This window comes from Microbacterium rhizophilum, assembly GCF_039605615.1.
Classification (GTDB): Bacteria; Actinomycetota; Actinomycetes; order Actinomycetales; family Microbacteriaceae; genus Microbacterium; species Microbacterium rhizophilus.
In genome coordinates, this window is record NZ_JBCNUN010000005.1 from 1 (window position 1) to 221340 (window position 221340).

The 221340-nt window shown below is 72.0% G+C and carries 211 protein-coding genes, 9 tRNA genes, 1 other RNA gene and 1 pseudogene; 92 read left to right on the forward strand and 130 right to left on the reverse strand.

Annotated features, from left to right (window positions below; all coding sequences use genetic code 11):
* Positions 1 to 451 precede the first annotated feature (451 nt).
* Together AAD528_RS09870 and AAD528_RS09875 are read left to right on the forward strand one after the other, a co-directional pair.
* The gene (locus AAD528_RS09870; protein WP_345751911.1) at positions 452 to 1189 is read left to right on the forward strand and encodes a YceI family protein; all 738 of its coding nucleotides are present in this window, start codon (positions 452 to 454) and stop codon (positions 1187 to 1189) included.
* A gap of 133 nt (positions 1190 to 1322) precedes the next feature.
* Positions 1323 to 2501 carry an IS481 family transposase gene (locus AAD528_RS09875; RefSeq protein WP_345751912.1) on the forward strand — a complete coding sequence of 393 codons (1179 nt, stop codon included), beginning with the start codon at positions 1323 to 1325 and terminating at the stop codon, positions 2499 to 2501.
* Between the two features lie 47 nt (positions 2502 to 2548).
* On the opposite strand, the gene AAD528_RS09880 is transcribed toward AAD528_RS09875, so the two are convergent.
* From AAD528_RS09880 to galU, 4 genes are all read right to left on the reverse strand, one after another.
* Positions 2549 to 2621: transfer RNA gene (locus AAD528_RS09880), tRNA-Ala, on the reverse strand.
* Positions 2622 to 2701: 80 nt separating this feature from the next.
* Entirely contained in the window at positions 2702 to 3613 is a 912-nt protein-coding gene (locus AAD528_RS09885; protein ID WP_345751913.1) for an AAA family ATPase, read from the reverse strand.
* Positions 3614 to 3728: 115 nt separating this feature from the next.
* A complete protein-coding gene (locus AAD528_RS09890) occupies positions 3729 to 4361 on the reverse strand; it encodes a GNAT family N-acetyltransferase (protein ID WP_345751914.1) in 633 nt (210 codons plus the stop codon).
* Between the two features lie 23 nt (positions 4362 to 4384).
* Positions 4385 to 5272, reverse strand: coding sequence for a UTP--glucose-1-phosphate uridylyltransferase GalU (galU, locus tag AAD528_RS09895; RefSeq protein ID WP_345751915.1), 888 nt, complete (start codon positions 5270 to 5272; stop codon positions 4385 to 4387).
* Positions 5273 to 5381: 109 nt separating this feature from the next.
* On the opposite strand from galU, the gene AAD528_RS09900 reads away from it, so the two are divergent.
* Genes AAD528_RS09900 through mscL form a run of 3 tightly spaced genes read left to right on the forward strand, consistent with a single transcriptional unit; the run spans position 5382 to position 6728 of the window.
* Positions 5382 to 5969: a 5-formyltetrahydrofolate cyclo-ligase gene (locus AAD528_RS09900; protein ID WP_345751916.1), complete on the forward strand. Its 588-nt coding sequence runs from the start codon at positions 5382 to 5384 to the stop codon at positions 5967 to 5969.
* 29 nt (positions 5970 to 5998) lie between these two features.
* Positions 5999 to 6268 carry an FmdB family zinc ribbon protein gene (locus AAD528_RS09905; protein WP_345751917.1) on the forward strand — a complete coding sequence of 90 codons (270 nt, stop codon included), beginning with the start codon at positions 5999 to 6001 and terminating at the stop codon, positions 6266 to 6268.
* Between the two features lie 46 nt (positions 6269 to 6314).
* Entirely contained in the window at positions 6315 to 6728 is a 414-nt protein-coding gene (gene mscL, locus AAD528_RS09910) for a large conductance mechanosensitive channel protein MscL (protein ID WP_345751918.1), read from the forward strand.
* Positions 6729 to 6985: 257 nt separating this feature from the next.
* On the opposite strand, the gene AAD528_RS09915 is transcribed toward mscL, so the two are convergent.
* Both AAD528_RS09915 and AAD528_RS09920 read right to left on the reverse strand, forming a co-directional pair.
* Entirely contained in the window at positions 6986 to 7186 is a 201-nt protein-coding gene (locus AAD528_RS09915; RefSeq protein WP_345751919.1) for a hypothetical protein, read from the reverse strand.
* Positions 7187 to 7188: 2 nt separating this feature from the next.
* Positions 7189 to 10884: an AAA family ATPase gene (locus tag AAD528_RS09920; protein ID WP_345751920.1), complete on the reverse strand. Its 3696-nt coding sequence runs from the start codon at positions 10882 to 10884 to the stop codon at positions 7189 to 7191.
* A gap of 209 nt (positions 10885 to 11093) precedes the next feature.
* On the opposite strand from AAD528_RS09920, the gene AAD528_RS09925 reads away from it, so the two are divergent.
* Together AAD528_RS09925 and AAD528_RS09930 are read left to right on the forward strand one after the other, a co-directional pair.
* Entirely contained in the window at positions 11094 to 11645 is a 552-nt protein-coding gene (locus tag AAD528_RS09925; RefSeq protein WP_345751921.1) for a methylated-DNA--[protein]-cysteine S-methyltransferase, read from the forward strand.
* A complete protein-coding gene (locus AAD528_RS09930) occupies positions 11642 to 12277 on the forward strand; it encodes a DNA-3-methyladenine glycosylase I (protein ID WP_375339603.1) in 636 nt (211 codons plus the stop codon). The genes AAD528_RS09925 and AAD528_RS09930 overlap by 4 nt, the downstream gene beginning before the upstream one ends.
* Positions 12278 to 12355: 78 nt before the next feature.
* Here AAD528_RS09930 and AAD528_RS09935 read toward each other — a convergent pair whose 3' ends face one another.
* Positions 12356 to 13993 carry a monocarboxylic acid transporter gene (locus tag AAD528_RS09935; protein WP_345751922.1) on the reverse strand — a complete coding sequence of 546 codons (1638 nt, stop codon included), beginning with the start codon at positions 13991 to 13993 and terminating at the stop codon, positions 12356 to 12358.
* Positions 13990 to 14340: a DUF485 domain-containing protein gene (locus AAD528_RS09940; protein ID WP_345751923.1), complete on the reverse strand. Its 351-nt coding sequence runs from the start codon at positions 14338 to 14340 to the stop codon at positions 13990 to 13992. The genes AAD528_RS09935 and AAD528_RS09940 overlap by 4 nt, the downstream gene beginning before the upstream one ends.
* A gap of 147 nt (positions 14341 to 14487) precedes the next feature.
* Between AAD528_RS09940 and AAD528_RS09945 the strand changes: the two genes are divergently transcribed.
* From AAD528_RS09945 to AAD528_RS09960, 4 genes are all read left to right on the forward strand, one after another.
* Positions 14488 to 15342, forward strand: coding sequence for a LuxR C-terminal-related transcriptional regulator (locus tag AAD528_RS09945; RefSeq protein WP_345752114.1), 855 nt, complete (start codon positions 14488 to 14490; stop codon positions 15340 to 15342).
* A gap of 94 nt (positions 15343 to 15436) precedes the next feature.
* Positions 15437 to 15781 (forward strand): histone-like nucleoid-structuring protein Lsr2, encoded by a 345-nt coding sequence (locus AAD528_RS09950; protein ID WP_345751924.1) that lies wholly within the window; start codon positions 15437 to 15439, stop codon positions 15779 to 15781.
* A 187-nt stretch (positions 15782 to 15968) separates the two neighbouring features.
* Positions 15969 to 16250 carry a Fe-S cluster assembly protein HesB gene (locus tag AAD528_RS09955; RefSeq protein WP_345751925.1) on the forward strand — a complete coding sequence of 94 codons (282 nt, stop codon included), beginning with the start codon at positions 15969 to 15971 and terminating at the stop codon, positions 16248 to 16250.
* Positions 16251 to 16336: 86 nt separating this feature from the next.
* Positions 16337 to 16408, forward strand: a tRNA-Arg gene (locus AAD528_RS09960).
* Between the two features lie 8 nt (positions 16409 to 16416).
* Here the strand turns inward: AAD528_RS09960 and AAD528_RS09965 are convergent.
* Positions 16417 to 17175 (reverse strand): alkaline phosphatase family protein, encoded by a 759-nt coding sequence (locus tag AAD528_RS09965; RefSeq protein ID WP_345751926.1) that lies wholly within the window; start codon positions 17173 to 17175, stop codon positions 16417 to 16419.
* A gap of 57 nt (positions 17176 to 17232) precedes the next feature.
* On the opposite strand from AAD528_RS09965, the gene AAD528_RS09970 reads away from it, so the two are divergent.
* Entirely contained in the window at positions 17233 to 17706 is a 474-nt protein-coding gene (locus AAD528_RS09970; RefSeq protein ID WP_345751927.1) for a CinA family protein, read from the forward strand.
* A gap of 33 nt (positions 17707 to 17739) precedes the next feature.
* Here the strand turns inward: AAD528_RS09970 and AAD528_RS09975 are convergent, their stop codons facing one another.
* Together AAD528_RS09975 and AAD528_RS09980 are read right to left on the reverse strand one after the other, a co-directional pair.
* Positions 17740 to 18672 carry an aldo/keto reductase gene (locus AAD528_RS09975; RefSeq protein WP_345751928.1) on the reverse strand — a complete coding sequence of 311 codons (933 nt, stop codon included), beginning with the start codon at positions 18670 to 18672 and terminating at the stop codon, positions 17740 to 17742.
* A 22-nt stretch (positions 18673 to 18694) separates the two neighbouring features.
* Positions 18695 to 19552 carry an aldo/keto reductase gene (locus AAD528_RS09980; RefSeq protein WP_345751929.1) on the reverse strand — a complete coding sequence of 286 codons (858 nt, stop codon included), beginning with the start codon at positions 19550 to 19552 and terminating at the stop codon, positions 18695 to 18697.
* Between the two features lie 122 nt (positions 19553 to 19674).
* Here AAD528_RS09980 and AAD528_RS09985 point away from each other — a divergent pair, with 122 nt between their 5' ends.
* Complete coding sequence (locus AAD528_RS09985) at positions 19675 to 20595, forward strand: LysR family transcriptional regulator (protein ID WP_345751930.1); 921 nt, start codon at positions 19675 to 19677, stop codon at positions 20593 to 20595.
* A gap of 37 nt (positions 20596 to 20632) precedes the next feature.
* Positions 20633 to 21235 (forward strand): 4'-phosphopantetheinyl transferase family protein, encoded by a 603-nt coding sequence (locus AAD528_RS09990; protein WP_345751931.1) that lies wholly within the window; start codon positions 20633 to 20635, stop codon positions 21233 to 21235.
* Here AAD528_RS09990 and AAD528_RS09995 read toward each other — a convergent pair.
* The 6 genes from AAD528_RS09995 to AAD528_RS10020 form a co-directional block, all read right to left on the reverse strand.
* Complete coding sequence (locus AAD528_RS09995; protein WP_345751932.1) at positions 21219 to 22544, reverse strand: M1 family metallopeptidase; 1326 nt, start codon at positions 22542 to 22544, stop codon at positions 21219 to 21221. The genes AAD528_RS09990 and AAD528_RS09995 overlap by 17 nt on opposite strands.
* Positions 22541 to 26518, reverse strand: a complete 3978-nt coding sequence (locus tag AAD528_RS10000) for a Pls/PosA family non-ribosomal peptide synthetase (protein ID WP_345751933.1) — start codon at positions 26516 to 26518, stop codon at positions 22541 to 22543. The genes AAD528_RS09995 and AAD528_RS10000 overlap by 4 nt, the downstream gene beginning before the upstream one ends.
* 7 nt (positions 26519 to 26525) lie before the next feature.
* Positions 26526 to 27233: a hypothetical protein gene (locus AAD528_RS10005; protein ID WP_345751934.1), complete on the reverse strand. Its 708-nt coding sequence runs from the start codon at positions 27231 to 27233 to the stop codon at positions 26526 to 26528.
* Positions 27234 to 27329: 96 nt separating this feature from the next.
* Positions 27330 to 27827, reverse strand: a complete 498-nt coding sequence (locus AAD528_RS10010) for an HNH endonuclease (RefSeq protein ID WP_345751935.1) — start codon at positions 27825 to 27827, stop codon at positions 27330 to 27332.
* Positions 27828 to 28208: 381 nt separating this feature from the next.
* Positions 28209 to 29102 carry a M23 family metallopeptidase gene (locus AAD528_RS10015; RefSeq protein WP_345751936.1) on the reverse strand — a complete coding sequence of 298 codons (894 nt, stop codon included), beginning with the start codon at positions 29100 to 29102 and terminating at the stop codon, positions 28209 to 28211.
* 254 nt (positions 29103 to 29356) lie between these two features.
* On the reverse strand, positions 29357 to 30064 hold the full coding sequence (locus tag AAD528_RS10020; RefSeq protein ID WP_345751937.1) for an iron-dependent transcriptional repressor DtxR: 708 nt from the start codon (positions 30062 to 30064) through the stop codon (positions 29357 to 29359).
* A 131-nt stretch (positions 30065 to 30195) separates the two neighbouring features.
* Between AAD528_RS10020 and serC the strand changes: the two genes are divergently transcribed.
* Both serC and AAD528_RS10030 read left to right on the forward strand, forming a co-directional pair.
* Positions 30196 to 31308 (forward strand): phosphoserine transaminase, encoded by a 1113-nt coding sequence (gene serC, locus AAD528_RS10025; RefSeq protein ID WP_345751938.1) that lies wholly within the window; start codon positions 30196 to 30198, stop codon positions 31306 to 31308.
* Between the two features lie 258 nt (positions 31309 to 31566).
* Entirely contained in the window at positions 31567 to 33138 is a 1572-nt protein-coding gene (locus AAD528_RS10030) for an MFS transporter (protein ID WP_345751939.1), read from the forward strand.
* A 63-nt stretch (positions 33139 to 33201) separates the two neighbouring features.
* Here AAD528_RS10030 and AAD528_RS10035 read toward each other — a convergent pair whose 3' ends face one another.
* A complete protein-coding gene (locus tag AAD528_RS10035; RefSeq protein WP_345751940.1) occupies positions 33202 to 33930 on the reverse strand; it encodes a DUF3027 domain-containing protein in 729 nt (242 codons plus the stop codon).
* A complete protein-coding gene (locus AAD528_RS10040) occupies positions 33923 to 34306 on the reverse strand; it encodes a cold-shock protein (RefSeq protein ID WP_345751941.1) in 384 nt (127 codons plus the stop codon). Before AAD528_RS10040 ends, AAD528_RS10035 begins: the two co-directional genes overlap by 8 nt.
* A gap of 111 nt (positions 34307 to 34417) precedes the next feature.
* On the opposite strand from AAD528_RS10040, the gene AAD528_RS10045 reads away from it, so the two are divergent.
* The 3 genes from AAD528_RS10045 (at position 34418) to AAD528_RS10055 (ending at position 38367) form a co-directional block, all read left to right on the forward strand.
* Positions 34418 to 34687 carry a multidrug ABC transporter ATPase gene (locus AAD528_RS10045; RefSeq protein WP_345751942.1) on the forward strand — a complete coding sequence of 90 codons (270 nt, stop codon included), beginning with the start codon at positions 34418 to 34420 and terminating at the stop codon, positions 34685 to 34687.
* Positions 34688 to 34717: 30 nt separating this feature from the next.
* Positions 34718 to 36445, forward strand: a complete 1728-nt coding sequence (locus AAD528_RS10050) for a helicase-associated domain-containing protein (protein WP_345751943.1) — start codon at positions 34718 to 34720, stop codon at positions 36443 to 36445.
* Between the two features lie 281 nt (positions 36446 to 36726).
* Positions 36727 to 38367, forward strand: coding sequence for a DNA repair helicase XPB (locus AAD528_RS10055; RefSeq protein ID WP_345751944.1), 1641 nt, complete (start codon positions 36727 to 36729; stop codon positions 38365 to 38367).
* Positions 38368 to 38380: 13 nt separating this feature from the next.
* Here AAD528_RS10055 and AAD528_RS10060 read toward each other — a convergent pair whose 3' ends face one another.
* Positions 38381 to 39253 (reverse strand): aminoglycoside phosphotransferase family protein, encoded by an 873-nt coding sequence (locus tag AAD528_RS10060; RefSeq protein ID WP_345751945.1) that lies wholly within the window; start codon positions 39251 to 39253, stop codon positions 38381 to 38383.
* 102 nt (positions 39254 to 39355) lie between these two features.
* Between AAD528_RS10060 and AAD528_RS10065 the strand changes: the two genes are divergently transcribed.
* From AAD528_RS10065 to AAD528_RS10075, 3 genes are all read left to right on the forward strand, one after another.
* Positions 39356 to 40051, forward strand: a complete 696-nt coding sequence (locus AAD528_RS10065; protein WP_135112453.1) for a response regulator transcription factor — start codon at positions 39356 to 39358, stop codon at positions 40049 to 40051.
* 160 nt (positions 40052 to 40211) lie between these two features.
* Positions 40212 to 41906, forward strand: a complete 1695-nt coding sequence (locus tag AAD528_RS10070) for a sensor histidine kinase (protein ID WP_375339607.1) — start codon at positions 40212 to 40214, stop codon at positions 41904 to 41906.
* A 125-nt stretch (positions 41907 to 42031) separates the two neighbouring features.
* Positions 42032 to 42319: a WXG100 family type VII secretion target gene (locus AAD528_RS10075; protein WP_345751946.1), complete on the forward strand. Its 288-nt coding sequence runs from the start codon at positions 42032 to 42034 to the stop codon at positions 42317 to 42319.
* A gap of 63 nt (positions 42320 to 42382) precedes the next feature.
* Here AAD528_RS10075 and sfnG read toward each other — a convergent pair whose 3' ends face one another.
* The 6 genes from sfnG to AAD528_RS10105 all read right to left on the reverse strand — a co-directional run bounded on the left by sfnG (position 42383) and on the right by AAD528_RS10105 (position 47744).
* A complete protein-coding gene (sfnG, locus tag AAD528_RS10080; RefSeq protein ID WP_345751947.1) occupies positions 42383 to 43567 on the reverse strand; it encodes a dimethylsulfone monooxygenase SfnG in 1185 nt (394 codons plus the stop codon).
* 174 nt (positions 43568 to 43741) lie between these two features.
* Positions 43742 to 45361 carry a chaperonin GroEL gene (gene groL, locus AAD528_RS10085; protein WP_345751948.1) on the reverse strand — a complete coding sequence of 540 codons (1620 nt, stop codon included), beginning with the start codon at positions 45359 to 45361 and terminating at the stop codon, positions 43742 to 43744.
* 176 nt (positions 45362 to 45537) lie between these two features.
* Positions 45538 to 45741 (reverse strand): cold-shock protein, encoded by a 204-nt coding sequence (locus tag AAD528_RS10090; RefSeq protein ID WP_345751949.1) that lies wholly within the window; start codon positions 45739 to 45741, stop codon positions 45538 to 45540.
* Between the two features lie 121 nt (positions 45742 to 45862).
* Entirely contained in the window at positions 45863 to 46402 is a 540-nt protein-coding gene (locus AAD528_RS10095) for a LytR C-terminal domain-containing protein (RefSeq protein WP_345751950.1), read from the reverse strand.
* A gap of 49 nt (positions 46403 to 46451) precedes the next feature.
* Positions 46452 to 46691: a DUF3263 domain-containing protein gene (locus AAD528_RS10100; RefSeq protein ID WP_345751951.1), complete on the reverse strand. Its 240-nt coding sequence runs from the start codon at positions 46689 to 46691 to the stop codon at positions 46452 to 46454.
* Between the two features lie 54 nt (positions 46692 to 46745).
* Positions 46746 to 47744: a DUF2332 family protein gene (locus tag AAD528_RS10105; RefSeq protein ID WP_345751952.1), complete on the reverse strand. Its 999-nt coding sequence runs from the start codon at positions 47742 to 47744 to the stop codon at positions 46746 to 46748.
* Positions 47745 to 47866: 122 nt separating this feature from the next.
* On the opposite strand from AAD528_RS10105, the gene msrB reads away from it, so the two are divergent.
* Both msrB and AAD528_RS10115 read left to right on the forward strand, forming a co-directional pair.
* Positions 47867 to 48298: a peptide-methionine (R)-S-oxide reductase MsrB gene (gene msrB / locus AAD528_RS10110; RefSeq protein ID WP_345751953.1), complete on the forward strand. Its 432-nt coding sequence runs from the start codon at positions 47867 to 47869 to the stop codon at positions 48296 to 48298.
* 14 nt (positions 48299 to 48312) lie between these two features.
* On the forward strand, positions 48313 to 48837 hold the full coding sequence (locus AAD528_RS10115) for a nitroreductase family protein (protein ID WP_345752116.1): 525 nt from the start codon (positions 48313 to 48315) through the stop codon (positions 48835 to 48837).
* A gap of 15 nt (positions 48838 to 48852) precedes the next feature.
* Here the strand turns inward: AAD528_RS10115 and AAD528_RS10120 are convergent, their stop codons facing one another.
* Positions 48853 to 49812, reverse strand: a complete 960-nt coding sequence (locus AAD528_RS10120) for a DMT family transporter (protein WP_345751954.1) — start codon at positions 49810 to 49812, stop codon at positions 48853 to 48855.
* A gap of 9 nt (positions 49813 to 49821) precedes the next feature.
* On the reverse strand, positions 49822 to 50421 hold the full coding sequence (locus AAD528_RS10125; protein ID WP_345751955.1) for a nucleotidyltransferase family protein: 600 nt from the start codon (positions 50419 to 50421) through the stop codon (positions 49822 to 49824).
* An 85-nt stretch (positions 50422 to 50506) separates the two neighbouring features.
* On the opposite strand from AAD528_RS10125, the gene AAD528_RS10130 reads away from it, so the two are divergent.
* The 6 genes from AAD528_RS10130 to AAD528_RS10155 all read left to right on the forward strand — a co-directional run bounded on the left by AAD528_RS10130 (position 50507) and on the right by AAD528_RS10155 (position 58041).
* Entirely contained in the window at positions 50507 to 51634 is a 1128-nt protein-coding gene (locus tag AAD528_RS10130; RefSeq protein ID WP_345751956.1) for an XdhC family protein, read from the forward strand.
* Positions 51634 to 52452, forward strand: coding sequence for an FAD binding domain-containing protein (locus tag AAD528_RS10135; RefSeq protein WP_345751957.1), 819 nt, complete (start codon positions 51634 to 51636; stop codon positions 52450 to 52452). Before AAD528_RS10130 ends, AAD528_RS10135 begins: the two co-directional genes overlap by 1 nt.
* On the forward strand, positions 52449 to 55142 hold the full coding sequence (locus AAD528_RS10140) for a molybdopterin-dependent oxidoreductase (RefSeq protein ID WP_345751958.1): 2694 nt from the start codon (positions 52449 to 52451) through the stop codon (positions 55140 to 55142). The genes AAD528_RS10135 and AAD528_RS10140 overlap by 4 nt, the downstream gene beginning before the upstream one ends.
* Positions 55143 to 55399: 257 nt before the next feature.
* Complete coding sequence (locus AAD528_RS10145; RefSeq protein WP_345751959.1) at positions 55400 to 56353, forward strand: ABC transporter substrate-binding protein; 954 nt, start codon at positions 55400 to 55402, stop codon at positions 56351 to 56353.
* Positions 56350 to 57216, forward strand: a complete 867-nt coding sequence (locus tag AAD528_RS10150; RefSeq protein WP_345751960.1) for an ABC transporter permease — start codon at positions 56350 to 56352, stop codon at positions 57214 to 57216. The genes AAD528_RS10145 and AAD528_RS10150 overlap by 4 nt, the downstream gene beginning before the upstream one ends.
* Before the next feature lie 39 nt (positions 57217 to 57255).
* A complete protein-coding gene (locus tag AAD528_RS10155; RefSeq protein WP_345751961.1) occupies positions 57256 to 58041 on the forward strand; it encodes an ABC transporter ATP-binding protein in 786 nt (261 codons plus the stop codon).
* Positions 58042 to 58164: 123 nt separating this feature from the next.
* Here AAD528_RS10155 and AAD528_RS10160 read toward each other — a convergent pair whose 3' ends face one another.
* The 7 genes from AAD528_RS10160 to AAD528_RS10190 form a co-directional block, all read right to left on the reverse strand.
* Entirely contained in the window at positions 58165 to 59454 is a 1290-nt protein-coding gene (locus tag AAD528_RS10160; protein WP_345751962.1) for an allantoate amidohydrolase, read from the reverse strand.
* On the reverse strand, positions 59451 to 60704 hold the full coding sequence (gene pucG / locus AAD528_RS10165; protein ID WP_345751963.1) for a (S)-ureidoglycine--glyoxylate transaminase: 1254 nt from the start codon (positions 60702 to 60704) through the stop codon (positions 59451 to 59453). Before pucG ends, AAD528_RS10160 begins: the two co-directional genes overlap by 4 nt.
* A complete protein-coding gene (locus tag AAD528_RS10170) occupies positions 60701 to 62284 on the reverse strand; it encodes an AtzH-like domain-containing protein (RefSeq protein WP_345751964.1) in 1584 nt (527 codons plus the stop codon). Before AAD528_RS10170 ends, pucG begins: the two co-directional genes overlap by 4 nt.
* Before the next feature lie 5 nt (positions 62285 to 62289).
* A complete protein-coding gene (locus AAD528_RS10175) occupies positions 62290 to 63441 on the reverse strand; it encodes an acetamidase/formamidase family protein (RefSeq protein ID WP_345752117.1) in 1152 nt (383 codons plus the stop codon).
* Positions 63442 to 63570: 129 nt separating this feature from the next.
* On the reverse strand, positions 63571 to 64899 hold the full coding sequence (allB, locus tag AAD528_RS10180) for an allantoinase AllB (RefSeq protein ID WP_345751965.1): 1329 nt from the start codon (positions 64897 to 64899) through the stop codon (positions 63571 to 63573).
* Between the two features lie 10 nt (positions 64900 to 64909).
* Positions 64910 to 65641 carry an aspartate/glutamate racemase family protein gene (locus AAD528_RS10185; protein ID WP_345751966.1) on the reverse strand — a complete coding sequence of 244 codons (732 nt, stop codon included), beginning with the start codon at positions 65639 to 65641 and terminating at the stop codon, positions 64910 to 64912.
* Positions 65642 to 65651: 10 nt separating this feature from the next.
* On the reverse strand, positions 65652 to 67370 hold the full coding sequence (locus AAD528_RS10190; RefSeq protein ID WP_345751967.1) for an NCS1 family nucleobase:cation symporter-1: 1719 nt from the start codon (positions 67368 to 67370) through the stop codon (positions 65652 to 65654).
* 187 nt (positions 67371 to 67557) lie between these two features.
* Here AAD528_RS10190 and AAD528_RS10195 point away from each other — a divergent pair, with 187 nt between their 5' ends.
* The 6 genes from AAD528_RS10195 (at position 67558) to AAD528_RS10220 (ending at position 70761) form a co-directional block, all read left to right on the forward strand.
* The gene (locus tag AAD528_RS10195) at positions 67558 to 68178 is read left to right on the forward strand and encodes a helix-turn-helix domain-containing protein (protein ID WP_345751968.1); all 621 of its coding nucleotides are present in this window, start codon (positions 67558 to 67560) and stop codon (positions 68176 to 68178) included.
* A 45-nt stretch (positions 68179 to 68223) separates the two neighbouring features.
* Positions 68224 to 68727, forward strand: a complete 504-nt coding sequence (gene uraD / locus AAD528_RS10200) for a 2-oxo-4-hydroxy-4-carboxy-5-ureidoimidazoline decarboxylase (RefSeq protein WP_345751969.1) — start codon at positions 68224 to 68226, stop codon at positions 68725 to 68727.
* Positions 68727 to 69047, forward strand: coding sequence for a hydroxyisourate hydrolase (gene uraH, locus AAD528_RS10205; protein ID WP_345751970.1), 321 nt, complete (start codon positions 68727 to 68729; stop codon positions 69045 to 69047). The genes uraD and uraH overlap by 1 nt, the downstream gene beginning before the upstream one ends.
* 3 nt (positions 69048 to 69050) lie before the next feature.
* Positions 69051 to 69968, forward strand: a complete 918-nt coding sequence (pucL, locus tag AAD528_RS10210) for a factor-independent urate hydroxylase (protein ID WP_345751971.1) — start codon at positions 69051 to 69053, stop codon at positions 69966 to 69968.
* Between the two features lie 83 nt (positions 69969 to 70051).
* Complete coding sequence (locus AAD528_RS10215; protein ID WP_345751972.1) at positions 70052 to 70537, forward strand: DUF2975 domain-containing protein; 486 nt, start codon at positions 70052 to 70054, stop codon at positions 70535 to 70537.
* Positions 70537 to 70761 (forward strand): helix-turn-helix domain-containing protein, encoded by a 225-nt coding sequence (locus tag AAD528_RS10220; protein WP_345751973.1) that lies wholly within the window; start codon positions 70537 to 70539, stop codon positions 70759 to 70761. The genes AAD528_RS10215 and AAD528_RS10220 overlap by 1 nt, the downstream gene beginning before the upstream one ends.
* On the opposite strand, the gene AAD528_RS10225 is transcribed toward AAD528_RS10220, so the two are convergent.
* Positions 70751 to 71866, reverse strand: a complete 1116-nt coding sequence (locus tag AAD528_RS10225; protein WP_345751974.1) for a CHAP domain-containing protein — start codon at positions 71864 to 71866, stop codon at positions 70751 to 70753. The two genes, AAD528_RS10220 and AAD528_RS10225, sit on opposite strands and share 11 nt — an antisense overlap.
* Positions 71867 to 72021: 155 nt before the next feature.
* Here AAD528_RS10225 and AAD528_RS10230 point away from each other — a divergent pair, with 155 nt between their 5' ends.
* Positions 72022 to 73506, forward strand: a complete 1485-nt coding sequence (locus tag AAD528_RS10230; RefSeq protein WP_345751975.1) for a serine/threonine-protein kinase — start codon at positions 72022 to 72024, stop codon at positions 73504 to 73506.
* Between the two features lie 82 nt (positions 73507 to 73588).
* Here the strand turns inward: AAD528_RS10230 and AAD528_RS10235 are convergent, their stop codons facing one another.
* A complete protein-coding gene (locus tag AAD528_RS10235) occupies positions 73589 to 74155 on the reverse strand; it encodes an NUDIX hydrolase (protein ID WP_345751976.1) in 567 nt (188 codons plus the stop codon).
* Between the two features lie 106 nt (positions 74156 to 74261).
* On the opposite strand from AAD528_RS10235, the gene AAD528_RS10240 reads away from it, so the two are divergent.
* The gene (locus AAD528_RS10240; protein WP_345751977.1) at positions 74262 to 74660 is read left to right on the forward strand and encodes a DUF2255 family protein; all 399 of its coding nucleotides are present in this window, start codon (positions 74262 to 74264) and stop codon (positions 74658 to 74660) included.
* Between the two features lie 22 nt (positions 74661 to 74682).
* Here the strand turns inward: AAD528_RS10240 and AAD528_RS10245 are convergent.
* Both AAD528_RS10245 and AAD528_RS10250 read right to left on the reverse strand, forming a co-directional pair.
* A tRNA-Thr gene (locus AAD528_RS10245) sits at positions 74683 to 74758 on the reverse strand.
* Positions 74759 to 74807: 49 nt separating this feature from the next.
* The gene (locus tag AAD528_RS10250; RefSeq protein ID WP_345751978.1) at positions 74808 to 75713 is read right to left on the reverse strand and encodes a DsbA family protein; all 906 of its coding nucleotides are present in this window, start codon (positions 75711 to 75713) and stop codon (positions 74808 to 74810) included.
* Positions 75714 to 75968: 255 nt separating this feature from the next.
* On the opposite strand from AAD528_RS10250, the gene AAD528_RS10255 reads away from it, so the two are divergent.
* Positions 75969 to 77069, forward strand: a complete 1101-nt coding sequence (locus tag AAD528_RS10255) for an ABC transporter ATP-binding protein (protein ID WP_345751979.1) — start codon at positions 75969 to 75971, stop codon at positions 77067 to 77069.
* A gap of 77 nt (positions 77070 to 77146) precedes the next feature.
* Positions 77147 to 78427, forward strand: coding sequence for a DUF4032 domain-containing protein (locus AAD528_RS10260; RefSeq protein WP_345751980.1), 1281 nt, complete (start codon positions 77147 to 77149; stop codon positions 78425 to 78427).
* A 98-nt stretch (positions 78428 to 78525) separates the two neighbouring features.
* Here AAD528_RS10260 and AAD528_RS10265 read toward each other — a convergent pair whose 3' ends face one another.
* The 3 genes from AAD528_RS10265 to cysS all read right to left on the reverse strand — a co-directional run bounded on the left by AAD528_RS10265 (position 78526) and on the right by cysS (position 81643).
* A complete protein-coding gene (locus AAD528_RS10265) occupies positions 78526 to 79167 on the reverse strand; it encodes an NAD(P)-dependent oxidoreductase (RefSeq protein ID WP_345751981.1) in 642 nt (213 codons plus the stop codon).
* 96 nt (positions 79168 to 79263) lie between these two features.
* The gene (rlmB, locus tag AAD528_RS10270) at positions 79264 to 80265 is read right to left on the reverse strand and encodes a 23S rRNA (guanosine(2251)-2'-O)-methyltransferase RlmB (RefSeq protein WP_345751982.1); all 1002 of its coding nucleotides are present in this window, start codon (positions 80263 to 80265) and stop codon (positions 79264 to 79266) included.
* Positions 80258 to 81643 carry a cysteine--tRNA ligase gene (gene cysS / locus AAD528_RS10275; protein WP_345751983.1) on the reverse strand — a complete coding sequence of 462 codons (1386 nt, stop codon included), beginning with the start codon at positions 81641 to 81643 and terminating at the stop codon, positions 80258 to 80260. The genes rlmB and cysS overlap by 8 nt, the downstream gene beginning before the upstream one ends.
* Before the next feature lie 198 nt (positions 81644 to 81841).
* On the opposite strand from cysS, the gene AAD528_RS10280 reads away from it, so the two are divergent.
* On the forward strand, positions 81842 to 82795 hold the full coding sequence (locus AAD528_RS10280; protein WP_345751984.1) for a DMT family transporter: 954 nt from the start codon (positions 81842 to 81844) through the stop codon (positions 82793 to 82795).
* A 74-nt stretch (positions 82796 to 82869) separates the two neighbouring features.
* A complete protein-coding gene (locus tag AAD528_RS10285) occupies positions 82870 to 83256 on the forward strand; it encodes a GNAT family N-acetyltransferase (protein ID WP_345751985.1) in 387 nt (128 codons plus the stop codon).
* Positions 83257 to 83313: 57 nt separating this feature from the next.
* Here the strand turns inward: AAD528_RS10285 and AAD528_RS10290 are convergent, their stop codons facing one another.
* The 3 genes from AAD528_RS10290 to AAD528_RS10300 all read right to left on the reverse strand — a co-directional run bounded on the left by AAD528_RS10290 (position 83314) and on the right by AAD528_RS10300 (position 89338).
* On the reverse strand, positions 83314 to 87447 hold the full coding sequence (locus AAD528_RS10290) for an endo-1,4-beta-xylanase (RefSeq protein ID WP_345751986.1): 4134 nt from the start codon (positions 87445 to 87447) through the stop codon (positions 83314 to 83316).
* A 132-nt stretch (positions 87448 to 87579) separates the two neighbouring features.
* Complete coding sequence (ispD, locus tag AAD528_RS10295; protein ID WP_345751987.1) at positions 87580 to 88776, reverse strand: 2-C-methyl-D-erythritol 4-phosphate cytidylyltransferase; 1197 nt, start codon at positions 88774 to 88776, stop codon at positions 87580 to 87582.
* Positions 88777 to 88855: 79 nt separating this feature from the next.
* Entirely contained in the window at positions 88856 to 89338 is a 483-nt protein-coding gene (locus AAD528_RS10300; protein WP_135112401.1) for a CarD family transcriptional regulator, read from the reverse strand.
* Between the two features lie 212 nt (positions 89339 to 89550).
* Here AAD528_RS10300 and AAD528_RS10305 point away from each other — a divergent pair, with 212 nt between their 5' ends.
* Entirely contained in the window at positions 89551 to 90087 is a 537-nt protein-coding gene (locus AAD528_RS10305) for a DNA modification methylase (protein WP_345751988.1), read from the forward strand.
* Positions 90088 to 90178: 91 nt separating this feature from the next.
* Here AAD528_RS10305 and AAD528_RS10310 read toward each other — a convergent pair whose 3' ends face one another.
* Together AAD528_RS10310 and AAD528_RS10315 are read right to left on the reverse strand one after the other, a co-directional pair.
* A complete protein-coding gene (locus AAD528_RS10310; RefSeq protein ID WP_345751989.1) occupies positions 90179 to 90862 on the reverse strand; it encodes a response regulator in 684 nt (227 codons plus the stop codon).
* Entirely contained in the window at positions 90859 to 92061 is a 1203-nt protein-coding gene (locus AAD528_RS10315) for a sensor histidine kinase (RefSeq protein ID WP_345751990.1), read from the reverse strand. Before AAD528_RS10315 ends, AAD528_RS10310 begins: the two co-directional genes overlap by 4 nt.
* Positions 92062 to 92244: 183 nt before the next feature.
* Between AAD528_RS10315 and phoU the strand changes: the two genes are divergently transcribed.
* Positions 92245 to 92943, forward strand: a complete 699-nt coding sequence (gene phoU, locus AAD528_RS10320) for a phosphate signaling complex protein PhoU (protein WP_345751991.1) — start codon at positions 92245 to 92247, stop codon at positions 92941 to 92943.
* A gap of 66 nt (positions 92944 to 93009) precedes the next feature.
* On the opposite strand, the gene AAD528_RS10325 is transcribed toward phoU, so the two are convergent.
* Positions 93010 to 93753 carry a phosphoglyceromutase gene (locus AAD528_RS10325; RefSeq protein WP_345751992.1) on the reverse strand — a complete coding sequence of 248 codons (744 nt, stop codon included), beginning with the start codon at positions 93751 to 93753 and terminating at the stop codon, positions 93010 to 93012.
* Between the two features lie 43 nt (positions 93754 to 93796).
* Between AAD528_RS10325 and AAD528_RS10330 the strand changes: the two genes are divergently transcribed.
* The gene (locus AAD528_RS10330) at positions 93797 to 94627 is read left to right on the forward strand and encodes a class I SAM-dependent methyltransferase (RefSeq protein WP_345751993.1); all 831 of its coding nucleotides are present in this window, start codon (positions 93797 to 93799) and stop codon (positions 94625 to 94627) included.
* A 64-nt stretch (positions 94628 to 94691) separates the two neighbouring features.
* Here the strand turns inward: AAD528_RS10330 and AAD528_RS10335 are convergent, their stop codons facing one another.
* From AAD528_RS10335 to AAD528_RS10350, 4 genes are all read right to left on the reverse strand, one after another.
* Positions 94692 to 95798, reverse strand: a complete 1107-nt coding sequence (locus AAD528_RS10335; protein ID WP_345751994.1) for an FUSC family protein — start codon at positions 95796 to 95798, stop codon at positions 94692 to 94694.
* Positions 95799 to 95812: 14 nt separating this feature from the next.
* A complete protein-coding gene (gene ygfZ / locus AAD528_RS10340) occupies positions 95813 to 96940 on the reverse strand; it encodes a CAF17-like 4Fe-4S cluster assembly/insertion protein YgfZ (RefSeq protein ID WP_345751995.1) in 1128 nt (375 codons plus the stop codon).
* Complete coding sequence (locus AAD528_RS10345; protein ID WP_345751996.1) at positions 96940 to 97545, reverse strand: nitrobindin family protein; 606 nt, start codon at positions 97543 to 97545, stop codon at positions 96940 to 96942. Before AAD528_RS10345 ends, ygfZ begins: the two co-directional genes overlap by 1 nt.
* 223 nt (positions 97546 to 97768) lie before the next feature.
* Entirely contained in the window at positions 97769 to 98059 is a 291-nt protein-coding gene (locus AAD528_RS10350; RefSeq protein ID WP_345751997.1) for a hypothetical protein, read from the reverse strand.
* Positions 98060 to 98229: 170 nt separating this feature from the next.
* Between AAD528_RS10350 and AAD528_RS10355 the strand changes: the two genes are divergently transcribed.
* The 9 genes from AAD528_RS10355 (at position 98230) to AAD528_RS10395 (ending at position 108833) form a co-directional block, all read left to right on the forward strand.
* Positions 98230 to 98919 carry a response regulator transcription factor gene (locus AAD528_RS10355; RefSeq protein ID WP_345751998.1) on the forward strand — a complete coding sequence of 230 codons (690 nt, stop codon included), beginning with the start codon at positions 98230 to 98232 and terminating at the stop codon, positions 98917 to 98919.
* A gap of 128 nt (positions 98920 to 99047) precedes the next feature.
* Positions 99048 to 101219, forward strand: a complete 2172-nt coding sequence (locus AAD528_RS10360; RefSeq protein WP_345751999.1) for an RNA degradosome polyphosphate kinase — start codon at positions 99048 to 99050, stop codon at positions 101217 to 101219.
* A complete protein-coding gene (locus tag AAD528_RS10365) occupies positions 101216 to 102157 on the forward strand; it encodes an NUDIX hydrolase (protein ID WP_345752000.1) in 942 nt (313 codons plus the stop codon). Before AAD528_RS10360 ends, AAD528_RS10365 begins: the two co-directional genes overlap by 4 nt.
* 246 nt (positions 102158 to 102403) lie before the next feature.
* Positions 102404 to 103525 (forward strand): phosphate ABC transporter substrate-binding protein PstS, encoded by a 1122-nt coding sequence (locus AAD528_RS10370; RefSeq protein ID WP_345752001.1) that lies wholly within the window; start codon positions 102404 to 102406, stop codon positions 103523 to 103525.
* Positions 103526 to 103689: 164 nt separating this feature from the next.
* Positions 103690 to 104676 carry a phosphate ABC transporter permease subunit PstC gene (gene pstC / locus AAD528_RS10375; RefSeq protein ID WP_345752002.1) on the forward strand — a complete coding sequence of 329 codons (987 nt, stop codon included), beginning with the start codon at positions 103690 to 103692 and terminating at the stop codon, positions 104674 to 104676.
* Complete coding sequence (gene pstA / locus AAD528_RS10380) at positions 104676 to 105764, forward strand: phosphate ABC transporter permease PstA (RefSeq protein WP_345752003.1); 1089 nt, start codon at positions 104676 to 104678, stop codon at positions 105762 to 105764. The genes pstC and pstA overlap by 1 nt, the downstream gene beginning before the upstream one ends.
* Before the next feature lie 58 nt (positions 105765 to 105822).
* Positions 105823 to 106602, forward strand: coding sequence for a phosphate ABC transporter ATP-binding protein PstB (gene pstB, locus AAD528_RS10385; RefSeq protein ID WP_345752004.1), 780 nt, complete (start codon positions 105823 to 105825; stop codon positions 106600 to 106602).
* Positions 106603 to 106672: 70 nt separating this feature from the next.
* Positions 106673 to 107734 (forward strand): N-acetylglucosamine-6-phosphate deacetylase, encoded by a 1062-nt coding sequence (locus tag AAD528_RS10390; protein ID WP_345752005.1) that lies wholly within the window; start codon positions 106673 to 106675, stop codon positions 107732 to 107734.
* Positions 107735 to 107837: 103 nt separating this feature from the next.
* Positions 107838 to 108833, forward strand: a complete 996-nt coding sequence (locus AAD528_RS10395) for an IS481 family transposase (RefSeq protein ID WP_345752006.1) — start codon at positions 107838 to 107840, stop codon at positions 108831 to 108833.
* Here the strand turns inward: AAD528_RS10395 and AAD528_RS10400 are convergent.
* Both AAD528_RS10400 and AAD528_RS10405 read right to left on the reverse strand, forming a co-directional pair.
* The gene (locus tag AAD528_RS10400; protein ID WP_345752007.1) at positions 108830 to 109726 is read right to left on the reverse strand and encodes an aminodeoxychorismate lyase; all 897 of its coding nucleotides are present in this window, start codon (positions 109724 to 109726) and stop codon (positions 108830 to 108832) included. The genes AAD528_RS10395 and AAD528_RS10400 overlap by 4 nt on opposite strands.
* Before the next feature lie 186 nt (positions 109727 to 109912).
* Positions 109913 to 110542: a DNA-directed RNA polymerase subunit beta gene (locus tag AAD528_RS10405; protein WP_345752008.1), complete on the reverse strand. Its 630-nt coding sequence runs from the start codon at positions 110540 to 110542 to the stop codon at positions 109913 to 109915.
* Between the two features lie 63 nt (positions 110543 to 110605).
* On the opposite strand from AAD528_RS10405, the gene AAD528_RS10410 reads away from it, so the two are divergent.
* Positions 110606 to 110681: transfer RNA gene (locus AAD528_RS10410), tRNA-Lys, on the forward strand.
* A gap of 11 nt (positions 110682 to 110692) precedes the next feature.
* Here the strand turns inward: AAD528_RS10410 and AAD528_RS10415 are convergent.
* The gene (locus tag AAD528_RS10415; protein ID WP_345752009.1) at positions 110693 to 110998 is read right to left on the reverse strand and encodes a DUF7882 family protein; all 306 of its coding nucleotides are present in this window, start codon (positions 110996 to 110998) and stop codon (positions 110693 to 110695) included.
* Between the two features lie 115 nt (positions 110999 to 111113).
* On the reverse strand, positions 111114 to 111830 hold the full coding sequence (locus AAD528_RS10420; RefSeq protein WP_345752010.1) for an SDR family oxidoreductase: 717 nt from the start codon (positions 111828 to 111830) through the stop codon (positions 111114 to 111116).
* 78 nt (positions 111831 to 111908) lie between these two features.
* Between AAD528_RS10420 and AAD528_RS10425 the strand changes: the two genes are divergently transcribed.
* The 4 genes from AAD528_RS10425 to AAD528_RS10440 all read left to right on the forward strand — a co-directional run bounded on the left by AAD528_RS10425 (position 111909) and on the right by AAD528_RS10440 (position 114910).
* Positions 111909 to 112274, forward strand: a complete 366-nt coding sequence (locus AAD528_RS10425) for a MerR family transcriptional regulator (protein ID WP_345752011.1) — start codon at positions 111909 to 111911, stop codon at positions 112272 to 112274.
* Between the two features lie 81 nt (positions 112275 to 112355).
* Positions 112356 to 113129: an isocitrate lyase/PEP mutase family protein gene (locus AAD528_RS10430; protein WP_345752012.1), complete on the forward strand. Its 774-nt coding sequence runs from the start codon at positions 112356 to 112358 to the stop codon at positions 113127 to 113129.
* 112 nt (positions 113130 to 113241) lie between these two features.
* Positions 113242 to 113670 carry a YciI family protein gene (locus AAD528_RS10435; RefSeq protein ID WP_345752013.1) on the forward strand — a complete coding sequence of 143 codons (429 nt, stop codon included), beginning with the start codon at positions 113242 to 113244 and terminating at the stop codon, positions 113668 to 113670.
* Between the two features lies 1 nt (position 113671).
* The gene (locus tag AAD528_RS10440) at positions 113672 to 114910 is read left to right on the forward strand and encodes an RNA polymerase sigma factor (protein ID WP_345752014.1); all 1239 of its coding nucleotides are present in this window, start codon (positions 113672 to 113674) and stop codon (positions 114908 to 114910) included.
* A gap of 13 nt (positions 114911 to 114923) precedes the next feature.
* Here the strand turns inward: AAD528_RS10440 and AAD528_RS10445 are convergent, their stop codons facing one another.
* On the reverse strand, positions 114924 to 115730 hold the full coding sequence (locus tag AAD528_RS10445) for a transglutaminase-like domain-containing protein (RefSeq protein WP_345752015.1): 807 nt from the start codon (positions 115728 to 115730) through the stop codon (positions 114924 to 114926).
* Positions 115727 to 116308, reverse strand: a complete 582-nt coding sequence (locus AAD528_RS10450) for an isochorismatase family protein (RefSeq protein WP_345752016.1) — start codon at positions 116306 to 116308, stop codon at positions 115727 to 115729. The genes AAD528_RS10445 and AAD528_RS10450 overlap by 4 nt, the downstream gene beginning before the upstream one ends.
* 68 nt (positions 116309 to 116376) lie before the next feature.
* Between AAD528_RS10450 and AAD528_RS10455 the strand changes: the two genes are divergently transcribed.
* The gene (locus AAD528_RS10455) at positions 116377 to 116964 is read left to right on the forward strand and encodes a GyrI-like domain-containing protein (RefSeq protein WP_345752017.1); all 588 of its coding nucleotides are present in this window, start codon (positions 116377 to 116379) and stop codon (positions 116962 to 116964) included.
* On the opposite strand, the gene AAD528_RS10460 is transcribed toward AAD528_RS10455, so the two are convergent.
* Positions 116961 to 117359 carry a hypothetical protein gene (locus AAD528_RS10460; RefSeq protein ID WP_345752018.1) on the reverse strand — a complete coding sequence of 133 codons (399 nt, stop codon included), beginning with the start codon at positions 117357 to 117359 and terminating at the stop codon, positions 116961 to 116963. The genes AAD528_RS10455 and AAD528_RS10460 overlap by 4 nt on opposite strands.
* Positions 117359 to 117949 (reverse strand): TetR/AcrR family transcriptional regulator, encoded by a 591-nt coding sequence (locus AAD528_RS10465; RefSeq protein ID WP_345752019.1) that lies wholly within the window; start codon positions 117947 to 117949, stop codon positions 117359 to 117361. Before AAD528_RS10465 ends, AAD528_RS10460 begins: the two co-directional genes overlap by 1 nt.
* Before the next feature lie 79 nt (positions 117950 to 118028).
* On the opposite strand from AAD528_RS10465, the gene AAD528_RS10470 reads away from it, so the two are divergent.
* Positions 118029 to 119069: an ABC transporter permease gene (locus tag AAD528_RS10470; RefSeq protein WP_345752020.1), complete on the forward strand. Its 1041-nt coding sequence runs from the start codon at positions 118029 to 118031 to the stop codon at positions 119067 to 119069.
* A gap of 16 nt (positions 119070 to 119085) precedes the next feature.
* Here the strand turns inward: AAD528_RS10470 and AAD528_RS10475 are convergent, their stop codons facing one another.
* The 11 genes from AAD528_RS10475 to AAD528_RS10525 all read right to left on the reverse strand — a co-directional run bounded on the left by AAD528_RS10475 (position 119086) and on the right by AAD528_RS10525 (position 129185).
* Positions 119086 to 119517 carry a rhodanese-like domain-containing protein gene (locus AAD528_RS10475; RefSeq protein ID WP_345752021.1) on the reverse strand — a complete coding sequence of 144 codons (432 nt, stop codon included), beginning with the start codon at positions 119515 to 119517 and terminating at the stop codon, positions 119086 to 119088.
* 156 nt (positions 119518 to 119673) lie between these two features.
* Positions 119674 to 119745: transfer RNA gene (locus AAD528_RS10480), tRNA-Thr, on the reverse strand.
* Between the two features lie 88 nt (positions 119746 to 119833).
* Positions 119834 to 121390 (reverse strand): alpha/beta hydrolase, encoded by a 1557-nt coding sequence (locus AAD528_RS10485; RefSeq protein ID WP_345752022.1) that lies wholly within the window; start codon positions 121388 to 121390, stop codon positions 119834 to 119836.
* The gene (locus tag AAD528_RS10490) at positions 121387 to 122562 is read right to left on the reverse strand and encodes a DNA polymerase III subunit delta' (protein ID WP_345752023.1); all 1176 of its coding nucleotides are present in this window, start codon (positions 122560 to 122562) and stop codon (positions 121387 to 121389) included. The genes AAD528_RS10485 and AAD528_RS10490 overlap by 4 nt, the downstream gene beginning before the upstream one ends.
* A 38-nt stretch (positions 122563 to 122600) precedes the next feature.
* A complete protein-coding gene (tmk, locus tag AAD528_RS10495) occupies positions 122601 to 123227 on the reverse strand; it encodes a dTMP kinase (protein WP_345752024.1) in 627 nt (208 codons plus the stop codon).
* On the reverse strand, positions 123224 to 126055 hold the full coding sequence (topA, locus tag AAD528_RS10500) for a type I DNA topoisomerase (protein ID WP_345752025.1): 2832 nt from the start codon (positions 126053 to 126055) through the stop codon (positions 123224 to 123226). Before topA ends, tmk begins: the two co-directional genes overlap by 4 nt.
* 72 nt (positions 126056 to 126127) lie before the next feature.
* Positions 126128 to 126454, reverse strand: a complete 327-nt coding sequence (locus AAD528_RS10505) for a helicase (RefSeq protein ID WP_345752026.1) — start codon at positions 126452 to 126454, stop codon at positions 126128 to 126130.
* Positions 126455 to 126460: 6 nt separating this feature from the next.
* Positions 126461 to 126808 carry a TadE family type IV pilus minor pilin gene (locus AAD528_RS10510; RefSeq protein ID WP_345752027.1) on the reverse strand — a complete coding sequence of 116 codons (348 nt, stop codon included), beginning with the start codon at positions 126806 to 126808 and terminating at the stop codon, positions 126461 to 126463.
* A gap of 62 nt (positions 126809 to 126870) precedes the next feature.
* On the reverse strand, positions 126871 to 127071 hold the full coding sequence (locus AAD528_RS10515) for a DUF4244 domain-containing protein (protein WP_345752028.1): 201 nt from the start codon (positions 127069 to 127071) through the stop codon (positions 126871 to 126873).
* Positions 127072 to 127137: 66 nt separating this feature from the next.
* A complete protein-coding gene (locus tag AAD528_RS10520) occupies positions 127138 to 128001 on the reverse strand; it encodes a type II secretion system F family protein (RefSeq protein ID WP_345752029.1) in 864 nt (287 codons plus the stop codon).
* Between the two features lie 164 nt (positions 128002 to 128165).
* Positions 128166 to 129185, reverse strand: a complete 1020-nt coding sequence (locus tag AAD528_RS10525; protein WP_345752030.1) for a TadA family conjugal transfer-associated ATPase — start codon at positions 129183 to 129185, stop codon at positions 128166 to 128168.
* Between the two features lie 244 nt (positions 129186 to 129429).
* Between AAD528_RS10525 and acs the strand changes: the two genes are divergently transcribed.
* The gene (acs, locus tag AAD528_RS10530) at positions 129430 to 131406 is read left to right on the forward strand and encodes an acetate--CoA ligase (RefSeq protein WP_345752031.1); all 1977 of its coding nucleotides are present in this window, start codon (positions 129430 to 129432) and stop codon (positions 131404 to 131406) included.
* Positions 131407 to 131479: 73 nt separating this feature from the next.
* Here the strand turns inward: acs and AAD528_RS10535 are convergent, their stop codons facing one another.
* Both AAD528_RS10535 and sp36 read right to left on the reverse strand, forming a co-directional pair.
* Positions 131480 to 131938 (reverse strand): RidA family protein, encoded by a 459-nt coding sequence (locus tag AAD528_RS10535; protein WP_345752032.1) that lies wholly within the window; start codon positions 131936 to 131938, stop codon positions 131480 to 131482.
* Entirely contained in the window at positions 131935 to 132153 is a 219-nt protein-coding gene (gene sp36 / locus AAD528_RS10540) for a Sp36 family protein (RefSeq protein WP_345752033.1), read from the reverse strand. The genes AAD528_RS10535 and sp36 overlap by 4 nt, the downstream gene beginning before the upstream one ends.
* A gap of 117 nt (positions 132154 to 132270) precedes the next feature.
* On the opposite strand from sp36, the gene AAD528_RS10545 reads away from it, so the two are divergent.
* The 3 genes from AAD528_RS10545 to AAD528_RS10555 all read left to right on the forward strand — a co-directional run bounded on the left by AAD528_RS10545 (position 132271) and on the right by AAD528_RS10555 (position 136376).
* Positions 132271 to 134820, forward strand: coding sequence for a transglycosylase domain-containing protein (locus AAD528_RS10545; protein ID WP_345752034.1), 2550 nt, complete (start codon positions 132271 to 132273; stop codon positions 134818 to 134820).
* A gap of 8 nt (positions 134821 to 134828) precedes the next feature.
* The gene (locus tag AAD528_RS10550; RefSeq protein ID WP_375339608.1) at positions 134829 to 135737 is read left to right on the forward strand and encodes a metallophosphoesterase; all 909 of its coding nucleotides are present in this window, start codon (positions 134829 to 134831) and stop codon (positions 135735 to 135737) included.
* A gap of 69 nt (positions 135738 to 135806) precedes the next feature.
* Entirely contained in the window at positions 135807 to 136376 is a 570-nt protein-coding gene (locus AAD528_RS10555) for a hypothetical protein (protein WP_345752036.1), read from the forward strand.
* 149 nt (positions 136377 to 136525) lie between these two features.
* Here AAD528_RS10555 and AAD528_RS10560 read toward each other — a convergent pair whose 3' ends face one another.
* From AAD528_RS10560 to AAD528_RS10570, 3 genes are all read right to left on the reverse strand, one after another.
* Positions 136526 to 136735: a hypothetical protein gene (locus AAD528_RS10560; RefSeq protein ID WP_345752037.1), complete on the reverse strand. Its 210-nt coding sequence runs from the start codon at positions 136733 to 136735 to the stop codon at positions 136526 to 136528.
* Between the two features lie 177 nt (positions 136736 to 136912).
* Positions 136913 to 137770 (reverse strand): DUF2690 domain-containing protein, encoded by an 858-nt coding sequence (locus tag AAD528_RS10565; protein ID WP_345752038.1) that lies wholly within the window; start codon positions 137768 to 137770, stop codon positions 136913 to 136915.
* Between the two features lie 151 nt (positions 137771 to 137921).
* A tRNA-Pro gene (locus tag AAD528_RS10570) sits at positions 137922 to 137995 on the reverse strand.
* A 131-nt stretch (positions 137996 to 138126) separates the two neighbouring features.
* Here AAD528_RS10570 and AAD528_RS10575 point away from each other — a divergent pair.
* The gene (locus AAD528_RS10575; RefSeq protein WP_345752039.1) at positions 138127 to 138900 is read left to right on the forward strand and encodes an HAD-IIB family hydrolase; all 774 of its coding nucleotides are present in this window, start codon (positions 138127 to 138129) and stop codon (positions 138898 to 138900) included.
* A gap of 20 nt (positions 138901 to 138920) precedes the next feature.
* Here AAD528_RS10575 and AAD528_RS10580 read toward each other — a convergent pair whose 3' ends face one another.
* The 11 genes from AAD528_RS10580 to AAD528_RS10630 form a co-directional block, all read right to left on the reverse strand.
* Positions 138921 to 140366, reverse strand: coding sequence for an alpha-hydroxy acid oxidase (locus tag AAD528_RS10580; RefSeq protein ID WP_345752040.1), 1446 nt, complete (start codon positions 140364 to 140366; stop codon positions 138921 to 138923).
* On the reverse strand, positions 140366 to 141100 hold the full coding sequence (locus tag AAD528_RS10585; RefSeq protein ID WP_345752041.1) for a FadR/GntR family transcriptional regulator: 735 nt from the start codon (positions 141098 to 141100) through the stop codon (positions 140366 to 140368). The genes AAD528_RS10580 and AAD528_RS10585 overlap by 1 nt, the downstream gene beginning before the upstream one ends.
* Before the next feature lie 121 nt (positions 141101 to 141221).
* The gene (galE, locus tag AAD528_RS10590; RefSeq protein ID WP_345752042.1) at positions 141222 to 142241 is read right to left on the reverse strand and encodes a UDP-glucose 4-epimerase GalE; all 1020 of its coding nucleotides are present in this window, start codon (positions 142239 to 142241) and stop codon (positions 141222 to 141224) included.
* 74 nt (positions 142242 to 142315) lie between these two features.
* Positions 142316 to 142969 (reverse strand): thymidine kinase, encoded by a 654-nt coding sequence (locus AAD528_RS10595; protein WP_345752043.1) that lies wholly within the window; start codon positions 142967 to 142969, stop codon positions 142316 to 142318.
* 50 nt (positions 142970 to 143019) lie between these two features.
* On the reverse strand, positions 143020 to 143679 hold the full coding sequence (locus AAD528_RS10600) for a hypothetical protein (RefSeq protein ID WP_345752044.1): 660 nt from the start codon (positions 143677 to 143679) through the stop codon (positions 143020 to 143022).
* An 80-nt stretch (positions 143680 to 143759) separates the two neighbouring features.
* Entirely contained in the window at positions 143760 to 144152 is a 393-nt protein-coding gene (locus tag AAD528_RS10605) for an NUDIX hydrolase (protein WP_345752045.1), read from the reverse strand.
* A gap of 17 nt (positions 144153 to 144169) precedes the next feature.
* The gene (mqo, locus tag AAD528_RS10610) at positions 144170 to 145618 is read right to left on the reverse strand and encodes a malate dehydrogenase (quinone) (RefSeq protein WP_345752046.1); all 1449 of its coding nucleotides are present in this window, start codon (positions 145616 to 145618) and stop codon (positions 144170 to 144172) included.
* 176 nt (positions 145619 to 145794) lie between these two features.
* A complete protein-coding gene (locus tag AAD528_RS10615; protein ID WP_345752047.1) occupies positions 145795 to 146871 on the reverse strand; it encodes an aspartate-semialdehyde dehydrogenase in 1077 nt (358 codons plus the stop codon).
* 119 nt (positions 146872 to 146990) lie between these two features.
* Complete coding sequence (locus AAD528_RS10620) at positions 146991 to 147446, reverse strand: GNAT family N-acetyltransferase (RefSeq protein ID WP_345752048.1); 456 nt, start codon at positions 147444 to 147446, stop codon at positions 146991 to 146993.
* Complete coding sequence (locus tag AAD528_RS10625; RefSeq protein WP_345752049.1) at positions 147439 to 147942, reverse strand: GNAT family N-acetyltransferase; 504 nt, start codon at positions 147940 to 147942, stop codon at positions 147439 to 147441. Before AAD528_RS10625 ends, AAD528_RS10620 begins: the two co-directional genes overlap by 8 nt.
* 3 nt (positions 147943 to 147945) lie before the next feature.
* Positions 147946 to 149253: an aspartate kinase gene (locus AAD528_RS10630; RefSeq protein ID WP_345752050.1), complete on the reverse strand. Its 1308-nt coding sequence runs from the start codon at positions 149251 to 149253 to the stop codon at positions 147946 to 147948.
* Positions 149254 to 149472: 219 nt separating this feature from the next.
* Between AAD528_RS10630 and AAD528_RS10635 the strand changes: the two genes are divergently transcribed.
* Positions 149473 to 149847, forward strand: coding sequence for a hypothetical protein (locus AAD528_RS10635; protein ID WP_345752051.1), 375 nt, complete (start codon positions 149473 to 149475; stop codon positions 149845 to 149847).
* A 23-nt stretch (positions 149848 to 149870) separates the two neighbouring features.
* Entirely contained in the window at positions 149871 to 150089 is a 219-nt protein-coding gene (locus AAD528_RS10640; protein WP_345752052.1) for a hypothetical protein, read from the forward strand.
* Between the two features lie 21 nt (positions 150090 to 150110).
* On the opposite strand, the gene AAD528_RS10645 is transcribed toward AAD528_RS10640, so the two are convergent.
* The 10 genes from AAD528_RS10645 to AAD528_RS10690 form a co-directional block, all read right to left on the reverse strand.
* Complete coding sequence (locus AAD528_RS10645; RefSeq protein WP_345752053.1) at positions 150111 to 151061, reverse strand: DMT family transporter; 951 nt, start codon at positions 151059 to 151061, stop codon at positions 150111 to 150113.
* Between the two features lie 74 nt (positions 151062 to 151135).
* Complete coding sequence (recR, locus tag AAD528_RS10650) at positions 151136 to 151729, reverse strand: recombination mediator RecR (protein WP_345752054.1); 594 nt, start codon at positions 151727 to 151729, stop codon at positions 151136 to 151138.
* Positions 151730 to 151744: 15 nt separating this feature from the next.
* Positions 151745 to 154090, reverse strand: a complete 2346-nt coding sequence (locus tag AAD528_RS10655; RefSeq protein WP_345752055.1) for a DNA polymerase III subunit gamma and tau — start codon at positions 154088 to 154090, stop codon at positions 151745 to 151747.
* Positions 154091 to 154134: 44 nt separating this feature from the next.
* Positions 154135 to 154962, reverse strand: coding sequence for a sulfurtransferase (locus tag AAD528_RS10660; RefSeq protein WP_345752056.1), 828 nt, complete (start codon positions 154960 to 154962; stop codon positions 154135 to 154137).
* On the reverse strand, positions 154955 to 157498 hold the full coding sequence (locus tag AAD528_RS10665; protein WP_345752057.1) for a glycoside hydrolase family 65 protein: 2544 nt from the start codon (positions 157496 to 157498) through the stop codon (positions 154955 to 154957). The genes AAD528_RS10660 and AAD528_RS10665 overlap by 8 nt, the downstream gene beginning before the upstream one ends.
* Positions 157499 to 157568: 70 nt before the next feature.
* The gene (locus AAD528_RS10670; protein ID WP_345752058.1) at positions 157569 to 158312 is read right to left on the reverse strand and encodes an HAD family hydrolase; all 744 of its coding nucleotides are present in this window, start codon (positions 158310 to 158312) and stop codon (positions 157569 to 157571) included.
* A 73-nt stretch (positions 158313 to 158385) separates the two neighbouring features.
* Entirely contained in the window at positions 158386 to 159612 is a 1227-nt protein-coding gene (locus tag AAD528_RS10675) for an acetate/propionate family kinase (RefSeq protein WP_345752059.1), read from the reverse strand.
* Positions 159613 to 159750: 138 nt separating this feature from the next.
* Positions 159751 to 161856 (reverse strand): phosphate acetyltransferase, encoded by a 2106-nt coding sequence (pta, locus tag AAD528_RS10680; RefSeq protein ID WP_345752060.1) that lies wholly within the window; start codon positions 161854 to 161856, stop codon positions 159751 to 159753.
* Positions 161857 to 161904: 48 nt separating this feature from the next.
* Positions 161905 to 163098, reverse strand: a complete 1194-nt coding sequence (locus AAD528_RS10685) for an amidohydrolase (protein WP_345752061.1) — start codon at positions 163096 to 163098, stop codon at positions 161905 to 161907.
* Between the two features lie 29 nt (positions 163099 to 163127).
* Positions 163128 to 164675: an AbgT family transporter gene (locus AAD528_RS10690; RefSeq protein WP_345752062.1), complete on the reverse strand. Its 1548-nt coding sequence runs from the start codon at positions 164673 to 164675 to the stop codon at positions 163128 to 163130.
* A gap of 115 nt (positions 164676 to 164790) precedes the next feature.
* Here AAD528_RS10690 and AAD528_RS10695 point away from each other — a divergent pair, with 115 nt between their 5' ends.
* From AAD528_RS10695 to AAD528_RS10705, 3 genes are all read left to right on the forward strand, one after another.
* Positions 164791 to 165807 (forward strand): AsnC family transcriptional regulator, encoded by a 1017-nt coding sequence (locus tag AAD528_RS10695; protein ID WP_345752063.1) that lies wholly within the window; start codon positions 164791 to 164793, stop codon positions 165805 to 165807.
* 70 nt (positions 165808 to 165877) lie between these two features.
* Positions 165878 to 166312, forward strand: a complete 435-nt coding sequence (locus AAD528_RS10700; protein ID WP_345752064.1) for a MarR family winged helix-turn-helix transcriptional regulator — start codon at positions 165878 to 165880, stop codon at positions 166310 to 166312.
* A 29-nt stretch (positions 166313 to 166341) separates the two neighbouring features.
* Positions 166342 to 167595, forward strand: coding sequence for an MFS transporter (locus tag AAD528_RS10705; protein WP_345752065.1), 1254 nt, complete (start codon positions 166342 to 166344; stop codon positions 167593 to 167595).
* A 325-nt stretch (positions 167596 to 167920) separates the two neighbouring features.
* Here the strand turns inward: AAD528_RS10705 and ffs are convergent.
* Positions 167921 to 168017: signal recognition particle sRNA small type (ffs, locus tag AAD528_RS10710), an RNA gene on the reverse strand.
* 132 nt (positions 168018 to 168149) lie between these two features.
* Here ffs and AAD528_RS10715 point away from each other — a divergent pair.
* The 3 genes from AAD528_RS10715 to AAD528_RS10725 are packed head-to-tail and all read left to right on the forward strand — an operon-like array spanning position 168150 to position 172699.
* Positions 168150 to 169121, forward strand: a complete 972-nt coding sequence (locus AAD528_RS10715) for an AAA family ATPase (RefSeq protein ID WP_345752066.1) — start codon at positions 168150 to 168152, stop codon at positions 169119 to 169121.
* A gap of 13 nt (positions 169122 to 169134) precedes the next feature.
* Complete coding sequence (locus AAD528_RS10720) at positions 169135 to 170409, forward strand: DUF58 domain-containing protein (RefSeq protein WP_345752067.1); 1275 nt, start codon at positions 169135 to 169137, stop codon at positions 170407 to 170409.
* Complete coding sequence (locus AAD528_RS10725) at positions 170396 to 172699, forward strand: transglutaminase TgpA family protein (protein ID WP_345752068.1); 2304 nt, start codon at positions 170396 to 170398, stop codon at positions 172697 to 172699. The genes AAD528_RS10720 and AAD528_RS10725 overlap by 14 nt, the downstream gene beginning before the upstream one ends.
* 57 nt (positions 172700 to 172756) lie before the next feature.
* Here the strand turns inward: AAD528_RS10725 and AAD528_RS10730 are convergent.
* The 4 genes from AAD528_RS10730 to AAD528_RS10745 form a co-directional block, all read right to left on the reverse strand.
* Positions 172757 to 172845 (reverse strand) — tRNA-Ser (locus AAD528_RS10730).
* Positions 172846 to 172920: 75 nt separating this feature from the next.
* Positions 172921 to 173604 (reverse strand): NUDIX hydrolase, encoded by a 684-nt coding sequence (locus AAD528_RS10735; RefSeq protein ID WP_375339606.1) that lies wholly within the window; start codon positions 173602 to 173604, stop codon positions 172921 to 172923.
* Between the two features lie 40 nt (positions 173605 to 173644).
* Positions 173645 to 174205, reverse strand: coding sequence for an NADPH-dependent FMN reductase (locus AAD528_RS10740; protein WP_345752069.1), 561 nt, complete (start codon positions 174203 to 174205; stop codon positions 173645 to 173647).
* A gap of 127 nt (positions 174206 to 174332) precedes the next feature.
* Positions 174333 to 174842 carry a hypothetical protein gene (locus tag AAD528_RS10745; protein ID WP_345752070.1) on the reverse strand — a complete coding sequence of 170 codons (510 nt, stop codon included), beginning with the start codon at positions 174840 to 174842 and terminating at the stop codon, positions 174333 to 174335.
* Between the two features lie 96 nt (positions 174843 to 174938).
* Here AAD528_RS10745 and AAD528_RS10750 point away from each other — a divergent pair, with 96 nt between their 5' ends.
* Positions 174939 to 176072, forward strand: a complete 1134-nt coding sequence (locus AAD528_RS10750; RefSeq protein ID WP_345752071.1) for a hypothetical protein — start codon at positions 174939 to 174941, stop codon at positions 176070 to 176072.
* A 24-nt stretch (positions 176073 to 176096) separates the two neighbouring features.
* Here the strand turns inward: AAD528_RS10750 and AAD528_RS10755 are convergent, their stop codons facing one another.
* On the reverse strand, positions 176097 to 177008 hold the full coding sequence (locus AAD528_RS10755) for a LysR family transcriptional regulator (protein ID WP_345752072.1): 912 nt from the start codon (positions 177006 to 177008) through the stop codon (positions 176097 to 176099).
* A 143-nt stretch (positions 177009 to 177151) separates the two neighbouring features.
* Here AAD528_RS10755 and AAD528_RS10760 point away from each other — a divergent pair, with 143 nt between their 5' ends.
* From AAD528_RS10760 to AAD528_RS10780, 5 genes are read left to right on the forward strand one after another with little or no spacing between them, the layout of a single operon-like run.
* Entirely contained in the window at positions 177152 to 178144 is a 993-nt protein-coding gene (locus AAD528_RS10760) for an ABC transporter substrate-binding protein (protein ID WP_345752073.1), read from the forward strand.
* 14 nt (positions 178145 to 178158) lie between these two features.
* Positions 178159 to 178992 (forward strand): ABC transporter permease, encoded by an 834-nt coding sequence (locus tag AAD528_RS10765; RefSeq protein WP_345752074.1) that lies wholly within the window; start codon positions 178159 to 178161, stop codon positions 178990 to 178992.
* A complete protein-coding gene (locus AAD528_RS10770; RefSeq protein WP_345752075.1) occupies positions 178989 to 179765 on the forward strand; it encodes an ABC transporter permease in 777 nt (258 codons plus the stop codon). The genes AAD528_RS10765 and AAD528_RS10770 overlap by 4 nt, the downstream gene beginning before the upstream one ends.
* Positions 179766 to 179779: 14 nt before the next feature.
* Positions 179780 to 180586, forward strand: a complete 807-nt coding sequence (locus AAD528_RS10775) for an ABC transporter ATP-binding protein (RefSeq protein ID WP_345752076.1) — start codon at positions 179780 to 179782, stop codon at positions 180584 to 180586.
* Positions 180587 to 180644: 58 nt separating this feature from the next.
* Entirely contained in the window at positions 180645 to 182291 is a 1647-nt protein-coding gene (locus AAD528_RS10780) for a thiamine pyrophosphate-binding protein (protein ID WP_345752077.1), read from the forward strand.
* A gap of 16 nt (positions 182292 to 182307) precedes the next feature.
* Here AAD528_RS10780 and AAD528_RS10785 read toward each other — a convergent pair whose 3' ends face one another.
* From AAD528_RS10785 to AAD528_RS10805, 5 genes are all read right to left on the reverse strand, one after another.
* Positions 182308 to 182481: a hypothetical protein gene (locus AAD528_RS10785; RefSeq protein ID WP_345752078.1), complete on the reverse strand. Its 174-nt coding sequence runs from the start codon at positions 182479 to 182481 to the stop codon at positions 182308 to 182310.
* Between the two features lie 226 nt (positions 182482 to 182707).
* A complete protein-coding gene (locus AAD528_RS10790) occupies positions 182708 to 185215 on the reverse strand; it encodes a DEAD/DEAH box helicase (protein WP_345752079.1) in 2508 nt (835 codons plus the stop codon).
* Between the two features lie 54 nt (positions 185216 to 185269).
* A complete protein-coding gene (locus tag AAD528_RS10795) occupies positions 185270 to 186364 on the reverse strand; it encodes a glycosyltransferase (RefSeq protein ID WP_345752080.1) in 1095 nt (364 codons plus the stop codon).
* A 29-nt stretch (positions 186365 to 186393) separates the two neighbouring features.
* Positions 186394 to 187236, reverse strand: coding sequence for a DNA-formamidopyrimidine glycosylase family protein (locus tag AAD528_RS10800; RefSeq protein WP_345752081.1), 843 nt, complete (start codon positions 187234 to 187236; stop codon positions 186394 to 186396).
* Positions 187237 to 187260: 24 nt separating this feature from the next.
* Entirely contained in the window at positions 187261 to 187731 is a 471-nt protein-coding gene (locus tag AAD528_RS10805; protein WP_345752082.1) for an SRPBCC domain-containing protein, read from the reverse strand.
* Between the two features lie 88 nt (positions 187732 to 187819).
* Here AAD528_RS10805 and AAD528_RS10810 point away from each other — a divergent pair, with 88 nt between their 5' ends.
* Both AAD528_RS10810 and AAD528_RS10815 read left to right on the forward strand, forming a co-directional pair.
* Entirely contained in the window at positions 187820 to 188476 is a 657-nt protein-coding gene (locus AAD528_RS10810; RefSeq protein ID WP_345752083.1) for an NAD(P)H-binding protein, read from the forward strand.
* A 62-nt stretch (positions 188477 to 188538) separates the two neighbouring features.
* Complete coding sequence (locus tag AAD528_RS10815) at positions 188539 to 188751, forward strand: hypothetical protein (RefSeq protein ID WP_345752084.1); 213 nt, start codon at positions 188539 to 188541, stop codon at positions 188749 to 188751.
* 15 nt (positions 188752 to 188766) lie between these two features.
* Here the strand turns inward: AAD528_RS10815 and AAD528_RS10820 are convergent, their stop codons facing one another.
* The 8 genes from AAD528_RS10820 to AAD528_RS10855 form a co-directional block, all read right to left on the reverse strand.
* Positions 188767 to 189954, reverse strand: coding sequence for a bifunctional 2-methylcitrate synthase/citrate synthase (locus tag AAD528_RS10820; RefSeq protein WP_345752085.1), 1188 nt, complete (start codon positions 189952 to 189954; stop codon positions 188767 to 188769).
* 10 nt (positions 189955 to 189964) lie between these two features.
* The gene (gene prpB / locus AAD528_RS10825; protein WP_345752086.1) at positions 189965 to 190864 is read right to left on the reverse strand and encodes a methylisocitrate lyase; all 900 of its coding nucleotides are present in this window, start codon (positions 190862 to 190864) and stop codon (positions 189965 to 189967) included.
* A complete protein-coding gene (locus AAD528_RS10830) occupies positions 190864 to 192378 on the reverse strand; it encodes an MmgE/PrpD family protein (RefSeq protein ID WP_345752087.1) in 1515 nt (504 codons plus the stop codon). Before AAD528_RS10830 ends, prpB begins: the two co-directional genes overlap by 1 nt.
* Positions 192375 to 193043 (reverse strand): GntR family transcriptional regulator, encoded by a 669-nt coding sequence (locus AAD528_RS10835; RefSeq protein WP_345752088.1) that lies wholly within the window; start codon positions 193041 to 193043, stop codon positions 192375 to 192377. The genes AAD528_RS10830 and AAD528_RS10835 overlap by 4 nt, the downstream gene beginning before the upstream one ends.
* A gap of 162 nt (positions 193044 to 193205) precedes the next feature.
* Positions 193206 to 193297 (reverse strand) — tRNA-Ser (locus AAD528_RS10840).
* Positions 193298 to 193379: 82 nt separating this feature from the next.
* Positions 193380 to 194642, reverse strand: a complete 1263-nt coding sequence (locus AAD528_RS10845) for an LCP family protein (protein WP_345752089.1) — start codon at positions 194640 to 194642, stop codon at positions 193380 to 193382.
* 59 nt (positions 194643 to 194701) lie between these two features.
* Positions 194702 to 194789: transfer RNA gene (locus tag AAD528_RS10850), tRNA-Ser, on the reverse strand.
* 117 nt (positions 194790 to 194906) lie between these two features.
* The gene (locus AAD528_RS10855; RefSeq protein WP_345752090.1) at positions 194907 to 196097 is read right to left on the reverse strand and encodes a M20 family metallopeptidase; all 1191 of its coding nucleotides are present in this window, start codon (positions 196095 to 196097) and stop codon (positions 194907 to 194909) included.
* A gap of 78 nt (positions 196098 to 196175) precedes the next feature.
* On the opposite strand from AAD528_RS10855, the gene AAD528_RS10860 reads away from it, so the two are divergent.
* On the forward strand, positions 196176 to 197006 hold the full coding sequence (locus AAD528_RS10860; protein ID WP_345752091.1) for a hypothetical protein: 831 nt from the start codon (positions 196176 to 196178) through the stop codon (positions 197004 to 197006).
* On the forward strand, positions 197003 to 198130 hold the full coding sequence (menC, locus tag AAD528_RS10865) for an o-succinylbenzoate synthase (RefSeq protein WP_345752092.1): 1128 nt from the start codon (positions 197003 to 197005) through the stop codon (positions 198128 to 198130). The genes AAD528_RS10860 and menC overlap by 4 nt, the downstream gene beginning before the upstream one ends.
* A 17-nt stretch (positions 198131 to 198147) precedes the next feature.
* Here menC and AAD528_RS10870 read toward each other — a convergent pair whose 3' ends face one another.
* The 4 genes from AAD528_RS10870 to AAD528_RS10885 form a co-directional block, all read right to left on the reverse strand.
* Positions 198148 to 199227, reverse strand: coding sequence for a Glu/Leu/Phe/Val dehydrogenase dimerization domain-containing protein (locus AAD528_RS10870; protein WP_345752093.1), 1080 nt, complete (start codon positions 199225 to 199227; stop codon positions 198148 to 198150).
* Between the two features lie 233 nt (positions 199228 to 199460).
* On the reverse strand, positions 199461 to 200297 hold the full coding sequence (locus AAD528_RS10875) for an HAD family hydrolase (protein WP_345752094.1): 837 nt from the start codon (positions 200295 to 200297) through the stop codon (positions 199461 to 199463).
* Positions 200294 to 201559, reverse strand: a complete 1266-nt coding sequence (serS, locus tag AAD528_RS10880; protein ID WP_345752095.1) for a serine--tRNA ligase — start codon at positions 201557 to 201559, stop codon at positions 200294 to 200296. Before serS ends, AAD528_RS10875 begins: the two co-directional genes overlap by 4 nt.
* Before the next feature lie 76 nt (positions 201560 to 201635).
* A complete protein-coding gene (locus AAD528_RS10885) occupies positions 201636 to 202361 on the reverse strand; it encodes a dienelactone hydrolase family protein (protein WP_345752096.1) in 726 nt (241 codons plus the stop codon).
* A gap of 93 nt (positions 202362 to 202454) precedes the next feature.
* On the opposite strand from AAD528_RS10885, the gene AAD528_RS10890 reads away from it, so the two are divergent.
* Together AAD528_RS10890 and AAD528_RS10895 are read left to right on the forward strand one after the other, a co-directional pair.
* Positions 202455 to 203738, forward strand: coding sequence for an HNH endonuclease signature motif containing protein (locus tag AAD528_RS10890; RefSeq protein ID WP_345752097.1), 1284 nt, complete (start codon positions 202455 to 202457; stop codon positions 203736 to 203738).
* 47 nt (positions 203739 to 203785) lie between these two features.
* Positions 203786 to 205006 (forward strand): GNAT family N-acetyltransferase, encoded by a 1221-nt coding sequence (locus AAD528_RS10895; protein WP_345752098.1) that lies wholly within the window; start codon positions 203786 to 203788, stop codon positions 205004 to 205006.
* A 13-nt stretch (positions 205007 to 205019) separates the two neighbouring features.
* Here the strand turns inward: AAD528_RS10895 and AAD528_RS10900 are convergent, their stop codons facing one another.
* The 7 genes from AAD528_RS10900 to AAD528_RS10930 form a co-directional block, all read right to left on the reverse strand.
* Complete coding sequence (locus tag AAD528_RS10900; protein ID WP_345752099.1) at positions 205020 to 206750, reverse strand: DNA/RNA helicase domain-containing protein; 1731 nt, start codon at positions 206748 to 206750, stop codon at positions 205020 to 205022.
* Positions 206737 to 207057 (reverse strand): nucleotide pyrophosphohydrolase, encoded by a 321-nt coding sequence (locus AAD528_RS10905; protein ID WP_345752100.1) that lies wholly within the window; start codon positions 207055 to 207057, stop codon positions 206737 to 206739. Before AAD528_RS10905 ends, AAD528_RS10900 begins: the two co-directional genes overlap by 14 nt.
* 93 nt (positions 207058 to 207150) lie before the next feature.
* Complete coding sequence (locus tag AAD528_RS10910) at positions 207151 to 207495, reverse strand: hypothetical protein (protein WP_345752101.1); 345 nt, start codon at positions 207493 to 207495, stop codon at positions 207151 to 207153.
* Positions 207492 to 208640 carry a TRAFAC clade GTPase domain-containing protein gene (locus tag AAD528_RS10915; protein WP_345752102.1) on the reverse strand — a complete coding sequence of 383 codons (1149 nt, stop codon included), beginning with the start codon at positions 208638 to 208640 and terminating at the stop codon, positions 207492 to 207494. The genes AAD528_RS10910 and AAD528_RS10915 overlap by 4 nt, the downstream gene beginning before the upstream one ends.
* Positions 208637 to 211174, reverse strand: a complete 2538-nt coding sequence (locus tag AAD528_RS10920; protein ID WP_345752103.1) for a GIY-YIG nuclease family protein — start codon at positions 211172 to 211174, stop codon at positions 208637 to 208639. Before AAD528_RS10920 ends, AAD528_RS10915 begins: the two co-directional genes overlap by 4 nt.
* Positions 211167 to 212834 carry an Eco57I restriction-modification methylase domain-containing protein gene (locus AAD528_RS10925; RefSeq protein WP_345752104.1) on the reverse strand — a complete coding sequence of 556 codons (1668 nt, stop codon included), beginning with the start codon at positions 212832 to 212834 and terminating at the stop codon, positions 211167 to 211169. The genes AAD528_RS10920 and AAD528_RS10925 overlap by 8 nt, the downstream gene beginning before the upstream one ends.
* A complete protein-coding gene (locus tag AAD528_RS10930) occupies positions 212831 to 213469 on the reverse strand; it encodes an N-6 DNA methylase (protein WP_345752105.1) in 639 nt (212 codons plus the stop codon). The genes AAD528_RS10925 and AAD528_RS10930 overlap by 4 nt, the downstream gene beginning before the upstream one ends.
* A 73-nt stretch (positions 213470 to 213542) precedes the next feature.
* Here AAD528_RS10930 and AAD528_RS10935 point away from each other — a divergent pair, with 73 nt between their 5' ends.
* The 6 genes from AAD528_RS10935 (at position 213543) to AAD528_RS10960 (ending at position 217611) form a co-directional block, all read left to right on the forward strand.
* A complete protein-coding gene (locus tag AAD528_RS10935) occupies positions 213543 to 213848 on the forward strand; it encodes a helix-turn-helix domain-containing protein (protein ID WP_345752106.1) in 306 nt (101 codons plus the stop codon).
* Between the two features lie 146 nt (positions 213849 to 213994).
* A complete protein-coding gene (locus tag AAD528_RS10940) occupies positions 213995 to 214231 on the forward strand; it encodes a CopG family transcriptional regulator (protein ID WP_345752107.1) in 237 nt (78 codons plus the stop codon).
* A gap of 17 nt (positions 214232 to 214248) precedes the next feature.
* The gene (locus AAD528_RS10945) at positions 214249 to 214671 is read left to right on the forward strand and encodes a TA system VapC family ribonuclease toxin (protein ID WP_345752119.1); all 423 of its coding nucleotides are present in this window, start codon (positions 214249 to 214251) and stop codon (positions 214669 to 214671) included.
* 9 nt (positions 214672 to 214680) lie between these two features.
* Entirely contained in the window at positions 214681 to 215247 is a 567-nt protein-coding gene (locus AAD528_RS10950; protein ID WP_345752108.1) for a GNAT family N-acetyltransferase, read from the forward strand.
* Positions 215244 to 216413, forward strand: a complete 1170-nt coding sequence (locus tag AAD528_RS10955; protein WP_345752109.1) for a CaiB/BaiF CoA transferase family protein — start codon at positions 215244 to 215246, stop codon at positions 216411 to 216413. The genes AAD528_RS10950 and AAD528_RS10955 overlap by 4 nt, the downstream gene beginning before the upstream one ends.
* Positions 216414 to 216450: 37 nt before the next feature.
* Entirely contained in the window at positions 216451 to 217611 is a 1161-nt protein-coding gene (locus tag AAD528_RS10960; protein ID WP_345752110.1) for an acyl-CoA dehydrogenase family protein, read from the forward strand.
* Positions 217612 to 217620: 9 nt separating this feature from the next.
* On the opposite strand, the gene AAD528_RS10965 is transcribed toward AAD528_RS10960, so the two are convergent.
* The 3 genes and pseudogenes from AAD528_RS10965 to AAD528_RS10975 all read right to left on the reverse strand — a co-directional run.
* Positions 217621 to 218409: a carbon-nitrogen hydrolase family protein gene (locus AAD528_RS10965; protein ID WP_345752111.1), complete on the reverse strand. Its 789-nt coding sequence runs from the start codon at positions 218407 to 218409 to the stop codon at positions 217621 to 217623.
* 4 nt (positions 218410 to 218413) lie between these two features.
* Entirely contained in the window at positions 218414 to 220132 is a 1719-nt protein-coding gene (locus AAD528_RS10970; RefSeq protein WP_345752112.1) for a flavin monoamine oxidase family protein, read from the reverse strand.
* Between the two features lie 51 nt (positions 220133 to 220183).
* Positions 220184 to 221340, reverse strand: a pseudogene (locus tag AAD528_RS10975) (hypothetical protein); the annotation flags it as partial.

Genomic DNA, 221340 nt, shown 5'->3' on the forward strand with positions numbered 1-221340 from the left:
TGAGTTCTCAAGGATCGGATGCTCCCAGCCCTGCGGCTCCCACCGCAGCCCTCCGGGGCAACTTCTCTATCTTATCCATCTCATTCGGTTTGTCAATCCGACACGCCCGGGCGCTTTCTGCAGAGCAGAACGCCCAGCGCAACGCACCGACCGGTCCGATAGAGCTGGATCCTCCACCCTAGGCCCGAGGACCCACACGCTCAAGAGCGTGTCCTTCGAAGTGGAGGTTGTCGCCGACCTGGGGTGGGAGCCTTCCGGCTCAACCTCACCGCTTGGCGGCGACAAGGGAATACATTACGCAGATCCCCGCCACCCGGCAAACCACACCCACTCCCGGGCGTGTCGCACAGCTCCTGCCGCGTCGTTCCGCGGATCCGTCCGCCTGGGGGATCCTTATGAGTCCCGCCTCGGGGCTGTGCCCGACGTGCGTCGCACCCGCACAATCGCTTGCATGAGCGCCCCCGATTCCCGCCGCGGTCCGAGCCGCCGGTCCATCGTCGTCCTCAGCATGCTCGGCGTGCTCGTGCTGCTCGGCGGCGTCGCCGCCGCCTTCGGGCCGGCCTTCTACCGAGACGTCATCGTGGGCGAGGCGCCCTCCGCCCCGACCACGGGATCCGATCCATCCGAGACCGATACGCCCGCGTCCGAGGTCGAACCCGTCGAGGATATCTCCGGCGCGTGGCAGGTGGGCGCCGGCTCGTACGCCGGGTACCGCGTGGACGAGGTGCTCAACGGCACCGATGTCACGGTCGTGGGCCGGACGGAGCAGGTCACCGGCGAGGTTCAGGTGCAGGATCTCGCGCTCGCGGACGCCGAGATCGAGGTCGACGTCGCGTCCATCGCCACGGATCAGGCGCCGCGCGACGCGTACTTCCGCGACAACGCGCTGCAGGTGACCGAGCATCCGACCGCGACGTTCCGCCTCACGCAGCCCGTCTCCGCGCAGGCCGAACCGGATGCCGGGGACGAGGCGACGATCGAGGTCACCGGTGAGCTCACCCTGCACGGGGTCACGCGCCCGGTCACGGCCGAGGTCGACGCCGCCTTCGACGGCGGCACCGCGCGGGTGGCCGGCAGCATCCCGATCACGTTCGCCGACTTCGGCATCGAGGCGCCGAACCTCGGGTTCGTGCGCGTCGAGCCCGACGGCTTCGTGGAGTTCCTGCTCGTGCTCGAGAAGGCGCCGTAGCCGGGAACGACGAAGGCCCCGCCTCTCGGCGGGGCCTTCTCTCGGTGGACCCAGGGGTATCCGAATTCACGACATGTGTCACAGGTGATGCGTCGCTGATGAGTCGCGACATGCGTCACAGTCGAATGGGCGGGTGTCGAAGCATCGCGTCGTCGTGTTGAAGATCATCGCCAAGCAGCTCACGGTCGCGGAGGCGTCCGTCGAGTACGGCCTCTCGCGCCGTCAGCTGCACCGCCTGCTGGCCCGTTACCGCGACGGCGGGCTGGACGCCGTCGAACCACGTTCGAGACGCCCGAAGTCGAACCCCGCGGCGACGGCGGCCGCGATTCGCGACCGGATCATCGCCCTGCGTCGGCAGCTGACCGCCGATGGTCATGATGCGGGCCCGGTCACGATCGCCTGGCACCTCGAACAGGACGGACACCGCCCGCCCTCGACCTCCACGATCCGCCGCGTCCTGCACGCCGAAGGCCTGATCACACCCGAGCCGCGTAAGCGCCCCAAGTCGTCGTTCGTCCGGTTCGAGGCCACGCAGCCGAACGAGACCTGGCAGTCCGACTTCACCCATTGGCGCCTCGCCGACGGGACTGACGTCGAGATCCTGAACTGGCTGGATGACCACTCCCGGTTCCTGCTGTCCTGCACCGCCCACGCCCCGGTCACCGGAGACGATGTCGTCACCACATTCCTCGCCGTCGTCGAGGAGCACGGCGCCCCCGCCTCAACCCTCACCGACAACGGGCGCGTCTACACGGCCCGGTTCGGCGGAGGACGCAACGCGTTCGAATACCTCCTGCCACTCCTCGGCATCCGGCAGAAGAACGGCTCTCCCGGGCACCCGCAGACCCAGGGGAAGATCGAACGCTTCCACCAGACTCTCAAACGCTTCCTCACCGCCCAACCCGCGCCCCGCACCGTCCCGCAACTGCAGGCGCAGCTCGACGCGTTCCGAGAGCACTACAACGAGCACCGCCCACACCGCGCTCGCGACCGCACGACACCCGGCCTCGCCTACCGCGCCACCCCGAAAGCACTCCCAGTCGGCAGCCGAGAAGGCCACTACCGGCTCCGCTACGACCGCGTCGACAAGACCGGCCGGATCACCCTGCGCCGAGCCGGGCGCATGCACCACCTCGGCATCGGCACCGCCCACCGCGGCAAACGCGTCCTCGCCCTCATCGACGAGACCACCGTCACCATCACCCACCTCGACACCGGCGAGATCCTCGCCACGAACCTCATCGATCCCACTCACGGCTACTGGCGAAACCAACAACGAGAGCCCGGCCGATGGCCGGGCTCTCGTCAGTGACATATCTCGCGACTCATCTGAGACACATGCCTCGACTCATCACACGGTGGACCCAGGGGGATTCGAACCCCCGACCTTCTCATTGCGAACGAGACGCGCTACCAACTGCGCCATGGGCCCGTGAACCTCGGACTACGTTACCAGACCTCCGGGCCACTCCCGCACGCGGGCCGCCTCCCGGGCGCGCCGCGCGACGTGGTTCAGGCCGACGCGCGCCGCGCGAGCAGGTCGCGCACGTGCGACTCGATCTCGGCGTCGTCGACGTAGCCCATCCTCGCGTACGGCGAAGCGACCGGCGCCGGCTCGGGACGCGCGGTCTCGATCGGCACGGGTGCCGGGCGCAGCCGCTCGGCGCGGGCGCGCAGCGCCTCCCGCTCCGCGACGCGACGCAGGGCCTCGCGGGCGTCGACCTCCGCGCGCGCGGTCTGCGCACGCGATCCGGCCGTCGTGGTGAGAGGGGCGGGCAGCGAGCGCGGCACCCAGCCGCGGTCGGCCTCGTCGATCAGGGCGACCGCCGCGGCGCGGCGCACGGGCGCGGCAGCGACCGGGGTCGCCGTCCGGCGGGCGGCGCGCGTCTGCACGGCCGACATCCGCTGCAGCGTCACGAGTCCGGCCAGCGCGAACGCCGCGCCGACACCGAGCCACGCTCCCCCGGCGCCTGCGACGAGCGCCCAGCTGCCGAGACCCGCCACGGCGAGCCCGGCGAGCGTCACGGCCGTGGCGACGACGCGCATCCGTCGGCGGGCCTTCGCCTGCCGGACCGCGGGCGCGGCACGCAGCGCGGCGAGCTCCCGCCGCTTCTGCTCGAGCGCGACCAGATCCTGGTCCTGGCGCAGGCGGGTCTCCTCGATCTTCAGGCGGCTCTGCTGGGCCTGCAGCCGCTTCGCGAGCTTCTGCTTCGCGGAGGCCTCGCGGGTGGTGAGCTCCACGCGCACCACCTCGGGGGTCTCGCTCGTCTCCGCGAGCACGCGCAGCGCCTGGTTCAGGCGGACGGCGTTGCGCTCGGCCGCGTTGTACTGCGCGCGGCTCTGCCACGTGGGCAGCAGGTAGACGAGCCACAGCGCCACGGCGACGGCGACGACCACGCCTCCGCCCAGCATCTGCCCGTCCATGCGACCCACGGTAGGGGACGCGCCGTCCCCACCCCGGGACGTCGCGGGCGTGTCCCGCACGACGCCGGCGATCACCCCCTGTGCGGGCGCGCGAAGGCGTGAGCCGATGAACAGCTCAGGCGTGAGCAGAGGAATCGGCGGGAGGGATGTCGGCCGCGTGCTCCGGCGCGCGTCCCGACAGCCAGCGGTGCAGGACGCCGTCCGGCGCATCCTCGGTCGTGAGCGCGAACGCGTAGTGGTCGCGCCAGTCGCCGTCGATGTGGATGTACCGACGTCGCAGGCCCTCGTAGCGGAACCCGAGCTTCTGCACGACGCGCAGGCTCGCGACGTTCTCCGGCCGGATGCAGATCTCCATCCGGTGCAGCTGCAGCTCGGTGAAGCACACGTCGGTCGCCAGCGCCACGCTCGTGGGCGTGATGCCCTTGCCCGCGAAGCGCTCGCTGACCCAGTAGCCGATCGTCGCGGAGGACAGCGATCCGCGGGCCACGCCCCACACGTTGAGCTGGCCGGCGACCTCGCCGTCGTACTCCATGACGAACGGCACGCCCTGTCCGTCGCGGTACTGCTGCAGCAGGCGCCGGATGCTCCCGCGCATGTCGAGCGGGGCGGGTCCTCCCGGGCTCGTCGCCTCCCACGGGCGCAGCCACGAGCGGTTCGTCACCAGCTCGTTCTGCAGCACCCGGGCGTCGCGATGACGAACGAGCCGGATGGAGATCGGCCCGTGCTGACGCGGGGCGAGACCATCCATCCGGCTCCTTCGGGAATATGTGACTACAGCGTCTGCGCGAACTCCTTGAACCACGGGCGCAGCTCGGGTCCGAGGTCCTCGCGGTCGGCGGCGAGACGCATGATCGCCTTGATGTAGTCGACCCTATCGCCGGTGTCGTAGCGACGACCGCGGAACACGACGCCGAACACGCCGGGGCCCTCGGGATCGGTCGCGACCTCCTGCAGGGCGTCGGTCAGCTGGATCTCGCCGCCCTTGCCGGGCTGGGTGCGCTCGAGGATCGGGAAGATCTCGGGCGTCAGCATGTAGCGGCCGATGATCGCCAGGTTCGAGGGAGCCTCCTCCTTGGCCGGCTTCTCGACGAGGCTCTTGACCTTGACGACGCCCTCGGTGTCGGTCTCCTCGACGTCGGCGACGCCGTACAGGTGGATGCTGTCGGGGTCGACCTCCATGAGCGCGATGACCATCGCGCCGCGCTTGGCCTGCTCCGCGATCATCGTGGTCAGCAGCTCGTCGCGCTCGTCGATCAGGTCGTCGCCCAGCATGACGGCGAAGGGCGAATCGCCGACGTGGGCGTACGCACGCAGCACCGCGTGCCCGAGGCCCTTCGGCTCGCCCTGGCGGACGAAGTGGATGTCGGCGAGGTCGCTGGAGGCCTGAACGCGCTCGAGGCGGGCCTTGTCGCCCTTGTCGAGCAGCTTGGTCTCGAGCTCGGGGACGGCGTCGAAGTGGTTGGCGAGCGCGTTCTTGTTGCGCCCGATGATCATGAGGACGTCGCGGATGCCGGCGGCGACCGCCTCCTCGACGACGTACTGGATGGCCGGCTTGTCGACGACCGGCAGCATCTCCTTGGGAGTGGCCTTGGTCGCGGGGAGGAAGCGCGTGCCCAGTCCGGCCGCGGGGATGACTGCCTTGATCTGCGGGGGATGCATTCCCTCATCGTAGGCGACGAGACGTTATCCCCCTGTGATCCCGCCGGTGAACAGCGGCCCGCGCGCCGGTGATCCCGGCCGCTCGGGCGCCCGCCCGTAGACTCGACGCATGACGGACGCGCTGGACCAGGCCAAGCGGGCGCTGCGCGCCGAGCTCCGCGAGCGACGACAGCTGCTGTCCGACGGGCAGCGCGAGAGCGCCGCGGAGGGGATCCGCTCGCAGCTCGAGGCGCTCATCGCCTCGCTCGGTGCCCGGAGCGTGTCGTGCTTCCTCTCCTCTCCCACGGAGCCGGGCACCCGGTCCTTCATCAACGCCGCGATCGAGCGGGGCGTCCGCGTCCTGCTGCCGGTCATGCGCGAGGACGGCCTGCTCGACTGGACGGTCGCCTCCCCCGGCGGCGAGGAGGTGCAGAGCGCGCTGGGCGTGCCCGAGGCGGTCGGCGAGCTGCTCGGCCCCATCGCGGTCAACGACGTCGACCTGATGATCGTCCCGGCCGCGGCGGTCGATCGCGGCGGCATGCGGATGGGCTGGGGCCGCGGATTCTTCGACAAGACCCTGGGTTCGATGGCGCGGCGTCCCCCCGTCTACGCCGTCATCTATGATTCGGAACTGGTCGACAGCGTGCCGCAGGACGTGCACGACCAGCCGGTGACCGGGGTCGTGACCCCGACGCGCACCGTGCTGCTGTCCGACTGATCCGATCCGCACAGAACCCTCGAGGTCGCATGCCCACCTACGCCTACGCCTGCAAGACCTGCGGGCACGCCTTCGACGCCGTCCAGTCCTTCGCCGACGCCGCGCTGACCGAATGCCCCGCCTGCGGCGGCGTGCTGCGCAAGCAGTACGGGTCCGTCGGCGTCACGTTCAACGGATCCGGCTTCTACCGCACGGACTCGCGCGCATCGTCGACGAGCGCGGGCAGTTCTGCTGCTGGCGGCACCTCCACCCCTGCTGCATCATCGAAGACGGAGTCGTCGCCCGCTTCGGGCACGTGACCAGGATCTTTCGATCAGCCGGGCGATCCGGCGGAGGGGAGCACCCATGCTTCAGGGCTTCAGAGACTTCATCACCCGCGGCAACGTGATCGATCTCGCGGTCGCCGTGATCATCGGCGCCGCGTTCACGGCGATCGTCACGGCGATCGTCGAGAACTTCGTCAACCCGCTCATCGGTGCGCTCGTGCCGTCGGGCAACCTCGGCGACTGGGTCATCCCCGTGCCCGGCGTCTTCGCGACGGCGAACTTCGGCATCGGAGCGATCATCTCGGCGATCATCAACTTCCTCGCCGTCGCCGCGGTCGTGTACTTCCTGCTCATCGTCCCGATGAACAAGCTCGCCGAGCGCCGAGCCGCTCGGCTCGGCGTCGTCGAGGAGACCGCGCCGGCCGCGCCGACGCAGGAGGAGCTGCTCGCGGAGATCCGCGACCTGCTCGCCTCGCAACAGCCGCGCGCCTGATCCGCCCGCATCGCGGAGGCCGCTCCCTCGGGAGCGGCCTTCTGCGTTGCGGTCGCTCGTCAGCGCTGCGCCTCGACTCGCTTCGCTTCGCTCGCTCGACGACCGGGCTGCAACCGGCCAGGTGCGACCGAAGGGAGCGTGCCCCGAAGGGGCCCACCAGCGCGCCCGGACGGAGCGAAGCGACGTCCATCGAGCGCGAGCGCCGGCGCGGAGCGTCGGCCGAGCGATCGATCAGCGCGCGGCCAAAGACGAACTTGTCAGTAGTGCGGCGGGACGTCGCGGCGCAGGCGCTCGTCGTTCGGCCCCGTGTCGACGCCCGGATCGACGGGGGCCTTCTCGCCGCGCAGCGTCGCCTCCGCCTCCGAGTCGCTGAGCGTGCCCTCCACGGGCGTCAGCTTCGCGCGGCGGGATCCGCGCACACGGACCACCCTCTGGCGCGGCTCCTCCGTGTCCGGCACGGTCAGATGCTGAGCGGCTGCGTGTCGCCGTCGGCGCGCTGCGCCTCGGGCGAGACGCCGAGCACCGCCGCGATCCGCTCGGCCACGGCCGCCGGGTCGCTGTAGAGGTCGAACGCGTGCACGCGCACGTAGTGCCAGCCGAGGCGGCGCAGCACGTGCGGGCGCAGGCGCAGCGACTCTCGCAGCGACTCGCTGCGGGACTCGGGATCGGGCTCGACCACGACGGCCTTGCCGCCGTGCTGGGCCACGAGCGGCAGGAGTCCGCGGTAGTCCACGTCGACGGCCACGCCCAGGCGACGCAGCTCGCGCGCGAGCGCCAGCGTCAGCGGGTCGGCGAGGTCCTCGAGGCGCGCCTCGCGACCGCGCGCGGCGACGCTGCCCAGGATGCCCATGAGCGTCGCGGCGCCGTGCTCGAGCCGGCCCTCGTCGAACGCGGACGGACGGATCGACGACACGATCACCATGGAGCGGCGCGCGCGGGTCATGCCGGCCGTGAGCAGCCGCTCGCCGTCGGGCGTCGACAGGTCGCCGAAGTCGCTGAGGACACGGCCGTGCTTGGTGAGGCCGTAGCCCAGGGAGAAGATGACGCGGTCGCGGCTCTCCGCCGTCGCCTGCTCGAGCGTGAGGACCGCGAGGGGCTCGGCGGTCTCGCGCGCGACGAAGTCGGCGACATCCGAGCGTCCGGCGAACGCCTCGGTGACGGCGCTGCGCACGCGCTCGGCGTGACGGCGGCTGGCCGTGACGACCATGAGCGACTCGCTCGGTCGGTGGAGCGCGTGCTCGACGACCAGCGTCACGACGCGCGCGACCTCGGCGTCCGGGCTCTCGACGGATCCGGTCACGGGATCGGGCGTGCCCGATCCGCCCTCGACGTAGTCGACGGACAGGCTGCCGCGGCCGAGGTACGAGCCGGCCCACGGCAGCGAGACGATCTCGCCGCCGTAGAACGCGTCGTTCACGAGCTCGGCGAGGTCCTCGCCGCCGGCGCGGTAGCTGCGTGTCAGGGTCGCGACGGGCAGGATCTCGGCGAGCGTCTCGAACAGGCTCTCGCGGTCGACCGCGCCGTCCTCCGCGGGCTCGCCGATGGCGGCGACCGCGAACGGCGTCGGTCGCTGCGTCACGGGATCGCCGAACGCGACGACCTGACGGGCGCGGCGGATGGCCGGGACGGCCTCGGTCGTGCCGATGGCGCCGGCGTCGGCGATCAGCACGACGTCGAACGACGGGTCGTCCGGGATGGCGGGGACCTCGTACGGCGACGCGATCCACACCGGGGCGAGGATCCGCCCGAGCGTCGGCGCCGCGGCGGCGAGATCCGCCGGCGAGACCTGTCCCTCGGTCAGGGCGCGACGCAGCGCGGTCGACTCGGCGGGCTCGTCGACGATGCCGATCCGCCACTGCGCTGCCAGCTGCCACGCGAGCAGGGGCCCGGATGCCGCGGCGTGCGCCTCGTCCACGAGACGGAAGTCGCGCTCGAGACGATCCACGACCGACGTGTTGGCGCCGAGCAGCGCGCGGTCGTCCTGCAGCAGGTGCTCGAGCACCGACTGCCACCACGCGAACTCGAGCTCCTCGCCCACGCGCTCCTCGTCGACGTGCCGCACCGACAGCTCGGTCAGAAGCGGCTCGAGCCCGAGGCGGGCGAGCTCGGAGCGCAGCTCGGCGCGCTCGACGATGTTGTCGAAGACGTCCGAGTCGGCGGCCAGGCCCGCGAGCGTGCGGACGAGGCGCTGCACAGGCATGGCCGACAGGCGGGTGCCGCGCCCGAGCGCGCGATCCAGGTCGGTGAGCTCGGCCTCCACGCGCTGCCACTCGACCTGCGCGTCGGCGAGTCCCAGCGGGATGTCGGGGATCGTGCCCACGTCGACGAGCTTCTGCCACTGCGCACGCTGATGCTGGATGCGCACGAGCGCCTCGTGCATGTCCGAGAGGTGCACGCCGGGACGCAGGTACTCCTTGGCGAGCCGCTTCAGGCGGCGGCGCGACGCCCCGGTCATCTGCGCCTCGCGGCGCGGACCGTAGGCGCGGATCATGTCGGCGAGCGGACGCTCGAAGACGGTCGGGCTGAACCGGTCGAGCGAATCGCGGATGCCGTGCAGCAACCGGAGGAACTCACCGAGCTCGTCGATGGTCGTGAAGGGCCGCATGCGCGTCTGCGCGATGAGCTCGTAGCCGCGCTCGAGCAGCTCGGGCACGCTCTTGCGGTGCAGCTTGCCCGCCTGCTCGTGCGCGCGGCGCGCCTCCTCGGTCGTGGCGAACGTGACGCCGTACCAGGGCGAGTCGTCCGGGCCGACCTTGAACTCGCCCAGGCGCGCGGCCAGCGCGAGGGTCTTGCCCGCGGAGACGCGGTCGCCCGCGAGCGCCTCGAGGGCGCGCAGCCCCAGGCGGGCGGAGGTGGACGGCGGCTCGGGCAGCGAGGCGAGCTTGGTCAGCGCGCGGGTCGCGTCGAGCACCGAGACGCCCAGGCGGTCGTGCGTGCGGGTCAGGGCGCGGCGGTAGTCGCGCAGCACCGTGCGCAGCCGCACGAGCGCGTCGTCGACCTCGGCGACCTTGGGCTGGGTGGCCTTCTCGTTGCGGCCGATCGCGCGGATCAGGTCACGGCGCAGGTCGGCGGGCGAGACGGCCAGGCCGTCGAGCCCGATGCCCGCGAGGCGGTGGCGCACGCCGTCGAGCGTGGCGCGGCGGGCGCTCACGACCAGGACGCGCTTGCCGGCGCGCACGAGCGATCCGACCGCGTTGATGACGGTCTGCGTGCCGCCCGTGCCGGGCAGGGTGTGGACCACCAGCGACTCGCCGGCCGCGATCCGCGCCAGCACGGCCTCCTGCTCCGCGTCGGCGTCGAGCAGCAGGGTGTCGGCCGCAGGTGCGCGTTCGTCCGGGTTCGGGAGCGTCGTCGCGGTGGTGTCCGCGGCGAGCGCGGCGAGATCCTCCGGATGTCCCGCGAGCGCGTTCAGCAGCGGGTGATCCAGGACCGTCAGGTCACGGGCCATCGCGCCGCCGACGTCCGCGAACGTGGAGACGATGAGGCGGGGGCGCACGGAGAAGGTGTCGACGTGCGAGAGCGCGGCGCGCAGGTGGTCGATGACCGGCTGCGGCTTGAAGACGCCCTCGCCGTACGCGAGGGCGGCCAGCGCGTCGCCGTCGATCTCGATGCCGAAGTGGTCGCGCGCGGCGCGCACGAGCTCGGGGTTCACCTGGAACCGCCCGTGCAGCTTCAGCTCGAAGTCGGTGTGATGACGGCGGATCGCGAGCGGGCGCAGCAGGACGGGCGCCGCGAACTGCTCATCGGCCACGCGCCACACGGCCATGCCGACCGCGAGGCGGACCGCGTCGATGCCGCGCACGGTGCGCAGCTCGAGGTGCTTGGCGGTGATGCGCTCGGCGGCGATCCGCGCCGTGCGCAGCGCGACCTCGTCGCGGAACAGGTTCGACAGCAGGGTCGACTTGCCCGTGATGAACTGCGGCAGGCTGCCGGGGTGGGCCTTCGTGATGTCGATGCCGGCCTCGGCGGGCTCGGCGCCGTCGGCCGCGATCGGGAAGTGCAGCAGCGGCGAGGGGCCTCCCAGCTCGCTCGCGACGCCGCGCAGCCGCTCCCGTTCGGGGTCGGCGACGTGCGCGACCACGACCCCCGGCTCGGCCACGCCGAGATCGGTCGGGGTCACGATGGTTCTCGTGTCATCCGCCACGATGCGATCCATCGCGGAACTGCCTTCTGTCCGCCACACGTGAGCCAGGCTAGGCGGGCGGGGTCGCAACGCCGCGCGGGCCCGCGGAGTTTCGCCGGATTCACTCCGCGCTTCTCTCCCGCTGGCCGGGCCGCTCGTCCACAGCCCCGGGGCCCCGGTCCTCTCGCCCCCATTCCGCGATGCCGGCGCCCGGTGTCGGCGGCGGACGAGAGGATGGAGGCGTGACCCTCCGCTACGACATCGCCGGCACGCCGATCGGCCTCGTGACGGCCGTCCTCTCCGACGACGGCCTGCTGGCGCTGCACGTCTCCGACGACTCCGACCGGTGGGTGCTCGAGATGCTCGCGCGCGAGCACGGTGTCGTGCCGGATCGCACCCCGGGAGCCGGAGACGCCCTGTTCGCCCAGCTCGACCAGTACTTCGACGGCGAGCGCCGCGCGTTCGACGTCGCGATCGACTGGAGTCTCACGCACGGCTTCGCGCGCGATGCGCTGCGCGCCGCGTGCGACATCCCCTACGGCGAGACCGCGAGCTACGGCGAGGTGGCCGTGATGGCCGGGCGGCCGCGTGCCGCGCGCGCCGTCGGCACCGCGTGCCGCACCACGCCGTTCTCCCTCGTCGTGCCGGTGCATCGCGTCGTCCGGGCCGACGGCACGCTCGGCGAGTACGGGTCGCATCCCGAGACCAAGCGCTTCCTGGTCGAGCTCGAGCGCGGGGCCGCGCGTCCGCCCGCGTTCTCCATCCCACCCGCGCCCGAACGGAGCCGATCGTGACAGATGCCGCCCTCTCCACCGAGCTCGTGACAGGGGCCGACGGACTCGTCCGGCCGCTGTGGGCGGCGCGCGATCCGCTCATGCAGGCGTACTACGACACCGAGTGGGGCATGCCGATCCGCGACGAGCGAGGGCTCTTCGAGCGGCTCAGTCTCGAGGGATTCCAGTCGGGCCTGTCGTGGGCGACCATCCTGCGCAAGCGACCGGCGTTCCGCGCGGCGTTCGCGGACTTCGATCCGGATGTCGTCGCGGCGTTCGACGAGGCCGACGTCGAGCGGCTGATGGGCGATGCCGGCATCGTCCGCAACCGGGCGAAGATCCTCGCCACGATCGGCAACGCCCGCGCGACCGTCGCGCTGCGCGGCACCGTCTCCTCTGCCGACGGCGACGGCGGCGGGCTGGCCGAGCTGGTGTGGAGCTTCCGGCCGGAGGCGACGCCCGCGCCGCGCTCGTTCGCCGATGTGCCCACGTCGTCGCCCGAGTCCCTCGCACTGTCGAAGGAGCTCAAGCGGCGCGGCTTCCGCTTCGTGGGACCGACGACGATGTTCGCGCTCATGGAGGCGGTCGGCATCGTCGACACCCACCTGGTCGACAGCCACCGCCGCGGGTCGAGCGGCGTCTGGCCCGCCTGACGGGCCGCAACGACCGAGCGCCGGTCCGGAGGCGTGTAGGCCGCCCCGGGACCGGCGCTCGGCGCCGTGTTCACCGGATCAGTGGTTGACCGCCTTCTCGGCCCCGTGCCCCGTGAGCGAACGCACCTCCATCTCGGCGGCGAGGCGCGGATCCTCCGAGCCCTTCGACGTGAGCGAGCCGATCCAGCCGAGCAGGAAGCCGATCGGGATCGACACGATGCCGGGGTTGCTGAGCGGGAAGATCGCCGTGCCGGCCTTCAGCACGCCGGTCTCCCCCCAGAACACCGGTGACAGCACGATGAGCACGACCGCCGAGATGAGACCGCCGTACATGCTCCACACCGCGCCGCGCGTGGTGAAGCCGCGCCAGAACAGCGAGTACAGGATCGTCGGCAGGTTCGCCGACGCGGCGATCGCGAAGGCCAGCGCGACGAGGAACGCGACGTTCTGGCCGATCACGGCGATGCCGCCCACGATGGCCAGCAGGCCGATCACGACGATCGTCACGTTGGCGACCTTGCGCTCCTGCTTCTCGGTCGCCGCGCCGCGCTTGATCACGCCGTTGTAGATGTCGTGCGAGAACGACGCCGCCGCCGTGATCGTCAGGCCCGCCACCACCGCGAGGATGGTCGCGAAGGCCACCGCCGAGATGATGCCCATCAGGACCGGACCGCCCAGCGCCTGCGCGAGCAGGGGTGCCGCCGAGTTCACGCCGCCGGGCGAGCTGAGGATCGTGCCGGCGCCCACGAGACCGCCCGCGCCGTAGCCCAGCACCAGCGTCAGCAGGTAGAAGCCGCCGATCAGCATGATCGCCCAGACGACCGACTTGCGGGCCTCCTTCGCGGTCGGCACCGTGTAGAAGCGCATCAGCACGTGCGGCAGTCCCGCCGTGCCGAGCACCAGTGCCAGACCGAGCGACAGGAAGTCGATCGGGTTCTTGTACTGCAGGCCCGGGTCGAGCACCGAGGCGCCGCCCGCGATCGCGTCCTCGAGCGCCTTCGCGGTCTCGGGGTAGGTCTGGTTCTGCGAGGCCTCGACCGCGGCGCTGAACAGGTCGACGCCCTGGATGGCCAGCACCCAGATCGTCATCAGCAGCGCGCCTCCGATCAGCAGCCCCGCCTTGACGATCTGCACCCACGTGGTGCCCTTCATGCCGCCGATCAGCACGTAGCCGACCATGAGCACGCCGACGACCGTGACGACCGCCGCGGTGCCCACCTGGTCCGTCACGCCCAGCAGCAGCGCGACGAGACCGCCCGCGCCGGCCATCTGCGCCAGCAGATAGAAGAAGCACACGACGAGCGTGCTGATGGCCGCCGCCATGCGCACGGGGCGCTGCTTGAGGCGGAACGAGAGGACATCCGCCATCGTGAACTTGCCGGTGTTGCGCATCAGCTCGGCGACGAGCAGGAGCGCCACGAGCCAGGCGACGAGGAATCCGATCGAATAGAGGAATCCGTCATAGCCGTACACCGCGATGGCGCCGCAGATGCCGAGGAACGACGCGGCCGACAGATAATCGCCCGCGATCGCGAATCCGTTCTGCGTTCCCGAGAACGAACGGCCGCCCGCGTAGAAGTCCGCGGCCGTCTTGTTGTTGCGCGAGGCGCGGATGACGATGAACAGCGTCACAGCGACGAATGCGGCGAAGATCGAGATGTTCAGGACGGGCTCGTTCTGGCTCGCCGCATCGGCGGCCGCGGCGACGACGTTCATGCGCCCGCCTCCTGCTTCTCGAGATCTTCACGGATCGCGGCGGACTTCGGGTCGAGCTTCGTGTTCGCGAATCGGACGTACCAGAGCGTGATGATCAACGTGGTCGCGAACTGGCCCAGGCCGATCAGCAGCCCGACCGTCATGTCGCCGAGGACCGGCTGCGACATGAAGTCCTTGGCCCATCCGGCGAGCAGCACGTACACGAAGTACCAGACGAGGAAGAACACCGAGAGGGGGAACACGAACGAGCGGTGGGTCCGCTTCAATTCGCGGAATCGCGGCGAGTTCTCTTCCGCGATGTAATCGATGCGTCCCTTGGCGGGTGCACCGGGGGGCGTGTCTGTCACGAGGCCTCCTTGCCACATGTCGAGCGCCGCGATGCCGCATCGCACCGGGCGAACGGCCCTGCGCACACGCACGGCCGATGATAGGTTCGACGCTACGAAAGACGGCGAAGAGGCCGTCACCCCCGAAAGTAGGTATCCCTGTTGACCGTGCAACAGGAACTCTCCGAGGACCGCCGGCTCGTGAACGACGCCGTGCGAGAACTCGCCCGGCGCACGCGCTTCCCGGTCGCGTTCGGCGGACTCATCGAGAACGGCGTCGCGCAGATGACGGCGTTCGTCGGCAATCACACCGACGCACTCCAGGGGCTCTCGGTGCGGCCCGAGCGCGGCCTCGGAGGCCGCGCCATGGTCGAACTGCGGCCCCGGATGACGGGCGACTACCGCACGGCTCGGCAGATCACGCACGACTACGACCTGTACATCCTGGGCGAGGGCATCGGCACGCTGATGGCGACGCCGGTGATCGTCGCGGGCAAGGCGCGCGGCGTGCTCTACGGCGGCGCCTGGAGCCGGTCGAGCGTCGGCGGCGTGGTCGCGGCGCCGGCGGTGAGCGTCGCCGAGGAGCTCTCACGCGAGCTGGCCCGCCGGGACGAGGACCGACGGCGCGCCTCGGAGGCACCCGTCCCCCTGCCGGTCGATCTGTCCGCGAGCCATCGCGAAGAGCTGCGCGAGAGCTATGCGGAGCTGCGGGCGATCGCCGCGTCGATCGACGATTCCTCGATACGCGCCCGGCTCGCCGACGTGGAACGACGTCTTGCCGCGCTTTCCGGATTCGCCGATGCACCGCGCACCGAGGCCATTCCGGACGTGCGCCTTTCCCCCCGCGAGGTCGATGTGCTCGCGCGCGCCGCTCTCGGCGAGACGAATGCGCAGATCGGCGCGCTGCTGGGCCTCCGCGAGGGAACCGTGAAGGCCTATCTGAGTGCGGCGATGGCGAAACTCGACGCATCGACTCGGCACGCCGCCGTTGCCAGAGCGCGCAAATGGGGACTTCTCCCATAGCAGGCTCCGGATCGCATTCCGGAGTTTTCACCTGAGCCGATATGGGCAGTTCTCTCGGTGAAATATCCCTGCGTAAAGCGCTATCATCGGCGCCATGGCCCGTAAGATCGTCCACCAGCTCGTCGATGACCTCGACGGCACCGTCCTCGAACCCGGAGAGGGAGAGACCGTGCTGTTCTCCCTCGACGGCAGAAGCTACGAGATCGACCTGACCGCGGACAACGCGCAGGCTCTGCGCGACACCTTCGCGAATTACATCTCGGCAGCCCGACGCATGTCGTCGGGATCATCGGCCTCGGCTTCCACGCGCGCACGTCGGCGCACCGGCCAGACCGATTTCGGCCCCATCCGTGAATGGGCGAAAAAGAACGGATACACCGTGTCCGAGCGAGGCAGGGTGCCCGCCGCCATCATCGAGGCATACGAAGCCGCGAATTGAATTACCACGCATAGATATCTCTCATCGCCCCCGCTCGGCTACGGCCGGCGGGGGCGATGCCTATTGCCGCGACGCAATGCGACCCGGAGGCCGGATTCAGGTGTGTATCCCCTGGACGTCGCGCGCGAGCCTTGCAATCGATCCGGATTCTCGGAATCGTGGCCGGTCCCGAGGGAAGGAGAGCCAGATGCTCACGCTTACCGAGAACGCCACGGACGCCGTCCGCACGATCGTGTCCCAGACCCCGGACGCCTCGACTGCGGGGCTCCGCATCGAGGGCACGAGCGCGTCCGCCGAGGGCTACGCGCTCACGCTCGCCCCGTCGCCCGAGCAGGGTGACACGGTCGTCGAGAACGGCGACGCCCGCGTGTTCCTCGAGCAGGTCGCAGCGGATGAGCTGGACGACAAGGTGCTCGACGCGCAGGTCACTCAGGAGGGCGTGCGCTTCGCCCTCGCTCTGCAGCAGTAACGCTCAGCGCATCGCGCGGCGCCGCCCGGGTCATCCGGGCGGCGCCGCATGTCCGCGGCGTGTCCCCGGCTAGACTTGCCGGGCCAGCCTCTGTAGCTCAATGGAAGAGCAGTTCCGTCCTAAGGAAACGGTTGGGGGTTCGAGTCCCTCCAGGGGCGCCGATGATTCAGGCGCCGGCGAGCGCCCGCAGCGCGAAGTCGACCACCCGGGTCGAGTCGAGCGCGTCCCACCCGGCGATGCGCCGGTCTCCTGCGAACCACACCGTGGCCTCCGGCGACGTGTGCGTGCCGTGGCCGCCCTCGTCCCGGTGGCCGTGGTCGGTCGTGAGCAGCACGGTCCACTCGTCGCGGCGGTCGGAGATCGCGGCCAGCAGGCGGCCCACCAGCGCGTCGGTCGCCTCGAGCGCCGCGACGTAGCGCTCCCCCACGCCGTGGAAGTGGCCGGCCATGTCGACCTGGCCGAGGTACACGAACGCCGCCGCGAGGTCCCGGGCGCGCAGCGCGACCTCCGCGTGCGCCGTCACGGCCTCGTCCGCGCGGACCCACGACGTGAGGGTCGTCGGGCGTCGCAGCGGCACGAACACGTCGCCGCGCACCAGCGGACCTGCGCCGGTGCGGCGTCCGATGACGGGCCAGCTCGCCGCGGCGTAGGTCTCGCCGCCCGCGCGGCGGACACGCTCGAGCAGATCCGGATGCCGATGCAGTCGCGGCGTGCGCTGCCAGTTGCGGCGCACGCCGTGCTCGGCGCTCCATACGCCCGTCAGGATCGTGGCCCACTGCGCGGCGGACATCGTCGGCTGCGTCGCCGGGATCACGGCGGTCGTCAGGAAGCCCGATGCGACGACCTCGTCGATGCGCGGCGTCCGGGTCGTCAGCAGCCGATCGTGCCGGACGCCGTCCAGCGCGATGAGCAGAAACCTTCTCACCGCGCAAGCCTCCCATCATCCCCGGCTCCTGCACGTGAGCCGTGCGAGGGTGGATGGGTGAGCAGTCCCATCCATCACCTGAGAGACGCCGCCCGCGAGCGCGGCCTGACCGTCGCCGTCGCCGAGTCCCTCACGTCAGGCCTCCTCGCGAGCGAGGTCGGCAAGGGCGAGGCCGCCGGGGAGTGGTTCTCCGGCGGCGTCGTGGCCTACCGGATGCCGGTGAAGACGCATGTGCTCGGCGTGCCCGACGGCACCGATCCGACCTCCCCGGAGTGCGCCACGGCGCTCGCGACCGGCGTGCGCGCGCTGCTCGACGCCGACGTGGCCGTGTCGACCACGGGCGTCGGCGGACCGGATGACGAGGACGGCCACCCGGCCGGCACCGTCTACCTCGGCTGGGCGACCGCGGATGACGCGGGCGCCGAGCACTTCCGGTTCGACGGCGAGCCCGAGGACGTCCTCGCGGCGACCGTGGACCACGCCGTCCGGCTGCTCGTGCGCCTCGCGGAGGCCGAGCGCCGGAGGGCCTGATCTCGGCCGGTCACCGCTCGCGGTGGGCGCGGATCACGGCACGACGTAGCCCGCGGCGCGGAACAGCTCGTACCACTCGGCGCGCGTGAGCGGCACATCCGAGCCGAGCGCCGCGGCCGTCACGCGTTCGGGCGTGGTCGTGCCGAGCACGACCTGCATCCGCGCCGGGTGGCGCGTGATCCACGCGACGGCGATGGCCTCGGCCGGCACACCGTACTTCTCGGCCAGGCGGTCGATCACCGCGTTCAGCTCGGGGTAGCGGTCCGAGCCGAGGAACGGGCCGTCGAAGAACCCGGCCTGGAACGGCGACCACGCCTGGATCGTGATGTCGTTCAGGCGGCAGTAGTCGACGATCCCGTCGTCGCGCACGATCGACTGATCCAGGCCCTGCATGTTGGCCGCGACGCCCTGGGCGATGATCGGCGCGTGCGTGATCGACAGCTGCAGCTGGTTCGCCACGATCGGCTGCGACACGTGCTTGCGCAGCAGATCGATCTGCCGCGGCGTCTGGTTCGAGACGCCGAACGCGCGCACCTTGCCGGCGGCCTCGAGCTCGTCGAACGCGCGCGCGACCTCCTCGGGCTCGATGAGCGCGTCGGGGCGGTGCAGCAGCAGGATGTCGAGGTAGTCGGTGCCGAGCGCCTCGAGCGAGCCGTTCACCGAGTCGACGATGTGCTCGTACGAGAAGTCGAAGTACGGCCCGTCCTTGACGATGCCCGCCTTCGACTGGATCACGAACTGCTCGCGCTCCGACGACGTCAGCTTCAGCGCCTCCGCGAAGCGACGCTCGCAGCCGTGCACCGAGGATCCGTAGATGTCGGCGTGGTCGAGGAAGGTGATGCCGGCGTCGCGCGCGGCGCTCACCAGCGTGCGCACCTCGTCGTCGGACTTGTCCTGGATGCGCATCAGGCCGAGGACGACGTTCGACGCCTCGATCTCGGTGCCGGGCAGGGTGAAGGTCTTCATGTGCGGGTTCTCCTCGGACGTATCAGGCGGACAGGCGGGCGACCTGGTCGGCGGTGAGCGTCAGCTCGGTCGCCGCGGCGGAGTCGCGGATGCTCTCGGGGCGGGACGCGCCGGGGATCGGGATGACGGTGGGCGCGAGCGCGAGCTCCCACGCGAGCGTGACCTGGTAGACGCTGGCGCCCACCTCGTCCGCGACCTCCTGGAACGCGCCGTGGCGACCCGCGAGGTCCTTCGCGTTCGCGATGCCGCCGAGCGGGCTCCACGGGAGGAACGCGATGCCGAGCTCGGCGCAGTGCTCGAGCTCGCCCTGGCTGGAGCGGAAGGCGGGCGAGAACTGGTTCTGCACCGACACGAGGCGTCCGCCCAGGATGTCGCGGGCCTCGTCGATCTGCGCCACGTCGGCGTTGGAGATGCCGGCCATCAGGATCGCGCCCTCGTCGAGGAGATCGCGGATCGCGCCGACCGAGTCTGCATACGGCACCGACGGGTCGGGGCGGTGGAACTGGTACAGGCCGATCGCGTCGACGCCGAGGCGGCGGGCCGACTCCTTCGCGGCGCGCTTGAGGTACTCGGGGTCGCCGTTGCGCGTCCAGGTGCCGTCGCCGGGGCGGAGGTGGCCGCCCTTCGTGGCCACGAGCACGCCGTCGGCGCCCGCGCCGTACTCGCGCAGGGCGCGGGCGATCAGCTCCTCGTTGTGGCCGACCTCGTTCGCGTCGCGGTGGTACGCGTCGGCGGTGTCGATGAGGGTGACGCCGGCGTCGAGCGCCGCGTGGATCGTGGCGATCGAGCGATCCGCGTCGGGGCGGCCCTCGATCGACATGGGCATGCCGCCCAGGCCGATCGCCGAGACGGACCGGTCTCCGATGGTGCGCTGCTGCATGTGCGTGTTCCTTCGCGGTCGGGCTGCGGGCGTCCGAGCGGGCGCCGCGTCCTCACTCTAAGAATCGGTAATCTAGAAGTCCAACAGTTGCGACTTCTGAGATTCATGACCGGGAGATATGGATGGACTTGCGCCAGATGGAGTACCTCCTCGCCGTCGCCGAGGAGCGCCATTTCACGCGCGCGGCCGAGCTCGCGGGGATCTCGCAGTCGGGCCTGTCGTCCGCGATCCGCGGCCTCGAGGAGGAGCTGGGCACCGCCCTGTTCGACCGCACGACGCGCCGCGTGGAGCTCACGGAGGCCGGGCTCGCGCTCCTGCCGTACGCGCGCCAGATGCTGGCGCAGGCGGCCGGCGCACGGGATGCCGTCGTGAAGGCGAGCCGCGAGGTGACCGGATCGCTGCGCATCGGCGCCGAGCAGTGCCTCGGCTTCGTCGACGTGGCGGCGCTGCTCGAGCGCTTCCACCGCCGTCACCCGCGCGTCGAGACCCACTTCACCCAGGCCGGGTCCCAGGACCTGATCACGTCCACCCGCGCGGGCGACATCGACGTGGCGTTCGTCGCCACCACCAAGCACCTGGGCGCCCTCCCCCACCAGACCCTGGGGCAGGAGTCGCTCGTGCTCCTCGCCTCACCGGATCATCCGCTCGCGCTGGGCGCAGGGCGCCAGGAGATCGCGTGGCGAGCACTGGAGGGCGAGGACTTCATCGACTTCGCCGCGTCCTGGGGCATCCGCGAGCTGAACGAGGAGACCCTTGCAGCCCAGGGCGTCCATCGCCGGGTGCGCTGCACCGTCAACGACGTGCACACGCTGCTCGATCTCGTCACGCGCGGCCTCGGCGTGGCCGTCGTGCCCCGGCACGTCGCGGCCAAGCCGCAGGCGGCGGGGCTGCGCGTGCTGACCCTGCCCGAGACCGCGGGCCTGTCGTGGACCGTGTCGGTCGTCTCGGCGGCGCACGACCGCGTCGAGGCGCCCTCGGCGCACCTTCTCGAGCTGCTCGCCGACGCGAGCGCCTCCGCCGAGCAGCGCGTGCTGGCCGGCTGAGCCCGGACGCACCCGTGGGCGGACGTACCCTGGGGGCGTGACCCGCACCACGGCCCTCGGACTCGTGCGGCTGGCGTGGGCGGAGGTCGGGGCGGTGGATCGCCGGCGCGACCCGGAATCGGATGCCGCACGGACCTGCGGCTTCCGCGGCGAGCGCCGCGAACTCGGCGACGCGCTGCTCGCCGAGCTGATCGCCGACCTCGCGCCCGGTGCCGGCACGGCGATCCGGCGCCGCTGCCTCCGCTGCGGCGGCGAGGATCACGGCGCCCCGCACCCCGCCGCCGCGCCGGTCGTGGTGAGCGTGAGCTACGCGGGTCGGCTCGTCGTCGCGGCGGCCGCGCGCGACCGAGACGCGGCCTCCCTCGGCGTGGACGCCGAGCGGGGCGCGGGACCGCTGCCCGGCCTCGCGCCGCTGTTCGCCCCGCTCGCCCCGCCGGATCGCGCGGGCTGGACCCGCATCGAGGCGGCGCTCAAGGCCGACGGGCGCGGCCTGCGCGTGCCGCCGGGCGACGTCCGACTCGCGCACGAGGGACCGGGGTTCCTCGCGCACGTCCCCGGCCGCTCCGATCCGATCGAGGTGGTCACGATCGACGACGGCCCGCCGGGCTGCGTCGTCAGCGTGGCTAGAGCGCCTCGCTGACCTCCGCCGGCGCCACAGCGGGTCCCGGGGGCAGGCCCGGCAGCGCGACCTCGTCGAGCCATGGCCCGAGCAGCGTCGAGGCGCCGGTGAGCTCCTCCGTGAGGCGCAGGAAGTCGGCCGTCTTCGCCGTGCCGCCGCGGTGCCCGTCGGTCCAGGCGTGCAGCAGGCCGAAGAACCCGACGTCGCCCACGGTGAGCCGCAGCGCGTGCAGCGCGAGCGCGCCGCGCTTGTAGACGCGGTCGTCGAACATCAGGTCGGGCCCCGGGTCGGACAGCAGGATGTCCTGCGGCTGGCCGGCGAGCTGCCGGTGGTAGCCGAGCGCGAGTGCGTGGGCGGACGGCCCGCCCGAGCGCTCGGACCAGATCCACTCCGCGTAGCAGGCGAAGCCCTCGTTGAGCCAGATGTCGCGCCACCGCGCGACGCCCACGCTGTTGCCGAACCACTGGTGCGCGAGCTCGTGCGCGATGAGTCGCTCCAGGCCACCCTCGCCGTCGATGTGGTTCGCGCCGTACACCGCCATGCCCTGCGCCTCGAGCGGGATCTCGAGGTCATCCGCGGTCACGACCACCGTGTAGCCCTGCAGCGGATACGGGCCGAAGGCGTCCTGGAACACCGCCATCATGCGGCCGAGATCGGCGAAGTCGGCCGTCACGCGCGCCTCGATCGGCCGCGGATACAGGATGGCGCCGGGCACCGTGCCGAGCATCACGTCCCGGCGGGTGTAGCGCCCGATGTGCAGCGCGACCAGGTACGTCGGCGTGGGCGCGTCGAGCGCGAACGTCCAGGTGCGGCGGCCTCGCTGCAGGACGGGCACGACCGGCTGTCCCGCGACCGCCGTGTACGCCGCGTCGGTCGTGACCTCGATCCGGTACGTGGCCTTGTCGCGCGGCAGGTCGTTGCAGGGGAACCACGTGGGCGCGCCCGTCGGCTGCGAGGCGACGAGCACGCCGTCCGCCAGCTCCTCCCAGCCGAGCGGGCCCCAGCGGGTGCCGCGCGCGCGGGGCGATCCGCCATACGCGATCGTGACCGCGAACCGCTCCCCCGCCTCCAGCGCCGTGCCGAACGAGATCCGCAGCTTGCGGTCGGTCTGCCGGTGCTTCGCGTCGGTGCGGCCGGCGATCTTCACGCGCGTGGCGCGCAGACCGACCAGGTCGAGCGAGATCGACTTGGTCCGCTCGCGCACGCGGCCGCTGATCGTGGCGGTGCCGTCGAGCCGGTTCGTGCCGACGCGGTAGTCCAGCGCGAGGTCGTAGTGCGCGATCCGGATGTTGGGGTCGCCGCTGAGCGGGGTGTAGGCGTCCGGTTTCATCGGCTCGCCGCGGCCCCGTCCGCCCGCTCGACCGCCTGGTACGCGCGCACCTTGACGGCGCGCCACGGCCCGATCGGGTTGCCGCTCCAGCGGCTGCCGACCGGGACGGTCTCGCCGCGCATCACGAGCGAGGCCGGCCCGACCGTCGCGGACGATCCGATCGCGGCGGCGGGCAGGATGACGCTGTGCGGGCCGAGCGTGGCGCCCGGTTCCAGCGTGACGGTGTCGATGCTCATCACTCGATCATGGAACAGGTGCGTCTGGACGACGCATCCACGGTTCACGGTCGCTCCGTCGCCGAGCGTCACGAGATCGGGCTCCGGCAGCCAGTAGCTGTCGGTCCAGACGCCGCGGCCGATCTTCGCGCCGAGCGTGCGCAGCCACACCGCGAGAGCGGGCGTGCCCGCCGCGGCGTTGGCGAACCACGGCGCCGCGAGCATCTCGGTGAACGTGTCGGACACCTCGGTGCGCCACACGAAGCTCGACCACAGCGGGTGCTCGCCGGGCCGGATCGGCCCGACGATCACCCACTTCGCCAGCGTGGTGACGCCCGCCGCGACCACGCCCGCGAGAAGCAGCACGATGCCCGAGAGCACGACGGCCCAGACCGGGCCGACCGCGGGGATCAGCCACGCGAGCGTCAGCAGCACGGCCACGCCGAGGGCGCACGTGGCGATCACCGGCACGATGCGACACAGCTCCCACATCGTGCGGGCGACGCGCAGCGAGGTGCGCGGCCGGTACGTGCGCTCCAGGTCCGCCTCGTTCACGATGCGGCGCAGCCGCACGGCGGGCGAGCCGAGCCACGACGATCCGGCCTTGGCCTTGTCCGGTGCGACCGACAGCACCGCGACCAGCGCGTTCTTCGGCACGCGGTGCCCGGCCCCGGCGAGACCCGAGTTTCCGAGGAACGCGCGCTTGCCGATCCGCGCCGGCGCGAGACGCATCCATCCGCCCCGCAGCTCGTAGGTGCCGACCATCGTGTCGTCCGCGAGGAACGCGCCGTCGTCGATCACCGCCATGGACGGGATCAGCAGCACGGTCGACGCCTCGACGTCGCGCCCGACCTTCGCGCCCAGCAGCCGCAGCCACGCGGGCGTGAGCAGGCTCGAGTAGATCGGGAACAGGATCGTCCGGGCCGAGTCGAGCAGGCGCTCGGTCGTCCAGGCCTGCCAGGCGACACGGCCGCGCACGGGGTGCACGCCCTCGACGAGCCCGATCGCGAGCAGCCGGACGAGCCCGACCACGGCGGCCGCGAACACGAGCCCCGTGACGAGCACCGCGGGGATCAGCCACGCGAGCAGTCCCGGAATGGCGTCGGCGAGCGATTCGGCGCCGCGCACGCCGTTCGCCAGCACGAGGCCGCCGACCGCGAACGCCGCGAGCGGCAGCAGCCCGAGCAGCGCCGACGACGCCGCGTAGGCCCAGAGCCAGCGGCGGGGCGCGGGCGGACGCACCGGCGCCAGCGGCGCGGACGTGCCGCCGACGCGTGCGGCCGGAGATCCGGCCCAGCGCTGGCCCGCCTTCACCCGACCGAACACGGCCGAGCCGGGCGCGACCTCCGCGCCCCGGCCGATGCGCGTGCCGGGGGCGAGCGTGCTGCGTGATCCGACGACCGCGCCCGCGCCGATCCGGATGCCGCCGATCCGCACGGTGTCGCCGTCGATCCAGTACCCGGTGAGGTCGACCTCGGGTTCGATCGCGGCACCCGCGCCGACCTGCAGCATGCCCGTGACGGGCGGCAGCGCGTGCAGGTCGACGCCCTCGCCGATGCGCGCCCCGAGCGCCCGGGCGTAGTACGACACCCAGGGCGCCCCCGCGAGCCCGACCGGATCGATCTGGTGCGAGACCTGCTCGGCGAGCCACAGTCGCAGGTGCACGCCGCCGCCGCGCGGATAGTCGCCGGGCCTCACGCCCGCGAGCAGGATCCGCGCCGCGGCCACCGCGATCGCCATGCGTCCGAACGGCGTGGCGAACAGCACGATGCCCAGCAGGATGACCCACCCCGGCGCATCGGGGAGGACCTCGAATCCCGGCGCGAGCTGCAGGATCCAGCCGGCGGCGAGCAGCCACACGAGCCAGCGGGCGCCGCCGAGCGCCAGCAGCGGCGCCGCGAGCAGCGTCTGCAGCCACTGCATCCGCCGGGGCGTGGGCCGGGCGGAGCTGAAGCTCAGCGCGTGGGGCTCGTCGGTCGCCTCCGCCTCGATGGCTGCGGACATCTGCCCGAGCCGCGGCAGGTCGTACACGTCGCCCATCGTGAACTCGGGCGCCCGCGCGCGGATCCGCGACACGAGCTGCGCGGCCGCGAGGGATCCGCCGCCGAGCTGGAAGAAGTCGGCCTTCTCGTCGGCCGGCCGGGTGCCGAGCACCGCGACCCACTGCTCCGCGAGCCACGCGGCGGTGCCGGACAGGGGCGAGTCGCCCGTGTCTCCGGTCTCGAGCGGCCACGGCAACGCGGCCTTGTCGACCTTGCCGGACGTGCGCACGGGCAGGTCGTCCATCACGGCGAGGAGCGGAATGAGCGGCGCGGGCAGGGTCTCGGCGAGCTCGGCGCGCGCGATCTGCCGGTCGAAGCCCTCGGTCGGCACGACATAGCCGACCAGCAGCGACACGCCGCCCTCCGACCGCTGCACCACCACGGCCGCGGCCGACACGGCCGTGAGCGCCTGCAGCGCCGCCTCGACCTCGCCGAGCTCGATGCGACGCCCGCCGATCTTGACCTGGTCGTCCGCGCGTCCCTGGAAGACGAGGCCCTCGGGATCCGCGCGCACCAGGTCGCCCGAGCGGTAGGCGCGGTCCCAGCCGAGCGTCGGCATGGGCGCGTACTTCTCGGCGTCCTTCGCGGGATCCAGGTAGCGCGCGAGCCCGACGCCGCCGATGATCAGCTCGCCCACCTCGCCCTCGCCGACCGGGTGCCCGGCGGTGTCGACCACCGCGAGCGCCCAGCCGTCCAGCGGCAGGCCGATGCGGACGGGATCGCCCGCGGCGAGCGCGGCGCCGTCCATCCGCGCCCCGCATGCGACGACCGTCGCCTCGGTGGGTCCGTACGTGTTCCAGACCTCGCGCTCGTCGCCGACCAGGCGCGCGGCGAGCTCGGGCGGCAGCGCCTCGCCGCCGAAGATCAGCAGCCGCAGGTTCTCGATGGCGTCCTGCGGCCACAGCGCGGCGAGCGTCGGCACGGTCGAGACCACGGTGATCCCGTGTCCGACGAGCCACGGGCCGAGGTCCTCGCCCGAACGGACGAGCGCGCGCGGCGCGGGCACGAGGCACGCGCCGTGGCCCCAGGCCAGCCACATCTCCTCGCACGACGCGTCGAACGCGACCGACAGGCCCGCCAGCACGCGGTCGCCCGGGCCGAGGGGCGCGTCCTGCAAGAACATCCGCGCCTCGGCGTCCACGAACGCGGCCGCCGAGCGGTGGGACACCGCCACGCCCTTGGGCACGCCCGTGGATCCGGACGTGAAGATGATCCACGCGTCGTCGTCCGCCGTGGGCGGCTCGACGATCGAGACGGCATGCGTCGCCGGATGCGGATCCTCGCCGGCGAACAGCGCGGCCTCCGGATCCGGGTCCTCCGCCGCGACGGCGAACGCGCCGCCCGCGCCGATCACGCCGCGCACCCTCGCCTCGCCGAAGACGAGGTCGGCGCGCTCCTGCGGGTCGTCCGCGTCGACCGGCACGTACGCCGCGCCGGCCGCCATGACGCCGAGGATCGCGACATACAGCTCGCGGTCCCCGGACGGCATGCGCACGCCGACGCGGTCGCCGCGCCGCACGCCGTGCTCGTGCAGGCGCGCCGCGGTGCGCCACACCAGTGCGAGCAGCTCGCGGTAGCTGAGCGCTCCCCGCTCGTCCTCGAGCGCGGACGCCTCGGGATGCCGCTGCGCGCTCTCGCGCAGGATGTCGATCAGCGTCCGCACCGGGGGCGCGGCGTCGCTCCGGTCGAAGGCCGTGAGTGCGGCGGCGCTGGTCACGGGCGGTTCAGGAGAGCAGCTCGACGAGCTGCGCCTTCGTCAGGCGCGAGTACCCCGTGCGCTGCTCCGCGCGCGCCCTCCCGCGCAGTTCGACCACGCTCAGCGACGAGAGGCTCGAGGCGTCGAACGGCGCCACGGCCGCCTTCGGCGCGCGCCGACGCGGGGCCCGCTCCTTCTTCACCGCGGGCGCCGGCTGCTCGATCTCGCCGGACTCGACGTCGGCGGGGGCGGAACCCACGGGAGCCTCCTCCACCGGAGCCTGCTCGGCGGGGATCGACGCCGCGCCGGTGTGCTCGACGTCCGGGGCCTCGACGGGCGACGGCGCCTCGCTCTCGTCCGGTGCCTCGATCTCCGAGGGCGCCTCCGGGGTCGACGGCGACTCGTGCACGTCGGCCCGCTTGCGCGCCTTCTTCACGAGCTTCTCGGCGGCCTTCTGCTCGGCGGCGCGGTCGGCGAGCCTCGCCTCGATCTTGCCGGTCGCCTTGCTGAGGGCGGCGACCGCGGCCGTCGCGGTCTTCTCCACCTTGCGCGGCTTGCGGGCGAGCTTCTTCTTCGACACGTCCGCCGCGTCGGCGGCGGCGTCGGCGAGCGAGCGCAGCTTCTTCGCGTCCTTCTTCGGCAGCGACCTGCTGAGCTTCTTCGCGTCCTTCGCCGCGTCGGCTGCGGCGTCGACGGCCGCCTCCGCCGCCTTCTCCGCCTTGGTCCTCTTGGCCACGGTCCAGCCTCCTTCGTCAGAGCCTCGCGCGCCGTGCGGGCGCGTCCGAAGACTTTACCGACCCGAGGGAAACGGCGGGAGAACGACGACGCCCCGTCAGGCGGCGAGGGCCAGGTAGGGCTCCCAGCGCGGGTCGGCGCGCTCGACGCCGCGCACGGTCCAGGCGGTGCCGTGCGGGGGGCGCGGGGTCATCCGCAGCTCCCAGCGCATCTCCTGCGGCGTGCGGTCGCCCTTGACGTTGTTGCAGCGCAGGCAGCACGCGGCGAGGTTCTCCCACGAGTCGGCGCCGCCGCGCGAGCGCGGCAGGATGTGATCGATGGTCGAGGCCGCCTTGCCGCAGTACGCGCAGCGATAGGCGTCGCGCCGCAGGACGCCGCGTCGCGTGACGGGGATCCGCCGGGTCGTCGGCACGCGCACGTAGCGCGTCAGGACGATCACCGCCGGCCGGTCGTACGAGGCGGTGGTGCCCCAGATCGGTTCGTCCTCGTCGTGCTCGATCACGGTCGCCTTGTCGCTCATCACGAGCACCAGGGCTCGCTTGAACGAGATCACGGCGAGCGGCTCGTATCCCGCGTTCAACACCAGCGTGCGCATCAGCATCCTCTCGATGGGTCCCGGACGGCTTCCGGGCTCTCGAACTTCGGCCGCGTCGTGGGTCGGAGGGGTGTGCAGAGACGAGAAAAGGCGCCGTCTAGACAGACGACGCCTCCATGGCCACGGCGGAACCGCGGCTCGCGTGCACGTGATGCCGAAGGACGTAACGCCCGAGCGCATCCATGGTGCGGATGCGAGGTATTCGGTCCATCGGCTTCTCCCTTCGTCCCTCTCGGCGACGGGATCAGGGTAGCCCACCCGCCCGGCGGTCGCGCCCAACGGCGGGTGAATTCCCGGGCGTGTCGACGCGCACGGGCCGCAGACGCGACGAGGCCCGCGCCGGATGGCGCGGGCCTCGTCAGCGATGGCGGCGGCTGCGGATCAGAGCGGCAGCCAGTAGAGCGGGTCGACGAGTCCGCCGTTGACGCGGATCTCGATGTGCAGGTGCGGCGCGGAGGAGGCGCCGGTCGAGCCGACGTAGCCGATGACCTGACCCTTGGTGACGGTCTGACCGGGCGAGACCGCGGCACCGCTCATGTGGGCGTTGCGGACCTCGATCGCCTGGCCGTCGACGGAGGAGTTGTACCGGACCATCAGGCCGTAGCCGCCCGAGTAGCCGGCCGACGAGATGACGCCGTCTGCAATGGCGTAGATGGGCGTGCCGCTGCCGATGAGCATGTCGAGGCCGTCGTGCGTGGCCTGGCTGTGGCCGGCGCCGAGGCTGTCGCCCAGCGAGTAGCCGCCAGGCAGCGGCAGGCCGATGGAGCCGGACGAGGCGGGCGGCGCGGGGATGTTCTGCGGCACCGAGGCGACGGAGGCGGCGTTGCGGGCCGCGGCGGCCGCAGCTGCGGCGGCCTCCTTGGCGCGCTCGGCGGCGGCGCGCTCGGCTTCCTTCTGCGCGATCTCGTCGGGCGTGGTGGCCGCGTAGGACGACCCCGTGACCTCGGGCGACTCGACCTCGGAGGCGACGACGAGCGACTGGGCCGAGCCCGCGGCGACGTCGTGCATCGTCATGGACTCGCCCTCGGACTGGATGGCCGCGTAAGCGGGGAAGGCGACGCCGGCGATCAGGGCGCCGACGGCGGCGACGGTTCCGATCGCGCGGACGGGCCGGATCTTCGGGGCGCCGGCGCGACGGGCGTCGCGCTCGGCGCGGCGGATCGCGGCGCGAATGCTGCCAGCGGTGCGGGCGGGAGTGGCGGCGGGCCGGACGGGGACGAGACTCGTGGTCTTGCCCGTGTCCGTCGACTCGGGGCGTGAAACGTTTTCGGACAAAGGTGATCCTCCATCGCCCCGCGGTTCGGGTCCGCTGGCTCGTCAGCACTGGGTTGTCGGGGCACAGTGTGCGATCCGCGGAAACGACGAGCCATTGAGGCGATTTCCCGCGGAGCAACTCGGGGAGGGTCGCCCCGGGTATCCCCCGAGACTACGGGAAGGTAACGGAATTGTCACGCCCGCACCGGGATACCGGCCTGTCAATCCCCTGGCAGGATCAACCGCGGCCTGAGACGCGCCCGCGCGGCGCCGGATCAGGCGGCGATGCGGTCGTCGACGAGGAAGATGTGCGACGCCAGCTCGACGGGCAGCTCGAGGCCGCCGTCCTTGCCGTCCATCTGCACGAGCACGTAGCCCTCGCTGTAGCGGTAGTCGCCCTCGGCGCCCGGGACGACGCCGGCCTCGCGCAGCTGCTGGAGGAGATCCGGATCGACCTGCGCCGGCTCGGCGAGGCGGCGCACGGTGCCGCGGATGGGCCCGCCCTCGGCGTCGAGGCGCTTCACGAGGCCCACCACACCCTCCTCGAACGTGTGCCCGGCCGCGCCGCCCAGCTGGTCGAGACCCGGGATCGGGTTGCCGTAGGGCGACTCGGTGGGGTGGCCCAGCAGCTCGACGAGGCGTCGCTCGACCTGCTCGCTCATGACGTGCTCCCAGCGGCACGCCTCCTCGTGCACGTACGCCCAGTCGAGGCCGATCACGTCGGACAGCAGGCGCTCGGCGAGGCGGTGCTTGCGCATCACGTCCACGGCCTTCTGGCGACCGGCGTCCGTGAGCTCGAGGCGGCGGTCGAGACCGACGACGACGAGGCCGTCGCGCTCCATCCGCCCGACCGTCTGCGAGACCGTCGGCCCGGAGTGGCCCAGCCGCTCGGAGATCCGCGCGCGCAGCGGCACGATGTTCTCCTCCTCGAGCTCGAGGATGGTGCGGAGGTACATCTCGGTGGTGTCGATCAGGTCGGTCATGGCAGCCCTGTCAGAAGAAGCGGTTCGCGCGGTACTCAGGCAATCCTAACGACCGGGACCGACACCGGGCGGGACGTCCCCCGGCGTAACGGAACGGGGAGCGCCCGGGGCGCGCCAATATGCTGGGGCGCATGACGCTGACGATCCCCGCCGACCTCCTGCCCGCCGACGGACGCTTCGGATGCGGCCCCTCGAAGGTGCGCGTGGAGCAGGTCGAGGCGCTCGCCGCGGTCGGCACGTCGCTGCTGGGGACCTCGCACCGCCAGGCGCCCGTGAAGAACCTCGTCGCGAGCGTCCGCGAGCACCTCGCCGAGCTGTTCCGTCTGCCCGACGGGTACGAGATCGTGCTGGGCAACGGCGGATCGACAGCGTTCTGGGATGCCGCCGCGTTCGGCCTCATCGAGCGCCGCAGCCAGAATCTGACGTTCGGCGAGTTCGGCGGCAAGTTCGCCAAGGCCGCCAGGGCGCCGTGGCTCGAGGCCCCGGACGTGCGCGACGCCGCCCCGGGCTCGCGCGTCTCGGCCGAGCCCGTCGCGGGCGTGGACGTGTACGCCTGGCCGCACAACGAGACGTCGACCGGCGTCGCGGCGCCCGTCGCCCGCGTGCGCGGCGACGAGGGCGCGCTCACGGTGATCGACGCGACGAGCGCCGCCGGCGGCATCGACTTCGACGTCGCCGAGACGGACGTCTACTACTTCGCGCCGCAGAAGAACCTCGGATCGGACGGCGGCCTCTGGTTCGCCGCGCTGTCGCCCGCCGCGATCGAGCGGATCGAGCGGATCGCCGCATCCGGTCGCTACATCCCCGAGTTCCTCAGCCTGTCGCAGGCCGTCGCGAACTCCCGCCTGCAGCAGACGCTGAACACCCCCGCGCTCGCGACGCTGCACCTGCTCGACAGCCAGCTGGGCTGGATCCTCGGCAACGGCGGCCTGGAGTGGGCCGCGGCCCGCACCGCCGAGTCGTCCGGCGCGCTGTACGCGTGGGCGGAGGCGTCGGACGTCGCGACGCCGTTCGTCGCGGACCCGGAGCACCGCTCCCCCGTCGTGGTGACGATCGACTTCGACGAGTCCGTCGACGCCGCCGCGGTCGCGAAGACCCTGCGCGCCAACGGCGTCGTCGACACCGAGCCCTACCGCAAGCTCGGCCGCAACCAGCTGCGCGTGGCGACCTTCGTCTCGATCGAGCCGGATGACGTGCGCCAGCTCATCCGGTCGATCGACTACGTCCTCGAATCGCGGCGCTGACTCGCGAGCGCCTGACCTCCTCCTCGACGCACCCTCGGCATCCGCCGGGGGTGCGTCCTCTTTCGTGTCGGAATTCGGAATCGACGTCCAGATCCGGTTGCTAACGCGCACGCGTATGCCGCGCGATCCGGGCGCTGTCAAATCGAGGCCCACTCGTTTTCGATCGAACCGGATTCTCGGTATGGTCGGGGCTTTGGTGTCCGCGCCCCCACGCGCCAGGGCACCTGTCGATACGCACCGAACGATACGAAACGAGTGATGACATTGATCTCCAGCAGCAGTGAGCCGCCGAAGGCCAATCGGGTGGACGTCGCGCCCGCGGTCCGCAAGCCTCGACGGCAGTCCCGCAGGCTCCGCGTCGACGACGTGCTGGTGGTGAAGCGCTCGCGCATCCGCACCGCCATCTCCGGCACCGTGGTCGGCAACTTCATGGAGTGGTTCGACTTCGGCATCTACGGCTACCTCGCCGTCACGATGACCTCGGTGTTCACGGAGGGCCTCCCCGCCCAGGCCGGCCTCCTCGTCACCCTCTTCGGCTTCGCCGTCTCCTTCCTGGTCCGACCGCTCGGCGGCGCCATCCTCGGCCCCATCGGCGACCGGATCGGACGCCAGAAGGTCCTCTTCTTCACCATGGCGATGATGGCCGCCTCGACCGCGCTGATCGGCGTGCTGCCGACGGCCGCGCAGATCGGCCTCTGGGCGATCGTGCCGCTGTACCTGCTGAAGATGGTGCAGGGCTTCTCGACCGGCGGCGAGTACGCCGGCGCCACCACCTACGTCGCCGAGTTCTCACCCGACAGCCGCCGCGGCTACTGGTCGTCGTGGCTCGACGCGGGCTCGTACCTCGGCTTCGCCGCGGGCGCGTCGACCGTCGCGCTCACCACGCTGATCGTCGAGTCGACGTCCGGCGCGGGCGCCATGGTCGAGTACGGCTGGCGCATCCCGTTCCTCGTCGCGCTCCCGCTCGGCGTGGCCGCGATCTGGCTGCGCTCGCGCATCCCGGAGACGCCCGCGTACGAGGTGGCCGAGTCGACCGGCGAGACGAAGGCCGACGCCGCCGACCCGATGGCGCGCCACGGCATCATCGGCATCTTCCGCCACTACTGGCGCCAGATCCTGATCGCCATGGCGATCGTCGCCGCCACCAACACGGCCGGCTACGCGCTGACGAGCTACATGCCGACGTACCTCGAGACCGAGGTCGGCGTCTCGAACCTGCTCGCCGCGATGGCCACGGTCCCCGTGCTGATCGTGATGTCCGCGTGCCTGCCGCTGGTCGGTCACCTCTCGGACCGCATCGGCCGCAAGCCGGTGTACCTGCTCGGGTCGGCCTCGACCCTCGTGCTGATCCTGCCGGCGTTCGCGCTGCTGCAGACGGGCCAGATCTGGGCCGTCTTCGTGGCGCTCGCGCTGTGCGCCGTGCCCGTGGCCCTGTGGATCGGACCGTCGGCCGCCGCGCTGCCGGCGCTGTTCCCGACCGCGTCGCGCTTCGGTGCGATGGCGATCGCGTACAACCTGTCGGTGTCGCTGTTCGGCGGGACCACGCCGCTGTTCAGCGAGTGGCTGATCCAGCTGACGGGCAACTCGTTCATGCCGGCGTTCTACATCATGTTCTTCGGCCTGATCGCGGGTCTCGCGGTCCTGCCGATGCGCGAGTCGGCCCGTCGGCCGCTGCTCGGCTCGGTGCCGACCGTCGAGTCGCGCGACGAGGCCACGGCCCTGGTCGCGGGACAGGACGAGAACCCGCTGATCGACACGCGCACGATGCCGCTCGAGATGGTGCAGCCGCCCGTCGAGGAGCGCCTGGCGCGCGAGCCCGCCAGGGCCTGACGACCCTGCGGAAGCAGAACGGCGCCCCGGTCTCCGGGGCGCCGTTCTCGTTCTCGTGGACTGTCAGTCCTCGTCCTCGTCCTCGTCGGAGTCGTCGTCCTCGGACTCGTCGTCGGAGTAGTCGTCCTCCGACTCGTCATCGTCCGAGTCGTCCTCGTCCGGATCCAGCGTGTCGATGTCGACGCCGTCGACGTCTCCCGCGTGCAGGATCGGGGAGCCGTCCTCGTCGAAGTCGTCGTCTTCGATCTCGTCGCCCTCCTCGTCGCCCTCGATCTCGTCGCCCTGGTCCTCGGCGGCGAGCGCGGCGGCCTCCGCCGCCGCGGCCGCCTGCGCGGCCTGGTACTCCTTGAGGCGGACGGCCCAGGGCACCCACTCGGGGGCCAGCAGAGCGTCATCGCCCGGCAGCAGCTCGGCCTCGAGCACGGTCGGGTCGGAACCCTCGACGACCGCGAGCGAGACGGTCCAGAACCAGCCGGGGTAGCCCAGCAGCGTGTTCTCGAACCGCAGCGAGACGGCTCCGCCGCGCTCGACGCTGTGCCCGGCCGGCGGGCCGACGGTCGACGCCGGCGTGATCTCGTGCAATGCCGCGAGGGCGAGGTCGTGCGCCTCGAGCAGGCGGCGATCCGGCTCGGGAAGCTCCTCCGGCGCGTCCGCGACGGGCTCCTCCACGACAGGCTCGGCCGCGACGGGCTCGATGTCGACGACCTCGGCCTCCGCCACGGGCGACGCGGCCACCTCCACCTCGGGCGTCTCCGCCTCGGTGCCCTCGCGGGGCTCGGGCGCGTCAGACATCGAGCTCGTCCGCGACCTTGCGCAGCACGGCCGAGATCTTCCGCGCGTGGGCGCTCGACGGGTAGTGGCCGCGGCGCAGGTCGCCGCCGATGCCGTCGAGCAGCTTCACGAGATCCTCGACGATGACCGCCATGTCGTCCGCCGGCTTGCGCTTGGCCTTGACGAGGCTCGGCGGAGCCTCGAGCACGCGCACCGAGAGCGCCTGCAGGCCCTTGCGGCCGTCGGCCACGCCGAACTCGAGGCGCGTGCCCGGCTTCGGCGCCGGCGTCCCCGCGGGCAGGGCGCTGGCGTGCAGGAAGACGTCCTCGCCGTCGTCCGTGGCGATGAAGCCGAAGCCCTTGTCCTCGTCGTAGAACCTGACCTTGCCGGTGGGCATGACACAACCTCGATATGAGCGCAGAATCCGAGCCTTCAGACAGAAGGGCGGGACCGACCGATCCCGCCCTTCCAGCCTATCGCGCCGACGCATGCGGCTAGTCTGGGGAGGATGAGCAGCAACTCCCCCGCGGACCCGCCGGTCCGGCGCATCGACCGCGTTCTCGCGTTCATGGCGCTCGGCATCGCGGTGCTCTCGGTGCTGTGCTTCTTCGCGATCATGATCTCCACGGCGGCGGGCATGCAGCACGCCGACTACGCGACGGGCGTCTGGCCCATCGTCGCGGTGCTGCCGCTCGTGGGACTGCCCATCGCGTTCCTCCTGATCGTGGCCCTGCTCATCATGAGCATCGTGCGAAGGGGCAAGGCCGGGCGGTCCTGACCCCCGCCACCCCGTGACCCCCCGAGCGCCGTGAACAGCACTGACCTCTCATCGGCTCCGCGGCCGGGAGTCGCGGATGCGCGCGCGCTCGCGGAGCGCCTCGCGCGAGCGGGCGACGACGAGCTGGCCCGGCTGATCGCGGGGCGCCGCGTGCCGGCGAACGCGAACTGGCACGACTTCTTCGACGCGGCCGAGGCGCTCCTGGCGCCCGAGTCGATCGCACGCGCGGTGGCCGAGCTGCCGCGGGACGCGCTCGCCGATCTCGCCGCGGGCACGGGACCCGAGCGGCTCGGCCTGACCGATGCCGCGGGCATCCCATACGCGGCGGTGCGCGCCGCGCTGGGCGACGCCGCCCCCGTGCGCACGCCGGACAGCGCCCCCGCGCCCGCGACGGAGGCCGCCGCCGCGCACGCCGCCGAGCGCGCGTTCACCACGACGTCCGCGCTGGCCGATCTGGTGCTGCTGACGCTGCGCGTGCCCCTGTCGCGCGTCGGGACCGGCGCCGTGGGCGCCGCGGACCGGCGCAGGATGGCGCAGGACGAGATCGTGCGCGATCCGGATGACGCGGACGACCTCGTCGCGCTCGCCGAGGCGGGCGGCCTGCTCACCGTGTCCGACCGGAACTGGCTCGTGTCGGCGGACGGCGCGGCCTGGGTGCGCGCATCGAGCGGCGAGCGCTGGGCGCGCCTCGTCACGGCGCTGCGCGACGCCCTGCCCGCCGGGCTGCGCGCGGCGGGGGGCGGATGGATCGACCCCGCCCTGTGGCCCGATGCCTACCCGCTCGACGAGACCTGGCCGGCCCGCGCCGACCGCTGGCGCCGGCTGCTGCGCCTCGCGGGACTCGCGACCGAGGGCGCCACCGCGTCGTGGGACGCCGAGCCCCCGTGGGCGACCCCGCTGCGCGAGGGCCGCGCCGCGGATCCGGCGCCGCTGGTGGCGCTGCTGCCGCACGAGGTCGACAAGGTCTTCCTGCAGAACGACCTCACGGCGATCTCGCCCGGCCCGCTCGCCCCCGCGCTCGACGTGCGCCTGCAGAGCCTCGCGGTCCGCGAGTCGCACGCCCAGGCCTCGTCCTACCGCTTCACGGAGGCGTCGCTGGCGGGTGCGCTGTCCGCGGGCGAGACGGCGGAGAGCATCCTGTCGTTCCTGTCCTCGCTCTCCCTGACCGGGGTGCCGCAGCCGCTCGAGTACCTCGTGCAGCGGATCGCCGACCGGCACGGGCTGGTGCGGGTATCGCTCGACTCCGATAGCGGGCACACGATCGTCTCGAGCCGCGACCACGCCCTGCTCGAGACCATCGCGGTCGATCAGGCGCTCCGGGCGCTCGGCCTCGTGCCGACCGGCCGCATGCTGCGCACCCGCGCGTCCCGGGAGGCCGTCTACTGGGCGCTCGCCGACGCCAAGTACCCGGTCGTCGCGCTCGACGAGGAGGGCGGATCCGAGACGCTCGAGCGCAACCGCGTCGCGTCAGCGCCGTCCCCCACCCCTCCCCTCGCCCGCCACGCCACGCTGATCCAGACCCTCCGCGCCGCACACAACGGCGACGCGGACGCCGCATGGCTCGAGCGCGAGCTCGAGACCGCCGTGCGCGCGAAGGCGCTGCTGGAGGTGGACGTGGCGCTGCCCGACGGATCGACGCGCACGTTCGCGCTGGAGGCCACCGGCCTCGGGGGCGGGCGCCTGCGGGGCCGCGACCGCGGCGCCGACGTCGAGCGCACGCTGCCCGTCAGGAGCATCACCGCCGTCCGCCCGCTGTAATTCCCTGGCCGCGCACGATCGACCGCTCGGCCGGCGCCGGGTGTCGTCGGGAGCCGGACTGGTATCGGTGCGAACGAAGTGAGCGTGGAGCGGAGCGACTGCCGACCATCTCGAGAACGGGACATCCAAGGGATGGAGCGCCAGCGACAGCGACCGAGCGCGAGTCCCGGCGCGAAGCGTCGGGCGAGTGATCGATGACTCGCACTGCGCTGCCCCGCGAAAGCGGGAAGGAAACAGCGCGATCGATCCCGCGCGGCCAGGAAAAGGTAGACTGGTGGGCTATGGCTGATGGCCCCTTGATCGTGCAGAGCGACCGCACCGTGCTGCTCGAGGTCGCGCATCCGGATGCGGAGACGGCGCGGCACGAGCTCGCGATCTTCGCCGAGCTGGAGCGCGCACCCGAGCACATCCACACCTACCGGATCACCCGTCTCGGGCTCTGGAACGCCCGCGCGGCCGGGCACACCGCCGACGACATGCTCCAGACCCTGGATCGCTGGTCGCGCTTCCCCGTGCCGCCGTCCGTGTCCGTGGACATCCGCGAGACCGTGAACCGGTACGGCCGCCTGACGATCCGGCGCGGCGATGACGGCGAGCTGCTGCTCACGTCGACGGATCGCGCGGTGCTCGCGGAGGTCTCGCGCAACAAGCGCATCCAGCCGCTGCTCATCGCCCAGCCGACGCCCGAGACGTACGTCGTCGACGCGTGGGCGCGCGGCCACATCAAGCAGGAGCTGCTCAAGATCGGCTGGCCGGCCGAGGATCTCGCCGGCTACACGCCGGGCACGCCCCACCCCATCGACCTCGCCGAGGACGGCTGGTCGCTGCGCCCCTACCAGCGCGAGGCGGTCGAGAAGTTCCACGACGGCGGATCCGGCGTCGTCGTGCTTCCCTGCGGCGCCGGCAAGACGCTCGTGGGCGCGGCCGCGATGGCCGAGACCAAGACGACCACGCTGATCCTGGTGACCAACACCGTGTCGGCGCGGCAGTGGCGCGACGAGCTCCTCAAGCGCACGTCGCTCACGCCCGAGGAGATCGGCGAGTACTCGGGGCAGGTGAAGGAGGTCAGGCCGGTCACGATCGCGACCTACCAGATCCTGACCGCGCGCCGGAAGGGCGAGTACCCGCACCTCGCGCTGCTGAACGCCCTCGACTGGGGGCTGATCGTCTACGACGAGGTGCATCTGCTGCCCGCGCCGGTGTTCAAGCTCACCGCCGATCTGCAGGCGCGTCGCCGCCTGGGCCTCACCGCCACGCTCGTGCGCGAGGACGGCCGCGAGGGCGACGTGTTCAGCCTCATCGGCCCCAAGCGCTTCGATGCGCCGTGGAAGGAGATCGAGGCGCAGGGCTTCATCTCCCCCGCGGCCTGCTACGAGGTGCGCGTCGACCTGCCGCCGAGCGAGCGCCTCGAGTACGCCGCGAGCGCCGACGAGGACCGCTACCGCCTCGCGTCGACGGCGCCCGCGAAGATCGACGTGGTGCGCAGCCTGATCGCCAAGCACCCGGGCGAGCAGATCCTGGTCATCGGTCAGTACCTCGAGCAGCTCGATGAGCTGTCGGAGGCGCTGAACGCCCCGAAGATCACCGGATCGACCCCGGTCGACGAGCGCGAGCGACTGTTCCAGGCATTCCGCGAGGGCACGATCAACCTGCTCGTGGTCTCGAAGGTCGCGAACTTCTCGGTGGACCTGCCGGAGGCGTCCGTCGCGATCCAGGTGTCCGGATCGTTCGGCTCGCGCCAGGAGGAGGCCCAGCGCCTGGGCCGCCTGCTGCGCCCGAAGCAGAGCGAGCACACCGCGAGCTTCTACACGCTGATCGCGCGCGACACGGTCGACCAGGACTTCGCCCAGAACCGCCAGCGCTTCCTCGCCGAGCAGGGCTACAGCTACACGATCCTCGACGCGGAGCGGTTGGCCGCGTAGCGGGTCCCCGACGTCAGACGAGGGGATCCGCCAGCACCTCCGCGAGGATGCGCCGCTGCGCGCCCTCCGCGTCCGGACTCGACTGACCCGACAGCGTCGCGAGCGCCTTCCACAGCGCCCATCCGCGGGCACGCCGCCACGTCGCGTCGTCGAGGCCGGCCGCCTCACGGAACGCGGTACGGGCGTCGCCGGTGAAGTGGGTCCAGGCGATCGCCAGGTCGGAGGCCGGATCGCCGACGCCGCACGTCCCGAAATCGATCAGCGCCGACAGCCGTCCCCGTTCCACCAGCAGGTTGCCGACCGCGACGTCGCCGTGGAACCACACGGGTGCCGACGTCCAAACACTCGTCGTCGCGCGCAGCCAGATCTCCGCACAGGCCGCCGCGTCGATCTCGTCGCGGAGAAGCTCGAGCGCGACCTGCACCTCATCGCCGTAGGCGCCGGGGTGGCACCCGCGGTAGAACGAGTGGCGGCCCGCGGCCCGCCCCGCCCCCGTGGGAAGGGACCTGAGCGTCGTGAGCACCGCGCCCAGGTCGCGCGCGAGCGCGATCTGGTCGGCGCCGGCAGCGGTGTCCATCGTCGTGCCGGGCAGCCATCGCCGCACAGACCACGGAAGCGGATAGCCGTCCGCGGGCGCGCCGATCGCGAGCACCTCCGGCACAGCCACGTCGAGACGGCCGGCGAGGAAGCGCAGCGCGCGCTCCTCCTTCGCCACGGCGGCGGCATACCCGTCGGCGCTGGGCAGGCGAGCGCACAGCTCGTCGCCGAGCCGGAACGTCCGGTTGTCCCATCCCTGCCGCGGAACGGCTCGGACCGGCAGCCCGCTCCACCGCGGGAACTGGTCCGCGACGAGGCCTGCCACCAGGGCTTCATCGATCTCGATCACGGCTCACCTCCTCCGGGCGCGAAGAATACTCCTCTTGTTCGCTTTCGGCCGATCCGGGCCGAAATCCGCCCGGATCCGAGGCCAGGCGGACATAATGGGGCCATGACCGCACCGCGCATCCTGGTCGTCGACGACGAGCCCAACATCCGAGACCTGCTCTCGCAGAGCCTGCGGTTCGCGGGCTTCCAGGTGAAGACCGTCGGCAACGGCGCCGCGACGATCTCCGCCGTGCTGGAGGAGGAGCCCGACCTGATCGTGCTCGATGTGATGCTGCCCGATATGAACGGCTTCAGCGTCACCACCCGGCTCCGGGACCACGGCTTCACCGCGCCGATCCTGTTCCTCACCGCGAAGGACGAGACCGAGGACAAGATCAAGGGCCTGAACGCCGGCGGCGACGACTACGTCACGAAGCCCTTCAGCCTCGATGAGATCGTCGCGCGCATCCAGGCCATCCTGCGCCGCACGATGCAGGACACCGAGGACGAGCAGGTGATCCGCGCCGGCGAGCTGACGATGGATCAGGACACGCACGACGTGTTCGTCGGCGACGCGCAGATCGACCTGAGCCCCACGGAGTTCAAGCTGCTGCGCTACCTCATGCTGAACCCCAACCGCGTGCTGTCCAAGGCGCAGATCCTCGACCACGTGTGGGAGTACGACTTCAACGGCGATGCGGGCATCGTCGAGAGCTACATCTCCTACCTGCGCCGCAAGATCGATCCGCACGCCTCGGAGTCGCTCATCCAGACCAAGCGCGGCTTCGGCTACATGCTCAAGGTCGACAAGGCGGGCTGACCCGTCTCCCCGCCGCGGGGATCCACGAAAGAGGCACGTCCTGGCGAAGAAGACCGACGCGGTCACCGCATGGTGGCGGCGGATCAGCCTGCGGGCCAAGGTCACCGGCGTCACGGTGACCGTGCTGGCGCTCGGGCTGATGGCCGCCGGCATCGGCACCATGCCGATCCTGCGCCAGGCGCTGCTGAACAACATCAACTCCTCGCTCACGCAGCTGGCGGGCACGGCGGTCGGCGAGCAGCTGTTCAACGTGTCGGCGGGCGGCACGGACGGCCCGGTGTTCACGCCGAAGGCCAACGCGCCGCGCACCGACTACTTCGTCGCCATCTACGGGCCCGACGGCGACCTGCTGGCCACCGCCGGCGGTCAGGGGCCCGATCACCCGCGCCCGCGCTTCCCGGCCTCGTTCGGCACGGACTACGCGTACTCCCACCAGGGCGGCTTCATCGAGCTGTCCGGCACGACGGGAGATGAGGCCGTGTTCCGCGCGTCGTTCGCGGTGCAGCAGTTCGCGGGCAGCAACCGCATCTTCACCCAGATGGTGGCGCGTCCGCTGACCGAGGTGGAGAACGTGGTCGGCACGTACTTCGGCATCTTCTTCCTGGTCGCGATCGTGACGATCATCGGCGGCGCGCTCCTCACGCGCTGGGCCGTGACGCTGACCTTCCGCCGGTTCGGTCAGGTCGAGACGACGGCCATGTCCATCGCGGCGGGCGACTTCAGCCAGCGCTTGAGCGACATCGAGCCGCGCACCGAGATCGGCCGGCTCAAGGCCGCCATCAACACCATGCTCGACCGGATCGACATCGCCATCGCCGAGCGCGACGCGACCGTGCGCCAGATGCGCCGGTTCGTGGGCGACGCGAGCCACGAGCTGCGCACCCCGCTCGTGAGCGTGCGCGGCTACGCCGAGCTGTACCGGATGGGCGCGATCCAGGGCGAGGGCGACACCGCCCGCGCGATGGAGCGGATCGAGAAGGAGGCGATCCGGATGGGCGTGCTCGTCGAGGATCTCCTCGCGCTCGCGCGCCTGGACGAGAAGCGCGAGCTCGACATCCAGCCGCTGGACCTGCGCCCGATCGCGCGCGACGCGGCGCTCGACGTGCGCGTGGCGGAGCCCGGCCGCGTCGTGACCGTGGTCGACACGACGATCGAGGCGCTCACCGGGCCCATCGCGCTGCAACGGCCCGAACCGGTCGGCGACGAGGCGACCGAGACCGAATCGCACCGGCGGCTTCCCCGCACGCTGACGGCGGCCACCGAGGGACTGTCGTCGCTGCTGCGGCGACGCCCGAGGGCGGCGGGCGATCCGAACACGGGCGAGGGGCCCGTCGCCGACGGCGCCGAGGCGCCCGGCGTGCCGCCGCTGGACTTCCCCGCGCTCGATTTCACCGTGCCCCAGTCCCTGCGCCCCGTCGCGGTGCCGCCGGTCGTGCTCGGCGAGGAGCACCGGGTGCGCCAGGTGGTGGCGAACCTGCTCGGCAACGCGCGCCGCTTCAGCCCCGAGGGCTCGCCCATCGAGCTCGAGGTCGGCGTGGACGTCGGAGCGGCGATGGGCTGGATCGCCGTGGTGGATCACGGCGAGGGCGTGCCCGAGGCCATCCGCGACCAGATCTTCGAGCGCTTCTGGCGCGCCGACACCTCCCGCGCCCGCGAGACCGGCGGCAGCGGCCTGGGGCTCGCGATCGTCGCCTCGATCGTGGAGGCGTTGCGCGGATCCGTCCGCGTGCTGGACACGCCCGGCGGCGGGGCGACGTTCCGCGTCGCGTTCCCGCTCGCGCCGCGGCCCGACGACGACCTCGACCTCGCCGAGACGCGTCCGGTGCCGCGGGTCCGCGGCGAGCTGCCCGGCTGACCCGCTCGCTCGTCCACAGCGCCTTCCCGCGCACCGTGTGATCCCGGATCCGGGGATCGCCGTTCCCGGGGTGTGCGCGCTTCCTAGCGTGGGGGCATCCACCCCTCCGACCCCAGGGAGCAGAAATGGCCATCTTCAGCGTCGACACCGAGGCGGTCGCCGCCGCCAACGGACAGGCCCTCGCCACGGCCGGCCAGCTGCGCACCGTGACGGCGGCCCTCAGCGGTCAGCTGGCGCAGCTCGAGCCGGTCTGGACCGGCGCCAGCGCCGGGGCCTTTCAGGCCGCACTAGCGCAGTGGAAGTCCGCGCAGCAGGCCGTGGAGCAGGCGCTCGACGGACTGGGCCGCACGCTGGGCGCCGCGAGCTCGCAGTATGCGGAGGCCGAGCGGCTGACCTCCGGCATGTTCCGCTGACCCGACGGCGGACACGGCGGAGGGCGGGGCGCGCGTGGCGCCCCGCCTTCCGCGCGGCGGCGGTCAGGCCACGGGCTGCAGCGGCAGCAGCTCCGTGTTCAGCTCGCGTCCGTTCGCGCGGGCCAGGTCGGTCTCGAGCTCGCGGATGATCGGGAGCACGTCGCGGCCGAACGCCTCGACCTCCTCCTGGAAGTGCAGGTAGCCGGTCAGCACGAGATTCACGCCGGTCTTCTTGAGCTCGACGATGCGCTCGGCGACCTGCTCGGGCGTGCCGATCAGCCCCGTGCGGAAGCCGTCGTTGTACTGCACGAGGTCCTCGAACGTCGAGTCCTCCCACATCCCCTTGCCGTCCTCGGTCGACTGGCCTGCCTCCTTGACCGCGGCGGCGAAGCCCTCCACGGCGGGGCGGTGCGCCTTCGCGATCACCTCGCGCAGGGTTTCGGTCGCCTCGTGCTCGGTGTCCCGCACGATCACGAACCCGTTGATGCCGAAGCGCGGCGCCGCGGGCGCGGTGCGGGCCCCGGAACCCGCGGCCGCGAGCACGCCGGCGATGTTCTCCCGGAAGCCCTCGAGCGAGCGGCCGTTGGAGAAGTACCAGTCGGCCGTGCGCCCGGCCGCGGCCTGCGCGGCGGTCGAGTTGCCGCCGAAGAAGATCTCGGGATGCGCGCGACCGGGGACGTCGAGCGGCGCGGGCGAGAGCGTGAACTCGTCGATGTCGTAGTGCGCGCCGTGGAACGAGAAGTCGCGCTCGGTGAGCAGGCCCCGCAGCACCGTGATGAACTCCTCGGTGCGCACGTACCGCTCGTCGTGCTCGAGCCACGGCAGCCCGAACTTCACGAACTCGTCCTTCAGCCAGCCCGACACGATGTTCACGGCGGCCCGGCCGTTCGAGATGTGGTCGGCCGTGATCAGCCACTTGGCGAGCACGCCGGGATGCCACATGCCGGGGTGGACCGCGGCGATGATCTTGAGGCGCTCGGTCGCACCCAGCAGGCCGAGGGTGAACGCCGTCGCCTCGTGCTGCTTGTCGGCGCCGTAGCTGGCGGCGTAGCGCGTCTGCGACAGCGCGTACTCGAATCCGGCGTCCTCGGCGATGCGGGCGAGCTTCTTGTTGTAGTCGAAGTCCCAGCTCGTGCGCTGCTCGATCGTGGAGACGACCAGGCCGCCCGAGACGTTGGGCACCCAGTACGCGAACTTCAGGGGCGTCTCGAGGTCGGCGGCGGGCGAGACGGCGGTGTCGGGGGTCATCGATTCGTCCTTCGGGATGCGGATCGCAGGTCGCGCCAGTCTCACCCGCATCCGGGCGAGGCCGCATCCCGCGCCGTCACATCCCGTCACAGTGCACGCGGCCGGATCCGGGGACGGTAGACGGCGAAGCGCCCCTCCCGAAGGAGGAGCGCTTCGCTCGTGCGAGGTCCGGACTCAGAAGTCCATGCCACCCGTCGGGTCGCCCGCCGGAGCGGCGGCCTTCTCGGGCTTGTCGGCGACGACGACCTCGGTCGTGAGGAACAGGCCGGCGATCGACGCCGCGTTCTGCAGCGCGGAGCGCGTCACCTTGGCCGGGTCGATGATGCCCTGTGCGAACAGGTCGCCGTACTCGCCCGTGGCGGCGTTCAGGCCGTGGCCGACCGGCAGGTCGGCGACCTTGTTGGCCACGACGCCGGGCTCGAGACCGGCGTTGAGCGCGATCTGCTTGAGCGGGGCCTCGATGGCGACCTTCACGATGTTCGCACCGGTCTGCTCGTCGCCCTCGAGCTCGAGCGAGCCGAAGACGATCTTGCCGGCCTGGATGAGCGCGACGCCACCACCGGCGACGATGCCCTCCTCGACGGCGGCCTTCGCGTTGCGGACGGCGTCCTCGATGCGGTGCTTGCGCTCCTTGAGCTCGACCTCGGTGGCCGCGCCCGCCTTGATGACGGCGACGCCGCCGGCGAGCTTGGCGAGGCGCTCCTGCAGCTTCTCGCGGTCGTAGTCGCTGTCGGTGTTCTCGATCTCGCGACGGATCTGGGTCACGCGACCCTCGATCTGGTCCGCCTCGCCGGCGCCCTCGATGATCGTGGTCTCGTCCTTGGTGACGATGACCTTGCGCGCGCGGCCGAGCAGGTCGAGCTCGGTGTTCTCGAGCTTGAGACCGACCTCCTCGGTGATGACCTGGCCACCGGTCAGGATCGCGATGTCCTGCAGCTGGGCCTTGCGGCGGTCGCCGAAGCCGGGGGCCTTGACGGCGACCGACTTGAAGATGCCGCGGATCTTGTTCAGCACGAGCGTCGCGAGCGCCTCGCCCTCGACGTCCTCGGCGATGATGACGAGCTCCTTGCCCGACTGGATCACCTTGTCGACGACGGGCAGAAGGTCCTTGATGTTCGAGATCTTCTGGTTCGCGATGAGGATGTACGGGTCCTCGAAGACGGCCTCCTGGCGCTCCGGGTCCGTGACGAAGTAGGGGTTCAGGTAGCCCTTGTCGAAGCGCATGCCCTCGGTGAGCTCGAGCTCGGTGCCGAAGGTGTTCGACTCCTCGACGGTGACGACGCCCTCCTTGCCCACCTTGTCGATGGCCTCGGCGATGAGCTCGCCGATCGCGGGGTCGGCGGCCGAGATCGACGCGGTCGCGGCGATCTGCTCCTTCGACTCGACCTCCTTGGCCTGCGCGAGCAGCTCGTCCGAGAGCGCCTTGACGGCCTTCTCGATGCCGCGCTTCAGGCTGATGGGGTCGGCGCCGGCCGCGACGTTGCGGAGACCCTCGCGGACGAGAGCCTGGGCAAGCACGGTCGCGGTCGTGGTGCCGTCGCCGGCGACGTCGTCGGTCTTCTTGGCGACCTCCTTGACGAGCTCCGCGCCGATCTTCTCGTACGGGTCGTCGAGCTCGATCTCCTTGGCGATCGAGACGCCGTCGTTCGTGATCGTGGGGGCGCCCCACTTCTTCTCGAGCACGACGTTGCGACCGCGCGGGCCGAGCGTCACCTTGACGGCGTCGGCCAGGATGTTGAGGCCGCGCTCGAGGCCGCGGCGGGCCTCCTCGTCGAAAGCGATCATCTTTGCCATGTTGGTGTCGTCCCTCCCGGACGTAGGCGTGTGGTCTTTAGCACTCGCCTGAGGTGAGTGCCAGGATGATTCTGGCACTCACCCCCATCGAGTGCAAGCCGCGCGAGACGCGCCGTCGCACATGCGAAGAGGCGCCCCGCGGACGATGTCGCGGGGCGCCTCTTCGCATGCGGGCGTCAGACCGGGCGGACCGCCTCGGCCTGGGGGCCCTTCTGGCCGGTGCCGACGTTGAACTCGACGGACTGCCCCTCCTCGAGCACGCGGAATCCGCTCATCTCGATGTTCGAGTAATGGACGAAGACGTCCTGGCTGCCGTCCGCCACGGTGATGAACCCGTAGCCCTTCTCGGCGTTGAACCACTTGACGGTGCCCTGGGTCATGCGAACTCTCCTGGTACTGGGCCCTCCGGGGTGCGGGAGGGGATTACCGGGGAATCGTATCCGCGTGATTCCGGGCCTCAGCGCGGTTCAGGGCAGTGTTGACACACCTGCATCGAACTGTTTACCCGGCCGAAACACGGTCCAGCCCGACGACCACGGCGAGCTCCTGCTCCTCGTCGCCGGGCGTCGAGTACTGGTCGCTCTGCTCGGTCCGCGCGCCGCCGATGGCCTGCGCGACGCCGAGCGCGGCGGCCTCCTCCTCGGGGGCCGCGTAGTACACGGTCGTCTGCGGGAAGTCGGTCGCGGAGGAGTCGCTGGGCACCACCTTGTCCTCGGCCCAGCCGGCGGCGACGAGCCGGCCGGCGACCTCCTCGGCCACGCCCGCGGTGCCCGTGCCGTTCAGGACGAGCACGGTGTACGTGGTGTCCACGACCGGCGTCACGGTGGGCTGGCTCTGCGGCTGCGACGGCAGCTCATCGGCGCGCTGCGACAGCACGAGGAACCCGATGATGCCCGCGATCGTCAGCACGACCGTGGCGAGCGCCGCCCACAGCAGGACCACGCCGCGGGGCGTGCGGGGCTGCTCGGCGCGGTGCGCGCCGACGCGCGCGGCCTGGCGGGGGACGTCATCGAAGCGGTCCCGGGGGTAGCTGGTCGGCACGCGTCGATCGTACCCGGGGCGCCTGTCCATCCCGTGGACGGCGGCCCGGTCAGCCGGCGATGCGCGAGCGCGACGCGTCCCGGGCGTCGCGCAGCCGGCGCAGGCGCCCGACGAGCAGCGGATCCGCGGCGAGCGCGTCGGCCGAGTCGATCAGCCGGCCGAGCAGCTGGTAGTACCGCGCGGGCGCCATCTCGAGCTCGGAGCGGATCGCCTCCTCCTTCGCGCCGCCGTGCACGCGCCACCGGGCCTCGAAGTCGAGGAGGGCGCGGTCGCGGTCGGAGAGGGGCACGATCTCGAGGCTATCCGCGGTGCCTCGACGCCCTCGGAGGCGCACCGCGGCGGCTCAGGCCCGCCAGTCGATCCAGGATCCCAGCGGGTCGGCCGCCGCGAGCACGCGGCCGTCCAGCGCGAGCGCGAAGCCGGGCCATCCGGCGGGGTCGATCGGGGGGATCCACGCGTCGTGCAGCGCGGGATGATCGAGCGTGATCCAGCGGATGCCGCCGGGGCGGATGCCCGTCGCGTCATCCGGATCGGCGGTGAGCGCCGTGATCAGCGCCGCGCGCCGGGCGCGCGGCACGTAGGGCAGGACGCCCGGGGTCGTGACGACGAGCGTCGCGTCGGTCGGCGCCTGGGCCGCGACGCGGCGGACCAGGTCGGCATCCGCCGCGTCCCCCGCCACGAGCAGCGGCGAGTCGGCCGCGACGATGTCGAGAGCCGCCGAGATGCGCGCCGCGCGCTCGCGCTCCTCGGGCCACACCAGGCCCTCGAGCCACGCGCGATCGGACGCGTCCCGCGCGTCGAGGGGCTGCAGGTCGATGCCCGCGCGCCACACGACGTCCGGCAGAGCGATGGGCGGCAGCGGGCGCCCCCGGACCTCTGCCTCCATCACCACGTCCGACTCCCCGAGCGCGGCGTCGCCGAACCGGTAGGCATAGCGATCCGGGTACAGGCACAGCCCCCCGGAGGCGCCGAGCTCGAGCAGCGCGATCGGGCCCTCGATCAGGCTCAGGGCCGGCAGCAGCGCGGCGCAGCGCAGCGGCTCGTTGGTCTGCAGGCTGCGCGCGGCGCACTCCGCCACGACCTCGTCGGCGCGGGCCCGCACGAACGCCGCCCAGTCGTCCGCACCGCCCACCGGCGCACCCAGCATCCGGGTCACGGCGAACACGAGCGGCGGCTGCCGATGCGTGGCCGGGATGCGGGCCAGGATCGCACACAGCTCGGGGCTGTCCGCCACCGCCGTCGCCCACGCGAGGTAGACGGCGGATCGGCCGGGAGCCTCGTCGCGCGCGAAGCGGGCGAAGCGGGCGGCCACGGCCGCGGGCGCGTTCTCATCCGGATCCACCGCTCCATTCTCTCCTCGGGCGCGCGGAGGATCCCGATCCGAGGGCGCCGCGGGCGCGCGTCACACACGATCCCGGCGCCTCCGCGCGGCCGTAATCTGGTAGCGACCCCCGGGAGGAATCCATGTCGTACAACGTGAGCAAGTCCGACGACGAGTGGCGCACCGAGCTGTCGCCCGAGCAGTACGCCGTGCTGCGCGAGGCCGGCACCGAGCGCCCCTGGACGGGCGAGCTGCTGGACGAGGAGCGCGCGGGCCTCTACACGTGCGCCGCGTGCGGCAGCGAGCTGTTCAAGAGCGGCACCAAGTTCGACTCGCACTGCGGCTGGCCGAGCTTCTACGAGTCCATCCGCCCCGACGCGGTGCAGCTGCTCGACGACAGCAGCCACGGCATGGAGCGCACCGAGGTGCGCTGCGCGAACTGCGGATCGCACCTGGGCCACGTGTTCCCCGACGGCTTCGGCACGCCGACCGGCGACCGCTACTGCATGAACTCGCTGTCGCTGAACTTCACTCCGGAGGACGACCAGCACGGCGCCTCGGACGAGGTGGCGTGACCGCGCTCGACGCGATGCGGGCGCGACGCTCGCTGTCGAAGGTCAACGACGAGGCGCCCACGCACGAGCAGCTCGTCGAGCTGGTCTCGGCCGCGGGGCGCGTGGCCGACCACAAGGAGCTGAAGCCGTGGCGCCTGATCGAGCTGCGCGGCGACGACCGGCTGGTCCTCGGCCGCGCGATCGCGAAGGCCGAGGGGAGGAAGGGCGTCAACACCAAGCCGCTGCGCGCTCCCCTGCTGATCGCGGTGGTGGCCGCGGTGCGCTCGACGAAGATCGACGCGTGGGAGCAGGAGGCGACGGCCGCGGGCGTCGCCCACGCGCTCAGCCTGCTGCTCGACGAGGCCGGCTGGGGCGTGTTCTGGCGCACGGGCGACTACACGCGCGCCAAGGCGGTGGCGAAGGCCCACGGCCTCGCGAAGGGCGAGCGCCTGCTCGGATGGCTCTACGTCGGAGGCCGCCCCGAGCGCTCGCGTCCCGTGCGCGGCAAGGTGGTCGACGGCGAGCGCTTCGTCTCGCGCATGCCCCAGCGCAGGCGCTGACCCGGGCCGGTCGCGTCAGCGACGCCGCGCGCCCGGAAGCGCCGCGATGGCCACGCCCGCACACGCCACGAGCACGGTGACCGCCGAGCGCCACGGCGACGGCGGCACCGCGGGCGGCCACACCAGGTCGAGCACGAAGGATCCGATCAGCATGCCGAGCACGGATCCGAGCGTCAGCAGCAGCACGCCGATCCGCGGCGCGAGCGCGGCCGACAGCGCGATGTAGACCACGCCGGTCGCGCCGCCCAGGTAGAGCCACGGCTCCGGCGGGAACGCGCGAAGGTGCGTCACCTGGATCCGCGCGAGGGCGATGACCCCGAGCACGACGGTCCCGCCGACGAAGTTCACGAACGTCGCGGCCATGGCCGATCCGACCTTTCGCTGCAGACGCCCGTTCGTGGCCTGCTGCCACGCGAGGCCCGCGCCCACGAGGACCGGAAGGAGGAGCATCCACAACGGCACCCGTCCCACCGTGCCGCCCGTGAGCGAGAACGCCACCGCGGCGAGCGCGAACGCGACGCCGACCAGGCGCGGGAGCGTCACGGCCGTCACGCCCGCGGGGCTGTAGCCCGCGCGGTCGAGCGCGAGCCCGCTGAGGGTCTGACCCGCCACGACGCCGACCGTGAACATCGCGGTGCCGATCACGCCGACCACGAGTCCCTGCGAGCCGACCGTGAGGGCGCCCGCGGCGCCGCCGATCATGATCCACCACGGGATGTCACCGCCGCGCAGGCCGCGCCGCAGTCGTGCGGCGGCGGCCCGGCCGGACGGCAGCGCGCTGATGGCGACCGCCATGATCAGGAATCCGGAGCCGAACGAGATGACCGCGGCCACGATCGCGTCGTCGATCGCGGCGCCCAGCCCACCGTTCAGGCGGGACTGGATCGCGGTGAGCACGCCGACCGCGATCGCACCCGCGACGGGCAGCAGGCCCCGTGGCGCCCGTCCGCGACGGCGATCGGACGCGCGGCTCATCGGTCCAGCCTAGGCGGGGCCCGCGGCGGCTCGATCCGGCTGCTCGTCGACGTCCTCGCCCGACCACAGGTCGGCGCAGTCGACCTCGCGCACGCCGTGGGAGACGAGGTACCCGCGCGCTCCCGCGTCTCCGGACAGCGCCACCCGCAGCGACTCGACGTGGTCGCGGCCGATGAGCACCGGATGCCCCGGCCGCCCGCGATAGGTCGCCTGCACGAGCGCGTCGGACGATCCGCGTCCTTCCGCGATCACGCGACGGATCGCGGAGGGAGCGACCCCGGGGGTGTCGACGGGCAGGATCACGACCGCATCGACGTCGGCCCCGAGCGCCTGCGCGAGCGCGCCGCGGAGCGTGGCTCCGAGCCCGTCCGCGGCGTCGGGAATGACGACGACGGTCACGTCGGCGGGCGCGAGCGCGGCCGCCGCGGACGACGTCGCGGACAGGGCGACGAGCACGCGCCCGCAGCCGCCCGCCCGCAGGGCGTCCACGGCGAGCCCGAGCCAGGGCACGCCGTCGTCGCGTCGAGCGAACGCCTTGGGGCCGCCGAACCGCGTGCCGGAGCCCGCGGCGAGGACGATGCCGCACAGTCGCTCGGGGCCGGGGTGCATCGCGGCAGTCTAGGCCGGGCGCGACACGACGCGACACGACACCGGATGTCGCACGCCCGAAACACGGGGTGATTAGCGTGGCGCCATGCTCGAACTCGCCCCCGCCCTGCTCGATCGGCTGCGCGCCGGGCGACGGGTGGCGGTCGTGACCGTGACGGCCGTCGCGCGCAGCGCGCCGCGCGGCGTCGGATCGTCCATGGCCGTGACCGACGCCGGCGAGGTGATCGGATCCATCTCCGGCGGCTGCGTCGAGGGCGACGCGATCGCCCTCGCATACGCCGTCCTCGCCGACCGCGTCGCGCACCGCGCCGGGTTCGGCTTCACGGACGAGGTCGCCCACGCGGCGGGCCTCGCATGCGGCGGGCGCATCGAGGTGCTCGCCTACGAGGTCCGCCCGGGCGACGACCAGGCGACGGACGCGCTCGCGGACGCGGCGGCCGACCGCGCCGTGACCGTGGGGCTGCGGCTCGACGGCGCCGACGCGGGGCGGATCGTGAGGGCGGGCGATCCCGCGCTTCCTCCCGCCCTCGACGCGGAGCTCGACGCCGCGGCGATCCTCGCCGAGACGAGGGTGCTCGACGGGAGCGTCCTGGCCCTCTCTCACGCGCCACGCCCGCGACTGATCGTGCTCGGCGCGGGTGACCACGCGGCGGCGCTGTGCCGCGTCGGCGCCGCGGCCGGATTCGCGGTCACGGTGTGCGATCCGTGGGAGACGCTCGTGACTCGCGAGCGGTTCCCGGATGCGGCCGAACTCGTCACGGCGGATCCCGCCGCGTATCTGCGCTCGCAGGAACCGGATCGCGTCGACGCCCGGACCGCCGTGTGCGTCCTGACGCACGACACCCGCCTGGACATCCCGGCCCTGCGCACCGCCCTCGCGATGCCGGTCGGCTTCGTCGGGGCGCTCGGCGCACGCTCGACGGTCCTCCGCCGCGCCGAGCTGCTGCGCGAAGCGGGCGTGCACGACGAGGACATCGCGCGGCTGCACTCCCCGCTCGGCCTCGATCTGGGTGGCGCGTCGCCCGACGAGGTCGCGGTCTCGGCGCTGGCCGAGATCATCCAGGTCCGGCACGGCGCCGGCGCGCGCCCGCTGCGGGACGGATCCGGGCCGCTGCACCGCGGCGCGGGGGGCCCGACCGCAGGCACCACGGCCGAGGGCGGCGGCGCGAACGGCGCGAGAACGGCGTGCACGCTCCCCGGGGCGGGCCGCTGATGGACCTGCACACCGTCACCTCCTTCCGCCGCGCACGCGAGCGAGCCGACCTCGCGCTCTCTCCCGGCGAGACGCTCCTCGCAGGCGGCACCTGGCTGTTCGGCGAGCCGCAGCCGGACGTGACCGGCCTCGTCGACCTGACGACGCTGGGCTGGCCCGATCTCGAGGTGTCGGAGGCGGGCCTGCGCATCGGCGCGACGTGCACGATCGCGCGCCTCGTCGCGTTCGCGGACGAGGCCCCGGCCACCTGGCGTGCCGCCCGCGCGCTCCGTCCCGCGGCCGACTCGCTGCTGGCGTCGTTCAAGATCTGGAACACCGCGACCGTCGGCGGCAACATCGCCCGCTCGTTCGCCGCGGCGGCGATGGTGTCCCTCGCTGCCGGCCTCGACGGCACCGCGCTGATCTGGACACCCGACGGCGGCGAGCGCACCGTGCCCGTCGCCGACATCCCCGCCGGCAACGGCGTGAACACGCTCGCCCCGGGCGAGGTGATCCGCGCGATCGATGTCCCCGCGCGCACGCTGCGCTCGCGTTTCACCCTGCACCGGATCGCGCTGGCCGAGCTGGGCCGCGCGGGCGCGGTCGTCACCGGCCGCGCGGATGCGGACGGATCGGCGACCTTCACGATCACGGCGGCCACCGAGACGCCGGTCCTGCTGCGGTTCGCGACGGTCCCGAGCGCCGCGACGCTCGCGCACGCCGTGGGCGACGCGACCGGATGGTACGCCGATCCGCTCGGCGCGGCGGACTGGCGCCGTGGCGTCTCGCTCGTGCTCGCGGAACGCGCGCGGGCGGAACTGGCGGACGGGGGACGATGAGGATCGACGTGGACGGCTCGCCGCTCGAGGCGGAGCCGCGCCCGGGGCAGTGCCTGCGCACGCTGCTGCGCGAGCACGGTGCGACGTCCGTCAAGAAGGGCTGCGACGCGGGCGACTGCGGCGCGTGCGCCGTGCTGCTCGACGGGCAGCCCGTGCACTCGTGCCTCGTGCCCGCGGTGCGCGCGGCGGACCGCAGCGTCACCACCGCTGCGGGTCTCGCGCCGGGCGATGCGCTGCATCCCGTGCAGTCCGCACTCGCGGAGGGCTTCGGGTTCCAGTGCGGCTTCTGCACCCCCGGCATGAGCGTCACGGCGTCGTGCCTCGGGCCGGACGACCTGCCCGACCTCGACCGTCGGCTCAAGGGCAGCCTCTGCCGATGCACGGGCTACCGTCCGATCCGCGAGGCGATCCGGTCGTCCGTCCTGGGCCCGGTGCGCGAGACCCGGGCGGCCGACGCGGGCGTCGGGCGCTCGGTCGTGCCCGAGGCCGCGCGACGCATCGTGCAGGGACTCGAGCCGTTCACGTTCGACGAGGTCCCGGCCGGTGCGCTCATCCTGCGCGTGCTGGGCTCGCCCCATCCGCACGCCCGGATCCGGGCGATCGACACGCGCGACGCCCGCGCGGTGCCGGGTGTCGTCGCGGTGTACACGCACGACGACGCGCCCACGGCGCGGTACTCCACGGCGCGTCACGAGCAACGCCAGGACGATCCGGACGACACCCGGATGCTCGACGACGTCGTGCGGCACATCGGGCAGCGCGTCGCGGCCGTCGTCGCCGAGACCTCGGCCGCCGCCGAGCGGGCGTGCGCCCTGATCCGCGTGGAGTACGAGGTGCTCCCCGCCGTGTTCGACGCCGAGGAGGCGCGCTCCCCCGGTGCGCCGCTCGTGCACCCGGAGCGGACGGCGGACGACCGCGTCGCGGACGCGTCGCGCAACGTGGTGGCGGCGCTGCACTCGGGATACGGCGGCGACGTCGACGCGGCGCTGGCGACGAGCCCGGTGACCGTGTCCGGAGTCTGGCGCACGGGGCGCACGACGCACGCGCAGCTCGAGACGCACGGCTCCGCCGGCTGGCTCGACGACGACGGCCGGCTGGTGATCCGCTCGTCCACGCAGGTGCCGTTCCTCACCCGCGACGAGCTGTGCACGCTGTTCGAGCTTCCGCAGGACCGGGTCCGGGTGTACGCGCCGCGCGTCGGCGGCGGCTTCGGCGGCAAGCAGGAGATGTTCACCGAGGATCTCGTGGCGTTCGCGGTGCTGCGCACGGGGCGGCCGGTCGCGTACGAGTACTCGCGCGCCGATCAGTTCCTGCGCGCGTCGCTGCGCCACCCGATGCGCGTGTCGGTCACCCTGGGCGCCGATGACGACGGCCGCCTCACCGCGCTGAAGCTCGATGTGCTGAGCGACACCGGTGCGTACGGCAACCACGCGATCGGCGTGCTGTTCCACGGCTGCGCGGAGTCGGTGACGATCTACCGCTCCCCCGTCGTGCGGGTCGACGCCGAGGCCGTGTACACGCACAACGTGCCGTCGGGCGCGTTCCGCGGCTACGGGCTCGGGCAGGTGATGCTCGGCATCGAGTCGGCCCTCGACATGCTGGCGGATCGGGTCGGGATCGACCCGTTCGAGATCCGGCGGATCAACGCGGTGCGCGAAGGCGATCCGATCCGCAGTGCCGACGGCCGCGTCGAGGAGGACCTGGTGTGGGGCAGCTACGGCCTGGACCAGTGCCTGGATCTGGCGCAGGACGCTCTCGCGCGCGGCGGTGACGAGGCGCCTGCCGGCTGGCTCGTCGGCGAGGGCATGGCCGCCGCGATGATCGCGACGCTGGCACCGCGCGGGCACTTCGCTCAGGCGACCGCGACGGTCGAGCCCGACGGGACGTTCACGCTCCGCACCGGCACCGCCGAGTTCGGCAACGGCACGACGACCGTGCAGCGGCAGATCGCCTCCAGCGTGCTCGGGATCGGAGTGGATCGGATCCGGCTGGCGCACGCCGATACCGACGCCGTCGCGTACGACACGGGCGCATTCGCCTCCGCCGGGATCACCGTGGCGGGCAAGGCGCTGCACAGCGCGTGCCTCGCGCTGCGCGACCGGATCGTCGCGGAGGCCGCCGCCCGCGCCGGGGCTGCGGTCGCCGACTGCGCCTACACGCCGGACGGGGTCCGCACGCCCGCCGGCCTCGTTCCCCTCGCGGCCCTCGCGGGCCTCACCGGCTCGGGCGAGGAGCGCGGCGATCACCGCTCCCTCGCGTTCAACGTGCACGCGGTGCGCGTGGCGGTCGATCCGGAGACCGGCACGGTGCGGATCCTCCGCAATGTGCACGCCGCGGACGCCGGCTTCGTGATGAACCCCGCGCAGTGCCGCGGTCAGATCGAGGGCGGCGTCGCGCAGGGCATCGGCGGCGCCCTGTACGAGGAGGTGCTCGTCGAGGACGGCCGGGTGCTCAACCCGGCGTTCCGTACGTACCGCGTGCCGCAGTCGGCCGACATCCCGGATGTGGAGATCCACTTCGCCGACACCGCCGACGACCTCGGCCCGTTCGGCGCGAAGTCGATGAGCGAGTCGCCGTACAACCCCGTCGCGCCGGCGATCGGCAACGCGATCAGCCGCGCGCTCGGCACCCGTCCGTTCGAGCAGCCCTTCACGCGGGAGCGCGTCTGGCGCCTCGCGCAGGGGGCTTGAACCCGGCCGCCCGCGGGGACGGGTTCTCCGGAGATGCCGGGTTCCGCGGGCCGGATCCGGCCGCCCGATCCTGAGAACGCGTCATCCCCGGAGAAGCGTCACGGGCTCGGGCGCACTCGTTGAAGTGATCACTTCACGGCTTTACGTGAGCGAAACGTCGGGGAAACCGCGCCGATGTCCCCGGCCGATTGACTGCAGGAGTCCGGATCCCCACCGCCCCGGCCGCACCATCTCCCACGCTGTCGAAAGGCCCCGCCATGTCCCTGCGTCGTCCCCTCATCGCCCTCGCGACCGCCGCCGCGGCCTCGCTCGTGCTCGCCGGCTGCACCGCTTCCCCGGCCGGAAGCGACACCGGCGGCGAGACCGTCACCGTCACGATCGGCACCCTGCGCGGCCAGCCGCACTTCTATGCGCCGTTCCTCTACGAGGACTTCGCGCCGGAGGGCGTGGAGTTCGAGGTCGTCACCCTCGACACGACCCCGGCGCTCAGCGACGCCCTCGTCGCCGGCACGGTCGACTTCGCCGTCAGCGGCCTCACGCCGACCATCTCGTCCATCGCCCAGGGGCGCGATCTGAAGATCGTGGCCTCCGCCGCCGACGGCGGCAGCGGCTTCATCGGCGGCGACGGCATCGACGGTCCCGAGGATCTCGTAGGCAAGACCGTCGGCTACATCCAGGGCTCCGCGCAGGAGATCGCGATGCGCCTCACCCTCGAGGAGGCCGGAGTCGACCCCGAGGACGTCGACCTCATCACCGTGCCCGTGCCCGAGATGGCGGGCCAGTTCGCCGCGGGGGATCTCGACGCCTTCTTCGGCGTCGAGATCGGGGCCTCGATCGCGCTGCAGAACGGCGGGCACGCCTTCGCCGACCCGTATGCGACGCCGATCGGCCGCGTGAACCTCGGCCTCATCTCGACGGGCGCGTTGATCGCGGAGGATCCGGAGCTCGTCGAGAAGGTCGTGGCGACGCACGCGGAGGCCACGGAGTGGATGACCGGGAACGAGGACGAGTGGCTCACCGAGATGGTCGAGACCTTCGGCGGGGATCAGGCGATCTTCGACTCGGCCATCGAGAACTTCTGGATGCGCTCCGACCTCAGCGAGGAGTACCAGGGGCAGCTCGAGGCGCTGGCGACCGAGATGGCCGAGCTCGGCTTCATCGACGAGGCGCCGGCGGTCGACGAGCTGGTCGACGCATCCTTCGTCGAATGAGCGCCACGAGCACCGCCGCCGTCCCCGCGCGTCGCCGCCGACGCGTGGGGACCCGCGGGATGCGCTCGGTTCCCGCGCGCATCCTGCTCGGACTCGTCGTGCCCGTCGTCTTCGTCGCCTTCTGGCACGTCGGCCGCCAGCTCGAGCTCGAGCTGGCGTTCGGCATCCGCATGGGGTTCCTGCCCTATCCCGCCGACGTCGCGGTCACGCTGTGGGATTTCGCGTTCGGCGGGCCACGCGACGACGCCTTCAGCGGCACGCTCTGGGAGCACCTGGGGGCGTCCGTCGTGCGGGTGATATCTGGCTTCGGGCTGGCGTCGATGATCGGCGTCCCGCTCGGGGTGCTGATGGGGCGCTTCTATACGGTCGACACCCTGTTCGATCCGTTCGTCAACCTGCTGCGGCCGATCCCGGCGACCGCCTGGGTGCCGCTCGTGGCGCTGATCATCGGCATCGGTGACCAGGCGACCGTGTTCCTGATCACCCTGTCGGCGTTCTTCCCGATCGTCCTCGGCGCCGCCAGCGGCACGCGGCAGGTGCCCGAGCGCCTCGTCGAGGCCGGCCGGATGCTGGGCACGACCCGGTTCGACGTGCTGTGGCGCATCATGGTGCCGGCGGCGGCGCCCGCGATCGTGAACGGCCTCCGTGTGGGTCTCGGCCTGGCCTGGGTCGTGCTGGTGCTCGGCGAGACGACCGGCGTGGCGACGGGCCTCGGCGCCACGATCACGCTCGCGCGTGACATCGTGCGCACGGACCTGATCGTCGTCGGGATGATCTGCATCGGCCTGGCGGGCTTCGGCTCGGACCGGCTGCTCACCCTCGTCCTGCGGCTCCTCGGCGGCCGCCGCCCGGTGTTCAGATGAGGGCCGGCATGGGCCCCCGCCCCGACGAGAGGAGCGCCCGTGAGCGCTGACATCCTGATCCAGGGACTCGAGAAGCGTTACGAGACGGCGACGGATGACGTGGTCGCGGTCGCCGACGTCGACCTCGACGTGGCGGCGGGCGAGTTCGTCGCCGTGGTCGGCGCCAGCGGCTGCGGCAAGAGCACGCTGCTGCGGATCCTCGCGGGCTTCGAGCAGCCGAGCGCCGGGCGGGTGACCGTACGCGGTTCCGCGGTGACAGCGCCCGGCCCGGATCGCGGCGTCGTCTTCCAGGACTACGGCCTGTTCCCGTGGCTGAGCGTGCGCGAGAACGTCGCGTACGGCCCACGGCGCCGCGGCGCGTCCCGGCGCGATGCCGCCGCGCGAGCTGACCACTATCTCGACACGGTCGGCCTCACCCGCTTTGCGACGCGCTTCCCGGGGGAGCTCTCGGGCGGCATGCAGCAGCGCGTGGCGATCGCCCGCGTCCTGGCGAACGACCCCGCGGTGATGCTGATGGACGAGCCGTTCGGCGCGCTCGACGCGCTCACCCGCTCGGAGCTGCAGACGCAGCTGCGCCGCATCCACCGCGACGAGGGCCGCACGGTGCTGTTCGTCACCCACTCCATCGAGGAGGCGGTGTACCTCGCCGACCGCGTCGTCGTGATGACGGGCGGCGCCTCCCACGGCGTGCCGGGGCACATCCGGGAGATCGTGCCCATCCCACTCGGCGTCGAGCGCGATGTCACCGGCACCGACTTCAACGCGCTGAAGCGCACGATCTCGGCGCTCGTGCACGAGCGGGTGGCGACCGGCGCGGTCGGCTGAGCGGGGCACGTCGCGGCGGCTTCTCAGGAGATGTCAGCTTCCGCGGATCCGGATCCGGCGGTCCGGTCCTGAGATCCCGTCATCCCCTGAGAAACGTCACGCGGCTCAGCGTGCCGGCCCGCGTCACACGAGGGGCTCGGCGCCGAGATGGGCCACCGCCTCGGCGAAGGCGCGGATGCCGCGCGCGACGTCGGGGGCCGAGACCGACTCGGCCGGGTGGTGGCTGATGCCGTCCGGGTTGCGGAGGAACAGCATGCCGACTGGCGCGACCGCGCCGAGCGACATCCCATCGTGGCCCGCCGGGCTGAAGAGCGTCGCCGGATCGGCCTCCCCACCGGCGACGATGCCCGCGCGCACGACGTCCTGCAGCAGCGGGGCGCAGAAGACGGCCGGGGCGCTGTGCACCTCACGCGCGCCCCAGCGCAGACCACGGCGACCCATGATCGCGTCGAGCTCGTGCGAGATCGCGCGCCAGACCCGGTCGCGCTCGCCGTCGAACTCACCGCGCAGGTCGAGGCTGAAGCGGGCTTCGCCCGGCACCACGTTCACGGCCCCGGGGAACGCCTCCAGCTGGCCCACCGTGCCGATGACGTGGTGCTCGGCGCGGCAGATCCGCTCGACGGCGAGCGCGGCCTCGCTCGCGCCGAGCAGCGCATCGCGGCGCAGGTCGTACGGCGTGCCGCCGGCGTGACGTGCCTCGCCCTCGACACGCAGCTGGAACCGGCGCGCACTCGCGATCGACGACACGACCGCGAGCGACTCGCCGCGGCGATCCAGCTCTGGCCCCTGCTCGATATGCGCCTCGAGGTAGCCGACGACCTCGCCCGGTCGCCGCGCCGCCTCTCCGATCCGTCCCGGATCGAGCCCGAACTCGCGGAACGCCTCGCGCAGGCTCGTGCCGTCGACGTCCACGAGGTCCCACCAGGCGTCATCCCAGGTGCCGGCGACCGCGCTGGATCCGAGCAGCGCCTTGCCGAAGCGCGTGCCCTCCTCGTCGCTGAACGCGGCCACCTCGATCCCGAACGGATACGGCGAGCGCGCCCGGCCGTCGGCCGCCCGCACACGCAGCACGCGGACGACCTCGATCGCCATCAGCACGCCCGCGATCCCGTCGAACCGGCCCGCGTCGATCACGGTGTCGAGGTGGGAACCGAGCATCAGGACCGGCGCGTCCGGATCGTCGGCCGGAAGCAGACCCAGCTGGTTGCCCGCCGCGTCCTGCCGCGTGGTCATGCCGACCTCGCGCATCCACTCGGCCGCGAGCCGGTTGACGCGCGCGTGCTCCGGCGAGAGGTACACCCGGGTGATCGCACCGTCGTCGGAGCTGACCCGCGCGAGTTCGTCGCAGCGCGTCATCACACGGCGCGCCGCCGCGGCGAACGTGTCGGGAGAGAGCTCGGGGAGCCTCGTCATCCGGCCGACCCGAGGGCCGCGTCCGCGCCGGCGAACACATCGAGCGCGGCCTCGACCCCGCCGCCCGCCGGGAGGGAGGCGCCGTAGCGGCGCAGCACCGACTCGAGGGCCGCGAGCGTCGTCACGACCGTGTCCTTGCGGGCGTTGTAGCCCATGGTCCCGATGCGCCACACGCGGCCATGCAGCGGCCCGAACGACGTGCCGATCTCGATGCCGAAGTCCTCCAGCAGCGCGCCGCGCGCGGCGTCCCCCGGCACCCCGTCGGGGATCTCGACCGCGACCACGTTGTTCATCTTGTGCGCGACGTCGCCGAAGACGGTCAGCCCCAGCCCCTCGACGCCCGCGAGCATCGCGGCGCCCGCGACGCGATGCCGCTGGATCACCGCGGCCCGTCCCTCGGCCAGCATCACGCGCGCGCACTCCCGCGCCGCGTACAGCATCGAGGTCGCCTCGGTGTGGTGGTTGAGGCGGCGCGGACCCCAGTAGTCCAGGACCATCCCGAGGTCGAAGTAGTTGGAGCGGATGAAGTCGGGCGCGCTCTCGTCGCCCGCCTCGCGGATGCCCGCCTCGATCCGCTTCCGCGACCGGATCACCGCGACCGCGCGATCCGACAGCGTGAGGGGCGCGGATCCGCTCGGCCCGCCGAGGCACTTCTGCAGACCCGCGGTCGCGGCGTCGACGCCCCAGGCGTCCGCGGCGAACTCGTTGCCGCCGAGCGAGGCCGTGGCGTCGGTGTAGAACAGCACGCCGTGCTTCGCGCAGAGCGCGCCGACCTCGTCGAGCGGCTGGTTCATCGTGGTGGACGTGTCGCCCTGCACCAGCGCGAGGAGGTGCGGCTTCACGCGCACGATCGCCTCCTCGATCGCCGAGACCGGGAACACCCGGCCCCATTCGGCCTCGATCGTGTGCACGTCGGCGAGCGCGCGCTCCGCGATCTCGGCGAGCAGGTGCCCGAAGCGCCCGAACACGGGGACGAGCACGCGATCGCCGGGCCGGATGAGCGAGACCATGGCGGCCTCGATGCCGGCGCGCGAGGTGCCGTCTATCAGGAGGGTGGCATCGTTCGAGGTCGCCCAGACCTGTCGGTAGAGCGCCTGCGTCTCGGCCATCGCGGCGGTCATGAACGGGTCGTACTGTCCCACCAGCGGCGCCGACATCGCGCGCAGCACGCTCGGGTACGCCGAGATGGGGCCGGGGCCCATGAGCAGACGGGCGGGCGGGTCGAGCGGGGCGAGCGGCGGGATGGTCATGCGTTCTCCAGGATGGTGGCGAGCTCGCGAGCGAGGCGCACGAGCGCGATGTCGGTGCCCGCGCGGGAGGCGAGGCACACGCCGACCGGCGCGGCGCCGAGCCGGGCCGGGACCGTGAGCAGCGGCACCGTCACCGCGGGGATGCCCGCGACGGCGACGGGCGTGGTCATGCGCAGCGTGGCGGTGCGGACGGAGTCGACGCGGGATCCGTCGGACGTGCGCATCGGCGCCGGGCCGGGGACCGTGGGCAGGATCAGCACCGCGTCGCGCACGAGCGCCTCGACCCGCTCCTTGAGCGGGACGAGCGCGGCGCGGGCGGCGGCCTCCGCGCCGGCGGTGATCAGTGCCGCCGCACGGAACCGCTCGGCGACCGCGGCGCCGGTCGCGCCGGGGTGCTCGCGGATCCAGTCGCCGTTGTTGCGCCACGCCTCGGCGCCCTGCACGATGCGGAACGGCTCGTGGAAGCCCGCGAGGTCGCCGATCGAGACCCGCTCGACCGCGAGGCCGAGCCGGTCGAGCAGCGCGTCGAACGCGGCGCGCGTGTCCGGTTCGGCAGCCTCGAGCACCTCGTACGGCACCACGAGACGCCCCGGCAGGCCGGCGTCGCTCTCGCCGAACACGTTCTCGGTCGATTCGGATCCGTCGTAGCTGAGGCACCAGTCGACGACGCGCTGCAGGGTCGCGCCGTCGCGCGTCAGCCACCCGACGGTGTCGAACGACTGCGCGAGGGGCAGCAGACCCTGCCGCGGCACGAGGCCGTGCGTGGTGCGCAGGCCCCAGAGCCCCTGGTACGAGGCGGGCACGCGGATGGATCCGGCGGTGTCGGTGGCGAGGCCGACGTCGGCCTGTCCGGTCGCGACGGCCGAGGCGGGGCCGCTCGAGGATCCCCCGGGCAGCGCGCCGGGTACGGCGCCGTTCGGCGGGGTGCCGTAGTGGGCGTTGTCTCCCGCGATCGAGTAGGCGAACTCGTCGGTCCGGGCGATGCCACGCAGCGACGCGCCGCCGCGCAGCAGATCGGAGACGGCCGGAGCCGTGCTCGTCTCCGGGCGCACCGACGCGAGGTACGCCGGGTTGCCCGCGCCGATCCGGTACCCCTTGATCGCGAAGAGATCCTTGACCGCGACGGTGAGTCCCGCGAGCGGCCCGTTCCAGGCCCCCTGGAACAGCGGGTCGCCGACCGTGCGCCACACGGCGCGGTCGAACGCCCTGGGGCGGGGCGAGACGTGCGCCGCGGTGATCCGCCAGGCGTCGCCGGTCTTCGTCCACACCTGGGTCTGCAGGCCCCGCCCGCCCGCGAGGAAGCGGGAGGTCGACACGATCAGCGCGACGTCCGCGGCGAGCGCGCGGTGCTCGATCCGCTCGATCACCCGCGCGCTCACGCCGCCGCGCAGCGCCCGGAAGTCGCGGATGGCATCGTGCCCGACGAGCAGCCCGGCGTCGTCGCCGCGCATCGTCTCGGGGCCGGGGGCGAACCACGCGTCGAGCGCGTCGAGGTCGTCCTCCACGACCGCCCGCTCGTACGCGAGGAACGCGTCGAGCAGGTGGGCGGGGACGGTCTCGGATCCCGGGATCGTGTCCATGGCGATCAGTCTTCCTTCCCGGCGTCGCGGAGGGGCTCGGCCGGGTTCGACTCGGCCGCGCGCGCGACGACCGGGGGCGGGAGGTCGGCGGTGCGGATCCGGGCGTGGACGCCCGCCGTCACGTCCACGACCTGCGAGATGTCGAAGTCGGTCGCGGCGGACAGGTACGCGTAGGCGAGGTGCTCGTCCATCCCCCAGCGGGCCTGCAGGAGTCGCAGCGCGGCGCGGACGGCCTTGCGCATCGCCTCGTTCAGGTCGGGATCGAGCCCGGTGGGAACGAGGTGCTCGGGCGTGCGCACGAGCGGACCGGCGACCTCGCCGAACTCCGCGAGCGCCTCGTCGCGCGGCACGACGTCGAAGCGCAGCGTGGCGCGCAGCGACGCCTCGAGCGCCGTGAGCGCGACCTCGCCGTCGCCCTGCGCGAAGTGCGGATCGCCGACGTACGCGAGCGCGCCGTCGACCTGCACGGGCAGGTACAGCGTGGTGCCCTCGACGAGCAGCCGGATGTCGATGTTGCCGCCGTACTCCGCGGGCGGCACGGAGTGCGGGCGCTCGTCCGATGCGGGCGCGACGCCCATCGTGCCGAGGAACGGCGCGAGCGGGAACGCGACGTCGCGCGGCCCGCCCTCCACCGCCGGCAGCGTGCCGACCAGCCGTGCGCCGCGCTGCTCGACCGGCGCGAACACGCTCACGGTCGATCCGGATCGCGGCAGCTCGCCGGGCAGCGCGCCCCTGCCGTGCCGGTTGGAGATCACGCCGTACGGCACCCGCGGCTGCAGCTTCTCGACCGTGATCGCGAGCAGGTCCCCCGGCCGGGCATCCTCGATCCGGATCGGTCCGGTCACGATGTGAGGTCCGTCCGTCTCCGGATCGCGCGGCGCGTGCGCAGCGATCTCGATCGCGTCGCGCAGCACGGCGCTCTCGGGCACGCCGTGCCCGGCGAAGAACGCGGCGGGGTCCTGCCCCTGGTCGGGAAGGGTGCCTTCGTGGCTCACGGTGTCGATCAGGACCGAGTCGCCGGATCGGATCGTCAGGACGGGCACATCCGCGCGGCTGGGCAGGCGCCCCCACAGGATCGTGCCGGGCCCCGCGGGCAGGTACGTCGCGCCTTCGGGCACGCCCTCGCCCGGCTGCAGGATCGGCACGTCCGCGAACACCGGCGGCTCGGCCCCGACCCCGTACCGGTTCACGCGGACGTCATGTCCCACTTGGGGCCCCTTTCCGCCGATCCGTGTCCCACTTCGCGCCCTTTCGACGCGCCGATTCGGGCCCCGACTGGGACACGCTCATCCTGCGCCTCCCGCCATGACGTCGCGCCCGGCGCGCGCGAGGACGCCCTCGCCGCGGCGGTAGACGGCCGCGCCATGCACCCAGGTCTCCACGACCGCGCCGGTGAGGACCGCGCCATGCCAGGGCGACAGCTTGTTGCGGTATTCGAGCTCGCCGGCGTCGACCGTGAACTCCAGGTCCGGATCGAACACCGCGAGGTGCGCGGGCGCGCCCGGCGCGATCCGTCCCCGATCCGTGAGCCGCACCAGGTCGGCCGGCCCGGTCGTGAACAGCGGCAGGATGCGCTCGAGCGCGATGCCGCGGCGGCGGGCCTCGGTCCACACGGCCGACAGTCCGGTCTGCACGCCGGCGATCCCGCCCCACGCCTCGCCGAGGTCGGGCTTCTGCTTCAGGTCGGCGGTCGCGGGCGAGTGATCGCTGACGATCGCGGCGATCGTGCCGTCGAGCACGCCGTCCCACAGCCGATCCTGATTCGCGCCGTCGCGGATCGGCGGGCAGCACTTGAACGTGCCGGCCCCGTCGGGAACGTCCTCGGCCCGCAGGGTGAGGTAGTGCGGGCAGGTCTCCACGGTGATCCGCACGCCCTCCGCCTGCGCGGCGCGCACGTCGTCGAGCGCGTCGGCGGCCGCGACGTGCACGATGTGCACCCGGCCGCCGGTGCGGCGCGCGGCGGCGATCACGATGCGGATCGCGTCGACCTCCGCGACGGGCGGGCGGGTCGCCACGAAGTCGCGGAACACGGGCCCGTGCGCGTCGCCGAGGTGCTCCGCGATCTCGGCGTGCGCGATCAGCAGCCCGTCGCGCGGCGCGAGCTCGCCGAGCGCGGCCTCGACCTGCGTCGCGTCGAGGTGCCCGAACTCGTCGATGCCGCTGGGGGCCATGAAGCACTTCACGCCGACGACGCCGGCGTCGAGCAGGACGCCGAGCGATCCGAGGTTCTCGGGGACCGCGCCGCCCCAGTACGCGACGTCGACCGCGAGCCGCCCCGCGGCGGCGGCGCGCTTGACGGCGAGCGCGTCCGGCGTGGTCGTGACCGGCACGCTGTTGAGCGGCATCTCGACGACCGTGGTGATGCCGCCCGCCGCGGCGGCGGCGGTGCCGGTCTCGAAGCCCTCCCACGCGGTGCGCCCCGGCTCGTTCAGGTGCACGTGCGAGTCGACGAGGCCCGGAAGCAGCACGAGCGCGTCGTCCAGCACGAGGTCGGCGGACTCGTCGAACGGAGCGATCGCCGCGATCCGGCCGTCGCCGATCCGGATCGTGGCGGGCGCGAACGCACCGTCGAGGTACGTGCGGCGCGCGGCGATCGAGGTCGGCGGGGGGTTCACTCCGCTCACGCTACCGACGCCATGTGTCGCGCAGGTCACGCGCGGCCGGTGCGGCGTACTCGTCGCGCTTGCTGACGCCCACGCCCATGCGCGCCATGGCCGTGACCAGCCCCACGGCGGCGGCGACGCCGTCGACGACCGGCACACCCACGCGCTCCTCGAGGCGGTGGCACAGGTCGGCCATGCCCGCGCAGCCGAGCACGATCGCATCGGCCCCGTCCTCCCCCACGGCCCGCTCGCACCACGCCAGGATCTCCGCGAACGCGGCGGATCCGGCGTCCTCGAGATCCAGCACCGGGATCCCGGATCCGTACGCCGCCACGCACGCGCGCTCGTATTCGTACCGCGCGAGCAGGTCGCGGGCCCGGCCGAGGGTGCGCGACAGCGTGGTGACGATCCCGAACGAGCGTCCGGCGAGCGCCGCCACATGCATCGCCGCCTCGGCGATCCCGATCACCGGCACGTCCACGAGCTCCCGGGCGGCGTCCAGGCCGGGATCGCCGAAGCACGCGATCACGTAGCCGTCGCTGCCGCCCGCGGCGAGGTCGGCGCGAATCGCCTCGATCACCGCCACCGCCGCGTAGGCCTCGTCCACATGGCTCTCGACCGCTTCGGGCCCGCGTCCCGGATCGGGGCAGACCGCGGCCAACTCCACATCCGGACCCGCCACCTCCCGGGCGGCGCGGCCGATCTTGTCGGTCATCGCCCGGGAGGTGTTCGGGTTGATCAGCGTGATGCGCATGCGGTCGCGATCACTCCTTGGGTCCGGCCGCGACCGGCGCCTCATCCGCGACCGGCGCCTCGGCCGGGTCGGCCGCCGCGAGCGCGGCCTCCGCGTCGACGATCGCGACCGCGGCGGTCGCCGTGTCGGGGTAGCCCTCGAGCACGTCGTCCGCGCGACCGTCGGACACGCCGCGGGTCACTCCCTCGAGCGTGGGCACCCGCGGGTGGAGCCGCTCGAACAGCACCAGGAAGGCGAACCCGAGACCGCAGCCGACGAACCAGCTGAAGTCGCTGATGGATCCCCAGCCCGCGTCGATCGCGCCCGCGAACACGAGCGACTTCGGCACGATCGCCAGCGCGATGGTCGGCACTCCGGCCGCCGCGACCGCCCACATCGCGTTGGGGTTGTACCCGCTTCGATACCAGTAGCTGCCCTTCTCATCCATCGTGTACATGTCGTCGACGAGGATCCGCTGCCGCGCGATCACGTAGTAGCCGGCGATCAGGATGCCGAACAGCGGGCCGATCAGCGCGGCGAGGATGCCGAGCGAGTAGTGGATCGCCTGGTCGTTGCCGTACCAGTTCCACGGCGTCAGGATCACGGACCCGACGGCCGCGATCATGCCGCCCATGCGCCAGCTGATGCGATGGGGTGCGACGTTCGAGAAGTCGAACGCAGGCGAGATGAAGTTCGCCACGATGTTGATGCCGACCGTCGCCGTCACGAATGTGAGGCCGCCCAGCAGGATCGCGAACCAGTGGTCGATCCGCTCGACCGTGTGGATCGGATCGGTGATGAGCTCGCCGAACACCGGCACGGTCGCAGACGCCGTGATGACGGTCAGGATCGAGAAGAAGAGGAAGTTGACCGGCAGGCCCCAGAAGTTGCCCTTCTTGACCGCGGCGAACGACTTGCCGTACCGCGCGAAGTCGCCGAAGTTCAGCATCGGGCCCGAGAAGTACGACACCACGATCGCGATGGCGGTGAGCATGACCGGGATCGACGCCCAGAAGTCGAGCGGCTCGCCGCTCGAGAGGTCGAGGCTGATGTTCTCCCAGCCGGCCTGCGACACGAGGTACACCGCGAGCACGATCATCACGACGTACACGGCCGGGCCGGCCCAGTCGATGAAGCGCCGGATGGATTCCATCCCCCGCCAGAACACGGCGGCCTGCGCGACCCACAGGATCGCATACGAGATCCAGCCGAGCGCGTTCAGCCCGAGGAAGCTCGGCTCCAGCAGCGCGGCCGAGCCCGGGATGAACTTGAGGAAGATGATGTTCAGCGCCTCGGCCGCCAGGAACGTCTGGACGCCGTACCAGGCGATCGCGATGACCCCGCGGATGATCGCGGGCAGGTTTGCACCCCGGATGCCGAACAGGAAACGGTTGACCACCGGGTACGGGACGCCGGTGCGCTGGCTCGGCTTCGCGATCAGGTTCGCGAAGACCTGCACGATCAGGATGCCGACGAGCAGGGCGATGAGGACCTGCCAGCTTGCGATGCCGAGCGCGAACAGCGAGCCGGCGGTCACGTACCCGCCGACGGAGTGCACGTCGCTCATCCAGAACGCGAAGATGTTGTACGACGTCCACTTCTGCTTGCGGAGCGGAGCGAGATCCTCGTTCGCGAGGCGCGGGTCGTAGCCGGGGCGGACGTTGCCGGAGCCGGCGGGCATGCCCGCGGCTTCGACGACATCCTGAGGTCGGGTGAGGGGAGCCGCGGAGGCGGCTGTGGTTTCAGTCACGGTGGAGCCTTTCCGGATCGAGAGGGATCGGTCGGGGGTGGAAGCTCCGGAGCGGGGTGCTCTCTCCGGACGACGAGAACGAGTGTGAAGTTATCGCTTCACACTCGCCGAACCCGTGTCGCCGGTGTTACGCCCGCGTAAATCGTTCCGGGAGGCGGGGCCGCGGGTCGCGGTCTAGCATGACGGCGTGACCGCGCCCGAGGTTCCGCTCCTGCCCGACGACGCGCCCGACGACGCGCGCTCCCACGTCGGCCGCCGACTGCGCGATGTGCGCTCGCGTGCCGGAGTGTCGGTGTCAGAGCTGGCTCGGCGCCTGGGCATCTCGACCAGCGCGATGTCGCAGATCGAGCGCGGCGTGATGCAGCCGAGCGTCTCGCGCCTGATCGCGATCACCGACGCCCTCGGCATCCCGCTGGCCACCGTGTTCGGCCCCGGACGCGCCGACGCGCCGGAGGACGGCGCGCACGGCTATGCGATCGCGCGCGCCGCGGACGCCGCGCCTCTGCCGCTCGGCGGCGGCGTCACCTTCCGGCGCCTCGCTCCCGGCGACAGCCCCGGCATCGACTACTTCGAGTCGGTCTACCCGCCCGGCAGCACCGCCACCGGCAAGGACCGCCTGTTCCGCCACGAGGGCTACGAGGTCGGCGAGGTCGTCTCGGGCGAGCTCACGATCGACTTCACCGACGAGATCGTCGTGCTGCGTCCCGGCGACACGATCAGCTACCCCTGCGACGTGCCCCACCGCCTGCACAACACCGGATCCGAGCCCGCCGTCGCCCGCTGGCTCATCGTCCATCCGGATCGCTGATCCCACGAAACGATCGCGAAACATCCCGCGCGCTAGCCTGGCGCCGTGCTGACCACCGAGTTCGATCGCCTGCCCGCCGAGGAGGCCGCCGCGGTGGTCCGCGTCTGGGCCGACGTGCCGGGCTGGATCGACCGGATCGTCGCCGGGCGCCCGTACGGATCCGTCGTCCCCCTCGAGGCGCGCGCCGCCGAGCTCGCCGAGGACTGGACCGAGGCAGACCTCGACGCCGCGCTCGCGCACCACCCGCGCATCGGCGAGCGCGCTGCGGGATCCGGCGCCGACGCGGCTCACTCGCGGCGCGAGCAGGCCTCGATGGCGGATGCCGCCGGGGACACGACCGCGCGGATCGCCGCCGGCAACGCCGAGTACGAGCGGCGCTTCGGGCGCGTGTTCCTGATCCGCGCGGCGGGGCGCTCGCCCGAGGAGATGCTCCGCGAGCTCGAGCGGCGCCTGCAGCACAGCCCCGAGGTCGAATGGCGCGAGGCGGCGGCCCAGCTGGCCGAGATCGCGATCCTGCGCCTGCACGGAACCTTCGTCGAGGAGGCCTGATGCCCCACCTGACCACCCATGTGCTCGATGCCGCGACGGGCACGCCGGCCCCGGGGGTCGGCCTGCTGCTGGCCACCGCGACCGGCGACCTGATCGCGGTCGGCACGACCGACGCCGACGGCCGCGCCGGGGTCGGGCCCGACCTGCTCGAGCCCGGCGACTACACGCTCCGGTTCGAGACCGGCGCGTACTTCGCCGCCGCGGGCGTGGACGCGTTCTACCCGTTCGTGTCCGTGACGTTCACCGCGAGCGACGAGCGCCACCTCCACGTGCCGATCCTGCTCAGTCCGTTCGCCTACTCGACCTACCGAGGGAGCTGATCCGTGTCCGATGTGTCCGTCCACCTGGGCGCCAACAAGTACGGCAAGGCCGAGAATCGCCTGGTGCGGATCACGCGCGACACCGCGCGGCACGAGATCGAGGACCTGAACATCACGTCGCAGCTGCGCGGCGAGGCGCTCGCGGGGTCGTTTCTCACCGGCGACAACTCGCGGATCGTCGCGACCGACACCCAGAAGAACACGGTCTTCGCGCTGGCGAAGAAGCACGGCGTCGGGTCCCCCGAGCGCTTCCTGACGATCCTGTCCGAGCACTTCACGGGCGAGTTCGACTGGATCGAGGGCGGCCTGTGGCAGGCCGAGCAGTACGAGTGGGAGCGGATCGTCGTGGACGGCGCCGGCCACGACCACGCCTTCGTGCGCAAGGGCCAGGGCACGCGCCTCGCGACCGTGCAGGTGTCGGACGGCGCGACCCACGTCACGGGCGGCGTGAAGGATCTCGTGGTGCTCAAGTCGACCGGATCCGAGTTCCGCGGCTATCCGAAGACCGAGTACACGACGCTGCCGGAGACGAGCGACCGGATCATGGCGACGTCCGTCACGGCGCGCTGGCGCTACCTTCCGGAGGCGGTCGAGTCGGGCGTCGACTACGACGTCGTGTACGCCGACGTCACGCGGGTCCTGCTCGAGCGGTTCGCGGTCGTGCACTCGCTCGCGCTGCAGCAGTCGCTGTTCGAGATGGGTCGCGCGGCGATCGAGACGCGACCCGAGCTCGCGGAGATCCGCTTCGCGATGCCGAACAGGCATCACTTCGCCTACGACCTCGCGCGCTTCGGGCTCGAGAACGAGAACGAGGTGTTCATCGCAGACGACCGCCCGTACGGGCTGATCGAGGGCACGGTCGTGCGCGACGGCGCCTCCGACGCGCCCGACGCGTGGCGCGACGTCCCGTCCTTCGTCTGACGAGCCCTGCGACCCATCGAAAGCATTGTGTTATCTATCGCATTACGATAGATTCTCCTCGTTCTTCGAGTGAGGAGGCCCACATGGGCAGATACGTCGTCCTGGCGTTGCAGATCGTGATCGCGCTGTCGCTCGCCGGTTCCCTGTTCGTGCAGGCCGTGATCCTGCCGCTGGTGTGGATGGACCTCGAGAGCGAGGCCCTCTGGGGCAGGATCGCCCTCATCACGATCGCGGCGCTGTGGATCCTCGGCCTGCAGGTGTGCGCCGTGTGCATCTGGCGGCTGCTGGCGATGGCGAGGCGCGGATCCGTGTTCTCCACCGCCGCGTTCCGATGGGTCGACGTCATCATCGGCGCGATCTCCTTCGACGCGGTCGTGACGTTCGCGCTCGCCGTGATGCTCGCGCCGGGAGAGACCGCCCCGGGCATCGTCGGGCTCGTGTGCGGAGCCGCCCTCGTGACCGCGGGGGTCGCGCTCCTCGTCGTCGTGATGCGGCGGCTGCTGCAGCAGGCGACCGATCGCGAGACCGAGGCCCGCACGCTGCGCACCGAGCTCGACGGGGTCGTGTGATGGCGATCGTGGTCGACGTCGACGTCATGCTCGCGCGCCGCAAGATGGCCGTCGGCACGCTGGCCGAGCGCGTCGGCATCACGCCCGCGAACCTCGCGGTGCTGAAGAACGGCCGCGCCAAGGCCGTGCGATTCACCACCCTCGACGCCATCTGCCGCGTGCTGGAGTGCCAGCCCGGGGACGTGCTGCGGTGGGAGCCGGACGAGCCGGAGGCTACCGCGTGACGACGGCGGTCGCGGTGCTGGTGCGCACGAGCGTCCGCAACCCGGGCGCCGTGCCCGTCACGCGTGCCGTGATGACCTTCGCGACATCCGCGGTCGCGAGCCGGTACGTGCGGCCCGTGGCGCCGGGGATCGGCCGGCCGTTGCGCAGCCACTGATAGGTCACCTTGACGCCCATCGGCGCCCATGTCCCGGCGTTGAGCGCCAGCATCGACCCGGCGCGCAGCGTCCCGGCGACCGCCGGAACCGGGCCGGCGATGACCGGCACCGGCACGGCGACCGCGGCGCTCGTGCGGACCACCGCGGCCGAGCCGCTCCTCGAGCCGGTGACGCGCACCGTCAGCTTCGCGCCGGCATCCGCCATCGTGACCCGGTACGACGCCGCCGTGGCGCCGGCGATCGCGTAGCCGTCGCGCATCCACTGGTAGGCCAGCGCGACCCCGGCCGGCCCCCACGCGCCCGGCGCGGCCTTCACGGTCGCGTCGACGGCGACGGTGCCCGAGATCGTCGGCACGGATCCGGTGATCGCGGGAGCCGGCACGGCGGCGGGAGCGGGCTTCCCGAGCCGGATGAAGCCCGACACCTCGGCGATCCGGTACACGCGCCAGTCGAAATCGGCGCTGTAGTTGTCCTCGGACACCGTGAACGTGCCGGCCTTCGCGTCCACCGACTCGACGTACGCGACGTGCCCGAGCCCGCTGCCGCCGATCGCGCTGCGATCCCACCACGCGACGTCGCCGACGCGGGGCGTGCCCCGCTCGACCCTCAGCCCGGCGCGCTTCGCCTCGGAGCCCCACGAGTAGGCGTTGCCGTAGCCGGGCCGCACGAAGCGCGCGATGCCGGCGCGCTGCATCCGGTAGGCGACGTAGTTCGTGCAGTTGTGCCCGGAGATCATGTTCCAGAACGACTGCCGGTAGACCCTGTCGTACCCGGCGCTGCCGCGCCCCTGCGCGGCGCACGCCGCGAACCCGTTGCAGAGCTTGGGCCCCCAGGTGATGGCCTCCGCCGGCGGGACGAACACGAGCGAGGCGACGAGCAGCGCGAACGTCGCGAGCAGCGCGGCCAGCGGCCGGGCATGCCGGACGCGGACCTGACCATCGACGACCATCCGCCACTCCCTTTCGCGGCGCAGGGCGCCCACGGAACCCTACCCGGCGCGGACGCCGCGCGCGTGCACGGGGTCCCGTCCAGCGCGACGCCGGAGTCCGCGGCGGATTGTCAACCCGGGTGGCCGGTCCGGGCGCGGTCCGTACGGTGGAAGGCATGACCGGAAGCGAACCCGAATCGCAGACGGGCGCCCTGCTGGACGGCCGATACCGACTGCTCGAGCGCGTCGGCATGGGTGGGATGTCGCGCGTGCATCGCGCGGAGGACACCGCGCTGGGGCGCACCGTGGCCATCAAGCTCGTCGCCGACATGGAGGGCGAGGCCGCGGATCGGGCCCGCGGCGAGGTCGCGGTGCTCGCGTCCCTCAGCCACCCCTCGCTCGTGACGCTGTTCGATGCGCACATCGGCGACGGACAGGACTACCTCGTGATGGAGTACGTCGACGGCCCCACGCTGTCGCGGCTCCTGCAGGACGGACCCCTGCCGCCGGCGGAGGCCGCCGCGCTCGGGACCGAGCTCGCCGAGGGACTGCACGCCGTGCACCGCGCGGGCGTCGTGCACCGGGACCTGAAGCCGTCGAACGTGCTGCTGGCGTCGACGGACGCGCCGGGCCGCCGCTTCCACGCGAAGCTCGCGGACTTCGGCATCGCCTACCTGCTCGACGGCGAGCGGATGACCTCCCCCGGCCTCGTGATGGGCACCGCCGCGTACCTGGCGCCCGAGCAGGCCCGCGGCGAGCTGCCCGCGCCTCCGGCGGACATCTACGCGCTCGGGCTCGTGCTGCTCGAGGCGCTCACCGGAGCCCCGGCGTTTCCGCGTGCGACCCCGATGGAGAGCGCGGTCGCCCGGCAGACCACGCGTCCGGCGATCCCGGGGTCCGTGCCGCCGGGATGGGCCTCGCTCCTCGGGCGGATGACCGACCCGGATCCCGCCGCGCGCCCGTCCGCCGCAGAGGTCGCGCACGAGGCGGCCGCGCTCGCCGGGCGGCACTCGGACGAGCGGGACGCCGCCGCGACCGTGCCGCTCGCGGCCGCCGCGGGCGCAGGCGCGGCCGCCGGGGCGGCAGGTGCGGCAGCGGCGGGTGCCTTCGCCGCGTCGCCGACGGCGGCGACCACGGCCATCCCGCAGGACGACCCGGCCGCCACCGCGGCCTACTCCCGCGAAGCGGCCACGGCCACCCCCGCGCCGCGCGCCGGAACCCGCCGCCGTCGCCGGACGCCGGTCCTCCTCGCGGCCGCCGCGGCCGTCGCGGCGGCCGTGGGCGTCGGCGCCTGGATGCTGGGGAACACCGGATCGACCGAGCCCGATCGCGATGCCCCCGCCGTCCAGACGACCGACCGTCCGCAGACGACCGCGCCGCCCTCCGGGGAGCCCGCGAACGTGCCCGCCCCGCCTCCCCCGCCCGCTTCCGACGACGACGCCCAGACGAAGGCGGAGAAGGAGCGGCAGAAGGCCGACGAGGAGGCTCGCAGGGAGGCGGAGAAGGCTGCCGAACAGGCGCAGAAGGACGCCGAGGAGGCCGCCGAGCAACAGCGCGAGGCCGAAGAGGACGCGGCCGAGGAAGCGGAGGAGGAGCCCGCACCCACCCCGTCGGCCCCCGAGACACCGGCGCCGACCGCCACGGAGGAGCCGGCGCCCTAGCTCCCCGCGGCGGGCCGATCTCCTCGTTCGCCTCCGAATCCCGCATCGCGACCGCCGGGCCGCGCCCACGGCCCCAGAGGCGCTACGCCCCCAACGGCGGCAGGACCCCCGAGGCCGCGCCGACGGCGCGCGCGACGATGAGCGCGGGATCGACGATCTCGCCGCGCGCGATCAGTCCGTCGAGCTCGGTGAGTGCGACCCGCACGAGGCGGACCTGCTCGGACGGATCCGACAGATCCGCCTGCCCGACGCGCACGCCGGCTGTCGCGATCATCAGGTGCACCGGCCAGGCCGTGCGGCCCGGATTGATGAAGAACGTGTGGAGCGGGCGGAGGTCGTCCGCGATGATCCCGAGCTCCTCTTCGAGCTCTCGGCGTGCGGCCTCGACGGGCTCCTCGCTCTCGTGACCGGCGCCGCCCGGGAGATCGTAGATCCAGCGTCGCAGCGGATAGCGGTACTGCCGGGCCAGCAGCACATGGTCGCCGTCGACCACGAGCGTCGCCACCGCGAAGGGGATGCTCTCGTCGACCTCGTACGACGTCTGCGTTCCGTCCGGCAGTCGCACGGCGTGATCCACGAGCGTGAGCCGACCCCGGTACACGACCGACTCGGACAGCGTCGCCCAGCCGGGCTCGTCGGTCGCATCCATGACACGACCCTATGCAGGCCGGCGTCGGGTCCGACGAATCCGCTCATCCCGCCCACCGCGGCGCGGCGGGGTCCTAGCCTGTGAGGTGAGCGGCAGAGGAGGCATCATGACGAGCGAGTGGATGGCCGAAGAGCTGGACCGGATCGGGCAGGCCGAGGAGCTGCAGATCGCGTCGCGCCGGCGGGACGGGACGCTCCGCCCCTACGTGACGATCTGGTCGGCCCGCTCGGGTGACGACCTCTACGTCCGATCCGCCTACGGGCCCGACAACGGCTGGCACCGACGCGCCCTCGCGTCGGGCACCGGACGCATCCGCGCGGGCGGCGTCGAGCGCGACGTGCGGTTCGAGCCCGTGGATGCGGACGATCCCGAGCAGGACGGCGTCGACGGCGCCTACCGCGCCAAGTACGACCGCTTCGGTCCGCGCCTGATCGACACGGTGGTCAGCGCGAGCGCCCGCGCGAGCACGCTGCTGATCCTTCCCCGCCCCGAGAGCGCCGGCTGAATCGTCCGATCCTGGACGCCTGTGGTGCCGGCTGCGGGGTTCGAACCCACGACCCCCTGTTTACAAGACAGGTGCTCTACCAACTGAGCTAAGCCGGCGATGCCGCGAGCGCGGCGACCGAGTCGAGCATACCGAGCGAGCCCGGGGTCACTCGCCCTCGGTGTCGTCCTCAGGGGTCGCGGTCTTGAGGTACGCCTGGCTGTCCACGGCCAGCAGGAAGGCCGCGAACTCGTCGGGCTTGTCGAGCGAGCCGACGTAGGGCTCGCCGTTCACCAGGACCATCGGAGCGCCCGTCAGCGAGACGTCCTCCGTGCCGGGCAGCGGCTCGTTCAGCGCGCGCTCGGTCGCCTCGCGGGCCCACGCGAAGTAGTCCTCGTCCTCGATGCACGCGCGGACGCCCTTGGTGTCATCCGCCCCGGTCGCGATCGCGCGGTCGGCGAGCTCCGAATCGGCGTAGCCGTCGCTGTCGACGGGCGGCTGGTTCGTCAGCAGCTCGTGGTTGAAGGCGGCGAACGCCTCCGGAGCGTGCTCGTACACGCACGCCGCGGCGCCGGCGGCGCGCTGGGAGTACTTCGTGCCGTTCGACTTCGACGTCAGCAGCGCGACCGGGTGGTAGACGACCTCGACGGCGCCCTGGTCGACCCACTCGGTCAGCTGCGTCGCGTTGACGCGCTGGAACTCGCCCGCCGCCTCCGAGAGGTAGTCGACGTAGATGTGGATCTGGATCGGATCCGCCGCGGCCGTCTCCTCGGGCGCGGGGCTCTCCTCGGGCGCGGGGGTCTCCGCCGTCTCCGCCTGCATCGTCTCGTCGACGACGACGCCGTCGTCCTCCAGGTTCGCGGGGTTGAGCGTCGGCTCCGACATGGCGGGCACGATGACGCTCGTCACGGCGTAGGCGATCCCCGCCAGCGCGGCGAGGCCGACCAGCACGATCGCCGAACGGCGCAGCACCCTGTTGCGCGACTGACGCGCCTTGACCTGCTGGGCCTTCTCGCGCACCGCCTCGCGACGGCCGCGCGCGTCGGGCGTCTGGCCCGTCTCGTCGCTCGACATGCAACCTCTTGGAACGTGGATCACTCGGCCGCAGACTGCGGCCACAACGTCCTCGATGCTAGTCAGGGGGGCTGGGAGAAACCCAGACAGGACGGGGATACCCGCTGTGCATCGCGCCGACACGCCCGGGGGGCCGGGGCGGCCCGCGCTCGTGCCATACTGATCCCGACCCAAAGGCGGGTCGGCGGCGGTTCATCCCGTCGTTCCATTCACTACGGATCGTCCGGCACGTACCTGCCGGTGAAGGAGAAGAAGATGGCATCCGTCACCTTTGACAGCGCCACCCGCGTCTACCCGGGCGGCACGCGTCCCGCGGTCGACAACCTCGACCTCGAGGTCGGCGACGGCGAGTTCCTCGTCCTGGTCGGCCCCTCGGGCTGCGGGAAGTCCACCTCGCTGCGCATGCTCGCGGGCCTCGAAGAGGTCAACGACGGTCGCATCCTGATCGGCGACCGCGACGTCACGGACGTCCCGCCGAAGGACCGCGACATCGCGATGGTGTTCCAGAACTACGCGCTGTACCCGCACATGACCGTCGCCGAGAACATGGGCTTCGCGCTCAAGATCGCCGGCGTCAGCAAGGACGAGCGCGCCAAGCGCGTGCAGGAGGCGGCCAAGCTGCTCGATCTCGAGCCCTACCTGAGCCGCAAGCCGAAGGCCCTCTCGGGCGGTCAGCGTCAGCGCGTCGCCATGGGCCGCGCGATCGTCCGCGAGCCGCAGGTGTTCCTCATGGACGAGCCGCTGTCGAACCTCGACGCCAAGCTCCGCGTCCAGACCCGCACGCAGATCGCGTCGCTGCAGCGCCGCCTCGGCGTCACGACCGTCTACGTCACGCACGACCAGACCGAGGCCCTCACCATGGGCGACCGGATCGCCGTGCTGAAGGACGGCGTCCTGCAGCAGGTCGGCACGCCGCGCGACCTGTACGAGAAGCCGAACAACGTGTTCGTGGCCGGCTTCATCGGCTCGCCCGCGATGAACCTGTTCGCGGCCGACATCGCCGAGGGCGGCATCCGCTTCGGCACGAAGGTCGTGCCGGTCGAGGCCTCCGCGCTGGCCAAGGTCACGGGCAAGCAGGCCACGATCGGCGTGCGTCCCGAGGACATCGAGGTCGGCCCGGCCGGCGGCGAGGGCCTCAGCGTCGTCGTCGACCTCGTCGAGGAGCTCGGCGCCGACGGCTACCTGTACGGCCACTCGGACATCGAGGGCGTCCGCACCGACATCGTCGCCCGCGTCGACGGCCGCAACCACCCCAACGCCGGTGAGACCGTCACGCTCGCCGCGGTGCCGCACCACGTGCACGTGTTCGACATCGAGTCGGGCGAGCGCGTGACGGGCGCCGTCACCCAGTCCTGACGCATCACCGCAGCGGCGCGGGCGGATCCTCGGGATCGGCCCGCGCCGCTCTGCTTTTCCGGAAAGGCTTCCTGAGAGTGCCCGATTCCCTCCGCATCACCGCCGCCGAGTCGGATCCGCAGCTGCTCACGCTGCCGTGGTCCACGCGGCTCGAGGACTGGCCCGCGCGCCACATCGTGAAGCTGCCCAAGGGCATCTCGCGACACATCGTGCGCTTCAGCGAGCTGTCGGGAAGCGTCGTCGCGGTCAAGGAGACGACGGCCGAGATGGCCCAGCGCGAGTACGACATGCTCGGCGCGCTGGCCAAGCTCGACGTGCCGTGTGTGCGCCGCGTCGCCGTGATCGCGGGGCGCCGCACGCCCGAGGGCGTGCCGCTGCCGGCCGCCCTCGTCACCGCGCACCTGAAGTTCTCGATGCCGTACCGCGCGCTGTTCACGCACGCACTGCGCCCCGACACCGCCACGCGCCTCGTGGACGCCCTCGCGCTGCTGCTCGTGCGTCTGCACAACGTCGGCTTCTACTGGGGCGACGTGTCCCTGTCGAACACGCTGTTCCGCCGCGACGCCGGCGCGTTCGCGGCCTATCTCGTCGACGCCGAGACCGGCGAGCTGCACGAGGACGGCCTGAGCGACGGCCAGCGCGACCACGACCTGGACCTCGCGCGCACGAACATCGCCGGGGAGATCCTGGATCTCGCCGCGAGCGGCCGCGTGGAGGACGTGGATCCGGTCGCCGTCGCCGACGGGATCGTGTCGGCGTACCGCGCGCTGTGGGGCGCGATCCACGACCAGCAGACGTTCTCCTCCAACGAGGCATGGCGGATCACCGAGCGCGTCCGGCACCTGAACGAGCTCGGCTTCGACATCGACGAGATGTCGATCGAGGCCGAGGCGGCCGGCACGCGCGTGTCGATCCAGCCGAAGGTGGTCGACGCGGGGCACCACACGCGCCGGCTCATCCGGCTCACCGGGCTCGACGTCGAGGAGAACCAGGCCCGCCGCCTGCTGAACGACCTCGACGAGTTCCGCGTGCGCTCGGGACGCCCCGAGGAGGAAGAGGAGCTCGCCGCGCACGAGTGGCTCACGCAGGCGTTCGAGCCCGTGGTGCGCGCGATCCCCTACGAGCTGCGCAGCAAGCTCGAGCCCGCCGAGGTGTACCACCAGGCGCTCGAGCACCGCTGGTTCCTGCAGGAGCAGCGCGACGCATCCGTCCCGCTCGCCGAGGTGTTGACGAGCTACATCCGCGACGTCCTGCGCCACCGCCGCGACGAGGCGACCATCATGGGTCCGCTCACGGAGACGATCACGGCGCCCACCGGCACGCGGTCACCCGAGGGCGACTGGCGCGACCTGGTCTGATCCCCTTCCGCCGATAACACGTGCTCTCAGCGGCGACACGCCTTCTGAGCGCTCAGATGGCATGCCCTCGCTGAGAGCACGTGTTCTCGATGCAGGCGTCAGTAGCCGACGGTGAAGCGGCGGCGGCGGTGCTTGGGCGTCTCGACCTCGTCCACGATCGCGATCGCGAAGTCGGCGCCGGAGATGAAGGACTCGCCGTCCTCGCCCACGACGAGGATGTCGCCGCCGGTGCGGTACTCCCCCGTGCGCTCGCCCGGCGCGAAGCCGCCGAAGCCGGCGGCCGGGTGCACGAAGAACCAGTCGATGTGCTCGGGCGTCTCGGCGAGGTCGTCGAGCACGCCGATCATCTCGAACGCCTCGGGCTTGAACTCCTCCGGGAACTGACCGGCGTCGATCAGCCGCGGGCCGCCCTCCGCGACGAGGCTGCCGCCCGCGCCGCCGATCACGCCCAGGCGCACGCCGTCGGGCAGCTCGGCCACGAGCTCGCCGAGGGCCGGACGGACGCTGCCGGCCATGTCCTCGCGCGGCGCGACGGCCACCACGATGGTGTCGACGCCCTGCAGCTCGGCGAGCAGGCCCGGGGCGTCGAGGATCGAGCCCTCGAGGTACGTCACGCCCGGCACCCGGTCGGCGGGCACCTTCCGCGCGACCGATACGACGGTGTGACCGCGGTCCGCGGCCTCCTTCACGATGTGGCCGCCGGCGTAGCCGGTGCCACCGATGACGGCGATGCGAGCCATGGTCGTCCCTTCCTCGGGTGATCTGTCCGCGAATCGCGGGTCCTCGTTGTCAACGCCGGCACGCGATCCGTCAATTCCCGGATGCGGGCCTCCGAGTCACTCCCGAGTCTGTGCCCCAGCGTCGCCGACCGAGCGCAGGGTGGCGATCTGGTAGAGCGCGACGGATGCGGCGATGCCCGCATTGAGCGACTCGGTCGCCGAGGAGATCGGGATCGAGACGATCTGATCGCACGTCTCGGTCACCAGGCGCGACAGGCCCTTGCCCTCGCTGCCGACGACGACCACGACGGGCCGGTCGGCGAGCGCGAGCGCCGGCAGCGACACGTCGCCGCCGCCGTCGAGGCCGAGCACGAACACGCCCTGCTTCTTGAAGTCCTTCAGCATCGCGGTCAGGTTCGTGGCCATCGCGACGGGGATGCGCGCGGCCGCGCCGGCGCTGGTCTTCCACGCGCCCGAGTTCATGCCCGCCGAGCGGCGCTGCGGCACGATCACGGCCTGACCGCCGAACGCGGCCGTCGAGCGCACGATCGCGCCGAGGTTGCGCGAGTCGGTGACGCCGTCCAGCGCCACGAGCAGCGGGATCTCGCCGCGGCCGATGACCTCCTCGAGCAGGTCCTGCGGGTGCGCGTACTCGTACGGGGGCACCTTGAGCGCGACGCCCTGGTGCACGCCGTCGAAGCCGGCCATGCGGTCCAGCTCCGGGCGCGTGACCTCGAGCATCGGGATCTCGCGGTTCTTGGCGATCGCGAGCATCTCCTTCACGCGGTCGTCCATCTCCACGCGCTGGGCGATGTAGAACGCCGTCGCGGGGATCTTCGCGCGCAGCGCCTCGAGCACCGAGTTGCGGCCCGTGACGAACTCGATGTCCGTGTCGCCCTTCGCGCGCGGCGCGCGCGTGGTCGGCTTCTGACCGGTGCCGCGCTTGGCGGCCAGTCGCTCCGCGGCCTGCTTGCGCTTGTGGGCCACGTGGTAGACGCGGTCCTCGGCCCTGGGCGTGGGACCCTTGCCCTCGAGAGCCTTGCGGCCGAGGCCGCCCGTGCCCTTCGCGGGGCCCTTCTTCTTGCCTCGGCCGGCGCCGGGACGTCCCGAATTAGCCATTGATGCTCCAGACTGTTCCGTCGGTGTTGTCTTCGAGGGCGACCCCTGCGGCCGCGAACAGGTCGCGGATGCGGTCGGCTGTCGCCCAGTCCTTGGATGCGCGCGCCTCGGCGCGCTGCGCGATGAGCTCCTCGATCAGGGTCGACAGCGCGGCCTGCGGGCCGGACGCCCCGCCCTGCGCCTCGCCGACCTCGTCGAGCCCGAGCACGCGCACCATCGCGGCGACGCCGTCATAGGCGGCACGCAGCGCATCACGATCCCCGGTGTCCAGCGCGGTGTTGCCCGCGCGCACGGTGTCGTGGATGACGGCGAGCGCCTGCGGCACGCCGAGGTCGTCGTCCATCGCCGCGGCGAACGCGTCCGGCACCTCGGCGGCGCCGGGCTCCCCGAGCTGGCGCTGCGCCCGGGCGAGGAAGCCCGTGATGCGGCCGAGCGCGGCGGCGGCTTCGTCGAGCGCGCCCTCGGACACGTCGAGGCTCGAGCGGTAGTGCGCCGCGGCGAGCGCGTAGCGGACGACCGGCGCGGGCCGGGCCGCCAGCAGGTCCGCCGCGAGCGTGAAGTTTCCGAGCGACTTGGACATCTTCTGCCCGTCGACCGTCACGAGGCCGTTGTGCACCCAGAACCGGGCGAACGGGTCCCCCGCGGCCGTCGACTGCGCGAGCTCGTTCTCGTGGTGCGGGAAGCGCAGGTCCAGGCCGCCGCCGTGGATGTCGAACTCGGCGCCGAGGTAGCGGCGCGACATGGCGGAGCACTCGATGTGCCAACCGGGACGGCCGGCGCCCCACGGCGACTCCCACGTCGCATCGGACGGCTCCCCGGGCTTGGCGCCCTTCCACAGCGCGAAGTCCCGCGGATCGCGCTTGCCGCGCGGGTCGGCGTCGGCGGCCGGCTCCATGGCGTCGAGCGACTGGCGGGTGAGGGCGCCGTACTCGGGCCACGAGCGCACGTCGAAGTACACGTCGCCGGCGGCGGCGTACGCGTGCCCGCGCTCGATCAGGCGCTCGATGATCTCCTGCATCTGCGGGACGGATGCCGTCGCGCGCGGCTCGTAGGTCGGCGGCAGGATGCCGACCGCGGCATATGCCTCGGAGAACTCCTGCTCGATCCGGTACGCGAGCGCCCACCAGGGCTCGTCGGCCGTGGCCTTCTCGAGCACCTTGTCGTCGATGTCGGTGACGTTGCGCACGAGCGTGACCCGGCCGAACCGGTACGCGAGCCAGCGGCGCAGCAGGTCGAACGCGAGCGCGCCGCGGAGGTGCCCGATGTGGGGGCCCGACTGCACGGTGGGACCGCACACGTACATCGACACGTTCCCGGGCACGAGCGGCACGAAGTCGCGCAGGGCCTGCGCGCGGGAGTCGTAGATGCGGACGGTCACGCCTCAAGACTACGGGGAGCAGGATCGGAAACCCCTGGTGTGACGAGTGGATCGCGCCGCCCGCGCGCACGACGCAGGACCCGGGACCGTGGATCCTGGTCATCCGCGACATCCGGCACCATCCGTCACCTTGCGTCCTGCGCTGTGCACGCAGATGTGCGGGCGAAGCGGCCGCCGCGGATGCGGTAGGAATGCCTGGTGCCCTCCGTGATCGCCGTGCTCGCCGCCGCCCTGCTGTTCGGGACCACGGGCACCTCGCAGGCGCTCGGCCCGGGCGACACCACGCCGTTCGCGGTCGGTGTGATGCGCCTGCTGATCGGCGGCACGGCCCTCGCGCTCGTCACGGGGCTCGCGGCATGGCTGCGGCGGCGCCGGGCGCCGTCCGAGATCCGGCCGCGCCTGGCCGCCGGGCCGCTCGCGCTGATGGCGATCACGGCGGTGTGCCTGTTCGTCTACCAGCCGCTGTTCTTCCTCGGCACGTCCGCGAACGGCGTCGCCGTGAGCACCGTGATCGCCCTCGGCTCCGCCCCCGTCCTGGCCGGGCTGCTGGAATGGGCGCTGACCCGGAAGACGCCCGGGGCGCTGTGGGGCGCCGCGACCGCGCTGTCGACCGCGGGCGTGGCCCTGCTCGGCTTCGGCGGCCGCGAGGGCGGATCCGCGGATGCCTCGGGCCTCCTGGCCTCGCTCGGCGCGGGAGCCTCGTTCGCCATCCTCGCCGTCGCCCAGCGCCGCCTGCTCGACGCCGGCTGGCATCCGCTCACCGTCGTCGGCGCGATGGGCGGCGGCTCGGCCGCCATCTCGCTCGTCGCCCTGCCCTTCGCGGACGTGAGCTGGATGTCGGATCCGCGCGGCGCGCTGATGATCCTGTGGCTGGGGCTGGCGACGACCACGGTCGCATATGCGCTGTTCACGTGGGGCCTCGGGGGGCTGAACGCCGCGACCGCGGCGACCCTCACGCTCGGCGAGCCGCTGACCGCGAGCGTCCTCGGCATCGTCGTCCTGGGCGAGCGCCTCGCGCCGCTCGCCGCCGCCGGCCTCGTCGTTCTGGGCGCGGGGCTCGCGCTGCTTGCCTGGGGGTCGCGCACGGCGCGCGAGCCCGCGATCGATCCGGGGACCGAGGCGCATCCGAAGCCGTTCGCCGTCGAGGGATGACGTGGCCATCGAGATCCGGATCGACGACCTCTCGGGCACCGCGACGCGCGCTCGTCGCAATGCACCACGCCAGGATGCATGCGCAGACGCCCGCCGAGAGCATGCACGCCCTCGACCTCGACGGGCTTCGCGGACGAGAGTTCACGGTGTGGAGCGCCTGGATCGACGGCGAGCTCACCGGGATCGCCGCACTCAAGCGCCTGGACGGCGAGCGCGGCGAGCTGAAGTCGTTCCGCACGGCCGACGCGTTCCTCGGCCGCGGGGTCGCCCGCGCGCTGCTGCGGCACATCCTCGCCGTGGCACGCGAACGCGGCCTCACCTCGCTGTGGCTCGAGACCGGCAGCGACGCCGGCTTCGCCGCGGCGCGAGCGCTGTACGCGAGCGAGGGGTTCGCGGAGTGCGGACCGTTCGACGGCTACGCCGCCGATCCCCTGTCGACGTTCATGTCGCGCGCGCTCTGACCGCCCGGACACGCTTGCGCCCGCCGAGTCTCCCCGGCGGGCGCAGGCGTCCGGATCTCAGCGCGCGACCGTCACGGCCCCGCTGGTGCGGGTCAGGGTCGCGTAGCCGGTCGCGGAGCCGGTCACGCGGACGGTGATGCGGTGCCCCTGGTCGGCCGTGCCGAGCTTGTACGACGCACCGGTCGCCCCCTTGATCGCCGTGCCGTCGCGCAGCCACTGGTAGGCGATCTGCGACGGGCGCGGCGACCACGTGCCCGGCTGGACCTTCAGGTGCTTGCCCGACTTCGCCCATCCCGAGATCTTCGGGGTCGGGCCAGAGAACGTCCCGACGGCCACCTTGTCGGTCGTCTTCGACGTCTTCGACACCGAGGCGTAGCCGGTCTTGCCGCCCGTCACCGTGACCGAGATGCGGTGGCCCTTGTCGGCGCCGCGGATCGTGTAGGACGCCTTCGTCGCCCCCGCGATCTTCTTGCCGTCGCTCAGCCACTGGTACTTCAGGGTCACGGGAGCGGGAGCCCATGTGCCGGCCTTCGCGGTGAGGGTCTTGCCGACCTTCGCCGTTCCGGCGATCGCGGGCGTCGGCGTCTTCGTCAGGGCGCCGGCCGCCACCTTCACGGCCGTGCTCGTCGCGCTCGCGGTCGCGTAGTGCGTCCGCGTGCCCGTCACCTTGACGGACAGTGGGCGGCCGTTGTCCGACGAGGTGACGACGTAGGTCGACTTCGTCGCGCCGCCGATCGCCTTGCCGTCGCGCAGCCACTGATAGGCGAACGTCGCGGTCGGCGACCAGGCGGAGACCTTGGCGGTGAGCGTCCTGCCCACGGCCGCGGTGCCCGAGATGGTCGGCGCCTTGGTCGCGAACACGCCCTTGGCCACGGTCAGGCCGAAGGTGGCCGAGCCCGCCTTGTGCCCCGCGTCGCCGTTGTACGCCGCGGTCACGGTGTACGAGCCCGGCACGGGGGCGTCGATCGCGCACGTCGCGACGCCGCCCTCGACCTCGTCCTCGCACACGACCTCGCCTGCGATGCGGAATGAGACGGTGCCCGTCGCGTCGGCCGGCGCGACCATCGCGCTCAGCGTGGCCTTGGCGCCGTACGTCGCACCGACGGCGGCCGCCGTGACGGTGGTGTCGATCGGGCCGGCCTCGGGGGCGGCGACCAGCTGTCCGACGCCCCAGTGCGCGGTGCTCTGGTAGCCGGCGGCCGTCGGGTCGGCCCAGTTCCGGATGCCCGTGCGGGCGCCGTTCGACGCGTCGTTGACCTGGAAGTCCAGGCCGTGGAACGTGCCCTCGCCGCCGTACTCGAGCAGCGAGACGGCCGCCTCGACCACGTACCCGCCCTCGACCGTGGAGGTCTCGGACGTCACGCGCGCCTGCTGGTAGGCCGTGTCGCCGGTGCCGAACGACACCACATTCGCCGCGCTGATGCGGATCTGCGTGTCGTCGTAGCGGTACGAGCCGTTCTTCGCGTTGCCCGGATCGACGTAGATCTCGACCGAGTCCTGCACCCACGGGTCGGATCCGGTGACGTCGACCTGAGGATCGGCGACCTCGGCCAGGACGTAGAGCAGATTGTCCCGCCAGAGCGTGCGCACGGTGGCCGTCGCACCGCCCGAGCCGTCCACCTGCACGTCCGTGGTCACGGCATTCGCCGCGTCCCACAGGCCGTCGTCGACGGCGCCGTCGATCACCGGAGCGTCGTCCGTGCCGATCACCTCGAGGAACGCGAGCGGCTCGACGAGCGTCAGGGTGCCGAGCGCGCCGGGCGAGTTCCACGCCCCGCCGCCGGTCACGCGCACGTCGAATCCGACCGAGTCTCCCTCGCCCGCCTCGCCGAGCGGCAGCTGTGCCACGAGGCGCACCCCGTCGCCGGTGGCGACGGCGTCGACCGGGACGTCGCCGGTACCCGTGCCATCACCGCGCACGGTGTAGATGGTGTCGCCCAGCTCGAGCTCGACCGTCGTGCCGGCGTCGCCGCCGGGCACGTCGACCAGCACCGCGAGCGTGGCATCGTTCCAACGGGCCTGGAAGGTCCCGCCGCCGTCGAGATCGTGCAGCGGCAGTCGCTGCCACTCGGGCGAGGCCGGATCCGCCGGGGCCGCTCCGCCGAACACGTTGGCCGCGCGCAGGCGGTCGCCGAGCTCGCCGCCCGCGGCTCCGTAGTACGCCGGCTTGGCCTTGAGGTCCTCGCCGAACAGCAGCGGGGCGCCGCTCGAGTCGCGCCAGCTGCGGTTGTCGGTGAGGCCCCAGACCGTGGCCGAGAACAGGTCGTGGTCGCGGAACACCTCGAACGCGTCGCGGTAGTAGTAGCCCTGGTCCACCAGCAGCGCCTGCGTCACCGGCGTACCGGTGGTGACGTCGAACTCGGTCACCGCCTGCTCGAGGCCGAGGCCCTCGAACCGGTCGAGCGCACCCGCGAGCGCCGAGACGGGCATGGCCAGGCTGACGTGGAACTGGTGCCCCACGCCGTCGATTGGCACGTCCCGGGCGAGCAGCCGGTCGACCAGCGCGACGTAGCGGTTCTGCTTGCCGTCCTGCTCGGTGTTGTAGTCGTTGATGAACAGCGACACCGGGCGGTCGGATCCCTCGGCCGCGAACTCGCCGTTGAACGCCTCGTCGGCGTACCGGAACGCGAGGTCGATGTACTCCTCGCCGAGGATCCGATACCACTCGCTGCGGCGCAGGCCGTCGGCGAACTCGCCGCTGTCGGAGACGACCTCGTTGACGACGTCGAACGCCGTCAGCGGGTTGGTGTCGGATCCGAACGCGCCCCACGTGCCGCTGAGCGCCTCCGCGACGTCGAAGATGTGCTCGCGCATGCGGTCGCGCAGCACCTGCTTGCCGGCCTCGTCCGCCGCGAGCGGCTGGCCCGAGCCGTCCTGGAAGAACCAGGCCGGGGTCTGGCTGTGCCATACGAGCACGTGCCCGTACAGGTCGAGGTCGTTCTCCGACGCGAAGTCCATCAGGGCCGTCGCCTCGGGGTGGATGCGGAAGGCGCCCTCCGCGTCGTACCAGGCCTCGGGCTTCATGTGGTTCTCGGGCGTGATCTGCGTGAAGTGGCGCAGCAGCAGCTCGGATGCGGATCCGGCCGTCTCGCGCGAGTCGATCGCGACGCCGACCGGGAAGTCCACGGTGCCGGCGAGCGACGGGAGGTCCTCGACCGCGGCGGGCTCCGGGACCTTCACGACGACGTCGTCGATCAGGAAGTCGCTCGTGTTGGTGCCGTTGTAGTTCGTCTCGAAGTACAGCAGCGCCGACTCGGAGTCTGTGGCGTTGAACTTCGCCGTGACCTCGGTCCAGCCGGAGTTCGTGATGCCCGTGAACTGCGCGAGCGTCTTGTAGCTGGTCGACCCGGATGCCGTCTCGGCGAGCGTCAGCCACACCGCGTCGACGGGCCGGCCGTCGGCGAAGCGCACGGCGGCCGAGAGCTCGTACGTCACTCCCGACTGGAGCAGACCGGTGGCGTCGTGGCCGATGCCCGAGCCCTGGCTCGTGCGGGCGCTGACGATGGCCGACTGCACACCGCCGTGGGCGATGTCGCTCAGCGCCACCGTCGGGGCGCCGGATCCGGAGTCGCGGGGACCCCAGCCGTCGAGGCCGGCCTCGAAGTCGCTGTCGATCAGCACGGTGCCCGGCTCCGGGCCCTCGCTCGGCGGCGTGATGTCCTCGGTCGTGATCGTGAGGTCGTCCAGGAGGTACGTGTAGCTCGTCAGACCCGAGATGTCGGCCGTGCCGATGTAGAGCTGGTACGTCTTCGCCTCGTCGGTCGGCTCGTACGTCGCGGTCAGCGTCGTCCACTCGTTGGCCGTGACGGTCGCGTTGCCGCCCCAGCTGTAGTCGGGCTTGAGCACGAAGCGCGCCTGCGTGTCCGGCGTGCCCTCGGCGAGCTTCACCTTGATCGACACCGTGTACCGGTTGCCGGGCGTGAGCGCGCCGGCGGCCGACTGGATGCCGACGTAGTCGCCGGCACGCTCGTTCACCTGCAGAGCGAGGCCGTCGCCGTCGGGGACGTGGGTGAGCGTGCCGGAACCACCGCCCGACTGGCTCCAGCTCCCCAGAGAGCTGTCGTCGAAGTCGATCGTCTCGACGGTCGGGGTGGCGGCCGCCGCGGGAGCCGCGACGGCGCCCCCCGCGATGATGAGTGCGAGTGTGCCGGTGAGGGCACTGATGGCTGTGAATAGCCGGGACCTGCGCATGGCGCTCCTTTGCGCTGCGGGGGAATGTTGCCAACGCCACCATATTGCCGCAGGCGCCGTCCACCGCAAGCGGTTTATCCGACCGTTACCAAGTCGAGTCCGGCTCCGTCCCCGGATCACGCGCGGCGCCGGTCAGGCGCGGTGGATGAGCGCGACCGCGAAGGCCTGCACGCCGGTGCCGGACCCGGTGAACCCGAGCCCGTCCGTCGTGGTCGCGGCCAGCGACACCGGCACACCGCCGAGTGCGGCGGACAGCGCCGCTTCGGCCTCGGCGCGGCGCGGCGCGAACTTCGGGCGGTTCGACTGCAGCTGCACCGCGACGTTCGCGATCGCCCACCCCGCCTCGCCCAGCAGCGCCCGCGTCCGCGCAAGGAAGGCGTCGGCGTGGGCGCCGGCGAACTCGGGACGGGACGTGCCGAAGTGCGTGCCGATGTCGCCCAGACCCGCCGCCGACAGCAGCGCGTCGACGATCGCGTGGGCGACCGCGTCGCCGTCGGAGTGCCCGGACAGCGCCGGCTCGCCCGGCCACTCGAGGCCGGCCAGCCACAGCGATCCGTCGCCGCCGAACGCGTGCACGTCCGTGCCGACGCCGACGCGCGGCAGGCCGTGCGCGGGGGACGCACCCGGCACGGGCGGCACGGGTGCGGCGAAGGCGCGCGCGCGATCCAGGTCCGCCGGCGTGGTGATCTTGAACGCGTGGGCGTCGCCCTCCACGATCGCCACACGGTGGCCCGCGGCCGCGACGAGCGCGGCGTCGTCCGTGTACTCCTCGGATGCCACGGCGTAGGCCGTCTCGAGCACGTCACGGCGGAAGCCCTGCGGCGTCTGCGCGGCGGCGAGCTGCGACCGGTCGACGGCCTCGATGATCCGCTCGTCCTCGACGCGCTTGATGGTGTCGATCACGGGCAGCGCGGGCACCACGCCCCAGCCGGTGCGGTCGACCGCGTCGATCACGCGCGCGAAGACCTCGGGCGACGTCAGCGCGCGCGCCGCGTCGTGCACGAGCACGACCTCGACCGACGGCCACAGCGCCGCGAGCCCCGCGGCGACCGAGGCCTGGCGCGTGGCGCCGCCCGCGACGACGGTCACGAGCGGGGCACGCGACCCGGCCGCCTCGCGGGCATCCGTGAGCGCCTCACCCTCGCGCCCGGCGGGCGCCACGACCACCACCTGCGCCTCGGGCGCCGCGAAGACGCCGCGCAGCGCGTGCCGCAGGATCGTGTGCCCACCCAGGCCGACGAACGCCTTGGGCGCATCCTGGCCGAGACGGGTGCCGGATCCGGCGGCGACGACGATGACGCCGACGCGCGGCGAGGGGGTGAGAGTCACCCCTCCAACGTACCGAGGCCCGCGGAGGCCCGTGCATGCGAAAGCGCCCCGCCGGATCGGCGGGGCGCTTTCGGGAACCTCAGGAAGCCAGGACCTCGTCGAGGACCGTGGCGGCCTTCTCCTCGTCCGTCTTCTCCGCGAGCGCGAGCTCGGAGATCAGGATCTGGCGGGCCTTGGCGAGCATGCGCTTCTCGCCGGCCGACAGGCCGCGATCCTGATCACGGCGCCACAGGTCGCGCACGACCTCGCTGACCTTGATCACATCACCCGAGGCGAGCTTCTCCAGGTTCGCCTTGTAGCGACGCGACCAGTTGGTCGGCTCTTCCGTGAAGGGGGCGCGCAGCACCTCGAAGACCTTGTCCAGACCCTCCTGGCCGATGACGTCTCGAACGCCGACGAGGTCGACGTTCTCCGCGGGGACCTCGATCACGAGGTCACCCTGGGTGACGTTCAGCTTGAGGTAGACCTTCTCTTCACCCTTGATGACGCGGGTCTTGACTTCGGTGATCGTGGCCGCCCCGTGGTGCGGGTATACGACCGTCTCGCCAACCTCAAAAAGCATAGAAATGTGTCCTTTCGGCGACTTCCAGGATACCACAGCCGCCCATGCACTAAGGTTCGCGACCCCTGATCTCCGGGAGCGACACGCGCCTTGTGGCGACTTCCCGGACGCACGCACGCGGGCGCCGAAGCACACCGGGCGCGAGGCGGGCGACCCCCTAGAATGGCTCCCAGGGCCCGCAGCTCGGCGGGGCCGCACGACCTGGAGGTTCCGTGAACTCCCGCATTCTCGCGTCGCTCGCCCTCGGAGCCGTCGTCGCGCTCAGCGCCACCGGCTGCGCCTCGCTGACGCATCAGGCCACCACGATCCCGTACTCGCCGTCCGACGGTGTCAACGTCCCGGCTCCTGAGGGCGCCGCGGCGTCGATCGAGATCCGCAACGCGGTGATCGTGGCCGACGATCAGGGCACCGACGGCAACCTGGTCGCCGCGCTCGTGAACAACACCGACGAGGCCGCCACGCTGAACATCGACTGGGCCAGCCAGACCGCCACCGTGCGCGTGCCCGCGGGCGAGGTCGTCAGCCTCGGCGCCGGCACCGAGGAGCCGCTGCTCCTCGAGGGCATCGATACGGAGCCCGGCACGACCCTGCCGGTCTACTTCCAGTCGGGTGACGCCGAGGGCGTCCTCGCCGAGGTGCCGGTGTTCGACGGCTGCCTCGAGCACTTCGCCGACCTGGTCCCCGGCGGCGAGGAGAGCGACTGCTCGCACCTCGAGCACACCGAGGCGCCGGAGGGCGAAGAGCACTGATCTTCCGCTCACGCCGACGCATCCTCTCGGGCACCCTTCGGGGGCGCCGCTCGCGGCTGCGTACGCGGGTTGAGCTGACGGGAGAGGACGCTCAGCCCTCGAAGCGGTAGCCCAGGCCGCGCACCGTGACGAGCATGACGGGCTCGCTCGGCGTCAGCTCGATGCGCGAGCGGATCCGCTTGATGTGCACGTCGAGCGTCTTGGTGTCGCCGAAGTAGTCGCTGCCCCAGACCCGGTCGATCAGCTGACCGCGCGTGAGCACGCGGCCCGCGTTGCGCATCAGCACCTCGAGCAGCTCGAACTCCTTGAGCGGCATGTTGATCTGCTGACCGTCGACAGCGACCGTGTGGCGGTCGACATCGAGCGTGACGCGTCCGCCCTCGAGCACGCGCTCGTCCAGCTCCGCCTCCGCGTCGGCGGTGCGGCGCAGCACGGCCCGCATCCGGGCGAGCAGCTCGCGGGCCGAGTACGGCTTGGTGACGTAGTCGTCGGCGCCGAGCTCGAGCCCCACGACGATGTCCACCTCGGAGTCCTTCGCCGTCAGCATGATGATGGGCACGCTCGAGGTGGCGCGCACCTGGCGGCAGACCTCGGTGCCGGGCATGCCGGGCAGCATCAGGTCGAGCAGGATCAGGTCGGCGCCCCGCTCGCGGTACGCGCCGAGGGCGGCGGGGCCGTCCTCGGCGATCTCGACCTCGTAACCCTCGCGGCGCAGCAGATAGGCGAGGGGTTCGGCGAGGTCGGGCTCGTCCTCGACCAGGAGCACACGCGTCATTCGCGACCTTTCTTCGCATCCGCGCCGGCGGTGACGGCCGGGCGCTTCCGCTTCTTCTTCATGGGGGAATCGATGAGGGGCGCCTCGCTGAGCGGCAGGCGCACGGTGAACGTGGAGCCGCGGTCGGGCTGCGACCAGAGCCGGATCTCGCCGCCGTGACGCGAGACCGCGTGCTTCACGATCGACAGGCCGAGGCCCGAGCCTCCGGTGCGACGCGAGCGCGCCTGATCGGCGCGGTAGAAGCGCTCGAACACGCGCTGCTGATCGGCCTCGGCGATGCCGATGCCCTGGTCGGCGACGGCGATCTCGACGACACCGGCGGACGCGCGCACGCCCACGCCCACGCGGGATCCGCGGGGCGAGTAGGCGATCGCGTTGGCGATCAGGTTGCCGATCGCCTCCTTCAGGATCTGCGTGTCGCCGCGGACGAACAGGCCGCGATCGCCGCCGCGCACCAGGTCCACGCCGGCCGAATCCGCCTGCACCGCGTGGGCCTCGATCGCCGAGGCCACGACCTCGTCGATCGCGACGTCGCCCACCGAGGTGAGCTCCTCGGCGGCCTGCAGGCGGGAGAGGTTCATGATGCGGCCGGTCAGGCGCCCGAGCCGGTCGGCCTCCGCCGACAGCCGCGCCGTGAACGCGCGCACCTGCGCCGGGTCGTCGGCGGCGAGCTCGATCGCCTCGGCCAGCAGCGTGACGGCGCCGACCGGGGTCTTCAGCTCGTGGCTCGTGTTGGCGATGAAGTCGTGGCGCATCTGCTCAAGACGCTCCTGCTCCGACAGATCGCGCACGAGCAGCAGGATGTACCGCTCGCTCACGCGCGTCGCCCGCGCGGAGATCAGGCGCGACTGCGACGACATCCCGCCGCGACGCAGGCGCAGGTTCTCGGTCTCGGTCGCCCCGGAGCGCGCGGCCCGCACGAGGTCGCGCAGCCCCGTGTGCTCGAGGGGCGCGTCCTTCTCGATGCCGAGCCACGGCGCGGTCGGCGATGTCGCCACCACGAGGCCGGATGCGTCCACGACGGCAGCCGGGTCGTCCATGGCGTCGAGGACGGCCGTGAGCCCGGCCGGCACCGCGCCGTCGGCCTCCCGCTGGGCGCGCGCCCGCGCGCGCATGGCGGCGAACACGATGAGCGACGCGCCGACCCCGATCACCGCCCCGAGAAGCAGAGCGAGCAGCGCAAGCTGCGTGGAGTCCATGCCCTAAGAGTAAAGTCATGGCGAACACCGAGTCGGACGGATCCGCTCCCCGACCGGGCTGCGCCGGAGACTGTTCACCATTCCGGCATCATTCGTTCACCAGCGCTCACGAGAATCGCAGAGAGCGTGCTCGGCGGTCCGACCGCCGGCGGCTCCCGCTGCGACACAGACGAAAGGTCCACGATGCGCGAAGTCTTCCACCAGTCCCTTGAGGACGTGCAGTCCCGTCTCGTCGAGATCGCCGAGCTCGTCACGATCGCCATCGACAAGGCGACGCGTGCGTTCGGAACCAGCGACGTCGCCCTGGCCGAGGAGGTCATCCAGGACGACCGCCTGATCGACGAGCGCACGGTCTCCCTCGACGAGCTGGCCATCGAGATCCTCGCCATGCAGCAGCCGGTCGCACGCGACCTGCGCATCGTCGTCACGGCGCTGCGCGTGAGCGCGTCGCTCGAGCGCATGGGCGACATGGCCGAGCACATCGCCCAGCTGGCGCGCACCCGCTACCCCGACCGCGCGATCCCGAAGGGCCTGAAGGGCACCTTCACCAAGATGGGCGAGCTCGACGTCCAGATCGCGCGCACGCTCACCGAGCTGCTGCGCACGCAGGACCTCTCGATCGCCGAGCACCTGCGCAACAGCGACGACGACGTGGACGAGCTGCACGCCAGCGTGTTCGAGAAGGTGCTCAGCGACAGCTGGCAGGGCGAGGCCGGCGCGACGGTCGACGCCACGCTCGCGAGCCGCTATCACGAGCGCTTCGCCGACCACGCCGTCTCGATCGCGAAGAAGATGATCTACCTCGGGACGGGCGACTGGGCCGGCCTGGAGCACGGCGAGGTCGGCGCCGTCGGCGCCGTCGGCACCGAGGCGACCGCCTGACGCACTGCCGAAGACGACGAAGAGGCGCCGCCCGGGATCATCCGGGCGGCGCCTCTCCGTCTGCGGTTACTTCTTGCCCTGCGAGGCGACCGCGGCGGCGCCGGCGGCCGCGGCTTCCGGGTCGAGGTAGCGGCCCGGGCCGGTCGGCTTCATGTCGTCGTCGAGCTCGTACACGAGCGGGATCCCGGTGGGGATGTTCAGCGCCGCGATGTCGTCGTCGCTGATGCCGTCGAGGTGCTTCACGAGACCGCGCAGCGAGTTGCCGTGCGCCGCGACCAGGACGGTCCTGCCGGCCTTCAGATCCGGGACGATCTCGCCCTCCCAGTACGGCAGCATCCGGTCGATCACGATCTTGAGCGACTCGGTGCCGGGGATCTCGCCGTCCATGCCGACGTAGCGCGGGTCATCCGTCTGCGCGTACTCGTCGGCGGGATCGATCACGGGCGGCGGCACGTCGAACGACCGGCGCCACTCCATGAACTTCTCCTCGCCGAACTGCTCGAGGGTCTGCGCCTTGTCCTTGCCCTGCAGGGCGCCGTAGTGGCGCTCGTTCAGGCGCCACGTGCGCTTCACGGGGATCCACAGCCGGTCGGCGTGGTCGAGCGCGATGTTCGCGGTCTGGATCGCGCGGCTCAGCACCGACGTGTGCACGACGTCGGGGAGCACGCCCTGCTCCTTGAGCAGCTCGCCGCCGCGCTTGGCCTCGGAGCGGCCGAGCTCCGAGAGCCGCACGTCGACCCATCCGGTGAAGAGGTTGAGCGAGTTCCACTCGCTCTGGCCGTGTCGCAGCAGGATCAGGGTGTGTGCCATGCGCTCAGCCTATCGAGGTGGCGGGGCACGGGAGAATGGGGGCATGGCGCGAGCGGCACGGGGTCCCGAGGGACGTCCCACCCGGGGCACGACGGGCACCAACCGGCTGCGCCGCGTCGACCGCTGGATCGCGCATCTGTCCGAGCTGCGCCGCGCGGCCGACCCGCTGGTGGTCGACCTCGGCTACGGCGCCAACGGCGTGACGACGCTCGAGCTCGAGGCGCGGCTGCGGCGCGTGCGCCCCGACGTGGAGCTGCTGGGGCTCGAGATCGACCCCGAGCGCGTCGCCCGCGCGACCGAGCAGCTCGAGGCGACGCGGCGCGGTGAGACGCCGTTCGCGCCGGACGCGCGCGTGGCCTTCGCGCGGGGCGGCTTCGAGATGCCGGTCCCAGGCGGTCGGCGGCCCGCGGTGGTCCGCGCGTTCAACGTGCTGCGCCAGTACGACGAGGGCGACGTCGCCGCCGCGTGGTACCGGATGACGGCGCGGCTCGCGCCCGGCGGCGTGCTCGTCGAGGGCACGTGCGACGAGATCGGCCGGGTCTGCAGCTGGATCGACGTCGCCGCATCCGGCGACCCGCTGCGGTTCACGATCTCGCTGCGCCTGGCAGACCTCGAGCGCCCCGGCATCGTGGCCGAGCGCCTGCCGAAGGCGCTGATCCATCGCAACGTGCCGGGCGAGCGGATCCATGACCTGCTCGCCGCACTGGACCGGGAGTGGGAGCGCGCGGCGGCGCTGGCGTCGTTCGGCGCGACGCAGCGCTGGATGGCCGCGGTCGCGGGGCTGCGCGCCTCCGGCGTCCCCGTGCTCGGCGGCCGCACCCGCTGGCGCTTGGGCGAGCTCACCGTCCCCTGGGACGTGGTGCGCCCCGCCTAGCTCGCACCGCATCTCCTCGTGCGACCGCGCAGCGCGCACATGGGTCGGCGCGGGCGAGGAGAAGTCAGATCCTCGGGATCGCGGCGCGCGCCTGGGCCGGATCCATCCCGGTCGCCACGAGCAGGTCGACCACGAGCGGGCGCATCGCGGACACCAGCGCCTGCTCGCCGAGCGACGCGCCCGGCAGCATCGCCGCGGGGTCCAGGCGCCGGGCGATCGCGAGCAGCGCCTCGCGCGCGATGGGCTCCTGGGCGATGTCGTCGAGCGAGAGGCCCACGATCGTCGCGGCGCGCACCGTCTCGGCGAGCGTCTCGCCCGGCACGGGCAGGGGCCGCCGGTCGTCGGTGACGTACACGATGCGCCGCCCGAGCACGCGCAGGTTGCGCATCGCGAGATCCATCGCCCGCAGCACGCGCGCCTGACGCGCGAGCTCGGCTCGACGCCCGCGGAGGAACGGGGAGATGCGGGCGATCGACTCGCCCGACTCCAGCGCCGTGCGCCACGCGTCGAGTGCCGGCTGCAGCTCACGGGCCTTCTCCAGGCCGCGCTCGGCGCGCAGGCGGTCGCCGCGTCGCAGCGCCGTGACCAGCCGCGCGGCGGCGGCGTCGAAGTCGGCGAAGAACGCCCGTGCGTCGCGCAGCGCCGACGCCACGGGGCTGCGCGGCAGGAGCGCCGTCACGAGCAGGGCGAGCACTCCCCCGAACACGCCGTCCAGCAGGCGCGAGAACGGCAGCGGCCCCAGCGGCAGGATCATCGCGATCGCCGACTGGATCGCCGCCGCGATCGCGAACTGCGGCGAGGGCGACAGGAAGCGCGAGACCAGCATCGTCAGCGCGAGGGCCGCGGCCAGCTGCCACCAGCCGGTGCCGACGACCAGTCGCAGCCCCTCCGACAGCAGGATGCCCGTGAGCATGCCCACGACCGTCTCGAGCACACGCCGCGGCCGGGCGTCGCGCGCGAGGCCGAGGCTCGAGATCGACACCGTCGCCGCGAGCATGGGGGTGTCGTGGCCGAGCACGAGGTGCGCGAGCAGGAACGCGCCCGTCGCGGCGATCACGATCTGCCCGATGGCGAGCCACGACTCGCGCAGGCGCGCGAAACCGGGGCGGGGCGAGAGCCTGCTGCGCCACGTGATGGGGATGGCGGTCGTGTTCGGCTGCGAGTCGGTCATCCCGGATCCGCCCGCTACTTCGCGGGCGGCTGGCTCTCGGCCAGCGGCCGGCGCGACAGGCGGGTGAGGCGGGGCACGGCGGCGGTCGCGCCGGCATCCGCGGGCACGATGATCTCCTGCGCGGCGGCGATCCGGGCGCCGTCGGCCGCGATCTCCAGGGTCGCGTCGGCGGGGACGCGCCGCGCGAGCACCGCGAGGGCGATGGGGCCGAGTTCGTGATGACGCGCGCTGCTGGTGACGTGCCCGACCTCGGAGGGCTCGCCGCCCGGCGTCGGCTGCAGCACCGGGGTGCCGGGCTCTGGCAGCACGCTGTCGCTGCCGTCGAGGTGCAGCAGCGTGAGGCGGCGCGGCGGATGGCCGAGGTTGTGCACCTTCGCGACCGTCTCCTGCCCGCGGTAGCAGCCCTTGTTCAGGTGCACGGCCGTGCGCAGCCAGTCGTACTCGTGCGGGATCGCGCGCTCGTCGACCTCGCGGCCCCAGCGCGGGCGCCATGCGGCGATCCGCAGCGCCTCGGCCGCGAGCAGCCCGGCGCCCTCGAGGTCGTCGAGCCCGGCGTCGGGGGAGACGATCGCCTCGGTCCACGCGTAGTCGGCGCCGGGGTGGGATGCCGTGGCGGCGTACTGCCAGCCGCCCGTCGCGACCTCCCGCCACGGGTCGCTCCACACGAGCGCCAGGCCGTTCGGCCGCTCGGAGACGGCGGTCACGCGCTCTTCGACGGCGCCGCCGGCGACGAATCCCAGCACGGCGAGGTCGTCGCGCGGGCGCACCTCGACCTGCGAGCGGAACCGCATCATGGTGAGCCACTTCGCGAGCCCCGCCGCGTCGCCCGCGTCGGCGATCAGCCAGGTCGAGGACCCGTCGTCGAGCACGGCGGCCTCGTGCTCCACCCGGCCGTGCGGGTCGAGCACGAGCAGCTCGGTCGAGAACCCGGGGGCCAGGCCCGTGAGTGCCTGCGACGTGATGGAGTCGAGCCACGTGAGACGGTCGGGTCCCGCGACCTCGATCACGGCGCGGTCGTCGCGCGGCACGACCGCCGCGCCCGCGGCGAGCCGCCGCTGCTCGCGCACCGGATCGCCGAAGTGCGCGATCCCGTCGTCCGACGTCACGGCGCCGGGACGGTCCGCGAAGCGGGACTCCGGCATCAGGAGACCTTCGCGAGGCGGGCCGAGGCGTGCGAGCCGAGCTCGCGGCCGAGCGCGGCGATGTCCCAGGCCCACAGCAGGTGTCCCTCGACGAGCCCGTACATGCGGGTCGCGGCGGCGTAGTGGCGCGCGCTCGCGGTGCGCACGACCGCGTCGGTCGCGAGGTCGATGCGCGGGCCCTTGACCTGCCCGAGGTAGAGCTCGCTGACGCCGTCGGAGTGCACGAGCGCGACCTCGAGGTCGAAGCCGCCCGCGGCGTTGCGCAGCTGCTCGACGTCGTCGGCCGTGCGGACGATGTCGCTCTCGCGCGGCGGCAGCAGGCCGGGACCGGGCTCGGCCGCGGTCGAGGGGCGCGCGAGGCGCCAGAACCCCGTCTCGGAGTTCAGCGCGCGCGACGGCGTGCCGTCGGAGGACGCGAGAAACGCCGAGGCCGAGTAGTTCAGGTACGGCCCGCCGTCATGGCTGAAGCTGACGCGGTGCGAGAACTCGCCCTCGAAGTGCGTGTCGCCGACCTGATAGTCGATCACGCCGGTGCCCTCCCACACGCCGAGGAGCCACGACAGCGGCGCCAGGTCGGCGGGGAGGTCGGTGGGCAGGTCGATCATGCCGCCGCCTTTCAGCGCTGGCCGCGGAACAGGTTCCAGACCACCGCGCCGGAGATGAAGGCGATCGCCAGGCTGGCGAGGCCCAGCAGCCCGACGAAGAAGAGTTCGAGCGCGACGAGATCCATGAGGCCAGTCTAGCGCCGCGCGCGGACCCGTCGCCCGGCACGGTCGTTCGACGTCGAGCTATTGCGCCCGAGCGGACGCGCGAGGCGTGAGAGGTGGACTAAGCGGGGCTCACGGCGGCGACCACGGTCACCAGGGCGACGATGCCGAGGATCGTGATGCCGCCGAGCGCCGCGACGCTGACCCGGAAGATGAAGCCGCTCGCGCGGCCGTCCACGAGGTGGGCGACGAACGCGAAGATCAGCGCGCCCCCGCCGGCGAGCCCGAACCAGCGGAAGCGCACGTCGACGGGAACGAACATCGCGATCGCCACCGCGACGAGCAGGGCGAAGATCCACGTGGCCGCGATCGCGCCGTACCGGCGCCGCGGGGCGAGCTCTGGGATCGTCATCGCCCCATTGTCCAAGACGACGCCGGATCGGAGCAAACGCCGCCCCCGCAGGAGCCGGGAGCCGCGGCGGACCACCGTTCCGTCCGGCCCTATGATGGGGTCACGATGCGCCCGACCCCGCCGCATCGATGCCAGGGCGCGGATCCCCACCCGCGCCGGAAGGACATCGCTTGGCCCAGCTGCTTGTCTTGAGCTCCGCACCTGGAGGGAGCACCGTCCTGCCTGCGCTCGAGCTGCTGAGCCACCGCGTGCGGCAGATCCCCGCGGAGCCGGCGCAGCTGGTCAACGCCCCGAGCGCCGACGTGATCTTCGTCGACGCGCGCTCGGATCTGGTGGGCGCGAAGTCGCTCTGCAAGATCCTCAACACCACGGGCCTCGACGCCCCGCTCGTGCTCGTGGTGACCGAGGGCGGGCTGACCGCGGTGTCCACCGACTGGGGCATCGATGACGTCATCCTGGTCACGGCCGGCCCCGCCGAGGTCGACGCGCGCGTGCGCCTCGCGATCGGGCGCCAGGCGACCGAGCAGGTGTCGACGCGCATCCAGACGTCCGGCATCACGATCGACGAGTCCTCCTATTCCGCCAAGGTGCACGGCAAGCCGCTCGATCTCACCTACAAGGAGTTCCAGCTGCTGCACTTCTTCGCCACGCACCCGTCGCGGGTGTTCACGCGCGAGCAGCTGCTGAGCGAGGTGTGGGGCTACGACTACTTCGGCGGCACGCGCACGGTCGACGTGCACGTCCGGCGCCTGCGCGCCAAGCTCGGCGACCTCGAGCAGCTGATCGGCACGGTCCGCAACGTGGGCTACCGCTTCAACGTCTACGAGGACGACCAGCTGCCCGCAGCGACGCAGGGCTGAACCCTCTCCCTGCCGCCGACCGGCCGTGCCCCGTGCGAGCGCGAGCGCGCCGCGGATGCGGCCGCAGACAAACGGCTGCCTGAGCAGACGGCGGCGTGAGTTAACAAGACAGTGGCAGGATGTCGGGCATGATCGACTCCGCCATCGTGGACACCGGCATCGGCGACGCCGAGGACGACGACTTCGACGCCGCGGTGGAGGCGCCCGACGCGCAGCTGCCCGAGAACCGGTACCTCGACCGCGAGCTGAGCTGGCTGGCGTTCAACCAGCGCGTGCTCGAGCTCGCGGAGGACGCGACCCTGCCGCTGCTGGAGCGCGCGAACTTCCTGGCGATCTTCGCGAGCAACCTCGACGAGTTCTTCATGGTGCGCGTGGCGGGCCTGAAGCGCCGCATCGTCACAGGCCTCGCGGTCCCCACGAACGTGGGCGTGGCGCCGGCCGAGGCGCTGGCGGCCATCTCGGCCGAGGCGCACGCCCTGCAGCTGCGCCACGCGAAGGCATGGAACGACCAGGTGCGCCCGGCGCTCGCCGACTCGGGCATCGAGGTCGTGAGCTGGGACGCGCTGAACCAGTCCGAGCGCACGGCCCTGTACGACTACTTCCACGCGAAGGTCTTCCCGGTCCTGATGCCGCTGGCGGTCGACCCGGCGCACCCGTTCCCCTACATCTCCGGGCTCTCGCTGAACCTGGCGATCCGGATCCGGAACGCCCGCACCGGCCGGCAGGAGTTCGCGCGCCTGAAGGTGCCGCCGATGATGCCGCGCTACGTCGAGGTGCCGGACGCCGACTCCCAGCGGATGCGCTTCCTGCCGCTCGAGGAGCTCATCGCGCAGCACCTGGAGGACCTCTTCCCCGGCATGGAGGTGCTGGATCACCACACGTTCCGCCTGACGCGCAACGAGGACATGGTGATCGAGGAGGACGAGACCGAGAACCTCATCCAGGCGCTCGAGGCCGAGCTGCTGCGGCGCCGCTTCGGCCCGCCGATCCGCCTCGAGATCACCGACGACATGGACGACGTGACGCTCGACCTCCTGATCAAGGAGCTCGACATCACCGAGCAGGAGGTCTACCGCCTCCCCGGTCCGCTCGACCTGCGCGCGCTGTTCGCGCTCTCGGGCCTCAAGCGGCCCGAGCTGCGCTATGCGCCGCACGTGCCGACCACGGCGCTGCCGTTCCAGCCCGTCGACCAGGAGGCGCGCGCCGACATCTTCGCGGCCATCCGGAAGGCGGATGTGCTCGTGCACCACCCCTACGAGTCGTTCGCGACGAGCGTGCAGGCGTTTCTCGAGCAGGCGGCACGGGACCCGCATGTGCTCGCCATCAAGCAGACGCTCTACCGCACGTCGGGCGACAGCCCGATCGTGCAGGCGCTGATCGATGCGGCCGAGGCCGGCAAGCAGGTGCTCGCGCTGGTCGAGATCAAGGCACGCTTCGACGAGGCCAACAACATCGTCTGGGCGCGCAAGCTCGAGAAGGCCGGCGTGCACGTGGTCTACGGCCTCGTGGGCCTCAAGACCCACAGCAAGCTCGCTCTCGTGATCCGCGAGGAGAAGGGCGAGCTGCGCCACTACAGCCACGTGGGCACGGGCAACTACAACCCGAAGACCAGCCGCCTGTACGAGGACTTCGGCCTGTTCACGACCGATCCGCTGGTCGGCCGCGACCTCACGCGCCTGTTCAACGAGCTGAGCGGCTACGCGATCGAGAAGAAGTTCAAGCGGCTGCTGGTCGCGCCCCTGCACCTGCGCAAGGGCCTCATCCGGCTGATCGACCGCGAGCGCCGCAACGCGCAGGCCGGCAAGCCCGCGCGCGTGCGCATCAAGGTCAACTCGATGGTCGACGAGCAGATCATCGACGCGCTGTATCGCGCGAGCATCGCGGGCGTGAAGGTCGAGGTGTGGGTGCGCGGCATCTGCTCGCTGCGCACCGACCTGCCGGGCGTGACCGACAACATCACGGTGCGCTCGATCCTCGGCCGCTATCTCGAGCACTCGCGCATCTTCGCGTTCGAGAACGACGGCGACCCCGAGGTCTACATCGGCAGCGCCGACATGATGCACCGCAACCTCGACCGCCGCGTCGAGGCGCTCGTGCGCGTGGCGGCGCCCAAGCACGTCAGCGAGCTGCTGAACCTGTTCGAGCTCGCGATGGACGAGCGCGTCAGCTCGTGGCACCTCGGCGAGGGCGGGGTGTGGACGCGCCACAGCCTGGACGAGAAGGGCAAGCCCCTCGTCGACCTGCAGGATCGCCGGATGTCCGCCGTCAAGCGCCGCCGTCAGGCGCGCGCCATCCGATGACCGTCGATCTCGCCGTCTACGCCGCCGGCGGCGTCGTCTGGCGCCTGACCGACGGCAAGCTGCGCGTGCTGCTGATCCACCGCACGAGGTACCGCGACGTGACGCTGCCCAAGGGCAAGGTCGACCCGGGCGAGATGCTCGCCGAGACCGCCGTGCGCGAGATCTTCGAGGAGACGGGCATCCGCACCTCCCTGGGCGCCCCGCTCGGCGTCTCGCACTACCGCCTGCCGAACGGCAAGCAGAAGATCGTGCACTACTGGTCCGCTCCGGCGACGGACCAGGCGATCCGGGCGAGCGCGTTCGTGCCGAACGACGAGGTCTCCGGGGTCGAGTGGGTGAGCCTGAAGAAGGCCCACGCGCGCCTCAGCTACCCGGTCGACGTCGAGATCCTCGAGCACTTCGAGCGCCTGGTGGACGACGGCGTGCTGCACACGTTCCCGGTGATCGCGCTGCGGCACGGCAAGGCGGTCTCCCGCGACGACTGGAACGGCCGCGATGCGCTGCGCCCCCTCCAGCCGCGCGGCAAGGCCCAGGCGAAGGCCGTCGTGGGCGCGCTGCGCGCGTTCGGCGTGCGGCGGATCGTGTCGAGCACGGCCGTGCGCTGCGTCACGACGGTGGCGCCGCTGTCGAAGGCGCTGGGGCGCCGCATCGACGAGACGGATCTGATCAGCCAGGACGCCTGGGAGGACGGGACCTCCGACGTGCGCGAGGTCGCCGGTCGCCGAGTGCGCGCCGGCAAGCCCGCCGTGCTGTGCAGTCACGGCCCCGTGCTGCCGGACATCTTGACCGAGCTGGCGCTCGCGACGGGCACCATGCGCGGCTCGTACCTGTCGGATGCCGCGTCGCTCGAGACCGGCGCGTTCAGCGTCGTGCACATCTCGGCGACCAACCCCGGATCAGGCATCGTGGCGATCGAGACGCACGCCCCGAAGGTCTGAGCATCGCTTCGGCTCGCCGCGCTCGCTCAGCGGCCGGTCGTCGAGGGCGGCCAAGCCGGGTCGAGACGACAGGCTCGAAAGTGGGAGATCGCCGTGGATCGGGGCGCCTATGCGGGATCGATGCGGGCAGTTCACCTCCCGTTCACCAATGCACCGCAGTCTCGTCACCGCCCTCTCCTACGGTCACGATGTGCCCTGCGACCCGGCGGGGACGTCCCTGAATCCCTGATCTCGAACGGATACACAGTGAAGCTCACCCGTCTCACCAGCATCGCCGCCCTCGGCGCGGTCGCCGCGCTCACTCTCGCCGGCTGCGCCGCGAACGAGACCGCCCCCGACACCGACCCGGGCGCGAGCGCTCCGGCCGGCGAGGAGACCACCGCCACGCTCAGCGGCACGATCGAGGCCACCGGCGCCTCCTCGCAGGGCTCGGCTCAGGAGGCCTGGGTCGCGGAGTTCCAGACCGCCAACCCCGAGGCCAACGTGCTCTACGAGGCCACCGGATCGGGCGTCGGCCGCGACAACTTCAAGGCCGGTGCGTCGAACTTCATCGGCTCCGACCGCGCCTTCAAGATCGAGGAGATCGAGGAGGGCGGCTTCGGCGCCTGCACCTCGGACGACATCGTCGAGGTCCCGAACTACATCTCGCCGATCGCGGTCGCGTTCAACCTCGGCGACATCGAGACCCTGAACCTCGACGCCGACACGATCGCCAAGATCTTCAACGGCGACATCACGTCGTGGGACGACGAGGCCATCGCCGCCCTGAACGAGGGCGTCGAGCTGCCCGCCACGACCATCACGCCGGTGCACCGCGCCGACGCGTCGGGCACGCAGGAGACCTTCCAGAACTACCTCGCCGCCACGGCCCCCGACGTGTGGACCCACGAGGTCTCGGACGAGTGGCCGCTGCAGAGCGGTGAGGGCGCCGACGGCACCTCGGGCGTCGTCGACGCCATCGCCGCGGGCGACGGCTACATCGGCTTCGCCGACGCGTCGCGCACCAGCGAGCTCGGCCAGGTGGCCGTGCAGAACGGCGACGAGTTCATCTCGTACTCGGCCGACGCCGCCGCGGCGCTCGTCGAGGCCTCGCCGCTCGAGGAGGGCCGCCAGCCCCACGACCTCGCGTTCGCCGTCGACCCGGCCGCAGCTCCCGCCGGTTCGTACCCGATCGCGCTGGTGTCGTACCTCATCGGCTGCGTCGAGTACGAGGACCCCGAGGTCGCCAGCCTGGTCAAGGGCTACTTCCACTTCGTGACCTCGGAGGAGGGCCAGCAGATCGGCGCGGAGGCCGCCGGTGCCGCCCCGCTGTCCGCGGACCTGTCGGCCAAGGTCGCCACGGCGATCGACGCCATCGTCACGGAGTGACCCTGACCGCCTGATCCTCGAATCAGCAACGCCGGTGCCCTCGCGCCTCTCCCTTCGTGGGATCCTCGGTTCCGAGGAGCGCGAGGGCACCGGCACTTGTCTGACACAGCCCGGCATCACGCCAGCCTTCAGCACGAACCCGAACACCTGAGGAGCGGGACCCCATGACCACGACCACGAGGGAACCCGAGGCGCCCGCCTCGGAGCCCGCCCAGCCGCCGAAGGCCGTGAAGCGGCCGGGCGACATCATCTTCTCGGGCACCGCGCTCGGCTCGGGCCTGATCATCCTGATCGTGCTCGCGGCGGTCGCGCTGTTCCTGATCATCCAGTCGCTGCCGGCCTTCAAGCCGGACACCAGCGACAACAACATCCTCAAGGGCCAGCCGTTCCTCGAGTGGGTCTGGCCGCTCGTGTTCGGCACGATCTGGGCCTCGGCGATCGCCCTCGTGATCGCGATGCCGATCGCCCTGGGCATCGCGCTGTTCATCTCGCACTACGCGCCGCGCAAGCTGGCCGGCGTGATCGGCTACATGATCGACCTCCTGGCCGCGGTGCCCTCGGTCGTGTTCGGCCTGTGGGGCGCGTTGACCTTCGCGCCGATCCTCGTGCCGTTCTACAAGTGGCTCAACGCCAACCTGGGCTGGATCCCGCTGTTCGCGGTCGACGAGGGCACGGCCCCGTCGGGCTCGGGCAAGACGATCCTGACCGCCGGTCTCGTCCTCGCGGTCATGATCCTGCCGATCATCACCGCGATCTGCCGCGAGATCTTCCTGCAGACGCCGAAGCTGCACGAGGAGGCCGCGCTGGCCCTCGGCGCGACGCGCTGGGAGATGATCCGGATGGCCGTGCTGCCGTTCGCGCGCAGCGGCATCGTGTCGGCGGCCATGCTGGGTCTCGGCCGCGCGCTCGGCGAGACCATGGCCGTGGCCATGGTGCTCGCGCCGTCGTCGCTCGTGACCTTCCAGCTGCTCAGCACGGTCAATCCCTCGACCATCCCCGCCACGATCGCCCTGCGCTTCCCCGAGGCGCACGGCGATGGCACCGCGACGCTCGTCGCGGCGGGCCTGATCCTGTTCGTGGTGACCTTCGCGGTCAACTTCGTGGCGCGCTGGATCGTCTCGCGCCGCGCCGAGTTCTCTGGAGCGAACTGATGACCGCCACCGCCTCCGCCCCTCGCACGGCGGCCCCGTCGCTCCGCTCCGGCCACATGCCGGCCAGCATGCCGTGGATGCTGCTCGCGTTCTCGATGTTCGTCGCGGGCGTCGTGTTCGCGCTGCTGAACACCAGCGGCGACATCGCGCAGTTCAACATCGCCGGCACGCTGCTGCTCGGCATGGTGATCTACCTGATCGCGATCGGCGTGTTCTCGAGCATCGCCGAGAGCCGCCGGCACGCGGTCGACCGCGTCATGACGGCCCTCGTGGTGACCGCGTTCGTCCTCGCGCTGCTGCCGCTCGTCTCGCTCCTGTACACGGTGATCGTCGAGGGCTTCGCGCGCCTGGACGGCACGTTCTTCAGCAACTCGATGCGCAACGTGGTGGGTGCCGGCGGCGGCGCCGTGCACGCCATCTGGGGCACGGTGCTCGTCACGCTCGTCGCGACGGTCATCTCCGTGCCGATCGGCATCATGACCGCGATCTACCTCGTCGAGTACGGCCGCGGCAAGATCGCCCGCACGATCACGTTCCTCGTCGACGTCATGACGGGCATCCCGTCGATCGTCGCGGGTCTGTTCATCTACGCGGTGTTCTCGCTGTTCATCCGGCCCGGCATCTCGTTCGGCTTCATGGGCGCGCTGGCCCTGACCGTCCTGATGATCCCGGTCGTGGTGCGCGGCACCGAGGAGATGCTGCGGATCGTGCCGAACGAGCTGCGCGAGGCCTCGTACGCGCTCGGCGTGCCGAAGTGGCTGACGATCGCGAAGGTCGTGCTGCCCACGGCCATCACGGGCATCACCACCACGGTCATGCTGTCGATCTCGCGCGTCATCGGCGAGACCGCGCCCCTGGTCCTCACGTCGGGCATCACGCCGAATCTGAACGTCAACCTGTTCGACGATCCGATGATGACGCTGCCGGTGTTCGCGTTCTTCAGCTACGACCAGCCCGGCGTCGACGTGCAGGCCTACCTCGACCGCGCGTGGGCGGCCGCGCTCACCCTCATCCTCATCGTCATGGTCCTCAACCTCGGCGCGCGACTGATCGCCAAGGTGTTCGCCCCCAAGATGACCGGCCGCTGACCAGGCCCGACTGCGTCAGCTTCAGACTGCTTCAGACTGCGAAAAGAAAGAGACCCAGGTGTCCAAGAGCATCGAAGTCAACGACCTCGACGTCTACTACGGCGACTTCCTCGCCGTGGAGGGCGTGTCCATCGACATCCAGCCGCGCACCGTGACGGCCTTCATCGGCCCGTCGGGCTGCGGAAAGTCCACGTTCCTGCGCACGCTCAACCGCATGCACGAGGTGATCCCCGGCGCCTACGTCAAGGGCGAGGTGCTGCTGGACGGCGAGGACCTGTACGGAAACGGCGTCGACCCCGTGATGGTGCGCCGCCAGGTGGGCATGGTCTTCCAGCGCCCGAACCCGTTCCCGACCATGTCGATCCGCGAGAACGTGCTGGCGGGCGTGAGCCTCAACAACAAGCGCCTGTCCAAGAGCGACGCCGACGACCTCGTAGAGAAGTCGCTGCGCGGCGCGAACCTCTGGAACGAGGTCAAGGACCGCCTCGAGAAGCCCGGATCGGGCCTGTCGGGCGGACAGCAGCAGCGTCTGTGCATCGCGCGCACGATCGCGGTCTCGCCCCAGGTGATCCTGATGGACGAGCCGTGCTCGGCCCTCGACCCGATCTCGACCTTCGCGATCGAGGAGCTCATCTCGGAGCTCAAGAACGACTTCACGGTCGTGATCGTGACGCACAACATGCAGCAGGCCTCGCGCGTGAGCGACAAGACCGCGTTCTTCAACATCGCGGGCACGGGCAAGCCGGGAAAGCTCATCGAGTACAACGACACCGCGACGATCTTCACGACGCCGTCGGTGCAGGCGACCGAGGACTACGTCTCGGGCCGCTTCGGTTGATGTGATCGTGTGACGCGGTCGGCCTCGCCTTCGGGCGGGGCCGACCGCTTTTGTTCGGCAGACTGAGTCCATGACGCTTCTCGCCGCCCGACGGGTGATCGACGGATCCGGATCGGATGGGCCGGGCTGGGTGCTCACGGACGGCGACCGCCCCGCAGAGCGCGGCACGGGAGCGCCGCCGCGCACGCCCGACCGGGAGGTCGACGCGCTGCTGCCCGGTTTCGTCGACGCGCACGCGCACGGTGCGCGCGGCGTCGACTTCGCGACCGTCGGCGCGGATCCGTCCGAGGCGATCGCGTGGCACGCCGCCCGCGGGTCGACCGCGCTGGTCGCCTCGCTCGCCACCGGAACGCTCGAGGACACCCGGGCGCGGCTGGCCGAGCTCGCTCCGCTGGTGCGCGCGGGTGCGCTCGCGGGCCTGCACCTCGAGGGACCCTTCCTGAGCGCCGGGCGCCGCGGCGCCCACAACCCCGAGCTGCTGCGGGCGCCCGCGCGCTCCGACATCGAGGCGCTGCTCGGGGCCGGCGACGGGACGATCCGGATGGTCACTCTCGCGCCCGAGCTGCCGGGGGCCGACGACGCGATCCGGGTCCTCGCCGAGGCCGGCGTCCGCGTCGCGATCGGCCACACCGAGGCCGACGCCGACACGGTCGCCCGCGCGGTCGACCTCGGTGCGTCGATCATGACGCACCTGTTCAACGGCATGCCGCCGCTGCACCACCGCTCCCCCGGACCCGTCGGCGTCGGGCTGTCGGAGGCGCGCGTCACGGTGGAGCTGATCGGCGACGGGGCCCACCTCGACGACCGCGTGCTCGACCTGGCGCTGCGCGACTGCGCGGGCCGGGCGATGCTCGTGTCCGACGCGATGGCCGCGGCGGGCCTCGGCGACGGCGCCTACATGCTCGCCGGATCCGACATCCTGGTGCGCGGCGGCGTCGCGACGGTCGCGGGCACCGACGCCCTCGCGGGCAGCACCTCGTCCGTGTCGGACGCGGTCGAGCGCCTGCTGGCGCGCGGCGCGGATCCGGCCACGATCGCCGAACTCACGTCCGCGACGCCGGCGCGCGCGCTCGGCCTGCAGGTCCCACCGCTCGCCGTCGCGCTCGACGGCGGGCGGGTCGAGCGGATCTAGTTGTAGTGCCCAGGGACGTTGTTTGACCTGGATGCCGTGACAGGACGAGAACCTCCGGTCAGAGTGGAGCTGCTTAGACACCCGCTCAAGACCGGAGGTTCTCGTGTCTCACGCTAATGCGGCGCTGACGCCGCGCCAACGACTCCGCCTTGCCCGCAAGATCGTCGACGAGGAGTGGACGGTCGCCGCGGCGGCTGACTACTTCCGCGTCTCCTGGCCGACGGCCGACAAGTGGGCACGCCGTTATCTCGAGCTCGGCGAGGCCGGGATGGCCGACCGGTCCTCCCGGTCGCACTCGCATCCGAACAAGACCCCACCGCATCTGGTGAAGAAGATCGTCCACCTGCGGATCCGCAAGCGACTCGGTCCCGTTCAGCTCGCCGGGCGGATGGGGATGCCCGCCTCGACGGTCCACGCGGTCCTGACGCGTTGCCGGCTGAACCGGCTCTCCCACGTCGACGTCAAGACCGGGGAACCCGCTCGCCGCTATGAGCACGAGACGCCGGGAGGGCTGATCCATGTCGACGTGAAGAAGCTCGGCAACATCCCCGATGGCGGCGGCTGGCGCTACGTCGGACGCGCCCAAGGACGACGCAACCGCGCCGCGACGCCCGACAAGGACCGCAACATCTACCGGAACCCGCTGATGCGGCACGCGTTCGTCCACACCGTCATCGATGACCACTCCCGCGTCGCCTACGCCGAGATCCACGACGATGAACGCGCCGAGACCGCGATCGGCGTCCTCCGACGCGCGACGTCCTGGTTCGCTGACCGCGGCGTCCGCCTCGAGCGGGTCCTATCCAACAACGGCTCCGCCTACCGCTCACATGCCTGGAAACGGGCCTGCAGCGACCTCGGCATCGCGCCGAAGTTCACCCGCCCTCGCCGCCCTCAGACCAACGGCAAGATCGAGCGCTTTCACCGCACCCTCGCCGACGGCTGGGCCTACTCGAAGCACTACAACAGCGAATCAGCCCGCCGAGCGGCACTCCCCGCCTGGCTGCACTTCTACAATCACCACAGGCCCCACACCGCCATCGGAAAGCTCCCGCCCATCAGCCGGATCTCAAACAACCTGGCTGGGCACTACATCTAGTCGCGCGGGCTCAGCAGGTACGCGTTCATCGCGGCCGTGAGCTCGGCGTCGACGGCCAGCTCCGCGCCGTCGAGGTGCGTGACGGGCGCGGCGAGGCGCACGCTGGAGACGAGCCACAGGGCGTCGGCGTCGGCGAGCGCGGCCGCGGGGACGTGCTCGTAGCCGGTCGAGTGCCCCCGCTCCTCGAGCCAGTCGAAGACGCTCAGCTGCGTCGTGCCCTGCAGGATGCCGCCGGTGGGCTCGGGGGTGACGAACGTGTCGCCGTGCCGCAGGATCACGGAGGCCGTCGGCGCCTCGAGGACGTAGCCGTCGCTCGTCAGGAAGATCGCGTCGTCCGCGCCGCGCCGGTGCGCCTCGCGCAGCGCCGCCATGTTCACGGCGTAGGACAGCGTCTTGGCGCCGAGCAGCAGCCACGGCGAGCGCGCGGCGGCGCGGCTGTCGAGGCCGCGGTCGAGCGTCGCGACCCTGATCCCGCGCGTGCGCGACGCGGTGTGGTCCGGCACGGGCGAGGCCGTGACCCAGGCGGTCGGGCCCTCCAGGCCCGTCGCCGCGCGCTCGACGCCGCGGCTCAGGATGAGCTTGATCGCGCTCTCGCCGGCCGGGCACTCGGCGGCCGCGCGATCGACCGCGGCGCGCCACTGCCCGAGGTGCGGTGCAGGCAGGTCGCACAGCCGCGCGGAGTGCGCGAGGCGCTCGAGGTGCGCCTGCACCTCCTGAGCGTGCCCGTCCACCACGCCGATGGTCTCGAAGATCCCGTCGCCGCGCTGGGTGCTCAGCTCGCCCACGCTGAGCGCGGGCGCATCCGGATCGATCACGGCGAGCGTGTCGGAGAAGTCGGTGCGGGCGTCGTCGTCCGGCACGGGGGCGACGATCAGGGCGAAGCGCCAGGTCATGAAGAGAGCCTACGAGGGCATGAGAAAGCCGGACCGCAGAAACGCCTCTCGGCGCGAGGCCGCTCGGAGCGGCGAATATTGGAGCCCGGGGTTTGCTGCGGCCCGGCTGCTCCAGTTTAACGGAGCACCCCCGGCCCGCATTCCCGGGTGCGGGATGTGGACCGGATGTTCAGGTCGGCGAGCAGTTCAGGTCAGCGAGTCACGGCGCCACAGTCGCGCCGAGGTCGTGAGATCGCGCGCATACGTCGCCAGGCGCAGGGCGCGGGTGGTCAGGGTGCTGGCGCGGTGCGGCTCGGTCGGCTCGTAGTCGTCGGCGAGGTGGGTCGCGCCCGAGGCCTGCACGCGGCAGAACGCCGCCGCGCGGTCGAGGGCCACCGCGAAGTCCCCCTGGAACGCGCCCCGCAGGATCGTGTCGATGAGATCCACGAGCTCGCCCGGCCCGGCGGGCACGGGCGCGCCGGCGACCAGGGCGTCGGGAGAGCGCAGCTCCACCCGGCCCCGGTCGTACAGCAGGGCCGCGGTCGCGGCGTCGTCGTGGATCGACGCCTGCAGCAGGTACAGCCGCCACAGCGTGCCGGGCAGGCTCAGCGCGGGCGAGCGCGACCACAGCTCGGCGATGTCGTCGATCCCGTGCCGCGACGTGAACGCGACGAGCCGCTCGACGGCATCCGGATCGCGCTCCTCGCGCACGCGCGACAGCAGCGCCGCGGCGGTGGAGTGCGCGGCGCGCGACACCTCCGCCGGATCCTGGGCCGCGAACACGCGGTCGAAGGTCTCCGACGGACGCCGCACGGGCTTGTGGAAGTCGTCGGTCATCGATCCAGGCTAGCCGCGCCGGAGGCGCACCGGTGCCGTCCCGCGGCCCCGTAAGGTAGGTGCGGGCCTATAGCTCAGTTGGCAGAGCATCGGACTTTTAATCCGCGGGTCGTGGGTTCGAGCCCCACTGGGCCCACCAGGCGAACCCGCTCAGCCGTCGACCTCCTCGGCGGTCAGCGTGATGCCGCCCAGCGCGTTGGCCGAGTCGGCCATCTTCGCGAGCCAGCGCTGGTTCAGTTCGGGCGCCTCCGGCTCCTCGAACACGAAGCGCAGCGGGATGGCCGGGTTCAGCCAGATCGTCGAGCGCCCACCCGCCTTTCCCGGCGGATGCTTCCAGGACACCGCGAAGCTCTCGCCGCGGCGGAGCTTGGCGAGGATGACGACCTTGAGATGGGACAGCGCGCGATCCTCGATCTCGATCGGGGGCTCCACGCTGTCGTAGATGAGTGTGCCCATGCCTGCGGACGCTACCCACGCCGGATCTCTCACCGAATGGGGTTGACGGATGCCGCCTCTCTCCCCCCCCCCCCCGAGAGGGGACGCCGCACGGGGCGACGTCCCCTCGGCCGGATCAGCCCGCGAGCGCCGCGCGGATGCCGGCGTCGATCTCCTCGGGGGTGCGGACGAGCGAGGCCTTCACGAAGCGGCTCCAGTCGTCGACGAGCACCTCGCCGTCGCCGCGCTCGACGCCATCCAGCGCGGCGCGGGCGACGTCCGACGGAGCGATCTTCGGCCCGTCGTAGCCCCGCATGATGTCCGTGTCGGCCGCGCCGAGATGGACCCCCGTGACGAGCGTGCCCTGCGCCGCGAGCTCCTGTCGGGCGCTGTTGGTCAGCGCCCACTCGGCGGCCTTCGCTGCGTGGTAGGCGCCCGCACCCGGCGTCGTGAACCACGACACCGCCGACAGCACGTTGACGATCGCACCGCCGCCGTTGCGCGCGAGCGCCGGCGCGAACGCGCGGATCATCGACAGCGTCCCCCAGAAGTGCGTGTCCATCTCGCGACGCGCGCGCTCCAGATCCGGCACCGTGACCAGATCCGATCCGGTCGCGATCCCCGCGTTGTTGACGAGCAGCGTGACGTCGGACGCGGCCGCGGCCGCATCCGCGACGCTCTGCGGATCGGTGATGTCCAGGCGCAGCGGCGTCACGCCGGGCAGATCCACGAGCTCGGGACGTCGGGCGGCGGCGTAGACCGTGGCGCCTCGCTCCACCAGCTCCTGCGCGAGCGCGCGACCGATCCCGCGGTTGGCTCCCGTGACGAGAGCGACGGCTCCGTTGATGTCCATGTGAGGTTCCCTTCCTTCGGACGACCTCGAGTACCGTAGAACCTGACATCAATGTCAGGGTCAAGCGGAGGAGCCGGGATGCGGATCGGGGAGCTGTCGGAGCGCACCGGCGCCAGCGTGCGCTCGCTGCGCTACTACGAGCAGCAGGGGCTCATGACGTCCGAGCGCACGCCCAGCGGTCAGCGGACCTTTCACGCGGACGCCGTCGAGCGGGTGCGGCTGATCCAGCTGCTCCTCGCCGCGGGGTTGTCCAGCCCGCGCATCCTCGAGATGATGCCGTGCATCCACTCCGGCACCACGACGCGCGCGCAGCGGCGGATGCTCGAGGGCGAGCGCCTCCGGATCGAGGAGCGGATCGCCGAGCTCGAGTCCGCGCGCGAGCGCCTGTCGCGGGTGATCCGGATCGCGCGGGAGCGCGACGAGGAGCGCGCGCCCGCCGCCTGATGCCGGAACACCGGGTGAACGGCACACCGGTTCCGCTCCCGTCGCCCCGCGCGGCCCCCCGCGGGGCGTAGCGTCGTGCGCATGACCACCACGTCGGACAGAGCCCTCACCCTCAAGTCGCTGCACGAGGCGCCGGAGATCCTCCGCGTCGTCAACGTCTGGGACGCCATCAGCGCCAAGGTCGTCGGCGATCTGCCGGGCACGCGCGCGCTCGCCACCGCCGGTCACTCGATCGCCGCGAGCCACGGCTTCGCCGACGGCGCGATCCCGCTCGACGACATGCTCGCCGCGGTCGCCGAGATCGTCGCCGCGACGGATCTGCCCGTGACGGCAGACCTCGACGACGGGTACGAGGACCCGGCCGAGACCGTCCGGCGGGCGATCGGCGTGGGCGTGGTCGGCGCGAACGTCGAGGACCGGCTGGTACCGCTTCCCGACGCGGTCTCGCGCGTGGCGGCGATCGTCGCCGCGGCCGAGGCCGAGGGCGTCGCCTTCCAGCTCAACGCGCGCACGGACGCGTTCGTGCGCGGCGGCGACCGGCCGATCGACGAGATCGTGGACGACGCGATCGCCCGCGGCCGCGCCTTCCTCGACGCGGGCGCGTCCCTGGTGTTCGTGCCCGCGCCCCTGGACCACGGGCTCACCGAGCGCCTGGTCGCAGGGATCGGCGAGCGCAAGGTGAGCGTGATCGGCGTGCCCGGAGCGCTCGCGGCGGCCGAGTACGAGGCTCTCGGCATCGCCCGGATCTCGTACGGCCCACTGCCGCAGCGCGTCGCCCTGCGCGCCCTGCGGGACCTCGCGACGGACCTCTACGGCGACGGCGTCATCCCCCAGGACACCCCCGCGCTGAACTGACGCCTCCGGACACAGAAAGATCTTTCCGGCGGATGTCGATCCCCGCGTGCGCCGTCCGACGCCTGGGTGAAAGGGTCGAGACACGGCCCGCACACCGACGAAGGAGTTCGAGATGGCCAAGTACATGCTGATCATGCGCGCGACCGACGAGGCGATCGCCGCATCGTCGGAGATCCCGTTCGAGGAGATCATCGCGCAGATGGGCGCCTACAACGAGTCGATGATCAAGGCCGGCGTGATGGTGGGCGGCGACGGGCTGGCTCCCGAGCCGGGCGTCGTGGTCGACTTCTCCCAGACGCCGCCGGTCGTCACCGACGGGCCGTACGGCGAGACCAAGGAGCTGTTCAACGGCTTCTGGGTGCTCGAGGTGCCGACGATCGAGGAGGCCGCCGAGTGGGCGAAGCGCGCGCCGCTCAGCGCCGGCAGCAAGCTCGAGATCCGGCGCATCACGGGCGTGGAGGATTTCCCCGCCGACAACGAGTGGATCCAGAAAGAAGAGCAGTGGCGCGACGAGCTCGCGCACAAGGCTGAGCAGGCCTGACATGCCCGACGCCCGCACCGCCTCGGCGACCCGCGCCGTCGAGGCGGTGTGGCGCATGGAGTCCGCCCGCATCGTCGCCACCCTCACGCGGCAGACACGCGACTTCGCGCTGGCGGAGGACGTCGCGCAGGAGGCGCTGGCCGATGCTCTGACCTCCTGGCCCGTCTCGGGCGTCCCGGCCAACCCCGGCGCGTGGCTCGTCGCGGTCGCCCGCCGCCGGGCGATCGACCACTGGCGCCGGCAGGCGACACGGGACGACCGCCACGCGCGGCTCGCACGCGACCTCGACGAGCGGACAGAGGCCTGGGAGCCGGACGAGATCGAGGACGACGTGCTGCGCCTGATCTTCGTCGCGTGCCACCCGGTGCTCTCGCGCGAGGCGAGCATCGCGCTGACGCTGCGGGTGGTGGGCGGCCTGTCGTCCGAGCAGATCGCACGCGCATTCCTCGTGCCCGTCGCTACCGTGCAGCAGCGCATCGTCCGCGCGAAGAAGACCCTCGCCGCGGCGGCCGTGCCGTTCGAGGTGCCCTCCCCCGACGAGTACCCCGCGCGCCTGTCGGCCGTGCTCAGCGTGCTGTACCTGGTGTTCAACGAGGGCTATGCCACGAGCGGCGGCGGCTGGATGCGCCCGGACCTCGGCCGCGAGGCCCTGCGCCTCGCCCGCGTGCTGTCCGGTCTCCTGCCCGCGGAGCCCGAGGCGCACGGTCTCGTGGCGCTCATGGCGCTGAACGCCGCGCGGTTCCCGGCCCGACTCGATCCGTCGGGAGATCCGATCCTGCTGGCGGATCAGGATCGCACGCGCTGGGACCGCGGGCTGATCGCGTTGGGCAGGGACGCGCTCGCCCGGTGCGACGCCCTCGGCCGCGGCCGCGGTCCGTACACCCTGCAGGCGGCGATCGCCGAGTGCCACGACGTCGCACCGTCGGCCGAGGAGACGGACTGGGAGCGGATCACGCTGCTGTACGAGGCGCTGGGGCGGATCGCGCCGTCCCCGGTCGTGGAGCTGAACCGCGCGGTCGCGGTGTCGATGGTGGAGGGTCCCGCCACGGCCCTGCGCATCGTCGACGGGCTCGCCGGAGCGCTCGCGGGCTACCCGCAGCTGCCGGGCGTGCGCGCCGAGCTGCTGATCCGCCTCAGCCGCCCCGACGAGGCCCGCGCCGAGCTCGAGACCGCCGCGCGGCTCACGGTCAGCGACGCGGAGCGCACGGTGTTCGCGCGCAAGCTCCGCGCCCTCGGCTGAGAGCCCGCGGCCGCTACGCCAGTCGCACCCGCGCGCGGCCGTCGTCGACGGGCAGTTCGCCGCGCGCGGTCGCGAGGATCCCGTACGAGTTCAGCAGGATGGATCCGCCATGGCTGTCGAGGAACGCCGTGTCGGCGGCGTCCCGTCCCGTCGCGATCCGGACGAGGCTCTGTCGCGGGGCGAGCCGGGTCGCGTCCACCACGATCCATTCGTCGTCGACGAGGGCCTCGACCACCGCGTGGAAGTCCATCGGGCTGAGCCCCGGCGCGTACACGGCGGCCAGGCGCGCCGGGATGCCGAGCGCGCGCAGGATCGCGATCGTCAGGTGCGCGTAGTCGCGGCAGACGCCCGCGCCGTCCAGCAGCGTGTCGATCGCGCTGTCGTTGACGTCGCTGACCCCCGGGACGTAGCGCAGCCGGGAGGCGACGAACGCGACCACGTCGTCCACCAGGTCGGCGATCGGCCGCGCCGTGTCGAACTGCGAGCCGACCAGCGCGAAGAACCGGTCGGACTCGGCGTAGCGGCTCGGCCGCAGGTACACGGACCGATCGTGCGGCGCGACGGGCACGGGTGATCCGGCATGCTCGACCTCGGCGCGGTACGCCACCTCGAGCCGCCCCGGGCGCAGCTTCAGGCGGTGGATCCGCCCGCCCACCGGGTCGACGAGCTCCTCGTACTCGACCGGCTCGCCGTCCAGCGCGACCGCGAGGGACTCGTCGACCCGGATGCCCGGCACACGGGCGACCGCGATCTGCATCTCCAGCTCGGTGGCGGACTGCACCTCGATGTCGAGGCTGACGCTGATGTCGCGCGGCGTCATGCCCGCTCGCTCGCGGCGAGCTCGGCGCCGGCATGGGCGAGTTCGGCGAGGGCGGCCTCGCTGGGCTCCGCGGCGACACCGGCGATCAGGTCCGTCAGCACGCGCACGTGCTGGCCGTGCGCGAGCGCGTCGAGGGCCGAGGCGCGCACGCAGTGGTCCGTCGCGATGCCGACGACGTCCACCGTCTCTATCCCGCGCTCGGCGAGAACCGCGGCCACCGTGGATCCGTCGTCCGTGACGCCCTCGAACATCGAGTACGCCGGCTTCCCCTGTCCCTTCCGGACGTGGTGGGTCACCGCGGTCGTGTCGAGGCCGGGGTCGTACTCGGCGCCCTCGGTGCCCGCGATGCAGTGCGGCGGCCAGCTGTCGACGAAGTCCGGGGCGTCGGAGATGTGCCCGCCGTTGTCGCTGTCGGGGTCGTGCCAATCGCGCGACGCGACGATCACGGCGTAGTCGCCCGCGTGCGCCGCGAGCAGCCGGGTGATCCCGGTCGCGACGGCGTCGCCGCCGTCCACGCCGAGCGCGCCGCCCTCGGTGAAGTCGTTCTGCACGTCGACGATCAGCAGGGCTCTGGTCATGATCCGAGCGTACGCCCGGGACGATCCGCAGGAGAATGGATGCGTCCCCCTGCCGCTGGAGGTCACGGATGTCCGAGAAGCTCGACGTCAAGAAGTCGTGGGACGCCTACCGCGCGAGACACCGCCGGTTCGACATCGTGGACGTGCCGGAGCTGCAGTACCTCATGGTCGACGGCCACGGCGATCCGAACTCGGCGGCCTTCGCCGAGGCCGTGGCTGCGCTGTATCCGGTCGCGTACCGGCTCAGGTCCGCGAGCCGGCGCGCGCTCGACCGCGACTATGTCGTGCCGCCGCTCGAGGGCCTGTGGTGGGCCGACGACATGGCGTCGTTCACGACCGCACGCGACAAGTCGCGGTGGGACTGGACGCTGATGATCCTGGTGCCCGAGTGGATCGGCGCGGCGCTGTTCGCCGGTGTCGAGGGATCGGACGGCGTGCGGCTCGAGGCGCTGGCGGAGGGCCGGTGCGTGCAGACGCTGCACGTCGGCTCCTTCGACGACGAGGGCCCCGTGCTGGCGCGCCTGCACGACGAGGTCATCCCCGGGCACGGGCTGGTGCCGACCGGCCGGCACCACGAGATCTATCTCGGCGACTTCCGCCGCGTGCCGCCCGAGCGGAGGCGCACGATCCTGCGTCAGCCCGTGCGGGCCGCCTAGCCCGTGACCATCGCGACGATCTGCACGGCCAGCGCGATCGCGCCGACCGCGCCGCACGCGAGCGCGACGCCGCCGAGCAGGCGCGGCCACGGCGAGTGCTGATGCAGGCGCACGTCGTCGCGCGTGCCCACGCGGTGGAACAGCTCGACCTCGTCGCCGCGGGCGGCCGCGCGCAGCTCGGCGGTGAGCGGCGCCTCGTGCACGCCGTCGTCGCCGAACCACCGCACGACCTGACGCCGGGGCGCGTCGGGTGCGGGGTCGCCGATGACGACGCCGCGGATCGGCACCCACGTGCCGTCGGCGAGTCGCGCGATCAGCGCCGCCCCGCCGAACAGGACGGCCGCTCCGATGCCCACCCACGACAGGATCTCGGTGATCGCGCCGATCGCATCCATCACGCGAGCACCACCGCGATCGCGCGCGCGTAGCGCGCCGCGTCGAAGCCCGGAAGCAGCGCGGACTGCAGCACGGCGCCCTGCCCGAAGGCGAGCATCGCGGGCAGCGCCTCCCCCGCCCACCGCGCGGCGGCCTCGGGTCCCAGGCCGCGCTCCTGCGCGGCCCAGCTCTCCAGGTAGCCCGCGAATCCCTCCGCCAGGGAGCCGAACGCCTCGGCCGCTATGGATTCGAAGTCCGGCTCGGTCACCGCTTCTCCCCAGAGCTGCACGATCAGCGCCGTCCCGATGCCCTCGCGGTCGAGCCCCTCGATGAGGCGACGCACGACCTCGGACGGCGGCGGCACGCGCGTGCCCTGCGTGTCGTGGATGACCTGTGTGACGCGGCCCAGGATCGTGCGCTTGGCGACGCCGATGGCGATCTCGCGCTTGCCGCCGAAGTACGAGTAGATGGCGCCCGCCGACAACCCGGACGCCGAGATGATGTCGGCCATCGACGCGGCTCGGAACCCCTTCTCGGCGAAGCAGGCGAGCGCGGCGTCGAGGATCTGGTCCCGCCGGGAGGCGCGGTGCGCATCGCTGACCTTCGGCATCCGGCACCCTCCTTGATTTCTCGACGATACCCGGATAATAAAGAACGAGTATTCGTTTTTCCGACTCGAAGGAGCATCGATGTCCACTCCTGCACACCCCTCCGCGCGCACACCCTGGGGTCGCGGCGTCGCCCTGGGCCTCGTGCTCGCCGTCGTGGTCTCGATCATCGTGCTCGCCTTCTCATGGCCCGCCGTGACGTCCGAGCCCCGGGACCTGCCCGTCGCGATCACCGGACCGGCCGAGCAGCTCGCGATGGTCGAGCAGGCGGTCACCGAGAACGCCGAAGGCGCCGTGGCGCTGACCGAGGTGGACGACCGCGACGCCGCCGTCGACGCGATCGAGGGCCGCGAGGTCTATGGCGCGGTCGTGCTCGGGCAGGCGCCCGAGGTGCTCACCTCCTCGGCCGCGAGCCCCGTGGCCGCGCAGCTGCTGGGCGGCATCGCCGCGCAGCTGCAGCAGCAGGCCGCCCAGGCGGCCGCCGCCGCGGGCGCCCCCGCGCCGACCGTCGCGGTGACCGACGTGGTGCCGTTGCTGGACACCGACCCGCGCGGCGCGGGCATGACCGCGGCATCGTTCCCCCTCGTGCTCGGCGGGATGATCGGCGGCATCGCGATCACGATGGCGATCGGCGGCGTGTGGCGCCGCGTCGCCGCGCTCCTCGCCTACTCCGTCGCCGCGGGCCTCGCGATCGCGGGGATCCTGCAGGGCTGGTTCGCCGTGCTCGCAGGCGCCTACCTGCTCAACGCCGCCGCGTTCGGCCTGTCGCTGCTGGCCATCGGCGCGACCATCGTCGGCTTCGCGTCGATCGTGGGCCGTCCGGGCATCGCGCTCGGGCCGGTCCTGTTCCTCCTCATCGCGAACCCCATCTCCGGTGCCGCGATGCCGCGCGAGTTCCTGCCCGCCCCGTGGGGCGAGGTCGGTCAGTGGTTCCCGCCGGGCGCCGGCGCGACGCTCGTGCGCGACCTCTCCTACTTCCCCGGGGCCGACACGACCTTCCCGTGGCTGGTGCTCGCCGTCTGGGCGGCCGGCGGGCTGGTGCTCGCCGCCATCGGGCACTTCCGCTCGAGCGGGCCGCTCGTGATCGCCGAGTCGGACGAGACGCAGCCGGCGGCCGCGTGAGCGGATGCGCCCCGGCTCAGCCGAGGGGCGCGGTCAGCGGGTCGATGGGCCGGCGACCGCGCCCCTCGGCCGACTGAACCGCGAGTCCCTCGCGCGCCCAGTACTCGAAGCCGCCGATCATCTCGCGCACCCGATAGCCGCGGCGGCTCAGCTCGAGCGCGGCGCGCGTGGCGCCGTTGCACGCGGGTCCCCAGCAGTACACGACGAGGTTCGGCAGACCGGCGAGCTCGGCGTGCCGCTCGGCCAGCTCGCGGCCCGGCAGGTGGATCGCGCCGGGCACGTGGCCCTGGTCGAACGACACCCGGCTGCGCACGTCGACGATCGTCAGCGGCTCGCCCGCCGCGCGGGCGGCGGCGACATCCGAGGGATCCGTCTCGTGGCGCAGCTTCCGGGCGAACCAGGAGACGGCGTCGGAGGTGTCCGCGGCGGTTTCGGCGAGGTCGGTCATGGACCCATTGCGCCACACCGCGAGGAGATATCCCGCTCCGAGGGCGGATCCGGCGGAAATCCTCCGAAGACGTGCCGATCTCCTCCGGTGACGGCGCCGCGAGGACGCGCCGGGAAAGCGAGAAGGCCCCCGGAGTGGAGTCCGGAGGCCTTTTCGAGCCACCTGTCAGATTTGAACTGACGACCTGCTCATTACGAGTGAGCTGCTCTACCCCTGAGCTAAGGTGGCGTTCCGCACCGCTCGCGCGGCACGAAGATCAATCATACCCGATGCGAACTCGTGCTTCGAACCGGGGCGACCGCCGGGAGCGCCGGGATCAGGGTGCGCAGCGGAGCCCGTCCTGCGGCACCGTGCCGTCGACGAAGTAGGCGTCGACGGCGTCGTCGACGCACGCGCTCTGGCCGTTGTACGCCGTGTGCCCCTCGCCCTCGAACGTCACCAGCACGCCACTCGAGAGCTGCCCCGCCAGCGAGACCGCCCAGTCGTACGGAGTGGCGGGATCCCCGGTGGTGCCGACGACGACGATGGGCGCGGCGCCCGACGCGGCGATCTTCTCGCGCACGCCTGTGGGCTCGAGCGGCCACACCTCGCACACGCCCGGACCGTCCCAGTACGGCGCGACCGTCGGCGCCTCGCGCTGGAGCAGCGCAGCGGCCGCATCCTGCGCCTCCTGCGAGTCGTCGATCGGGTAGTCCATGCAGTTGTATGCCTGGAACGCCTCCGTGGAGTTGTCCGCGTACTCGCCCTCCTCCCGACCGTTGTAGAAGTCCGCGAGGACGAACGCCGTGGTGGGATCGCCCTGCAGCGTCTCGGTGAGCGCCTGGGTGAGATAAGGCCAGTTGTCCGGGGCGTACAGCGCCGCGACGATCGACGTCATGAGCACATCCGCACCGAGCTCCCGCCCGTCGGGGGCGGGCAGCGGCGAGCGGTCCACGGACGCGAGGAGCGCCGCGAGGTCGCCCATCGCCTGATCCACCGTCCCGGCGAACGGGCAGCTCGCCTGGCCCTGCCCCGCGCCGTCGAGACACGACTGCATGTAGGTGCGCAGCGCCCGCTCGAAGCCGACACCCTGCGTGACGCCGACGTCGGTGCCCGAGACGGACGGATCGATCGCCCCGTCGAGCACCAGCCGGCCGACGCGCTGCGGGAACAGCTTGGCGTAGGTCGCACCGAGGAACGTGCCGTACGAGTAGCCGAGGTAGGTCAGCTTCTCGTCGCCCAGCACGCCGCGCAGCAGATCCATGTCGCGGGCGGCCTGGTCGGTGGTGATGAACGGCAGGATCCCGCCGCTGTTCTCCTCGCACGCGTCGGCGAAGCCCTGATTCTCGGCCGTGAGCTCCTCCTCCCACTCGGGAGTGCCGCGCTCGTGCTGCGGGATCGCGTACAGGAACCGGTCCATCCCGGCCGCGTCGAGGCAGGTCACGGCGGTCGAGCGGCCCACGCCGCGTGGGTCGAAGCCGACGACGTCGTACCGCTCCTGCAGCCTCTCGCTGACGGCGAAGTCGACGGACTGCTCGATGAAGTCGTAGCCGCTGGCGCCGGGGCCACCGGGGTTCACGAGCAGCGAGCCGAGCCGGTCGCCGCCAGTCGCGGGCTGCCGCACGATCGCGAGCTCGATCTCACCCGCCTTGGCGTCATTCCAGTCCAGCGGCGCGGTGATCGTGGCGTGCTGGATATCGCTGCCCGTCCACTCGATGCGCTGCTCGTAGTACTGACGGAACTCGGGGCCGATGTCCTCCCCCACCTGCGGCGTCGGGTCGGGCCCGCGCACGTCCCGGGGCGGGATCTGCGCATAGAGGCAGCCGGAGAGGGCGAGCGATCCGGTGATCAGGATCGCGGCGGCGGCGAGCAGACGACGGATGCGGCGGGTCACGCTCTTCTCTCTGAGTTCGGGGAGCTTCCGCTGACGACCGTGACGAGCAGCGATTCGAGCGCGAGCGTGGGCTGCACGTTCTGCTCGAGCGCCTCGCGGGTCTCGGCGATGTGGTCGAGCACGGTCAGGGTGCGCGCGGCCGGCCACCTGGCGGCGCGCTCGCGCAGGTCCTCGACGAGCTCGAGGTTGATGATGTCGGCGTCCTCGCGGAACTGCAGCATGACGATGTCGCGGAACAGCGACTGCAGGTCGGTGAGCACGCGGTCGAGGCCGTCGCGCAGGCTGCGCGTCGCGCGGCGCTTCTGGTCGTCCTCGAGCGCGGTCAGCTGCGACCGGACGGCGGGCGGGATCCGGGCGCCGTCGGCGATGCCCACGGTGCGCAGCAGCGAGGCGCGCTCGGCCTCGTCGCGCTCGGTCGTGAGCGCCTTGGCGTCGTCGGTCGCGGCCTGCACGATTCGCCCCGCGACCTCGACCACGTCGGCGATGCCGCGCACGCTCAGCACGCCGCGCAGGGTCTCGTCGCGCCGGATCCGGGAGGCTTCGTCGGTCGCGAGACGCTGCGCCATGCCGATGTGGCGCTGCGCGTGCCGCGCGGCCTGCTCCGCGACCGCGGCGTCCACGCCGGTGCGCGCCGCGATGAGCGCCGCGACCTGCCCGACCTCCGGCTCGCGCAGACGCAGCACCCGCACGCGCGAGCGGATCGTGGGAAGCAGGTCGGCGTCGCTCGGCGCGCACAGGATCCAGACGGTGCGCTCGGGCGGCTCCTCGAGCGCCTTCAGGAGCACGTTGGAGGTGCGCTCGGTCATCCGGTCCGCATCCTCCATCACCATCACGCGGTAGCGGCCGGCTGACGGGCCGAGGTATGAGCGCGCGGCCATCGCGCGCGCCTCCTCGATGCGGATGATGCTGCCCTCGGTGCGCAGCGCCGCGAGATCGGGATGCGTGCCGGCGAGGACCTGCCGCATGGTGTGCTCGTCGCCCGGACCTTCGGCGATCAGCGCGGCGGCGAACGCGCGCGCGAGCGGCGCGCGGCCGGATCCGGGGGGCCCGGTGATCAGGTACGCATGGGCCAGCGCGCCCGGATCGGCGGCCGCCGCACGCAGCGCGTCGACGGCGGCATCCTGCCCCCACACCTCGCCCCACGGCAGGGAGGGCGCGGCCACGGAGGTCATGCGCTCCACCCTATCCCGGGCCCCGGACAGCCTCGCCGTCAGAGGAGGGGCTGCACGCGCTCCCGGATCGCGGTCGCGAGGTCCGCGAGCGGGAGGGAGGCGTCGAACACGAGGAAGCGGTCGGGCTCGGCCGCGGCGAGCGCGAGGAACCCCGCGCGCACCCGGGCGTGGAAGTCGTCCTTCTCGGCCTCGAGGCGGTCGAACGGCTTGTCGTCCGCGTCGAGGCGGGCGCGCGCGGCGACGGGATCCAGATCGAGCAGGACCGTGACATCCGGCAGCGCGCCGCCCGCGCCCCACAGCGACAGCTCGCGCACCTCGGTCGCGTCCAGCACCCGGCCGGCGCCCTGGTAGGCGACGGACGAGTCGAGGTAGCGATCCTGGATCACGACCTCGCCGCGGGCGAGCGCGGGGCGCACCAGCGTCTCGACGTGGTGGGCGCGATCCGCGGCGTACAGCAGGGCCTCGGCGCGCGGGGCGATGTCGCCCCGGTGATGCAGGACGATGTCCCGGATCAGGACGCCCACCTCGGTGCCGCCCGGCTCGCGCGTGCGCACGACCGTGCGGCCCGTGCTCTCGATCCACTCGTGCAGCAGCCGGGCCTGGGTGGTCTTGCCCGAGCCGTCGCCGCCCTCGAACGTGATCCAGAGGCCGGGGACGGCGCTCACTGGTCTTCCGCGGCCTTGGCGGCGCGGTTCGCGGCGCGCGTCGCGGCGGCCTTCTTCGCCGCCTCCGAGCGCGAGGCCGACGTCGCCGGCTTCTTGGCGGGCGCCTTCTTCGCGGTCGCCGTCTTGGCGGGGGTCTTCGCGGCCGTCGTCTTGGCCGCGGCGGCCCGACCGCGCTTCGGGGCAGGACCCTTCGCGCGCTTCTCGGCGAGCATCTCCACCGCACGCTCGAACGTGACCTCGTCGGGCGTCGTGCCGCGCGGGATCGTGACGTTCGTCTCGCCGTCCGTGACGTACGCGCCGAAGCGGCCGTCGCGGATCCGGATCGGCTTGCCGCTGACCGGGTCTGCCTCGAATTCCTTCAGGGCGCTCGACGCGCGCCGGGCGCCGTATTTCGGCTGCGCGTACAGCTCGAGGGCCTTCTCGAGCGTGACGTCGAAGATCTGGCTCTCGCTCTCGAGCGACCGCGAGTCGGCGCCCTTCTTCAGGTAGGGCCCGAAGCGGCCGTTCTGCGCCGTGATCGACTCGCCGGACTCGGGGTCCGTGCCGACCACGCGCGGCAGCGACAGCAGCTGCAGCGCCGTGTCGAGGTCGACGGTCTCGACCGACATCGACTTGAACAGCGACGCCGTCCGCGGCTTGGCAGCCGCCGCCTTCTTCGATCCGCGCTTCTTCGGCGCCTCCTCGACTTCCCCGGTCGAGGCATCGGCGGCATCCGGATCCACCGGATCCTGCTCCTGCACGTACGGACCGTAGCGGCCGTCCTTCACGACGACCAGCTTGCCGTTCTCGGGGTTCTCGCCGAGCACGCGGTCGCCGGCGACCGGAGCGTCGATGAGCTCCTGCACCTTCTGCGCAGTGAGCTCGTCGGGCGCCAGATCCTCGGGGACGTTGACGATGCGCGACTTGCCCTCGGGGTCGGACGGGTCGGCCACGTCGATGTACGGCCCGTACTTGCCGAAGCGCAGCGTGGCGCTGTCGGTCAGCGGCGTGGCGTTCAGGGCGCGCGCGTCGATCTCGCCGAGATTGTCGACGATGCCGCGCAGGCCCGGGTGCTCGCCCGAGCCGAAGTAGAACGAGCGCAGCCACTCGACGCGCTTCTGCTCGCCGCGGGCGATGGCGTCGAGATCGTCCTCGAGCGCCGCCGTGAAGTCGTAGTCGACCAGCTCGGCGAAGTGCTGCTCGAGCAGTCGCACCACGCTGAAGGCCAGCCACGACGGCACGAGCGCCTGGCCGCGCTTGACCGCGTAGCCGCGATCCAGGATCACGCCGATGATGCTCGCGAACGTCGACGGGCGGCCGATGCCCTTCTCCTCCAGCGACTTCACGAGGCTCGCCTCGGTGAAGCGGGGCGGCGGGGTCGTGGAGTGTCCCCTGGCGTCGGCGTCGGACAGCGCGAGGCGGTCACCCGCGGCCACCTGCGGCAGCGACTGGTTCTCGGCCTCGTCGGCGTCGCGGCGCCGCTCGTCCTTGCCCTCCTCGTACGCCTCGAGGAAGCCCTTGAAGGTGTAGACCGTGCCGGAGGCGGTGAACTCGGCGGTCTTGCCGTCGGCCTGCGCCTCGAGCGTGACGGTCGTGGTCTCGAACTCGGCGTCGGACATCTGGCTGGCGACCGTGCGCATCCAGATCAGCTCATACATCCGCTGCTCGTCGCGGCCCAGCTCGCCGGCGACCTGCTTGGGCGTGCGGAACTGCTCGCCCGACGGGCGGATGGCCTCGTGGGCCTCCTGCGCGTTCCTGCTCTTGGACGCGTAGACGCGGGGCTTGAGCGGCACGGCGCGCTCGCCGTACAGCGCAACCGCCTGCTCGCGGGCCGCCTTCACTGCCTGCGCGCTGAGGTTGGTCGAGTCGGTGCGCATATAGGTGATGTACCCGCGCTCGTAGAGGCTCTGGGCCACGGACATCGCGTTCTTCGCGGACAGGCCCAGCTTGCGGCCGGCCTCCTGCTGCAGCGTGGACGTCGTGAAGGGCGCGTAGGGGCGGCGCTTGCCGGGCTTGGACTCGACCTTCGTGACGGTGGCCTGGGCGGCCGCGTCGATCGCGGCGGCGAGCGCGCGGGCGGCCTTCTCGTCGAGCACCACGACGGCGCGCTTGAGCTGACCGCGGTCGTCGAAGTCGCGTCCGGACGCGAGCGATGCGCCGTCCAGGCGCACGAGGCGGACGGAGAAGCCCTCGTCCTCGCGCGCGGCGCGCGCCTGGATGCCCCAGTAGTCGGCCGAGACGAACGCCATGCGCTCGCGCTCGCGCTCGACGATCAGGCGCGTCGCGGCGGACTGCACGCGACCGGCGCTGAGCGCCTGGCCGCCGGCGCCGCTGCCGACCTTGCGCCACAGCACGGGCGAGACGTCCCAGCCGTACAGGCGGTCCAGGATGCGCCGGGTCTCCTGCGCGTCGACGAGCGCGAGATCCAGGTCGCGCGTGCGGTCCACGGCGGCGCGGATGGCGTCCTTGGTGATCTCGTGGAACACCATGCGCTTGACCGGCACCTTGGGCTTGAGCGTCTCGAGCAGGTGCCACGCGATGGCCTCGCCCTCGCGGTCCTCATCGGTCGCGAGCAGGACCTCGGAGGCGCTCTTCACCGCCCGCTTCAGCTCGGAGACCGTCTTGGTCTTGCGGTCGCTGACGACGTAGTACGGGTCGAAGCCGTTGTCGATGTCGATCGAGTACTTGCCGTACGCGGCGCGATCCTTCTCGGGGATGTCGCGCTTGTCGGCGAGGTCCCGGATGTGACCCACCGAGCTCAGCACCTCGTACTCGTCGCCGAGGTAGCCCTGGATCGACCTCATCTTCGTCGGGGACTCGACGATGACGAGCTTCTTGCCTGATGACAACGGGTGTCCTTTCGTCGTTGCACACAATACATATAGAGCGATGTGCATCGGCTCGCGTCCTTCGACGTCGGATCATCCCGGGAGCGGCGGCGGGCCGGCGCGGGCGGCGGCGCGGACGGGCAGCCCCGCGAAGGTCCCCGCGACCGCGACGGTGGCCACGAGCCCGTCCACCGCGCAGGATGCGACCGCCGCCCGCTGTGCGCCCGCCACCTCGGCGGCCCGGGCGCAGGGGTCGCCGGGGATCGCACCGCTCGCGCTGTCGGCCGCGGCGAGCGCTGCGGCATCCGCGACGCCCGCCATGCGCTGGCTCTCGGCCGCGGCGGCGCCCGCGGCCGTGAGGCCGAGCATCAGCACGGCCACGGCACCGGCCATCCCGGCCGCGAGGGCGGATCCGGCCATGGCGGATCACCGTCCCCCGCCGAGCGCGCAGCTGACCGCGCGCAGCGGGATCGCGATGCCGGCCACCCGCGCATCGACGGCTGCGGTGACGCACACCAGGTCGCCGCGCCACGCGACCGACGCACCCGCGCCGCGCACCTGGGCGACGACGCCCGCGGCGCTGCCCTCGGGCTCGCCGCGCGCGACGAGCCGCGCGCCGTCGGCGGCGGCGTCCTGCAGCCGCACCTGCGTCGACGCGGCGAGCAGCCCGCCGATGCCGAGGGCGACCACGACCATGACGGCGGGCAGCGCGACGGCGAGCTCGGCCGCGACCGAGCCGCGCTCCCCGGCGCCCGCGTCCCCGCCGGCGGGCACAGCCGAGCCGTGCCGGGGCGGCGTCGTGCCGCCGCCCCGGCGGGCCGGATGACCCCCGCTCGTCACGCGACCGACAGCGCGCGGCGCACGAGATCCGTCAGGATCTCGCGCACCTCGCCCGAGCGCATGATGACGACCAGGACGCCGGCGAACGCGACCGCGGCCATCGTGACGATCGCGTACTCGGCGGTGGAGGCGCCGGCGTCGTCGGCCAGCAGGCCGGCGACGCCGCGCGGACGGACGGGGGTGGCGTATTCGATCATGGTTCCTTCTTTCTTCGGGTCGTCCCGCGGGTCTCTCCCGCAGGGGTGCGGCCGGGCGGCCGCGGATCACCCGGGCAGTTCCGGGAGCGGGGTGGCGGCGAGCACGCCGAGCAGCATGGGTGCGACGCCGAGGCACAGGAACGCCGGCAGCGTGCACGCGCCGAGCGGCAGCAGCAGGCGCGCGCCGAGCCGCGCCGCGCGCAGCCGCCCCTCGGTGCGGGCGCTCTGACGCTCGTGCGCCGCCGTGGCGCGCAGCAGCTCGACGCCGGGGACGCCCGCATCGCGCGACAGCGCCAGCACGGCGGCCGTCTCGTCGCCGCCGGGGCGCGGTCCGCCCGGAGCCTCCGCCACGAGCCGCCGGGCGCGCTCGATCGACGCGCCGCCGCTCAGGGCGATGGCCGTCAGCTCTGCGTGCATGCCCGGCGTGCCGGGCGGCGGCTGCGCGGAGCGCACGAGCCGGCGCGTCCAGCCGCGTGCCGCGAGCAGCAGCGCGACGCCCGCGATCAGGCACGCGATGCCGATCGGGTTCGTGAAGAGCACGCGGAGCACGTCGAAGCCGAGCGCGGCGCCGAGCAGCAGGCCCGCGAGCGGCAGCCACGTCATCAGCCGCGCCGTGCCGGCCGGCTCGGCCAGCGCGATCCGGACGTCGTCCTGCGCCTCCCGCGCGTCGCGCAGCGCCGCCGCGATCGACCGGAGGCAGTCGGCCAGCGGCGCGCCGACGGTCGCGGCGATCTCCCACGCGGCCGCGACGTCGCGCCAGGGATCGCCGCCGGGATGCCCGGCCTCGGCCTCGATCGCCTCGGACAGGGGCATCCCGGCGGACGCGCGGTGCGCGATCCGCTCGGCGTCGCCGTCGCCCGTGCCGGCGAGGTGCCGCCACGCGGCGTCCGGGCTCGCGCCGGCCTGCAGCAGCACGGCGAGCTTGAGCACGCGCCCCGCGATCGCGGCGGTTTCATCGTCGGCCCGCGTTCGCGAGGAGATCCGCGTTCGCGAGGAGGATCCCGCGCGATCCCTCCTCGATTCCGCGGATCTCCTCGCGGAGCCCCGTGGTGATCCGTCCGCCGCCCCGTCCCCGGCCCTCGCCCGCAACCCGCTCACGCCGCCTCCCTCCAGGGCGCGACGGGCTCGATGCCGAGCCGCCCGCCCGTCTCCGTGAACCGGCCGACGCTCGCCAGCCGGCGCGATCCGTCCGGCCGCCGTTCGAGGTGCAGCACGAAGCCGATCGCGCTGCACACCTGCCGCGCGACGGCGTGGTCGTCCATGCCTGCGAGCGCGCCGAGCGCCTCGAGCCGCGCCGGCACCTCGGCCAGGCCGCTCGCGTGCAGCGTGCCCGCCCCGCCGTCGTGCCCGGTGTTGAGCGCCGTGAGCAGCTCGCGCACCTCCTCGCCGCGGCACTCGCCCACGACGATCCGGTCGGGCCGCATCCGCAGCGACTCCCGCACCAGGCGGGCGAGGTCGATCGCGCCGGCGCCCTCGAGGTTCGCCTGCCGCGCCTCGAGCGACACGTGGTGCGGATGCGCGATGCGCAGCTCGGCGACGTCCTCGATCGTCACGATGCGCTCGTGCGCCGGCGCGTGGGCGAGCAGCGCGCCCAGCAGGGTGGTCTTCCCGGTGCCCGCGGCGCCGCTGATCAGCAGGTTCTCGCGGTCGCGCACGATCCGCACGAGCCACCGCCGGGCGTCCTCGCCGAACGACCCGCCCCGGCAGAGCGCGTCGAGATCGGCGCCGCGCAGCCGCGGGATCCGGATCGACAGTGCCGTGCCGCTCGTGGCGACCGGCGGCAGCACGGCGTGCACTCGGATGCCGCCCGGCAGCCGCACGTCGACGCACGGGGTCGCGTCGTCGATGTGCCGTCCGCCCCGGGCGATGAGCGATCCGGCGAGCTCCCGCACCTCGCGCTCGGACGCGCGCCACGACGGATCCGGGCGCGGACCGTCGCCGCGGTCGACGAACAGCCCCGTCGCGCCGTTGACGAACACGTCGGTCACGGCCGGGTCCGAGAGGTAGGGCGTGAGCGCGCCGAGCGGCGTCGCGGGCGCGGCGAGCTCCTCCCCGGGCGCGGGAGGATCCGGATCCCTCCGCGCCCGGGGCTGCACGACGAACGCCTCTGCCATGCCCCGACGCTAGAAATCCCGGCGGGGCATCGGGACGCGATCCGGTCCTCTGCCGCACAACCGGCGCGCCCTGGCGTCTGTGGACGAGCGGTACTCCCTTTCGTCGGTATCAGCCCGCCGACCGCGGGCGTACGTTCGAGAGCACGGGCCCCGCCCGGACGGGCGCCGGCACGGCCGGCCCCGGGTCGCCGCACAGCCGCGGCGAGATCCGAGTACCGCACGTCGCAAAGGAGCGCACAGCCAGATGAGCGCGGAGAACACCATCGACCACCTGCTCAGCGAGACCCGGCGCTTCGCGCCCTCTGCCGAGTTCGCCGCGGAGGCCATCGCCGGCGCCGACCTCTACGAGAAGGCCGACACCGACCGCGAGGGCTTCTGGGCCGAGCAGTCCCGCGAGCTGCTGCACTGGCACACGCCGTTCACGCAGGTGCTCGACTGGTCGAACCCGCCGTTCGCGAAGTGGTTCGCCGACGGCCAGCTGAACGTCGCGTACAACTGCCTCGACCGCCACGTCGCGGCCGGCAACGGCGACCGGGTCGCGCTGCTGTGGGAGGGCGAGCCAGGAGATTCGCGCCGGATCACGTACGCCGAGCTGACCGACGAGGTCAACCGCCTCTCGAACGTGCTGACGGACCTCGGCATCGGCCAGGGCGATCGCGTCGCGATCTACCTGCCGATGATCCCCGAAGCCGTCGCCTCGATGCTCGCGGTCGCGCGGCTGGGCGCGATCCACTCGGTCGTCTTCGGCGGATTCAGCGCCGACAGCATCCGCTCGCGCATCGACGACGCCGGCGCGAAGCTCGTGATCACCGCCGACGGCGGCTGGCGCAAGGGCAAGGTCTCGCCGCTCAAGCCGGCCGTCGACCAGGCGCTCGCCGACCGCAACGGCCAGGGCGAGCAGACGACGGTCGAGCACGTGCTGGTCGTCAAGCGGGGCGACAACGAGGTCGACTGGGTCGAGGGTCGCGACGTCTGGTACCACGAGGTCGTGCCGCAGGCCCCGGCCGAGCACGAGGCGCAGGCGTTCGAAGCCGAGAACCCGCTGTTCATCCTGTACACGTCGGGCACGACCGGGAAGCCCAAGGGCATCCTGCACACCTCGGGCGGCTACCTGACGCAGGCGTCGTTCACCCATCGCAACGTGTTCGACCTGCACCCCGAGACCGACGTGTACTGGTGCACGGCGGACATCGGATGGATCACGGGGCACTCGTATGTCGTGTACGGCCCGCTCGCGAACGGCGCCACGCAGGTGCTGTACGAGGGCACGCCCGAGCACCCGGAGCCTGGCCGCTGGTGGGACGTCATCCAGAAGTACGGCGTGACGATCTTCTACACCGCGCCCACGGCGATCCGCGGGTTCATGAAGCAGGGCCGGCAGATCCCCCAGGCCCGCGACCTGTCGTCGCTGCGCGTGCTCGGCTCGGTGGGCGAGCCCATCAACCCCGAGGCGTGGGTCTGGTACCGCGAGGTGATCGGCGCGGGGAAGACCCCCGTGGTCGACACGTGGTGGCAGACGGAGACCGGCGCGATCATGGTGTCCGCGCTGCCCGGTGTCACCGAGACGAAGCCCGGATCCGCGCAGGTCGCGCTGCCCGGCATCTCGATCGACGTGGTGACCGAGGGCGGTGAGCCGGTCGGCAACGACGCCGGCGGCCTCCTCGTGATCACCGAGCCGTGGCCGAGCATGCTGCGCGGCATCTGGGGCGACCCGGAGCGGTTCAAGGAGACGTACTGGGACAAGTTCGCGACGCAGGGGTACTACTTCGCGGGCGACGGGGCGCGCCTGGACGAAGACGGCGACATCTGGCTGCTCGGCCGTGTCGACGACGTCATGAACGTCTCGGGCCACCGCCTCTCCACCGCCGAGATCGAGTCGTCGCTCGTGGCGCACGAGGCCACCGCCGAGGCCGCGGTCGTGGGCGCGAACGACGAGACGACGGGCCAGGCCGTCGTGGCGTTCGTCATCCTGAAGGAGAGCTACCTCAGGAAGCACAGCCCGGAGGGCCTCGCGCAGCAGCTGCGCCAGTGGGTGTCCGACCAGATCGGCGCGATCGCCCGGCCGCGCGACATCTACATCGTGGGCGAGCTGCCCAAGACGCGCTCGGGCAAGATCATGCGCCGCCTGCTGCGCGACGTCGCCGAGGGCCGCGAGGTCGGCGACACCACCACGCTGGCGGACACCGCGGTGATGAGCGTGATCTCGGCCCAGGTCAGGTAAGCCGACACCGCAACGCCCCGCCGAGACCGCAGTGGCGACACGCAGTCTCGGCGGGGCGTTGCTGTCTCACGGCTCAGGCGAGGGTGAACGCGACCTCGACCTCGACGGGCGCGTCGAGCGGCAGCACCGAGACGCCGACCGCCGAGCGGGAGTGACGGCCCTCGTCGCCGAAGATCTCGCCGAGCACCTCGCTCGCGCCGTTGATCACGCCGGGCTGGCCCGTGAAGGACGGGTCGGATGCGACGAAGCCGGTCACCTTCAGCACGCCGGCCAGGCGGTCCACGCCGCCCGCGGCATCCGCCGCCGCGGCGAGCGCGTTCAGCGCGCACCGACGGGCGAGGTCTCGGGCGTCCTCGGCCGAGACCTCGGCGCCGACCTTGCCAGTCGCGGACAGCGAGCCGTCGACCATGGGCAGCTGGCCCGAGGTCTGCACGACGTCGCCGTGCACCTTCGCGGGGATGTACGCCGCGACCGGGGACACCACCGGCGGCAGCTCGATGCCGAGCTCGGCGAGCCGGGCCGAGACGCTCACTGATCGCCCTCGAACTGCTTGGCCGCCTCGGCCGCGTGGCCCAGGCCCGCGTTCGCGGCTCCGCCCCCGATGGGGCGCTTGAGGTAGGCGACGAGGCCGCCCTCGTTGTTCGACACGACCTGCACGAGCTCCCAGCCCTGCTTGCCCCAGTTGTTCAGGATGGCCGCCGTGTTGTGGATCAGCAGCGGCGTGGTGAGGTACTCCCACGTGGTCATGGGGCGGTCCTTCCGGGTCGGGACGCCGGCCGCGGACGGCCGGACGAGGGCAGGGGCGAGCGCCGCGACGCGCCCGGGATCCGGAGATCGCTCAGGCTGACGGCATACGATCACCCTATGCCTCAAGGAAAAAGGACGGCCAGCGGTGTGCTCGGCGGTGTGCTGGGCCTCGTCGGCCTGAGCGCCATCGCCGGTGTCCTCGTCACCGCGACGGTCACCCCGGCGATCGCCGTCTCGGGCTATGCGGCCTCGAGCGCGATCACGCTGTTCGACAACCTTCCGAGCTATCTCGAGGTCGACGAGCCGATGCTGCCGACCACGATCTACGCCGAGGACCCGAACACCGGAGACCAGCGCGAACTGGCGTCGTTCTACGACCAGAACCGCACCCCGGTGGCGTGGGACGAGGTCGCGACGGTCATGTACGACTCGATCATCTCGAGCGAGGACCCGCGCTACTACGAGCACGGCGGCGTCGACCTGATCGGCACCTCGCGCGCCCTGCTGAACAACGCCGGCGGCGGCGACACGCAGGGCGGATCGTCCATCAGCCAGCAGTACGTGAAGAACGTGCTGATCCAGGAGTGCGAGAAGGAAGCACCCGCGGACGAGCTCGAGGCGTGCTGGGTGAAGGCGACCCAGGCGAAGGGCATCGACGGCTACGAGCGAAAGCTCCAGGAGATGCGCTACGCGATCGCCATCGAGAAGGAGTACTCGAAGAACGACATCCTTCTCGGGTATCTCAACATCGCGAACTTCGGCGGCGTGACCTACGGCATCGAGGCCGCCGCGCAGTACTACTTCGGCGTCTCGGCGAAGGATCTGAGCATCACGCAGGCGGCCACGCTCGCCGGCATCGTGCAGAACCCGAACTACTACCGGATCGACCAGAAGGACAACGAGGTCAACGGCGAGGCCAACGGCTACGAGGCCACCGAGAACCGCCGCAACTACGTGCTGACCCGTCTGTACGAGGACGGCAAGATCACGGAGGACGAGTACAAGGAGGCCCACGCCTCCCCGGTCGAGCCGAACATCCACCCCCGCCAGAAGGGCTGCATCACGGCCGGCGGATCGGCCTACTTCTGCGAGTACGTCAAGAACGTCATCGAGAACGATCCCGCCTTCGGCGAGACCCCCGAGGCACGCCGCGAGCTGCTGCGCCGCGGCGGACTGAAGGTCTACACGACCATCGATCTGACGCTGCAGATGGCCGCCGAGCAGGCGATGAAGGACAACGCGCCGACGAACATCCCTGGCATGCAGTTCGGCTCGGCCGGCGTCTCGCTCGAGGCCGACACGGGCCGCATCCTGCAGATGGTGCAGAACACCGAGTTCAGCGAGGATCCGGAGGTCCTCAACACCCAGCCGGGCCACTCGGCCCAGGTGTGGGCCGCCGACGCCGAGCACGGCAGCTCGAACGGCTTCTCGGTCGGATCGACGTTCAAGGTGTTCACCCTGCTCGACTGGCTCGAGCACGGCCGCTCGATCAACGAGCGGCTGAACGGAGTGAATCGCATCTTCCCCGCGTTCAACTGCGACGGCAATCCGATGCCGTTCGGAACGAAGAAGATCGGCAACTTCGCGAACAATCCGGGCTTCTTCGGCAGCGTCAGGCAGTTCACCGAGCAGTCGCTGAACTCGGGATACTTCGCGATGGCGCAGCAGCTCAACCTGTGCGACATCATGCGCGTCGCCGACCGCCTCGACGTCAAGACGGGCGACGGCAAGAAGATCTCGGAGAACGTGCAGGGCCCGTACGACATCCTCGGCTCGTTCAACGTCGCGCCCATCTCGATGGCCTCGGTCTACGCCACGATCGCCAACAACGGCCTGCAGTGCCCGCCCAAGGCCATCGACAAGATCGTCGACGCCGACGGCAACGAGATGAAGCTCCCCGACAGCAAGTGCGAGCAGAAGATCAAGCCGGAGATCGCGGCGACCGCCGCGGCGGCCCTCTCGGGTGTCATGAACGGCGGCACGGGCGGCCCGGCGCACGCCCCCGACGCCACCCCCGTGATCGGCAAGACCGGAACGCACGAGACGCTGCAGACCTCGATGATCCAGTCGTCGACGAAGGTCGCGACCGCGGTGTGGGTCGGCAACGTCGAGGGCGAGGCGGACCTGTTCCGCACGTACGTCCCGGCCGGCCAGGTGTCGCAGCTGCGCTACTACATCTCGAAGCGCATCCAGGGCGCGGCGAACGCCGCGTACGGCGGTGACCCGTTCCCGCCGCCGGACCAGAACCTGACCCGTCAGATCCTGGCCGACCTGCCGAGCGTGGTGGGCAAGTCCGTCACGGAGGCGCAGAACATCCTCTGGGCCGCCGGCTTCAGCCCCGTCGTGGGCGAACCGGTTCCGGGCATGCAGCCCGAGGGCCTGATCGAGACGCAGGATCCGGGTGCCGGCCGCGTTCCGAGCGGCACGTCCGTCACGATCAGCCCGAGCAACGGCCAGGGCAGCACGGTCCCGGACGTGAAGGGCCAGTCGCTGCAGGACGCCATGGCGGCCATCGCGGGTGCCGGGTTCGTCCCGGAGCGCGGCGACTGCGAGAAGAAGAGCAAAGCCGGCGCGGGCAAGGTCACGGGCACGAGCCCGGGCGCCGGCGAGGTGCTGACGCAGGGCAGCAAGGTCTCCATCGACTACCAAGCCCGCAAGTGCAGCTAGTGAGCTCGCTGGCACGCGGCACGGCCGTGCTGGGCGCCATCGCGGCGTCCGGCGCGGCCGCGGCCGTCTGGGGCGTGGGCATCGAGCGCCAGCTGTTCACGGTGCGCCGTCACGTCGTGCGTCTGCTCGACCCGGGCGCCGCGCCCATCCGGATCCTGCACATCTCCGACGCCCACATGGCCCCGTGGCAGCACCGCAAGCAGCGGTGGATGGCGGGGCTGGTCGCGCTGCGTCCCGACCTGGTGATCAGCACGGGCGACAGCCTGGGTCACGCCCAGGGCCTGGACGGCATCCGCACCGCGCTCTCCCCGCTGCGGGGCGTGCCGGGAGTGTTCGTGCACGGCTCGAACGACATGTGGGGCCCGGGGCCGCGCAATCCGCTCCTCTACTTCCAGGGCCCGTCGAAGCGCCCGCAGAAGGCGGTGCCCCTGGACACCGCGTCGCTCGACGCGTTCATGACGGATGAGCTCGGCTGGCACAGCGTGGACAACGGCGCGGCCTCCCTGACGGTGCGCGGCACACGCGTGCGCCTGTTCGGCGTGGGCGACGCGCACCACCGCCTGGACGACATGGACGCCGCCGCCTCGGCGCTCGCGGAGCAGCCCGACGCCCCACTCACGCTCGGCGTCGCGCACGCGCCCTATCGTGGCGTGCTCGACGGCCTGACCGGGCACGGCGCGGACATGCTGTTCGCGGGTCACACGCACGGCGGCCAGGTGCGCGTGCCGTTCTACGGCGCGCTGGTCGCGAACTGCGACATCCCGCTCCGCCAGGCCCGCGGCCTGTCGATGTGGTCGCACCGCGGCCGCGTGGTGCCCCTGAACGTCAGCGCGGGCCTCGGTCACTCGATCTATGCTCCCGTGCGCTTCGCCTGCCGTCCCGAGGTGTCGCTCATCACGCTCGCCCCGCGCGCGTAGCGGGTCCGGCCTCGCCGCCCAGGGCGCGTGCGCCGGGCGATCCGGACCCCGCCTGGCAGGATGGCGAGGATGATCGCCGTCGAGATCCTGCCGGTCACGCTGCCGGACAGCGTGGAAGCGAGCGATGCGCGGGACTTCCTGGACTACGTCCGGATCGCCGGCACCGTCACGCGCGAGCAGAGCGGGTCGAGCGCGCTCGCGCAGGATCCGGGCGAGATCCTGGCCCGGCTGCGCGATGCCGCGACCGCCACGTGGGTGCCGCTGCTGGCGCGGATCGCCGGCCGCCCCGCCGGCGCCGCGCAGTTCATGGCGCCGGCCGACGGCGGCGTGCTCGCCAACATCAGCGTGTTCGTCCCGCGCCGCGACACCGGGATCCTCGAGGCCATGCTCATCAAGACGGCCGAGGAGCAGGCCCGCTCACGCTGGCGCACCGCGTTGCGGGCCGTGAGCCTGCACCGTCCGGGTCCGGAGGGCGACGCGATCCCTACGGCATCCGGCGACGGATCGGTGCCGCGCGACCCGCAGGCGCGGGCACTCGCGGAGTCGGGCTACACGCTGGAGCGCGTGAGCAGGCACCCCGTTCCGCATCACGATCTCGAGTACCTCTCCGCCGAGTGGCGCAAGGCCCTCGCGGTCTGACGTCTAGGAGCCGCGAAGCCTCGAGTGCAGTCGCGGGGGTCTCCCCCGGCGGTCGGCGTGCGCGCTGCCTTCCAGTCCGCGCGCCAGCACCTGACAGCGTGTCTGCGCCGGGCGCAGCGGCGCGCCCTCGGCGACGCCGAGCACCGGCCTCACAGGCCGGCCGCCTTCGCCCACAGCGCCGAGCGTGCCGGCGGATGGGCGGCGCCCTCGACCGGCGGCATCGCGGAGTGCGCGGCGGGTGGGACGGTCTGCACCGGAGGGAAGGTGGATCGGCGCCGCGTGCGGTGGGACGGGCGCGGGCCGCGCTCGAACGCTTCCTCCGACGCGGGGACGACGGGGGCGATGAGGGGAGTTGTCATCGTGGCGTGCTCTCTGTGGGGGGAGCTCATGTCTACTGCGGAGCGCGCCATCCCGAGCGTCCGTGGAGGCCCGGAAAGTCAGGATCGGACGAATCCGGACAGCGGATCCTGCCAGGGCGGGCGGGACCGACGCCCGGCATGCCGCGTCCGGCATGAGCCGCGGCCCGGCCTGCGCGCCTAGATGCAGATGGGGTCGCCGAGGTCGATGCGCTTGCCGTCGGTGGTGAAGCTGCCCTCCGCGCACAGAAGCGTGTCCGGTGTCGGACGCACGACGAGGGTCGTGTACGCACCCTGGACGTCGTGCTCCGTCGCCTCCTGCCGGTCGGGCCCGTCGGGAGCGGTCTGGGGGTAGATCGCGATCGTGACGGTGTTGCCCTGGGCGAGCCCGTCATAGCGCGTGATCCGACCCCATCCCGCGTAGCACTTGTCCGACCAGACGATCTCGAGCAGCGAGTTGTCCGCACGGGTGTCGGCGGAGACCACCTTCGCGTCGTCGACGCAGGCGGTGAGCGCGGGATCCATCCCGTTGTCGACGGCGATCTGCGGCCCCGGCGTGACGCCGGCGGCCTGGAGCTGCCCTGAGTAGAGGTTGTGGACGACGAGCGCGGCCGCCGCGCCGCTGACGAGGGCGCCGACGGCGAAGGCCCCGACCGCCAGGAGGACGGCCGTGCGACGGCGCAGACGCGGCTCGGCGCGGGTGCTGTCCTGCCCCTCGGCGTCAGACGCCGGCGCCTCGGTCTCCGCGTCGAGCGCTCCGGCATCCGCTCCCGTGACGCGCGCGATCGCCTGGGCCAGCGCGTCCCGTCGGTCGTGCCAGCCCGGAACGTCTCCGCCGCAGGCGCGGACGATCCCGTCCACGGTCCGCGCGCTCGGGAGCACGCGCCCGGAGAAGGCCTCCGACAGCACGGTGCGGGAGATCCCGGTCTCCGCCTGAAGGCGCGCGAGGGTGGGGTTGCCGGCCTCGAGTCGCAGGCGCCTCAGGGCGGAGGCGAAGCGGGCGAGGTCGTCGTCGGCGGGGGATGCGTCGTGCTGCACTGAACACCTCGGGTATGCGGGGGGACATATCGATCGGGCCCCTCACATATATCAGAGCGGCGGCGCGTGCCCGCGCTCTCCTCCCGCCTCGAGGCGTCTCGCGGCCGAACGCGAAAGGGACCCGCCATCAGGCGGGTCCCTTCTCATGATGTCGGGGTGACAGGATTTGAACCTGCGGCCTCGTCGTCCCGAACGACGCGCGCTACCAAGCTGCGCCACACCCCGTTTTGCAACCCTGCAAGTCTACCCGATCCGAAGGGGTGCGACGAACAGAGCCGGATCAGGGCCGGATCGCCCGGAACGGAGGCTCCAGCCGATGACGGGGCCCGCGGTGCGATCCGCCTAGGCTGGAGGGCATGACTTCCGCGCCCCGCGTCGTGTCGTTCGACCTGGACGACACCCTCGCCCCCTCGAAGAGCCCGATCGACCCGCGCATCGGCGACCTGCTGATCCGGCTCGCCGAGCGTGTCGAGGTCGCGATCATCTCCGGCGGTCAGATCGGGCAGTTCCGCACGCAGGTCGTCGAGCGCCTGCCGCACGCACCCGCCGAGACGCTCGCGCACATCCACCTCCTGCCCACGTGCGGCACGCAGTACTTCCGCTTCGACGGCGACGATCTGGTCATGCTCTACGCGCAGGACCTCACGCCCGATGAGAAGCACCGCGCGCTCACCGCGGTCGAGGACGAGGCCCGCCGGCTTGGCCTCTGGGAGACGCAGACCTGGGGCCCCATTCTCGAGGACCGCGGCTCGCAGATCACGTTCTCGGCGCTCGGCCAGGCGGCTCCCGTCGACGCCAAGAAGGCGTGGGATCCGACCGGCGAGCGCAAGTCGCTGCTGCGCGACGCAGTCGCCGCGCGCGTGCCGGATCTCGAGGTGCGCTCCGGCGGATCCACCTCGGTCGACATCACCCGCAAGGGCATCGACAAGGCCTACGGCATGCGTCGCCTCGCCGAGGAGACCGGCGTCGCGCTGGCGAGCATGCTGTTCTACGGCGACCGTCTGGACCCGGACGGCAACGACTACCCCGTGCTCGCGATGGGCGACGTCGAGTGCGTCGCGGTCGAGGGCTGGGAGGACACGGCCGAGAAGCTCGAGGCGCTGCTGGAGAGCCTGCCCGAACGGGGCTGATCTCTCGGCCCGCGGGGGGCTCAGCCCTCCACGGCCCTGTCGGCGGCGCCCACGGCATCGGACGACTCCTTCGCGGCGTCCAGCGGCGTCGTGCCCGGCGTCCCGGCAGTCCTCGCGGCGGTGCTCTCGGCACGCTTCGCTGCGGGCTTCGGGGTCGTCGCTCGCGGCGTGCGGACCGGCGCCGCCTTGGGCGCGGCCTTGGACGCCGCCGCCTCCGCCGCGTGGCCGTATGCCAGCGACACCGGCGCAACGCGCGTGAGCTGCGTGACGTGGCGCGGCTCGAGCTCCTCGAGCGACTGCACGCCCAGCAGCTTCATGGTGCGCTCGATCTCGCTGCGCAGGATCGCGATCGTCCGGTCCACGCCCGCGCGGCCGCCGGCCATCAGGCCGTAGAGGTAGGCGCGGCCGATCAACGTGAACTTGGCGCCGAGCGCGACCGAGGCGACGATGTCGGCCCCGTTCATGATGCCCGTGTCGATCATCACCGTGGCGTCGCGGCCGACCTCGCGCACGACCTGCGGAAGCAGATGGAACGGGATCGGCGCCCGATCGAGCTGGCGGCCGCCGTGGTTCGAGAGCACCAGGCCGTCCACGCCCAGGTCGATCAGCTTCACCGCGTCGGGCACGTTCTGGACGCCCTTGATCACGATCTTCCCCGGCCACATCTCGCGGATCGTCGCGAGATCCTCGTAGCTGATGGTCGGGTCCATCGCCTGGCCGATCAGGTCGCCCACGGTGCCGCCCGTCGACGTCAGCGACGCGAACTCGAGCTTCGGCGTGGTGAGGAAGTCGAACCACCACCACGGCCGCGGCAGCGTGTCGATCACGGTCCTGAGCGTGAGCTGCGGCGGGATCGAGAAGCCGTTGCGGTAGTCGCGCATGCGGTTGCCCGCCACCGGGGTGTCGACCGTGAAGTGCAGCGTGTCGAAGCCCGCGGCGGCCGCGCGTCGCACGAGGCCGTACGACACCTCGCGATCGCGCAGCACGTACAGCTGGAACCAGTTGCGCCCGTCCGGGTTGGCCTTCACGACGTCCTCGATGGAGGTCGTCCCCAGGGTCGAGAGCGTGAAGGGGATGCCCGCGGCTCCCGCCGCGCCCGCACCCGCCGTCTCGCCCTCGGTCTGCATCAGGCGGGTGAAGCCGGTCGGCGCGATGCCGAACGGCAGCGCACTCGGCCCGCCCAGGATCTGCGTGGACGTGTCGACGTTCTCCGCCGGGCGCAGGATGTCCGGGTGGAACTCGATGTCCTCGAACGCCTGACGCGCGCGCAGGATCGACAGCTCGCCCTCGGCCGCGCCGTCCGTGTAGTCGAAGGCCGCCTTCGGCGTGCGGCGCTTGGCGATCGCGCGCAGATCCGCGATGGTGAGCGCATCCTGCAGCCGCCGGGCCTTGCCGTTGAAGCTCGGCTTCTTGAGCTGGACGTACTCGAAGACGTCCCTCGGGTTCGGGAGCTGGCGCTTGACCATCAGGGTCCTTTCCGTGACGGCGCGGAGGCGGTGAGGTGCGCCCGCGCGTAGAAGCCGGTGATGTGGGATCGGATGCGCTCGCGCGCGAGCTCGGGAACGCCCGCGCGCACCGCGTCGAGGACGGCCGCGTGCTCGGCGCGCAGGTCGGCCACGAGCGCCGGCCAGTCGGCGACGGCGGCCGCGCCCTCGCGTCCGTACGACTCGATCGCGGTGCGCAGGCCGGCCATGATCGCGGCGACGACGACGTTGCCCGAGGCCTCGGCGAGCGACAGGTGGAGGCGCGCGTCGAGCGCGAGGAACTCGTCGGGCTCGAGATCCGCCGCGTCCATCGCGGCCAGCAGGCTCTCCGATTCGGCGAGATCCGGATCCGCCCCGTCCCGGACGGCGACCGCCAGCGCATCCACGACCGAGCTCTCGAGCACCGCGCGCGTGGCGACCACGTCGGAGAACGGGAATCCCCGGGCGGCGAGCTGCAGGCGCAGCAGCGTGGCGACCCCGCCCTGCGGGGCGGCGACGATCATCGCGCCGGAGGACGGTCCGGATCCGGATGCCGTGCGCACGAGCCCCATCGACTCGAGCACCCGCAGGGCCTCGCGCACGCTCGAGCGTCCGACGCCGAGGGTGGACGCGAGCTCGCGCTCACCGGGCAGGCGATCGCCGGGCGCGAGGCGGCCCTCGAGCAGGTCGCCCTCGATCCGCTCGAGCACCGTGCGCCAGGCGCGCGTCTCGGACATCACCCTCCCCCGTTGTGGTCTGACCACACTAGCCCGTGTGGTCAGACCATGCAACGCATTCCTGCGACTCGCTCCTTCCGCTGCGGGTCTCCGCGCGTCGAAGCGACCGGCTCGCGGCCCCTCAGCCCTCGTAGCCGCCGGGGTTCTGCTGCTGCCAGTGCCAGACGTCGCGCGTCATGTCGTCGATTGTGAGGCGGGCCTTCCAGCCGAGTTCGCGCTCGGCCTTCGCGGGGTCGCAGTAGGTCGCGGCGAGGTCGCCCGGGCGACGGGGGCCGATCTCCTTGGGCAGCTCGCGCCCGATCGCCTTCTCGAACGACGCGATCAGCTCGAGCACGCTCACGGGGCGGCCGGTGCCGAGGTTGTAGACCGCGAATCCGGGCTGAGCCTTCTCCAGCGCGGCCACGTGGCCCTCCGCGAGGTCCACGACGTGGATGTAGTCGCGCTGCCCCGTGCCGTCGGGGGTGTCGTAGTCGTCGCCGAACACGCCGATCTTCTCGAGGCGTCCGACCGCGACGCGTGCCACGAACGGCATGAGGTTGTTCGGCGTGCCCTGCGGGTCCTCCCCGATCAGGCCCGAGGCGTGCGCGCCGACCGGGTTGAAGTACCGCAGCGAGGTGATGCTGACCTCGGGGTTGACCCGCTGCACGTCCTGCAGGACGACCTCGTTCATCAGCTTGGTCTTGGAGTACGGGTTCGACAGCTCGACCAGATCGCGGGTCGCGTCCTCCGTGAACGGCAGATCCGCCGGATCGGAGTACACGGTGCCGGTGCTGGAGAACACGAACGACCGGATCCCGTTCGCCAGGCCCACGCGCAGCAGCGCGAACGTCGAGTCGAGGTTGTTGGCGTAGTAGTCGAGCGGCTTCTGCGTCGACTCCCCCACGGCCTTGTGCGCGGCGAAGTGGATGATCGCCTCGAAGGGGCCGAGCTCGGCGAAGGCCCGCTCCACGACGTCGTCGTCCGCGGCGTCCCCGACGACGAGCGGCGCGCTCCTGCCGGTGATCTCCGCGATCCGCTGCTCCACGACCGCGCTGGTGTTGTCGAGGTTGTCGAGCAGGACGACGTCGTGCCCCGCGTCGAGGAGGGAGACGGCCGTGTGCGCACCGATGTACCCGGCTCCGCCGGCGAGAAGAACCTTCATGCCCTCAGCCTACGGGTGGGTGCCCTCGGGTCGAGCTCGCGAAGCGTCGCCCGAGCGCGTGCGAGACGGGTCTCTCAGGACGGCGCGAGGATGCCTCCGGACTCCTCCAGGTAGCAGGCCCCGCAGAGCGACTGGTAGGTGACGAAGTGCTCGTCGCGCACCGCGGCGCTGGCCGCGTCGATCGCGACCTGGTCGCCGTCGAACACGAACCTCCCGCCGATCACGCGGCCGTTGAACAGCGCCTTGCGGCCGCAGCGGCAGATGGTCTTGAGCTCCTCGAGCGTGTGCGCGATCTCGAGCAGGCGGCGGGAGCCCGGGAACGCCTCCGTGCGGAAGTCGGTGCGGATGCCGTATGCCATCACGGGAATGCCGTCCTCGACGGCGATCCGGAACAGGTCGTCGACCTGCGGGCCCGTCAGGAACTGGGCCTCGTCGATCAGCAGGCACGCGACGTCCGGCGAGCCGGGCAGGAGCGCGCCGTCCTCCGTGCGCACCCGCTCGCGCTCAGCGAGGAACTTCTCCCGCGCCGAGTCCGCGGGGCCGATCAGGAAGTCGGCCGTGCGCGTGACGCCGAGGCGGGACTCGATCTGGTCGGCGCCCTTGGTGTCGATGGCGGGCTTGGCGAGCAGGACGCGCTGGCCCCGCTCCTCGTAGTTGTAGGCCGCCTGCAGCAGGGACGTCGACTTCCCCGAGTTCATCGCCCCATAGCGGAAGTACAGTTTGGCCACGGCATCCAGCCTAGATCGGTCGACGCGCGGCGGCGGACGAGTGAGACGCCCTAGAGGAACCCGAGCAGCTGCGCGAGCAGCGTCCACCCGCCGTAGGCGGCGAGCGCGCCGCCGCCGGTCACGGCCGTCGCGAGGCCGACGCGGCGCCATGTGCGGGCGGTCGCGCCGTTCAGGCGCCGCGCGGGCACGCGGCCCCGCCGCGCGATCCGCTCGGCCGCGGTGTTCGCCGTCGTGACCGCCGTCGTGCTGTGCAGCTGCGCGGGCACGAGGGGCGATCCGGTCCACTTCTCCACGCTCCACGCGGTGACCTTCGCGGCGCCGTCGCGCAGCGGCCCGACGATCACGCCCTTCACGGTGCCGCCGCGGATCGCCTCGGGCGACAGGATCTGCGTCGTCAGCCGGCGGGCCGTGATCACGACGCGGTGGGCGTCGCGCATCCCCGCCTGCGCGAGCTGCACCGCGGTGGCGTGCATGCGGCGCTGCGCGCTCGGACGCAGCATCGGGTCGTGCGAGCCGGCGTCGATGCGATGCATCACGACTCGCACGTCGTCGAGCATCCGGTGCGCCTCGGCGAGGTAGCGCGCGGCCTGCGTGTGCGGACCCAGCGCGAGGAACTGGGCCTCCTCCGCGATCCGGTCCACGGCCTGGTCGAACTCGAACACGGCGCGACGGGGGTCGGCGTCGTCGATTCGTCGTTCGGGTGCGCTCATCGGTCCGTCTGTGCTCCGGGAGGGGGTCCCTGCCAGCATACGAGCGGCCGGCGCCGGCGGGGAGGGGAATCCAGGGCGGATCAGGGGCGCGTCAGCAGCGGGAAGACGATGTCCCGGTTCAGCGGGGCCTCGGCGTCGTCGGGCGCGGAGGGATCCACCCAGCGGAGCTCCTCGATCTCGGCCTGCACCGCCGGATCCACGCGCTCGCGCGCGACGAACACGGTCGCCCGCAGCGCGTGGCCCGACTCGTTCGCGGCGTGCGAGTCGAACGCGCCGAGCAGCTCGAGCCGCGCGGCGGGGATCTCGATCCCGAGCTCCTCCCGCACCTCGCGCACGGCCGTCTCGATCGGGAGCTCGCCCGGCTCGGGCTTGCCGCCGGGCAGCATCCACCGCGACGTGCCGCGCTTGCGCACGGTCAGCACGCGTCCGTCCTCGCGGATGAACGCGATGGCCGAGACCGTGATGACGGGCACGAGATCGGGCGCCGGCGCTACGCGGTGATGGCGAGCGCCTCGGCCGTGACGCGGGTCGACGCCTCGGCCTTGGCGGGCTCGTCGTTCAGGAAGTCGCCGTAGGTCGGGACCAGCTCGCGCAGCGTCGGCTCCCACTCGGCGAGCCGGTCGGCGAAGCAGCTCTTCAGCACGTTGAGCATGATCGTCGCGGCGGTCGAGGCGCCGGGCGAGGCGCCGAGCAGGCCCGCGATGGAGCCGTCGGCCGACGAGACGACCTCGGTGCCGAACTGCAGCTTGCCGCCCTTCATGACCTGCGCGCGCTGGCCGGCCTGGATGAGCTCCCAGTCCTCGTCCTGCGCGGTGGGCATGAACTCGCGGAGGCTGTCGAGCTTCTTCGCGCGGCTCTTGAGCAGCTCGCTCACGAGGTACTTCACGAGGTCGAGGTTGGTGGCGCCGACCTTCAGCATCGAGCCGAGGTTGTGGGCCCGCACCTGCGCGACGATGTCGAGCAGCGACCCCTCCTTGAGGAACTTCGGGCTGAAGGTCGCGAACGGACCGAACATCAGGGAGCCCTCGCCGTCGACCATGCGGGCGTCGAGGTGCGGCACCGACATCGGCGGCGCGCCGACGGCGGCCTGCGAGTACACCTTCGCGCGGTGCTGCGCGACGAGCTCGGGGTTCGTGGTCTTGAGGAACTGGCCGCCGATCGGGAAGACGCCGTAGCCGCGGATCTCCTTGATCCCGGATGCCTGCAGCAGCTTGATCGCCCAGCCGCCGGCGCCGACGAACACGAAGCGCGCGCGCACCTGGCCGGGGGTCCTGCCCACCTTGCCGCGGTACTTCACGAGCCAGGTGCCGTCCTTCTGCCGCTTGAGCGAGCGCACCTCGTGGTTCAGGCGCAGGTCGGCGCCGTTGTCGGTGAGGTGGCCGAACAGCTGGCGCGTCAGCGCGCCGAAGTCGACGTCGGTGCCCGAGGGAGTGCGGGTGGCCGCGAACGGCTCGTCCGTCTTGCGGCGCTTCCGCATCAGCAGCGGCGCCCACTGGTTGATGACGCGTGAGTCCTCGGAATACTCGATGCCCGCGAACAGCGGCTGCCGCCGCAGCGTCTCGTAGCGGCGCTTCAGATACGCCACGTCCTTCTCGCCGCGCACGAAGGTCATGTGCGGGGTCGCGTTGATGAACGTCGACGGCTCGTCCAGGACGCCCTTGGCGATCAGCGACGCCCACAGCTGGCGGCTCTGCTGGAACTGCTCGTTGATCTGGACCGCCTTGGACGGGTCCTCGGCGTCCGGCATGTAGTTCAGCTCGCACAGCGCGGCGTGACCGGTGCCCGCGTTGTTCCAGGCGTTGGAACTCTCCTGTGCCACCTCGCCCTGTCGCTCGAAGGCGACGATCTTCCAGTCGGGCTGCAGTTCTTTGAGGAGGGTGCCCAGGGTGGCGCTCATGATTCCGCCACCGATGAGCACGACGTCGACGGTTTCGCTCACCCGTCCATCCTAGTTCCGCGTCTGGGCGCGCCCTGACCGCGGGCGTCCCTCAGCGGTGCAAGAACGCGGGTTCTTGCCCCCTCCGTCAGAACACGTCCTCTCAACGGCGACATGCCATGTTCGCGCTCACACGGCATGTCCTCGCTGAGAGGAACGTGTTCTCGAGGAGAAAGGGATCAGACGGTCGCACGCGCCTGGATGTCGGCGGCGACGAGCTCGGCGATCTGCACGGCGTTGAGCGCCGCGCCCTTGCGGAGGTTGTCGTTCGAGATGAACAGCGCCAGGCCCCTGCCCTCCGGCGCGGCCAGGTCGGGGCGGATGCGGCCGACGAAGCTCGGGTCCTTGCCCGCCGCCTTGAGCGGCGTGGGAACCTCCTCGAGCGCGACGCCCGGAGCGTCCGCCAGCAGCTCGCGCGCGCGATCCGGCGTGATGTCGCGCGCGAACTCGGCGTTGATCGAGAGCGAGTGCCCCGTGAAGACCGGCACGCGCACGCAGGTGCCGGAGACGCGCAGGTCGGGCAGCTCGAGGATCTTGCGGCTCTCGTTGCGGAGCTTCTTCTCCTCGTCGGTCTCGTTCAGGCCGTCGTCGACGAGGTTTCCGGCGAACGGGATGACGCCGAACGCGACCGGCTCGACGTAGATCGACGGGGCGGGGAAGTCGACGGCGGATCCGTCGTGCACCAGCCCGAGGACGTCATCCTGGGCCAGGACGGCCTCCACCTGGCCGAGCAGCTCCTTCGCCCCGGCCAGGCCCGAGCCCGACACCGCCTGGTACGTGCTGACGGTGAGGCGCTCGAGACCGGCCTCGGCGTCGAGCACCTTCAGCACGGGCATGGCGGCCATCGTGGTGCAGTTCGGGTTGGCGATGATGCCCTTGACCGCCTCGGCGATCGCGTGCGGGTTCACCTCGCTGACGACGAGCGGGACCTCCGGGTCCATGCGCCAGGCGCTGGAGTTGTCGATCACGATCGCCCCGGCCTCGGCGAAGCGCGGCGCGTGCGCGCGGCTGCCGGTCGCGCCGGCGGAGAACAGCGCGATGTCGACGCCGGACGGATCGGCCGTCGCGATGTCCTCGATCACGACGTCGACGCCCTGGAAGCCGACCGTCGTGCCGGCCGAGCGCTCCGTGGCGAACAGGCGCAGCTCGCGGATCGGGAACGCCCGCTCCGCCAGGATCTCGCGCATCACGGTGCCGACCTGGCCGGTGGCGCCGACGACGGCGAGGGAGAGTCCGGATTCGGAGATGCGGGTCATGGCGGATCCTCGGGATGCTGCGGGTGGGGTTGGTCGATTGTACCGGCGGGCACGACGTGCTCCGCCCGGGATGACGCCCCGTGGCAGGAACCCTGCGGAGCGTGGCGCGGAGGCCTCTCTCAGGCGGGCGGCGCGATGTACGTCAGGAAGGGCGACCGCTCGGCGACGCGGTCGTACAGGCGACGGGCGTCGGTGTTGGTCTCGCTCGTGATCCAGCGGACCTCGAGCAGACCCTCGCCGGCGGCGATCTCCTGCAGGCGGCCGATGAGGGCGCGCCCGATGCCGCCGCCGCGGGCCTCCGGCGCGGTGAACAGGTCATCGAGGAAGACCGCGGTCCCGCCGCGCGACGGCCGCGCGAACCGGCGCCAGTGGGCGATCCCGGCGAGCATCCCGTCCCGCTCCGCGACGAGCCCGTGCAGCTCGTGGGCCTCGTCCCTCAGCCAGCCCCACACGGTGTCGACCACCGCGTCGTCGGGCGGCAGCGCGTAGAAGTCGCGGTAAGCGCGGAACAGGGCCGCCCAGCGGGGACGATCCGCATCCGCGACGGGGCGGATCCGGAACGGCGCGTCAGACATGGAGCTTGTAGCCGACGTGCGAGGCCTCGTAGCCGAGGCGCTCGTAGAACCGGTGCGCGTCCACGCGCTGGGCGTCGGACGTGAGCTGGACGAGGTGCGCGCCGCGCCGCGGGGCGATCTCGCCGACCCAGCGCATCAGCGCGCGGCCGATGCCCGCGGAGCGCAGGTCGTCGCGCACGCGCACGGTCTCGACCTGCAGCCGGGTCGTGCCGCGGCGCGACAGACCCGGGATGAGCGTGAGCTGCAGCGTCGCGATCACGGCGCCGCCGCGCTCGGCGACCAGCTGCACGTTCGACGGATCCTCCTGCAGCCGCTCCAGCGCGCTCGCGTACGCGGCGCGGTCCTCGTCCGACGCGGTGTCGCCCCGCGCGGCGCTCACCGGGTCGGCGGCGATCAGCGCGATCAGCGCGTCGAGGTCCGCGGGTCCGGCGGCGCGCACCCGGAAGGCGCCGTCGGTCGCGGTCAGCTCGACGGGGAGGTCCAGTCCCTGCAGCACGGGTCAGCGACCCGTGCCGGCGTAGACCGTGGCCTCGATCTCGCTGTCGAGACCGTACGCGGTGTGCACCGCGCGCGCGGCCTCGTCGAGCTCGTCTCCGCGCAGCACGACGGAGATCCGGATCTCGCTGGTCGAGATCATCTCGATGTTGACGCCCGTCGTGCTGAGCGCCTCGAACAGCGTGAGCGAGACGCCGGAGTGCGTGCGCATGCCCGCGCCGACCACCGAGAGCTTGCCGATCTGGTCGTCGTGCACGATGTTGTCGTAGCCGATGGTCTCCTGCGCGGCCGTCAGGACCTTCAGCACCTCGACCGCGGACTGCTTCGGGAGCGTGAAGGAGATGTCGGTGCGGCCCGGCTGGGCCGACTGCACGTTCTGCACGATCATGTCGATGTTCGCGCCGGTCTTGTTCACGAGCGAGAAGATCGCGGCGGCGGATCCGGGCACGTCCGGCACGCCGACGACCGTGATCTTCGCCTGGCTCTGATCGATCGCGACGCCCGTGACGACGGGCTCCTCCATGCCGATGACGTCCGCCATGGCTGACTCCTTGCTGCTCTGACGGGGGGAGGTCTGTCCCTCCCCCAGGACATAGGTTCCCTCGTTCGCGGTGAAAGTGGAACGGGCATGGATGAGCACGCCATGGCGGCGGGCGTACTCGACGGCGCGGATGTAGAGCACCTTGGCGCCGTTGGCGGCGAGCTCGAGCATCTCCTCGGCCGTCACCGTGTCGAGCTTGCGGGCGCGCGGGATGACGCGCGGATCCGCCGTGAAGATGCCGTCGACGTCGCTGTAGATCTCGCACACGTCGGCGCCGAGCGCGGCGGCGAGCGCGACCGCGGTCGTGTCGGACCCGCCGCGGCCGAGCGTGGTGATGTCGTCGTTGTCGGGGTTGACGCCCTGGAAGCCCGCGACGATCACGATCGCGCCCTCGTCCAGCGCGGCGCGCAGGCGCACCGGGGTGACATCGACGATGCGCGCGCTGCCGTGATCCGCGGTGGTGCGCATGCCGGCCTGGCTCCCGGTGAACGACCGGGCCTCGTAGCCCATCGAGTGGATCGCCATGGCGAGCAGCGCCATCGAGATGCGCTCGCCGCTCGACAGCAGCATGTCGAGCTCGCGCGGCGCGGGGATGGGCGCGACCTGCGCGGCGAGGTCGAGCAGCTCGTCGGTGGTGTCTCCCATCGCGCTGACGGCGACGACCACGTCGTTGCCGGCGCGGCGCGTGTCGACGATGCGCTTGGCGACGCGCTTGATGCTCTCGGCGTCGGCGACGGACGATCCGCCGAACTTCTGCACGATCAGTGCCACTGGGACTCCTGGGGATTCAGGACGTCTCGGATGCCCGCCCTGTTGCACACATTTTAGGGACGCCCGGCATGCCGTCCGGACCATGTGACATCCCGCCCGCCCCGGACGGACGACGCTGCACGCGATGCCCTGCCTGCGGCGCCGTTCCGGTGCAGAACGCCTGGTGACACCGCAGTCGCCGGGGGCTACTGTGGCGGCAACAGCCGCGGAGGAGACAGCATGGGATTCGATCCGGTCCCGGCACTCGACCCGGAGGCCATGATGCCCCTCATCGGCGTCTTCTTCGGCCTCGTGGTCGTGGGCATGATCGTGACGGTCGTCATCCGCCTCGCCAAGGGGAGTCCGCTCGGCGATGCGGACGCGAGAGCGCGCCGGCGGCGCCCGAGGCACGACGATCCCCCTGGGATCCAGGATCCGCATGGGCCGCATGGCGCGGCCGCCTTCGGTGTCGTCGCCGGCACGGGTGCCTTCCTCCCCGATCCGGATCCCGGTCCGCGCGGCCACGGAGACAGCGGGGTCGGCGGCTTCGACGGCGGAGGGTTCGGCGGCTCCGACGGCGGCTTCAGCGGCGGCGACGGGGGCGGCTCGTTCTGAGCCGGACGACGGGAGGCGACGAGATGACGTGGATGGACTGGGCGCTGGTGACGGTCGGAGTGATCGTCCTGGTCGGGGCGGTCGCATGGGTGATGATGCGGGATCGCCGCGCGCGCTCCCTGCCGGGCGACGAGATCCCGCCGGTCGAGGTCGTGCGCACGACGTACGAGGCGAACGTGGCGAAGGCGCGGGTGAATCAGACGTACGGCCCCGGCGCGACCGGGGTCGGCGGAGCCTGCTGAGCGCGCGGCGGCCGGTCCGGCTCAGCGGCGGTCGCGCACGGCCGGCGTGACGGGATCCGGGTCCGACAGGATGGCGACATCCGGCGCCTTCCGGGCGCCTCCGGGCAGACCGCCCGCCGCGAGCAGGCAGCCGACGATCACGACGGGGAAGCCGAGCAGCAGGCCCGGGGTGAGCGGCTCGCCCAGGATCAGGACGCCCAGCGCGATCGCGACGACCGGGTTGACGTAGGTGAACAGCGGCGCGCGGACGGGACCGACCTCCGCGATCAGCGCGAAGAACGCGATGAAGGCGATCGCGGTGCAGATCACGGTGAGCAGCACGGCCGACACGACGCTGTTCGTCGTGGGGGTCTGGTGGCTCGTGAGCAGCGCGATGGGCGTGTAGACCAGGCCGACCACGCCCAGCGACAGCGTGATGGTGCCGAGCGAGGGCACGTCGTCGAGCTTGCGGGCGACGATGAACGGAGCGGTGGCGTACAGCACCGCCACGAGCAGCACCTCGCCCATGGCCAGCAGGTCGGCGTGCGCGCCGCCCGCGCTGCCGAGCGCCACGATCGCGACGCCCGCAAAGCCGAGCACGAGGCCGATCGTGCGCAGGGGCCGCAGCGCGCCCTTCTCGCCGCGGGCGACCGCGATCACGGTCGCGAACAGCGGCACGGTGGCCACGAGCAGGCCGGTCGAGCCGGAGGAGATCGTCTGCTCGGCGTGGGCCAGCAGCACGAAGGGCCCCGCCATCTCGATGGCCGCGAAGGCGAGCACCCACGGCCACTTCCGCAGCGCCGGCTTCAGCGCTCCCTTGCGCAGCGCGAACGGGAGCAGCAGGATCGCCGCCCCGCCCGTCCGGATCGCGACGACCGCGGCGGGCGAGAACGACTCGACCGCCTCGCGGATGAACAGGTAGGGCATGCCCCACACGACCGCCATGATCGCGAAGAGCATCCAGCCGCGGGTGGTGAAGCGGGACGATGGCACGACCCGATCCTGGCACGGGCCCCCGACATCTGACCCCGGATGGCGGTCACACGACGACGGATGACCGATCGACGTCAGACGGCTCGGCGGCCCTCGAAGGCGCGGCCGAGCGTGACCTCGTCGGCGTACTCGAGGTCGCCGCCGACCGGCAGGCCCGACGCCAGGCGCGAGACCGTGATCTGCAGCGTCGTGAGCAGGCGGCTGAGGTAGGTCGCGGTCGCCTCGCCCTCCAGGTTCGGATTGGTGGCGAGGATCACCTCCTGCACCGTGCCGTCCGCGAGGCGGGACATCAGCTGCTGGATGCGCAGGTCGTCGGGGCCGACGCCCGCGATCGGGCTGATCGCGCCGCCGAGCACGTGGTACAGCCCGCGGAACTCCCGCGTGCGCTCGATCGCCGCGACGTCCTTGGCGTCCTCGACGACGCAGATCAGCGCGGGGTTGCGGCGCGGGTCGCGGCAGATCGCGCACGTGTCCTGCTCGGAGACGTTGCCGCAGATCTCGCAGAACTTCACGCGCTCGCGCACCTCGCGCAGCAGCTCGGACAGCCGGGAGACGTCGAAGGTCGGGGTCTGCAGGATGTGGAAAGCGATGCGCTGGGCGGACTTCGGCCCGATGCCGGGAAGGCGGCCGAGCTCGTCGATCAGCTCCTGGACGATGCCGTCGTACATGTGGTGGGGTCGTCCTTACTGGAAGCGGGTCGGGGGCTCGTAGGGCTCCTCGTGAAGGAAGCGCGCCTCGAGGATCTGTCGCACGACGGCCTCGCCGTAGCGCTGCACGCCGTCGGTCTGCACCACGCGGCGCTGCACCGTGACGGTCGGCGTCTGGATCACGGGCGGCGCGGTGGGCGCGTCCGGCTCAACCGCGTCGTCGTCCCGGTCGTCGTCATCCGTGTCGACCGGCACCTCGGTGGGGATCACGTCGCCGTCGCGCTCGAGCGTCACGACGCGCGCGGCGACGGGGACCGCGGCCTCCTCGGGGTCGTCGTCGACGGCCAGGGCGGGCGCCGCGTCGGAGTTCGGGATGGTCGCGACGGCCCAGTCGGTCACGGGCGACGCGGCATGCGCGGCGGGCGACGGGGCGGGCCGGGCCGGCTCCGGGCGCGACGGCTCCGTGCGGGGCTGCTCCGCGCCGGGCTGCGGGCGGACGGGCGCCGCGGCCCGGGAGGCGTAGGGGTCCTCGCCCGGGTAGGGCTCGTACGGCTCGTCGGGCTCCGGCGGGAGGTCGTCGTGGCCTCGGTCGGGGTCGGACGGCTCGGCCGAGCGCTGCCCGCCGCCGCCCTGCTCGCGCGCCCCGCCCTCGCGGCCGGCCGCGTCCAGGCGCGCGATGTACTTCACGCGGACGCCCAGCACCGCCAGGATCGCCGTGCGGAGGTCCTCGCTGATGCCGCCCTGCGGCGTGCGGTGCTTGAACTTGCCGAGGTCGCCCTCGTTCGGGAAGCCGAGCACGAGCACGTCGTCGGCGCCCACGTCGACCACTCGGGCGCCCGAGACCACGAGCCAGCTCGTGCGACTGATGCCCTGCAGCCGCTCGAGCACGGCGGCCCACGCCGCGGTGATGCCGTCGAGCGTCAGCGGGCCGGCGGGCTCGGGGGCCGCTGCGGGCTGGGGAGCCGCGGGCGGGGATGCGGCCGGCGCGGTGCCGGGCGCGACCGTGGCCCAGCCGGCTGCGGGGCCCGGGTCTGCCTGCGGCGCCGCCGTCGCGGGGCGCTCGGGCTCGGGGGCGGGACGCTCCGGCTCGGAGGCGGGACGCGCGGGCTCGGCGGGAGCGGCCGCGGCGGGCGGAGCAGCGGGAGCGGGAGCCGGTTCCGCAGGAGCAGCCGGGGCCGGAGCAGCCGCCGGCACCGCGGCGGCCGACGCTGCGGGAGCCGGAGCGGGAGGCGCGGCCGCGGGAACCGGCGCCGCGCCGGGCATCGCCGCGGCCTCGGGCGCCAGGGCGCCGGCGAGCACGCGCGCGATCATGAGTTCGAGCTGCAGCCGCGGCGAGGTCGCGCCGGTCATGGCGTCGAGGGCGGCGCTCACGATGTCGGCGGTCTTCGAGAGCCGCTCGGCGCCGAGGCGCTGAGCCTGGCCCGCCATGCGCTCGAGTTCGTCCGACGGGATGCCGCGCAGCACGGCCGAGGCGCCCTGCCCGGTCGCCGCGATCACGATCAGGTCGCGCAGGCGCTCGAGCAGGTCGTCGACGAAGCGCCGCGGATCCTGTCCCGTCTGCACCACGCGGTCCACCGAGCCGAACGCGGCGGCCGCGTCGCCCGATGCGAACGCGTCGACCACGCCGTCGAGCAGCTCGCCGTGCGTGTACCCCAGCAGCGCGACCGCGCGCTCGTACGCGACGTGGGACCCGTCGGATCCGGCGATGAGCTGATCCAGGATCGACAGCGTGTCGCGCGGCGAGCCGCCGCCCGCGCGCACCACGAGCGGCAGGACGCCCTGCTCGACCTGCACGCCCTCCTGCTCGCACAGCGACTGGACGTAGTCGAGCATGGCCGCGGGCGGCACGAGGCGGAACGGGTAGTGGTGCGTGCGCGAGCGGATCGTGCCGATCACCTTGTCGGGCTCGGTCGTCGCGAAGATGAACTTGACGTGCGCCGGGGGCTCCTCGACGAGCTTCAGCAGCGCGTTGAAGCCCTGCGGCGTCACCATGTGCGCCTCGTCGAGGATGAAGATCTTGAACCGGTCGCGGGCCGGGGCGAACACCGCGCGCTCGCGCAGGTCTCGGGCGTCGTCCACGCCGTTGTGGCTGGCCGCGTCGATCTCGACGACGTCAAGGGATCCGCCGCCCGCTCGGGACAGCTCGACGCAGCTGTCGCACGTGCCGCAGGGGGTGTCGGTGGGGCCCTCGGCGCAGTTCAGGCAGCGCGCCAGGATGCGGGCCGAGGTCGTCTTGCCGCAGCCGCGCGGACCCGAGAACAGGTAGGCGTGCCCGATGCGGTCACCACGCAGCGCGGTCATCAGCGGCTCGGTGACCTGAGACTGCCCGATCATCTCCCCGAAGGTCTCGGGCCGGTAGCGGCGATACAGGGCGGTGGTCACCCGAACAGCCTACGGGAGGGGTCCGACATCGACGCCGGGAGCTCTCACGGCTGCGGCCCGGTGGCGACCGGGCGATCGGGGAGGTTCGACCACTGGCTCCACGACCCGGGGTACAGCGCGCCGTCGACCCCGGCGGCGGCGAGCGCGAGCAGCGTGTGCGCGGCCGTGACGCCCGAGCCGCAGTACACCGCGATCGGGGCGGACAGGTCGACGCCGAGCTCCTCGAAGCGGGCCCGGATGGATCCCGGCTCGAGGAATCCGCCGGACGCGTCGATGTTGTCGGTGGTCGGCGCGGAGACGGCGCCGGGGATGTGCCCCGCGCGCGGATCGATCGGCTCGGCGTCGCCGCGGTAGCGCTCCCCCGCCCGCGCGTCGAGCAGCGTGCCGACGCGCGGGAACGCCGCGGCGTCGTCGGCCGTGAGCACCGGCAGCGCGCCGTAGCGCAGCTCGACGTCCCCCGGCTCCGGCTCGACCGGGCCCTCCTCCAGCGGCCCCGCCCACGCGGTCAGCCCGCCGTCCAGCACGCGCACGTCCCGCAGGCCGGCGTAGCGCAGCAGCCACCAGGCCCGCGCGGCCGCCAGGCCCGACGTGTCGTCGTAGACCACCACGGGCCGGCCCGTCGTCACGCCCCACGCGCGCGCCGCCCGCTGCAGGTCCTCGACCGGCGGCAGCGGATGCCGCCCCTCGCTCGCCGGCCGCGACGGATCCGCGAGCTCGCGGTGCAGGTCCACGAACACGGCGCCCGGGATGTGTCCCGCGAGGTGCGCGGGACGGCCGGCATCCGGGTCCGTCAGCGTCCACCGCACGTCGAGCAGCGTCACCTCGCCGAGGCGCCGCGCGAGCTCGTCGGCCTTGATCAGGACGTCACTCATGCGTCGCCGAGTTGTCCGTGATGATCGGGATCGACGTGGTGACCGGGATCGACGCCGTGACGGGGACGGTCGGCTCGAGCGCCGTGCCGTCGTCGCGGCGCATCTCCGAGAACGGCTTGAGCGTCGGGCGTCCGGGCAGGACGGGGCCCTGGTCGTGCAGCGGCACCACCACGGGCTCGTCCACGGTCGCGATGTACGCCCTGTCCCGCACCTCGAACGGCACGGGCTCCACGGGCTCGCCCGACTCCCCCGGCCGCACGCTCACCCGCATCTCGTTCCGCCGCAGCACGATGTCGAGCGCGCGGCCCTTCCACTGCAGGGTGTACGCCAGCTCGGGCCAGTCCTCGGGCAGGCGGGGGTCGAACCTCAGCTCGCCGAGGTGGTCGCGCATGCCGCCGAAGCCCGACACCAGCGCCGTCCACACGCCGCCGGCCGACGCGACGTGCACGCCATCCGCCGCGTTGTGGTGCAGGTCGCCGAGGTCGACGAACAGCGCCTCCTCGAAGTACCGGTGCGCGAGCTCCTGGTAGCCGACCTCGGCGGCGAGGATCGCCTGGACGACGGCCGACAGGGTCGAGTCGCCCGTGGTCAGCGGGTCGTAGTAGTCGAAGTCGGCGCGCTTCTCCTCGGGCGTGAAGTGGTTGCCCTGCAGGAACAGCGCGAGCACGACGTCGGCCTGCTTCAGCACCTGGAAGCGGTAGATCACGAGCGGATGGAAGTGCAGCAGCAGCGGCCGCTGATCCTTCGGGGTGTGCTCGAGGTCCCACACCTCGCGCTCGAGGAACAGCGAGTCCTGCGGGTGGATCCCGAAGTTCTCGCTGTATGGGATGTGCATGGCGTCGGCCGCGCGCTCCCACGCCTCGGGCTCGGACGAGTCGAGCGAGACCCGGTCGGACAGCCGGCGGAACGCGCCGGGGCTGCGCTCGGCCATCTCGCGCACGGCCCGCGCCGCGGCGCGCAGGTTGAAGCGCGCCATCACATTCGTGAACAGGTTGTCGTTGACGACCGTGGTGTACTCGTCCGGCCCGGTCACGCCGTGGATGTGGAAGGACTCGATGCCCTGGTACGAGCGCCAGAACCCGAGCGTGGCCCACAGGCGCGCGGTCTCGACCAGCACGTCGGCGCCCTCGCGCTCGAGGAAGTCGTAGTCGTCCGCGGCGCGGACGTACTTCACGATGGCGTAGGAGATGTCGGCGTTGATGTGGTACTGCGCGGTGCCCGCGGCGTAGTACGCCGAGGCCTCCTCGCCGTTGATCGTGCGCCACGGGAACAGCGCGCCGGCTTCGTTCAGCTGCCCCGCGCGCCGCCGGGCCGCCGGCAGCATCATCGTTCGCATCCGCATCGCGTTGCGGGCCCAGCGCGGCGTCGTGTACGCCAGGAACGGCAGGACGTAGATCTCCGTGTCCCAGAAGTAGTGGCCCGAGTAGCCGGATCCCGTCACGCCCTTCGCCGAGACGCCGAAGCCGTCCGCGCGGGCGGCGGCCTGCGCGAGCTGGAACAGGCACCAGCGGGTCGCCTGCTGCAGGCCGTCCTGCCCGGCGATGCGGACATCCGAGCGGCTCCAGAAGTCGTCCATCCAGGCGCGCTGGCGGCGGTGGATCTCCTCGACGCCGAGCGAGGCGACGCGGTCGAGCGTGCGGCGGCAGCGGTCGACCAGCTCGCGCGGGGGCACGCCGCGCGAGGTGTGGTAGCTCACGGTCTTCGTGATCGTGACGGGCACGCCGGCCTTGGCCTGAACGCGGAACACGTGCTTGGCGATGTCCGGATCGACCAGCTGCCGGATGTCGTACTCGTTGTCGGTCTGGATCATGTGGTCGCTCGCGACCGCGATCGTCATGCCCGACTCGTTCACCTTGTACGACAGCGCCGAGCGCATGCCGTCCTGCCAGAACTCCTGCGGGTGCAGCACCCGCTCGGAGATCCTGTCGGTCTTGCGCGGGTCGAACGTGACCTTCTGCGCGGCGCCGCGGAGCATGGCGGGCGTGCCGCCGTAGACGTTCTCGCCGTCCTGCCGGTTCACCATCTGGGAGCTGATCGTGACGGGCGCGTCCGTGTCGAGCACCGTGACGGTCATCCGCATCACGGCGAGGTGGCGCTCGTCGAACGAGACGAGCCGGTCGTCCTCGATCAGCACGTCCTTGCCGGCGGGCGTGCGCCACAGCAGGCGGCGGCGGTAGACCCCGTCGCGCATGTCGAGCACGCGCTCGTACTCGCGCATCTCGGCGATGTCGAGCGAGAGCGGCTCGTCGTCGACGTAGATGCGCATGACCTTGGCGTCGGGCGCGTTGATGATGGTCTGACCCACCTCGGCGAAGCCGTACGCCTGCTCGGCGTGCCGGATCGGCCACGTCTCGTGGAACCCGTTGATGAACGTGCCGTGCTCGTGCGCGTGGCGCCCCTCGGGGTGGTTGCCGCGCAGGCCCAGATAGCCGTTGCCGACGGAGAAGATCGTCTCGGTCACACCCGCGTCCTCGCCCGAATAGCGCGTCTCGATGAAGCGCCAGGGGTCGACGGGGAAGCGTTCGCGATCGATCATCGAGCAGATCCTTCGGGTTCGGGACGGGGACGGACGGGCCGGATCGGACGGATCGGGCGGCGGGACCGGATCAGGATGCGCTCCCGTGCGCGTCGGCGAACTCCGCGAGGTCCGAGACCACGACGTGCGCGCCGGCGTTCTCGAGCGCGTGGGCTCCGGCGCCGCGGTCGACGCCGACGACGAGGGCGAAGTCGCCCGCGGCGGCGGACTGGACGCCGGAGATCGCGTCCTCGACCGCGGCGGCGCGCGACGGATCCACGCCCGCCATCTTCGCGGCGACGAGGAACACGTCGGGCGCGGGCTTGGACGGGAGGTGCTCGCGCTCGGCGACGACGCCGTCCATCACGACGGGGAACCGGGCGCGGATGCCGGCGGCCGCGAGCACGTCCTCGGCGTTCTTCGAGCTCGACACGACCGCAGACGGCACGCCGGCGGCGTCGAGGATGTCGAGCAGCCGCATCGTGCCCGGGTAGGGCGCGATGCCGTCCTCGCGCAGCACGCGCGAGAACACGACGTTCTTGCGGTTGCCGATGCCGCACACCGTGTCCTGCTCGGGAGCGTCGGACGGATCGCCCCACGGCACCTCGACGTCGCGGCTGCGCAGCAGGGCCGCGACGCCGTCGTAGCGCTTCTTGCCGTCGAGGTGGTCGAAGTAGTCGCTGTCGGTGTACGACGGCGTGATGTCCCAGTCGGCGAACAGCTGCTCGAACATGGTCCGCCACGCGTGCATGTGCACCTCGGCCGTGGGCGTGATGACCCCGTCCAGGTCGAAGAGCACGGCGTCGTACTGGGTGAGATCGGGCAGGCGGGACACGGTTCCTCCGGATCGCTCGGCGACGCGACTCAGCGTAGCCGCCGCCGCGTTACGCGGGTATTGCGCACCCGCCTCAGCCCGTCACCGCGAGCGTCTGCCGCGCGATCTCGAGCTCCTCGTTGGTGGGCACGACCAGCACCTCGACGCGCGAGTCGTCGGTCGAGATCCGGTGCGGCCCGCGGGTCCGCGCGGCGTTGCGCTCGGGGTCGAGCGCGACGCCCGCGAAGCCCAGCGTCTCCATCGCGGCGGCGCGCACCTCGGCGGAGTTCTCGCCGACGCCGGCCGTGAAGGCGATGACGTCCACGCCGCCGAGCTGCGCCAGGTACGCGCCCGCATACGTGCGCAGCCGGTGGATGTAGACGTCGAACGCGAGCCCCGCGGCCTCGTCGCCCGCCTCGCGTCGCGCGGACAGGTCGCGCATGTCGGTCACGCCCGCGAGCCCCAGGATGCCGCTGCCCTTGTTCAGCAGCCGGTCGAGGTCGTCGATCGACATCGACGCGCGGCGCGCGAGATGCAGCAGCACGGCCGGATCCAGGTCGCCCGACCGCGTCCCCATCACGAGGCCCTCGAGCGGGGTCAGGCCCATGGACGTCTCGACCGAGCGGCCGCCGTCGATCGCCGCGACGGAGGCGCCGTTGCCGAGGTGGAACACGATCTGCTTCAGGTCGGCGACGTCGCGGCCCAGGAACTCCGCGGCCTTCGCGCTGACGTACGCGTGGCTCGTGCCGTGGAAGCCGTAGCGCCGGATGCGATGCCGCTCGGCGAGCTCGCGGTCGATCGCGTAGGTGTAGGACGCGGGGGCGAGCGTCTGGTGGAACGCGGTGTCGAACACCGCGACGTGCGGGATGTCCGCGAACGCGCGCCGGGCGGCCCGGATGCCCTGCAGCGCGCCGGGGTTGTGCAGCGGCGCGAGCACCGACAGCTCGTCGATGTTGATCTCGATCAGGTCCGTGATGGGCGTCGCCTCGAAGAACCGCGCGCCGCCGTGCACCACGCGGTGCCCGACCGCGACGGGCGGGTGGTCGTGGAGCGAGGGCCCGTGCTGCGCGAACGCGTCGAGCATCGCCGCGAACCCCGCGGCGTGATCCGGGATCGACCGCTCGATCTGGTGCGTCGACTCGAGCACTGTGGGCGCCGGCTGCCGCGGCTCGGCGTGGAATCGCACGGTGTGCGTGGCGATCCCGCCGTCCTCGCCGATCCGTTCGACGAGCCCCGACGCCAGCACGCGCTCGGTGGCCATGTCGAGCAGCTGGTACTTGAACGACGACGACCCGCTGTTGACGACGAGGACGATGCTCATGCGTGGTTGCTCCCTACCCGTGTCCCACTTGGTGCCGCTCTGCGCTGATCCGTGTCCCACTTCGCGCCGGAAAGACTCGTCATTCCGGCCTCAACTGGGACATGCCCGCCGGATGACCCGCGGCACGATCCACGAGCATCACTCGCCCTGGGCCTGGATCGCCGTGATGGCGACCGTGTTGACGATGTCGCCGACGAGGGCGCCGCGCGAGAGGTCGTTGATCGGCTTGTTCAGCCCCTGCAGGACCGGTCCGATGGCCACCGCGCCCGCCGAGCGCTGCACGGCCTTGTAGGTGTTGTTGCCGGTGTTGAGATCCGGGAAGACGAACACCGTGGCGCGCCCCGCGACATCCGACTCCGGCAGCTTCGCCTTCGCCACGGCGCTGTCGGCGGCCGCGTCGTACTGGATGGGCCCCTCGATCGGCAGCTCCGGCGCGCGCTCGCGGGCCAGCCGGGTCGCGAGCCGCACCTTGTCGACGTCCGCGCCCGATCCGCTCTCCCCCGTCGAATACGACAGCATCGCCACGCGCGGCTCGACGCCGAACTGCGCGGCGGTCGCGGCCGACGAGATCGCGATGTCCGCGAGCTGCTCGCTGGTCGGATCCGGGATCACGGCGCAGTCGCCGTAGACCAGGACGCGATCGGCGAGCGCCATCAGGAACACGCTCGAGACGACCGACACGCCGGGCTTGGTCTTGATGATCTCGAACGCGGGCCGGATCGTGTGGGCGGTCGTGTGCGCCGCGCCCGACACCATGCCGTCGGCGAGGCCCAGGTGCACCATCATCGTGCCGAAGTACGACACGTCCGTGATGGTGTCGGCGGCCTTCTCGTACGTCACGCCCTTGTGCGCGCGCAGCTTGGCGTACTCGGTCGCGAAGCGCTCCACGAGCTCCGGATCGAAGGGGCTCAGCAGGGTCGCGTCCGTCAGGTCCAGCCCGAGCTCGGTCGCGCGGGCCCGGATGGCGTCGGGGTCGCCGAGGATCGTGAGGTCGGCCACGCCGCGCTTGAGCAGCGACGCGGCGGCCTTCAGCACGCGGTCGTCGTCGCCCTCGGGCAGCACGATGCGGCGATGATCGGCGCGGGCGCGCTCGAGCAGGCCGTACTCGAACATCAGCGGCGTCACGACGGTCGCGCGCGCGACGCCGAGCACGCGCGTCAGCTCGGCGGTGTCGACGTGCTGCTCGAACATGGTCAGCGCCGTGTCGTAGCGGCGGCCGGATCCGGATGCGCGCCCGCGCGCGCCCATCACGCGCACCGCGGTCTCGTACGTGCCGAGATCCGTCGACACGATCGGCAGGGTCGATCCGAGCCCGTCGATCAGGCGCAGCACGTCGTCGGGCACCGGGAAGGGGCCGTTCAGGACGATGCCCGCGAGCGACGGGAACGTGCCCGACTGGTTCGCGAGCAGCGCGGCCAGGAGCACCTCGGTGCGGTCGGCGGGGATGACGACGACCGCGCCCTCGCTGAGGCGCGGCAGCACGTTCACCATCGACATGCCGGCCACGACGACGCCCAGCGCCTCGCGCACGAGCAGCTGCTCGTCGCCCTTCAGCATGGTGCCGTCGACGGCGCGCAGGATGTCCTGCATCGACGGCGCGACGAGCATCCGGTCCTCGGGCAGCGCCCACACGGACGCCCCCGATCCGATCGCCGACGCGACGGCCGACGCGATCTCGTCCAGCCGATCCGGATCCGCGCGGTTCACGACGACGGCCGCGAGCTCGGCCCGGCTGCGCTCCAGCTCCGGCAGGGCGAGGTGCGCGAGCTGACCCATCTCGTCGGGGGTGCGGGCGGTCGTGGTGCCGAGCTGCTCGGCCTGGCCCTGCTGCGCGCGGCCGCCGAGGACGAGCAGCACCGGGGTTCCGAGGTTCGCGGCGATGCGGGCGTTGTAGGCCAGCTCGGCGGGGCTGCCGACGTCGGTGTAGTCCGTGCCGACCACGACGACCGCGTCGCACTGCGCCTCGACGGCCTTGAAGCGCCCCACGATCGTGCCGAGCGCGGCCTCGGGATCGGCGCGCACGTCGTCGTAGGTGACGCCGACGCACTCGTCGTAGTCGAGGTCGACGCCGTCGTGCCCGAGCAGCAGCTCGAGCACGTAGTCGCGCTCGGTCGTGGATCGGGCGACGGGCCGGAACACCCCCACCTTCGGCGTCGCACGACTCAGCGCGTCGAGCACGCCGAGAGCGATCGTGGACTTGCCGGAGTGCCCCTCCGCGGAGGTGATGTAGATGCTCCTCGCCACGGCCTCAGCCTACGGCCGGGGCAGGGCCTCCGGGAGGGAGCTCCGGTGTCACCTCGCGTCGAAGGCCTCGCGCGCCGCGACGGCGATCGCGGGATCGCGGTACACGGCCAGGGCGGTCGCGGCGAGCATCAGGGCGCCGTCGGCGATCGCGGGCTCGGCCTCCGGGCCGCCGGCCGCCGCGGCGAACTCGCGCGTGTGCGGCACGCCGTCCGGGACCAGACGCACCATCGGGTGGATCGACGGAACGACGTGGCTCACGTTGCCCATGTCGGTGGATCCCGTGATCGGCTCGTTCGCGACCTCGCGTCCGAGCCGCTCGTACGCCGCTCGCGCGAGCTCGGCGAGCACCGGGTTCGACACCAGGGAGAAGTACGGCGGGGTGCGCTCCTCGACCAGCACCTCGCAGCCGGTCGCGATCGCGGCGCCCTGGAAGCAGGCCCGCACGCGGGGCACGACATCGGCGAGCAGGTGATCCTGCTCGGCCGCCCGCACGAACACCCGCAGCGCCGCATGCTCGGGGATGATGTTGGGCGCCTGGCCCCCGTCCGTGACGATCGCGTGCACGCGGGCGTCGTCGGTCAGCTGCTGGCGCAGCAGCCCGATCGCGGTGAGCGAGAGCGTCACGGCGTCGAGCGCGTTGATGCCGCGCTCCGGGCTGGCGGCTGCGTGACTGGCCCGGCCGCGGAACTCGACGTCCAGCGCCACGCGGGACAGCGTCGTGCCGTCGACCGAGTCGTGTCCCGAGGGGTGCACCATGATCGCGAGGTCGATGCCCTCCAGCACGCCGCCGTCGATCATCGGCACCTTGCCCGCGGCGCCCTCCTCGCCCGGGCTGCCGATCACCACGAGGCGCGCCGGTGTGCCGGGGGCGGCCTCGAGCGCGGACTTGAGCAGCAGCGCCGCCCCGAGGCCGGCGGCCGCGATGATGTTGTGCCCGCACGCGTGGCCGATGCCCTCCAGCGCGTCGTATTCGCAGAACACCGCGATCGAGGGCGTGTCGTCCCGCGCATCGGACGTCTGCCAGCGGCCCACGAACGCCGTCTCCAGCCCCGCGAAGCCGCGCTCGACCGCGAAGCCCGCGGCGTCGAGCTCGGCCGTCAGCCGCACGGCGGCGTGCACCTCGGTGAAGCGGATCTCGGGGTGGGCGTGCAGGTCGGCGGCCACGTCGACGAGCAGCGGCAGCACGGGTCCGAGGTGCGCGCGCAGCTCGTCCACGAGGGCGGGGACGGCGGTGTCGGTCATGGGGTGTTCCTCTCGCGGGTTCGTCGTGGTCATCGCTGGATCATCAGCTCGTGTCCCGGGCCGACCGGCAGGCCGACCAGCCCCCAGACGAGCAGCTGCAGCATCCAGACCCCCCAGATCACGAACGTGAACGGCATCACCAGGCTGAACAGCGTGCCGAGGCCGCCCTTGGGCGCCCACTTCTGCATCAGCCCGAGGATCACGGGGAGCATGGGGTTCATCGGCACCAGCGGGTTGGATGCCGAGTCGGTGATGCGGAACGCCGCCTGCACGTAGGCCGGGTCGACGCCGTTGAGCATGAACATCGGCACGAAGATCGGCGCGAGCAGGGTCCACAGCGCCGAGCCGCTCGTCAGCAGCAGCGCCGGCAGCCACACGAACACGCTGAACAGCGCGAGGCCCCAGATGCCGCCGAGCCCGGTCTGCTCCATGACCTCGGCGCCGCCGGTCGCCAGCAGCAGGCCGAGCTGCGACCAGCCGAACCACGCGATGGCCTGCGCCGCCGTGAAGATCACGACGATGAACGGCACGAGCTCCTTCACGGTCTCGGTCATCATCTCGGGCACCTGCGCCCACTGGGTGAGCGTGCCGGCGGCGATGCCGTACGAGACGCCGCCGACCAGGAAGAACAGCAGGATGAACACCGGGATGCTCGACATGAACGGCGACTGCAGCAGCTCGCCGTCCTCGCCCTGCAGCGACGAGCCCGGCCACAGCACCGCGGCCGCCACGAGCGCGATGTAGACCGCGATCGCGATGACCGCCACGAGCAGCCCGCGCCGCTCCCGTCCTCCGAGGCGCTCTGCGTCGCCGCGATCGCGCTCGCCCTCGTAGGGCCCGAGCCGCGGCTCGAGGAAGCGCTGGCAGACGAATGTGATGACGACCGCCAGGATCACGGTCGACGTCGCGAAGAAGAAGTAGTTCGCGAGCACCGAGATCTCCGCGTCGGGATCCACGATCTGCGCGGCGGACGTGCTGATTCCGGACATCAGCACGTCGGTGCCCGCGGGTACGACGTTGGCGCTGAACCCGGCGACCACCGCCGCGTACGACGTGATGAAGCCGGCCAGCGGATGCCGCCCCGCGGCGAGGAACGCCGCGGCGGCGAGCGGGGGCAGGATCACCATGGACGAGTCGGACGCGAGGTTGCCCATGAGGCTGACGAACACGACCACGAACGTGACCGCCCACCGGGGCGCCGACAGCACGGCACCGCGCATGAAGGCGCCGAGCAGCCCGACGCGCTCGGCCACCCCGATGCCCAGCATCACGGTGATGATGAGCCCGAACGGCGGGAACGAGACGAAGTTGTCGATCGCGCTCGTGACGGCGTACGCGAGTCCCTCCGGCGACAGGATGCTCTTGACCGCCACCGCGTCGCCGGTGGCGGGGTCCGTCGTGGTGGCGCCCAGGCCGGCGGCGATCGCGGATGCGACCGCGACGATGCCGGCGAGGATCAGGAACAGAAAGAAGGGGTGCGGCAGTCGGTTGCCGACCCGCTCGATCCGCTGAAGGATGCGGCCGCTGACGCCGCGCGCGTCGGCGAGGGTCAGCTCCGTGGTCTCGAGTCGAGGCATGTGCGCTCCGTCGCTGGTCGGTGGATCCCGGTCTTCGGTGGGGTGCCCCCCAGTGTGCAGATCCCATGCTTCGGGGCGATTTCGGGGATCGAAATCCGAGGAATGACGGTCCAAGATGTCCGATATGGATCTCGTCGACGCATCATCCGGCTCCCGCCTGTCCGAATGGGACCTGGCGCTGGTCGACGCGATGCAGGACGACCCGCGGGCACCGTGGGCGCGCATCGCACAGGCTCTCGGCGTCAGCGCACCCACCGTGCGCAGACGCTGGCAGCGCCTGGTCGAGGCGGATGCGGCGTGGATCACCACGCACGCCGGCTGGGATTCGGGCGTCGTGACGGCGCTCGTCGCCGTCCAGTGCCGCCCGGGGACAGCGGACGACCTCGCGCAGGCGGTGGCCGCACATCCGCAGATCCTCACGGTGTCCGTCATCACCGGAGAGCACGACCTGCTGCTCACGGTGTTCGCAGACGACATGCTCGCGTTGCGGCGACTGACCCAGCGGGCCCTCGGCGGGCACGACGGAGTGATGCGGGTGCGGATGATGCCGCTGACGCGGGTGTTCCGAGACGGCTCGCACTGGCGCGCGGGCTCCCCCGGGCGCACCCGGGCGCAGCCTCGCCGCACGCCGGGATCCCCGCTGTCGCCTCACGCGCTGCGCGCGGCGGTGGGCGTGCTGGAGCGGAATGGCCGCGCCTCGAGCGCGGAGCTCGGGCACGCTCTGAACACGAGCGAGGCCCACGCCCGGCGAGCCGTGCAACGGGCTCTGCGAGAGGAGCAGATCGTGCAGCGCGTCGACGTGCGGCTCGATCAGCCGCACTGGCCGCACTCCCTGGTGCTGTGGATCGTGGTGCCCGCGGAGCGCCTGCACGAGACGGCGCTGCGGATCAGCCGGATGCCGCTGTCTCGCGTGTGCGCGGCGTTCGCGGGCGGGGCGGCGAACCTCTACACCGTCGTCTGGCTGCGCTCGCTGTCGGAGGCGCCGGATGTGGAGGCGCAGATCGTGCACGGCCACGACGTGCGCGTCGCGGACCGGGGCATCCTGCTGCACTATGCCAAGCGCATGGGGCATGTCTTCGACGACGAGCAGCACCGCGTCGGTCACGTCCCGTGGGCTCCCGCACCCGGCTGATCCCGGCGGGCGAGCGATCTCGCGTTCGACGGCGGCGCCTGATCATATGCCCAAGGTATATAATCAAGGCATGCAGAATCTGGAGGCGCTGACCGACATCCTCGCCGCGGCGCACCGCCTCGGCCGGATCGTCGCGCGTGAGGCAGGATCCACGACGCCCGTGGCGCAGTGGCGGGCGCTGTCCGCGCTGGAGGAGAACGGGCCGCTGCGCGTCGGCGCCGTCGCGGCCGCGTGCGGCGTGACCCAGCCCGGGATGACGCGTCTCGTCGAGCTGATGACCGCCGAGTCGCTGGTGGAGAAGCGCCCGGACCCCACGGACGCCCGCGCGGTCGTGATCGAGATCACCGACGCCGGTCGCGCCGCGCGCCGCGCGTGGATCGAGACCGTCCGCGAAGCCCTCACCCCGCGGTTCGCCGCCCTCACGGACGACGAGTGGGCCGCGATCCAGACCACGGCCGCCCTCTTGCGGGCGCGCACGACCGATTACCCGAACGGATCCGAATGAGCCGTACTGAGCGAGCGAAGCGAGTCGAAGTGAACAACAACGCCCACGCCCCCGGGGGCAGCAGCATCCTGAAGCAGCCCCTCGCCGTCTGGGCGATCGCGTTCGCATGCGTCGTGTCCTTCATGGGCATCGGCCTCGTGGACCCGATCCTGCCCGCCATCGCCAAGGAGCTGCAGGCGACCAGCACCGAGACCTCGCTGCTGTTCACGACCTACCTGCTGATCACCGGCGCGGCGATGTTCTTCACGTCGTGGCTGTCGAGCCGGATCGGCGCGAAGAGGACGCTGCTCATGGGCCTCGCCGTCATCGTCGTCTTCGCGGCGCTCGCGGGGCTCTCGGGCTCGGTCGGCGGCGTGATCGGCTTCCGCGCGGGCTGGGGCCTCGGCAACGCCCTGTTCATCTCCACCGCGCTCGCGACGATCATCGGCGCCTCGAGCGGCGGCGCCGCCGGCGCGATCATCCTGTACGAGGCCGCGCTCGGCGTCGGCCTCGCGATCGGCCCGCTGCTGGGCGGCCTGCTCGGCACGGTCTCGTGGCGCGCTCCGTTCTTCGGCACAGCCGTGCTGATGGCCGTCGGATTCGTCGCGATCATCACGCTGCTGCGGATGCCGAAGGCGGTGCCGCAGCCCACGAAGCTGTCGGCCCCGTTCCGCGCGCTCGGCAACCGGTCGCTGCTCGTGATGGCCTTCACCGCGCTCTTCTACAACATGGGCTTCTTCGTGCTGCTCGCGTGGACGCCGTTCGCGCTCGTGCCGCTCGGCCTGGACGACGCCATGACGCTCGGCTGGATCTTCTTCGGCTGGGGCCTCGCGGTCGCGATCACGTCGGTGTTCGTCGCGCCCCTCCTGACCGCGCGGATGCGTCGCACGACGGTGCTGATCGCGGTGCTGCCGGCGCTCGCGGTCGTCGAGCTGCTGATGGCGCTGCTGTCGTCCAGCGCGACGGCGCTCATCGTCCTGGTGATCGTGGGCGGCCTGCTGCTGGGCGTGATGAACACGGTGCTGACCGAGGTCTCGATGGACGCCACGGATCTGCCCCGCTCGGTCGCCTCGAGCACGTACTCGGGCGTGCGGTTCCTGGGCGGCGCGATCGCCCCGCCGCTGGCGTCGTGGCTGGGCGAGACCGTGTTCGAATCGACCGCGGTGCCGTTCGTGCTGGGCGTGGTCGTCCTGCTGATCTCGGCGGTGATCGTGCTGACGGGCCGCCGTCACCTCACGCGCGCCGACGGGCTCGAGGAGTCGCCTCTCCAGACCGCGCAGGCCATCTCGGCCGGCGCCGACTGAGAGCCCGGGCCGACCCGAACGGCCCGACGAGACCGGCCGGACCCCGCAGCGCCGCGGGGCCCGGCCGTTCTCATGCCCGGATGGCTCGACTCGCCGTTCCGTCCGACCCACGAAGCCTCGCCCCCGTGCGAGCGAAGCGAGCGTGGAGCGAAGCGACTGCCGACCCCTCGCGAACGCGACGTCCGTCCCCGGATGGAGCCTGCGACAGCCATCGATCGCGAGTGCCCGCGCTTGCGCGGGCCGAGCGATCGATCACGTTCCACGCACTACCCCGCGAAGCGGCAAAGAGAACTGTGATCGACCACGCCCAATGCACTACCGAAAAAAATAAGACTCTCCGCGTACCCGACAGAGCCTGGTTACCCTTGCTACGTTTCCGTCCTGGGGGAGTTGGCCTGGATGTCGCCACGCGGAGAGCTTCGTCCATTCTAGACGACGCTCGCGGATCCGGCACATCGAGGCGGCGCGGGACGGGCGCCCAGGGGGCAAGATGTACCCAGACGCGCAAGACACGACGGATGGGTCGGGCGGACGCGACGAGACCGAGGAGCAAGATGCCCGAGTCCCTGACCCCGGACCGCTTCCAGCAGGCGACCGACGCGATCATCCGCTCGGTGACCTCCGTGATCGACGGAAAGCCGCAGGCGGTGCGCTCGGCGCTGGTCGCGCTGCTCGCCGAGGGCCACCTGCTGATCGAGGATGTGCCGGGCGTCGGGAAGACCGTGCTCGCGCGCGCGGTGGCGGCGTCGATCCAGGCGCGCGTGCGGCGCATCCAGTTCACTCCGGATCTGCTGCCGAGCGACGTGACGGGCGTGTCGGTGTTCAATCCGGCCACGCGCGAGTTCTCGTTCACGCCGGGCGCGGTGTTCGCCAACATCGTGATCGCGGACGAGATCAACCGCTCCTCCCCCAAGACGCAGTCGGCGCTGCTGGAGGCCATGGAGGAGCGTCAGGTGACGGTCGACGGCACGTCGCACGCCCTGCCGGATCCGTTCCTCGTGGTCGCGACGCAGAACCCGCTCGAGATGGAGGGCACGTATCCCCTCCCCGAGGCGCAGCGCGACCGCTTCATGCTGCGCATCTCGATGGGCTACCCCGACGCGCAGGCCGAGGCGCTGATGCTGCGCCAGCGCGACACCGAGAACCCGCTCGCGGCCGTGCGGCCGGTGGTGTCGGTCGAGGAGGTGGCGGCGCTCATCCGGTTCGCCCGCTCGGTGCACGTCGCGCCCGCGCTGGAGGAGTACGCGGTCTCGCTCGCGCAGGCCACGCGCGCGCACCCCGATCTGCTGCTGGGCGCCTCGCCCCGCGCGACGCTGCAGCTCGTGCGCGCCGCGAAGGTGTGGGCGGCGCTCGACGGCCGCGGCTTCGTGATCCCGGATGACGTGACCGACCTTCTCGTGCCGGTGTTCGCGCACCGGCTCATCCCGTCCCGCAGCGCCTCGGGGGCGCATCGGTCCGGGGATCCGGTGCCGCAGATCCTCGACAAGGTCGCGGCGTCCGTGCGGGTGCCACTCGCGGTGCGCTGAGCCGGTCACGACCATGTCGCGCGCCTCGTCCCCCCGCCGCCTCGGCGGAGCACCGCTGACGCTGCGCGGGCTCGGCGCCGTGCTGCTCGGCGTCGCGCTGCTGATCACGGCGAGCGCGCTGGGCCGCATCGAGCTGGCGCTGTTCGGGCTGGCGCTCGTGCTGCTCGTGGTGGGCGGATGGATCACCCTGGGCCTGGCGGGGAGGGTCACGGACGTCGACCGCTCCCTGTCGACGGATGTCGCGAGCGTCGGCGGCATCTCCCGCGTGGAGGCGCGGCTGCTGCTGTCGGCGCGGCCCGTGCCGGGCGGCACGTGGCGCGACGAGCTGCCCGCCGCGCTGCGGCCGATCGGCACGGACGCCGCGCCCGACGGACCCATGGGCGAGCTGCCTCCGGGCGGGCGCGGCACGCTGCACGTGTCGTACGCGGTGATCGGCATGCGGCGCGGCCGGCACTCGATCGGGCCGCTGCAGACGGCCGCGGTCGATCCGTTCGGTCTCGCGCGGCGCCGCACGACGATCGGCATGCGCACGGCCGTGACGATCGTCCCGGCCGTGATGCCGCTGCCGCCGCTGCCCGGATCGCCGGGCGCGATCGGCAGCTCGCAGCTCACGACCGGCCGGCACGGGCAGGGCGCCGACAACCTGATCCCGCGGCCGTATGCACCGGGCGACTCGATGCGGCGGATCCACTGGCGCGCGTCCGCGCACCACGGCGCCTTCATGGTGCGCGAGGAGGAGCGCGAGACCACCCCGCGGGCGATCGTCGTGCTCGACCGCGGCATCGCGCGCTGGGGGCAGACCGCGTCGCACTTCGGCGACGAGCAGTTCGAGGCCGCGGTGACGCTGTGCGTCTCGGCGGCGTGGAGCCTCGCGCGCGACGGCTACTCGGTGAGCGTGGTCGACAGCGACGGCGCCCCGATCGGCCTGGTCGAGTCGCACGACGACATGTCGGCGCTGCTGGTGTCGTTCGCCTCGCTCGCACCGCGCGGCGAGGACACGCTGTCGCGGCTCGCCGCGGGCATCGGCAACTGGTCCGCGGCCCCGGTGATCCTGATCGCCGGGCGCCTGATGCCCGCGGACGTCGCGGAGCTCGGCCCCGTCGCCGCGCAGGCCTCGCGCGCCATCCTGCTGTGCGCGGATCCGCAGGGCGATGCGCTCGAGCGCGCGTCGCGGGCCGGGTGGCACGTCGCCCGGCTGGGACACGACGTCGAGTCCGCGTGGCTGGCCGCGACGCGGCCCGACGAGGATCCGCGGCGCGAGGCGGTGAGCGCCCGTGCCGGTCGCTGAGGCTCCCCCCGCGCCGCACGAGGAGGTCCAGGGGCCGCCGCGGTGGGCGCCGCCGCACTCCGCCCCCGCCCGCCGCCGCGGCACGCGCGGCGACCTCGGGCTCACGCTCGGCGTCGGGGTCGCGACGATCGCCGCGATGCTGCCGATCGCGCGGCTCGTCCTGCCGTCGTGGCTGCCCGGCGCGATCCTGGTGGTCGCGCTCGTGCTGCTCGCCGGGTACGCCGTGCGCCGCATCGGCCTGCCGGGCGTCGTCGCCGCGGCGGTCGAGCTGCTGGTCTGGACCGTGTGCGCCACGGCCGTGCTCGGCCACGAGGATGCGCTGCTCGGCCTGCTGCCCACGGCCGACGTGCTCGAGGACCTGCCGCGCGTGTTCGCGACCGTGAGCACCGAGATCGTCGAGGGCGTGGCCCCCATGGAGCCCAGCCCCGAGTTCGCGTTCGTGCTGATCGCGGCGGGCGGCCTGCTCGCGTTATGCGTCGGGCACATCGTGCGCGCGACGCGCCTTCCGCTGCTCGGGGCGCTCGTGCTCATCACGGTGTTCGTGATCCCGCAGCTCGCCGTGCCGGGGGATCCGGATCTCGTCTCCGCCGTGATCCTGATCGCCGCGATCCTCTGGATCGCGCGCACCGAGATCCGCTCGCGCCGTCCCGGGATGGAGGCGGGCCCGGTCGCGTCGACGTGGGCCGCGGTGCTGGGCGTGGGATCGGTGCTGGCGGCGCTGATCCTGGCGCCGATGGTGCCGCTCGCGGCCCCGGCGGGCGGCGGAGCGGGGCGCACGTCGACGATCTCGGCGAGCCTCGACCTGGGCGACGACCTGCGCCGCCCCGCCGACATCGAGGTGCTGCGCGTGCGCACCGACCGGCCGACGGCGCCGTACCTGCGCGTCGCGACGCTCACGCAGTTCGACGGCGTGACGTGGGCCCCCGACGGAGGCGGCGCGGACGGCGTCGCGCTCGGGCCCGTGTCCTCGACCGCGGGCCTGGCCGAGCGCACCACGTCGGTGGAGATCACCCGCCTGACCGGCACCTACCTGCCGGTGCCGTACCCCGCGACCGCGGTCGAGGGCGTCGCGGGCGGGTGGCAGGTCAACCCGCTCAACCGCACCGTCCGCAGCACCTCGACGAGCGCGCTCGGGCAGCGGTACACGGTGCTGTCGCAGGAGCCGCAGCCGACGCGCGAGCAGGCGCGCGCCGTGATGCCGCGGCAGACGGGCGGCCTGACCGACTTCCTCTCCGATCCGGGTGACGAGACCGAGTTCCTCTTCCAGTCGCTCGTGCTGCCGGACGACCAGCAGGCCGCGCAGCTGCGTGCGATCACGCAGGAGGTGATCGGCGAAGCCGGCAACGCGTACGACGCGCTCGCGGCGATGCAGAGCTGGTTCCGCACGGGCGGCGGCTTCACGTACTCGCTGGAGGCCCCCGTCGAGGAGGGCTTCGACGGGTCCGGAATGGACGCGATCCAGCGCTTCCTCGAGGTCCGCAGCGGATACTGCGTGCACTTCGCGTCGACGTTCGCGGTGATGGCCCGCTCGATCGGCATCCCCGCGCGCGTGGTCGTCGGCTTCCTGCCCGGCACCGACACCGGCGAGGACATCGACGACCAGGACGTCTACTCCGTGCTCGGCTCGCAGCTGCACGCGTGGCCCGAGACCTACCTCGACGGCATCGGGTGGGTGCCGTTCGAGCCGACCGTGGGGCTCGGATCGCCGACGTCGCTGCGCTCCGAGACGACGCCCGGCGTGGGCCCCACCGACGCGCCCGAGGCGACCGGCGGGCCGACGCCGGCCCCCACCGCGTCGCGCGACGTCGACCGCGGCGACGCCGGGGCGCCCGGCCCGACCGCCGCCGTGTTCAACCCGGCGAACCTGCTGCGGGGCCTCGCGATCGCGCTGGGCGTGCTGGTCCTGCTGGCGCTGCCCGCCGCGGTCCGCGCCGTGCGCTGGGGCCTGCGGCTGGCGGCCGCGCGGCGCGGCGACGCCGGCGCGGCGTGGCGCGAGCTGCAGGACATCGTGCTCGACGCGGGGCTGCCGGTCGACGAGAGCGAGTCGCCGCGGGTCTTCGCGGCGCACCTGGCTCGGGATCACCGCGTGCCGCCGGCCGCCCTGGATCCCCTGGTCGCCGGGATCGAGCGGGCGAGCTTCGCGCCGCCGGACGGATCCGCCGGGCCCGATCTCGCGCGGGCGCTCACGCAGGCGCGCCACGCGCTGCTGCCCGCCGGTCGCGAGCGCCTGCGCGCGTCGCTGCTGCCGCGCTCGCTCGTCATCCGCCCGCGCGTGAAGGAGGCCGCCTGAGCGACCGCACCCCGAGAACGACGAAGCCCCGCACCGAGGTGCGGGGCTTCGTGAGAGCGGAAGCGACAGGATTTGAACCTGCGAGACGAGTTACCCCGCCTACATGGATTCCAGCCATGCTCCTTCGGCCGCTCGGACACGCTTCCAAAGGGCGACTTTATCACGCGGAGGCTGGGGCCCTGATCCGGGGGCGGCGTGCGCCGGGGCGGCCGACCGGGTGATCATCCGCCCGGTGCGAGCGGCACGATCCGGTCCCGATCCCAGTCCTCGGTCCAGCCCAGCCGGTCGAACAGCGCGTCGAGCAGCATCGCGGTGAAACCCCACACGAGGTGCTCGCCGACCGTGAATGCGGGCCCGCGCCACTCGCGCCCGTCGCGCCGGATGACCGTGACGCCGCGGCGCGCGGGATCCAGGAGGTCGGCGACGGGGGCGCGGAAGACGGCGGCGGACTCCCCCTCGTCCACGACGCGCACGGGCGACGGCACCCGCCACCAGCCGAGCACGGGCGTCACCAGGTGGCGCGAGAACGCGAGCGGCACCTCGGGCAGCGCGCCGAGCACGTCGACGCCGGACGGATCCAGCCCGGTCTCCTCGCGCGCCTCGCGCAGCGCGGTCGCGACGGGATCCGGATCGCCCGGATCCGCGCGCCCGCCCGGGAAGGCGACCTGCCCCGGATGGGACCGCAGCGTCGCGGCGCGCGAGAGCAGCAGCACGTCGAGGTCGCGCGAGACCGCGGCCTCGCGGGACTCGGCCGGGAGCCGGTCCAGCACGCCGAACAGCATCAGCACCGACGCGGCCCGGGGCGACGCTGCCGCCGGCATGTCGACCAGCCATGGCCGCGGGTCCGCACCCGCCAACGCCGCGAGCTGCGCCCGCGCGCTGCGCAGGCCGTCCCGATCCGTCACCCGTCCGACGCTACCCGCGGTCGGCGACGCGAGGGCGGTCTCATGCCCGCAGCGGCTTCAGCGCCCCGGCCCAGCGCTCGAGCTGGGCGAGCATGTCCTGCGCGATCGGCGCGTGGTGATCGCCGGGCGTGAACTCGTGGAAGTCCTCGAAGTCGGTGGCGAGGAGGAAGTTCACCGCGGTGCGGACATCCGCGATCTGCAGCTCGCCGCACATGCCGCGCAGATGCTCGATGGCGCGGGCGCCGCCGAGGGATCCGTAGCCGACGAACCCCGCGGCCTTGTCGTTCCACTCCGCGTACGCGTAGTCGATCGCGTTCTTCAGCGCGCCGGAGGTCGACCGGTTGTACTCGGGTGTGACGAACACGTAGCCGTCGTGGCGGTCGACGAGCTCCGCCCACCGCTTCGTGTGCTCGTTCCGGTACCGCCCCTGCGACGGCGGCACGGGTTCGTCGAGCGGCGGGAGCTCGTGATCGGCGAGGTCGATCAGCTCGTAGGCGGCGGGCCGGCCCTGGGCCTGCTCCATCACCCAGTCGGCCACGGCCTTCCCGTTCCGCCCGGGGCGGGTGCTGCCGAGGATCACGGCGATGCGGAGATCGGTCATGCCTGCTCCTTCGTTCGTCGGTGGTCTCACCGTCGCATCGGAGCGGGCCGGGCGCACGTGGCTTGACGCGCGTCCCTCGGGCCGTCTACGGAGCGGACGGCGCGGATGACCCGCGCCGCGCGGCCCGTCAGCCGCAGTTGGGGCAGACGCCGGTGAGCGGCATCTGCATGAAGCACGTCATGCAGACCTGCCCCTCGCGCGGCTCGGTCGCGCCGCTGCGCGGCGCGGCGGCCGTGCGGGCCACGGTCTCGCGCTTCGCCTTCGGCAGCGACTTGCGATCGGCCAGCGGGCGCTCGCGCGTCTCGAAGTGCGTGATCCCCCATGCGCCGCGGAAGCGGCGGCTGACCCAGCGCGGACGGTCGCCCGCGAGTCGCTCGGCGTCGGCCTCCGACCGGAAGCCCGTCGTGTAGCCGTCATGCACCTCGAGGGCGGGGCCGCCGCCGGCGCGCTCGATCTTGAAGTACGTGCGGAAGCCGACGAGCGTCGATCCCTCCCCGACGCCGGCGGCGATGCCGCGCAGCAGCTCGAGGTTGCCGACGGGTGTGCCGTAGCGCACGAATGCCTGCTCGATCGAGTCGACGCTCACCGCCCGGCCTTCCTTGGCGTGGTCGATGGATCGCTCGGGTGTGGCACTCATGGGTCCATTGTCCCCCGGCACGGCTGAGCGGACACCCGTGCGCGGTCTGCCCGGGCAGTCGTCGACTTCCCCGGTGCCGGGCGCTAGGTTGCGGACATGACGCTGGATCAGGCCGAGCGCGCCGCGCCCGCGGAGACCATGCCCCGGCGCCTCGCCTGGTGGATCGCCCTCGCCGCGATCGCGATCGGCGCCTCGACCGGGCTGGCGGGCCCTTTCGGCCTCGGGCCGGCGTTCCCCGCGGTCGGGATCCTCCTCGCGCCCGGTCTCGCGGCCACGGCGATCCTGTCGCTCCTGCGGGCGCACCGGCTGCTGTCCACGCGGCGCGCGGTGGCGATCCTGATCCTCGCGTGGGCCGCGTTCGGCCTGGCCGCCCTGACGCAGGTGGGCTGGTCGCTCGGCTTCGACCTCGCCGACGCGGGCCGGCCGATGACGGGTCTCGCCGCCGGATGGATGGCGCTGTTCGCCGCGGCGTGGGCCGTGGGGGCGGTCGCGCTCGCGCTGCTCGTCGACGGCCTGCTGGTGCGCGGCCTCGCGCGACGCCCCATCCGCTGGCTCGCAGCCGCGGCGAGCGGCCTCGTGGTGGCGCCGGTCATCGGACTGTCGCTGGTGCAGTCGCTCGTGACGGTGCTGGTCGCGGCGGGGACGGCGTTCTTCGCGATGGATCGCCGCGGCGCCGCCCCGGCGCGGCCGCTCCGGCGGGCGGACGCGTCACCCTCGCGCCCGCTCGCCTGGCTGAGCGCCGCGTCCGGCGCCGCCGGGATCGGCTACGCGCTGACCGGATCGGCCTGGTCGCCGGCCGCGACGGACGGGACGCTCGCGCTGGTGCAGGGCATGACGATCCTGCTCGCCGCGGCGATCCCGCTGCTGGCGGCGCTCGGCCTGCGGTCGCGGAGGGGCCTCGCGACCTGGGGACCGCTGACGTGCGCGATCGCCGCGCTGGGCGCCGAGGCGTACTCGTACGCGCACGCGCCGGAATGGAACGTCCCCGGCGCGACCGCCGCCGCCCTCGCCGGCGGCGCCGCGGTCGGCTGGTGGTTCGGCGCGCGGGTGCGGGCGGCGACGCAGGCTCGCGTCCTGATCGCGGTCGTGCTGGGCGCGGGCTACGCCGCGATGCTCGGCGCGTTCGTCCTGCGCCCGCTCGCCTTCGCGGTGCCGGTGATCGCGATCGTGGTGGCGCTGCGGCCGCTCAGCCGCGGGACGCGCGCTCCCCTGCCGGCGACGGCGCGGTGACGTGAGTCTGGAGACCCGGCGCGGTCACAGCGCGGGCGCCCAGTTCTCGGCGGGCACCGTGTGCATGGCATCCAGCACCGTGCGGTGCAGCCACGTGAGGGCCGCGCGCTGCTCGCTCGTGGCCCGCATGAGGAGCCGCACCTCGACGGGGGCGACCTCGATCGGCAGGGGCCGCACGACGATCGGCAGCGTGCGCGCCCACGGCGCCACGAAGCTGGCCGGCGCGGTCGCGACGAAGTCGCCCGCCAGCAGCACGCTCGCGAGCGCCGAGTAGTGGTTCACGCGCGCGACCGGCGTGATGTCCACGCCGGCGCGGGCGAGCGCGTCCGTGATCCGAGGCATCCCGGAGTCGCTCACGACGACGATGTGGCCGGCGGCGGCGTACTCGGCGAGGCTCAGGGCTCGGTCGGCCAGCGGATGGGCCGCCGGCATCAGGACGACGTAGGTCTCGGGCTTCACGGTCGCCGCCTCGAAGTCGCCCGCCACGGGTGAGGACGTCACCGCGAGGTCGACCGTGCCCTGCGCGAGCCACCCCGGCAGCGCTCGGATGTCGAGCGGCACGACGTCCAGCCCCGCCCGCGGCGCGTGGGAGCGCACGGCCTGCAGGATCGGCCGCAGGAACGCGAGCTCGCCGAGCTCCGACAGCGCGATGCGGAAGCGGCGCCGGGTGCCCGCCGCGTCGAACGCGCGCGCATCGCTCACCGAGTCGTCGATCCGCACGAGCGCCGCGCGGAACTCGGGATACAGGGAGTCGGCGAGGCGCGTGGGCACCATGGTGCGCCCGATCCGCTCGAACAGGGGGTCGTCGAGTGCCGTGCGCAGCTTCGCGAGCGCCTGGCTCGCGGCGGGCTGGCTCACGAACAGGCGCCGGGCGGCGACCGTGAGGCTGCGCGTCTCGTAGAGGGCGACGAAGGTCCGCAGCAGGTTCAGGTCCACTCGGCCATTGTGGCCCGCGGGCGCCCTCCATAAGCAGATCGAATCGGAAGTCGGGTGATACCGCCTCGAATCTGCATAAGGATGCCAGGAACAGCCAGTGCCGGGCACCGCCGCCCGGGCACCGTGAGCAAGGAGGCTCGAGCATGGTTCGATCCGTTTCCCGTGACCGCATCCGACCGGGCGCGCTCGGCGCCCTGGTCGCGACATCCGCCCTGCTCCTCGCCGCGTGCGCGCCCGCGACCGAGCCCGCCGAGGAGGGCGCGGCGCCGGACGGCGCGATCAACGTCGCGGTTCTGCCCACGGCCAACATGGCCGCGGTCTACCTCGGTCAGCAGGAGGGCTTCTTCGAGGACGAGGGCCTGACGCTCGAGCTCACGACCGTCAACGGCGGCGCCGAGATGATCGCGGGCCTGCAGTCCGGCTCGTTCGACTTCGTCGCGGTCGGCTACGTGCCGCTGTTCGCCGCGGCCGCCCAGGGCCTGCCGGTGGCGCTGCTCGCGGGCAACGACACCGGCGGCACGAGCGAGGACGACGACTGGCAGGTGGTCGTCGCGGGAGCGGACTCGCCCATCCAGAGCGCGGCCGATCTCGAGGGCAAGACGATCGGCGTGAACGCCCTCAAGGGCGTCGCCGAGGCGACGATCCGCGCCTCGCTGCGCGAGCAGGGCGTCGACGACACCACGGTCGACTTCGTCGAGGTGCCGTTCCCGCAGGTCCCCACCGCGGTCGCCGACGGCACCATCGACGCCGGATTCGGCACCGAGCCGTTCGTCACGGCGGTGCTCGAGGGCGGCGGGCGCATCGTCGACTACCCGTCGCTGACGCTCGGCTCGGCGTTCCCCAACGGAGCGTGGGCCACGTCGAAGGCGATCGCCGACGAGCAGCCCGAGACGCTCGAGGCGTTCCACCGCGCCATCTCGGCCTCGCTGGAGTTCGCACAGGAGAATCCCGATGCCGTGCGGGACATCCTGCCGACCTACACCAGCATCACGCCCGAGCTGGCCGCGGAGATCCGACTGCCGCTGTTCACCTCGGAGCTCGACCGCGAGCAGCTCGGCACCCTCGCCGACGTCAGCCTGGAGTTCGGCGCGATCCCCTCGGCCGTCGACCTCGACGCCCTCATCGTCGAGCCGTAGGTCGTCGTCTCCGCATGACGCAGCTGATCGCGCCCGCGGGCGGAGCGGGGCGGCCCTCCCCCGCTCGCGGGACGCTCTCCCGGCTCCGGTACGCCGCCGGTTCGCTGTGGGGCGCCCTGGGTGTGCTCGCGCTCTTCGAGGTGCTGACGCGCGCGGGCATCCTCCCGGCCCGCTTCCTGCCCCCGCCGACGGAGGTGACCGTCACGACGGCCCGCCTGCTCGGCACGTCCGAGGCGTGGGCGGCGATCGGCATGACGCTGGCGGGCTGGGGAATCGGGCTGGCGATCGCGATCGCGATCGCCGTGCCCCTGGGCGCCCTGCTCGGCCGCAGCGAGCTCGCCTATCGGGCCTCGCGCGCCATCGTCGAGTTCCTCCGGCCGGTGCCGTCGGTGGCGCTCATCCCGCTGCTGTTCCTCGTCTTCCGTCCCGGCAGCATGGACGGCAAGGTCTTCCTCGTCGCGTTCGCCGCGACGTGGCCGCTGCTCGTGCAGACGATCTACGGGGTCCGCGCGATGAATCCGCTGCAGCTGCAGACCGCGAGATCCTTCCAGGTCGGTCCGCTGTCCACGTTCGGCAGGGTCGTGCTGCCCGCGACGGTGCCCTACCTCGCCACCGGCATCCGCATCGCCTCGAGCGTGGCGCTCATCCTCTCCGTCACGGGCGAGATCATCATGGGCGCCCCCGGCGTGGGGATGAGGATCAACGTCGCCAGCCAGGGCGGCGCCGTCGCCGAGATGTACGCCTACGTCGTTGTCTCGGGCATCCTCGGCCTGCTGCTGAACACCGTGTTCGCCTCGCTCGAGCGCCGCGTGCTGCACTGGCATCCGTCCCAGCGGGTGGTGCGATGAAGCCGCGGAGGCAGGGGCTGCACCTCGCCGTCGAGGTGCTCGCGCCAGTGGTCGTCGTGCTGGCGATCCTGGTCTTCACCAACACGACCGAGTCCTTCTTCCTGCCGCCGCTGCAGGACGTGTTCACGGCGTTCACCCGCAACTGGATCTTCGCGCGCGTGCCGTCCGACCTGCTCCCGAGCCTCGCGCGCCTGGCCGTCGGATACGGCGCGGCGGCCGCGCTCGGCATCGTGCTCGGCGTGCTGTTCGGGCGCAGCCCCGCCGTGCGGCGCCAGGCGACGCCGATCGTCGAGTTCCTGCGCGCGGTGCCGCCCACCGCCCTGCTGCCGTTCACCCTCGTCACCTTCGGGATCGGCGACGACGCGAAGATCTTCCTGATCGCGCTCGTGTGCATCTGGCCGATCCTGCTCAACACGATCGACGGCGTCACCGGCATCGAGTCCACGCTGCAGGAGACGGGCCGCAGCTACGGCATCCCCGCGGTGCCGCGCCTGCTGCGGATCGAGCTCCCCGCCGCCGCGCCGCAGATCTTCGCGGGCCTGCGGGCGAGCCTGCCGCTCGCGATCATCGTCATGGTCATCAGCGAGATGATGGGCGCGATCAACGGCATCGGGTTCTTCATCGTGCAGTCGCAGCGGTCGTTCGCGATCGCCGACATGTGGTCGGGCATCGTCCTTCTCGGCATCCTCGGCTACCTGCTCAACCTGATCCTCTCGCTCCTCGAGCGATGGATCCTCGCCTGGCACCGCGGCTCGCGCGCCGTCGCCCGATAGACCGGAGGAGACCTGTGCTCACCCTCACGAACGTCAGCAAGCGCTACGGCGACGAGCAGCGCGGCACGCTCGCGGTGAAGGACCTCACCTTCGAGATCGGCGACAACGAGATCGTGACCGTGGTGGGGCCGTCCGGATGCGGGAAGACCACGGTGCTCAAGCTGATGGCCGGGCTGCTCGAGCCCACGAGCGGCACCGTCGCGGTCGACGGCGAGGCCGTGAGCGCGCCTCCCGAGCAGATCGCCCTCGTCTTCCAGGACTACGGCAACTCGCTCTATCCCTGGATGCGCGTGGGCGCCAACGTCGAGTTCCCCCTGCGGCACCGGGTTCGCGACAAGGCAGCTCGCGCGGCGCGGGTGGATGAGGCGCTGAGCTCGGTGGGCCTGGCGGGGTTCGCCGACAGGTACCCGTGGCAGCTCTCGGGCGGCATGCAGCAGCGCGTCGCGATCGCGCGCGGGCTCGCGTACCAGCCGCGCATCCTGCTCATGGACGAGCCGTTCGGCGCCCTCGACGCGCAGACCCGCGCCGATCTGGAGGACCTCGTGCTGCGGGTGCGGGACGCCTTCGGCATCACGATCGTGTTCGTCACGCACGACATCGACGAGTCGGTGTACCTGGCCGACCGCGTGCTCGTGATGGGGCCGCGGCCGACCTTCATCGACGCCGAGCTCGCCGTCGACCTGCCCAGCCCTCGCGACCAGATCGAGACGAAGGACCTCGCCGAGTTCTCGCGGGTGCGCGGCGAGGTCTACCGGCGCATCCGGCATTCCAGCGAGCTCATGCGGCAGGCGGGCACGGCGCCCGACGCGGCGGGGCACTGACGAACACGAACCGGAGGACCGCGGCGAGCCGCGGCGCGGAGAGCAAGGAGACACGGACGTGACGGAGCAGATCACGGTCGCAGAGGCGATCGGGCGCACCCTGGCGACGACCGGCGCGACGCACGCGTTCGGGGTCGTCGGCAGCGGGAACTTCCACATGACGAACGCCCTGATCAACGCCGGCGTGACGTTCACCGCGTCCCGCAACGAGATGGGCGCGGCGCTCATGGCGGATGCCCACGGCCGGCTCACGGGCACGGCCGCGATCGTGAGCGTGCACCAGGGCGGCGGCTATCTCAATGCGCTCACCGGGGTGCTCGAGGCGGTCAAGGCGCACACGCCGATGCTGGTGCTCTCGGGCGGCGTCGCGCGCGGCGACACGGTGTCGAACTTCCATCTCGACCAGGCCCGCGTGGCCGAGGGCGTGGGGGCTGTGCCGTGGGCGATCAGCACCGCCCGGTCGGCCGTCGGGGACGTCGCCGCCGCCTACCACGCGACCATCACCCGCCGCGTGCCCGTGGTGCTGACGGTGCCGGTGGACCTGCAGGAGGAGATGGTCGACTGGGCGGCGGACCTCGTGCCGCCGCACCCGCCGATCGTGCCCGCGGGCGCCGATGCGACGGCGATCGCGGGGCTCGTCGACCTGCTCGCGAACGCGCAGCGGCCCGTGATCGTCGGCGGTCGCGGGGCCCACGCGGCGAAGGGAGAGCTGCGCGCGCTCGGGGCCGCATCCGGAGCGCTGCTCGTGGCGAGCGGCGGGGGCCGCGGCATCTTCGTGGGCGACGAGTGGGCGCTCGACGTCATGGGCGGGTTCGCCACGGACGGCGCCGCGGAGCTCATCGGCGACGCCGACCTGCTCGTGGTGTTCGGCACGGCCCTGACCAAGTGGACCGCCCGCGGCGGGACGCTCACCGACGGCCGGCGCATCGTGCAGGTCGACGACCGCCCGGAGGCGATCGGGCTGCACCGTCCCGTCGAGCTCGCGATCGTCGGCGACGCCGCCCTGGTCGCCCGCGCCGCGACGGAGGAGCTGCGCCGCCGCCACCCCGACGGCCGCACGGCCTACCGAACGCCCGACGTGCACGAGCGCGTGCAGCGGTTCCGGTACTGGAGCGACCAGCCCGTGGCGAGCCGCGCCACCGCCACCCACGTGGACCCGGCGGAGCTGTCAGTGCACCTCGACCGCCTGCTGCCGCTGGAGCGCGTGGTCGTCCCCGACGGCGGCAACGTCAACGCCTATGCGGGGGCGTTCTTCCGCGTGCCGGATGAGAACGGCTACGTTCTCGACCTGGCGTCTCAGTCGATCGGATGCGGCCTGGCCGAGGGCATCGGCGCGGCGATCGCGCGCCCTGATCGCCTTCCGCTGGTCGCGACGGGCGACGGGTCGCTGCTCATGAACGCCGTCGAGCTCGAGACCGCCGCGCGGCTCGGGCTCGGCCTGCTGGTGCTCGTCTACGACGACGCCGCCTACGGCGCGGAGGTGCACATCTTCCACGACTCCGACCAGAAGGAGACCGTGGTCTTCCCCGACGTCGACATCGCCGCCATCGCCCGCGGCTACGGCTGCGAGGCGATCACGGTGCGCGCGCTGGCCGACCTCGCCCCGCTCGACGTGTGGCTGGACGGTCCCCGCGATCGCCCGTTCGTGATCGACGCGAAGATCGAGGGCTTCGCGTCGCCGCTCATGATCCAGGACATGCACTGACGGGTCGCGGCGCCGGTCAGTCGCAGTATGCGCACTCCCCCGTCAGCGACAGCACGCTGAAGCAGGTGGGGCAGACGCCGCCCTCGCGCTGCGGATGTCGCACGACGGTGACCTTGTCGCGATCCACCCGGCGCTCGCGCGCCTTCGGGGGCTTCCGCTTCTCGTCCTGGGGCTCCGCCACGCCAGCCATGCTCATTTCCTCTCACCTGAGCCGACACGTCCAGGATCGCGCGGTGCCCGATCCGGCGGAAGGGCGCGCGCGTGCTGTTCAGCCGATGTTCCGCGGGGGCGGCTGACGAGCGAGCGGAGAGGGCCGGCGCGCGACCCGCCAGAATTCCGGAGATCGCCCGCAGTCCGGATGACCGGGCGCGCGAGGATCCGGGATCGGGGCGATCTCCGGAATCCTGGTGGCGCGGCTACAGCCGCACGACCTCGGTCACGCGCACCACGGCCGCGCCGGTCTCGTCCGACGCGGCGAGGTCGACCTCTGCGCGGATGCGCCAGTCGTGGTTCCCCTCGGGGTCGTCGATCACCTGCTCGACCGTCCAGGTCTCGCGGCCCTCGGTGATGCGGCACAGCGCGGGCGAGCGCGCGGCGCCCGAGATGCCCATCGACTCGTGCTCGGCGTAGTAGGCGTCGAGGGCCTCGGGCCAGCCGGCATCCGGATCCAGCTCGACGAGCTCGTCGTCGGCCTCGCGCGCCGCCAGCTGCACGCGGCGGAACAGCTCGTTGCGCACCAGCACCGTGAACGCGCGACGGTTCTGCACGAGCGAGGGCGGCGCGGGCGGCACGACGGGCTCGCCCCGACCGTGCGCGTCGGCGCCCGAGACGAGCGCCTCCCACTCGTCCACGAGGCTGGAGTCGACCTGCCGCACGAGCTCGCCGAGCCACGCGATGACGTCGAGCAGCTCCTCGGAGCGAGCCTCGGCGGGGACCGTCTGCCGGATGGCCCGGTACGCGTCCGACAGGTAGCGCAGCACCAGGCCTTCGCTGCGGCCGAGCTGGTACCAGTTCGTGAACTCGGCGAAGCTCATGGCGCGCTCGAACATGTCGCGCACGACCGACTTGGGCTTGAGCTCGAAGTCGCGCACCCACGGCTGGCTCGATGCGAACACCTCGAACGACTGCGCGAGCAGGTCCTGCAGCGGCTTGGGGTACGTGATGTCCTCGAGCAGCGCCATCCGCTCGTCGTACTCGATGCCGTCGCGCTTCATGGCGGCGACGGCCTCGCCGCGCGCCTTGAACTCCTGCTGGCTCAGGATCGCGCGCGGGTCGTCCAGCGTCGCCTCGATCACGCTCACGACGTCGAGCGCGTAGTGACCGGTCCCCGCGGCGCCGGGGGCGTCATCCGGATCCAGCAGCTCGATCGCCGCGAGCGCGAACGGCGACAGCGGCTGGTTGAGCGCGAAGTTCGGCTGCAGCTCGACGACGAGCCGGATCTCCCCTCCCGCCGTGACCTCGACGATGCCGGCATCGCGCAGGGTGCGGAAGATCGCCAGCGCGCGGCGGGCGAGCGCGTACCTCCGCGCGCGCGGCTCGTGGTTGTCGAACACCAGGGATCGGATGTTCCCGAACACGTCGCCGCCGCGGCCGATGACGTTGATGATCATGGCCGAGGTGATCTGCAGCTGGGGCGTGAGCGGCTCGGGCTCGGCCTCGACGAGCTTGTCGAAGGTCGCCTCGCTCCAGGAGATGAAGCCCGCGGGCGCCTTCTTGCGCTGCACCTTCTTGAGCTTCTTGGGGTCGTCGCCGGCCTTGCGCAGCGCCTGCTCGTTCTCGATCTCGTGATCCGGCGCCATCACGACGACGTTGCCGTAGGGGTCGTAGCCGGCCCGTCCCGCGCGGCCGGCGATCTGGTGGAACTCGCGCGCGCTGAGGCGCCGCATCCGGGTGCCGTCGTACTTCGACAGCGCCGAGATCAGCACCGTGCGGATCGGGACGTTGATGCCGACGCCGAGTGTGTCGGTGCCGCAGATCACCCGCAGCAGGCCGCGCTGCGCGAGAGTCTCGACCAGGCGCCGGTACCGCGGCAGCATGCCCGCGTGGTGCACGCCGATCCCCGCGCGCACCAGGCGCGAGAGCACCTTGCCGAAGGCGGTCGTGAAGCGGAACCCGCCGATCGCCTCGGCGATCGCGTCGCGCTGCTCGCGCGTGGACACCTTCACGTTCGCGAGCGCCTGGGCCCGCTCCATCGCGGCGGCCTGGGAGAAGTGCACGATGTAGATCGGCGTCTCGTGCTCCTCGAGCAGCTTCTCGACGAGCTCGTGCGCGGCCTTCTTCTCGTATGTGTGGTGCAGCGGCACGGGTCGTTCGGCGCCCGCGACGAGGGTGGTCGCGCGACCGGTGCGCCTCGCGAGGTCCGCCTGGATCTCGGTCGTGTCGCCGAGCGTGGCGCTCATCAGCAGGAACTGGGCGCGCGGCAGGAGCAGCAGCGGCACCTGCCACGCCCAGCCGCGATCGGTGTCGCCGTAGTAGTGGAACTCGTCCATCACGACCTGCGCGACATCCGCGTCCGCGCCCTGCCGCAGGGCGAGGTTCGCCAGGATCTCCGCGGTGCAGCAGACGATGGGGGCATCCGGGTTCACGGACGAGTCGCCTGTGACCATGCCGACGTGCTCGGCGCCGAACACGTCGACCAGGGCGAAGAACTTCTCGCTCACGAGGGCCTTGATCGGCGCCGTGTAATACGTGCGGCCGCCCTGCGCCATAGCGACCGCGTGCGCCGCGATCGCGACGAGCGACTTGCCGGTGCCGGTCGGGGTCGCGAGGATCACGTTCGCCCCGGATACGAGTTCGATCACGGCCTCGTCCTGGGCCGGGTAGAGCGTGAGCCCCTGCTCCCCCGCCCAGCCGACGAACGCGTCGTAGAGACCGTCGGCGTCGCCGCCGGTCGCGCGGACGGCGTCGAGCAGGGTGGAGGTCATCCTGTCGAGTCTGCCGCATGCGGCTGGGCGCGCCGTCCGGCATCCGGGTCCGGGTCATCCGGATCGATCGAGCATCGCCGCGATCCGGTCGGCGGCGACCAGGGCGCCGGGAGGCTGAGACCGCAGGCGCCGGCCGGTTCCCTCCGCCCGCGCGCGGATGCCGCGGTCCGCGAGGATCTCCGAGGCCGCAGCTCGGATCGTCTCGGTGCGGGCCGACTTCGGCAGCCGGCGCCCGAGACCCGCGTCCTCGATCACGCCGCCGATCAGGCGCTGATCGGCCGTGGGGTTGACCGGCAGGATCAGCAGGGGGACGCCGTGCGCGAGCGCCTTGAACGTCGTGGAGTGTCCGCCGTGGCCGATCACGAGGTCGACCATCGGCAGCAGCTCGCGGTGATCGACCCAGCCGCGCACGTCCACGTTCGCAGCTCCCGGGAGCTCACCGCCGAGCGGGACGCCGCCGGTCGTCACGACGGCGTCGACGGGAAGCCCCGCGAGCGCGGCGACGATGCGTCGGTACACCGACAGCATCCCCGGCCACTGGGTGGAGCTGAGCGCGACGAGCACGCGCGGGCGGTCGCCGCGCGGGCCGGGCTCGACGCCGACCTCGGTCGTGCCGGTCCACGTGGCCCCGGCGAGCGCCGGGTCGTCGCGTCCCGGATCGAGCTCCGGGTCGGTCAGCAGCAGTCGCTCCGCCGCCTCGGCCCAGACGGCGCGCGGGCTCACGCCGAGCAGGCGGAAGGCGGCCCCCGCCGGTCCGCGGTCGAACCAGCGCGCCCAGTACGCGCCGAAGGTGTGGAACAGCACCACGACGGGAGCGCCGGTGTCCAGTGCGCCGCGGATCACCGCGGGCAGGATGCAGTCGACGACCACCGCGTCCGCGCGACGCTCGGCCACGAGCGCGGACGTCGCTGCCGAGGTCGCCCGGCTCGTCATCAGCCGCAGCGCCGCGCGCAGCTCGCGCGGCCCCTGCTCGCGCCCCTCCGGCTTGATCCCGGTCGCGGCGGGGAACGGAGGCTGCGGCAGCGTGGTGCGCGCTCCGCTCAGGCCGGCCACCTCGACGTCCATCCCGCGGCGCGCCAGCTCCTCGGCCACGGCGAGCGCCGGCGGGACGTTCCCGCCGAGGTCTGCGGTCAGGAACAGCGTCTTCATGTCACCCTTCCCCTCTGCTCGCGCGGCGCTCAGCCGAGCGGCACGCCGCCGGTCTGGCACGTCGGGCAGTACTGCGCTCCACCCTTGGATCCGGGCACGTCGCGCACCGTGTCGCCGCACACCGGGCACGCCTCGCCTGTCCGGCCGTGCACGCGCATGGAGGCGACCTTCTCGGCCTTCTGCCGGTCGATCGGCACGCCGCGGCGGGCGTCGAAGGCCGCGCCCAGGACGTCCCGGATCGTGGCGTGCAGCCGGGCGCGCTCTTCCTCCGTGAGCGCGGACGCATGCACGACGGGCGACAGCTTCGCGGCATGCAGGATCTCGTCCGAGTACGCGTTGCCGATGCCGGCGAGCGTCTCCTGCTCCTGCAGCAGCGCCTTGAGCTGTTTGCGCCGGCGGCCCGCGATCCCGTCGAAGGCCTCGCGTGTGAAGTCCGCGGAGAGCGGATCCGGGCCGAGCTTGGCGACGGACGGCTCGCGCGTGGGGTCATCCGTGACGGAGACGTTGAGCGACAGCCAGTCCCCCGCGTCGGTGAGCGCGAGCTCGGCGCCGTCCTCGAACCGCACGCGCACGATGACCGGCAGCGCACCATCCGGACCCGGATCGCCGCGCTCCGACCAGCGCGCCCAGCCCGCGCGGCCGAACCCGATCAGCAGGCTCGGGCCGCCTCCGCCCGGCTCAGCCGTGTCGATCGCGACGTGCTTGCCGAACCGCCGCGCGCCGGTGACCGTGTGGCCGCGCAGCTCGTCCGGCGGGCGGTCGCGGGTCTTCAGCGCGCGGAACTCCTCGAGCTCGACGTCGCGGATGACCCGCCCGGTCGCGCGATCGCGCACGAACCCGGCGAGCGCATCCACCTCCGGCGATTCGGGCACGCCGTCATCCTCTCGCGCGAGCGCTCAGCCCGCCAGCAGCGCGGGCAGGCCGTTCAGCCGCAGCCGGATCGCACCGGCCAGGTGATCGATGTCGACCTGGCCCGTCGGATCCGTCGGCACGAGGAACGCCACCTGCTCGGTCCACGTCAGATCGGTTCCCTCGTCCGCGGGAGACAGCTCGACGGTGACGAGCGAGGTCCAGCGCGTGACGTCGTCGATGCTCGACGCGTACTGGTAGACGACCCGCTGTCCGGGACGCAGCTCGATGTACCGCGTCGCGGACGCGACCCGCTCGACCCGGCCGTCGGGATGCGTGAACACGGCGGTCAGGAGGTCGCCCGAGCCGACGCGGGGGTCGAACGCCCGCGTCGCGCCCGCCCCCGGGGCCTTCATCCATCGCTTCAGGATCTCCGGATCCGTGAACGCGGCGAACACGCGATCGGGAGCGGCGTCGACATGGCGGGTGACGACGATCGTGTCGTGACGCACGGGCATGCCTCGACGATAGCCATCGCGAGCGGCGCCCCGACCCCGCGCCGAGAGCAGAATGGAGGGCACTGACGGCACGACGAGAGGACGATCCATGAAGGTGTTCCTGATCGGCGCGGCCGGCGGGATCGGGCGGCGACTGGCCGGCCTGCTCGCCGAGCGAGGCGACGAGGTGACCGGCATGCACCGGCGCCCCGAGCAGGCGCAGACCATCGAGGCGGCCGGAGCCACCCCGGTCGCGGGCGACCTCATCGCGGACGACGTGGACGCGCTGGCCGAGCGGATGCGCGGACACGACGCGGTCGTGTTCTCCGCCGGAGCGCACGGAACGGGGCCGGACAAGACCAGCGCGATCGACGGCGAGGGGCTCGTCAAGGCTGCGGATGCCGCCGCGCGGGCGGGTGTCGCGCGCTTCGCGCTCGTGTCGGTCTTCCCGGACGCGGGCCGCGGCGGCGAGGCGAGCGAGGGCTTCGAGCACTACATGCGCGTGAAGAAGACCGCCGACGTCCACCTCGTGCAGACCGAGCTGGACTGGCTCATCGTGCGCCCCGGCACGCTGCGCGACGAGCCGGGCGGCGGATCCGTGACCGCCGGCCTCGCGATCGAGTACGGCGACGTGCGGCGCGACAACGTGGCGGCGTTCCTCGCCGAGGCGCTGCGCACGCCCGCGCTGTCGCGCGTCATCGTCGAGCTCACCGACGGCCCGACGCCCGTCGCCGACGCGGTCGCGCGGCTCGCGCGATCCGCCTAGCGGCGGATGGCGGCGGCGCAACCCCCTCGCCCGCGGGCGCCGAGCGCCCTAGCGTCGCGCGCATGGCACTCGACACCATGCTCGCCGCAGACATCGAACAGCAGCTCAAGCCCCTCGACGCCGCCGGGCGCGCGCGGTTCCTGGTCGACCTCGTGGAGGTCGTGCACAACTACGCCACGTCCGAGGCGGTCGGCGAGGCGCAGGCCGGCAGCGCGGAGGGCGACGGCCTCGCACACGTGCTCGAGGCCGCCCGCCGCCACGCCGACGCGACCTGACGCGGATGCGAGGCGTCAGCCGGCGGCCTCCTCGGGCCGCTCCGCGGCCTCGCGCTCCGCGTCATCCGGCACGTAGCCCTCGATGTGCCGCTCGTCCGGGCCGTTGTAGGCCGACAATGGGCGGATGAGCGCGTTCGACGCCGCCTGCTCCAGGATGTGCGCGGTCCAGCCGGTCACGCGCGCCGCGACGAACAGGGGCGTGAACGTCAGCGTGTCGAAGCCGATCAGGCTGTACGCCGGGCCCGACGGGTAGTCGAGGTTCGGATAGATGCCCTTGCGTCCCACGAACTCGCTCTCGAGCATCGTGTACAGATCCAGGATCTCCGGACGGTCGTAGTGCTCCACGAGCGTGTCGAGCGCGCCCTTCATCGTCGGCACGCGCGAGTCGCCGCTCTTGTAGACGCGGTGGCCGAAGCCCATGATCTTGCGCTTGGCGCCGAGCGCCTCGTCGAGCCACGGCACGACCCGGTCGGCCGATCCGATCTCGTCGAAGATGTGCATCACGGCCTCGTTCGCGCCGCCGTGCAGCGGGCCCTTCAGCGCGCCGATCGCCGCGGTGACGGCCGAGTACAGATCGCTCAGCGTCGAGGTCACCACGCGCGCCGTGAAGGTCGACGCGTTGAAGGAGTGCTCGGCGTACAGGATCATCGACCGGTTGAACGCGTCGACGACGACCTCATCCGGCTCCTCGCCGAACGTCATCCAGAGGAAGTTCGCCGAGTAGTCCAGGTCGTCGCGCGGCGGCACGATCTCCTGGCCGCGGCGGCGGCGCTGGCCGTACGCCACGATCGCCGGCAGCGCGGCGAACAGGCGCAGGCTCCGCTCGAGATTCTGCTCGGCGCTCCCGCCGGCGTCGAGCGTCGTGCCGGTGCCGGCCAGGTCCTTCGCGCCGATCGCGCTCACGGCCGTCCGCACCTCGTCCATGGGGTGGGCGTCGAGCGGCAGGAGGTCGATCACGGCCTTGACCTCGTCCGCCAGCGCCCGGTGCGCGCGCTCCTGCGTGCGCAGCTCGGCGAGCTGCGCGTCATCCGGCAGCTCGCCGTGCCACAGCAGGTGCGCGACCGCCTCGAAGGGCTGTGTCGCGGCGAGCTGCTGCACGGGGTAGCCCCGGTACAGCAGGCTGTTCGTCTCGGGGTTGACCTTCGAGATCGCGGTCTCGTCGGCGATCACGCCGGCGAGCCCCTTCCTGATGTCCTCTGCCATGATCCTGCTCCTACTTCCTGATCTCGAAGTTGAAGATGTCGTCGTCGAACCGGTTGTAGCCGGAGTAGTCGATGAGCTCGTACAGGTCGGCGCGATGCTGCATCTCCCCCAGCTTGCCGGTCAGATGCCCGTCGTCGACCAGCGTGTCGAGCGCGCGCTCGGCCGCGCCCATCGCCATCCGCAGCAACGACACCGGCCAGATCACCATGCGCACGCCCGCGTCCCGCAGCTGGTCGACCGTGAACAGGTCGCTCTTGCCGAACTCCGTCATGTTCGCCAGCACGGGCACGTCCACGGCGTCCGCGACGGCCTCGAACTCGGACAGGTCGGCCATCGCCTCGGGGAACACCGCGTCGGCGCCCGCGTCCACGAGCGCCTTGATCCGGTCGATCGCGGCGCCCAGCCCCTCGACGGCGCGGACGTCGGTGCGCGCCATCACGAGGAAGTTCGGGTCGCGGCGCGCGTCGACCGCGGCGCGGATCCGCTGCAGGGCGGTCTGCTCGTCGACGACCTGCTTGCCGTCGAGGTGGCCGCAGCGCTTGGGGTTGACCTGGTCCTCGATGTGCGCGCCCGCGAGGCCCGCGTCCTCGAGCGTCTGGATCGTGCGGGCCACGTTCATCGGCTCGCCGAATCCGGTGTCCGCGTCGACGATCGCGGGCAGCTCGGTCATCCGGGCGATCTGCCCGGCGCGGCCGGCGACCTCCGTGAGCGTCGTGAGGCCGATGTCCGGCAGGCCGAGGTCGGCCGACAGCACGGCGCCCGAGATGTAGACGCCCTCGAACCCCTTGCGCTCGATGAGGCGGGCGGACAGAGGGTTGAACGCGCCGGGCAGGCGCAGGATGTCGCCCGACGCGAGCCGCTCGCGGAACAGGCGGCGCTTCTCGTGCGCCGGGGTCTGGGCGTACAGCATCAGAACAGTCCCTTCGGACCGGGCGCGATCACGCCGGGCTTCGCGACGATGTTGAGCGCGCGCATCTCGTCGGACGACAGCTCCGGCAGGCGCTCGGCGAGCGCGAGGAACCGGTCGATCTCGGCCGCGTCGAGCACGGGCTCCGCCAGCAGGCGGAATTTGCGAACGTAGTCCGCGCGCGCGAACGGCCGGGCGCCGAGCGGATGCGCATCCGCCACCGCGATCTCCTCCACGATCCGCGATCCGTCGACCAGGTCGATCTCCACGCGTCCGCCGAACGCCTTCTCGTCGGGGTCCTCCGAGTGGTAGCGGCGCGTCCACTCCGCGTCCTCCGTGGTCGTGACCTTCCGCCACAGCGCGATCGTGTCGGGCCGCTGCGCGCGCTCTGGGGCGTAGGAGTCGACGTGGTGCCAGCCGCCGTCCTGGAGCGCGACCGTGAAGATGTACGGGATCGAGTGGTCGAGCGTCTCGCGCGACGCGGTGGGGTCGTACTTCTGCGGGTCGCCCGAGCCGGATCCGATCACGTAGTGCGTGTGGTGGCTCGTGTGCAGCACGACGGCGGAGATGTTCGCGGGGTCGCGCAGCTCGGGGCGCTCGGAGCCGAGGCGGCGGGCGAGGTCGATCCAGGCCTGCGCCTGGTACTCGGCCGAGTGCTCCTTCGTGTACGAGTCGAGGATCGCGCGCTTGGCCTCGCCGGCGGCGGGCAGCGGCACCTCGTAGCGCCCCTCGGGGCCGTCGAGCAGCCAGGCGATCACGCCGTCCTCGCCCTCGTAGATGGGCGACGGGCTGGTCTGGCCGCGCATCGCCCGGTCGACGGCCTCGACGGCCATCTTGCCGGCGAAGGCCGGGGCGTGCGCCTTCCACGTGGAGATCTCGCCCTTGCGCGACTGCCGCGTGGCGGTCGTGGTGTGCAGGGCCTGGGCGACGGCCTGGTAGATCGTCGCGGCGTCGAGGCCGAGCAGGGTGCCGATGCCGGCCGCGGCCGACGGGCCGAGGTGGGCGACGTGGTCGATCTTGTGCTTGTGCAGGCTGATGGCGCGAACGAGGTCCATCTGGATCTCGTACCCGGTCGCGATGCCGCGCACGAGTGCCGCGCCGTCGGCGCCGACGTGCTGCGCGACCGCCAGGATCGGCGGGATGTTGTCGCCCGGGTGCGAGTACTCGGCCGCGAGGAACGTGTCGTGGTAGTCGAGCTCGCGCACCGCGACGCCGTTCGCCCAGGCCGCCCACTCGGGGCTCGCGACGGCGTCGACGCCGAACACGCTGGATCCGTCCCCCCCGCGAGAGACCGGGTGGTCCAGGGCCTGCGCGCGCGCCGAGACCACGGGGCCGCGGGTCAGGGACGCGGCCGCGACCGACGCGTTGTCGATCACGCGGTTGATCACCATGTCGGCGACCTCCGCCTCCACGGCGACGGGATCGACCGCGACCTCCGCAATCCTCCAGGCGAGCTGCTCCTCGCGCGGGAGCGGCTCTTCGCTGCGGTAGGTGCGGACGGGGTGCAGAACGGTCATCGGTGAGCCTCCGGGAGGGTGTCGAGGATGTGCGTCAGGGCTTCGTGAAGGTGGATGTGCGTCGCGTGCGCGGCGAGCGTCCCGTCGCCGTCGGCGATCGCGGAGGCGATGAGCCGGTGCTCGGCGACCGAGGCCGCGAGCCGCGCGGGGCGGTCGCTCGCGAGGCGGCGGACGCGGACGAGGTGCGTGCGGATCGTCCGCAGCGCCGACGTGAGGTAGTGGTTCGCGACGGCCGCGTCGACGGCGTCGTCGAAGCGGGCGATCAGGGCGTAGTAGTCCTCGCGTCCGGCCGCATCGCCGAGCCGGGCGCCCGCGCGTGTGAACTCCTCGGCGAGCGCCCGGAAGACCGTGCGGTCGCCGCGCTGAGCCGCCAGCCGGGCGGTCGTCGTCTCGAGTGCGGTGCGCGCCTCGAACAGGCGACGGATGTCGTCGGCCGCGAGGCGGGAGACCGCCGTCACGCGCGGCGACTGCTGCACGACGAGGCCGTCCGCGATCAGCCGGTTCAGCGCCTCGCGCAGCGGTGTCCGGCTCACGCCGAGCCGGGCCGCCTGCTCGACCTCGCCCAGCACCGTGCCCGCCGGCAGGCGCCCGGACTGGATGTCCTCGAGCAGCGCCCGGTAGGCGCGCTCGCCCGCGCGGACGGAGGAGGCTGCGGTGCCGGACATGACGCCAGTGTATACACAGGTGACTCGATGTGAATGAGTAGCGCGTGAAATCATCCCGATCGCATACACAGCGCGAGACGTGTGTTGCACGCTTTCCGCCGCAACCCTGGAACGAATCAGGCCCCTCGCTCCCTGCACAAGCAGGAGCGAAGGGCCTGAGAATGGCGGAGACGGAGGGATTTGAACCCTCGGTCCCCATAAGGGGACTCCACCTTAGCAGGGTGGTGCACTAGGCCTGACTATGCGACGTCTCCAGATCCCGGAGGATCCGCGCACCCGCTCGCGGGCGCGTCATCCCATCCTAACCGGTCGCGGGACCAGCGCGAAAACGGGGGCTCAGAGGCCGGAGCCCTGGGCGCAGCTGGTGTCCTCGGCGGTGCGTCCGGGAGCGGCCAGCTCGGGATCCGGCGTCTCGGTGGCGCCGGGCGTCTCGGTCGGAACGGGCGACTCCGGGGGGCCTTCGGTCGGCGGGGCGGCCGGGTCGACCGACTCGTTCGCCTTCATCATCGCGAACATCTCGTCGGCGGCGACCTCGTCCGGCACGACGCGGTTGGGGTCGTACGGATCCTCGGCAACGGGGAACTGCAGGAACACGATGTCCGAGAGCGGCACGTCCTTGGCCGCCATGGCGATCTGCACGAGCGTGACCGGGTTGGTGAGGTTCGAGCTCGGGTCGACGTTCGTGAGCGTGGTGCGCGCGAGCGAGAGCAGCGTGCCGGGGTTCGTCAGCACCTGCTCGCTCATCAGCTTGCGGGCCAGCGAGGACATGTAGACCTGCTGGTTGCTGATGCGGCCGAGATCGCCGCCGTCGCCGACCCCGTGGCGCGAGCGCAGGAACGCGAGCGCCTGCTCGCCGGCGAGCGTGTGCGTGCCGGGCTCGAGGTAGAGCATGCCGGCCTCGACGTCGTTGATGCCCTGGTCGACGCACACGTCGACGCCGCCGATCGCGTTGGTGATCTCGATCACGCCGTTCCAGGTCACGGTCGCGGCGTAGTCGATCTTGAGCTCGGGATCGTGCGGCGTGGTCAGCGTGTCGATCGTCGACGCGACGCACGCGAGGCCGCCGGCCTCGTACGCCGTGTTGATCATGTTCTTGTCCGACGCCGCGGTGACCTCGCCGTCGGCGTTCGTGCACTCCGGAGTCGGGATCATCAGGTCGCGCGGGAACGCGATCGCCGTGATCTTGCGCGGCTCGGGAGAGATGTGCACGAGCAGGTTCACGTCGTTGCGGCCGGCCTCGAGCTGACGCCCGTCCTCGCCGTACATCGAGCGATCGCTCGGGCAGCGCTCGCCGAACTTCTCGTGCGAGTCCCACTCGCAGATGTCGACGCCCGTGAGCAGGAGGTCGACGCCCTCGTCGTTCACGAGCTGTCCGATGTCCGGCGGTGCCGTGTCCTGGCCGTCGAGGTCGACCGCGTTGGCCGCGAACGTCGACGACAGGTCCCACGTCGCATAGGCGGCGACGCCCACGCCCGCGACCATCACGCACGCCGCGGCGATGCCGATGATGCGCATCAGCCGCGCGAGCGGGCTCGGCGCCCCGAGTCGGCCGTGACGCGCAAGCGTCCGGCGGCCGCGTCGCTTCGACGTGTCGCTCATCCGGGGCCTTTCGGGGGTTCGGCTGGTCGCTTCGACTTCACTCGTTCAGCGACCGGAGGTGGCGGAGGGTGTGGGATTCGAACCCACGGGACATCGCTGCCCGCTGGTTTTCAAGACCAGATCCTTCGGCCGCTCGGACAACCCTCCTCGACAGGGTCTCCCCTGCTGATCAGGCGATCAGTCTAGTGGCACGGCCAACTCTCGATTGTGCCGGGCGGCTCTGGACGACCCCTGAGCGGGGCACGAGGAGACGCTGAACGCGGGTCAGCCGCCGAGCAGGTCGCGCAGCAGCGCGACCAGCAGCGCGGTGCGCGGTGCGATGTGATCGACCATCACGTGCTCGTAGTCGGCGTGCGATCCGCCTCCGACCGCGCCGAGGCCGTCGAGGGTCGGCACGCCGATGCCGGCCGTGAAGTTGCCGTCGGAGGCGCCGCCGACGACGATCGCGTCCGGCAGCTCCACGCCCAGCTGCCGCGAGACCGCGTGCGCGCGCCGCCAGACGCTCTCGGCCGCCGCGGTCTCGAGCGGCGGGCGATTCACGCCGCCGGACACCGTGACCGTCGCCCCCGTGTGCGAGACGAGCGTCGCGAACGCCTCGTCGATGCGCGCCTGCTCGGCCCTCGTGAGCGCGCGGACGTCGACCATGAACGACGCGCGGGCCGGCACGGTGTTGGTGGTGGTGCCGGAGTGCGCGACGGTCGGGACGACCGACGTGCCGGCGACCGGGTCCGCGAACCCGAGGACGACGCCCACCTGGTGCGCGAGCTCGACCGTGGCGTTGAGGCCCTTCTGCGGCTCGAGCCCCGCGTGCGCGGCGCGCCCCGTGATGTCGACGCGGTAGTTCGACACGCCCTTGCGTCCGATCTTGAGCGCTCCGTGGTGGCCGTCCGGGGTGTCGCCGGACGGCTCGAGCACGAGCGTGGCGATGCAGCCGCGCGCCTCCTGCTCGATCAGCGCCCGCGACGTCGGCGATCCGACCTCCTCGTCGCCCGTGACGAGCAGCGTGATGCCGGCGTGCGCCAGCTGTCCGCCGGGTCCGTCGGCGAAGGTCGCCGCCGCGTGCAGCGCCATGACCAGGCCCGTGAGCATGTCGAAGCAGCCGGGACCGCGCAGCACGCCGTCCTGGATCGAAAAGGGGTGCGACTCGATGGACCCCATCGGCCAGACCGTGTCGTGGTGCGCGAGCAGCAGCACGCGGGGCGCATCCGGCTCGGGCGAGCCGATCCGCCAGCGCAGGTGCGTGACGCCGTCGATCACGAGGCGCTCCGGGTCGAAGCCGATCAGGCGGCGGCCGATCGCCGCGATCAGATCGGCCGAGCGCGCCACGGACGTGAGATCGGACGACGGCGACTCGCACCGGATCAGGTGCTCGAGATCCACGAGCATCTCGGGGAGGACCTCGTCGGCCCACGTCAGCAGCGGGTGGCTCATCCGGGTCGCCCTCGCATTCCTCATCCGGCACGTCCTCCCGACGATACTCCCGGCCCCGGCGCGGATCGCCTGAGCGCGACCGGATGCTGGGATGCTGTGGGCATGGATCCGGTCGCAGACGCGCGCGCCCTCGCCGAGCGGGCGCTCGAGCGCGCGGGCATCCGGCTCGACGAGGTGCACGACGCCGCCGACTGCCGGCGCCTCGCCGAGGTGCTCGGTCGCGTCTGGGGGCGTGCCGGCACCGAGCTGCTCGACCCGCCGCTGCTCGTCGCGCTCGCCGGCGCGGGGAACCACGTCGCGCTCGCGTTCCGCGGCGACGAGCCTATCGGCGGCGCCCTGGGCTTCTGCGGCCCGCCGGGACATCCCTTCCACTCGCACATCGTGGGCCTGCTGCCCGAGGCGGCGGGCCGCGGCGCGGGACGGGCGATCAAGCTCGCGCAGCGCGCGTGGTGCCTGGATCGCGGGATCGAGCGGATGACGTGGACGTTCGATCCGCTGATCCGGCGCAACGCGCACTTCAACATCCGCGTCCTGGGCGCCCGCCCCGTGGCGTACCTGCCCGCGCTGTACGGCGAGCTGCGCGACGCGATCAACGCGGGCGAGGAGTCGGACCGGGCGCTCGTCGCGTGGGATCTCCGCGCCACGCCGCCCGCCGGGACCGGGGTGACCGTCGACGGGCACGCCGCCGTCTCCGACGACGGCGGCGCTCCCACGGTCTACGCACCGCCGCCCGCCCGCGCGGACACGGCGCTCGTCTGCCTGCCTTCCGACATCGAGGCGACGCGCCGGACGGACCCGGATCGCGCCCACGCCTGGCGCGGCCAGACCCGCGCCGCGCTGAGCGACCTGATGAGCGGCGGCTGGGCCGTCGACGACTTCACCGACGCCGGGCAGTACGTGCTGCGCCGGCGCCGCCCGGAGGGAACCCCATGAAGCTCCGCCAGCTGCGCCTGCACCACATCGAGATGCCGCTCGTGGCTCCGTTCACGACGTCGTTCGGCACGCAGACGGTCAAGCGCACGTTCCTCATCGAGGCCCGTCTCGAGACCGCCTCCGGCGAGCTCGTGACCGGATGGGGCGAGAACGTCGCGCTCGACGATCCAGTCTACTCGTCGGAGCACCTCGCGGGCTCAGCGCTCGTGATCGAGCGCTGGCTGGCGCCGATCCTGTTCGCCGCGGAGGACGTCACCGCCGAGACCGTCGGGCATCTGCTGCGCCGGATCATCGGCCACAGCATGGCCAAGTCCGCGCTCGAGATGGCCGTGCTCGACGCGCAGCTGCGGGCCGACGGCCGCTCGTTCGCGTCGTACCTGGGCGCGGTCGCGACCACCGTGCCATCGGGCGTCTCGGTCGGCATCCAGCCGTCCGTCGACGACACCGTGCGCGTGATCGGCGGCTACCTCGAGCAGGGCTACGCGCGGATCAAGCTGAAGATCCAGCCCGGATCGGATCTGCCGCACGTCGCGGCCGTGCGCCGCGCGTTCGGTGACGACCTGCCGTTCCAGGTGGACGCGAACGCCGCGTACTCGCTCGCCGATTCGTCGCACCTGCGCCGGCTGGACGACTACGGCCTGCTGCTGATCGAGCAGCCGCTCGGTGAGGCCGACATGCGCCAGCACGCCGAGCTCGCCACGCTCATGCGCACGCCCGTGTGCCTGGACGAGTCCATCGTCTCGGCCGAGTCCGCGGCCGATGCGATCGCGCTGGGCGCGGCCGCCGTGATCAACATCAAGCCCGGCCGCGTGGGCGGGTACCTCGAGGCGCGCCGCGTGCACGACGTCTCGCGCGCTCTCGGGATCGCGGTGTGGTGCGGTGGCATGCTCGAGACGGGGATCGGCCGGGCCGCCAACGCGGCGCTGGCGGCCCTCCCCGGGTTCACGCTGCCGGGCGACATCTCCGGCTCCGACCGCTTCTACGCCGAGGACATCACGACCGAGCCGATCCGGATGCACGACGGCGTCGTGGACGTCCCGACCGGCCCCGGGTTCGGCGTCGACGTCGATCACGAGCGCCTGGGCCGCTTCCGCACCCGCGTGCAGGAGCTCGCCGCGCGCTGAAGGCGCCGCGCGGAGCGTCAGGCCCGGGCGGCCGCCAGGCGCGCGGCGACGACCTCGTCCGCGGCGGCGCCCGTCGGGATGCCCGACTCGGCCGAGCGGGTCAGGATCTCCCGCGCGGTGTCGCCGATGCGGCGCACGTCCGCGGTGACCTCCTCGGGCGAGCGCCTGAGACGCTCGGCGCCGGCGAGGTGGATGACGCCGCCCGCGTTCGCGACGTAGTCCGGCACCCAGAGGATGCCCGCCGCATGCAGGGCGGCGTCCTCGTGGGGCGTGGGGAGCTGGTTGTTCGCGGCCCCGCACACGAGCCGTGCACCGAAGGATCGGGCGCGCTCGACCGTGACGGTGGCGCCCAGCGCGCACGGCGCGTAGACGTCGAGCTCCGGCCCCGTGAGCGTCTCCGCGAGCTGGACCGCGCCGCCCGTCGCGGCGCTCACGCGCTCGCGCGCGGCGGGATCCGGATCCGCGACGACGACCGTCGCCCCCGCGTCGAGCAGCAGGCGGGTGAGCACGCCGCCGACCTTGCCCGCGCCCTCGACGCCGACCACGCGTCCCTTGAGTCCCTCGTCCCACTGCCGCTCCGCCCCGGCGCGCATGGCGGAGAACACGCCGAGCGCGGTGGCCGGGCCGCTGTCGCCCGAGCCGCCCGCCGCGGCCGTGCGGCCGGTGACGTGGGTCGTGACCTCGCCGATCACGTCGAGGTCGTCGGAGTTCGTGCCGAGGTCGGCGGCGGTGACGTATCGGCCCTCGAGCGAGTCCACGAAGCGGCCGTAGGCGCGCAGGAGCTCGGGTGTCTTTGCGGTGCGCGGGTCGCCGATGATCACGGCCTTCGCGCCGCCGAACGGCAGGCCGGCCGCGGCGTTCTTCGACGTCATCCCGCGCGACAGGCGCAGCACGTCGTGAAGGGCATCCTGGTCGGACGGGTACGCCTTGAACCGCGTGCCGCCGAGCCCGGGGCCGAGCGTCGTGTCGTGGATCGCGATGATCGCCCGCAGTCCCGACTCGTCGTCGCGGCAGAAGAGCACCCGCTCGTGTCCCGCGAGCGTCTCGTCGCCGATGTCGAGCGCGTCGGCGGCCGGGGAGATGGTCATGGTCTGCATCGAATGCCTCCTCAGACGGCGCCGCCGCGGGTGGGTGCCGTCGCCGTTCGTGTGTCGCGCCCCGCGCCTGAGTCGTCGGGCAGGACCGATCCCGTCGCGGATCGCGCAGAAGGGATGTCAGCAGTATCCGGATCGGCGCGCACCTGCGTCAATGGATCCGGCGCGGGCTGGGCGATGTGACATCCGGCGCCTGCCGCGGCGGGTCTGCGTCGCGCAGATCGCGCAGTCGCGGGTCAGGCCCCGAGCAGCTGGTCGAGCGCCTGCGCGACGCCGCCGTCCGCGACCGCGCCCGTGGCATCCGTCGACTCCGCGACGACCTCCTCGGGCGAGTCGGCCATCACGAACGCGCGGCCGCCGTGCTGCTTCGCCCAGCGGAACATGCCGATGTCGTTGCGCCCGTCGCCGATCACGACGACGTCGGCGGGGGCGATCTCCTGCCACTGCCGCACCTGCTCGAGCGCGGTGGACTTGTCGACGCCCTTCGGCGCGATGTCGAGCCACGCGCTCCAGCCCACGGCGTAGGAGACGTGGTGCAGGCCGATCTGCTCGACGAGGTCGATGAAGTCGACGCCCTCGTAGCCCTCGCCGTTGTGCTCGGGCGAGACGACGACGACGCGCGCGACCTGCTGACCCTTCATCTCCTCGAACTCCACCCGGCGGGCGGTCTCACGCTGCAGACCCCAGTCGTCGACGAAGTGCGTGTAGAGGCGCGTGCCGTCGGCCAGCTCGACGAGGTAGTTCGCGTCGGGCAGGTGCTCGTGCAGCAGCGTGAGCACCTCGGTCGGGTCGAACGTCTCGGTCGTGTGTCGCGCGTAGCCGGTCTCCTGCGTCGCGTCCCGCGACAGGATCGCCGCCCCGTTCGAGCACACGACGTACTCGGGCAGGATCGACAGGCCGTGCAGGATGTGCGAGGTCGCCTCCCAGCTGCGTCCGGTCGCGATGGTCACGATGTGGCCGGCCTCGACCGTGCGGCGGACGGCATCCTCGACGCCCGGGCTGAACGTCTCGTCCTCGAGCACCACGGTGCCGTCGAGGTCGAGCGCGATGAGCTTGCGGCCCGCGGCGGTCACCGCACGGGCTCCAGCACCTCGAGCCCGCCGAGGTACGGGCGCAGCACCTCGGGCACCACCACCGAGCCATCGGGGCGCTGGTGCGTCTCGAGGATCGCGACGATCCAGCGCGTGGTGGCGAGCGTGCCGTTCAGCGTGGCGACGTGCTGGGTCTTTGCGCCGTCGGGACGGTGCCGGATGTCGAGACGACGCGCCTGGTACGTCGTGCAGTTCGAGGTGGAGGTGAGCTCGCGGTAGGCACCCTGCGTGGGGACCCAAGCCTCGGTGTCGTACTTGCGTGCGGCGCTGGAACCGAGGTCGCCGGCCGCGACGTCGATCACGCGGTAGGCGAGGCCGAGCGACTGCAGCATCTCCTCCTCGAGCGCGAGCAGGCGGGCGTGCTCGGCCTCGGCCTCCTCGGGCCTGGCGTAGACGAACATCTCGAGCTTGTTGAACTGGTGCACGCGGATGATGCCGCGGGTGTCCTTGCCGTACGACCCGGCCTCGCGGCGGTAGCACGTGGACCATCCGGCGTAGCGCAGCGGGCCGTTCTGCAGGTCGACGATCTCGTCCTTGTGGTACCCGGCGAGCGCGACCTCGCTCGTGCCCACGAGGTAGAGATCGTCGGCCTCGAGGCGGTAGATCTCGTCCGAGTGCGCTCCGAGGAAGCCGGTACCCGCCATGATGTCGGGGCGCACCAGGGTGGGCGTGATCATCGGCGTGAAGCCGTTCTCGAGCGCCTTGTTCAGGGCGTAGTTCATGAGCGCGATCTCGAGTCGCGCGCCGACGCCCTTGAGGAAGTAGAACCGGGCGCCCGACACCTTCGCGCCGCGCTCCATGTCGATCGCGTCGAGCTTCTCGCCCAAGGCGAGATGATCCAGCGGTTCGAAGTCGAACGCGGGGCGGTCGCCGACCTCGCGCAGCACGACGAAGTCGTCCTCGCCACCCTCGGGAACGCCGTCGAGCACGACGTTCTCGATCCTCGACATCGCCGCCGTGAAGCTCTCCTCGGCGGCGGTCACGGCCTGCTGGGCCGCCTTGACGCTGTTCGCGAGGTCCTTCGCCTGTGCGACGAGCGCGGGCTTGTCGTCCTTCGCTGCCGAGGCGACCGTCTTCCCGAAGGCGTTCTGCTCGGCGCGCAGCTCCTCGAAGGCCGCGATCGCGCCGCGGCGCGTCTTCTCGGCCTCGACCGCGGCGCTGACCGTCTCGGGCGAGTGCCCGCGCGCCACCTGCGAGCGGATCACGAGGTCGGGGTTGTCGCGGAGGAGCACGGGATCGATCACCCCGCCAGTCTAGGCCGCGGCGTCTCGGGTGCCGCTCGGCCCCGGTTGCCGAGCGAGCGAAGCGACCGGGGTCGACTCACGCCAGGTGCTCGGCGACGAACGCGGTCGCTCTCCCCCAGGCATCCGCCGCGATCTCGGCGCGATACGCCGTGGCGTTGGTGTCGTTGAAGAACGCGTGGCCCGCGCCCTCGTAGACAACGGCGGTGAAGTCGATGCCGGCGGCGTCCATCGCCTCGCGGACCTCGGGAAGCGCGTCGACCAGCCGCGGATCGTCCTGGCCGTACAGCGCGAGCACCGGGCACGCGATCCGGACGATCCGATCCGGATCCGGCGCGGTGCCGTAGAACGGCACGGCCGCCCTGATCCGCGGGTCGGCGGCGGCGAGCGCGAAGCTGTACGCACCGCCGAAGCAGAAGCCCGTGACGGCGACCTTTCCGTCGACCTCGGGGGCCAGCGCGTCGACGAGCGCGACGAGACGCTCGGTCGCCCACGCGCCGTACTCCGGCGAGCGCGTGGGCGCCAGCAGATCGCGCAGCCGCGGCTGCATGGCCGTGCGCACGGCCTCGTCCGGATGCCGCAGCGCCTGCGAGAGCTCCTCGCCCACCTCGGGCGTGATGCCCACCCGGGTCAGGATGTCGGGCGCCACCGCGAGGTAGCCCTCGCCCGCCCAGCGGTCCGCGACGTCCTTGATGTGGTCGACGAGGCCCCAGATCTCCTCGATGACGATGACGGCTCCGCGCGGCGTGCCGGCTGGATCGGCGCGGTAGACGTCGAGTCCGGCGACGTTGATCATGGTGCCCATGCGGCCAGCCTATGGGCGCTCCGATTCATGCGAATCGCGAAGACATCCATTCGGCCTCTTCCGTTATTCGAAGGTTTGTTCTATAGTATGAGCATGACAGGCACCCCGTTCGAGGGCCGCTGGGAACTCTCCGACTCTCAGCGCGAGCAGGTGCGTGGCATCAAGGATGCGTTCGCGAGCCTCGCGAAGATGAAGGCCGGCGTCGCCGCGATCGAGGCGACCCTGCATGCGCAGGCGCAGCAGATCGCCTACGAGGTGCTGAAGTCGCTCCCTGGCGCGCCATCGAAGTACCAGGTGCCGCTGCGGGCGATGGCCGCCGACCTCGCCGCGGTCGAGCGCGTGTCCGACTCCACCGTGCGCAACCGGATGGACGACGCCGCCCTGATGATCCAGCGCTTCCCTGCGACGTTCACGGCGCTGGCGCAGGCAGAGATCTCCGCCGCGCACGCGAGCGTGATCTGCGACGAGGGTGCGCGGCTGGAAGATCCCGAGACGCGTGCCCGGTACGAGGGCATCGCACTGCAGTTCGCCGACACCACGCCGGCGAAGCTGCGGGCGATCTGCCAGGCCCTGGGCGAGCGCCTCGAGCCGCGCTCGATCGCAGAGCGCCATCAGGAGGCGAACGATCGCCGCGGCCTCTGGGTCGGCAATGTCGAGGACGGCATGGCCGACATCATCCTGCGCGTCGACGCGGCCCTCGCCGCCGGCATCGACGACCGCACCATGGAGACCGCCCGCGCCGTGAAGGCCGCGGCCGCTGGGGAGGACGGGGACCCGCGCACGCTGGCGCAGATCCAGGCCGATGTCGCCACCGACCTGCTCCTCACCGCCACGCCGACCGCGCACGGGAAGGGCCTGGAGGGCATCCGGGCGGTGGTGCATGTCACCGTCCCGGCCGAGGTGATCGCCGGCGCCGACGACCGCCCCGCCCACATGGCGGGCGTCGGCACGATCGCGCCGGGCACCGCGCGCCGCCTGGCCGGCAAGACCCACACCTGGGCTCGGCTCTTCCTCGACCCGAAGACGGGTGTCCCGACTGCGGTCGACTCCTACGTGCCGTCCGCCGAGCAGCGCCGCCTCCTCGTCGCGCGGGACGAGATCTGCCGCTTCCCCGGCTGCCGCCGCAAGGCGCGCCGCTGCGACATCGACCACACCGTCCCGTACGCCCACGGCGGCGCGACCGACGTCGACAACCTCGGCGCGCTGTGCCGCGCCCACCACGTGGTCAAGCATCACTCCGACTGGCGCGCCCGCAACCTCGGCGGCGGGGTCTACGAGTGGATCACCCCCACCGGCGAGGTCCTCCACGAGGACCCGCCGCCCGCGGTGCGGTTCATGGCTGTCGCCGCCGCCGACGCGGATCCACCGCCGTTCTGAGCCGATGGCGCGTGTTGCCCACCCACGTCGACCACTAGCCTGAGCCGGTGCCACTCGACGTCCGTCCCACCACGTTCGAAGACGCCATCGCCGCACGGCGGCTCGGCGCCGAAGCGTTCGGTGTTCCTTCGACGCCACCTCCGGTTCCGACCCCGGGCAGCTGGCCGCCGGAGAACGTCCGACCCTGGATCGTCAAGGACGGCGACGACATCGCCGGGGTGCTCTCCGTCCGGTCCTTCACGTCGTGGTTTCACGGGGCGCGCGTGCGCACGGCCGGCATCGCCGGGGTGACAGTCGCCGCGGAGCGACGCGGAACCGGCATCCTCCGGCCGATGTTCGCGGCTGTCCTCGCCGACGCTCGGCAGCGGGGCGAGGCGATCTCGACGCTGTATCCGACGCAGGCCGGCGTCTATCGCGGTGTCGGCTACGAGATCGTGGGCGCGTATCAGGTGTTGCGTGTCCCGATGCCCGCGCTCGCCAAGGTGCGCCCGCCGTCGGGAGGCACGCGTGCCAGACGGGCGACGGCGGAGGATCTCGCCGGCATCCAGTCCGTGTACCGCTCGTGGGCGAGCGGTCATAACGGCCCGCTCACCCGCGAGGACGTGCCGTTCGCCATGGAGGCCGACGAGATGTTCGGCTCCGAGTCGACGTATACCGGGATCAGCGTCGCCGTCGACGGGGAACGGATCGTCGGCTTCGTCAGCTGGACGCGCGGAACCGGCTACGACCGGACCGGCACGTTGGAGGTCGACGATCTCGTCGCCGAGACGCCGGATGCTGCGAGAGCGCTGTGGCGGGTGATCGCGTCATTCGATCCTGTCGTCGGGTCCGCCGACGTGCCGACCACCGCCGGGTGGTCGGGGGCCGATCCGATTCGCCTTGTGCTGCCGGATCACGCGGCGACGATCGTCCGGGATGAGCCGTACATGCTGCGGATCCTGGACGTCGAGGCGGCGCTCGGCCGAGCGATCCTGCCACCGATCCAGGCGTGCGTCCCCTTCGCGGTCGTCGACCCGACGACACCGGACATCGAGGGTTCGTGGTCTCTCGAGACCACGGGAGACGGCAGCCCGACGATCGGATCCGACCGCGGCGAGAACCCGGACCGGCTCGTCTTCACCTCGGCCGGGCTCGCGGTGTCCTACGCCGGCTCCGTTTCGACCACGGCGCTGCGCCGTGCCGGCCACCTCACCGGCCCGACCACCCATGACGCCGCCTGGGACGCGCTCTGGCGCGGCCGCGACATCCACGTGCGCGACTACTTCTGACCCTCGGCGAGCCTCAGCCGTTCCCGCCGAGCACGCCCCGCATCCGCTCCCGCAGGGCGCGGTCGCACACGTACACGTACGTCCCGCGCATGCCGCGGGTCATGAGCACGCGGTAGACGTTGCGCACGAGCGCGAGCAGATCCTCGTCGGTGTATCGGATGCCGAGCGCGCCGTTGTCCTGCGCCGCGGTCTTGTCGAAGTAGCTCGCGCGATCGAACGCGAGCCGTCCGCGCTCCGCGTCCCAGCGCAGATCCGGTCCGATGATCACACCCGCGTAGTTGAGGTCGTAGCCCTGCACCGTGTGGATGCTGCCGACCTCATCGACGGATCCGGGCGAGTTGATCCAGTCCTTGTCCGTCTGGTTCCAGCGCATCGAGACCCCGTCGAGCTCGATGTCGTACGCGCTCCTGTCCTTCTTCGTGCGCCACTTCCACGCGTAACCGGCGACGAGACGAGACAGCCCGTGCTCGTCGTCGCGGGCGCGGATCGCGTCGCGCAGCTCTCCGAGGTCGTCGAACATCCGCAGGTCGTAGTGCTCGAACGACGCGGGTGCGGGGAGGTCGTCGCTCAGCAGCGCGCGGACGAACGCGATGTAGTCGTCGCCGCCCGCGACGCGCATCTGCGACCACAGCCGATGCCAGCGGTTCGCAGTCTTCGCCTCGGCGACCAGGGCCGCCTGCGTATCCTGCGGCAGGTCGGCGGTGCGCACGCTCTGCTCGCTGTCGATCAGGAAGATCTGATGCGCGCTGCGATCCCGGATCCAGTCGAGCTGCGTCTTCGTCGGATCATCCGTGCCGTAGAGCTTCTCGGTGATCAGCTGGCGCTTCTTGTTGAGCGGCCCGAGGTTGGCGCGCTGGGTGAGCCGGTGGGCCTCGTCGACGATCAGGAGGTCGAACGGCGCGTCGCTCTCCCCGACCTGGAACGGCGTCAGCACGGGCACCTTCCTGAGCCCGGGCGTGCGCCGGAAGACCCGCTTGACGGACTCCCGCAGCGACTGCTGCGGGATCACGAGGCCGATCCGCTTCCCTTCGAGCAGGGCGCGCTTGTCGGCGACGTACCGCTCGGAGAAGCGCTCGTCCGCGTCGTGCAGCTCAGCCGGATCCAGGGTGCGGATGTCCTCGAGCAGCTTGAGCAGGTAGATCGCGACGATGGTCTTGCCCGTGCCGGGGTCGCCCTGCACCACCGAGGTGCTGCGCGTGCCGGTCGCGAGATCGACGAACAGCTCGTCGAGGAGCGAGTCGATCGCCGCGGCCTGCCCGTCGTTCAGGGCCTTGAACGGCGACAGCTTGAACATGTCGCTGTTGCGGATCTGGGTGATCGACCGCGTGAACAGCTTCTGATCGCGCAGCTTCTGGAAGATCTCCTCGAACGTCGCGCGATACGCGTCCCGCTCGTAGTAATCCCAGTCGACCTGGCCCTTGTTGCTGTTCAGGACCTGGTACTTCGCGTCGGCGCCGAACCACTCGATGAGGCGGGACTCGAGGTCGAGGCAGGCCGACTTGTTGAACTTCCGGCCGAGCACCAGGCGCACGGCGTGGAGCCGGCGCTTGTCGGCGTTCCCGTAGTGCTGCTCGAGGCGGCGGGCCGCGCTGGTCGTCTCCCCCACGTACACGTGGGTGTCGTTGTTGATGACGTACACGACGGGCCAGTCGGAGAAGCGGCGGTCACCGTCCGCCGACATCTGCTTCAGCGCCGCCGCCGTCTCGCGGCCGAACGAGAGGTGCTCGATCTCAAAGTCGGTCATACTTCGTCGTCCTCCCCCGCGACGTCTCGACGGGGTACTTCGCGCGCGTCTTCTCGAGCTTGTCGAGCACGATCTGATCCGGATCCAGGTCCAGCCGGTTCGCGAGCGCCAGGCAGTAGGTCAGCACGTCGGCGAGTTCCTCCTGCACGTGCTGCGGATCGGCGTCCCCGCCCCACTGGAAGCACTCGAGCAGCTCGGCCGCCTCGATCGAGATGCTCTTCGCCAGGTTCTCGGGCGTGTGGAACTTCACCCAGTCGCGCTCGGCGGCGAACTCGCGGAGCGCATCGCGCACGTGTGAGGAGGACATGTTCCACACGCTAGCGGCGGGTGGCGACGCCAGCGGCGCTCGCTCCCGGCGGCGGGTCCGCCGGGAGGGCTGGTCAGAGGCCGCACCCGGTGCTCAACCAGACGCCAGCGGCGCCATCGGGAGGTCCCAGACCTGCGCATACTCGTCAGCCACCAGGGGCCAGACCTCACGCACCCCGTCTTCCAGCGATCCGACTCGCTCGGCGAGCGCGCCGTACAGCACGAAGCTATGCGAGACGGCGCGGCCCGCTCTGTCATGCCGGCCTTCTGGATCGGGGAACTTGAGCGCGACGACGTCTCCGACACGCGCGTACCCGCTCGCCGCACCCTCGAGCGGCGCCATTGCGATCTCGTAGTCACGCAGCGGGTCCTCCAGCCCGGCGGTGGTGAGGAACGTGAACCCCCACGCCCGCCCTCGCGTGCCCCAGATGTAGGTCACGTCTGGCTCCGCAGCAGCACGTCCTTCGCTTCGCCCTCGTCGAGTTCAAGGCGGAAGCGGGCGAGCGCTGCCACGAGGAATTCCTTCTTCGCCTTCGCCTCGCGCTCGATCTCCTCGAGCTTGTCGGTCCCCATCTCGGCGAACTGCTCGATCGCCTCCGCAGGGATGAGCGCGACGATTGCTCCGAGCACCTTGAGCTTCGGCACCTTCGCCAGCAACCCGAGAAGGTTGCCGAGGACAGACACGACACCGCCGGCTCCCTGCAGGAGCTGCTTCGCCAGCGCGGCGGGCAGTTGCTTCGCCCCCGCCCACTTCGCAAGCCGCTCGACCGGCAGCACCGAAGCGATCGGCAGGATGAGATCGAGCCCAACTCGGTCGGCGAGGTCGATCTTCTCAGGCGTGAACCGGGCGGACGAGAGCAGCAGAAAGTCGGCACCGACCGACAGCGCGTCGGGAGCCTGAACGTAGGACGCGATGACGTCTCGAAGCTGGAGCACATCCGAGCCGGCCTTCCCCAACACGAGATCGCGGAACCCACGCACGTCGATGTCGGGCAGCAGGTCGGTCTTGGACAACGCGATCATCCAGATGCGCGGGAATCGCTCGAGCGGCCGCCCGTCGGTGAGGATCTCGGATCGCAACCGCTCCAGGCCGTCCCGGAAGTTGTAGAACAGCGACTTGAGGTACGCCTCCTCGTGGCCCGCATTGTCGATCAGCCGCTGCGCATCCACGAGGAGCAACGCGACGTCGGATCGCATGAGGTCGCGGAAAGCGTCGACCCGACGCTGTGCCAACTCCCCAGCGAGATCTTGTCCGAACCACTCCCCCGGGTAGTCGTGCCAGACCACCTTCATGGTGTCCGCATTCGACGTTCCTGCAGCAACGCCCATCTTGAGCGTGAATCCGTATGCCGTGGACCTGAGGGTCGTCGTCTCCGGAAGGTCGCGGGAGTCTCTCATCCCCACGTAGTTCTTGTAGAGCGTGATCCCCTGCGCCTGACTGTCGGGTACGACCGAGAACAGGTTCTGCGCCGTGAAGCCCTTCTCCTGCGTCGGCCCGTAGAACGACGACAGCAACACGGTCTTCCCGCTGCCGCTCTCACCGAACACCGCGATGTGCTGCTCGAGTTCGCGCTTCACCTTCACGCTGCTTCTTCTCCCTCTACTGCGACGACGGTGTCGTAGAGACCGACGTGGCGCAGCCCCTCGTGCGAGTCGATGCCGGTGTACGACAGCGAAGCGTCCTCGTAGCGCCGGAACGCGAAGACCGCCTGGTTCATGTGCGCCGCGTTGAACACCCCGAGCGAGACGAGCATCTCGAAGTCTGAGACGTCGAGACCGGTCACCGCCTTGAAGAGGTCGGGCTCGATCTTCGTGATGACGTCCTTGAGCGTGTGCTCGCGGTAGTCGGTGAGGTACATGAAGGCGGGGATCCGGGTGGCGAACTTGATCAGCTTCTCCTGGATCTGCTTGCGCTTGCTCTTGTACTCCTTCTCCTCGTCCGTGAGCTGCTTCTTCTCACTGGGCGTGAGGTCCTCGCCCTGCTTCTGCTTCTTGGTCTCCTTGACCTGCTCCGACTTGTTGACGACCGTTTCGAAGACGTTCGTGCCGAGCGCTCGGAAGCCCTCGATGTTCATCACGGCGTCCATCGCCGCCTGGCTGCCCATGATCTTCTTCAGCGTCGCGTTGTCGACGTTGACGAGGATCGCGGACTCCCACTTCCGCGCCAGCAGGGTCGCGGAGGTCCCCGCCATCGCGATGTCGAGGATGCCTCCCGCGTCGACCTGCGTCATATGCGCGCCGTCATACGCGAGGACGGGCAGGAACTGCACGAGGTCGCGCACAGCCTCCTCGGGGTTGTTCTTCTCAGGTGCCAGGCCGATGCCATATTCGCTGATCTGGCGCAGGGCGCGGGTCGGCGCGAAGTCGAAGACGAAGCAGACCGGCTTGAGGACGCTCTCCTCGTTCGGATCGTCGCCGTTCGGGTTCTTGATCGACCACGGCGACTGCACGCGGAAAGCGGCCTGGAAGTACGTCTCCGGCGCCTTCAGATTCCGCAGCATCAGGATCGAGGACCACTCCTTGACCGTGACGCCGGTCGTGAGCTTGCCGACGGTGAGCGTGATCGTCTTGGTGTCGTAGCCGTTGCCGATGGCGTTGCGGACGGGCGGCAGAGCGTCGAGCCCGGTGCCGACCGTCGACGCAGACACATTCACGACCGCGTAGTCGTGCCAGAACGCGTTCTGAGGCTCAGCCATCAGCTTCGCCATGGCCGCGCACGAGTTCTTGCGGGGCAGCATCCAGATGGAGTGCTGCAGGTACGGCAGCAGGCGCACATCCGAGTACGGCAACGGCGGCTTCTCGCCCGTCTTCAGTGCGTCGACCTGCGTCGCGAAGTGCGCGCCGCGGATGATGTCGAGCCACTTCTGCACGTCGTTCTTGTGGACGAACTCCGCGGCCGCGTCCTCACCCTTCGCCTCGAAGAACGCGTTGAGGTCGAACTCATCGTGCTCGCCGCCGGATGCGACCGCGAGCAGCTCGTCGGGCATCTGGTAGGTGAGCAGGCGCATCTCCGGCAGGGAGCCGTACGGGTTCCACTCGCCCGGGCGATCCCGGGTGAACTCCGCCTTGGCCCGCTGCTCGTCGGTGTACGTCCAGTTGAAGATCTGTTCCTCGATGAACCGACCGGTGGCGAGCGCCTTGAACGGGGTGCCAGACAGATACAGGTAGGCGTTCACCTTCAGGGGAATGAAGGCGTCCTCGTCGCTCTCGAGTTCCTCGAGCTGCTCGGCGAAGGTTTCGAGCGCGGGATTGAACTCCTGCTTGACCTCCGCGGCCTCGCCATCCTCACCCTCGAAGAGCTCCTTAGCGGCGTCGCGCCAGGCGCCGAAGTGATACTCGTCGAAGACGACGAGATCCCAGGTCACGTCCGACAGCCACTTGTGCTTCGCCTTGAAGCTGCCGGCCGCGTCCTTGCCCATGAGGTCCTGGAACGAGCCGAAGAAGACGAGCGGTCGATCGGGGTCGGCTTCATCCGGCTTCCCGCCCGTGTTCTTCGAGTAGTACTGCCACCCGTTGAAGTCGACGTGGTTCTTGAGGTCGGCGTCCCAGGCATCCTCGACGGCGGGCTTGAAGGTCATGACGAGCACGCGCTGCGCCTCGAGGCGCTTGGCGAGCTGGTACGCCGTGAAGGTCTTGCCGAAACGCATCTTCGCGTTCCACAGGAACTCGGGGACGACGTCCTCCGCCCACGCCGACCGGATGTACGTCTCGGCCTTGTCGACCGCCGCCTTCTGCTCGGCGCGCATCGGAAAGTCGAGGTGATGACTGCCCTCGTAGGACTTCCCAGCGCGGAGCTCCGCGATGGCGGTCTCCACCTCGTCGAGGTCGCAGCGCATCCACTCCCCGAACGGGTTGTCGATGCCCTTCTCCTTGAGGCGGGCTCGAACGCTGTGGTCGGTGAAGATGCTCCCGTCGGGGCGCTCGGCGGAGGCATCGAGCACGATTTGGTAGTTGTGAATGCCCGCCGTCTTCAACTGCTCGCCGACGCGCTTCTTCACGTTCCGATTCGTCTGCCCGACCTTCAGCAGTCCCTCGTGCTGCGGGTCGTGGATCCCATATGCGTAGATCCGCTGGCGGGCTTCCGGCTTCGGAGCGAAAAGCTCGGTGGGTTCAGGCATCGGTCGCCCCACCCGCCTCCATCGGGCGGATCATCGACTCGATGAAGGCGACCTCGTCGTCGGTGATCGCGTACTTCGCGTAAAGCTCCTCATCTCTCCACGCGTGGGAGAGATCCTGGACGGGCACGAAAGCGAAAGATCCCTTCGAGATGTTCTGCGTCGTCTTGATGAGCGCGACCAGGAATCGGAAGAAGCGTGTGCGCATGTATGCGACGAGATTCATCCCCTCCTCGATCGAATCGACGAAGTCGACGATCAGGTATGTCTCCGTGGAGACTGAACCACGTGGAGCGACGATTGGTGCGCTGAAGACAGAGTGCGGATACTCATCGCCACCGGGACTCGCCTTCGAGACGAGCACCTTGATCCGGTCCTTGAAGGCGAGGTTGGAAGCCACGTCGCTCTGAGCGACGTACACCTCCTTGTCGACCGAAGAGCCCCGGCGGCTGCGGAAGAGGAGAATTGGAGTCTCCTCATCCTGGACAGTGGAGAACCGGGAGAAGTTCGAGGGGATGCCATACGGATTCCTCGACTGAACCCGGCTGTTGAACGTCACCTCGCCGTGCGCTCGCACCTTGTCGAGGATCGAGATGGCCTCATTGAATCGAATGAAGGTAGAGAGCCCGGGTTCGAGCGCGGGACGAACCGCGACGACCGGCACCCCGCTGTTTCGATGGTTCACAACACGGGTCGGCCCCACATGGGTCTCCGCCCAGCGGAAGACGCAGACCCCACCGCGAATGTTGACCCCCGGGAAGACCAACTCTGTCTCCGCGTAGTCATGGATCTCGGCGAGGTGCCCGTCGCTCAGCATCGAGTCGCGGAAGTCGTCGAGTCCCTTGCCGCCGGAGTACCACCGAGCAGGCACCACCATCATCAGCTGTCGCGGCCCCAGCTCTTTCGCCTGCTCGACGAATCGGTGGTAGAGCGGGCTCGCGCTCGCCCCTTCGCCGCCGCCGTCGTTCAGCTGGTAGGGCGGGTTCCCGATGATGACGTCGAACTGCATGTCGGCTCCGAACAGCTCGGCGACGCGAGCCTTGATGTCGTCGGTGTGAATGAACGCGTAGGCGTGCGTCTCGAGTTGGTCGCCGCGGCGATATTCGTCCTCGCTCGCGCCGCAGAACCGGCAACGACGGCCCACGATCGTCGGGTTGCCCTCGGCGTCGAGCAGGTCGTGCTTCTTCGAGCCGCCCACCCAGGTGTGCTGGGTGCGCTCGAACCAGATGTTGCCGTCGGGGTGCTCGAAGGAGCTCGCAATGGAGTGAGAGCCGTTCGCGAACTTCGAGCAGTAGAGGCTACGGCGGGCGAGCAGCGACGTGAGCTGCGTGATGCCGATCCCGAAGATCTGCTTCGTGAGGATGTGGTCGACACGCTCCGCGAGGTCGAGAATCTGCGACTCGAGTCCCTCGGTGAGGCGGCGCGTGATCTCCCGGAGGAAGACGCCCGACTTCGTGAAGGGGTCGAGGAAGGTCACGGTCGGGTCGGCCCAGATCGAGGCGCCGTCGTTCGACTCAGCCCAGGCCACCTCAAGGGTGTCCAGCATCCTGTTCGCGAACTCCGGCGGGGTGAAGACCTCATCGTTCGAGAGGTTCGCAATGCAGGTGAGCACGTCCGGGTTGTGCGAGGCGAGCTTGAGCTCCGCCTTCTCGGGTGCGCTCACGCCGCGAGGTCCTTCACGGTCAGCGGCGGGTACGACCGCACCGGCGTGAAAATCTCGTGCTCTTCGAACATCGAGAACAGGCCGGCAGTGGCCGTCGAGCGCTGAGCGAGGTTCTCGAAATGGAAATCGCGCCGCTGGTATCGGCCCTTGCCGACATACCCCCACTCGGGGAAGGTGATCGGCTCTCCTGCGGAGTCCGTCATCTTGAGCGCATCGCCCTGGACGATGTTCGCCGCGAGCACTGCTTCCGCAGAACGTGACCACTCGTCGCCCGGGGCGGCGCCGAGGTACACCTCGAACACTTCCCGCAGATTCGCGCGGCACTCGGCGGCGTTGTCCGGCAGCAGCTCGATGCCGTACACGCACATCAGCGCGAACAACGCGTAGTGGCGCTTCTCGAAGTCGCTCCGGCCGTGTCGAGCCTCCACCGCGGCGAGCTTCCGGGCGAGCACGGCGACGAGGAAGTTGCCAGAGCCGCAGGCAGGTTCCAGGAAGCGCGAGTCGATGCGCGCGGTCTCGTTCTTGACCAGGTTGAGCATGTCGTCGACCAGCCAAGACGGCGTGAAGACCTCACCGTGATCCGCGACTCTCTGCCGTGACTTGACCAGTCGCTCGGGGAGGCTCGCATCGGTCACCTTGTGAGTTTGGTACTTGTACCCGGGTTCTTGCAACCTGGCGCTACTGACCGGGTGCAATCAGGCTTTTCGGGTGCCTCGCGTCGCCTCTCCTGCTGCCGCCCACATCGGCGGACACATCAGGCGGATCCGTGACGGCCTGGAGATGACGCACGACGAACTCGCTGCAGAGACGTCGATCGATTCGTCGAACATCCGGGCGTACGAAGCGGGTCGACAGCTGCCGAGCCTGCACAACCTCATCCGCATCTGCGAAGCGCTCCGCGCGGCACCGGGTGACGTCCTCGAAGGGGTCAGTTCCGAGATGTTCCCGACGCCGGCCGTCGACCGGCGCACGCGGGCGCACCGCAGGAACTCAGGCGCAGGCACCGCGGCCTGACAGGCAGCGGCCCGGCTCCTCGTAGCAAGCGACGAGTTGCGGACTGCTCGAGATGATCGCCGCGGAGTACCAGATCAGCCGACGGCGAGAAGAGCGACTGAGTCCTCCTCAAGCAGACGTCTGCACCCAGGCGTATGCTGATCTGCATGCGGACGACGCTGAACTTCCCTGACGCCCTGGCGCGGGCAGCGAAGGAGCGCGCCGCCCAGGAGGGTCTCACGTTCACGAGCTTCCTCGAGCAGGCCGTGCGTGAGCGACTGGCTCGGACCACGGTGCCCGCGGAGATCCCGCCGCCGCCGACGTTCAGGCCGAACATCGCCGGCGCGCTGATCGACATCGACGACAAGGACGCGTTGTGGGACGTCCTGGATGAGCGCGCGTGACGCTGTACGTTCCCGACGTGAACATCCTGGTTCACGCCTTTCGGGAGGACGCGCCTGACCACACGGCATGCGACTCGTGGATCAGGAGCACGCTCCGCTCAGACCGAGTAGGCGTCGCGGACACGATCCTCTCCGGCTTCGTCCGCGTGGTGACGAACGCTCGGATCTTCTCCGCCCCTGCACCGACTGCCGATGCCCTCGCCTACGCCCGCTGGCTGCTCGACGCGCCCACCTCGACGTGGCTGCATCAGGGCGCCGAGACGTGGGACCGTCTCGAGACGCTCGCGAGCGCAGACTCCGGCATTCGCGGCAACCTCGTGCCCGACGCGCACATCGCAGCCCTCTGCCTCGCGAACGGTGCGACGCTGGCCACGCGCGATCGCGGCTTCGCCCGCTTCGACGGACTGCGCTTCTTCGATCCGGCCTCGTCCGCCTCGTAGGGTCGAAGCATGGACCCTCTCGACGCCGCGACCTGGCCCGTGCTGACGGAGCGCCTCTCGATCCGCCGCGCGCAGGCCGACGATGCCGAGACCACGTGGCGGTGGCGGAAGCTGCCCGAGGTCGGCGAATGGATCACGCGCGCGCCGCAGGACTACGAGGCCTACCGCGCGCACTTCGTCGAGCCGCACCGGATGCACGACCTCCTGATCGTGGAGCTCGACGGCGAGCCGATCGGCGACATCATGCTGAAGATCCAGGACGGCTGGACGCAGGCCGAGGTCGCCGAGCAGGGCAAGGGCGTGCAGGCGGAGCTCGGCTGGACGTTCGATCCCGCGTTCCACGGCCGCGGCTACGCGACCGAGGCGGTGCGCGGCGCGATCGGCGTGTGCTTCGAGCAGCTCGGGCTGCTGCGCGTGCACGCGGGCTGCTTCGCGGCGAACGAGCCCTCGTGGCGCCTCATGGAACGACTCGGAATGCGCCGCGAGGAATACAGCCGCAAGACCGGCCTGCACCGCTCGGGCGTGTGGATGGACGGCATGAACTACGGCCTGCTCGCCGAGGAGTGGAACGGATGACCGACGCCGCCGCGCCTGATAGCACAGCGCCGCTCGACGGCATCCTGGTCGCCGACTTCTCGCGCGTGCTCGCGGGCCCGCTCGCGAGCATGACGCTCGCCGACCTCGGCGCGCGCGTCGTGAAGGTCGAGCGGCCCGGCGCGGGCGACGACACCCGCGCGTGGGGGCCACCCTGGAGCCCGCATGCCGCGACCTACTTCGAGGGCGTGAACCGCAACAAGGAGTCGGTCGCGCTCGACCTGAAGGACCCGGACGACCTCGAGCGGGCGAGGCGCCTGGGCACGCGTGCCGACGTCGTGATCGAGAACTTCCTGCCCGGCACGCTCGACCGCGTCGGCCTCGGCTACGACGACGTCGCGCGCGAGAACCCCGGCGTGATCTACGTGTCGATCACGGGCTTCGGCTCGGCCGGCGGCGCGCAGCTGCCCGGCTACGACTTCGTCGTGCAGGCGGTCGGCGGCCTCATGCACATCACGGGCGCCCCGGACGGCGACCCCATGAAGGTCGGCGTCGCGGTCGTCGATGTGCTCACGGGCAAGGACGCCGTGATCGGCGTGCTCGCGGCCCTTCGCCGCCGCGCCGCGACCGGCGCCGGATCCCGCATCGAGGTCTCCCTGCTCAGCAGCCTGCAGGGCGCGCTCGCGAACCAGGCCGCGGCTCACCTCGGCGCGGGCGCCTCCCCCGCCCGCCTCGGCAACGTGCATCCGTCGATCGCGCCGTACGAGCTGCTGCAGTGCGCCGACGGCCCGCTCGCGATCGCCGCCGGCAACGACGGACAGTTCCGCAAGCTGACCGAAGCGCTCGGGACCCCGCAGCTGGCGCAGGATGACCGCTTCCGCACGAACGCGGATCGCGTCGCGCACCGCCCGGCGCTGCGCGAGGCGCTCGAGACCGCCCTCGCCGCGGCGACCGCGGCCGAGTGGCAGGAGCGGCTCACCGCGGTGGGCGTGCCCGCCGGCCAGGCGGGCGACATCGCGGACGGCCTGGACTTCGCCGAGCGCGTCGGCCTCGAGCCCACGATCGAGGTGCACGCCGCGGACGGCACGTCGCACGGCCGGCAGGTGCGCCATCCGGTGCTCTGGGATCCGCCGTTCGACGCGCCCCGCCGCGCGGCGCCTGCGCTCGACGAGCAGGGCGACGCGATCCGATCCTGGCTCGACGGCTGATCCCGGATCCGCGCCCCCGTCGGGATATCGTGATCGGATGACCGGCCCCACCGACCTGCTCGACCTCGACGACCTGCTCACGGAACAGGAGCTCGCCACGCGCGACGCCGTGCGAGGGTTCGTCGACGCGCACATCCGCCCGAACATCGCGCAGTGGTACGACAAGGCGCACTTCCCGACCGAGATCATCCCCGAGCTCGGCCGCCTGGGCGTGCTCGGCATGATCTACCAGGGCTACGGCTGCCCCGGCCGCGGCGCCGTGGAGTACGGGCTCGCGGCGCTCGAGCTCGAGGCCGGAGACTCCGGCCTGCGCACGTTCGTGTCGGTGCAGGGATCGCTCGCGATGTCCGCGATCTACAAGTTCGGCTCCGAGGAGCAGAAGAACGAGTACCTGCCGCGCATGGCGAGCGGCGAGCTGGTCGGCTGCTTCGGCCTGACCGAGCCGACGGCCGGATCGGACCCCGGCAGCATGAAGACGTTCGCGCACCGCGACGGCGACGACTGGGTGATCGACGGCGCCAAGCGCTGGATCGGCCTCGCCTCGATCGCCGGCATCGCCGTGATCTGGGCGATGACGGATGAGGGCGTGCGCGGCTTCGTCGTCCCCACCGACACCCCCGGCTTCACCGCCACGCCCATCGAGCCGAAGATGTCGATGCGCGCGTCGATCCAGTGCGACATCACGCTCGACCGCGTGCGCCTTCCCGCGTCCGCGCAGCTGCCCGAGGCGCGCGGCCTCAAGGCGCCGTTCGCATGCCTGAACGAGGCGCGCTACGGCATCGCGTGGGGCGTGCTCGGCGCGGCGCGCGACAGCTACCTCACGGCGCTGACCTACGCGCAGGAGCGGATCCAGTTCGGCCGCCCGATCGCGGGCTTCCAGCTCACGCAGGCCAAGCTCGCCGACATGGCCGTGAAGATCACGCAGGGCCAGCTCGTCGCCCTGCGCCTCGGGCGCCTCAAGGAGCAGGGCCGGATCCAGCCGCACCACATCTCGGTCGGCAAGCTCGCCAACACGCGCGACGCGATCGCGATCGCCCGGGAGGCGCGCACGATCCTGGGCGGCAACGGCGTCTCGGCCGACTACTCGCCGCTGCGTCACGCGAACAACCTCGAGTCGGTGCGCACGTACGAGGGCACCGACGAGGTGCACACCCTCGTGCTCGGCCGGCACATCACCGGGCTCGAGGCGTTCCGGTAAGACGCCGCCTCAGTACAGCTCCGGCCGCCGGTCGCGCAGGTACGGGAGCGGATCGCCCACCGCGTCCGCGATCAGCAGCTCCTCGCCGTCGGCCGCGGCGAGCGCGAGCACGGCGCCATCCGGCCCGCACACCGTGCTGAGGCCCGCGTAGACCTGGTCGCCCCCGCCTTCTATCGACTCCGTGCCGCAGTAGTTCGCGTACGCCACGGTCACGCCGTTCTCGAGGGCGCGGGCGCGCACCAGCACGGTCGAGACCAGCGCGTACGGCACCATGTTCGCGGTCGGCGCGAGCACGACCTCGGCGCCCCCGGCGGCCAGCGCCCGCACCGCCTCGGGGAACTCCACGTCGTAGCAGATCAGCATTCCGACCCGGAGGCCCCGGAAGTGGAATGCCGCGGGCCGCGCGTCGGCGGGCGTGAACCGCTCGCCGTCGAGCCCGCCGAACAGGTGCGCCTTGCGGTGCGCGCCGATCGCTCGCCCGTCGTCCACGAGCTGCGCCGCGTTCGCGATCCCGCCATCGTCGAGGCGCTCGGGATATCCGTACGCGATCGCGACGCCGGTGCGGCGCGTGATGCCCGCGATCGCCTCGAAGATCGGCCCGTCCGGTGCCTCGGCGAGCTCGCGCGTCCGCTCGATCCCGATGTCGTAGCCCGTGACGTACATCTCCGGCGTGACGAGGACATCCGCCCCACTCGCGGCCGCTCGCTCCGCGGTCTCCGCGAGCCGCGCCAGGTTCGCGCCCACATCCCCCGGCAGCGACGGGCACTGCCAGGCGGCGATCCGCAGCGGGCGGGCCATGGTCCTACTCCGGCAGCGCGATAGGCGCGAGTTCGGCGAACCGGTCGCCCGGTCCGGGGTTGTCCGGAGGCGTGGCGCCGCCGAAGTGGTGCAGCACGCCCCACACCGCGTTGAGCGCGGTCTGCACGGCGCCCTCGGCCCACGCCGGCGTGAACGACACGTCGTCGCCCGCGATGAAGATGCCGCGCTCGGCATCCGGCGCGTCATCCTGCATGAAGTGCGTGTACATCCGGTGGTTGTACCGGTAGTGACCGGGCAGCGCGCCCTTGAACGCACCGAGGAAGTACGGATCGTCCTCCCACGTCACCGTGACCGGATCGCCCACGATGTGCGAACGGATGTCGACATCGGGATAGATCTTCGCCAGCGCGTTCAGCGCCAGGTCGACGCGGCGGTCCAGCGAATGCGGGAGCATCTTCAGCGAGTCGGACATCCACGAGTACGACAGGCAGATCACGGCCGGCTTCCCCGGTCCGCTGTCGAACAGGTACGTGCCGCGCGTGAGGCGGTCGGTGAGCGTCATGCTCATGGTGTCGCGCCCGGTCGCGGGGTCGATCCGCTTCCAGAACGGCTCGTCCACCATCACGAACGTCTTGGTCGACTGCATGTAGCGCGTGCGGTCGAGGGCCATCCACATGTCCTGCGAGAACAGGCTCTCATCGCAGTCGATCTCGGTCGTCAGCAGCCAGCTCTGGCACGTCGCGACGACCGCGTCGTGCGTGCGGGTCGTGCCCCAGCGGTCCCGGATGTCGAAGGTCACACCGTCCGCGGATCGGCAGATCGCGGACGCCGCCGGCAGCGTCGCGCCGCCGTGCAGGGCCGCGAGCGTCGTGCCGGCGGGCCACGGGCTGCCCTCGCGCACGGGCAGATCCCACAGCCCGCGCGGCAGCTGCTCGACGCCGCCCTCGATCAGGCGCTGGTCGGTGTCGCACTCGAGCACCGCGACGCGCAGGATCTCGAGCATCGAGTTCGGGAAGTCCGAGTCCCAGCCGCCCGTGCCGAACCCGACCTGCCCGAACGCCTCGCGGTGCCGGAAGGACAGCTTCGAGAAGGCCTGCGAGCTCGCGATGAAGTCGTAGAACGTGCGGTCGTCCCAGGCGTGCACGAGCTCATCCCACAGGCGCTTGAGCTCGACGTGGTCGCGCGCGGCGATCGCGTCCTGCAGGGCCGTGAATCCGATCTCCTCGAGCGCGGCGTCCCATGCGTCCGAGACCTCGCGGAAGAACTCCGGCAGGTCGTCGAGCGTGCGGCCGTAGAACGTCTCGCCCCACAGGTCGATCACCGTGCTGCCCGCCGCCTCCGTGAGCGGGTTCGGGAAGGGCCGATGAGTCAGCCCCAGCCGGTCGGCGTAGTGGAAGAACGCGGCTCCCGAGCGCGGGAAGCGCATGCCGCCGAGCTCCGCGACCGCGCCGTCGCCGCCCTCGAAGCGGTGCGTGCGCAGGCGGCCGCCGATGCGCGTGGGCTCGTAGATCACGGGCTTGAGGCCGAGGCTCATGAGCTCGTACGCCGCGACCATGCCCGCCAGGCCCGCCCCGATGATCGCGACCTCGCGGCCGTGCGCCCCGTCGGGCAACGACCCGAGCCCGGCGGAGGCCGAGATCCAGTCGTCGAACGGGAACGGGAAGTCCGGCCCGAACATCGTCATGCCCGCGGGCTCCCCCGGGCCGGTGAGGAAGCCCCCGTCGGCGGACGGGTCCGAGGTCGTCGAATCGGCGGCGGTCATCGGCTCATCGTACGACGAGCCGATGACCCGCAGCCGCCTTGGTGCGCGGCGTCAGCGCAGCGTTTCGCAGGCGATCCCGTCGCTGTCCGCGTCCAGGCGGTAGTAGTCGCCGAGTCCGGCCGCGACCGTGCGCTTGAGCGCGCTCTGCGCCTCCGACCAGTTCGAGAAGTCGCCGCAGTCGAGGTCACCCGAGGGAACCCACGCGGGGGCCGGAGCCGGAGCCGGTGCCGAAGCAGCGGGACGCGGCACGACCTTGCCCACACTCGTGCGGACGAGGGTCGTGTAGCCGGCCTTCTTCCCGGTGACCTTGACCGTGAGCGTCTTGCCCGCGATGGCCTTCGGGATCGTCAGGGTCGCCGACCGGGCGCCGGAGATCGCCGCCCCGTTCGCGTACCACTGGTACGACCGGGTGACACCCGCGGTCCAGGTGCCGGGCTTCGCCGTCACCTTCGACCCGACCTTCACGGTCCCGCTGATCGCCGGGATCGCACCCGACAGGGTGCCGGCTGCAACCTTCTTGCCCGTCGAGCCCTTCACGAGAGTCGTGTAACCCGTCTTCTTGCCGGTGACCTTGACCGTGAGCGTCTTGCCGACCACGGACGCCGGGATCGTCAGGGTCGCCGACCGGGCGCCGGAGATCGCCGCCCCGTTCGCGTACCACTGGTACGACCGGGTGACACCCACGGTCCAGGTGCCGGGCTTCGCCGTCACCTTCGACCCGACCTTCACGGTCCCGCCGATCGTCGGCACCGCGCCGCTCAGCGTGCCGGCGGCGATCTTCTTCGACGAGGAGCCCCTCACCAGCGTGGAGTAGCCGGTCTTGGAGCCGGTGACCTTCACCGTCAGGTACTTCCCCGACAGCGACGCCGGAACCGTCAGGAACGAGTACCGCGCCCCCGAGATCGCCGCACCGTTCGCATACCACTGGTACTTCAGCGATGCGCCCGCGGTCCACGTGCCCGGCTTGACGGTCACCTTGGATCCGACCTTCACGGTGCCGCCGATCGTCGGGGTGGCGCCCGTGAGGGTGCCCGCGGCGATCTTCTTGCCCGCCGACAGCTTCGCCGCCGTGGTGTACCCCGCCAGCGCACCGGTCACCTTCACCGTCAGCGTCTTACCCACATACGTTGCCGGGATCGCGTACGACGACCCCGTCGCCCCGCGGATCGCCGTGCCCGACGCGTACCACTGGTAAGCCAGCTTCACAC

Coding starts and splice junctions, on each gene's coding strand:
- AAD528_RS10240 (WP_345751977.1), top strand. CDS start 74,262: ATGACGAGCGAGTGGATGGCCGAAGAGCTGGACCGGATCGGGCAGGCC.
- AAD528_RS10150 (WP_345751960.1), top strand. CDS start 56,350: ATGAGCGCCACGAGCACCGCCGCCGTCCCCGCGCGTCGCCGCCGACGC.
- AAD528_RS10600 (WP_345752044.1), bottom strand. CDS start 143,679: ATGAGCGCACCCGAACGACGAATCGACGACGCCGACCCCCGTCGCGCC.
- AAD528_RS10525 (WP_345752030.1), bottom strand. CDS start 129,185: ATGGCAGAGGCGTTCGTCGTGCAGCCCCGGGCGCGGAGGGATCCGGAT.
- AAD528_RS10965 (WP_345752111.1), bottom strand. CDS start 218,409: ATGGCCCGCCCGCTGCGGATCGCCGCCTGGCAGTGCCCGTCGCTGCCG.
- AAD528_RS10785 (WP_345752078.1), bottom strand. CDS start 182,481: ATGGCTGGCGTGGCGGAGCCCCAGGACGAGAAGCGGAAGCCCCCGAAG.
- AAD528_RS10225 (WP_345751974.1), bottom strand. CDS start 71,866: ATGGTCGTCGATGGTCAGGTCCGCGTCCGGCATGCCCGGCCGCTGGCC.
- acs (WP_345752031.1), top strand. CDS start 129,430: ATGAGCGCGGAGAACACCATCGACCACCTGCTCAGCGAGACCCGGCGC.
- AAD528_RS10035 (WP_345751940.1), bottom strand. CDS start 33,930: ATGTCTGACGCGCCCGAGCCCCGCGAGGGCACCGAGGCGGAGACGCCC.
- AAD528_RS10045 (WP_345751942.1), top strand. CDS start 34,418: ATGAGCAGCAACTCCCCCGCGGACCCGCCGGTCCGGCGCATCGACCGC.
- serC (WP_345751938.1), top strand. CDS start 30,196: ATGACGCTGACGATCCCCGCCGACCTCCTGCCCGCCGACGGACGCTTC.
- AAD528_RS10170 (WP_345751964.1), bottom strand. CDS start 62,284: ATGGACACGATCCCGGGATCCGAGACCGTCCCCGCCCACCTGCTCGAC.
- AAD528_RS10720 (WP_345752067.1), top strand. CDS start 169,135: ATGTCGCGCGCCTCGTCCCCCCGCCGCCTCGGCGGAGCACCGCTGACG.
- AAD528_RS09905 (WP_345751917.1), top strand. CDS start 5,999: ATGCCCACCTACGCCTACGCCTGCAAGACCTGCGGGCACGCCTTCGAC.
- AAD528_RS10635 (WP_345752051.1), top strand. CDS start 149,473: ATGGGATTCGATCCGGTCCCGGCACTCGACCCGGAGGCCATGATGCCC.
- AAD528_RS10660 (WP_345752056.1), bottom strand. CDS start 154,962: ATGAGTGACGTCCTGATCAAGGCCGACGAGCTCGCGCGGCGCCTCGGC.
- AAD528_RS10470 (WP_345752020.1), top strand. CDS start 118,029: ATGTCCACTCCTGCACACCCCTCCGCGCGCACACCCTGGGGTCGCGGC.
- AAD528_RS10905 (WP_345752100.1), bottom strand. CDS start 207,057: ATGTCCTCCTCACACGTGCGCGATGCGCTCCGCGAGTTCGCCGCCGAG.
- AAD528_RS10950 (WP_345752108.1), top strand. CDS start 214,681: ATGGACCCTCTCGACGCCGCGACCTGGCCCGTGCTGACGGAGCGCCTC.
- galU (WP_345751915.1), bottom strand. CDS start 5,272: ATGCATCCCCCGCAGATCAAGGCAGTCATCCCCGCGGCCGGACTGGGC.
- AAD528_RS10805 (WP_345752082.1), bottom strand. CDS start 187,731: ATGCCCGTGCGTCACGACACGATCGTCGTCACCCGCCATGTCGACGCC.
- AAD528_RS10135 (WP_345751957.1), top strand. CDS start 51,634: ATGGACCTGCACACCGTCACCTCCTTCCGCCGCGCACGCGAGCGAGCC.
- sfnG (WP_345751947.1), bottom strand. CDS start 43,567: ATGACCCCCGACACCGCCGTCTCGCCCGCCGCCGACCTCGAGACGCCC.
- AAD528_RS10765 (WP_345752074.1), top strand. CDS start 178,159: ATGACGCAGCTGATCGCGCCCGCGGGCGGAGCGGGGCGGCCCTCCCCC.
- AAD528_RS10335 (WP_345751994.1), bottom strand. CDS start 95,798: ATGACCGACTCGCAGCCGAACACGACCGCCATCCCCATCACGTGGCGC.
- AAD528_RS10890 (WP_345752097.1), top strand. CDS start 202,455: ATGACAGGCACCCCGTTCGAGGGCCGCTGGGAACTCTCCGACTCTCAG.
- AAD528_RS10760 (WP_345752073.1), top strand. CDS start 177,152: ATGGTTCGATCCGTTTCCCGTGACCGCATCCGACCGGGCGCGCTCGGC.
- AAD528_RS10885 (WP_345752096.1), bottom strand. CDS start 202,361: ATGGGCACCATGATCAACGTCGCCGGACTCGACGTCTACCGCGCCGAT.
- AAD528_RS10870 (WP_345752093.1), bottom strand. CDS start 199,227: ATGCAGACCATGACCATCTCCCCGGCCGCCGACGCGCTCGACATCGGC.
- AAD528_RS10575 (WP_345752039.1), top strand. CDS start 138,127: ATGACTTCCGCGCCCCGCGTCGTGTCGTTCGACCTGGACGACACCCTC.
- AAD528_RS10330 (WP_345751993.1), top strand. CDS start 93,797: ATGGCGCGAGCGGCACGGGGTCCCGAGGGACGTCCCACCCGGGGCACG.
- AAD528_RS10745 (WP_345752070.1), bottom strand. CDS start 174,842: ATGAGTGCCACACCCGAGCGATCCATCGACCACGCCAAGGAAGGCCGG.
- AAD528_RS09890 (WP_345751914.1), bottom strand. CDS start 4,361: ATGGATGGTCTCGCCCCGCGTCAGCACGGGCCGATCTCCATCCGGCTC.
- menC (WP_345752092.1), top strand. CDS start 197,003: ATGAAGCTCCGCCAGCTGCGCCTGCACCACATCGAGATGCCGCTCGTG.
- AAD528_RS10620 (WP_345752048.1), bottom strand. CDS start 147,446: ATGTCTGACGCGCCGTTCCGGATCCGCCCCGTCGCGGATGCGGATCGT.
- AAD528_RS10685 (WP_345752061.1), bottom strand. CDS start 163,098: ATGACCGACACCGCCGTCCCCGCCCTCGTGGACGAGCTGCGCGCGCAC.
- AAD528_RS10115 (WP_345752116.1), top strand. CDS start 48,313: ATGCGGGCGCGACGCTCGCTGTCGAAGGTCAACGACGAGGCGCCCACG.
- AAD528_RS10790 (WP_345752079.1), bottom strand. CDS start 185,215: ATGACCTCCACCCTGCTCGACGCCGTCCGCGCGACCGGCGGCGACGCC.
- AAD528_RS10545 (WP_345752034.1), top strand. CDS start 132,271: ATGCCTCAAGGAAAAAGGACGGCCAGCGGTGTGCTCGGCGGTGTGCTG.
- AAD528_RS09900 (WP_345751916.1), top strand. CDS start 5,382: ATGACGGACGCGCTGGACCAGGCCAAGCGGGCGCTGCGCGCCGAGCTC.
- AAD528_RS10010 (WP_345751935.1), bottom strand. CDS start 27,827: ATGCGCACGCTGGTGTTGAACGCGGGATACGAGCCGCTCGCCGTGATC.
- AAD528_RS10420 (WP_345752010.1), bottom strand. CDS start 111,830: ATGGACATCAACGGAGCCGTCGCTCTCGTCACGGGAGCCAACCGCGGG.
- pucG (WP_345751963.1), bottom strand. CDS start 60,704: ATGACCATCCCGCCGCTCGCCCCGCTCGACCCGCCCGCCCGTCTGCTC.
- AAD528_RS10405 (WP_345752008.1), bottom strand. CDS start 110,542: ATGACCGACGACTTCCACAAGCCCGTGCGGCGTCCGTCGGAGACCTTC.
- AAD528_RS10070 (WP_375339607.1), top strand. CDS start 40,212: ATGCCGATCCTGCGCCAGGCGCTGCTGAACAACATCAACTCCTCGCTC.
- AAD528_RS10125 (WP_345751955.1), bottom strand. CDS start 50,421: ATGCACCCCGGCCCCGAGCGACTGTGCGGCATCGTCCTCGCCGCGGGC.
- AAD528_RS10065 (WP_135112453.1), top strand. CDS start 39,356: ATGACCGCACCGCGCATCCTGGTCGTCGACGACGAGCCCAACATCCGA.
- AAD528_RS10075 (WP_345751946.1), top strand. CDS start 42,032: ATGGCCATCTTCAGCGTCGACACCGAGGCGGTCGCCGCCGCCAACGGA.
- AAD528_RS10560 (WP_345752037.1), bottom strand. CDS start 136,735: ATGACAACTCCCCTCATCGCCCCCGTCGTCCCCGCGTCGGAGGAAGCG.
- AAD528_RS09885 (WP_345751913.1), bottom strand. CDS start 3,613: ATGGACGGGCAGATGCTGGGCGGAGGCGTGGTCGTCGCCGTCGCCGTG.
- AAD528_RS09985 (WP_345751930.1), top strand. CDS start 19,675: ATGGACTTGCGCCAGATGGAGTACCTCCTCGCCGTCGCCGAGGAGCGC.
- AAD528_RS09955 (WP_345751925.1), top strand. CDS start 15,969: ATGCTCACGCTTACCGAGAACGCCACGGACGCCGTCCGCACGATCGTG.
- AAD528_RS10900 (WP_345752099.1), bottom strand. CDS start 206,750: ATGACCGACTTTGAGATCGAGCACCTCTCGTTCGGCCGCGAGACGGCG.
- AAD528_RS10285 (WP_345751985.1), top strand. CDS start 82,870: ATGCATGCGCAGACGCCCGCCGAGAGCATGCACGCCCTCGACCTCGAC.
- AAD528_RS09995 (WP_345751932.1), bottom strand. CDS start 22,544: ATGAAACCGGACGCCTACACCCCGCTCAGCGGCGACCCCAACATCCGG.
- uraH (WP_345751970.1), top strand. CDS start 68,727: ATGCCCCACCTGACCACCCATGTGCTCGATGCCGCGACGGGCACGCCG.
- AAD528_RS10450 (WP_345752016.1), bottom strand. CDS start 116,308: ATGACCAGAGCCCTGCTGATCGTCGACGTGCAGAACGACTTCACCGAG.
- galE (WP_345752042.1), bottom strand. CDS start 142,241: ATGAAGGTTCTTCTCGCCGGCGGAGCCGGGTACATCGGTGCGCACACG.
- msrB (WP_345751953.1), top strand. CDS start 47,867: ATGTCGTACAACGTGAGCAAGTCCGACGACGAGTGGCGCACCGAGCTG.
- AAD528_RS10250 (WP_345751978.1), bottom strand. CDS start 75,713: ATGTCGAGCGACGAGACGGGCCAGACGCCCGACGCGCGCGGCCGTCGC.
- AAD528_RS10855 (WP_345752090.1), bottom strand. CDS start 196,097: ATGAGGAATGCGAGGGCGACCCGGATGAGCCACCCGCTGCTGACGTGG.
- AAD528_RS10390 (WP_345752005.1), top strand. CDS start 106,673: ATGACGCTTCTCGCCGCCCGACGGGTGATCGACGGATCCGGATCGGAT.
- AAD528_RS10940 (WP_345752107.1), top strand. CDS start 213,995: ATGCGGACGACGCTGAACTTCCCTGACGCCCTGGCGCGGGCAGCGAAG.
- AAD528_RS10460 (WP_345752018.1), bottom strand. CDS start 117,359: ATGGATGCGATCGGCGCGATCACCGAGATCCTGTCGTGGGTGGGCATC.
- AAD528_RS10585 (WP_345752041.1), bottom strand. CDS start 141,100: ATGTCCGAGACGCGCGCCTGGCGCACGGTGCTCGAGCGGATCGAGGGC.
- sp36 (WP_345752033.1), bottom strand. CDS start 132,153: ATGACCACGTGGGAGTACCTCACCACGCCGCTGCTGATCCACAACACG.
- pstA (WP_345752003.1), top strand. CDS start 104,676: ATGACCGCCACCGCCTCCGCCCCTCGCACGGCGGCCCCGTCGCTCCGC.
- AAD528_RS10185 (WP_345751966.1), bottom strand. CDS start 65,641: ATGCGCATCACGCTGATCAACCCGAACACCTCCCGGGCGATGACCGAC.
- AAD528_RS10230 (WP_345751975.1), top strand. CDS start 72,022: ATGACCGGAAGCGAACCCGAATCGCAGACGGGCGCCCTGCTGGACGGC.
- AAD528_RS10675 (WP_345752059.1), bottom strand. CDS start 159,612: ATGAGCATCGTCCTCGTCGTCAACAGCGGGTCGTCGTCGTTCAAGTAC.
- AAD528_RS10325 (WP_345751992.1), bottom strand. CDS start 93,753: ATGGCACACACCCTGATCCTGCTGCGACACGGCCAGAGCGAGTGGAAC.
- AAD528_RS10365 (WP_345752000.1), top strand. CDS start 101,216: ATGACCGTCGATCTCGCCGTCTACGCCGCCGGCGGCGTCGTCTGGCGC.
- AAD528_RS10920 (WP_345752103.1), bottom strand. CDS start 211,174: ATGCCTGAACCCACCGAGCTTTTCGCTCCGAAGCCGGAAGCCCGCCAG.
- AAD528_RS10665 (WP_345752057.1), bottom strand. CDS start 157,498: ATGATCGATCGCGAACGCTTCCCCGTCGACCCCTGGCGCTTCATCGAG.
- AAD528_RS10475 (WP_345752021.1), bottom strand. CDS start 119,517: ATGACCGACCTCGCCGAAACCGCCGCGGACACCTCCGACGCCGTCTCC.
- AAD528_RS09935 (WP_345751922.1), bottom strand. CDS start 13,993: ATGAACGTCGTCGCCGCGGCCGCCGATGCGGCGAGCCAGAACGAGCCC.
- AAD528_RS09920 (WP_345751920.1), bottom strand. CDS start 10,884: ATGGATCGCATCGTGGCGGATGACACGAGAACCATCGTGACCCCGACC.
- AAD528_RS10030 (WP_345751939.1), top strand. CDS start 31,567: ATGACATTGATCTCCAGCAGCAGTGAGCCGCCGAAGGCCAATCGGGTG.
- AAD528_RS10120 (WP_345751954.1), bottom strand. CDS start 49,812: ATGAGCCGCGCGTCCGATCGCCGTCGCGGACGGGCGCCACGGGGCCTG.
- AAD528_RS10345 (WP_345751996.1), bottom strand. CDS start 97,545: ATGATCGACCTGCCCACCGACCTCCCCGCCGACCTGGCGCCGCTGTCG.
- AAD528_RS10845 (WP_345752089.1), bottom strand. CDS start 194,642: ATGAGCGACACGTCGAAGCGACGCGGCCGCCGGACGCTTGCGCGTCAC.
- AAD528_RS10740 (WP_345752069.1), bottom strand. CDS start 174,205: ATGACCGATCTCCGCATCGCCGTGATCCTCGGCAGCACCCGCCCCGGG.
- AAD528_RS10310 (WP_345751989.1), bottom strand. CDS start 90,862: ATGACGCGTGTGCTCCTGGTCGAGGACGAGCCCGACCTCGCCGAACCC.
- AAD528_RS10425 (WP_345752011.1), top strand. CDS start 111,909: ATGCGGATCGGGGAGCTGTCGGAGCGCACCGGCGCCAGCGTGCGCTCG.
- AAD528_RS10580 (WP_345752040.1), bottom strand. CDS start 140,366: ATGGTCAAGCGCCAGCTCCCGAACCCGAGGGACGTCTTCGAGTACGTC.
- AAD528_RS10465 (WP_345752019.1), bottom strand. CDS start 117,949: ATGCCGAAGGTCAGCGATGCGCACCGCGCCTCCCGGCGGGACCAGATC.
- rlmB (WP_345751982.1), bottom strand. CDS start 80,265: ATGGCTAATTCGGGACGTCCCGGCGCCGGCCGAGGCAAGAAGAAGGGC.
- AAD528_RS10055 (WP_345751944.1), top strand. CDS start 36,727: ATGGCTGATGGCCCCTTGATCGTGCAGAGCGACCGCACCGTGCTGCTC.
- AAD528_RS10810 (WP_345752083.1), top strand. CDS start 187,820: ATGAAGGTGTTCCTGATCGGCGCGGCCGGCGGGATCGGGCGGCGACTG.
- AAD528_RS10615 (WP_345752047.1), bottom strand. CDS start 146,871: ATGACCCGCATCTCCGAATCCGGACTCTCCCTCGCCGTCGTCGGCGCC.
- AAD528_RS10835 (WP_345752088.1), bottom strand. CDS start 193,043: ATGTCCGGCACCGCAGCCTCCTCCGTCCGCGCGGGCGAGCGCGCCTAC.
- AAD528_RS10795 (WP_345752080.1), bottom strand. CDS start 186,364: ATGAAGACGCTGTTCCTGACCGCAGACCTCGGCGGGAACGTCCCGCCG.
- AAD528_RS10315 (WP_345751990.1), bottom strand. CDS start 92,061: ATGGACTCCACGCAGCTTGCGCTGCTCGCTCTGCTTCTCGGGGCGGTG.
- recR (WP_345752054.1), bottom strand. CDS start 151,729: ATGTACGACGGCATCGTCCAGGAGCTGATCGACGAGCTCGGCCGCCTT.
- AAD528_RS10430 (WP_345752012.1), top strand. CDS start 112,356: ATGACCACCACGTCGGACAGAGCCCTCACCCTCAAGTCGCTGCACGAG.
- AAD528_RS10090 (WP_345751949.1), bottom strand. CDS start 45,741: ATGACCCAGGGCACCGTCAAGTGGTTCAACGCCGAGAAGGGCTACGGG.
- AAD528_RS10515 (WP_345752028.1), bottom strand. CDS start 127,071: ATGATCGAATACGCCACCCCCGTCCGTCCGCGCGGCGTCGCCGGCCTG.
- pstC (WP_345752002.1), top strand. CDS start 103,690: ATGACCACGACCACGAGGGAACCCGAGGCGCCCGCCTCGGAGCCCGCC.
- AAD528_RS10220 (WP_345751973.1), top strand. CDS start 70,537: ATGGCGATCGTGGTCGACGTCGACGTCATGCTCGCGCGCCGCAAGATG.
- AAD528_RS10640 (WP_345752052.1), top strand. CDS start 149,871: ATGACGTGGATGGACTGGGCGCTGGTGACGGTCGGAGTGATCGTCCTG.
- phoU (WP_345751991.1), top strand. CDS start 92,245: ATGCGCGAAGTCTTCCACCAGTCCCTTGAGGACGTGCAGTCCCGTCTC.
- AAD528_RS10830 (WP_345752087.1), bottom strand. CDS start 192,378: ATGACCGTTCTGCACCCCGTCCGCACCTACCGCAGCGAAGAGCCGCTC.
- AAD528_RS10505 (WP_345752026.1), bottom strand. CDS start 126,454: ATGGCCGGATCCGCCCTCGCGGCCGGGATGGCCGGTGCCGTGGCCGTG.
- AAD528_RS10290 (WP_345751986.1), bottom strand. CDS start 87,447: ATGCGCAGGTCCCGGCTATTCACAGCCATCAGTGCCCTCACCGGCACA.
- AAD528_RS10700 (WP_345752064.1), top strand. CDS start 165,878: ATGCAGAATCTGGAGGCGCTGACCGACATCCTCGCCGCGGCGCACCGC.
- AAD528_RS10690 (WP_345752062.1), bottom strand. CDS start 164,675: ATGCCTCGACTCGAGACCACGGAGCTGACCCTCGCCGACGCGCGCGGC.
- groL (WP_345751948.1), bottom strand. CDS start 45,361: ATGGCAAAGATGATCGCTTTCGACGAGGAGGCCCGCCGCGGCCTCGAG.
- AAD528_RS10350 (WP_345751997.1), bottom strand. CDS start 98,059: ATGACGATCCCAGAGCTCGCCCCGCGGCGCCGGTACGGCGCGATCGCG.
- AAD528_RS10300 (WP_135112401.1), bottom strand. CDS start 89,338: ATGCTTTTTGAGGTTGGCGAGACGGTCGTATACCCGCACCACGGGGCG.
- mscL (WP_345751918.1), top strand. CDS start 6,315: ATGCTTCAGGGCTTCAGAGACTTCATCACCCGCGGCAACGTGATCGAT.
- AAD528_RS09980 (WP_345751929.1), bottom strand. CDS start 19,552: ATGCAGCAGCGCACCATCGGAGACCGGTCCGTCTCGGCGATCGGCCTG.
- AAD528_RS10750 (WP_345752071.1), top strand. CDS start 174,939: ATGACGCTGGATCAGGCCGAGCGCGCCGCGCCCGCGGAGACCATGCCC.
- AAD528_RS10160 (WP_345751962.1), bottom strand. CDS start 59,454: ATGACGAGGCTCCCCGAGCTCTCTCCCGACACGTTCGCCGCGGCGGCG.
- AAD528_RS10415 (WP_345752009.1), bottom strand. CDS start 110,998: ATGGGCACACTCATCTACGACAGCGTGGAGCCCCCGATCGAGATCGAG.
- AAD528_RS10715 (WP_345752066.1), top strand. CDS start 168,150: ATGCCCGAGTCCCTGACCCCGGACCGCTTCCAGCAGGCGACCGACGCG.
- AAD528_RS10490 (WP_345752023.1), bottom strand. CDS start 122,562: ATGACCTCCGTGGCCGCGCCCTCCCTGCCGTGGGGCGAGGTGTGGGGG.
- AAD528_RS10020 (WP_345751937.1), bottom strand. CDS start 30,064: ATGACCGACCTGATCGACACCACCGAGATGTACCTCCGCACCATCCTC.
- AAD528_RS10400 (WP_345752007.1), bottom strand. CDS start 109,726: ATGACCTGGCGCTTCGCCCTGATCGTCGCCCCCGTGCCGGACGACGAC.
- AAD528_RS10815 (WP_345752084.1), top strand. CDS start 188,539: ATGGCACTCGACACCATGCTCGCCGCAGACATCGAACAGCAGCTCAAG.
- AAD528_RS10695 (WP_345752063.1), top strand. CDS start 164,791: ATGTCCGATATGGATCTCGTCGACGCATCATCCGGCTCCCGCCTGTCC.
- ygfZ (WP_345751995.1), bottom strand. CDS start 96,940: ATGCCGGAGTCCCGCTTCGCGGACCGTCCCGGCGCCGTGACGTCGGAC.
- AAD528_RS10145 (WP_345751959.1), top strand. CDS start 55,400: ATGTCCCTGCGTCGTCCCCTCATCGCCCTCGCGACCGCCGCCGCGGCC.
- AAD528_RS10860 (WP_345752091.1), top strand. CDS start 196,176: ATGGATCCGGTCGCAGACGCGCGCGCCCTCGCCGAGCGGGCGCTCGAG.
- AAD528_RS10265 (WP_345751981.1), bottom strand. CDS start 79,167: ATGGCTCGCATCGCCGTCATCGGTGGCACCGGCTACGCCGGCGGCCAC.
- AAD528_RS10970 (WP_345752112.1), bottom strand. CDS start 220,132: ATGACCGCCGCCGATTCGACGACCTCGGACCCGTCCGCCGACGGGGGC.
- AAD528_RS10140 (WP_345751958.1), top strand. CDS start 52,449: ATGAGGATCGACGTGGACGGCTCGCCGCTCGAGGCGGAGCCGCGCCCG.
- AAD528_RS10555 (WP_345752036.1), top strand. CDS start 135,807: ATGATCGCCGTCGAGATCCTGCCGGTCACGCTGCCGGACAGCGTGGAA.
- AAD528_RS10770 (WP_345752075.1), top strand. CDS start 178,989: ATGAAGCCGCGGAGGCAGGGGCTGCACCTCGCCGTCGAGGTGCTCGCG.
- AAD528_RS10360 (WP_345751999.1), top strand. CDS start 99,048: ATGATCGACTCCGCCATCGTGGACACCGGCATCGGCGACGCCGAGGAC.
- AAD528_RS09870 (WP_345751911.1), top strand. CDS start 452: ATGAGCGCCCCCGATTCCCGCCGCGGTCCGAGCCGCCGGTCCATCGTC.
- AAD528_RS10435 (WP_345752013.1), top strand. CDS start 113,242: ATGGCCAAGTACATGCTGATCATGCGCGCGACCGACGAGGCGATCGCC.
- AAD528_RS10255 (WP_345751979.1), top strand. CDS start 75,969: ATGGCATCCGTCACCTTTGACAGCGCCACCCGCGTCTACCCGGGCGGC.
- prpB (WP_345752086.1), bottom strand. CDS start 190,864: ATGCTGTACGCCCAGACCCCGGCGCACGAGAAGCGCCGCCTGTTCCGC.
- AAD528_RS10445 (WP_345752015.1), bottom strand. CDS start 115,730: ATGACGCCGCGCGACATCAGCGTCAGCCTCGACATCGAGGTGCAGTCC.
- AAD528_RS10440 (WP_345752014.1), top strand. CDS start 113,672: ATGCCCGACGCCCGCACCGCCTCGGCGACCCGCGCCGTCGAGGCGGTG.
- AAD528_RS10215 (WP_345751972.1), top strand. CDS start 70,052: ATGGGCAGATACGTCGTCCTGGCGTTGCAGATCGTGATCGCGCTGTCG.
- AAD528_RS10235 (WP_345751976.1), bottom strand. CDS start 74,155: ATGGATGCGACCGACGAGCCCGGCTGGGCGACGCTGTCCGAGTCGGTC.
- AAD528_RS09950 (WP_345751924.1), top strand. CDS start 15,437: ATGGCCCGTAAGATCGTCCACCAGCTCGTCGATGACCTCGACGGCACC.
- AAD528_RS10130 (WP_345751956.1), top strand. CDS start 50,507: ATGCTCGAACTCGCCCCCGCCCTGCTCGATCGGCTGCGCGCCGGGCGA.
- AAD528_RS10960 (WP_345752110.1), top strand. CDS start 216,451: ATGACCGGCCCCACCGACCTGCTCGACCTCGACGACCTGCTCACGGAA.
- AAD528_RS09975 (WP_345751928.1), bottom strand. CDS start 18,672: ATGAAGACCTTCACCCTGCCCGGCACCGAGATCGAGGCGTCGAACGTC.
- AAD528_RS10820 (WP_345752085.1), bottom strand. CDS start 189,954: ATGGCAGAGGACATCAGGAAGGGGCTCGCCGGCGTGATCGCCGACGAG.
- AAD528_RS10955 (WP_345752109.1), top strand. CDS start 215,244: ATGACCGACGCCGCCGCGCCTGATAGCACAGCGCCGCTCGACGGCATC.
- AAD528_RS10040 (WP_345751941.1), bottom strand. CDS start 34,306: ATGCCCACCGGCAAGGTCAGGTTCTACGACGAGGACAAGGGCTTCGGC.
- AAD528_RS10455 (WP_345752017.1), top strand. CDS start 116,377: ATGTCCGAGAAGCTCGACGTCAAGAAGTCGTGGGACGCCTACCGCGCG.